Source organism: Butyrivibrio sp. FCS014 (genome assembly GCF_000526935.1).
Classification (GTDB): domain Bacteria; phylum Bacillota; class Clostridia; order Lachnospirales; family Lachnospiraceae; genus Butyrivibrio.
This window is the reverse complement of sequence record NZ_JAHA01000013.1, coordinates 1-183,318: the sequence shown is the minus strand read 5'-3', so window position 1 is coordinate 183,318 and position 183,318 is coordinate 1. Positions and strand designations below refer to the sequence as shown.

Sequence of the window (183,318 nt, the reverse complement as noted above, 5' to 3'; positions counted from 1 at the left end):
GGCTTCACAGCGTCCGCCCTTAACGTTAAAGGGAGAATCTGCCCTTTCTTGTAGCCTCTGGCCTTGGCATCGGGGGTTCCCGCAAACAGGTCTCTTATCATGTCAAACACACCGGTGTAAGTCGCAGGGTTTGAACGGGGTGTTCTTCCAATCGGTGACTGGTCAATGGCGATTACCTTATCCACCTGGTCAAGTCCCTCAATTCCCTTGTGCTTGCCGGGGATGCATCTTGCCCTGTTGAGATCTCTTGCCAGATGCTTGTAAAGTATCTCGTTGACAAAAGAGCTCTTTCCGGAGCCGGACACACCTGTGACAATGGTCATAACTCCGATAGGCACATCAATATCTATATTCTTGAGGTTGTTTTCCTGAGCTCCCAGGATCTTAAGCCATCCCTTGGGCTGCCTTCTTGTGGCAGGTACCGGTATCTTGAGCTTGCCGGAAAGGTACTGCCCTGTCACAGACTCTTTTACCTTCATGATGTCTTCTGCGGTTCCGCAGGCCACGATCTTGCCGCCGTGGGATCCGGCGCCGGGGCCGACATCAACGATATAGTCCGCAGCCCTCATGGTATCCTCGTCGTGCTCAACCACGATAAGAGTATTACCGAGGTCTCTTAAGTTCTTCAGTGTATTGAGAAGCTTGTCGTTGTCCCTCTGATGCAGGCCGATACTGGGCTCATCAAGGATATAGCACACTCCGCAAAGGCCTGAACCGATCTGGGTTGCAAGCCTGATTCGCTGAGCCTCGCCGCCCGACAGAGTTCCGGTGGCACGGGAAAGAGACAGATAATCCAGTCCCCACATCCACAAGGAATCCCACCCTTGCACGGATCTCCTTAAGGACCTGAGCACCGATAAGCTCCTGCTGCTCAGTGAGCTTTAAGTTCTCCAGATAGGTCTGGAGCTCATCTATGGACATTGAGGTGATCTCATATATATTCTTATTGTCTACGGTAACAGCCAGTGATTCCTTCTTAAGCCTCTGTCCGCCGCAAAGAGCACAGGGAGTGATCCTCATGTACTCCTCATACTCGGCCTTGGCTGTCTCCGAGAAGGTCTCACGGTAGCGCTGCTCAACGTTCTTGATAAGACCGTCAAATTTGATGGGGTAGTCACCCTCACCGCGCTGTCCCTTATAATGCACATTTACTGTTCTGTCAGCGCCGTGGATAAGAACATCCTGTACCTTCTGAGGCAGTTCCTCAAAGGGTGTATCCAGGCTGAATTTATACTCTTTAGCAAGGGCTCTTAAAACAGCATTACTGAAGCTCGAGTCCTTGTTGGCTGACTGCCAGCCCATAACCACGATACAACCGTCATTTATGGAAAGGCTCCTGTCAGGGATCATAAGCTCATCGTCCAAACTCCAATCTTGTAGCCAAGACCCAGACAATCCGGGCAGGCTCCGAAGGGGTTATTGAAGGAGAAGCTTCTGGCTCGATCTCAGGGATACTTATTCCGCAATCGGGGCAGGCGAAGTTCTGGGAAAAACTCAGCTCTTTTCCATCGACAACGTCAACAAGGAGCAGGCCATCAGCCAGCTGAAGGGCATTCTCTATGGAATCCGTAAGTCTTCTCCTGAGGTTCTCGTTGTCGTCGCGAAACTACGATTCTGTCTACGATGATCTCGATGCTGTGCTTGATGTTCTTGTCCAGCTTGATCTCCTCTTCGGTGATCTCGTACTGGCTTCCGTCAATCCTGGCCCTCACATAGCCTGCGCGCTTAGCTCTGTCCAGGGTTTTCTGATGCTCACCCTTTTTGCCGCGGACAACAGGCGCAAGAATCTGCAGCTTGGTGCCGTCGCCAAGAGCCATGATCTGATCGCACATCTCGTCAACGGTCTGTCTTCTGATCTCCCTGCCCGCAGTTGGGGCAATGAGGAATACCGATCCTGGCATAAAGAAGCCTGAAGTGGTCATAGATCTCCGTCCACGGTTCCCACTGTGGACCTGGGGTTTTTGTTGGTGAACTTCTGATCTATGGAGATCGTTGGGGAAAGTCCCTCAATGGGCCTCCACATTGGGCTTGTCCATCTGTCCCAGGAACATTCTTGCATAGGAGGAAAGAGATTCCATATACCTTCTCTGTCCCTCTGCAAAAAATGGTATCGAAAGCAAGGGAAGATTTGCCGGAGCCGGACAGACCGGTAAATACGGTAAGTGTCTCCCTGGGAATCTTCACCTTAACATTCTTGAGGTTGTGTTCGTTGGCACCTCGCACCCCTGATATAGTCATGTATATCAGAAGGAAGTATCCTCTTTGTGGTGGTGTTCTTCTTGGTCATTCTGCTGTTATCAGCCATTCTCATTCTCCTTTGGGGCAAAAGAAATATCACCCATCCCGCCATTTTTATTTACCGGAGGTCAAATCATTGTATATCTTCTTAAGGTCTATCAACTGGTCACGAAGCATGGCGGCATTCTCGAAATCCAGCTCCGCAGCAGCTCTTTTCATCTTCTTCTGAACCTGGCCGATGAGTTTCTCAAGTTCTTCTGCACTCATGGACCTCAGGATCCTTCTCAAACTTGACTTCTTCCTTGGCGATGGCCTTGGTCACCGCAATAAGATCTCTTACAGCCTTCTTGATGGTCTGAGGAGTTATGCCGTGCTCCTCGTTGTACTTCTCCTGAATGCTGCGACGACGTTTGGTCTCATCGATGGCTTTTTTCATGGAATCCGTCATATTGTCGGCATACATTATAACACGGCCTTCAGCATTTCGTGCGGCTCTTCCGATGGTCTGGATAAGGGATGTCTCGGAACGAAGGAAGCCCTCCTTGTCCGCATCGATAATGGCCACCAGAGAGATCTCGGGAATGTCCAGACCCTCTCTTAGAAGGTTGATACCAACCAGCACGTCAAACACATCTAGTCTCATATCCCTGATGATCTCTGACCTCTCCAGAGTATCAATATCCGAGTGAAGGTACTTGACTCTGATGCCGGACTCAGCCAGATACTGGGTCAGATCCTCTGCCATCCTCTTGGTAAGGGTGGTGACAAGAACCTTGTTCTTCTTGTCCACTTCCTTGCGGATCTCAGCAATGAGGTCATCGATCTGTCCCTCAACCGGCCTTACGTCCACTTCCGGATCCAAAAGGCCTGTCGGCCTTATAACCTGCTCTGTTCTTAAAAGTTCATGCTCCTCCTCGTACTTGCCGGGAGTTGCGGAACAGAACAGCATCTGATCTATGTGATTCTCAAACTCCTCAAAGTTAAGGGGCCTGTTGTCCAGGGCGGAAGGCAGTCTGAACCCGTAGTCAACAAGGGTCAGCTTTCTGTTCCTGTCGCCGTGGTACATGGCGCCTATCTGAGGGATGGTCATATGGGACTCGTCTACTATAATAAGGAAATCCCTGTCAAAGAAGTCCAAAAGAGTCAGCGGCGGCTCACCGGGCTTTGAAAAGTTCAGGTGTCTTGAGTAATTCTCAATTCCTGAGCAGAAGCCGGTCTCTCTCATCATCTCAACATCAAAGTTGGTACGCTCGGATATCCTCTGGGCCTCTATAAGCCTGTCCTCTCCCTTGAAGAACTTGATCTGCTCCTCCAGCTCTTTTTCTATATTGTCGCAGGCAAGATTTATCTTCTCCTGTGGAACAACATAGTGGGAGGCCGGGTATATCATTACATGGGTAAGCTCAGATTTAACCTTGGCTGTAACAGGCTCTATCTGGGTTATCCTGTCTATCTCATCTCCGAAGAATTCCACCCTTATGAGGTAGTCATCTGCGTTGGCAGGGAATACCTCCACAGTGTCTCCACGAACCCTGAAGTTACATCTGCCAAGCTCCATATCGTTTCTGTCGTACTGGATAGCCACCAGCTCTTTTATCAGCTGATCCCTGTCCTTCTCCATGCCGGGACGAAGGGATATGGACATTCCCTTGAATTCGTCCGGGCTGCCCAGACCGTAGATGCAGGAAACCGAAGCCACAACAATGACATCATTGCGCTCCGCCAAAGAGGCTGTGGCTGAAAGCCGGAGTTTATCTATCTCATCGTTTATGGACGAATCCTTGGCGATGTAGGTATCAGTCTGGGGTACATAGGCCTCTGGCTGATAGTAATCGTAATATGACACAAAGTATTCCACGGCGTTTTCAGGAAAGAACTCCTTCATCTCTCCGTAGAGCTGACCTGCCAGAGTTTTGTTGTGGCTGATGATCAGGGTGGGCTTATTGAGGGCCTGAATTACATTGGCCATGGTAAAGGTCTTACCTGAGCCGGTAACACCCAGCAGAGTCTCAAACTGGTTTCCCGCTTTGAAGCCCTCCACGAGGTCCTGTATTGCCTTGGGCTGATCGCCTGTAGGTTTGTATTCTGAGTGAAGTTTGAAATCCATAGATATAAAACTCCCTAAAAGCTAGATTACTACGTTACAAAAACTCTTTCTCTTAAAACAGATTGTATATTTTTCCTACCATATTATGACATGCTGCTGCCAGAGATTTAGCATCAATATCAATTGTCGGATCAGGATTCGGAGAATGGATATACACTACGTCTTGAGCCTTTTTTGCTTTTTCATATGGCAGTATTTCGCCACCATGTGCAGCCTCATTTCGCAGATCTTTTATCTTGTTTATTTCCTTAAATATTTCGCGCACCAGGACTTTATCCAGCCCCAAAGCGTCTAAATAATACGCCAGTTCAGCAGCTTTAGGATCAACACTGCCATTTTTCCTTAACAGATTAATATACAGATTTGAAATCGTACCAAGTTCCAGGCTCTCTTTTGGTTCTTTTCCCCGTCCGGTAATATACGCTGCTTTAGAGCTACCGATATAGCCCCTTAATTCATCATCTAAATTGTCCCCACTGATCGAATCGCATTTTGGTTTTAATACCATCTGGCGATAGGGGGCATAAAAGATAGTATTTACAAGCAGTTCCAATGCCGTGTAATACTCTAACGCTATACAACTGTAATCCATCTGAGGAATATCATCCCTGACAATATATCGCTGATACAGGAATTCGCCGGTTGCAATACCGGATATGGATTTTTTGACTTTCTCCAAAACCTGCAGTGAATCATCTCTCATGTAGGTATTGACCTTTATCTCAACCTTTTTCATTTGGTCATCATATTGCTTGATCAGATCATTAAATAAATCCCTATATCGAGGCTCAGGTCTGACAAACAGTTCAATACTTTTTCTTATTTTTTGATACACCGTTTCTACCATGTTCAAAAAATAATCATCGCTTCCAAGCCACAGGAAATATTCAGTAAAACTACTCTTGAAATCCAGATTGATCACTTCATCATATGATTCAATATTCTCCAACGCTGCATCTAAAGTCATCAGCATTTCATTCTTAAGATTAGAATAGGCTTTTTCTTCTACCATATTCATATTTTCAAAGCTGTACCGAGAGAAGATGCTGCTTGCTTTACCGTAGGATCGATTATTAAATATTAAACTTTGGATTCTATCTCTATATACTCTAAACGGGTACGCTCCATCATGTCCTTCTATGGAATCTGCAAGCATATAGAGTGTTCTTAGATAGATTCCCAGAAGATAGTATTTCACCGTACAACTTATTTCCTCATATCTTGAGTCTTCGTTGTTTCTATATTCATTCATGAACTGTGCAACACCATCCGGATAACTCCAGCCAAGAATCTGTTGAACAGCCGCATATACATCTGTGTCATATTCCGAATTAATTGACTTCCCTTCATTTAGACGGTTTTCTGCAACAGAAGCCAGCACTTCATCAACGAACAGATCAAAGCCAGCATCACTTTTGCCGTACAATGCAACATCATTGATATGGTCTATGCCGACAATAAGCCTCGCTTCGTCTCTGTCATCCTTTCCAACCCTGCTTGCAAAGTAACTAAGATTATAAAAAGGAATTGCAGGAATTACCGTTCTTTCAGAACCCAGACTATCTATATAATTATCCAGGGTTTGACAAATACCCTCGCAATAATCATCTTCGTCAATTGTATCACTCAGATTGGAACGGCTTTTCTTTCCAAATATAAATTCACTTTGCAGATATGAGATTTTCAGCAATAAAGTTCTGGCAGTATCCTTATCATCTTCCTTCGCCATACGGTAATTATTCATGATCACAAAGATACTCTCAGGCGAATATATCACAGCAGATATTTCAGCATACTTCCTGTTCTGCACAGCACTATCAACACCAACAAGGTATTCATTCAAATCACTGCCTTTATATCTTTCGTGAAGCAGATCATTCACTAAATCTGCATATTCGAAAGTGGTCCTTTTTATATCCTCTTTTCTTTCGGGGGTTTCTATTATATTCCAATAGGCACAGGAAAGTTTGGCCATTGTCACCATCACGATGTCCTCAATGGTTTTTACTTCTTCAACTTCAGTTTTCTTGTATTTAGGAACAGAGAAATGCTCGTATTTCATCAAATCCATTTCCGAAGAAATGCGATATCTTTCATACTTTGTGTATCTGACAATACGCTCAAGCAATTGATTACTTTCCATGCAATCAAGGATCTTAACATAACTATCAAGCTGCGCTATATCTATACCGGGGACTTTTTCATGAATCAAATCTATGGACCAATAGAATTTCTCTATTAAAACAAAATCCTTAATAATCTGGATTTCATTTTCCCTACGCATCAGTTCAATTTTGATAAAATAATCGCTCAGTCCCTCTATACTTTGTTTTAAGGCAATCACAGGTAATTTCTTCTGTGCGAATTCGCTAATATACATCCTTAAAAATGTGGCCAGTTCTTCTGTTTTATTATTATCCGAATCGAATTCCCCTGCTTTTTTATACAAATAATTCTTATCCATAATTTATATCCTTTCTGTTCATATTCTTCTATTTCACAAAACAGAAAAAGAGCACTAATCCTATGATCAATGAAGCGGCGCCCGCAATGATATTGGCTGCAATATTGGGAGTGGGTCCAAAGGATTCCGTAACTTGCATGCATCCTGTGACCAAACTCAGCACTGTAATAAATGCCAAAATAATATTTCTCTTTTCATCCTGCTTATTTAAATTAATTGAATGAAGAGCATCTATCTGTCTTATCAGTTTCTCAACAGTATCTTCAATACTCATATTGCCCTTTATGGCCTCGTATTCCTGCTGAATTTCAGCATTGAATGAAACCTCCAGGAAATTAACCTGATTGTCAAATGTTACATAAGCCTCATATACGCTGTTAAATTCACGGTTTGATACCTTCTTTGAACCCGCCCATGAAGAAATGTACATTGCCACTGTCTTTTGAAGAATTCCTATCCAAAAGCACTCGAATGTTTTTCCAAAAAAACGTTCAATATCTTTATTCATCATTTCCCGGCTGCAGAGCGGCACTGTTTTTCGTATGCTTGTTCTCCCGAATTCCATCAGGGGCGTAGTAATGTCGTTTCTCCATACTAAACCAGCCATATAGGAATGACATTTTGTCGGATACAGCACGCGCATTTTTTTATTTGATTTAATAACACCCAGTGATTCGCATATAGCCCCTATATCCCAATAATCTTCATTTATATCTATATTCTTCTCACTGTTATTTTGATGCAGTTCCAGTATCATCAAACAGGTGCCAAAAATGGTAGCAGCCAGACGAATCTTCCTTACTTCGAATAAAATTTCTTCCTTTCCGGAACAGGGCAATATTCTCAGCCTGTTACCAACTTTTGCTATACCCAATACATTTCTGTCTATAGCAGTTGTTTCTCCACACTGCGCTATATAATGCAAAACTGTATTATTACTGCTATATAACGCATCAACCACTTCCGGTGTAAAAGCCTCGTCATAGGATTCTAAATTTAATTTATTTTCAAACGCATTGGACCTGGCAATTGCATGGTGATTCGAATTCTTAAGTGCTTTATCATTATCATCTACAATTCTTTTCCAGGTAAACTCCCGGTCCATTGTAAATGATGATAATGCTTCTTTTATTCCGTCATTCAGTTCCTCCATATTATTCCACAGGTCTTCACCCTTTTTATTTATCTGAAGCGGAAAAATGACTGTACTGCTCTCATAATACGCATCTTTTTTCTGATCTGCATTCATACAACGATTGTCCTCCCCCATTTAAAAGTATCATCCTTATGACTCTTTTCCCTATTCCTTCCTGCGGGCATTTATATCCGCTATGGAATCAAAGTACTTCCACCACATGTCAAAAAGTCCGCGTCCAAGCCGGCTGTCCTTATCAACCACGGGACTTGCCATGAACACAGGATAATCCGTAAGTCTGTGTCCTTTACTCACCGCATACATATGTCCTCCCGGGCACAGGAAAACCCTGGCGGGATTCAAAATATATTTCCTGTCTCTTCCAAGATAGAGATCAGGATCGTTACCCTCCGAAAATACCATCTTGTACATTCTCAGCCTGCAGAAGGGGCACTGATAGGAGGATATCACCGCATTACCATCTATATCTCCAAACACTCCTTCTATATTCTCCTGCAGCGGAAAGATCTCTGCAGGTTCAGCGGGAGTTACAAACAGCTCGGACCAGCAGGTCCTTGCATCAACTTTCCTCTTCAGCTCTTCAAGAGAATCGTATCTTAGATCCACCGGGAAGAAGTGAGGAGGATTGCCCCTGCCTGATCTTGCCGCCTCCCTGATCCCGAAGGCATCAAGGAACTCCTCCTCCCTGTCAAACATGCCGGCTACAAGCTCTCTGTCGCCTGAATCAGCAGCAATTCCGATCATGCAAAAGTAGTAGTAATCCACCCTGTACACGATATCAAGGTCCATGGTACCGGCAGCGGCCTTCGCCATTTCCACAACAGCGTCCATGGCGGTTTCCAGAAGATATCTTCCAAGGGTGAATGCCTTGGATACATCAAGCTGCCCGTTTATGAGCATGCATACTATAGTCTCGCCGTAATTGGCATAGAACTCGCACTTGTCGGAAAGACTCTTAATCCCCGGGGAAAAGAGCTCCTGATTCTGAATATCTTCTTCTATATTTGCAAAGGTTCTCCTTGCAAACTCAAAAGCCCCCGCAGCGGTGTACACCATTCCGTACTGAAGGTTCGGCGGAGCCATCATAACAGTCTCAACCTTGTGGAGCATGTTCCAGGCCTCAAGGTACATGATGTTCCCTATATAATAGTGAAGCAGAATTCTCATGAGCTTATCGGCCGTGCCCATAGTGCTCATCTCGTTGCCGCTAAGGCCGCCTCTCTCCTGCCTTATCCGGCACAAAAGATCCAGCGCATTTTCCATATAAGCTGCGCCCCGCTCCGGGTCACCTTTCTCAAAGAGGATCTGACCGAGCCTTGCGCTTGCGTAGGGGTGTCCGCTCCTTGCCGCAACATCCAGAGCTATCTCACCCATCATAGGGTCTCTTGCCGTTCCGTTTCCTGCCAAATAGCAAAGTCCCAGTTTGTACGCGGCTTCATCCGTAAGGTTATTCTCCGCTCCTGCTGCCTTATCGTGTTCTTCTTTTAGAATAAGGCGCAGCGCATCAAGGTCATACACCACTTCTCCCGTGAAATCACTGTGTTTCCCGAGAGCCTCCGGGTCAGTCTCCTCTGTCACGAAAGTGATGACTCTTTTCCCGAATCTGCGAGCGTCGGGGAGTTCGCACCTTAGGACATAGTTGCCCTCCTCAAGAACATCCGGCGTCATAACAAGAAGTATCACATCGCTGCCCTTAAGCTGTTCCAGGATCTGGTCGTCGTAGTTCTCTCCCTCCACCAGCGCATCGTCGTACCAGATTGATGTGTCAAGATGTTCCGGCCACCTGCGGATCTTCTTCATAAGCTCCGTCAGCTGCACCAGATTCTTCTTCCTGTAGCTCATGAAAATATGGAAGGAAAACAGCTCGGGAATCGCCGGCCCCTCATCATCTATCACTGTGTAGAGATCCACATAGCCGTCTATATAGTGCTTCAGCCTTGCCTTGGCCTCGCTACCGCAGTAGTCAAGAACCTGCATGTGGCCATAAACTTCCGAAAAACGCGCAGATACTCCGGGCTCTATGGCAATGGGAAGGATCCTGATACCAAGATCCACCGCCGCTTTAAGAACATCCTTAAAGGGTGCATCAGAGCCGCCCAATAATCTGCCGCTGACAATCAGGGCCACCATGGTAAAGCTTCCGCCAAGGACAGCCTCAAGGTACCCCCGGTCAAAAGAGCTCTCGGCTCCCTTGGAAATCCAAATATCCGCCTGATACATCTGCTGTATCGTCCCGGAAATCTCTTTGGCAGCCTCTATATCCTCCGGGCAGGAGCAAAGGTAAACTCTCTCTGTCTTGCGAAGCTGTCTTCCCGCCGCCTTGGCAGGATGTTCCATATAATAAAAGCGCTGATCTTCCCCTGTCATTGATCACTCTCCTGCGACATTATCTGTATAAAAGCGTATACATTTTCAGTATACCCCGTATGCTCTTTTCAGTCTACATTTTTCTGAACATTTGTTCGCTTTTGTGCCCCAGTTTATAAGTTCTTTAGAATTACAACATTATTTCACTCGGCGATTTTAAACATGAAATTAAAAATCTAAACAGAAAATAAACAGCCGATTAATGCGATATTAAACCTTCTAAACTTTGTGATTTTCTATGGATTTTATGATTTTCAAGTAGTAAGATGCCACTTGTGTTGTTCACAAGAGGAAAAAAATTTCAAGGGAGACTTAAGAGATGAAAAAGAAAATCGTAAACAAAAACCTGGTACGCGCAATGGCAATCGGTCTTAGTGCTGCAATGGCTGCAACACCTGTTACCGCTTTTGCCGCCGAAGGAGATGAGAATTCAAAAACTGATATTCCTGCCGAAGAGATTCCTTCCGAAGAGAATTCCAAGGATGCGCAGGATGTTGTTACAGAGTATCAGGAAGCAACAGAGGAAGTGAATGAAAAAGTTGAGGATGTAAATGAAGCTGTTGATGCGGTTCTTGATGAGGGGATTGAGACTGACAACAAAAAGATCGACGGCGAAAGATCCGAGCTTAACACCGCAAACGATGCCATCGCAGCCGGTGATGACAAGCTCGAAGGGGATGTTCAGAAGCTTGAAGAGATAAATAACGACATTGAAGAGGGAATCGTTGATGCATTAAACGCAGCATCAGATGCACAGAATCTCAATGATGAAACCCAGAAACAGCTTGAGGAGAAGTCAACAGAGATGTCTAAGGCAAAAGAGGCTGTGGATAACTCAGGTACGATCGCTGATGCCAACGCAAACCTTGAGAAGGCAAAAGAGATTGCTACAGAGGCCGGAAAGATCTATGAGGATGCACTTGCAAAGTCCGAGGAGATCAACGCTGAGTACGAGGAAGCCAAAGCTGCCGTAGAGAAGGCACAGGCTGACTACGAGAAGGCTGCTGCCACAGCTGATGCAGATCTTGCCGAGGCTGAGGAGAACCTCAAGCTTGCACAGATGACTCTTTCAAATCTTGAGACACAGGCAACCAAGGCCAGTGAAGATGCCAAAACACAGCTTGAGAATGCAGAAAAGGCTGCAGACGATAAGGTTGAGGCAGCAAAGGCCGCTTACGATGAGGCTTCCAAGGAGCTTGAGAAGAAGGAAGCTGCTGCCGACAAGGCACAGAAGGCTTATGACAAGCTCAAGGATCAGGCAGAAGTAGCCAAGAGAAAAGTTGAGAACCTGGAGAAAGCTATCGAGAAGAGCGAAGGCGACACAGCCAAGCTCGAGGAGGAACTCGCAAAGCGCCAGGCTGAGTACGATAAGATCAACGCAAAGTTCCAGGAAGCTGAGGCTGATCTGAATACAGCATCAGAGGAATACAATACAGCCAACGACACTGTGGAGACCAGCTGTAACGAGTTCATCGACGCCATGAACGAGGCTATAAAGTACAGCGGTTATTCAAGAAAGGCTATCGCAGGCTACATCAGCGACTGCGAAGATGAGAAAGCCTACTACAGCAACAACCTTGAGTACATTGAGTCCCTGATCACAACCGGCGAGGAATCTGTTCAGACTGCAAATGACAAGATTTCCGGATATAATGAGGATCTTAATACAGCTCAGAACGAGAAGGATGAAGCCGTAATGAAGAGAGCTATTGCCGGCCAGAAGTGGGCAGAGGCAAAGAGATCCGGTGCAAGCCGCGCAGATCTGAAAAAGCTTGAAGACGAGTACTGGGCAGCTAACGAAGAGATCGGTGTAGCTGAGCAGAAGATCCGTAATATCAATTATGCAATAAATAAGACCCGGGATGATATCAAAGCTATCAATGAGGGCCTTGCAAAGCTTAATGACTATAAAGAAGAGACTCAGGAATATATAAGCACTCTTGATGATGAGATCAGCAAGTCTACCCAGCTTATTTCAGACATCAATACAGCTTATGATAACTACTACACCAAGAAGGATGCCTATGCACGTGCTCTCTATGATTTAGAGGTTAAGGGTGCTGCTTATCAGGAGGCAGAGGATACCTACTCATACTATGCAGGTCTTGAAAAGAACAAGGCTGCACAGGTGGCAAAGATTCAGGATAAGATTGACAAGAAGGAAGGAAACACAGCAAAGCTTAAGGCTGACCTTGATACTGCTAAGAGCGAGCTCTCCGACATCACAGCCAAAAAGGAGGCCGCTGCAAAGGCTAAGGAAGATGCTGCCAGAGAAAAGCGCGAAGCCGATAAGGCTGAGACAGCAGCAAGACATGATTACCAGACTGCCAAAAAGGAAGCTGCTGCCGACAAGAAAGCTGCAAGAGCAGAATACGCAAAGGCCGTTGATGCCTGCAAGGATCTTACTGTAGCCGTTAAAGAGGCACAGACCGCTGTTACAGATGCTCAGAACAAGGTAAATGAGATTGAAGAGGCCATCAAGGACCTTGACAGAAAGCACACCATTGACGGAAAGATCATTTCACCCGACACCCTTATCCTTGATCAGCTTAAGAGACAGCTGGATGAGGCCAATGAGGATCTTACAGGCAAGAAGCAGATTCTTGACGAGATCAAAGGTCAGCTTGACAAGGCACAGAAGTCAAGGGATGCGATCGTTGACAGACTCACTCCCAAGCCTTCAGTAAGACCTTCAGATTCTTCATCACAGGAGAGCAATGACAGCACTCCCGCAGCTCCTGCTGTAGTAAGAACCGTTACCACAACAACCACAGCTGCAGCAAATGCAGATGCTGCCGTTCTTGGTGCAAAGAGATCTACTAAAGCTTCTTCAGTTAAGAAGAGCGCTGCTGCTACCGAAAGCGATACAACAGATACTCAGGAGACAAAAGACATCACTGCTGCAGTTGCAGGTGATCAGGATCAGGAACTCAAAGCATCAGAGAGCAAGACCACTGCTGCTTTCACCACTCAGGACATCACAGACGAAGAGACCCCTCTTGCCGGTCAGATTCCTGACGGAAGAAAGGGTCTCGTAGGTTGGCTCATCGCTCTTCTTGCAGTCCTTGGCATTTCTACAGAAGAAGTTATCAGAAGAAACAATAACAAGAATAAGACTAAGTAAAGACATCTACCTCTTGTCTTTATCAATACGCTCCAGAAGGACTGTTGCTATAAGTATATAGGCAGCAGCCCAGAAAATGAGCCATTGCCAGCAACGTGACACAATATCTATATTGAAATCATAGTCGGGATTCCGGTTCTGCTCTGCAGTTTGCATGAGGACTTCATCTCTTAAGTCATTATCCTCTATATACTGCAGTACATGCAGGACCGGTTTTTCACCTTCTACATCTATATCTTTCATCTTCACGGCACTGTTCCACACGCTAACCATGGGAAGGGAGTTATAGTCTCCCTGAGCACAAAGTGCAGTAAGTCCCCACTTAGTGGCAGTCAGATTCGTAAGAGGCATGGCAGCCTCCGGCAGATTGAAAAATCCACCTGAAAAAATAAGCTGTACGATAAGCAGGAAAGGCATTATCGTCATGGCCGCTGTAGTGGTCCTGGCAAAAGCCGATACCAAAAGGGCCAGCATGTCTGCAGCAAAAGTAATAAAGAACAGAGTTATCCCTATATCCAGGATTGGCCATGAAGTCACCAGGCTCTTTTGCGGCATTACTACTCCCATACTGGTGCAGACAAAAATCATTATAATGACCTGCAAAACGCACAGAACCGCCTGATAGATCACGTGGGCCGCCATATAGGCGCTTATGTGGAGGCCTGATCTGTGCTCTCTTTTTACGATGGCTCTTTCCCTGCAGATCACCTGTATAGAGTTAAAAAAGCCGTTCCAGATGCATACACAGGCAAGGGCGAAAGTTCCTGTTAAGGTTCCCTCCATGGTCTTATAGATATTGGCGCCCACAGCGAAAGCCACAAGTCCTGCAACTATGGCTGACATGGGAAGCACCTTCCAGTCATTCTGGAATATGAACATTCTGAAGAGTTTTCCAAGATATATAATGGTCTGTGACAAACGTCCCTGGCGGCTTATTCGTTTTGTTCTCATAGTCCGTCACCCTACCCTTTCTCTCATATAGTCCGCATATTTCTCCACGAACTCGTCAGCTCTGCCTTCTCCGCCTTCCTCCTTCTGGTTGATGGTAAGAAGTATCTCCTCCATGGAGGATTTTCCGAAGAATTCATAGGCTTCGTTTACAGGGCCGTAATAGGCAAGGCGGCCGGTCCTTCCGGCATCCTTGGCAAGAACTATGACGTCATCAAAAAGATCTATGACTCTGTCGGGAGTGTGGGTGATGACCACTACAATTTTTCCCTCATCGGCGATGGCTCTTAGCTTCTCAAAAAGAGCTCTGGCAACAACGCCGTCAAGGCCGGAATCCGGCTCATCCAGAATAAACAGTGAGGGATCCGAGATAAATTCCATGGCTATGGAAAGCCTCTTTCTCTGGCCTCCGGAAAGCTTTTCCACAAGGCTGTCCTTTACGGAGGAGAGGCCGAACTGCTCAAGGACCTTGGCTATGCGCTCATTCCTCTCGGCAAATGAAATGTTGGTGGGAAGGCGCAAAGTAGCTGCATCAGACAATGTGAGAGCCACCGTGTCATTGCCGCGCATGAGATCCTGCTGGGGAACAAAGCCGATGTCATACATCATCTTGTCATAATCCTTGTAAATATCATTATCCCCGAGGGTGATCTTCGCATCAGCCTTTTCATAGCCGGTTACGGCATTGAGGTACGTTGTCTTTCCGGCTCCGGAGCCTCCAAGAAGCAGGACCATATGACCCTGGGGGATATTCATGTGAATATCCTTAAGAAGAACTTTCTTTCGGAAAAGATCTATCACTGACCGCTCATTTATGTTAACCGTAAGTCCGTCACTTATATTGGCCACATCAGTGCCGAGAGTCTTTGCCTGACCCGAGATATCGTCGGACTCCACTTTTTTGATGGGCATGAACTTTTGTGATAATCCCCAATAAAGAATAACCACAGGTTCAAAGATAACCATCAGTGCCACCCATTTCCTGGACCTTCCAAAGTTCTTCACAAGGCCGGTATAGATTCGCACCATATAGACGATATTTGCAATGGAGAACGATATGGCCACGATCAGAGCCACCACGACAATGAAAGGATCCTGTAAATGTACACTGGCCATTACGGTGCCGAACACAAAGGCTATGAAGGAAATATACATATACTTCCTGCCATCCTCTTCTCTGTCCGCACAAAGGGAGATATGGTACTCTCTTGCCAGGGGAACAACAGCCCAGAATTTCTTTACCCCGCACTTCTCAAAAATCTTCCAGTACCCTATCGTCGTAAGTACTAAACTGATCATTCTCAGTCCATTGGTCAGATCCAATCTCATATAGTCCTCCTGTATGCCCCATGCTTTACCTGAGTTTGCATCATAAATACCCTTTTATGTATATACATTGTATATCCGTATAATCAGAAGTACAAATGCTGTTTTTCACAGGTTAAAAGAGTCATAGGTATAGACCATATCCTGCTCGATGACAAAGTCATCGTCCAATACGCTGTAGTCATCATGGTTTCTGCCAAGAAGTCTCGTTGTACACATGGCAGCCGTAGCCTCTCCCTCAGGGATCACCTCAGGAGCGGAATCTCCTTTAAGGAAACTTCCAAGCCCCAGGATCACCACCAAGGCAATAAATATGATCACGAAAGTATATACAAATATAAGCATCTTATTTCTCCTCTTCAACCAGCACTGCCCGTATACGGATTCCCGCGTTCCCAAGCCTCTCCTTCACAGCGGGGATACGCTGTTTCGCGTCCTCCGCGGCATAGCTTCTTATGGTGTCATAGTGATTTACCACAGCTGTGACTCCAAGGGCCAGCACAGCAGCTATCACCGCAGCCTTTGCTCCCATCACCAGCCGCCTTAAGGCAACCGCCCTCGGGTAGCGAAGAAGTGCCCTGTCTATATCCTTACAGCTTCCAAATCTGTCGTCCCTGTCAGGCCTTGTGCACTTCTCAAGGATACTCATAAGTTCGGGAGAAGTGCTCCTTGCCGGCAACATCTGCATCATGGTTCTCCCAAAGCAGTAGATATCGGTCCGCACGTCGGTCTGTCCAAGGCTTCCGTACTGCTCCGGGGCCGCAAAGCCGCAGGTTCCCAGATTCAACGTATCAGCACCGCCTCCACGGATGTACTCCCTGGCCGCTCCGAAATCTATAAGCGCCACATGTCCGTCGGGCTTTACAATGATATTTGCAGGCTTTAAATCCCTGTAGATCACCGGAGTCTTCCTTCCATGGAGATAGGCCAGGATCGAAAGTATCTCCCTTCCCACACGAACCGCCTCCTTCTCCGAAAGCCGTCCTTTAGCCTTTAACACCTTCTCCAGAGAGTTCCCGTGAACATGCTCCAGCACAAAGGCATCCTCATAAACTGCCACAACCTTGGGGATAGCCGTGTGGTCAAGTCTTTGCAAAAGAGCCGTCTCCTCCTCCACGGCTTTTACCATATCCGTCCCGGTATATATCCCCTCCTTCAGCACCTTGACGGTAACCGCCTTGCCGCTTTCCATATCATGTCCCATGTAAACCACGCTGCTGCCGCCCTCTCCAAGCTTTCGCAGAATGCGGTATCTGTCCCTGTAAAGGCTCTCGTTTTTCATAACGCCCTCTCTCATGCTGCTATCCTCCATCAATACTCTAGGCACATGGCCGCTACTGAGATATTATCTTCCTCTTTTCTTGACCATGCAGTCTGTGCAAGCTTTCTGCATTCCTCCAGCATATCCTCAGGCGTTACGCACATCTGGGGACACAGCTTATCATGAAGCTCTGAAGTATCAAGGGTTCTCCAGAAGCCGTCACTGCAGGCAACCACCGTGACATCTCCATTAAATTCACCTCTTGTAACCTGGGGCTCAACTCCTCCTGCAGTTCCAACGCTCTGAAGAAGAACGTTTCTTTCGGGATCCGAAGAAATATCCTCCGGCCGCAAAAGCCCTCTGTCCAGCTTATCCTGTATCACACTCTGGTCTCTGGTTATGGCCCTGGCCGATGCCCTGTCTATGACATAGAGCCTTGAATCACCCACATTAAAAGCAAGATATCTGTGCCCTATCTGCAAAAGAGCCGTGAGAGTTGTCCCAAGGTTTATGCCCCTGTGCTTACCGTAGCGCCTTATCTCGCCGCTGATCTTGGCAACGAGCCTTCTTAGGGAAGTCTCAGCGGTATCCCACAGCTTCTCCTCATTCATGTTCTGCATAAGGGGCAGCTCCTCGCAGAACCAGTTCTCCAGTGCTCTTACGGCCTTACAGCTGGCCACTTCTCCCTTTGAGAGGCCTCCCATTCCGTCACATACCACGGCAAAAGAGATCCTTCCATGCCTCCTTGTTGCGGCAACCTTGATCATGGCTGCATCCTGATTGACACGACGCACTTTGCCCCTGTCAGTAAACACACAAGCTTTTACATTCATTGTTAATTCTCCTGAAAATATTGTCCGAACCGGACCGTGAAAATCACGATAAAAAATTATAGAAAAAAAGACTGTGCCACACATCCGTGACACAGTCTCAAATCATACACTTATTCTTTTGTACTGTCAACAGTCATTTCGCAACTACTTAATTGCCCATCAGGTCCTTCATGACCTCGATACCCTTCTGAAGCTGAGTATCTGTCTTATCCTTAGCATAAGCGTCGGGATCATACTCAACCTCCACATCGGGGGCAATTCCAACTCCGTGGATATTGGTTCCGCTGGGGGTGTAATAGTCGCTGACAGTGAGCTTAACGGCTGTTCCGTCGTTGAGATCAAAGATCCTCTGTACAATACCCTTACCGAAGGTAGTAACACCCACAAGCTTGCCAAGGTTATAGTCCTTGATGGCACCTGCAAGGATCTCGGAAGCACTGGCGGAATACTGGTTGGTGAGAACCACCACTGGAATGTCTATCTCGTGCTCTCCGTCGCACTTGTAATCATCCCTGTTTCCGTCCCTGTCCATGGTGTATACGATGATCCCCTTGGGAAGGAGCTGCCTTGCAACATCGCACACAGCCTGAAGGCTTCCGCCGGGATTACTTCTAAGGTCAATGATAAGTCCCTTTATATTGCTCGCCCTAAGCTCAGCAAGGCCCTCGGTAAACTGATCCGGGGTAACCTCGTCAAACTCGGTTATCTGCAAATATCCTATCTCCTCGTTGTCTCCCAAAAGCTTCGTGGTAACTGTAGGAACAACAACCGCAGATCTCTCAACATCCACCTCAACGGTATCTCTCTTGGAACCGCGAAGAAGTGTCAGATGAACCAAAGTCCCCTCCGGTCCCTTTATCAAGGATACCACTTCATCCAGTTCCATGCCCTCTGTGGAAACATGGTCGACCTCAAAGATGATATCATCAGTCTGAAGCTCAGCTCTCTCAGCGGGAGTTCCCGGCATAACACCGGAAATCCTTGGAAGTCCCATGTCGGAATCAATGCTTACATAGGCACCGATGCCGTAGTAGATACCTGCTGTATCACTCATGAGTTCATTGAGCTCTTCCTCGGTGTAATAAACTGAGTAGGGATCTCCAAGGGAATCCAAAAGACCCTTGTACATTCCGTCCGCCTCAGCAGCCTTATCCACATCAGTCTTGTAGTAATAGGTCTCTATAACGTCATCAAGAGCTTCAAGCTTGGTGATGGTGTCCTCATTCATCAGCTCTTCATAGGTGTTATTAGTGGGAAGCAAAGGAGTCAGCGCCCCTAATCTTCTGCCAAAGACTCCGAACATAAGGAGCCCTCCCACAACAGAAACCGAAATGAGAAGTCCCAGGAAAAGACCTGCGATAAAGCGCCATCTGAGTTTCCTTTTGATGGCCTTGGGCGGTTCTCCTGCCGGCATCATGGGCGGCATCTGCGGAGATACCTGCGGCGGCACCTGCCCGTAATAGTTGTTGCTATTGTTGTTATAATTATTATCCAAAATCTTGTGCTCCTATCACTTGAGGTAATTCCAGGGACTCACATAGGCTCCGTTAAGTCTGACACCAAAGTGCAGATGATTACCGGTGGATCTTCCTGTGGTTCCGACTGCGCCGATCTTGGTGCCGGCAGTAACATCAGTTCCTTTGGAAACATAGAGGGCCGAACAATGCATGTAAATGGTGTAAAGTCCGCCTCCGTGATTGATCATGATGTAATTACCCATGGTAGAGTTATAGTCCGCCGCCACCACTGTGCCGTTGTAAGCTGCCAGAATGGCTGTTCCGCCCGGGGCTGCCAGGTCGATACCGTTGTGCATCTTGGTGATCCCGAGAGTCGGGTGGACTCTGTTTCCATAATCATCGGAAATCCTGGTGTAGCCGGGGCATGGCCAGGTGAACATTCCTCCGTCGTAGGTATATCTGCTGTAAAGAGCTGCCTTGTCAGCCGCTACCTCTTTTTCCAGGGCTGCGATAGCTGCATTCTCAGCCTTGATCTCTGCCTCGTACTCGGCGATGGCCGCTTCCTTGTTGGAAATATCGGCCTGGACGGTGTTGAGCTCCTTGCTCTTGGTGGAAAGCAGTGACTCCAGGTTGGCCTGCTCTTCCTGCCGGACCGCCTTTGTCTCGTCCAGAGTTTCCTTCTCCTCCTCCAATGCCTCTTTTGTCAGCCTGATCAGCTCCGTGGTGGAGATGTACTCGTTCAGCTTGTTCCTGTCGTAGTCGGAGAGCTTCTCGATGTACTCGGCCTTGTTGAGCATGTCGGAGAAATTTCCGGATTGTAAAAGAAGCTCCAGATACAGCATGTCGCCGCGCTCGTACATGAACTTGATGCGCTTTTTCATGGCCTCATACTGGGCCTGCTGAATCGCCTCCGCCTCCTGGAGCTCCGAAGTGGTTATATTGATCTGATTCTCCTTCTCGGCGATCTGCTCTGTGAGCATGTCAACCTTCTGCTGAATGTCCGTCAGCTGCCCGTCCAACTGTCTGATGTAGTTATTCAGGTCAGACTTACTTTTCTCCAGCTCCTTCTTGACTTTCTCCAGGTCAGTCTTGGCGTTCTTCAAGCCGTCTCGTTCCTTCTTGGCTTCGCTGATCTGTGCTTCCTTGGCCTTGATACTCTCCTCCGTGGGGGTGGCGCTTGCCGTTAGCGTTGCATTGGCAAACATAGTGCTCACCATAAAGAGACATAGGAGTATGTTAATTATTCTGTTGATACGTCTTCCAAAAAATCTGTTCAAAGTTTAAACGATCCCTTTGCTGTGCTTTATACGTGCAGGTGCTTTCTTACAGTTATGAAACTTCCGAAGAAACCAATGCCGATACCGATGATCAGCGAAATGGGAATCAGGTTATGGTAGACCGCCTCTACCGGCAGGAAATTCAGCAGTGAGCTGAGCATTGTGAATCTGCTGGCAACATAGGCGATAACATGGGTGTAAACAAAGTAGATGATGATCAGCGGAATGATGGAACCAATAAGGCCGATCAAAATACCTTCCACCACGAATGGGGCACGGACAAAAAAGTCTGTGGCTCCGATATACTTCATGATGTTGATCTCATCCTTTCTCACGGCAATACCCATGGTTACGGTATTGCTGATAAGGAATACGGATACCAGCAGAAGAACTATGATGATACCTGCTGATATGTAAGCTATCAAAAGATTAAGTCCGCTTAAGGTGGTAGCCGTTACCTCGGAGCGGTTGACTTCCCTGACAACCGTGATGCTCTCTATGTAGGAAACAAGTGCCGGCTGCATTGACACATCGCTTAAGTAGATCTGAAGGTTTGCAGAATCTGCCAGGGGATTCTCTGTAAATCCGTCGGCGTACTCGCCAAGATACTCCTCCTTGAAGCCTTCCCAGGCTTCGTCGGCAGAAACATAAACTATCTCTCTTACCTCAGGTCTTTTCTCCAGGTCGCTCTTTACTGCCAGGATCTGCTCCTCGGTGATACCCTCATTGAAGAATACGGTTACGGAAACGCCTTCCTCTGCAGTCTTAACAACATTCTGGAAGTTGGTGATTATTGAATAAAACAGTCCGAACAAAAACAGACAGGCGGTGATGGTGGCGATTGATGCCAGCGTATACCATTTATTTCTGCCTAAATTCTTAAATCCCTGTCCAATGGTGTAAAAGAAACTACTAATCCTCATCGATGTACATACCCTCTTCTTCGTCTTCTATGATGACGCCCTTCTTCATGGTGATAACACGTTTCTTCATGGCATTAACGATCTCTCTGTTGTGGGTTACCACTATGACCGTTGTGCCGTTCTCGTTTATCTGCTCCATGAGTTTCATGATCTCCCAGGAATTATTGGGATCCAGGTTACCCGTGGGCTCATCAGCCAGCAGAATGGTGGGTTTGTTCACAAGGGCCCTGGCAAGGGCAACTCTCTGCTGTTCACCGCCGGAAAGCTGATTTATCTTGTTTTTGTACTTGCCGGCCAGATTGACCGTGGCCAGTATGGACGGAACGTTTCGCTTGATATCCCTGGTGGGAGTCTGCACGATGCGCTGTGCAAAAGCGACGTTCTCATAGACATTTCTATCCTTTAGAAGTCGGAAATCCTGGAATACTATGCCCAGATTTCTTCTGAACTTGGGAATCTTGCTGTGTTTGATCCTCTTCAAGTTGTAGCCGAGGACTGTGATCTCGCCGTCTGTGGGAACCAGCTCCCTAAGAAGCAGCTTGATCAGGGTTGATTTGCCGGAGCCGCTGTCGCCCACAATGAAAACAAATTCACCCCTTTTGATGTGGAGCGTCACGCCGTTTAAGGCCGGCGCTCCGGTTGAATATGATTTGGTCACATTCTCCAGCGTGATTATCTCATCGCTGGGAATCTGCCTGTTTGTCCTTCTTCTCCTGTATCCTCTTTCCATAATTCTCCTCTTGTTGCAGGTGATATACGGATTGCTTCGCTTTCGCTTTCGCAATCCTGCATACATTCGGATTCCGCACTATCGTGCTACATCCTCATGTATGTTCGGTCTTCAAGGTCACATCCACACACATGCAAGCATGCGCGTGAATGTGACTTTGAATCCCTATATCACTCACTTACGTAAACCTCTCCATGTACTTCATATATCTTACAACCATAAGTGCAATTTTGAAAGTAATGGCATCGTCGAACACTCTAAGATCAAGACCGGTACTCTTCTGAAGCTTGTCCAGTCTGTACACCAGGGTATTTCTGTGGATAAAGAGCTGTCTTGAAGTCTCCGATACATTGAGGCTGTTCTCAAAGAACTTATCGATGGTGGTAAGGGTCTCCTGATCGAACTCGTCGGGATTTCTTCCACCAAAGATCTCCTTGATGAACATCTTGCAAAGAGGTATGGGAAGCTGATAGATAAGTCTTCCTATTCCCAGCTCGCTGTAGCAAATGACCTTTCTCTCGTCAAAGAAGATCTTGCCTACATCAAGAGCCATCTTGGCTTCCTTGTAGGAACGGCTCACTTCCTTGATCTCGGAAACAACTGTGCCATACGCGATTCTGACTCCTGTCAGGCCCTCTTTTTCCAGATTCTGAAGGATATCCTCGGCCACTCTGGTGATCTCGCTGTTCTTGCCAAAGTCGCTTACATCCTTGACAACAATAACGTTGTCCTCGTCAACCTCAGTGACAAAGTCTGTTCCGTTGCCGATGCAGGTCCTTGTGATCTCAAGGGCATTGCTGTCCCTGCCGCTGGAGCACTCAATGATCATGGCTACTCTCTTGGCATCACTCTGGATATGAAGCTTCTTGGCTCTGCTGTAGATATCTACCAAAAGCAGATTATCCAGAAGGAGGTTCTTGATAAAGTTATCCTTGTCAAATCTCTCCTTGTAAGCCACAAGCAGGCTCTGAATCTGATAAGCTATCATCTTGCCAAGCATGTAGTTATTGTCGCCGCTGCCGGTGCATATGAGTATATACTCCAGCTGCTGCTCGTCATATATCTTGAAGTACTGATAGCCCTGGATCTCCTGGGAATCTGCGGGGGATTCAACGAAATCCCTTGCCACGGAAGCCACGTTGCCAATATCATTGGCTGTGGAAGCAACCTCCTTGCCGTCAGTATCCAGCACACAAAGATCCACATGCGCGATGTTCTTCAGGCCGTCAATTGTGTTCTGCAAAATCTGATTCGATATCATGTAGCACTCTTTCTTGCACGGTGTGCATAATATTGATTATAGGATCATGAAATAAACCTATTTAACAGTTTAATACAAATGTACAAAAAAATCTACCTTTAGCAAGGCATTTTTTGTTCATTTTTTAAATTTTGTGGTCAAAAGTCACAAAAAAGGCTCCTTGTTTTTGCCACGGATTGTATCCTGTCAAGGTAATCATTTTAACAAAACGGCCGATATATAAGATAGGGTGAAGTATATTCATACACAAGGAGGTGCCTATGGATATTCCTGCATTGTCGATGGCATTGTCACAGAACAAGATCCTGAACGATTTTGGCGTTGCCATGCTTTCGAAGAGTCTTGATAACCTGCAGGACATGGGAGAAGCAATGGTTGAGACTATGGATGCTTCTATGGAGTTATCTGTTAACCCGAACCTCGGGGCCAACTTCGATATCAGGATTTAAGACACCATCGCCCGAAGAGCGCCCGTAAGGCGCACGAAAAGCCCGTTGCAGATTCTGCAGCGGGCTTTTTGACTGTGAAAGTATTTATTATGAATTTCAGATCTTTACTATGGAATCAGGCTTGATCTCGATCCTGCCTTCTTTCAGCAGTCGTCCGACAGCTCTTTTGAACTCGTTCTTGCTCATGCCGGTCTTCTCTCTGATAAGCTCCGGAGCAGCCTTATCATTGAAGGAAAGCTTGCCGCCCTCTTTCTCTATAAGCTCCATGAGAGCCTTGGCATCTGTATCCATCTGAAGATAAGCCTTCTCTCTTATGCCGAGGTTGAGCTTACCGTCTTCCTTAACGGATACCACTCTTGCGGAAACTGTGTCTCCGATCTTAATATCCCCGTAAATCTCCTTCTTGGGGATAAGTCCCGAATAAATATCATCAACAGCCACAAAGGCGCCGAAATTGCCGCTCATCTCGTATACTGTACCTGTTACCCTGTCGTCCTTCTTGTAGGGACTGTTCTGGGAAAGATAGGGATACACGTTCATGGTTACGCAAAGGCGGTTGCTCTTATCGATGTAAAGGGCGCAGAGCACCTCATCTCCGGGGCTTACCTTCTTGGTCTGCTGCTTGAAGGGTAAAAGAAGGTCCTTCTCCAGGCCCCAGTCCATGAAAGCTCCGATCCTGCTTGTATCCTTGACCTTGAGCATTCTCACATCACCGAGCATTATTTTGGGCTCATTGGTGGTTGCTATAAGTCTGTCATCGGAATCCTTGTAAATAAAGACTTCAATGGTGCTTCCTATATCCGTTCCCGCAGGGACCTGCTTGCCGGGAAGAAGAACCTTCTCCTCATCGCCCTGCTTCTCGGAGAGGTATACTCCGAATTCAACCTTTTTAACAACTGTAAGTGTCTGTTTTTCTCCTAATCTGATCATTGTGTCCTCCGTTTCAAAAGAGCTTTTTGAGCTCTGCCTATCGTTGCCTTCATCAGCAACAGTTTAAAAGTTAAGTTCTACCGTGCAGACGGATCTGCCCTCCGCATCGGCAAGATCCACGATGCGCATCCGTCCCTGAGCCTGTGCAGCGTCCTCCTGAGCCTTAGCAGGGATATCCTTGTATATATTGGGATAAAGAATATCTCCCAGTACCGCCTGCCTCTTGTACTCCGCTCTCATGCCCTTTACCTTGCCTTCCAGATCGGAACATGCATCTATAGCCATTCTAACATATTGGCCGTTATTAACGTGATAATTGGTATCAAGATGGTGTTTCCTTACAACTATCTCATCGCCCTTTACTGCCTCTATACCCTCAGGTACAACAATTTTCCTTCCGGCATAGTTCATGTCAAGCTTCTCTCCCATAGGATAAGTCTCAAGCATCTCGGGAGTGACCCTTGAGGGAATTCCCTTCACGAAATCAAAGAGGGTCCACACGGAATTGGCAACTGCAAGCCTCTCTCCATCCTTAGTATCCATAAAGAAATTTCTAAGGCCAAAGAATCCCTTAAGGTCATAGGGCACGGTTCCGATTATCACATCCTCGCAGAGCCTTGGGTACCGCATTATCTCGATCTGCCAGGAATTTAAAACCCAGGCGATGTTTCTTTTCTTCATATAATCGATATCAGCTACGCCTTCCTGGGTCTGAAAGGTTGAGCAGTCCTGGAAATAGTCTATAAGTGACTCCAGAGTAAGTGTCCCGTCCTTATCAATTTCGCTGTATCTGATCCTGGAATCAAAGGTATACATGTAGGTCCTTTCTGCAAGCAAGCATGCACAGACATGTTTCTGCATGGCTCTGCCATAACGCGGAAAAAGCGAGATTGGATAACCAATCTCGCTTAAAAGCTGGGCTAGTAGGATTCGAACCTACGTAATGACGGAGTCAGAGTCCGTTGCCTTACCGCTTGGCGATAGCCCACCGACAAGATTGTATTATACGTAATGTTTTTATTAATTGCAAGTACTTTTTCAAAATTTTTATAAAAAAATAAATCCACTCTCAAACCGTTGTGGTCTGAGAGTGGGATAAATCGCTTAAAATCAGCCTTCGAAGAGAAGATCTGCGTATGTGGGGAAAGGCCAGTCTTTTTTATCAACCAGCATCTCCAGCTTGTCTGCGGGAGCTCTTAAAGCATCCATTGCAGGTCTTACATTGTCCTTGTAGAAGTAAGCAAGCTTTCTGGCATCGGTGATCTTCCTTGCCTTGTTCTCCTTCTCCTTGAGGACATCAAGAGCCTTCTTCATCTTGGTGAGTTCTCCGGTGATCTCCTTAAGCTCATCAAGAAGTGCAGACTCATCAGCGCCTGCTGCCTTAACTTCATTCACATCCTTTGCAAGTCTTCCCGCATACTTCATAACAGCAGGGATGATCTGCTTGGATGCCATGTCGATCATGGTAAGAGCCTCAATATTGATGGTCTTGGCATAATTTTCGAATATGATCTCTTTTCTGGATTCCAGCTCAGTCTTGGTGTATACGCCGAAATCTCCGAAGAGCTTAACTGCCTTCTTGGTGGTAAGGGTATCTGCAGCCTCAATGGTGGACTTGATGTTGGGAAGTCCTCTTCTCTCAGCTTCCTTGAGCCATGCATCGGAATAACCGTCTCCGTTGAAGATGATCCTCTGATGTTTGGTGAGATACTCCTTCATAAGATCGTGAACAGCAACGTCAAAGTCCTCTGCCTTCTCAAGAATATCGGCAGCCTCGCAGAAAGCTTCAGCCACAATGGTGTTAAGTGTGGTGTTGGAGCTTGCCATGGAGTCTGAGGAACCAACCATTCTGAACTCGAACTTGTTTCCTGTAAAAGCAAAGGGTGATGTTCTGTTTCTGTCTGTGGCGTCCTTCTCGAACTGAGGAAGTGTTGATACGCCGGTCTTGAGCTTGCCGCCGCGCTTACTGGACTTGGCAACACCTGTCTCAATGAGCTGTCTTACAACGTCCTCAAGCTGCTCTCCGAGGAATACGGAAATAACCGCAGGAGGGGCCTCGTTGGCACCGAGTCTGTGATCATTTCCCACATCCGCAGCGCTCTGTCTCAAAAGGTCTGCGTGGGTATCTACAGCCTTTAAAATACATGCGAGAACAAACAGGAACTGAACGTTCTTGTTGGGTGTATCGCCGGGATCAAGAAGATTAACCCCGTCGTCTGTGCAAAGAGACCAGTTGTCATGCTTACCTGAGCCGTTTACACCGGCAAAGGGCTTCTCATGGAGCAGACATCTCATATGATGATGCTCTGCCACTCTCTTCATGGTCTCCATAATAATCTGATTGTGATCAACCGCAATGTTGGCTGTCTCATAGATGGGAGCAAGCTCGTGCTGTCCCGGAGCAACCTCATTGTGCTGTGTCTTGTCGGGAACGCCAAGCTTCCAGAGTTCCCTGTTGAGGTCCTTCATGTACTCTCCGACTCTCTCACGGATAACGCCGAAGTAGTGATCCTCCATCTCCTGACCCTTGGGAGGCATTGCTCCGAAAAGTGTCCTTCCGGTAAAGATAAGGTCCTCTCTCTTCATGGACTTGTCCCAGTCAACCAGGAAGTACTCCTGCTCGGGACCTACGGATACATTGACTTTGGTAGCTCTGTCGTTGCCGAAGAGCTTAACGATCCTGAGTGCCTGCTTGTTTACAGCCTCCATGGATCTTAAGAGAGGTGTCTTCTTATCAAGAGCCTCTCCTGTGTATGAACAGAAAGCAGTGGGTATGCAAAGAGTGACGCCCGCTCCGGACTCCTTAAGGAATGCAGGGGAAGTGATATCCCAGGTTGTATAACCTCTTGCCTCAAAGGTTGCGCGAAGTCCGCCTGAAGGGAAGGATGACGCATCCGGTTCTCCCTTGATCAGCTCTTTTCCCGAGAAGGAAGTGATCATCTTGCCGTCCTTGTCGGCACTTGCCACGAATGAGTCGTGCTTCTCGGCTGTAATACCTGTAAGAGGCTGGAACCAGTGAGTGTAATGGGTTGCCCCGTTCTCCATAGCCCATTCCTTCATGGCATTTGCCACAACGTCTGCAGACTCCTTGGAGAGTTCCCCTCCGTTGTCTATTACATTTATAACCTCTTTGTAGACGTTCTTGGGAAGACGCTCTCTCATCTTGGAAATGGTAAAGACGTTCTGCCCGAAGATCTCCTCAATATTAACCTTGTCACTCATGAATGTACCCTTTCTGCCACTTTAATCCTAAATTTGTTCTATAGTGTACATCATTCACAAAAAAACTTGAAGTATTTTTTTATGATTTTTCTGTGCTCACTCGCAGAATATCGTACATCCCCGCAGGTTCCGAAAGATCGAGATAGATTATCTGCTTGGAGTGAGGGCAGGAATCGACAGCATTTCCTTCTTCGTCATACATGCCGTTGACCTTAACTTTAACATCCGTTCCGTCGGGTTTCATGATCTCAATCTCGTCACCGACACTGAACTTGTTCCTCTGCTCAATCCTTGCAAATCCCCTCTCGTCTACGTCGTAGACGATGCCAAGGTAGATGTATTCATTTATATAAGTATTGTTGTCGTAGATCTGGGCCTCTTCACTGGGCTTTCCGAAATAGAAGCCTGTGGTGAACTGGCGGTAGGTACATCTTGCGATCTGATCCAGGTACCAGGGCATGTTCTGCCTGTACTTCTCCTCGGATTCAAAGTAGTCGTCGATGGCCTTTCTATAGGTCCTTGCCACAGTTGCAACGTAAAGAGCGGTCTTCATCCTGCCCTCTATCTTGCAGCTGTCAACTCCGGCATCAACAAGCTCCGGAATATGCTCGATCATGCACAGATCCTTGGAGTTGAATATAAAGGTTCCCCTGTCGTTTTCATAGACGGGAAGGTATTCTCCGGGTCTTTTCTCCTCAACAACCGCATATTTCCATCTGCAGGGATGAGTGCAGGCGCCATGGTTGGCGTCCCTTCCGGTGAAGTAGTTGGACAACAGGCACCTTCCGGAATAGGATATGCACATTGCTCCGTGAATGAAGCACTCCATCTCAAGGTCCTCGGGGATCTTCGCCTTGATCTCCTTGATCTCGTTCATGGAGAGCTCTCTGGCGGCAACTACTCTCTTCGCACCAAGATCATGCCAGAAGTTGTAGGTCTCGTAGTTGGTGTTGTTGGCCTGGGTGGACACATGGATATCAATCTCGGGACAGATCCTTCTTGCCTTCATAAAGATTCCGGGATCTGCGATGATAAGGGCATCGGGCCCCAGCTCTTTTAACTCATGAAGATAGGTCTCAACGCCGTCAAGATCGTAGTTATGTGCCAGAATGTTCACGGTCACATGAACCCTCACTCCGTGCTCATGGGCAAAAGAGATTCCTTCTTTCATTTCCTCTTTGGAAAAATTCTTGGCTTTGGCGCGAAGGCCGAAGGCATCGCCTCCGATATAAACCGCGTCTGCGCCGAACATTACCGCAGTCTTGAGCACTTCAAGGCTGCTGGCAGGTATAAGTAATTCAGGTTTTTTCATATGGTACCTCAATAAAATCGGACGCCCTTATCAGCAGTGTGATCCGGGCTGTTTATAGTTTCACCGACAGGGTCATTCCGTCCCCCACCGTAAGTATCACTGTGTTAAGGGCCTCATTGTGCTTGAGTTCGTAGAGGTATTCCCTCATCCTTGCATGGATGGTGCGGTCCCGCCTTGTTACGGCAAACCTGGATTCCATCACGTCTCCGTCCTGAAGCACGTTATCGGAAACAAGAAGCCCTCCCTTATTCAAGATGCTTAGGCAGTCCGGCAGGAAGTTGATGTACTGCCCCTTTGCCGCATCCATAAAAATAAAATCATACCCCGGTGAAAGGCCCTTTAAAATGTCCAGAGCATCCCCCTCCAGAAGTGTGATTTTATGGTCAGTGTCGTATTTGGCAAAATTCTCTCTGGCTACAGGGATCCTCTTCTCATACTTCTCGATGGTGGTGATCTTCGTTTCAGGGCTGCTGTATCTTGCCATCAAAAGAGCGGAAAATCCCACGGCGCACCCAACCTCAAGAATATTAACGGGCCTTTGCTGTGCCATTAAAAACTTAAGAAGTGCCTGAGTATCCTTGCGGATTATAGGCACTTCGTCTGCTAACGCTTCTCTCTCAAGATCATCCAGAAACGCATCGTTTCCGGGATCAAGAGAGTTTATGAATGATATTATTCTCTCCTGTTCAACCACCGTTTGAGTCCTCTCCGGATTCGGCATCGGATCCGCCTTCCTCCGTATCTGAGCCCCCGGACATGATGGCCAGCATCTCATCCGGTGTCATGGCTGTGCTAAGTTCATAGGTTCCCGGCTTCTCCTTGCCGTGATACTCTGAAAATCTCTCCTGAAGCCTGAACAAGGTCTTGTCGGTTATAAGCCCTACACTTGAGAGATTATCGGCTATTGTTGCAGCCGAGTCTCCGTTGCCCACCTTGAAGGTGACGGTTCTTCCGGTGCCGGAAGAAACCGCTGTCTGGTTAAAGATATGATAACCGTAGTTATAGGCAAGCCTTGAATACCTCATTATCAGCATCACAACGATGATGACAAATACTATCTTGACCGTGGCATCCAAGAGCCCCAGCCCTATCTTCCTAAGATTCATAATATTTTCTCCCCAAAGGACATCAATAGTTGGTGTCCATTATTATAGGCATGATCATGGGCCTTCTCTTTGTCTTTTTCCAGATATAGTCACTAAGATCATCCTTGACTATGTTCTTGAGTCTGGTCCAGTCAGTAATGCCCTTATCCAGTGCTTCCGTAACGTCATCCAGCACCAGATCTGTTGCGTCATCAATAAGCTTATCAGACTCCCTGACATATACGAATCCCCTTGAAACAATGCTGGGACCGGATACGAGCTGACAGGTGTCCTTGTCGATTCCGAACACAACTATTACTATACCATCTTCTGCAAGATGCTGTCTGTCCCTTAAAACTACATTTCCAACATCGCCGACGCCAAGGCCGTCCACAAGGATAGCTCCCACAGGAACCTTGCCTGTTACTTCCGCAGAATTGTCATCTACGGAAAGGACCTCGCCGGAGTGAAGGATAAATACGTTCTCCTTGGGTATTCCAAGGTCTCTTGCGATCCTGCTCTGAGCGATAAGGTGTCTGTACTCACCGTGAACAGGAACCGCATACTTGGGCTTAACCAGAGTATAGATAAGCTTGATATCCTCCTGGCAGGCGTGGCCTGATACATGCACATCCTGGAAAATGACGTCAGCGCCCTTCATCTGAAGCTCGTTGATGATATTTGTTACCGCCTTCTCGTTGCCGGGAATGGGGTGTGAGGAGAAGATAACGGTATCTCCGGCACTGATCTTGATCTTCCTGTGCTGTCCGTTGGCCATTCTGCTAAGGGCAGCCATACTCTCACCCTGGCTTCCGGTGGTGATGATAACGGTCTTGTTATCAGGGTAATTCTTGATCTGATCTATATCAACAAGAGTGTTGTCAGGAATCTTGATGCACTCAAGCTTCTGAGCAATGTCAATTATGCTGACCATGCTGCGGCCTTCCACAACAACTTTTCTGCCGCACTTGTGGGCAATGTTGATGATCTGCTGAACTCGGTCAACGTTGGACGCAAAGGTAGCCACGATAATACGGGAATTCTGGTGCTCCTCAAAGAGGAAATCCAGAGCCCTTCCAACGGTTCTCTCCGATGCGGTAAAGCCGGGCCTCTCTGCGTTTGTGGAGTCGCACATAAGGGCAAGGACACCCTTCTTGCCGATCTCCGCAAATCTCTGAAGATCTATGGGATCACCGAAAACAGGGGTGTAGTCAATCTTGAAATCTCCTGTGTGTACCACTGTTCCTGCCGGTGAGTAAATTGCAAGGGCGGCAGCATCAACAATGGAGTGGTTGGTTCTTATGAACTCCACTCTGAACTGGCCAAGATTTATGGACTGGCCGAACTTTACCACTTTTCTCCGTGTCTTTTTCAGGAGATTGTGTTCCTCAAGCTTGTGCTCGATGATGCCCATGGTAAGGCGTGTTGCATAAACCGGTACGTTCAGCTCGTGAAGAACATAGGGCAGCGCGCCGATATGGTCCTCATGGCCGTGGGTGATGACAAAGCCTTTAACCTTGTCGATGTTTTCCTGCAAATATGTGATGTCAGGGATTACCAGGTCGATTCCCAGCATGTCATCATCGGGAAAAGACAGACCGCAGTCCACCACAATAATACTGTCTTCATACCTGAAGGCAGTGATGTTCATTCCAATCTGCTCAAGACCTCCCAGCGGGATGATCTGCAGCTTGGATCCGTTTTCATTTTTCTTTCTGTTCAAATTCCTTCCTCCATTTTATTTTACGAAGGACGCAGAAAAAAATACCAACCAGTTGCCCGTTAGATATCCAGATCTACGCCGTCATCAGAGAGCAGCTTACGAAATACACCTGCAACAGCTTCCAGCTCCAGGTCATCGTCCACAATTGTGTAAACCGCCTCTTCATCTTTAATATCGGAGTCGTCGCGCAGAATAAGCGCCTCTCCGTCACCATCTTCTTCATCTGTGACCAGAAGATAAGTCTTAGCTCCGATCACTGTCTGTTCAAGACAATAAAACTCTACCGGCTCTTCTCCGTCCGGACTGAAAATAATCTTTTCCAAATTGTTCACCCGATCATTTCTTGTTGTCCAGATAATCCTGGAGGATTATCTGAGCGGCTATCATATCAACGTACTCTTTTCTCTCGCGGCCCTTAATGCCGACTTCGTCCATTATGGCATCAGCCTCAACCGTGGTAAGACGCTCATCCAGCATCTCCACGGGAAGTCCCGTCCTTCTCTCTATCTTATCCTTGAATTCAAGACATAGTTTTGAGCGCTCAGAGGGGGATTCATCCATGTGGACGGGGAGTCCCAAAACTATCTTCTCAACCCCGTATTCCTGAATGAGTTCCTCAATGCGCGCCAGTGTCTTTCTGAGTTTATTCTCTTCTTTCCTGCGGATTATCTCTTTAGCCTGGGCTGTCAGCAAAAGCTCGTCGCTTATGGCAACACCGACAGTCTTGGATCCGTAGTCAAGTCCCATGATCCGCATAGGATTACCTGCGTTCCCAGTTGTTGCTCTTGATGTACTCCGTGAGCATCTCCTCTACAAGCTCGTCTCTCTCAACCTTCATGATGAGGCTTCTTGCACCCTTGTGGCTTGTGATGTAGGTAGGATCCCCGGACATGATGTATCCGACAATCTGGTTTACCGGATTATAGCCCTTTTCAAGAAGCGCATCGTAAACAACAGAAAGTACTTTCTTAACACCGGTCTCAGGTTCAACCTCTACCTTGAAAAATTGGGTGTTTCCTAAATCCTGATCTGCCATCCTAGCTGTCTCCAATCGTGATATATTTAATTAATTTTACACCCGCAAAGTTAAATAAGCAACGTACAGAGCTTACATCCTGCGCTGTTTTGATCTCATACCAGCAGCGTTTCCCCGTTAAGAAAACCTGTGGGTACTACCCTTGTTACTTCTCCGGATCCCGCTCCCTCAAAGGCCTCTGATCCCTCGCAGGCAGCAACCCTGACGTATCTGTCGGTATGTCCGATCATATAGTTCCTGCCGCCGTGCTTCTCCATGTCTTCCCAGAGAACGTCCAGTTCTTCTCCAACGAAGCTCTTACGATAACACTCTGACTGGACCCTTGTCAAATCAAGAAGCACATCGCTCCTTGCGCTCTTCTGTCTGTCGGTGAGCTGGTCCTTCATTCCTGCCGCCACAGTACCCTTTCTTGGTGAGTACTTGAAAACATGCATCTCGTAGAAGGCAACTTCCTCAACAAAGCTTCTACACTCCTCGAATTCCTCATCGGTCTCCCCGGGGAATCCCACGATCACATCGGTGGTTATGGCAGGCCTGTCAAAAGCCATTCGAAGGAGCTTAACACTCTCCATGAACTCCTCTGCGGTGTAGTGCCTGTTCATCCTCTTAAGAACAGAGTTGCAGCCGCTCTGGAGAGATAAGTGGAAGTGAGGGCACAGCTTCTTTATCTTCAAAAGTCTTTCCACATTCTCCCTGGTGATAAGCCTGGGTTCTATGGATCCCATCCTTATCCTCTCGATGCCCTCTATGTCATTTATCTTTTCCAAAAGAGCTATCAATGCAGGCTCGCCTTTGTCGATACCGTAAGAACCCACATGAATTCCGGTGATTACGACTTCTTTGCAGCCCTTTGCGGCGAGATTGGTGATCTCCTTAAGGACATCCTCCTCATCTCTGCTGCGGACCCTGCCTCTGGCATAGGGGATAACGCAATATGTGCAGAACTGATTGCACCCATCCTGGACCTTGATATAAGCCCTGGTGTGCTCAGGGAGCGTAGTAAGGCTCATCTCCTCATAAGGACAGGGCTTGTTGATATCGATGATGGTAGTTCCACCCATGGTATTGTCCGGTTTTTCGTTTCTGATGGCCAGAAACTCATCCAGTATCTCGGCAATCTGGGACTTCTTGTTGTTGCCGATGGCAAGGTCTATGCACTCGTCCTTCTTAACACCGTCAAGTCCCGTCTCAACATAGCAGCCAACAGCCACTACAACAGCCTGCGGATTTTCCTTTCTGGCTTTGTGCAGCATCTGCCTGGACTTTCTGTCTGCGATATTGGTAACGGTGCAGGTATTGATGATATACACGTCAGCTTCGCTGTCAAAGGGCACGATCTCGCTTCCCGACTCCCGAAGTTTCTGCTCCATTACATCAAGTTCATAACTATTAACTTTACATCCAAGGTTATGAAGGGCAACCTTTAACCCCTTAACGTTATTTAGCATATAGATTAAATCCTCATTGACTTTTGTCAATCTTGCGTATACTATAAAGAAAAGAAGGAGGTACTAGACCAATGAAGACCGTTAAAATTTCTTTAAATTCAATCGATAAGGTTAAATCTTTTGTAAACGATATTACGAAGTTCGATTATGATTTCGATCTCGTTTCAGGAAGATACGTTATCGATGCTAAGTCTATCATGGGTATCTTTTCACTGGACCTTTCAAAGCCCATTGATCTTAACATCCATGCTGAAGACGGCGCAGATGAGGTTCTCGAAATTCTGAAGCCTTACATGGTTTGATCCTGACGGGTCAGACCCATTAAAAAGATTATTACAGACCATCCTGAGCGATCAGGATGGTCTTTTTTTGAGCAGAGCACTTGGCGAGGTATTATCGAGCCTAGTGCGAGCCATGGGTGGACACCTGACGAGGTTCTTCACGAGTCTGGCGGAGCATCCCAGAGCAGAGCACCTCAGAGCTTATTTCTTTATATCAATCACTTCATCAGTTTCAATTGCCACTCTTACCAGCTCATCAATCTTCTCTGAGAGATTTTCCTGTTCATGTCTCTCGATAACATCCAGCCTTGGCTTGGTAACGGGGTGCTTGGCAACAAAGATGGTGCAGCAGTCCTCGTAAGGAAGGATTGATGTCTCATAGGCATCAATCTTAAGGGAAATGTCCACGATATCCTGCTTATCAAAGGCGATAAGAGGCCTGTAAACAGGCATGTCCTTAACCACCTCACCGGTGCACATAAGGCTCTGCATAGTCTGGGAAGCCACCTGTCCGATACTCTCACCGGTGATAAGCCCCATGCAGCCTGATCTGTTAGCCAGGATATCAGCGATCTTCATCATATATCTTCTCATGATGATTGTAAGCTCATCGTGAGGACACTTCTCATAGATGTACATCTGAATGTCGGTAAAGTTGATGACATGGAGTTTCACATTTCCTGTGTACTTTGCGATGATTCCTGCAAGGTCCACAACCTTCTGCTTGGCTTTCTCACTGGTATAAGGAGGCGCATTGAAATAAACCGCCTCGATCTCAACACCTCTTTTGGCCACCATGTATCCTGCCACGGGAGAATCAATTCCTCCGGACAAAAGAAGCATCGCCTTACCGGCAGTTCCTATGGGCATTCCTCCGGGTCCGGGAAGGATCTCGGAGAAGATGTTCAGCTTCTCTCTAAGCTCCACATTAACAAGGATCTGTGGCTCATGAACATCAACCTTAAGCCCCTCACTGTCAAAGGCTTCCAGGAGCTTAGCACCTATCTCTGCGCCCAGTTCCATGGAATCCATTGGATAGCTCTTATCAACACGGCGAACCTTTACCTTAAAGGTCTTGTTCCTGTCAGGATATACTCCCGCAAAGAAATCCACTACTGCTTTGCAGAGGTCCTCCACTTCGGGAAGCTTGCCCTCTCCGTTTCTCTCTATTGTAACCGCAGGGCAGATTCCGGTGATTCCGAACACTGTCTGAAGAGCGGAAACCGTCTCGTCAAAGTCAAATTTCTCTGCCTCGATATAAATCCTGCCGGCAACCTTTGATACTCCAAACTCACCGTCGCATCTTGCGAGAACTCTTTTTATCTGCTTAACCAGGGCATCCTCAAAGATATATCTGTTCTTGCCCTTAAGTCCTATCTCTGCGTATTTGATCACAAAAGCATGATACTGCATATATTTCTCCCTTATCTTCTGTAAAACTTCCTCATGGTGTCCACCTGTGATTTAAGTGTATCAATGAGATAATCTATCTCCTCTTTGGTGGTCTCCAGTGACATGCTGATACGAATCGTTGACTCCAGAAGGTCCTTATCGAGTCCGATAGCCCTCAAAGTATCCGACACATGGGGATTATTGGAGGTGCAGGCGCTGCCCGCCGATACGTATATCTCCTTGCTGCTAAGCATATTCAAAACTGTCTCTGCTCGAAGCCCCCTGATGGAAAGACTCACGATATGAGGTGCTCCCTTATAACACTCCGGGCCGTTGAGCTTTATATCCGAAATACCTTCCTCAAGACTGTCCATAAGATACTTCTTGAGTTCATAGAGATTCTTAATCTTCTCGTCGAAATTGTCATAGCACATCTTGGCTGCAAGAGCCATTCCCGCGCATCCCGGAACATTCTCGGTTCCGGATCTCATGCCCTTTTGCTGGCCTCCGCCGTAGCAGATGGGGCTTATCTTGGTTCCCTTTTTTATGTAGAGGAATCCCACACCCTTGGGACCGTGAATCTTGTGAGAACTTACTGACAGAAGGTCTATGTTCATGGACCTTGGGCGAAGCACCAGTTTGCCGTAGCCCTGTACCGCATCCACATGGAATACGATATTCTTGTTAAAGGCCTTGATCAGCTTGCCGGCTTCCTCCAGAGGCTGAACCGAGCCAATCTCGTTGTTCACCGCCATAATGGAAACAAGGATGGTATCCTCTCTAAGCGCTGCCTTAAGCTCCTCAAGCCTTATTACACCGCATTCATCAACGGGCAGATAGGTTATCTCAAATCCCTGCCTTTGAAGCTCTGCACAGGTCTCGGAAACCGCAGGATGCTCAATGGAGGTTGTTATGATGTGCTTGCCCCTCCAGGCGTTGGCCTTGGCGGTACCCAGGATTGCCAGGTTGTCCGACTCTGTGCCGCCGGAGGTGAACAGTATCTCCGCGGGGTCTACCTTAAGCGTTCCCGCTATTATCTCCCTTGCGGAAAAGAGCCTGCTATCGGCCATGGATCCCATGTGATGAACGCTGGAGGCGTTTCCGTATTCTTCTGTCATTACTTTTGCCACCAGCTGGGCGACCTCGTCAAAAGCCCTTGTGGTGGCTGAATTATCCAAATATGCTCTCATAATATCTTTTATCTCTCAAAATGGTACATGAGCCAGGAGATAATGGTAAATCCCGCCGTCTCAGTCCTAAGTATCCTTCTGCCCAGTGTGATGGGCTTAATATCATTGTCCATGCAAAGCTTTATCTCGTCCTCGGAGAAGCCCCCTTCAGGGCCGATAAATACCGCAACGCTCTGCCCGGGCTCGATCCCGTCGATAAGCGCTCTGGTAACAGAGATATCCTCCGCATTCTCATAGGGAATCATTTTAACATCAATCCCCTCACTTTTACAAAGCTCTATCGCCTGCTTCATGGTGACAGGCATGGAAACCTCGGGAATGATGGCGCGCTTACTCTGCTTGGCTGCAGCTTCTGCGATAGCCTGCCATCTTCCGACCTTGCTCTTTGCCTTCTTCTCATCAAGCTTGACGATGCATCTTTTGGTGGACATGGGAATTATCCTGTAGGCTCCAAGCTCAACTGCCTTCTGGATTATCAGCTCCATCTTGTCCACCTTGGGAAGCCCCTGGAAAAGATATATCTTTGAAGGAAGCTCCCTGCCCTGCTCCTCGATAAAGCAGAGCTTTCCAAGAACGCTCTCCGGGGTTATCTCATCTATCTCGTAAAAGAGCTCCCGGCCGTCCCCGTCTCTTTCGCTGACGGAGAACTGCTCTCCCTTCTGCATGCGAAGGACATTCGCTATATGATTGTAATCAGCTCCGGTTATCTCAACCGTCTTGCAGTCTGCGGAAATCTGACTGCTGTCCACAAAAAAGTGATACATTAGTTTTTCCTCGAAGTGATGGAAACCCAGTCGCCCTGATGATGGATCTCGAGTATCTCAAGGCCCGCATCCAGGTGCGCTTTCTTGACCTCTTCCTCCTTGGTATTGATGATACCGGAGGTGATGTAGATGCCCCCCTTCTTAAGCTGGGAAAGGATTACCGGTGTAAGGGGCACCAGCACGTTTGCCAGGATATTGGCAACAACTATATCGTATTTATCATAGCCCACAGCATCCTGTGTGGCCTTGTCAACGGTGATATCTCCTATCATCATTTCAAACTGATCGGGAGCTATGCCGTTATTCTCCATATTTTCTTTAACAGCAGGCACTGCACACTTATCCAGATCCGTACCTACAGCATGTTTCGCTCCCATCATAAGAGCCAGAATGGAAAGCACGCCGCTTCCGGTACCTACATCAAGAAGTTCTGTGTCTTTTGTCACATATTTCTTGAGCATGCGGATGCAAAGCTGTGTTGTCTCATGTTTGCCTGTACCGAAGGCAGTGCCGGGATCCATGTGAAGCACCATGGAAGCCTTATCTCTGTCTTCTGCGTTCTCTTTTTCCCAGGAAGGAATCACAAGTATATCATCAATATAGAATTTGTGGAAGTACTGTTTCCAGTTATTTATCCAGTCTATATCTTCAGTCACATCAATAGAGATGGTTCCGTCTCCGATATCGGAGAACTCCTTAAGCTCATCAAGCTTCTGCCTGATGGCAGCCTGCATCTCTTCCGGGGTCCTCAGCACTTTCTCATACTCGCCCTCATCATTGGGCAGTTCCACTGTGAGCATGTTATTGTCATCTATCTCCAGGAAAAAGTTAAGATAGGCGACGCCGCTCTCTATCTTCTCTCCGTTATCATCGGGCTCAAGCTCGGGAGCATCAATGAACATCTGCTCCTTGTCCTGAGCGGTAAGAGGTGCATTATCCTCTATCTGTGCTCCCTCAAGACCTATATCCTCAAGGTAGCTGACAATAATATCCTCAGACTCCTCGTTGGTACGAACTCTGAATCTCATCCACTTCATATGTTTGTCCTCTTATACGCACTAAATCGCGCCAAGCTCACGCGCCCCCGTAAATGCCCGGCATTTACGAGCACGCGCTACTGCCTCACGCGATCACTCCCAAAACTTCTTTTTCTTTTTGCCGCCGCCGGATCCGCCGGGATCCTTGCTGTCGCTGCTTCCCATCATGCGCTCTGCTGCAGTGAGGGAATCACCGGTCTTCTCATCAAACTTCTTAAGAAGATCCTTGGCCTCCTTAGAGAGCTTCTCGGGAACCTGAACCACAAGGGTAACATAGTGGTCACCTCTCTGGTCCTTATCCCTAAGGGAAGGTACTCCCTTGCCCCTGAGTCTTACTCTTGTATCTGTCTGGGTTCCGGCCTTAACGTCGTAGGCAACCTTGCCGTCTACGGTATCGATAAGAATGGTTCCGCCAAGAGCTGCAATTGCAAAGGATACGGGAACCATTGAGTAGATATTGTAACCGTCTCTCTGGAAAATGGGATGATCGGAAACAATAACCTCAACAAGAAGGTCTCCTCTGGGTCCGCCGTTTACACCGGGCTCACCCTTATCCCTTATCCTTACGCTCTGTCCGTTATCAATTCCTGCAGGAATGGTGACCTTGATCTTCTTCCTGCTGGCAATATATCCGCTTCCGTGACAGTCTGTACACTTCTCCTTGATGACCTTACCTGTGCCTCCGCACTCGGGACAGGTCTGAACATTTCTTACTGTTCCGAAGAAAGACTGCTGTGTATATACAATCTGTCCCTTACCGCCGCACTTTGTACAGGTCTGAGCCGTTGTTCCGGGCTTAGCTCCTGTTCCGTGGCAGGTAGGGCAGGGATCCTTCATGGTAAGCTCAAGTTCCTTCTCACAGCCAAATACAGCCTCCAGGAAGGTAACTCTGACGCTGGCCCTTATGTTTGCCCCCTTGGAAGGTCCGCTTCTGGCGCCGCCTCTTGAACGACCGCCGCCAAAGAAATCACCGAAGATATCACCAAAGATATCGCCGAAGTCAGCACCGCTGAAGTCAAAGCCTCCGAATCCGCCCTGACCGCCTTCAAATGCAGCATGTCCGAACTGATCGTACTGGCGCTTCTTCTCTGGATCACTAAGTACAGCGTATGCCTCTGAAGCCTCTTTAAACTTCTCGGCAGCTGCATCATCTCCCGGGTTCATATCAGGATGATACTTCTTGGCCAGTACTCTGTAGGCCTTCTTTATCTCTTCCTCCGAGGCGTTCTTGCCAACACCCAGGACCTCGTAATAATCTCGTTTCTGTTCTGCCATAAATGTTCCTCTGTATTAATCTCCTATTAGCCAGACGGCATAATACACCGCCTGGCTAATAATTATAACATCTTTTTAAGAAAATGCTTAGACTTCTCTGTAGTCACCGTCAACAACGTTGTCATCGTTTGCTGAAGAGCTTCCTGCGTTCATGTCAGGACCTGCCTGTCCCATGTCGGGGCCTGCACCTGCAGCACCTGCTGCACCCTGAGCGTTCTCATACATCTTAGCAAACAGTGCCTGAGCATCGTTCATGAGCTTTTCCTTCTGGCTCTTAAGAGAGTCGATCTCGGAATCTGAAAGCTCCTTGTCCTTGGTCTGCTCAAGTGTCTCCTTGAGGGCTTTGATGTCATCCTCAACAACCTGCTTCTGTGAAGGATCGATCTTGTCTCCTACATCCTGGAGAGCCTTCTCTGTCTGGAATACGAAGGAGTCTGCATCGTTTCTTGCATCAATGCCCTCCTTACGCTTCTTGTCCTGAGCCTCATACTCCTGAGCCTCTTTAACTGCCTTATCGATATCCTCGTCAGACATGTTGGAGCCTGCTGTGATGGTGATGTGCTGCTCCTTGCCTGTTCCAAGATCCTTAGCAGATACGTTAACGATACCGTTTGCATCGATATCGAATGTAACCTCGATCTGAGGAACACCTCTCATTGCAGGAGGGATTCCGTCAAGTCTGAACTGTCCGAGAGACTTGTTGTCCTTAGCGAACTGTCTCTCACCCTGGAGAACGTTGATATCTACTGCTGTCTGGTTATCAGCTGCAGTTGAGAATACCTGGCTCTTCTTTGTAGGGATTGTTGTATTTCTCTCGATAAGTCTTGTAGCAACACCACCCATTGTCTCGATGGAAAGTGAAAGAGGTGTTACATCCAGAAGAAGGATATCGCCTGCGCCGGCATCGCCTGCAAGCTTACCACCCTGGATACCTGCACCGATAGCTACGCACTCATCGGGGTTAAGGCTCTTGGAAGGCTCCTGGCCTGTGAGCTGTTTAACTTTCTCTACTACGCAAGGAACACGTGTTGAACCACCAACAAGGAGAACCTTGCCGAGGTCTGCGTTTGTAAGGCCTGCATCCTTCATGGCGTTCTGTACAGGGATAGCTGTTCTCTCAACGAGATCGTGGATAAGCTCCTCGAATTTAGCTCTTGTAAGGTCTACATCGAAGTGCTTAGGGCCATCAGCGCCTGCTGAGATGAAAGGAAGGTTGATGTTGGTTGTTGTTGAAGAAGAAAGTTCCTTCTTAGCTTTCTCTGCAGCTTCCTTAAGTCTCTGCATAGCCATCTTGTCGCCTGAAAGGTCAACGCCCTCTTTATTCTTGAAATCCTGAACCATCCAGTTGATGATTGCCTGGTCGAAATCATCACCACCAAGGTGTGTATCACCGTTTGTTGAAAGAACTTCGATTACGCCGTCACCTATATCGATGATTGATACATCGAATGTACCACCACCAAGGTCGTAAACCATGATCTTCTGCTCTTTCTCGTTGTCGAGACCGTAAGCAAGAGCTGCTGCTGTGGGCTCGTTGATGATTCTCTTAACCTCAAGACCTGCGATCTTGCCGGCGTCCTTTGTAGCCTGACGCTGAGCATCGTTGAAGTATGCAGGTACTGTGATAACTGCTTCTGTTACTTTCTCGCCGAGATACTGCTCTGCATCTGCTTTCAGCTTCTGAAGGATCATAGCTGAAATCTGCTGAGGTGAGTACTTCTTGCCGTCGATTGTGCGGCCGTGATCTGTACCCATATCTCTCTTGATTGATGCGATTGTGTTGTCTGCATTGGTTACTGCCTGACGCTTAGCAGGCTCACCAACGATTCTCTCACCATTCTTGGTGAATGCAACGATTGAAGGTGTTGTTCTTGAACCTTCTGCGTTTGCGATAACGGTGGGCTTACCACCTTCCATAACTGCTACGCAGCTGTTTGTTGTACCAAGGTCGATACCAATTATTTTACTCATTTTATTATCCTCCGTAATAATTTACTTTTCATCTATATGCGGTATGGCGAAAAACTCTCGCCTTTACGGTGTAACACCTACCATGCTGTGTCTGAGCACGGTATCGTGGAACATATATCCCTTTTGAAGTTCCTGTGCCACAATTCCGGATTCGTATTCATTGCTTTCAACCTGCATTACTGCATTGTGGAAGTTTGGATCGAATTCTTTTCCCACAGCTTCAATCGGGGTTACTCCAAGGTCTTCAAGCTGCTTCATCAGCTGTTTGTAGATCTTGTTCATGCCATCTGCGAATGCCCCGTCCTTCTCGTTCTCGGGAACGGCTGCAAGGCCTCGCTCGAAATTATCTACTATCGGAAGGAGCTTCTCAAGGATGTTGGCCTGGCCCATTTCAAACTGCTGTGCCTTCTCCTTGTCGGTTCTGTTTCGGAAGTTCTCGAACTCTGCCATCTGGCGAAGAACTCTGTCATTAAGCTCATCAACCTTCTCCTGCAGAGGGTTCTTCTTCTCTTTCTTAGAGAAAAGACCTTTCTTCTCAGCCGCTTCTTCTTCGGCAGGCTCCTTGTCCTCTTTTGCATCTTCAGCCTTGTCGGCTTCCGAAGCGGCCTCTTTTGCCTCGGATTCCTTCTTGGCCTCTTTATCCTTCGCTTCCTCTTCCAGCTCTTCCATGATGTTCTCAAGGACTTCTTCCTTGATCTTCTCATCTGCGGCCTTGCCGGACTTAGGTGCGGAAGCGGGTTTCTTCTTAATGTCGCTCAATTTCTGTTGCCTCCTTAAATCCTGTTACTTCGCTAATTCTTTTTATATAGATCATCAAGGGCATGTCTCATATTCTTGAGGGTAGTGATAACCTTGTCGTAGTCCATACGCTTCGGTCCGATGATGCCTACCGTGCCCTTCATGCCATCACCGAGTTCATAGGTTGCCGTTACCACGCTGCAGTCCTTCATGGCCTGAACCGGAGTTTCATTGCCGATGTAAACCTGAATTCCTGTCTCTCCGCTTTCTGAGGAGAGCGTGTCTTCAACGATACTGGAAAGATCGCTGGTGTCTTCAAAAGTACTGATGAGCTCGCTGGCCTTGGCCGAATCCGTGAGTTCAGGGTACTTGAAGATGTTCATGGTACCACTGGTATATATCTGAAGATCTTCATCAGCCGTAATGGATTCTGCGGCCGCATCGATCACGTTTCCGATGATCTCACTGTGAATACCCGCTTCCTGTTTGACAGCGGCGATGAGGCCAAGGTTAATGTCCTCAACTGCAAGACCGTCAAGTCTTGTATTCATCAGTATGTTCAGCTTGAGCATCGTTGCATCGTCCAGAACTTCCTCCACGGGGATGATCTTGTTCTTGATGACGTTGCCTTCTATAACGATGGTAGCCAGAAGATGTTCGCTGTCCACCTTGGAGATCTGGATGAACTTAAGCTTGTTCTTGCGGATCTGGGGAGCTGAGATCATCGTGGCGTAATTGGTATCGATCGCCAGAGTCTTGGCCACCTGCTTGAGCAGGTTCTCCAGCTTCTCCTCTTTATCAAGGAGCATCTCCTTCATATTCTCAACTTCTTTTTCCTTGTCACGGAGCATCTCGTCTACGTATACACGGTAGCCCTGGTCTGAAGGAATACGCCCTGCAGAAGTGTGGGGCTGCAAAATAAGTCCCATCTCCTCAAGATCGGCCATCTCGTTTCTGATGGTGGCGGAGCTTAAGTTCAGGTCCGTATCCTTGGAAATGGTACGGCTGCCCACCGGCTCTCCGGTCTCAAGGTAGTTCTTAACTATGGCGTGAAGTATTATCCGTTTTCTCTCATCAAGTTCCAATGTGCACCTCTTCCTCTGTATTCACCGGTTAAATCCATTGAAGCGGCTTGTTATCAGGTTGTTAGCACTCACCTCTATCGAGTGCTAACATCTTCTGTATCATTAAATTATCACTACTGCTTCCCAATGTCAAGTATATGAAAAGCAATAAAAAATCCCCGGGTGTAAAACAGTTTGCCGAGGCACGGGCAGCGACGGTCAAAAAAAGAGACTCCAAAGAGTCTCTAAATTTTATCTGAAATATTCCACCGGGGTCGTATATACGCTTTTAAGCCCCATGAATTTTCCTATTATATAGCGGTTTGAAGCCGCCTCAAAAATCGTGTACAGTTTTCCGTCTGCTGTTACAAGTTCCTCGCACATGGGTGGGATCGGGGTGACTTTTGCGGCATTTTTCTCAGAGAGAATGTACAGAGGTATTTCTTTTCCCAGAACGGTTTTGGTTCCGGACTGAGGAATGTCATTAAGATCATAAGCCAGTATCCTTCCTGCAAGAACGCCTTTGGACTGAGACAGATAAACATAGTCCCCGTCAAAGCAGGCCCCCTGGATACTGTCGGGGATGGAATAAACCTTCCCGGGAACCGCGCTGTCGCCGTCCGTCAAAAAGCCCATAAGATACGCTTTCTGCCGAACTCCCTCGCCTTCCACCAGATGGGAAGCATGGGTATAGAAAATCGCTCCCTTGTGGAATTCTCCTGCGTAGATCAGAGAATCGTCACAGGAAGTGAAGGAAACCCGCATGAAGTCGCCTGATGTCCTTAGGCCGATTTTCCGTTCCGCCGCAACACTGCTGCCATCCTCTGCCTCGAAAAGCTCTTTCAGGGAAAAGACATACATACAGGCTTTAGTGCTTCCTGCAACATACAGCTTGTCTCCCAGCACCGAAAGCCCTCCGGAGTGACCATTGAATTTTTGGCCCGCCTCGTCCTGCATCCTGATCTTCTTAACCCGATCCCCGGTCTTCCTATCCATGATGTAGATCGGAGATTCCGATCCGTTGCCCATATACCCCGTGAGGAAAATGCTGTCAGAAGCGGGATCATAGGCTATTCCCTGGGGAATGTAGCCGTTGTCGATGTCCGGAACGGTGAAGGCCTTTATGCTGTTGTCGAAATAGCTGCTAACTTCTGCGTTGTACGCCATAAAGCCTCCAAGCACAAACAGGGTACATACTGCCGCGATGATACCTATTATTTTTATGATCTTGTGTTTTTGATTCATTCCATATTACAGCATGCCAAGTGCAATGCACAGGAAAAGAGCTGCATATTCAAGGATCCCGATGGCTCCGGTAACTCTCTTGAATCCTGCAAGGCGTTCCCCGGGAAGACAGAAATCATCAACGGTGACCTCACTGTCGTACTCAGGAACTATCCTGTCTATCAGACCCGCAGCCTTCTGTGGCATATCAATCTTTCTTTTATTGATGTTCTCAAAGTCTCTCATCTTCTGAGTGAACATCAGCTTTGAAAACATTTCAAAACGCTTTTCGCTGCCCGGGAAAGGCACAACTGCCCACTCGCAGATGTATTTCAGGTTGTTGAGGAATCGCCTCTTGGCGCGGTTGGTCTCAGTCTCAAGAGGAATCTTGTAAAAGATCTCTTCGTACTGCTTGTTGATCTTCTCGTGAAGCGCTTTATCAAGGCGCCTGTTGGCAAAGGACAGTCCAAGAAAGACAACCAGTGTCACAGCAAAAATACAGTAGCTTAATGCGGTAATATTCTCACCTGTCACAAGCCCGTGGATTATATGAAAAGAAGTTATTACCAGCGCGGCAAAAGAGAATTCATAGCTCACCAGTTCATATCTGGCGAAGGCAAAGTGTCGGAGCACGTGGCTAAGGATCGTGACAAGTACTGACGCCACCAGCAAAAGAGCTGTTCCTCCAAATGTAGCTTCTTTAGCAGGTCCAAAGGAAGCTCCTGTTACCAGGCCGTACACCAGCACGGCATATACGATTATCAATGCCCCAAAGCCTGTTGCATCAAAGGCAAAGAGACCCTTTTTCTCGTCGGGATAATCCAGCGCAAGGTCGTTTGCGTGTATCGCCCCGGGAACCACATGGGTTTCGTCATACATCATATCATCAATCTCCGGCTTGCAGGGACCGATGAGATTGACATTCTCTGCAAAGCTCTCCCTCATTTGATATTTCTTTTTCTGGAAGCGCTGTCTCTTCATGATCGATTTGATAAGGCCGATGAAACCACCCTGGTTGTTAAAAAGCTTTGACTCCTCGATGAATCTGGAAAACGATGGCATGATGGCTACCGAAGCCATGGTCAGCAGCGTCTCGTTGACGGAACCGTCAACGCCGTTTCGCTCTAAATAATCTGCCCTAGCCGAAAAAGCTTTTTTAATCACATCCTGAAGTACCATATAGAAATGCCACTGAGACATGGCATCGATGATAAAAAGAAGGAGCATTCCCGCAAACAGCACGATAAGCCAGGGCCTGGCCCCGTATTTCCAGATCAGAAGTATGGAGATCAGCGTAGTGATGGATGAACATTCAAAAGTCACCGCCTCATATCTGTTAAAGGCAAAGGTCCTGATAAAATGGGTTCCGAATACGATGGCCAGCATATACAGAGTTATTATAATGATCGCAGTTGTATCTGACATGGTATCCTCCCGTTAATTCCAGCTCTCAATAAAATCGATGATATACATAAGTCCGTTGCGGTAATCAGACTGGATGTCCTCCAGATCCTCTTCACCAAGGACCGGGATCCTCACAAGAGACCCGCTCTTCATTTCCCTGCTTTCCACAGCTGCATTACTGCCCTGATCTTCCTTTGCTTCCACATAGCGCCTTATAGTGCTGATAAGATACTTGCTGTCCGCGTAGAAGACATTTATCTTTTTGTAATCCTCTTTCTTCTTGCTGCGAACCCAGAATCTGTAGTTGAGGATCACTTCCAGCTTGTTGTTCACCTTTTGAACAATGGGCAAAAGAACTTCCGGATCCTTATTATCGCTGATGGTATCAAGGCACTCTTTTAGCTCCTTGAGGAATTTCTCCTTGCCTTCTATAAACTTGGATTCATCTTCGCTCAGGTGATCCAGCAGCCAGAAATACAGTGTGAATACAAGGGCAAGTACCGTGAACACGCAGGAGATGATATCTATCAGAGCATCATAGCTGGACAGGGTCTGTATTATATGGCGCAAACTTTTATCCTCCCTTAAGCTTTAGTAACAGTAAATCTGTATGTAACAAATCCGGCAAAAGAGCCACCGGGGGGCAATTCACCCATCTTCAGCCGGGAGTATCCAAGCAGTGCTCCGTCTCCCTGCAGTTCGTCAAAACTTAAAACCATTCCGTTGCACACACCGTTACTGTGTATAACTGCGGAGCGTTCAACAAAATTTATGACCGCATCAAAATTGGAATGCATGTAGGCCTTGTCCCAGACTCTTCTGGGAGTGGAATTTGACGCACTGACCATTCCGAATATCTCGCTGGTATATCCCCTTGGCACCCTGCGGTCCTGATTGATCCTGAGTTTCACATCCCTTGCAACATAGGTGCTGCTCTCCGGACTGTTGGGGTCTGCGTCATTGAAAAACCAGACAGCCACTTCATAGAGGCCGCCGGGCTCAAGCTCCACCTTGTCACAGAGCTTCATGTCTTTCTTATTAAGATCCCTGACCCTGACGAAGTTTCGCTCGTCACCGATCCTGGGATTATCGGTAATGGAATTTAAGGTGATAAACTTCGCTCTGCTGGTCCAGGTGAAGGTCGCTCTGTCCTTAGGTCCCCAGGCATCAAAGGTCTCAAGATGCCTGATTCCTCCTGAATAGCCTCCCGGCTCCTCGGACTCATGGGCAGGGATGGATTCCTCCTGCGGGGCCTCTTGCTTTGGTGCAGCATCAGGCTCTTTTTCCTGCTTGGCTTCAGGTGAAGGCTCTTTTGCAGGCTGCTCTTCAGGTGCGGGCTTGGGTTCCGGTTCGGGCTTCGCCGGCTCTTTTCCCGCATCTTTAGCTGCAGGCCCAGATGCAGCCTCGGGCTTCGGCGCAGTTTCAACATCGGGCTCGTACCCTCCCGGCTCCGAAAAGCTCTTCATATCCGGCACAAGCTCAGGGAATTCTCTGCAGAATCTCTCAACAAACTCATATTTTCCGCGCAGGTTCATAGGGGACCAGGACCTGAAGGTAGCAATGTCAAGGTACCGCATCAGGGTCTTGTGGGCCACGCCCTCCACCCTTGGGTCCAGTGGAATCATTCCAAAATCTATGATCCTGCCTATCAAAGGCTCTGTGTAAGTAAAAAATTCATTGTTGTGGTGAATAAACTGGGACTCATAGTCCATGACAGGAGTCAGTGGATGGTTGATCATCATATCCGCCTGCCACTTCCGATACTCCTTCTTGTTCATGGTCTGCTTGAGATACAGATCCCCGGCATGAAAGATGACTTCCTCATCTACCTCCACCAGAAATGCAACTCCAAGGTCCGTGGACTTCAGGGTCTCTATAGAAAGGAGCCCATCCTCGGATTTAAGCTTATTAACGCCGTCTACAAGATGAAGATGGCTTGAAACACTTCCGGGAAGACCCCCAAGGAATTTATTAACATTGGGGCTGCTGTTGTCGTAGCCCATGTAAATCTCAACTTCAGAAAGCCCTTCGGCCTTCTTAAAGGCCTTAGAGCTGCAATGATCCGAATGAATATGACTTATGAAAAAATATACCGGCTTATCCCGTCTGATCCTGGGAAGCTGTCCCTGTGTCCAGTCGAAAACAAGGGTAGCATTCGCAGTCTCTATAAAGAAACCACTCTCTCCAAGGAATATGCTCTTCATGCCCGTCTTCTCCTTCGACTTTAATACGATTAACCAAGCAGCCCCAGCAAAAGAGCTGCTGCCGCCGCGCCGTCATCGGGGCCGTCGTACTCTCCGATCTGTTCTGCGCTCATGCCAAGGCCTTTATATATGGTGCCGTTTCTATAAGAGCCAATATACTCTTTTCCCCAGCCATGACCGGAATATACGTCGCCGGTCTTATAGCCGCCTATATAATCCTTGCTCCAGCCGTGGCCTCTGTATACATCTCCGTCGGAATAGACGCCTACCCGGTCTTTACTCCAGCCGTGACAGGTATAGATGGTATCGCCGTCGCATTCACCTATGAGTTCTCTTCCCCAGCCGTGGCCGGCATAAATACTTGTCATACTTTCACATCTCCAAAATCAAGTAGCTGTTAGATATTCAGTGGTTGCTGAAAACGATCAGCAGATCGTCCGGCTGAAGCTCCACTTCAATGTTGTCCTGGTTGCCTCTGAACAACTTCATGCCGTTCTTCTTGTTGATGTATCCCAGAACAATAGTGGGATTAGCCTTTTCTTTTCCCTCAACAGAAGCTGTATATACGGCCTTTATCAGCTGGCGGGCAGTGCACTTGCCGGGCACCTTATTAAAGAACCTGGATACTCTCTTGGCGTAGACCTCTTTGCTCTCAAAGCCTTCCGCCGTGTCTGTATCGTAGGTCAGAATATCCTTATAGAAATCGAAAAGGTAATCCTTCTCGCCTATCTGAGTGATCATCTTACTGATATACCTGTTACTGATAACCACGTTGTTTACACTGTAGCTGCTGACAATATCATGGTGCTTGGGATCGATGATCTCCACGATCATATCCATTGTGTTCTCATCGAAGTCCGGGTTTTCCTTCTTCTTTTTAAGAATGATGTCCTGCACGTAAACAAGATTTGCCAGTGCTTTGGAATCCGTCTCATCTCCCGATACAGAGTCATCGGAAAGGATCAGAATACTGGTGTCTCCAGTGTGCTCCCCGACATAAGCATTGATGGTATCGCAAATAAGTTCCCTGTCAAAAATGTCTGCTGCCACGGTCTTGTTTACGAAACTGTATTCTTTGTAATAATCCATGCGCTCGAGACTCTTCCCGTCGTCGATCACAAGGATATCTATAACATCTCCCCACTCAGTCCTGAAGGCCGCAAAGCCGTCCATAATATCATGTATCTTCTTGTTATGGCCAAGGATAATAACGTGCTTGTGATCCATCCTGAAATCGCCGTTGATATCAACCTTGATATCAGAATCCTTCGCATCTGCTGCAACGTCGATATCCTCCTCGCGCAAAGCCGCATAATATCCCAGGAATCTGCCGTTCTCCTCCATGAAGGAAAGGGGAATCGCCCTGGAATGGCCATCCAGATACTCCCGGATCATATCGCTGTCTTTTTTGACCGCCTCTTTGTAGAAGAAGGACATGCCTTTGTTGGACAGAAGCTCTCTGTAAACCATGTTGAGTTCAGGCATGATGGAGAACTGAGACAGGAGCTGCCCCAGTACCTTGTTAACTCTCACGGGAACGATGTTGCACTTTTCGTTTATTTGTTTATAATCCCTGATCCTGGACACGATCTCCCAAGTCCAGTCATCGGTGATCTCCACGATTACTTTCTGATCGTCAAAAGAGCTCTCGGAGGCAGTTATGTCTGCTACCTGCATAAGGGTCTTTACCGTCTGGGAATTGCCCTTGCCGAACTCATTCATCTGCTCCTGCTTCTGATATGCGCAGGAAGTCTCATTGTACTCATCGCCCAGGATGATGACTGTTCTTGCCTTTTCCAGAGATATGTCGCGAAGCTGCTTGGAGGAGAATACGTCTCCCTCTCTGACAATAACGGTGATCCTTTGCTCGAAGTTTTTGGCAAAGGTCTTGTTGTATTTGGCCAGTGCATCATTCTCGCGGTTTATCGTGTCTGTCAGTCTCTCCGCTATCTCTTTTTCCACATCCTCTTTGCGGTTCTTGACCAGTACCACAACCACCTGCTTCTTGACGCAGTACATAAGGTCGTTAATGATCTCCGATGCCCTGGTGTTCCAGTTGAGGATGACGATGTGGTCGGAGGCGATAAGCCGCCTGTTACCTGCGTTGGCGTTCTCTATGAAACCTGAAATGTAGTTGGTGATATAACCGATGACAGCGCCGGTGAAGGAGATCATTCCAATGATGATGATCGCCAGGCAGGCCAGAGTGATTGCAACCCCTGACTTACCAATGTCCGACACAACAAAAGAGATGCAGCCGGCATCCAGTATCATGGTGATGGTACAAAATGCCGCCTCCAGGAAGCCCATCTGCTCCGTGCCGCTAAGGGACAGGCTGCTGATGAGGGCAGACGCCAAAAGGAAAAACACAATATTGAATGCCAAGATGGCAATCAATACTGTGCGTCCCGGGTGCTTAGCTATAAAGATGCTGAGTTTTTCTTTGAATTTGGTCAAACCATCATTCTCCTTTAGACCTGTAGGCTTCAGGGACATCAACTACTTTTGCCTTCGCCAGAAGTTCAAAGTTTTCCCGTGAAGGAAGAATGAAAGGCTCGGGCTTTCCATTGTCTTTGCGTATTGTTATATGGAAATTGGCGAATGCCGACTCTTCATCAGTGGGATAGAAAATCCATTTTTCACCCAGATCCTTGATCTCACTGAGGGTACTGCATCCCCATTCCTGTGTATAATATTCAACCGCCAACTGGCATGCCTTATCAAAATCCATCATTTGTCTCCTTGTTTATGCGCAGCAATCCATAACATAGCTGGAAGGAGTCTTATCGTCAGTCCTGCATATACAGATACGCTCTGTTATGCAATGATCAAAGTAATATCCAACTCCATCTTCTCCCGATTGGGGATCAATAAAATGAGTAATGCCATTTATCTGCTGTGCCACAAATACATGGCCGCCTCCGTGAGCTCCTTGCCAGTAGACCATAACTTCAGCACGGGAGCCATCGCCCCACTCGCTCATTTTCTTTTCTATATCGCCAATTCCACCGGGACAGGGAACCGAATCAGGCGGAATCCACGCATCAAAAGGATGCCATGAAAGATGGTCATCATTAGTAACAACTTTTTCAACTTCACCTGTAAAGAAGCTCTTCTTTAGCACTGTTGGCCTAGGTGTAGCTTTAACATCATATCCGCGCTGTCTCATCTCATAGGCAGGGACACATCTCTGGCAGTTATTGGTCCATTCCAATGCAGAAGAATTATAATTTGGATTTACCGCTTTCGCATCAGACTTATGGTCGTGCGCGCCCTCTATCATCTTCCAACCGGAAGCGCCTCCCGGTGCGGAGGATGTTGCTATTCCTACAGCTGCAACACCGGCTGCTCCTGCTGCAACACCGGCTGCTACTCCTGCCGCTGCTTGCGAGCTTCCGCCTCCCGATGATCCTGCAAAAGAAGATCCTGAAGAAGAACCGCCTCTCCCAAATCTTTTCTTTGATATGGTTTCTTCGTATTTTTTTGCCACATCCTGAAGCTTATGTGCAATTTGATTAGCCGGTTCGGTGCACAGATCTACCGCTTTGGAAATCTCCATCAGGGCAGTCGCCAATTGCTCCTTATGCGGCCCGATAGTCTCGGTGTAATTGTCTGCAACTGTACTCATAGTGCTTGTTCTTGCTTTTATATTGTCAACGCCCTCGACTATTTTCCCTGCTGCAGTTTGAAGTTGTTGCACTCCTTCATTGCTACATGCATACTTTGCCATTAGCCTTACCCCATTTACTGCGGTTTAGTCAAATCCCATTTGTGCTTTATAGATTTGTTGGGACACTTCATTTGATTTGCCCTAATCTTCTCTAAATTATCGGAAGGACACTTCTGTGAATACTCGCCGTTGTTATAATATGCGCATGCTTCACATTGACTTGAAAGGACTTTAAATTCCCCTTCTTCCTGATAGACAAACTTATCAGCCATATGTTTCACCTGCTTAAATCATTCTTACAGTAATTACTCGTCTTCCCATTTCATCACGCCTTACCGAGTCAATTACCATATTACTGTCAATATCGAACAGAACTTCTTTCTCATAGTGCTTAGCAGAGCTTACATGTCCTACATAAGTTCCATGTGCTCCCTTAGGCGCATGTATTTCAAGAAGCAGATCACCATCAAAAGCACTGTTACGATCCAGAGACGTGCTCATAAAACCGGCGTCCCAGAAAACCTTCCCTACAAGTTTATCATCCGGCCAGTTTGCCATTTCACCTAATGCTTTCGCAGAGACTCCCCTGTAAACAGTACAGTCACAGGGCAATTCCGATTTTTCCAGAACAGAATGTAGGTTTATTGCATTCTCAAGGTTACCCGGATCAAATTCTCCTACTAACCCTCGTAGTACAGCGTTTATATTCGCGTAAGAAACACCTGTGTATTTTTTAAAAGAGCTTACCTGCTCGGGAGTCATTCCATTTGCTACTGACTCTCCATGAGAGACAACTGTTTGGGCTATTTCTTCCTGCGTTAACGCAGAATGATCAGACTGCCCGGGTATACCTTCCATGCCGGAGCCAACCTGCCCGGTGCCTGAAATTACTCCTCCCGACGCAATACCGGTGGATGCGCCCCCCGCCGAACCACTTATGCCTGATGCGCCGGGGGAAATCAGTTTCCCTGTCTTTGGAAACGCTTCTTGCCTATAATCCCTTCATACTTCTGCGCAACGCTGTTTAACTTCTGGCACACATTCTCGGCAGGTTCAATACACTGTGCAACAGCACCTGCAATCTCGTCAAGTGCCTCTTCCAGCTCAGTCCTATGAGGGCCTAAAGTATCAGAATATCCGCTGGCAATTGATCTCATTGTCGTCGTCTGAGTCTTTATTTCGTCTGCGCCCTGCTTTATTTTTCCTGCAGCTGCCTTTAACTGTTCAACACCTTCCGGACTACATGCATATTTTGACATTATAATACCTCCTGATTATCAATCTGCTGAATTGGCAGCTTCCGCAGCCTCTCTGATTTCCTCAAGCTCGTCCTGCAAATCTTTGATAACTCCTCTTATATCTGCAACTGCAGACTCTATCTTGCTTATTGCCGACTGTAATCTTTCGTTGCTTTTTACTGCTGCCGGATCGTTCAACGTATTGTCTACGCAATCAGTTCCCGCACTTCTCATATCGCCGGCTGACCGGGCAACTTCGCCGATATATGACTGTAAGCTGTGTATAACCTCTTCATAACTTTGTTCATCTGCTACCTGCATTATAATTTCCTCCTTTATTATTTTTCAAAATCCTTAGTTTAGTATTTGTTCAAATTCATCTGCAAGGAGTTCCATTGTGCTGCTTATTGCCCCTGCAGGTTCCTCGCATTTATCCATTGCGCGTTTAATTTGCTCAAGACAACCCGCTATTTCTGCTCCATGAGGTCCCAGATTATCTCTATTTTCATTAGCAAATTCACTCAGCTTCTCAGTTTCATTCCTTATACCTGCCAGATCCTCGCTAAGCCTTTTGCTCTCATCCCTGAGTACTGATACACCTTCCTCGCTAACGGTTATCCTTCTCATTTAATAATCTTCTCCCTATTCTCCTGCACCCCCATCAACGCAGCAGCTTCCTTAATCCGGCAGCCTTCATCAAAAATTATCGCGCTGATTCTATGCAATTCTTCGCAGGCATCATCAACTATGGATAATTCTCTACTAATTGATTCTTCACATTTGATCAGGTGGCTATCACCAGATGAATCTATCAATTCTTGACCATCTCTGACTATATCGCGCATGTCAGCGCATAATCTGCTTACTTCATACGCATAATACCGAAGCAATCTCACCGCCTCATCATATGTCTCAATATTTATCATCCCCATGTTCTCTCCTTTATGCCATCGGGCTTATAATTTCACCGTCTTCGGATATTCCCCATCCATCCCAGTCAATTCCCTGATGCAGATATGGCCTGAAGGAGAAGCCCTCAAGCGTATCGTAGTACTGACAAACATGTTCGGGAAGCGACGCTGCTACTTTGGAATTAAACAATTGCCACGAATCATCCGGGTTAAGTTGGAACGAGAGTCTATGTCTGAAGTAGTCCAATGAGAACGATGTAGCCTTTAGATCAGCAAAATTGCTGAGATACAATGCAAAATGGTATCCGTAACGGCTTCCCTTCATAAGGATTTCCTTGAAGTCATTCATTGCATTGTACTTCTCTGGCATCTCGTCTTCTTTAGGCTTATCTTCGCTTTCAACTGCTTTTGCTGTATTAGCTGAAGTTGATTCTGCAGCGGCATCCTCAGCCTTTACCTCTGCTGATGGAGCGCTTATACCCTTAGACATATTATCCCATTCTTCAATCACTTCATTGTAAATGCGGTCATCGGCTTCTTGAAGAAGCTGGTTCACTTCGTCATCTGTAAGGTTCGGATTATCCTGTCTGCATTTTGCTTCATATTCCATTATCTTGTCTGAATAGCGAGTATTCTTCCAGTCTTCTTCGTCCAGGGTAGACATGTCTACATCCTGTCCCTCTGGATGGAAAAGCTCATTCAAATCAGAATCCGTCAGCTCTGTTGAAGCAGAAGAAGCAGCGCCACCGTCATCATAGCCAAAATCTCCGCATATTCTCTCCATTCCCAGAAGTACGATCAATTTATCTTCAGATTTCTTGGCTAGAATATCTTTTTTCAGTTCCCAGATTCTTTTGCTAATAGAATACGTATCAGCCACAACTTCGCAGTTCTGTGCCTTGAAAACCTCTGCGTAGTTCTTGAAAATCCTGCTTCTTGCGTAAGTCCATATCTCTACATTCTTTTTCGTCTGCTTAAACTGCTTAATTATTGACACCAGAATTGAAGCGGCACACATCTGCTCACCGACAGGTGCGAATAAAAGGAAATTCTCTCGTGATTCGGCAGTCACAGTAGCAAATCTGATATCTGACATGAGCCTCGGTCTTCCGAAAGCTACCAGCATCTCATCATCTTCAAGCTTATTTGCAATCCTGTACTCATGCTTTCTTTCCTTCAGGAACTCAGGGGTATACGCATAGTATGTGTTTCCGTCTACCATAACTGGATCCTTGTCCACATAAACATTCAGTTCATTAGGATTATATTTGTCAACGGGACGCAACATGTCATTGCATGCATTTATAAGATCACGCTGCTTCCTATATGGATCTCCGGGGCTGTCTTTGTCATCAAAATACAATACCGTCGTCCTTCTTACAAGGACTCTGTCCTCACCATCCTCGGACTTATCCCTGTACTTGATAAGTGCGTGATATACAGGAAGCGCATCAATCCAGTTCTGTACCTGATCAGTCTTCTGCGACGATGAAAGCTCCATTGTCTCAACAATCTCATCCTTGGCAGCCTTCATGGCAATCCTCATCTGAATCTGAGCTTTAGCCGTATCTGTAAGCCCTCTCACGCCTGTGGTGAAAGTCTGGCTGGAAAACAGAAACTTGATTCCAAGTGCTCTTCCTTTAGCCAGAAGATTCTGGAGCTTAAGCTTATACTGCTCATTATCCTGGATTGCCTGTGACATGATTGAAAACTCGTCCAGAATAACAAAGATGACAGGCATATACTCTTCCACAGGAACTTTCTCGACCTTCTTGTACTCCCTGTTCCTCATAAAGTAGCGTTGGCGTTCCATCATCTTGTCGGTAAGTTTGTCAATAAGGTCAAAAATAAGTTCCTTGGACTCATCCAACAAAATGTACTTAACATGCGGCGGTCTAGGGTCAATATATTGCGCGAACTCAGACATCTTAAAGTCAGCCAGCCACAGTTCAACATCATCCGGATGATAGTTCTTTATTATTCCGGTTATAAGGGAATGCAGGAAGGTAGACTTACCTGAACCTGATGCACCCATCAGGAATGATGCAAAGTTCTCGTTCTCGAAAACAATGCTGTGCAGCTTGTCTTTTCCATCCACACCATAGGGAAGATTGAGAAGTTTATTACCTCTGGTATAGTTGATTCCGCCATCCAACAGGCCTCTTTCGGCGTAGTCAGTTACCTTCTGTCCCTTGCCCTTGGACATATTTCTGACAGCAGTGCAATAGTCAGAGGACAGGTTAAATTTGAACGGATACCAGGCAAAACTATGGGCATCCTCCTGACCAATCTGTATAGTGGTCTCCTTCATGGTCATCTTTATATTGATCATGCTCTCGCCGATATAATCAGAGAATCCGGAGTCGTCATTGTTGCTCTTATCTGAAACTGCAGCAACCTTTACAGCGATAAAAGAAATACCGTAACGTTCATAGTTACTGAATATCTTCTTAATACGCTCTTCTGCCTCTCCCTTTATCTCTTTGGGCCATCCCACAACCACAATAACACTGCGCTGCATTCTCTTTTCTGCAGGCATCTCATTATTATATTCAAGAACCGTGTCATAGCCCTCAAGCATATCGTCTATATCACTGAAACCGGCAACAATATTCTCAAGTGTCTGAAGCATCTGCTCTTCGTTCCTAGGGACGGGCTCGAGAACATCAGTCCCTTCAAGGCCTCTGAGACCACCTATAAGAGCAGAGTTTTGCCTAAGTGCATCAATAACATAGATCTTTCTGCTTCCTGCAGGGGATCTGTCTATAATCTGGAACAACAGGTTTCTGATGCCCGCATCCATCTCATTCATTTTCTTTCTTGCAGGAACACAGGAAATTGACATGGCAAATTCTTCATCTGCCTTGATCCTGTACAAGGGAAGATAAACCTTGCTGTTCTTCTCATCGTAGAATCTTCCAAGGGTGAGCTTTAAGTGCTCTCTCTGGGAATCCACAACATCGATGGCTGTGCCATATGCTCCGGGGATCCACAGCTCAGGATCGCTGTCGTGATCCACATACTTCTCGGGAGCCTGCTGGTACATGTGGGCTTCATTCTCGCTGCGAACATTATCGGCAAAGCTGCTGAACTGATCGCTCTCCAGGAACTCTCTGATCTGCTCCCTGACAGCGTCAATCTTCTGATTCAGCTCTTTTAACTGCTCAGGCGCCCCTACGGCCAGGTCATCCTTGAGCTCCTGGATCCTTGCTGTAAACTCGGCCTTCTTCTGTTCCAGGAACTTGAGGTCGCAGTTAGCCACAAGGTAAACCTTCTGAGCATAGACATCATCCTCCGCCAGGGGATCGATCAAAGATGCCCAGTCCCTGAGCCTCTTGATATTGACTCTGTATCCGTCCGGAGCCTCGATGGACAGCAGATTCTTGCTGGTCATGTGGTCCTCGGCAAGCTGAATAAACCCGCTTATTTTCAGCTGGTACTCATCGATCTTCGTAAGCTGATCTTCAAGATTCTTGATACGCTCAGGAATCTCGCCGTCTCTTAGATTCTCCAGTTCCTGAATCTGTGCTTCAAAACCGGATATCTGACCGTTCAGCCCTGAAATCTTCTGGAATATTTCGTTGTACTGTTCAATCAATGTCTGCATGTTTTAATTGCTCCCAACAGCTTTATGAGATAGGCGGAAACTTAGCAAAAGGTGAGTATTTAACCAATGAAGAATCTTTGATGAAAGGATACGCCTCACGAAATACCTTGAAACCTGCCCCATAGATATCATTTCTATCTGCCATCACCATCTCCTGATCACGAGCATAGGCATTTTCTCCTATAAGGTACAGGTACTGGATTGATACCCAGCATGCCATTCCTTCGTAAACCATATCGCGTACTGCAGGATCGGGATACAGCCTTCTGATTTCCCTCTCATTCCAGTTGATATACTGCCAGATGTGTGTAAGCTCATGAGCCATGGTTTCAATGGTTGCAAGCCTGGGACTTCCATTTTCAATATAGATCTCGTATCTGCCGCTTGCTTTTCTGGCATATCCCAATACTCTGACAGCAAACTCGGTTGAAGGTTTGAAGACACTTCCGTATCTTCTTGCTATCGTTCTGGCATCAGTGGTCACAACACTCATTCCCACTGAATAATCGATGGCGAAGAAACTCTGCATAAGGCTCAGGCACTGTTTAAAGATCTCACTGAAATCTTCTACAGTGGTGATAGCACTGTTTGTACAATCGTTACATCTTATTCTTCCATCGGTAAGTCTTTCATAGCTTACTCCGCTGATAGGCATTCCACAGAAATCGCAGTGATTGACCGCTTCTTTATCGATGAGTGAGTCATTCATAAGATCTCGTGTTCTTGCCTTACGGAAGGCATTCTGGCTGAATCCTCTTACAGTCAGATACTTCATAACATCCATCAGCTCAAGTCTCTTATCAATCTCGTTGAAGCCGAACTTCAGGAAACATTCTCTCTGATAACGAGACTTATCTCTGGTTCCGATACCTCTTTCAATAAAGCATTCTTCGAGATATTCGTTGTCTTCATCTGTTCCGCTCTCATCAAAGATATCTGTTCCGTCGATAGCCACGATGTCAGGATTTCCTTCTTCAGGCTCAAGTTGATCCTCGGGACGTATATTATTCTCTGCCTCTTTAGATGTCTTACCTTCAGGATCTTCTGCATTGCCCTGATCCTCGCCCTCGGAATATCTCCACTCTTCAGCAATATTTGCTTCATCTCTGATGAGTTCTTCTGCTTCAACCACAGATTTCTGCTCAGGCTCTTTTTCCTCTTCTTCCATGTCAAAGGAGAAAGCTTCATCCTCTTCTTTAGTCTCAGGGATGGCATTTTCTGCAGGCTGAGGCGCAGCGGGAGGTGTCTGAGGTTTACTCTCTGTCTTCTGCTCGGGCTTCTGTTCTGTCTTTTCCTCTTCCTTTTCTACCGGATGAGTTTCAGCATGGGCTACGCTGTCTATCTTTACTTCTTCTTTCTTGATTCCAAACAGCTGGCCTATTCTGCGGAGCATTCTTGTAACAAGAGATCTTCTCTGAACATCCAGTTTAGGGAATTCAGGTGTTACTATCTCAGGATCCTTGGATGCAGGTTCGCGCATCTTCTCAAAGTGCCAGTACAGGTAATCCGTGATTATCTCTATGAACTTGATCAGATTCTTCTCGATTGCCTCAAGAAGCCCGAGATCCATTTCACTGTCTTCGATGAGATAAATACATCCCTCTTCGATATTGCCTTCTGCTCCATAGATCATGTAGTTAAGCATTCCGTCGACGTTCTCCGGAAGCCTTGTTGTAATAGCTATGTAAGGCCATGCACTGGGGAATACACTGCGCATAAGCTCTGAAAGAAGCATTGAGATTGTAAACAGCACATTCTCATCCGCATCAGGAAGTTTAACACGAAGAACAGACTTGTTTTTATACTCCCTGCTGTACTCCTCAACATTAGGATCATTGGCAAAGTTAATAACCCTGGCTGTCCTAAGGTCATGGTTCTTATTCATCTCAAGGAATCCGGTGGTGCTTACCTTGAAGTTGATCTTAAGCCTTGTAACATCCACATCCATAACGGTGCGGGAGGACACTACCTGCTCTTCTCCGTATGCACCGATGTTGTAGGTTCTTATCTGACGATAGTACTTTCTGCCGTCGTACAGATTAGACGCTCTTCTCAAAATAACGCCGTTCTCTGAAGAGATGCTGTGAACGATGTAGTACTTACCATCGTAAACAACAAACTGTCCGGGTAATACCGACTGTGTAACATGTCCAAACAGTCTGGCATCGATGTACCTGATCTTGTCCTCCTCTTCGCATATAAAGAAGGCATTTTTCAGGGTCTTTTTGAAATACTTATTGAAGTTTCCTTCTGTTATGGAGTAGAGGTTTTCTTTATCAAATGTGCTGTCGAGATAATTCTTTCTGACAGATCTGATGTGAAGAATGCTCCTGTCAATTCCGAAGAAATCTTTCAGAAGTGAAGTCAGTACGCTGTTCACATCATCATTCTCTATTCCGACAAGCTTAAACTCAGCATTTAATTCCGATTCGGATACCTCTCTCGTTGTCATGAGCAGAAGCATCTTGATCAGTACATTTCTAGGAGTCTTTGCATAATCCGGAACTATAGAAGGAATCGCATCCGGATTAGACATAAACATCATCGTGTTGCATCTCATATAATCCCTGAGAAGATAGTTCTCAGAGAGTATGTTAACGAAGGACTGCTTCTCTCCTCTGGACATGAACATACGCATGGTATTAAACATGTTAGAGAACTCATCCTCAGCTATGAGGAATTTGTAATCAGCCTTGTCCGTACTCCAGATGTTGGAAACAAATTTGATTCTCTCGTAAAGGCTATCCTGCTGGATAGGCAGGTTCATGTATTTACAGATTGTTGCAAAGTACTGACCGGCTATCCACTTGATGTCTTTAATGGGAACCTTGGTCTCGCTGAACCATTCAACCGTCGGAATCTGATTCTTGATGGCAACTGCTGCCAACTCAATTCCGTTACCCATATATCTGGTCTGCTTATCAAAAAGCTTCTCTTTCAGATAATCACCATCGGCATCCCATGCCATTGCTGTATGGATATTTCTGGTAACCGGAGGTGCCTCTACTTCGGTGATATTGATCTGGAAAACATGGGAAAGAGAATCCACCAATCCATCTGTTATCCTGTCGAGGAAACAGTATGTAGGTGTAACATCATCCTGTGTCATATAGTCAGCCAGAATGCTGAGAGCAATCTGTCCGGTATTCACTATAAGTGATGGCTCAACCATCATAACGAAACCGACATTCTCGATGAATTCGGTATTGGTCTTAATAATCTCGGGATTGTAAATCTCTGAGAATCCCAGCACTCCAACTTCGCACTCAGGTTCCTTGAAACCAAGTTCCTTGACACGCCAGAGGGAATCGATTTTGCCATAGTCAACAAGAATGCCCTGCATCCAATCTATAATGTCCTCTTTAAGTGATTCCCTTGCTGTCAGGATCAGGCACTTCTTATTGGATAACAGGTTATAAAGCACTGGCAAAATAAGATATTTGCCCAAATCCCTGTAAAACGGATCGTAGAAAAGAACATTTTTACCATCAAGAAGCTTCAATGTGGCAGAAATGTAATCAGCATCATATGACTTTGCTTCGCCATTGAGCTTGAAGAACTCCGCGATCTTATGATCCGTCTCTGACTCTGATGAACTAAGTTCCTCAAGATAATCTGTCACGGATTTTGTTGAAGTAAAATCGCATTTTGTCTCAGAGGTCAGAAGCTCATGAGCAAAGATCTTCTCATATATCTCTCTTAAGATATAGAAATTCCTGATCTTATGGGCATAGCTGTCATCACCTGTTACGGTCTTAGCGTACTCTAACTCCGTAAGGCCATTAAGGAAGATGAAGACTTCAGTAATGACAATGAGATACAAAACAGGAAATACAAACGCATGGAACTCGGACTGACGGCCTCTGTTCCATATAAAGGCCATAACTATACCTGTGGAGATAACAGAAGCGATCATTAACCACTTGATCAGATTTCTGAAATTAGTCCACTTGTCTCTTAAGAGCCACTGCTGACAGTTCTCGTCGTACACATATATATTACTGAGAAGCTCCGGAAATGGCCGTTTCTTTCTAAATGCAATAAGACAGATGATGACGGGAATGATCCTGCCCAAAACATATACTGCATAGATCAGTGCATTAAGGAAAATCACCTCTATGCTGTTTTGCTCCATTCTTACCACACGTCCGATATATCCAAGGGATTTGAAGATATCTTCATACTTTGCCCTAAGCACTACAATCGCCAAAATATCGTACACTAAGGAAACAGCCGGCAGTAACAGCTGCTTGCTGCGATTGATCCTCTTCGAATTCACCAGTTGATGAATCAGATTAAGGATTGCGAATATCGCTATAGAAGAAATAACCTTAATCATCTCTTCCCGCATCGTTAAATATTTCCTCTCTTTCGATAATGAAGCGCCCTATAAAGCTAAACGGAGATTTTACCCTCTCTCCGGTATAATTAAACGGGATGCTGTATTCTTTGTTATAGTCAAAGGTATAAAGTCTGTTGTCCCTGGGTTTAACATCCACATCAACAGCAAATTCTTTTCCAAGGTTTCTCTCAAAGCTGATGGGAACATAGAATGCCTTGGCCCACTTTTCAACCTTACCTCGGAAGATTCCGATCTGCTCGTTATGTACCTGAAGAAGATCATATTCCGTCTCAAGTTCAAACTTCTTGTGCTTGAGAGTATCAAGAATGCTGCGACCTCGTGAGAAGTTAACAATATTGCTCACGAATTTGGAATAGAACATCATATCCTGCGACAGCACCGCAAGATTATCTTCCATGGCATAGTTATATTTCTCAATCTTATCCAGAAGCGTTTTCTTCTGAGAAATGAGAACAATCAGCTCCACAAGTCCAAGAGTCAAAGCGCAAAACGCAAATGCTGCCATCATTCCGCCAAGATTTCTGTCGTCCAGCTTCTGAGGGATAATAAATGCAGGCAGCACCGATAAAATTACCATAAGTACCACTACTGCCAGCACGCCCCATGCCAAAGGTCTGGGAACTCTGCCTTTGATATAATCCTTTACATCATCAGACAAACTGCTGAGTTTCTCGCCGGTGATATTTCTTGAATCAGAGATGGTGTTCTGTGTCTTTAGAATTTCATCAAAGGTGTCATCAAGCTCCGCTTCCATATCCAGCTTTTCATACTTATCCATGGGAGTAACCATTTCTTCGGGAATCTTGCTGACAGCACGCATGCGGTTAGCACTTTCATCCAGAACTCTGTCCTGTTTTCTGAAAATAGATTCCAGAGTATCCTCAGCAATGCTCCTTAAGCTTTCCCATTTTCTTCCTTCGCTTGATGCAGCAGTGGGACATATATGAAATACTTCAGTATCGACTGTAACTGATGTATCTTTTGGTATTCTTACTTCCGCGCTTACTGTTGTCTCATATTCAGGCTTTGGATGCTTCTCTCCCATCTTCAGCTCAACATCACGCCTCATTGATTCTTCAACATAGTTAGTGCAGCCTATCAGCTCATCCAACTTCCTTTGCAGGGTGTCACTGAGATCCTCCATGTTAAACTCAACCCTAGCATTGTAAAGCCTGTAGGCCTGAAATGAACTAGGATCAATATCTTCTGAAGCAAGCAGCATGACACTGTTCCAGAAGTTAAAAAGATCTGCTTCTTTGCGATTCGTACCTTCTTTTATATACTCGTATTTTACGAATCGGCAGTTACTTGAGTACCTGTTTCTTCTTGCAAACTCAAATCCATCAACTTCTCCATCGGGATGCCAGGCATTCTTTGTTGATTTCCTATCGTTGCCCTTTCTCACGCTATAGAAAGTGTACAGGATGATCTCGCTGGGCTTGCGTCCGTCGTATTCATACATGCGGACCAAATCTCTGTATGCATCCTGCTCCCTCTGATCAACGCTTTCCGGAACATATATACGTCTGGGGCTCTTGTTTCTTTCCTGTATTACATTAGAATGGAAAGTCACTTCCGGAGAAGGTACCTCTCCCAGGATCTGCGTAAGTCTTACAAGAGGGACCTTGCTCTCCTGGACTTTAGAAGCATCTTTTGACGCATTGCAATAAAAGTCATAGGGGTTGCGTGGATTGAATGACAGTTTCTTCATATCATTCTCATCTCGCTCCACAACCCTTATGATTATGGCGCGCCATTCCTTCTTATCGCCCACAAGCTCCTCAAGACCGGGAAGGGCGGTATCAATCGTCCTTCCCGATTCAATCCACCTGCAGCAACCAACCTGGTTATTGCTAAAGAGCTGAAGAAATAACGGGTAATACTCCTGGAATAACTGTATTGTTTTTTGATTCTGAATCAAAACTGAATACATACTTTATGTCCTTATTTGGTCTTGGATAAAGCAAGCTCATCACCGCGTGCCTTTATATCTTTTGCAAGATCATTAAGTCCAAGGGCCTTGAGATCATGTGAAAGCATCTCGCAGATCCTGCTAAAGAGCAGCTCGCGGAATACATTTCTGTCTTCTGTATTTGAAAGCTTCAGGTTCTCGATCAGCTTGTCAAACTGCGCAGCAAACAACTTACCAACATTCTCTGCATAATCGTTTTCTGCACTGAATCTCTTGAGCAGTTTCTTAGACTCGTCCATAGCTACCTGCATCAGCCTGAGACCATCTTTCTCGTTATAAACCTCTGTGGTAGTAGACTTCTTAAGCAGGAACGGAAGCTCAAATATACTTCTGACAAGGGTACTTTCGATGTCTCCAAGTGTCCTGATAGTAAAGTTATTGATCTGATCCATAACCTCATTATCAAATGCTGTTTTACCTGCCTCAGCTTCCCTGTTCTCAAGTTCCTCTACTGAATCAAGGATTCCGCGAACAAGTTCAGGATAAATTGAGATAGCATCCAAAACTTCATAAAGCTGATCGCAAGGTGTTCCGTTGGAAACAGTAAGCACTCTGCTATCCTGTCTGTCGCTGTCGTCTTCCTCAACCAGCTTGTCAATTATTGTGTAAGCAAACTGGTTGCTGTTACCTGTCTCATAAAGATCTACCTTATGTGCTACAAATGCCCAGAAGAATGCAGCGCAGATATCATTCAGCAGCTTCTCCTGATTGCCCTCATCCAGGTCGGGCATCTTAGTAGGGTTGTGCCACCATCTGTCAATATGAGGAGTAATAACTTTGCTCACTGAAGGAACAGGATTGATCTTGCTTACAAGCTCGTAATATGCCTTGAAGTATTCTCCTGCAGATCTGTCATAGGTCTGGCTCTTCTGAGGAGGTGCAAACTTGGAAAGATCGTTCGCTCTGAGTCCATAGAATGACTTGTAGAACAGGATCATATTCAGAGGAATATCCTCGTCCGCTTCTCCACCAAAGTCCTTGAGCTCACTGTTAAGGAGCTTACTTCTGGGTGAATCATCGTCAGTATAGAGCTCATTGCTGTATGCGCAGGAATTGATAGGCTGCTTTTCCTCACCCATGGGCTTTTCGATAAACGGTGCAGCCAGGATCTTAGCCTGCTTTATTACATCTCTTACATAAGCTTCTGCTGCGGCCATATCCACAATGTTCTGCTCATATTCAAGCTCTTTTTCAATAGCAGTAATAACATCTATGTCAATATCAGCGCCATAAATTTCAGTCAGCTTGTCCTCAAAGTACTTGATAACATCATTATCAAAGATTGAGCTGAAATAATCGCCGTTGTCCGCCTTAACAGACAGCATTGAGTAGCTTCTTACTCTGGAATAAATTGCCTCTGCCAGTTTAGTATCTATCTCAATGGCGCCTCCGGCATAAGCCATCTTTTCATTCATGGCCTTAAGGCACTCTTTTGATGCGCATACATATCTTGCTGCTGTTCCCTTTGTATGCATGTACTTGTTCTCGATGGTCTCGATTTCTCTGCTGATACCTGTTATCTTTCCATCAAAAGTCTTGAAGAAGTTAGCGAAAGACTCGCTAAGGCTCTTAACATAGCTAAGGCCTTCCTCCAGAACAGCAAGATAAACCGCATTATTACGATACTCGTTAACGTTGGTCACATATGTAACGAGTGAGTTTCTTAATTCCTCCTGACGAATACTGAGAGTCTTTCTGACACGATCGATAAAACGAGTGCGCATTCCGGCTCCAAGATTACCGATACCCTCTTTTTCATCCGTGCTGGAGTCATCCAAAACATTGTCTTCGTAATGTGCAAAGTACTCCTCTTCAGCCTCAACTTCCTGTTTAAGTGCAGCAATAGTACGGGTCATTGACTCTTCCACTTTGTAAAGGAAATAGCGAACTGCACATGGATGAATGAAATCTCCGTTTGAGCTGTTTCTCATATATTTCTCAAGGCAGAAGTCATCTTTACTCTTCAGCACGTCAACACTGTTGGATCTGAAGATGGAGTATGCCAATGTTCTTGCCATCTCACTGCAGCGTTTAACCGCTGTACCTCTATAGATAATTACTGAGTTGTATGCATCTACAAATGCGCTTTCAACATCCTCGGTCTTTCCGGGTTCAATGTTACTGATGTTCATCATCGCACTTGACTGCAGCTCATCCAATTCAGCTACGGTTGAAGAATCATTGTCCTGAGTTATTCTGTTCTCAAGTCTATCGAGATAAATATCCCACTTGAATCCTCTTACTGTTACGCCGTTTTCATCGTACTCATTACAGGACTCCATAATAGCCCTGGCAAACGGGTTCTTCTTGTTAGCCTCAGATTCTACAGAGTTAATGTAGTTCTTAGACTCTTTTATATCTGAGGTATGAAGTCCGTTTCGTCTCATCTCGGCGTTGTTGCGGACCATGTCCTTAAATGCTCTGTCAAACATCAGCCATTCTTCGGACACGCACTCTTTTGCCCAGTTAAGAGCAAGGTATTTCTTTACTACATCCTTGGGATAGATAAGCATAGAAGTACCCGCACCGGCATATCTGTTTCTGCCACGCTCGGATACAAGCTTCCTGATGGTGTTATCCTCAGAAGAATTGCTCCTCTTGTTCATAGGTCCGATGGACATTGCATAAATACAGTTAGCGGCATGATCAAGATAGCTGTTAAAGCTATTAAGCTTTCTTCCGTCTGAGTTCTGGCCATCGAACAGGAAACAGAAATCAAAAGGTCTTACATTGTACTCCTCAAACTCGCCCGAGCTTACAGAGGGGAATTTCATGGTCACACTGTCTTTAAACCTGTCAGGAAGAGTAGAGTCTCCTCTCATCAGGAAAGCATCTATCTCCTTCAAAGTAGCATAAGCGTTGCTCTTCAGATTATTTCTCTCAGTTTCTCCTGGGATTACATGGTAAAGTACCTCAGGAAGAATAAAGAAGCCTCTTGAAATGTTAGCGCTCTGCCTGAATCTGGTTGCCAGATAATTTTTAATATAAAGGGCAACCGGAAGTATAAGACCTGATCCGGTACCGCCTGCAAGTGTACTTACAATAATAACTCTGAGAGCCTGCTGGTACTCTTCACCCTCAAGCTTGTAAAGGTCCTCGATTGCTCTGTGAAGATCCTCCATCTTTCCTGAACGGACTGCTGTCTCAAATGCCATTCTGGAAATGGCTCTAACCTGACCTGCGCCCTCTGTAAGTGTCTTACTGTTAAGAATCGCATTAACAGGGAACCAGGTGTCTCTTGCATGAGTATCGATGTCAAGGTACTCTCCTACAGAGAGTTTGGTAGAAGTCTGAATTGCATGAACAAAGGGGTTTTTCTCCTTTATCCTGGCAAGCTCATTTACATCTGTATCAAAGACAGCAAAGCCAATCCTTTGTCTCTGCTCTTCAGTAACCATATCAGCTACACGCAATGCAATCTTAGATCCAATTCCGCCAAGTCCAACTATTAGTGTAGGTGCATTCATCTATATTCCCTCCATCTTATTTGTTGCAAAAACATTTGCACTTTGCTCCAGTATTATCAACCACAATCATCAATCCTGCTGTCTTCACAAGATTTTTCCTGACGCCTTTTTCAACATATTGACCATCAAATGTAATGTCTCTCTTTCCTTCAAAGGCCCGGGTATTTGTTATCTCCATCCTCTGTCCTCCGACAGCCTTCACCTGCAATACAGGCCCGCCGGCAATTCCCGGTGGAAGGTATTTGATAGTGCCGCGTTCCGGCACATACGGCAGTATGACGGATGCCGTCTTTTTAGTAAATTTACCTTTGGAATAATTCTTCTTTTTGGCTCCTATCTTAGAGGTATACTCTATTTCGGGTCTGCTCTTAAGCCTCTTGGGAAGACGTTTTTTGAAGAGTGGTGTATATCCCAAAATAATCAGTAATAAGATCAGTAGAATTATCCAGGCAATAACAACATGTGGAGGCGGAAAGGGGTACGGGAATGGCCTGCTCTCTTTGGCAGAGAAAACTGCTTCCGCCTCGCCATACCAGGTACTCTTATCAACTGCGTGACTGACAACCAACCTATAGTCTATATCATAGTATTTATAAATCTCCGGTTTAGTACTATCATTTTTGGTTTTCGGATAAACACTGAATATTCCCGGTGCGTCTCCCTTTTCTGCATAGAGTGTGACTTTATCTTCCGGAAGTAGAGTATTCTGGATAATAAGCTCCGGTTCCCCCATCTTTGCCCATTCAGAAGCAGGTATTTCCTGTCCTTCCAATGTTGCCTTGAATACCATCGGCTCATTGATATGAAGGATTTCTTCCATGGTTATCTGGTATTCGGGAGACTCGATCAATTCCAGCTGAATCTCTTTATCCTTATAAACATCGAAGTCTATATGGGTCGCCACAGAATTATATTTCAGGTATGACGCCGCCGCATCTATGTGGTACTTGCCTTCCTGAATAGTAACCTTGCTTCCGTTGCTGCAATCCTGGACCTGCTGGCCATTGTTGTAATCAATGCTGGCCGCATACTCTATATTGCCAAGAAGTCTGGACTCCGCCACCGGCTCGTTTGTTCCGGCCTTTACGAATCCGAACTTAACGGTGTAATCTCCGGCTCTTACGCCATCCGTGTAGGGAACTTCCTGCCCCTCCTGACCTACCAGGTACAGCATGATCTCTACGTTTGGCTTGTAGTAAACCTCAACGGTCTTGGCTGATCCTGCATCTACCTTGTATACTCCCGGCGAAAAGTCTCCGCTGAAGGTCGCCAGGCTTCCGTTAAGCTTATCATCCACTATGAAATCGTCGTATCCTCTTGAAGAGGGCTTATCACTGTACCTAACTTTTACAGGAGTTTTGTCATAACTTATCTTGTTGCCGCTGCCATCTGTGATCCCGCTTATGTTGACATTATCGCCCTGAGCGAATACCACAATTTCGGACATCGGTATGTCAAAAGAGAATTCTCCGCTGCTGACGTCTACTTCAAGCTTGTTGGAATTGAAAATTCTTGTACAGATCTGGGTTATCTTGTTCAGGATCTGGTCATTGGACTGAGCCTTCTCAAAGAAGATATTCTTGCTGTCATCCGATTTGATGACCGCTCCGTCTGCACCCATACTCAGGAACATCACATTTATATCCTGGGCCTTCTGTCCAAGGTACTCTTCAACCTGCTGATTGGTAAAAGCTCCATCCTCGAAAGCGCCGTCTGTGAGGATCACAAGCCACTTCTCATCACCCTGCATCCTTGTCAGGTCATCGTAGGCTTTACGCACCGCATTAAACGGAGTATTGCTTGCCGGAGTGAGCATTGAGTGGACCTGATTGACATTGGTCTCAGCTCCCGAAGAACCTTTTAAAGTAAGCCTTGGAGGCGCCGACATTGCCCCGCCGTCGTAGTCACTCATGACGTAGACATTCATGCTGTCGTTCTGACCAAGCATTGCAGCAAAGACTTCCATTGAATACTTGGCCTGACACCAGGTGTCCACAAGTTTGCCATTGTTGATCATACTTCCCGAATCATCGTAAACAACATTTATGACCCTTGAAGGTAAATTTTCAGTTGCATTGGAAATAATTGGATAAAATAGATTGATAGAACAAAAGAAAAGAATAATAGATAATACAAACGCAAAAAGCTTTTTGTTTCTCACGGCCCCCACCTCATAAAAACTTATTGTCTGTCTATTGAGATATTCTAAAGAAATTCACTCTATATTATTAATGGCGAGCCCAAGAATACAGGCTCGCCAGATAATTATATCACAATCTCAGAATAATAATTCACTATTTCTAAAAAACATTAAAAAATTATAAACTTTTTCAAAGTCCCCTCACACATAGAATTCCTCCAGCGTCTCCAGGCACAAAGCCGCAAGCCGCCCGCCCATGACGCATCCGCAATCTATATCTATGAGGTTTCCGTTCCGGAATACAGAGTTGTCTTTTTTCCCAAGGAACCAGGTGGGAGTATGGCCTATGACAAATATATCCTCTCCATCCCATTTTCCCTCGAAATCAGGCCTTGCGATCAAAAAATCATTTAGGTCATATATGTCCACATTCTCCAGATCGCTCAGGCTGCGGATGTCATCCCCGATGGTGTGAACCAGCACAAATCTGCGGTCACCCACCGTCACTTCCTCATAAAGTGAGAACTCCTGAACATATTCCAGGAGTTCTTCTCTCTCATATTTCGTCAGCTTTCTGAAGCACTCTGCTGTTATCCTTCCTCCGTTATCGCTTAAGTACCAGAGATTAACGTCGGTAAGAAAGTCCATGGTCAGTGTCTTCTCGATAGATTCCTCAGAATCCGCTTCCTTAAGCCCCGGCAAAAGAACTCTCATCATCATGTTCTCGTGGTTTCCGACTATAGGGATTACGTTGGGACGGCTCATCATCCACTTCAGAACTTCCACAGGCTTTGGCCCGCGGTCCACGCAATCGCCTATGACATACAACGTATCTTCATCGGAAAATCTGATCAGCTCCATGAGTTTTAGCAGCTCATCGTAGCATCCATGAATATCAGAAACAGCGTAGGTTGCCATTGGTCCCCCTTAATTTATTGCCGCCAGCTCTTTTCCCGCTCAACTCTCTCGTCCTCAGCCTCCCACCTCGGAATCGGGATGTCCTTATGCAGTCTGTCAAAAATGGTGTCCAGCCCCTCCGGAATATGGTAATAGAAGCCCTGACCGAGCTCACAGCCTGCGTCCAGAAGAAACTGCCTTTGCTCATTGTTTTCCATTCCTTCGCAGAGGGTGTGGATTCCCAATTTGTGGGCCATATCTATCATTCCTTTGATTATGGTCCTGTTTGCTCCGTGATTGGTATCAAGATTTATCAAAAGAGCCATGTCAAACTTGATGAGATCTATATCAAAATTACTGAAAACATTCAGGGACGAATACCCGCTTCCAAAGTCGTCAACCCAGAGTTTATAACCGTTCTCCCGGATCCCGGCAAGCTGCTCATAGAATTTGTCCGTAGCCTTTGCCAGCCCCTGCTCGGTAATCTCGATGATAAAGTAGCTCTTATCTATGCCATACTGGCTAATGTTGTACTTATCATAGATTCTGTTGATTTCTCCGACCACATCTATATAGTCAAAGTCCTGCCTGGAGAAATTGATGGAAACCGGCAAAAGCGGAAGCCCTTCATCGTAACGGAGTTTAACCTCCTTACACACGGTTTCAAACATATAAAGGTCAAGCTCATGTGTAAGATGATATTTATCAAGTGCAGGTATGAAATCAGCCGGACTGATCATTCCGTACCGGGGATCCATCCACCTGGACAAAGCTTCAAATCCCATTCCGTTTCCGGTCTCAATGCGCATAAAGCACTGGTAAAAGACCTTGATCCAGCCATTTTCCATAGCTTTATCAAAGTTTTCGATTATATATCTCTGGTGATTGTATAAAGAATCATCTTCCTCGGAGTAGAATCTGTAAAACTTGTTAAGGTCCTCTCCCACAAGCTTGTTGGCTCTGATAGCATGGTCAACGGATTCAGTAAGGGTAACATCTTTATTACCCACAAATATCCCGACATTTAATCCGGTGGTTGAACCATATGCTTTGAGCTTTATCTTTGAATTGACGCTCTCAATTCTCTTTATCAGTTCCTCTTCACCGGGGAATTCATCGATAACAGCAAAATGATCGGAGACAACACGGGCAACCAGGCCATGGGTAAACTCCTCCATAACCACATTTGCCACGAGAATCAAAAGGTCATCACCCTTTTTTATTCCGTATCTTCTGTTATAAGACTGCATTGAATCTATGTCCAGATAAAGAAGCATTGGTGTTCTGCCATTTTGAACGATCTCCTTTATCTTACTGTCACCATGTTTGTTTACATAATTGATGGTCGGAAGGTTGGTCAATGTATCAACATAAAATTCATCCTTTTGGAACAGCTTGTATTTATCAGATATTTCCAAAAGCATGTCTTCATGCTGATGAACATCGGAATAGACAATAAACGCAAGCTCGGTTCCGTCTTCCATCGTCTTCCAGTAGCCAACTGCATGTATAAGATGATACCCGTCATCCCGTCTGGCTCTGAAAGTGATATCATACTCTGTCTTCTTATCAAGAAAATCCTGACTGATTTTTTGAAGCTTACTGCGCTGATCCGGGTGAACCTTCTCAAACAGGCCATCATTTATCCTGTCGCCATAGTATCCATAAAATTCTTCCCTGGTCACATTACAAAGATTGAGAAATCCATCAGAAATAGCAAGCGGCTTATACTTACCGCTTGCATCAGGCCCCATAACTATCATCGGGACTATAAGGCTCTCATATGATTTTTTTATCTCATCAGGGAATGTGTACAAAAGATTTTCTCCTCAATGTGTGCATATATAGATTATCATACACTATTTTTAATCTTTTACCGTTAATAATCATCTAAAATAAGGATAAACTTTAAGTAAATTTTATTACTGATGACCAAGAAACAAAAGAAGCAGTGCTGCACCCGCACCTAAATACATATCATCTACATCTACTCGTCCTACACATGATCCTGAGGCGAAACCACCAAATAAAGTTGGCATTTCCTTATAAACATAACCATCATTTTCAACTTTGCCGACGCAGCACGAGCATGCATAACCATGTAAAGTATGAGGGCCTGTATAAACATATCCATCATCTTCGACAACGCCTACACATGCACCGGATGCAAATCCGGATAAATAATTATTTCCTTTATACACATACCCATAAGAGTCAACACGGCCAACACAAGCGCCGGATGCTATTCCGGAAAGCATGTTTACATCGCTGTATACATAACCGTTTTCGTCTACCCTGCCAAGGCATGCACCGGACGCAAATCCTTGTAAATAATTGTATTCTGAATATATATATCCCATATCCCCTTCTCCATACATGTCAAAGGTATTCTACGTTTTACAGATTAGTAAAATGGTAAGATATCTTCTAAGTGTTCACTGTAAAAAAGATCACCGGTTCTTGAAAACTCTACAATTCCCATGACCCAGTCTTCGGGAGATGAATATTTCTGAAGGAAATAATACCGTTTCATTTCAATTTTCTCCAGACCGTCTACATTAGGATCACTGACAAGAAACCTATCTTCAAAATAGTCCTTATTTAGTTTATTAACCAGTTCTAAAGCTTCCACGTGTTTACTACTATCAAATTCACCAGACAACACTGCGTTATAAGTAAAACTATCTTCATGGAAAAACATAGTAAACACAAAATCATACAGTTGTGACTGATGTTCAGGAGGAAAAAATAATCGCACCTTTAAAACGCAAAAATCTCCATCTTCCTTAGCTATTTGATACTTTATTCTGATTTGTGTTTCACCCGATTGATAAAGCTTTTCGCGTTCATCTAAGACTTTTACTATCTCACGCATAATCTCGTATCCCTGCATAATTCTTCCCCCATAAACAAGCTGTATTTGCTCTGATAGTTACAATGAACTACCCTCACCGACTCCACGTCGGAAAGGGTTTCTGTTATGCCGCAGGGCGGCATGAACCTGCAGGATGCTCTACGCATCCTGCAGAACAGGGCATGTCCACTATGCCTCTATCCCATTGGCTTACCTTTGGGAATACTTTCCTTAAGATGTTTGCAGCTCCATTTATGTCTGCATTTGTTATTGTACCATCGTAGTGCCTGTAAAGTCCTCTGTGTATCCTCTTTCCTGAAAAAGAGTAACTTTCTGACCTGTTCTTTTTATACACAGGGATATAGTCTTTTGCAAGGTAGTCTGACTTTGATGTGTAGCTTTCTTCTGTAAGGACAAACCTTATACCATATTCAGCAAGTTTGTATCTGAGCATGTCTGCAAATATCAGCATTGGTATCTGCACAAAGTTCTGGTTATTGACATGTCCTATCCCTATTTTCTGTTTCTGGTATGTATTATGCCCCATCACTACTACATCTACATGGTTATCCCTTGCATAGTCTGCAAGCTGTCTGCTCACCTTATGGAACTGATCCTTTATCCTTCTGTTCCTCTTTTCAGTAAGAGCATTCATCTTTCTTGTCCTGTACCTGTTGTTACAGGTCATGGCACAGGAAGAGAGTCTTTTCATCTCTTTGTTGTAAAACTGGTTGATTGACTTGATCACTCCTCCCTTAATCACAAATGGCCTTGCGCCAAAAGAGTTCGCTACAGCGGCGATATTGTCTGTTCCGGGATCTATGGCCATTACCCTCAAATCTTTCAGTTCCACTACATCTGACAGATCAGCGAGGATATCCTTATCGGCCATAGGGATCATCCCCTTGTCTGGAACTGACAGGACCACATCCAGGACAAAGCTGTTTCCACAGGGCTTTATACGCACTTCCTTAAGAGTTACTTCCTCAGGTAGCTTGCCAAGAGACAGCTTATCCTTTGTACCCGGAAACTTAAGGCAGCCATCCTTGATCCTGCAGATCTGATTTGTCAGGATGGCTGTTTTGAACGAGCCCTGTGACATATATCCCGGCATCTTGGGGCGACCTGTGAAAGCTTCATGATTCCTTCCATATGCTTTTACAGCTTCAAAGAAAGACTTATAGTCCCGAAGGAGGAGTTTCAGTATCTGCTGATTAGCCTGAGCCGGAAGGGCATAGTATGACTTATCTCTTGTTGCCTTTAGCAGATGATCAAGGGCATTATATGAGAGCCATTTGCTGTCCCCGAGATATTTGGTCCCGGAAAGATTCTCCCTTACAAGTCTGTATACTATCATCTGATTCGGAAAAAGAGGCTTGAACTCGGCCATTGAATCAACCGATGACGAATACTGCCTTAAGATGAAATTTGCCCTGTTGTACAGAACGGCAGATGATCTGCAGATATCCCTGCAGTAGTCATAGAGTATGTGGTTTCTGCTTATCCTGTATTGCCTTGTTCTGTACACGGTTGTAAATTCCTTAGTAGTATTCTATAGTATGTATTATAGCATATATTTCAGGAATAGGCAAACATCTGTTCTATTTAGATGAAGGGAAGTTTTATGGAGAAATCAGTATCAAGATCAGAAAACCTTGACGACTACAGAAGAGGTTCACATTCCGTATACAAGCTTACTTACCATGTGATCTTTGTGACCAAGTACAGAAAGAAAGTGATCACAGATGAGATCGGTGATTTCATGAAGGATTACGCAGCTTACCTCTGTGGACGCATGAACAGTGAACTTATTTCAGCAGAGACAGATGTTGATCACATGCATCTTCTGATCTCCATGCCACCTGATGTGGCACCTGTAAAACTCATCAACTCATTAAAATCGCAATTATCCAAGGAAGTAAGAAACACATATAGAACACATGTAGAAAAGTATCTGTGCGGAGATTCTCCCTTCTGGAGCGCAAGTTACTTTTGTGCTACCACAGGAAGCGTTTCACTTGATACTGTTAAGAAATACATTGAAGATCAGCGAACGGAAGAACACAAACGCAAATACATTAAGGCCGGGAAGTACAAAAAGAAAAGCTAGTGCGATTCTTCCCGCAACCGACTTCATCGGAAGGGGTTTTCTCGCACGTAATTTATAAATAACTCTGTATCCCATACTGTTCTCCCTTCTATGTGTAGTTTATACTGTTTTAACTCATTCTTTATTATCGGTTATTTAGCCCCGTCGCAACTCAATACTTATATTGATACGGATCCGCAGAGCAGAGGCGTTGTAATCACACTGTAAATAACCCTAATGCCTCTGCCCTCTGATTCTCAAACTTTTACCACTTCAAAATCCACATCATCATCCTCATCAAGAGGATAATCACCAGGATTTGACATATTTAAGATCTCACACCCAGTTTTATAACATCCGCACAAGTATAAACCATGCTCTTCAGCATCTCTTTTTAGTGACTTTTGGAATGATATTTTTCCAAAAATGGCAAAATAAAAACACTTTCTAGAATCTCTTCTAAAAAGTGTCATAACACAGCTTTCTTTTCGCTTTCGCTAGATGGTCTATGGTAAGCTGCCACCTTTGTGAGCCTCCATGTTCACCGCATACCATCACGGATTCCGCTTCATCGACGAAGCACATTTTAACGAGTGTGTAGCTCAAGAATTCTCTCTATACAATCATATCACATTTGACAAGTGTTTGCTTTTCCATATAGTTACTGCCTCCGTTTTTTATTATTCTTTAAGAGTCACACCGACACTCTTTATTTGAAACTGGCCAAGATCTATAACGACTTCTAAATGGAGGTCTGTTGAAATCTCATCCCCATCATCTTGATAATCACCTGGCAATGATACATAGATAGTTGCCACCACCAAAACATTTATCCTAACCTCATTATGTGAAAACTCTGCATCAACATCCTGGATTTCGTAATCCCACAATTCCATATTTTTAGGAATTTCGGTATTAAAATAGCAATCCTGCTCACACTCTGTGCAATCAATATTATCTGTGCATCTTACAATTTCAGGATGCTCCACGATATACTTTGATATTATGTGCACTAATCCCTTACTGGTCTTTTCAATATCTTTCATACTTTTCTGCAATTATTCACTCTTGTTCTCTGTAGTCCCATCATTAATATGCATTACCAACTCACGCAGCCCCATTTCATCAATAGAGTACTTTTTAGCGGCAGCCTCCAGATAATTTCCTCTTTCAAGCGGCTCCGTAAACTCGCATAATTTCTTCGCTATAAATCTGTGGAACTCCGTTTTTGATGCAGGATCCGACATTTCAAATACCTTTTCTTTAATCTCTATTTCGAAGAAAAAAGGATTTTGAGCTTCCCGAATCCTGGTTTGTAGTGCTCCAACTCCGGTATTCTTGATGAATTCATCAGGATCTTTATATGGGTGCAAGTCCAAGACCTTACACTTAACTCCCGCCTCTTTCAGCGTTCTAATACATCTAAGTGTAGCGTTTATGCCGGCATCATCGCTGTCATAGGCAATGACCACTGTATCTGTATATTTTTTCAGAAGTTGAGCCTGCTTCAGCGTAAATGCTGTACCCAGTGAGGCAACTGCCATACCAAATCCAGCCTGATGCATGGCAATAACATCCATGTATCCTTCACAGAGCATGATATAGCCCTCTCTTGTAGTTTTTGCGTAGTTAAGCCCAAATGTAACCGGCAAGTACTTTTCCCGAAATTTCGGCATTTAATTTTCCCGAATCCGCGGCATTTAAGATTCCATAGCCAGCGGCATTTTATTTTCCATACTTGTCTTTATTCTTGGGCTGCCGCGTAAACGGCAGCCCTTGTTGCTTAATTACCAAAAATGAAGTCAAGATCCCTGCCTTTTAACTTGGAAAAGTCGATATCGTCCAAAGGCTCTGAGGCATGATTTCTGGAGTCATCACTGTATCCGTAATAATCCATCATATACTTTCTGGCATCTTCAGAGCTCATATCCTTTGTTACCTGTCTCAGTTCTTCCTCTTCACGGTATATGTCGAGGAAATCTATTGGATATCCGCCTTCGCACACAGCCATGGCATTGTTCTCGTGAACGCTGTGACCTGCCGCCACCCATTCACGCAGAGCTTTACGCTCTTTGGGTGTCATTTTTGTGTCTTTCAGATATTCTTTGAGTTCTTCTTCAAGCATAGCCTGGTATTCTGGTTCTTTTCTCATATATTCACTTATCCTTTCCGGTTTCATTTAAAAATGATTTCCTGTTCTCAAGTCTGTAGCTCTTACCATTCATAGGGATCTTGTCGCACTGATATGAAAGCCTGTCCAGAATGGCAGTAGCAAGTGCTGCATCTCCGAGAAACTCGGTCCATTCTTCAAACCCCTTATTGGTAGTAATGACTATCGAGGTACGTTCCTGAAGCTCTGATATCAGCTGGAAGAACAGATTCCCTTCAGTTGCAGAGATGGGAAGATATCCGACCTCGTCTATTATCAGAAGATTTGATGAACGTATCCTTCTTAGCTTGACTCCAGCATGTCTGTCGATTTCTTCAGTACGAAGGACCTTTATCAGTGACTGCATGGTTGTATAGCTGACCTTATAGCCGTCTTCACATGCCTGATATCCAAGCCCTATCGCAAGATGTGTCTTGCCAACTCCGGGTGGACCGGAAAGTATTAAGTTGTATAGCCCATCTATCCAGGTAAGCTCTGTGAGCTGCTTGAACTGCTTTTTACTTATGACTTTACAAAAGGTCAGATCAAAGTCCTTGAGATATTTGGGATAGGGAAATCCTGCCTCCTTTATGCGCTTGTCCCTTGCTTTGTTTTGGCGGTAAAGTATCTCTCCGTCAAAGACATATGTAAGGAAATCCAGATAACTGTGCTGTTCAGTTTCAGCTGTATGGATCACCTCATCAAGGGCATCTCTTGTATGTATCAGCCCAAGGCTTCTGGCAGAAGTCTTTAAGGTCTGTATCTTATCCATTCATGGCACCTCCCTTCATCGCATCCTCATATATCCTTAGATCGCGTATTTCAGGGCTGCCGCCTCTGTACTTCTCTGGCAGCTGTACCTTTCCTGGTTTTTCTGTTTTGTTCTTGTCCGCTTCAAAACTGAACAGATATGCAGTAGCTGATTTAAGTTCAACAGCGGAGTAAATGTTTCTTTCAAGGCAATACGAAAGGGCACGGTTTATGAATTGTCCATCGTATTCTGTAAAGAGCCTCTTTACTATCTGAAGCTGGTCTCGATAGTACCGGCGTTTCTGGTGATACAGCTTCTCAAAGAATTCACTGGCAGACTCACTGTCCATGAACCTCGACAGAACATCTGCTTCAAGTTCCTTTAAAGACTGGCTTTTCTCACGGTAGTCATTTGTGGTTGAGCCTATGAGCTCGCCTTTCCCTGCGGATATCGGGTGTGTTGCATATATCTCTCCGGTCGACGCATCAACAATGGACACTTCTCCACCTTCTGTGATCATGTATACCTTCTTGCCTTTGGAATAAGTTCCTTTAGGTACGCGGTATCGGTTGCTATGGAAAAGGACCACGTTGTCTTTGCGGACCTGATAGGTTATACTTTCGTTGACAGGTTTTTCAAAACTGTACTCAGATACTGGTATGAGGTATTCCTTTTCGAGGGCGAACACTTCTGCCGGTATCTTTTTTGTTGTCTCATGAACCTTGGCATTTCCGGTTCTTTCAAGCCAGGCGATACAGTCTTCGTTAAAACTGTCTATATCCTTAAATATCCTGTGTTCAGCAAAACCGTATTTTAAGTACTTTACTACGTTCTCGATACGTCCCTTGCTTTCCGGATCCGCACCATGGCACAGGAATACGTCAAATCCGATTGTTTCTTTAAATATCTGGAATTCGTCTGTGTAGATGATATCCCCATGGTTCTCGCTGACTGCAAGCACCTTATCCTGGTCATAAACGATTTCCTGAGTTCTTCCGCCAAAGAATTCAAACGCCTTGATATGTGCCTCGATAAAGCTTCTTGTTGTCCATGGACGTTCTCTCCATAAAGCATACTTCTGACGAGAGTTGGAGAGCACCATTCCAAAGCAGTAGACCTTCTTACTCCGACCGGAAACCGTCTCCAGAATGATCTCGCCCATGTCCACCTGAGCCTGTTTTCCAAATGGGGGATCCTCTGTTGCCTCATACTGTCTGGAATGTTCAGGCTTTTTAATCCCGTATTCTTCTCGGATGGATACAACATAGTTTCTGAAAGCTCGCTCCTGAAACTCCAGATCCTTCTTACCGGTCTGCTCTTTGATCCAGTCATAGATCTGAGCTGCTGTCATATCCGGATATTTCTGAAGGCATTCGACAACGTAGTCTTTGTAGATGTCAGCCTTCTTGCGCCTGCATCCGGCATTCTGTCTGGCAATAGCAAAGTCATCGGGTGGCATGTCCCAGTACTTGTTGACTGTCTTGAAGTCAATTCCAAGTTTTTTACTGGTCTGAGATTTGTTTAGTTTGTGACGTTTCAGTTCTTGAATTTTTTCATAGATCATCCAACTTTTCACCTTTCTTCACCTCCAAAGAAAAGTATATCTTTGGAAGCATGATCTATGGAAAATAAAATGCCGAAACTATGGAAATTTAAATGCCGCTGGCTATGGAATTTATTTTACCGTTTACACCAAATAAATTCCTCCCCTTATCAAAGACAATTGTCTCCGGTGAATTCATATACTTAGGTTGTCCATTATCAACTACTCTTCCACCAAACCCTATCACCCTGGAATTTACATCCTGTATTGGAAACATGACTCTATTCCAGAATTTGTCATGCGTTCCATATCTTTCATCATGCGAGGCCAGGCCTGCCTCTAGCATCAGAGCATCGCTATATCCTTTTTTTCTAAGGTATCTAGTCAAATTATTGGAAAATCCAAGCCTAAAACGAGCTATTGTCTCATCTGACACATTACGCTCTTTTAAGTACGATAGCCCTTTCTCACCATTGGAATTGAATAATTGATATTCATAGTACTTTGTTGCTTCCTCAATAATCTCCAGTATTTTATTCCGTTTGTAGCGGATCCTCTTTGCCTTTGGAGATTCATCTTCCTCCTGAAGCGAAACTCCAGCTCGTTCTGCCAGCATCTGCAACGCTTCAGCAAAAGACATTTTTCCATATTCCATACAAAACGAAATAACATCCCCACCAGTATTGCAACCGAAACAGTAATACATTTGCTTTGATGGTGACACGCTAAATGATGCCGCCTTCTCTTTATGGAATGGACATAGCCCAAAATAATTGCTTCCTTTTCTCTTAAGATCTACAAACTGACCAATGACCTCAATAATATCGTTTCGAGCAGCAACCTCTTCAATGATTTCTTTTGAGTACCTCATGTTTAATGTTCACTCCCATCATAAGCATCAAAGATTCCAGCCGTTAGGACTGCTTTGGCTGTATCAAGTGTGATTAATGGTTTTACAGTTTCAGAGTATGCCTTAAGATTCGCCATGGCTCCTTCTATCTCAAATAATGATCTGCAATGCATTTTTCCAATGTATTCAACCACACCATCATCTATCAAAAGGTCCTTCTCCGCTGCTTTTTCTCTAACAATATCCTCGTTCTCTGGCCAATCAGGTATTCCCATATCTGCGACGATTCCAGATAAAAGTCTATTACGCAAATAATCATCACCCCCCTCAAATTCTCTGGGAGCTTTATTCGCTGACAAAACAACTTGTTTTCCATTCATGCAAAGGGAATCCAGAGTAAACGCAAATTCCTTACTACAGATTTCCTTTCCTTCAATGAACTGGATGTCATCAAGCAATAATACGTCTACATCTCTATATTTAGATCTCAGCATTGACATGCTAGTAGAACTATCGCTTCTGATGGCAGCGAGAACATCATTGATAAACATTTCTGCTGTGGCATAAAGCACTCGTGTATCTGGATTATGCGTGACAATATAGTTCCCTATTGCATTTAAAAGGTGCGTCTTCCCGGATCCGCTTACACCATAGAAGAATACAGGATTGTATAATGACGGCTCATTAGCGACTGATAGCGCAATAGAACGAGCAAATTGGTTTCTATCATTGACAATGTATTTTTCAAAGCAATATTTCTGAATAAGATTTGTATTATCCATTTCTATGGTAACTAACTCCTTTCCCTTCTCATCTATCACAAACAGTACGTCCTATGTAAGTTCCAATAATTCCACCAATTCATGTCATGGGCTCTTGGGAATAAATATCTAATTTTCTCACATGATTCTATAAACCATATCTGTATATGTAGCCTCCACAATAAACCTCCAATTAGATTATCTGTACCCTTTTTCCGTGTACTCCATGGCCTTATTAACATCATCGGGATAATAGCACCTAAGCCAAAGAAACAGATAAATCAGCATGGCCATAGCCGCTGCATGTGATTTATTAAAACAGTATCTGGCCATGTTTGAAGTAACTGTATAAACTTCCTCGCCTACATCTTCTGTTAATCCCATAGCAATGCATCCTGGAATGCCTTCCTCCTGGAATCCATGAATAAACTTGTACCGATAATCTTCTATCCCAGTCATCTTACATAGGGATCGTCTGGCTTCATTTGCCTGTTCAGGAGAAAAACCTGCTAATTCTTTGAACACACGGATTATCTGCTCTTGATAGACCAGTAATCCATGTGTGGTTTCAGTGATTTCTTTAAATTTCTTAGAATTAATTGTCGATTCCTTATTGTCCATACATGCCTTCACATATGGATCAACCATTTCATTATTTGCCCATGCCTCTAACCTATCAGGTTCCAACGAAATACAGCCAATCAAGTCTTCCATCGAGCAAGGTTTCTTTTCCAATATATATTCAGCCATCTCGCTTGTTGAAAATAGGGAGAAATTGTTTAAATAACCATTTCCGACACAAGCAAAAACATGCTGATCAGAATAATCTATCGCATCGATATTCACTTGTGCTCCTGTTCTCTGGTATATGTTCCGCAGGGATTTCCCTATGATATCCACTTCATACATATCAGCCATGCAACTTTCATCATGCGAAACACTAATGGTCAACTTTGGAGAACACCAATGGTATATCGCGTTCACATGATCAAACACTTCACTCTGCCTTGAAGGTTCAAAGTCAATCCACACCTCAAGCGAAGTCATCCATGATGCTAAAAATCTTTCAAATAAAAGATCGTACTTGAATGGATCAACATCAGTGATGCCGAGGGAATAAGCTACTGCGCTTGATGGCAGAGATCCTCTTCCCGGACCAACATATATCCCATTTGATTTTGCATATTGAACTGAATCCCTCAATATCAAGAAAAAGCTGTCTAGTTTCATCTTGTGGATAATGTTAAGTTCATAATCCAGTCTTTGCTGTATGCAATCATTTATATTCGTCCATCTGAATGCAGCACCTTCTTTACATAGCTTGCCTAGATATGAAGTAATTTCATATCCCTTGGGACAATCTACTTCCAGTTCCATATCTGAGTTCATATCAATAGTAAATACCAGCATTTTCTTCTCCTATCGCATGCTCATTCCGCATATTCTCTGAACATCTGAATATGTCAGAGTAGTATTCTTTATCAGCTCATCAGCTATTCTGTCTAATAGATTTCGATTCTCTACCAGAAGCTTTTTAACTTCCAGATAGTTTTTCTCCAACACCATAGCCATGGCACGGTTTCTGTTTTCAGCAGCAAAACTCGTCTCACGGTCCTGAATCCAATTACTAAAGCCATACATGCATCTGTTGTCTACTAGCATCTCTGCTTTATCAAATGCATTATGAAGATCACCGTTGGCCCCCATATCGACTTCTCCGAAGACAAGTTCCGTGGCAGCTTTTCCAGCTAATGATGTCTTAATAATGTTTTCGTTATAATCTCTGCAAAAATCTTTTTTATCTTCGCATCTTAAGTATCTGACAAAGCCATATTCTCCATCTTCATTTTTTCGAATTGAAATTATGCTTACACTCCCCGGATCCAGTACTTCAGCAGCAACCGCATGGCCAGCTTCGTGATATGCCACTCTACGCTTAATCTCTTCTGAAAACTCTTCATCGCTTTCAGGAGCCTCAAAGATTACATCTAAGCATGCATCGATTATGTTTTGCATATTTACTTTATCCTGACGATTAAAAGCTGCTTTCATAGCAGCGCTGTTTATTACATTCTCCAACGCTGCACACGATTCACCATTCAACATCCTTGCAATTGAAACCTCATCCAGATCATCGCAAATCTCTGTCTTATCGAGGTAATGCTTAACAATCCTTGCTGCCTCATTGGCTTTAGGCAGACGGACAGTAATTCTTTTTCCCAATCTTCCGGCTCTTTTCAAAGATCCCGGTATTTTAAATATGTTATTAACCGTTGCTATAACAAAAATATCCAGCCCCTTAATTTCATCCATACAGGATTGGACAGCTACAAATTCCTCTGCATCGCAGTCCTCATCCTTATCAGAAAACTTATCAAGATCGTCTAAAAGAACAATTGATGGCGTATTTTCTTTGGCACTCTTAAAAACTTCATTTATCGTTTTTACAAACTCCCCGTCGGTAGATTTCTTTCTACAAACAAAGGCCGATCGCTCTGTGGACTTAATAAGGCAATTTGCCATGGTAGTCTTTCCTGTTCCGGGTGCTCCATTCAGGATCAAGCCTTCATTGATGCTAGCCCCAAGCTTTTTATACACATCAGCGTTGTTCAACATGTCACTGATTATTCGTAATTCCTTTTTGATATCTTCGTATCCGATTATTTCCTCAAAAAAATCCTTCATTTCTCTTTCTTGCCCTTTCATTTACTACTTATTGGTGAAACAACTTAAGTGTGCACTCATGTTTCCTTTGTGTACCTTTACAATCACATAATAAAAAAAGCAATGTGCCTTTTTTAGCACATTGCTTTTTGCAGTGTTCTTTAAGATTTAGTTTTCAAACAGTTGCTTGAGAGTTTTGACATCAGTCCATTCCATTATTTTACAGTTATATTTTTTCTCCTGTATATAATTCTGAATGATATCCTCATGGTCTTTATAATAATCTACGGCTGTATTGGAGAGTATAATCATCATCTCAAAGCTTTTAAGTTCCTCTGGGTCAGGAACATTCATAGGCGGATTGTGCAGCTTCATCCCTTTGTATGCTGAAATAACGTCATGAGCTTCCTGTTTACGGTTATTTAAATATGGGCTTTCATTTATATAACGATTCATCCCATCCAGATGCTTTGTTAAGCCGCTTGTTTCATCTTCGCAGGCCTTCCACTTGGATTTGACCTCGATTAGTACAATAGATTGAGGTTTGCCCCTCAAGTATCTAACTGCAAGCATATCCGGTTCGTTTTCAAATTTGCATCCTCTCTGTTTGAATTCCAGATCATAAACATACAAGCCATCTTGAGAATCTGTCAGTTCCTCAAATAATTGTTGTTGGATTCTTTTTTCTTGGTATTTTGCAGCGTCAAAAAATTCTTTTATGACATTCACCATCATGTTGTAGGTCAATTCGACAAAATGATCATCGAAAGTCTTTTTTATAACATAGGGATAAGACTGCGAATGCATACTATCAGTGATAAAGCCAAGCGGCTTTTGTCGTAATTGTTCTAGAAGCTCCTCTTTGCGTGGACCTTTAGCATGATTAGCACTGACTTCAACCTTATATCCACGCGTATGTCTGGATATTTTCCATACCATGTGATTATTATAGTAAACTTTAACAGCTTCCGGAGTATTGTTACCTCTAAATCGTAGCTGTAGCCCACTATTGTTTTCCTGAATTTTGGCCAAGAAAGGGCTCAGTGCCCCCGTTCCTAAAAATGCTTCCCAAAATGTTTTACTAACAGCTCTATTATCATCCATTATGCTTTCCTGAAGGTCTTCACAGTTTATACATCTATATAACTGGTTGTACTTAGTTATATAACTCTATTTTGTACTCAGCGATGTCACCATTTACTTCATAGTCAATAGTAAATACTTTTACATGCTTCATAATCTCTTTTAGGTACTCTTTCTCTTCTAGGCTTTTAAATGTTTCCCACTGATGGCTTTTCCTCCCTGTGTCGTGATTGTATTTAAACATAGCAATTCCAGGTTCATATTTTCCATCGCAGTCAACAGTGTATGTGAGTATTTCAGAAAACATCCTACTTAGTGTTTCTTTACTATAGTACGGTTTAACTTCAACAGCATAGTGATCGTCAAGAATCAAGTCCATGCCGCCCACTTTTTCCATTACATTTTTTGTAGGCTTTTCATAATCAGAAACTGTAATTTCACCAACATTTTTCCATTTCAGTTTCAACTTACAAGATTCCTCACTACATAGTTTTGAGTTCTCATCATAGTAGTTCATGCAGCGGCATATACGTTTTTCAGTGATCGTATCCGTTTCACACTTTCCACAAAACTCATGCGTATCAATATGTTCTTTTTCCTCTTCCCATTTATTACGCAGCCTTTTTTTTAATATGTCATTGGGATTATCAGATTCAAATGCTTCTTTACATATTTCTGCAATTTGTTTCAAGTTATCCTCTTCAGCTGTTTTATGGTTAATATCATCCTTATCTTTAAAGCTAAACATAGTTTCCAATTCAAACACCTCACCATCTTTTATTGGCAAAATCTCAGTGTTAGCCGGTATTAAAAATCCTTCGTCCTCCACGTCATTCATAGAAGTATGATGAATCATAAGCTTTTCCGGTCTAACAACATCTATCACGTGTTCCAGATCTTCTTTTGTAATATGCCCTGAAACATGGATAGTCTCTATCCGTGTGGCAATATCTAGAATCTTTTTAACTCCTGGCAATAATCTGTAGCCGCTCCACATGGAATAGATTAGTATAGTATCCTCCGGATACTGGTCAAAATATTTATGCACTATCTGGCTGAATTTGTCACCAGATCTGACAACCATGCCAAATCCTCTATTTTCCATCTTGTCTTTTAGATAATCACTATAGTATAGCACCTTATGTGACTTATACTCTTTTTCCCTATCTTCATCAGCGATTTCCAGTATTTTCTTTTGATAATCATCAGTAATAACGTATTGTCCGTTCGGAACCTGTCTGGAAAACGCCGCAATCCTATCTATATTTGAGGACGATGTAAAAAGGAAAACATATTTATACTTTTGCTTTATCTCCTTAAACTTCTCTTCGATATCTTTTTCATTCTTATATATACCTTTATAGTCCTTAGAAAGATTCGTACCCTCGGTAATCATAAGGTCGATATGGCCCATCTCTCTGAATGTTTTTTCCATGCGCTCAGTTCGAAAACCGTGCATTCTGTAATCTCCTGTAATAAGGATCCTCTTGCCATGTCCTTCAACTATAAACATTGCAGAGTCAATTGCTGAATGATCAGATTCAATAGGTGTAATCTTCAAATCTTTTATGATAATAGGAACTCCATAGTCTAATTCTTGCACTCCATCAGCCCAGACCTCCTGACCATGACACTGCATATGCTCTTGCTGTGCCTGAAGAATCCTCCTGGCTGTCTTTTGCATATACACAGGAATTCCAGCCTTAATACTTGGTACTTCTCCAACATGGTCCCCATGATAATGTGTCAGAAAAACTGCATCACAATCTATATCTCCTTTTGTTACTCCTTCTATACTCAAAGGATTCTGGTCACCCTCATCCTCCAATGGAGATCCAAAATCAAAGAGCACTCTGGCTTCATCTGTTGCGACCTCAGTGCATATTCCGCCAATCTGGCGCATTCCCCTATGTGGTATTACTCTTATAGCCTTCTCATCATGCATAATAATTACCTGTAACCAATCGATATATTCCTTATTTGTATTTTTTGAAAATCTCTTCGGAAGCAGTTTTAATCCGTTTTCTCATGCTTTCTGGTTCTAATACCTCAGTAAGATGGCCATACTGCATTACCCAATAGAAAAAAGCATCAGGGTTGCACTTAAGATCAACAATTATGTCATCACCTTCTCCGATATTAACCCGAAAATCCTTTCCAAAGTTATCTATAAGTGTATCCATTAAATTCTCATGGGCACGTAGTTTAATATGCTCACTCTCACCGGAAAACATATAAACATGTTCTGAAATATATTCTGAAATATTGAGCCCATTTTCCAAGCCCTTAATGCTCTTCATTGGCTTTCGTGGATCCTTAAGAATCTCGACATCTACTATCCTATCTATCCTATAATGAGAAATATCATCATATGAATCATAGTTTCCAATGAGAAAATACTTACCCTTGTTGCTTATCATCTGGTAGGGACTGACAACATACCTAATATCCCTCTTAGGATGAAGTTTAAAGTCTATACCATATTGCAAATAGGAAAAAGAAATCTTCTTTCCCTTCGATATAGCTGTATCAATAGCAGCTATAGACTCCATTACTTTCTGATTCTCAGTATTCTTCCCACTGGAAACGCTATGTATATGTGACACATGCGATTTAAAATACTTATTGGAATATTTTTCAAGCTTTTTTACAAGCTGATGAGCTTCCTTGTCACTGATAGTATTTGACGAGAAAATACTATCAATTAACAATCTCAATTCTGCATCTGAGAAATCTCTCGTCTTAAGATAATATCCCTTGTTATAATCAATTTCATACCCCATTTCCTGAAGGGATACTATATTGTTTTTTATTGCGCGTCTCTCACAGCTTATTCCATAATTGCTATCCAAGAGATCTATAATATCCTGTTGCTGTAATCTATGCTCAATGTCTGAATATTCCTTGAGGATGCTTAAAATAAGCATATTCAGCATTTTCTTCGTACCTGTTCCGTACATATAACCCCCTTAAACTAATTTTGGATTATTGTTTTATATACCTACTATATTATTACCGCAAGTATATTTATTGTTGCTTTTTCATATATTTTTATAATAGTTTTAGAATCCTTTCTTCTCATAAGTTAACAAAAGCGATGTGCACAAAAACGCACATCGCTTTCTGCCAAAAAGTACGGATAATCACAGACGGAGCAATGCTCCCCCATAGAAATACCGCAAATCAATAATAACGATCCTCGTCGATCACCCTACAGGTCTCAAGGTACTTGTCGATGAGCTCAGTACTTACAAGTACAATCTTCCCCACCTTATGTCTTGCGTTGGCTTTCTTTGCCAGCTCCTCAAAGGTCTTTTGGCACATGCCATAGAGCTCTGCTCCGGTTGCATAGCGCACATACTTCGTTGTAGCCTTGCTTACTTCCTTAGTTTCGTTGATACTCACTACAGTCCCCTCCTTCTTTTCATGAAAAGATAATGTTGCTGAGTTTTTGGGTTACCATTTCCAAAACCATTTCCAGAAATGATGCAGAAAAGCTTATCATAAAAGCCACAAATGCAATCAGTCCTGTAATGGCTGCCTGAGGCCAGTCATGTCTTGATAAATACATGATCAGAATCACCAGGAGCAGAAGATTGAACAGCCCCAGAATGAACCCGCTCACTTTTGAGAGCAGCCCTGCCCATGATGAAATAAAACATGAAAGCAGGAACACCGGCAATAGTATAACTTTGATCAAGAGTTTGAATATAAACATGTCATCATCTCCCTTCCGCTAGTTGCTTAGCGCCTCATCCCAAACGCCTTTTGCCATATCGTGATTAACTTCAGCCTGGTAATATGCCCCAATCGTACTCGGTGCGTTGAACAGTGCGGCGAGCAGATATTTCCTGATGTTTCTGGGCTTCTCAGAGTTTTCTTTCATGCACTCAAGCACATACTCGATGTGCATATGATCAAGCTTAAGGAGCTTTCCCCTGACAAAATTCGTGGAGTATTTACAGCTTGCAATCACAGTGTATTCACTTGTGCTGAGCACCGTCTCCAGGATCAGGTCATACATCCCCTGAATGAGTTCTCTGTCATCGGGATATCGCTCCAGAAGCGAACCAAGACAAATGTTGTCTTTAACCAGTTCTGCATATCCAATCTCATCTTCATCGCATCGATCTCCCTGTGTCTCACTATCAATCTCAGAAGATATGATATGAAAAGATTTAGTATTATTATTTTTAGTATTAATTAATTTATTATTACTTGGGTTTGATTTCCAAACTTCCAGAAGTTTATTTTCCAAACTTTTAGAAGTTTGATTCTCAAACTTCTGGGCTTCAAGAGTTTGATTTTCAAACTTTTGGGAATCTCTGGGAATGAAGTTTTTGACATAGATTCTTGTTCCGGCACCGGGAGCTCCTTTGACCTTCTCGATGAGTCCAATGTCCTCAAGGGCTTTCATGATCTCCACAGCCTTATTCTTGCCGCAGTCGGCAAACTCCCTTACATCGTTGAGAGAACAGAAGATATAGGCCCTTCCAAGCTCATCAAACCAGCCATTCTTGATAGACAGGCTCATTCTGTCCAGCATCATGGAGTAGGTAATGACCTCCGCTATCTTAAGATCAGCATATGCAGGATCATACAAAAGCGGCTTCGGGATCTTAACGAAGTTAAATTGATCCGCCTCCTGACCGGTAAAATAATCCAAATCCAATTTCTTTCCCACGAGTTTTCCCTCCAAAATCTTTTTTCCAGAAGTTTACTTTTCAAACTTCTAGTTATTCTCCTCCTGCCATTTTTCAAGCAGACTTATGATCACCATTTCCCTCTGTTTTGCACTGTAATGAGGCGGAAAGTACTTATCCAGCTTTCTCTCTGAAAAAGTCACCTTCCTGGACTTATTGGTTTCAGGAAGTGCTTCGTTCAGTCTCTGATTCATGACAAACTGGGTCATGTTCTCAACGTTGTCACAGTTCTTAAGGGCTTCAATCTGAACCGGCTTAAGGAATCCGTTTTGTTTGAAGTATTCATAGAGCCAGGTCTGAATGTCCTTGTCGAAATAGGAGATATCTACTGCCATAACTAAGCCTATTGTCTTCTTATCTACCAGTTCTAATAATTCCGGAATGAGCTCAGTTAAGCGAATATATCTTTTTACCTGCGTTCCTGACATTCCTATATCCTCTCCTATTTGAGAAGATGCCAACTTCGGACCATTTTGGTCCGAAGTTAAGTCAGACCTCTTTCCCTGATGCTTCATATGCTCCATTTTCATCTTCAGTGAGAATGCTCTTTCACTTGGAAGGACTTCTTCCCTCTGAACATTTGAATCCACCATTGCTATTACAGCCTCATCATCATCCAGTTCCTTTACCACTGCAGGAACCACCTTCAATCCTGCCAATCCCGCTGCATGTAATCTCCTGTGCCCTGAGATCATTTCATAGGTTCCTTTCCCATCTGGTCTTACCAAGACAGGAGTCAGCACTCCATTCAAAGAGATGCTCTTTACAAGATCCTCCATCTTCTCATCGTCTATTACCTTGAATGGATGGTCCGGAAACGGATGAATCAGTTCAATCTTTATTTCCTCGGTCCCTTCCCCTGTAAGAGCCGGAGCCCCAAGCAGTTCTTCAACGGAAGCAAAATGAATCTTCTCCCTCTTAACACCCATGAGCCATCACCTCCCTTGTCAGTGAAAGGTATGCCGATGCAGCTTTTCCTTTAGGATCATATTCGTAGATGCTCTTTGCTAAAGAACTGATCTCTGCAGCTCTTACAGATAATGGAATCTCAATAGGAAATACCGGGATGGTCTTTCCATAGACTTCATTGACCTCAAGTGCAATATCCTTGGCAAAATTGGTCCTGCTGTCTACCATGGTAAGAAGTATTCCTTCTATCTCCAGCTTTCCGTTAAGGCGCCTTTTGACCGTGTAAATGGTCTTAATAAGCTGTTGAAGGCCCTTTACAGGAAGATAAGCTGCCTGAACTGGAATAAGTACAGAATCGGCACATGCCAGAGCATTAACGGTCATAACACCAAGTGACGGCATGCAGTCAATGATAATGTAATCGTATTTATCATTTATGGAATCAATATAAGATTTGAGAACCAGCTCCCTGCTCATTGTGTTCACCAAAGAGATCTCAACTGCAGAAAGCTCGATATTGGATGGAATCAGGTCCACGTTGTCTCTGATCTTGATTGAGGCAAAGTTATCTGGGATCTCCTCGTCATTGACAACCATTGTGAGGATATCCACAAGAGAGTCCTCCAGCTTGTCCGGTTCATCGTATCCCAGGCTTATAGTCAGCGAAGCTTGGGGATCTCCATCGATGAGGAGTACCTTTTTGCCCTCAGAAGCAAGTCCTGTTCCGAGATTGACGGCAGTTGTGGTCTTACCCACACCGCCCTTTTGATTAGCAATTGCTATGATTCTTGCCACGTTTCTTCCTCCTTGAGTCTTTTTTGATGACACAGGTTAAGAGGAAGGAATCGAGTAGGAGGCGGTGACTAACCGCCGTCCTCTCACAGCACCGTACGTACCGTTCGGTATACGGCGCTTTCAATAGTTGACGTGCACAGACTGATAGGCTGTGGCTAAATCATAGAAGCCACTGTTTATCAGTCTTTCATTTGTCATCGCCATGTTGACTGCGACTGTATGTGTGGTAAACCAATGTCCACGCCGACTGTTGCCAGCCATATGCGCCAAGTCCTTGGGCACACCCATCTTAATCAGATTTCGCACCTTTGTCTTGGGCTTCTTCCATTGTTTCCATATACACATACGGATTCTGTGATAGAGCCATCCGTTGATGTCATCGATGTTATTCTTCATGCTTGCTATTCCGTAATAGTTAAGCCACCCTCTCGCATACACCTTGATTTTCTCAAAACTCGGCTTGATGGACTGTACAGACTTACGGGAAGATAAGTCTTTCAGCTTGGACTTAAACTTCTTCCATGACTTTGGATGAACTCTGACATAAATGCCACTTCCGTTCCTTCCCAATGCAAAGCCAAGGAATTTAAAATTTCGGATTGCAAACACACTTACAGTACGGCTTTTCTCTCTGTTTACTGTTAACTTCAGTTTCTCTTCGAGGTATTTTGTACTGCTTTCCAATAGCCTCTCTGATGCCCTTTTGCTTCTTGCAAGAAGAACTATGTCATCTGCGTATCTTATGCAAGGTACGCCCCTTTTCAGAAACTCTTGGTCAAACTCATTGAGGTAGATATTCGCAAGAAGCGGAGATAGATTTCCACCTTGCGGTGAACCTTCCTCTGTATCAATGACCACTCCGTTTTCCATTACCCCACTTTTCAGATAACGCTTTATTAGTTGAACTACACGTTCATCCTTCACATTCTTTCTGAGGAGAGTGATGAGGATTTCATGATTCAAGGTGTCGAAATACTTTGATAAGTCCAAGACTACTGCAAAAGTGTACCCTTGTTCTGCGTATTCCTTTACCTTCTGTATAGCATCCTTTGCGCTTCTGTTTGGACGATAGCCGTAGCTTCCATCCGCGAACAATGGTTCATAGATTGGCACTAACTGTTGGGTTATTGCCTGTTGGAGTGTTCGGTCTATCACGGTGGGTATGCCAAGCTTGCGCACACCACCATCTGGTTTTGGAATCTCAACTCGCCTGACAGGCGATGGGGTATACTTGCCGCGGTATATGCGGTCAGTTAACTCCTGTTGATGTTCCTTAAGGTACGGAAGTGCCTCTTCGATAGTCATTCCGTCAATACCTGGCGCTCCCTTGTTTGCCTTAACTCTTTTATACGCTCTGTTAAAGTTATCCTTATACAGTATTGCTTCCAAGAGCTTCGGCTGTGCACTGTCTCTTTCTTTCCATATCCGATTGAATGACCTAAGCGCTTTCGCATACCCTTCGTGTTCCGCACTATCTCTTTGCGAACAGCCATTATTATCTATGTTTTCTGCCATTAACGGTCATTCCTCCTTTCTCGGTCATACTTAAGACTCCTACTGATTCGGTCCTTCGGTTAGCATGTCCATGTTTCCATGTCCATATCCCTACTATGACCTCTGCTGACTTCTGCATGTTCAGCACCGCCTCGTTTCCTTGTACGGTGGTTACTCCTTTCAGAGCATTTCACGCAGACCTCCCTAGGTACCACACGTTTCTTCCTCTCCATCCATCTGTCTCATTTATTACGCATGATTCCGTGTAGTTATTGGGCTTCGACTTGTGATGCAGCCTTACCCTCATGCATAACCTCGTATAAGATTTCTGTACGTCAGACCAGAGATTTGCCCGTGGGTTAGTGTGTTCCCCACATCCAGCTTCCTTCAGATTCCACCTCGCGGCGGACACCCTTGCCTTCGGCTATATCCTTCCCACTACCGGGTGGATTCGGGACTTGAACCCGTCAGAAACGTGCGCCGCTAGGCGCACATCAAAAAAAGACACTTTCTAGAATCTCTTCTAAAAAGTGCCTTTGAAAAGCATTTTTACCTTTCATACCAAGTGATTATTGGTTACAGTTTTTGACCTGACCCACTCAAAATGAGGTCAAATGACGGTCAATTACTTGTTAAATCACCGCCAACCCTTGTATTTACTGAAGATTACTCAGCTACGTAAGGCATAAGTGCAAGGTGACGAGCTCTCTTGATTGCAGATGTAAGCTCTCTCTGGTGCTTAGCGCAGTTTCCGGTGATTCTTCTGGGAAGAATCTTGCCGCTCTCAGAAACGAACTTCTTAAGCTTTGCTGTATCCTTGTAATCAATTACATTATCTTTGCCACAGAAAACGCAAACTTTCTTTCTTCTGTGCATTCCGCCTTTTCTCCTTACAGGAGCATCGGATCTATCAGACTTTGTGAAAGCCATTATTTTGTCCTCCTATTTTAATTGAAAGGAAGCTCCTCATCAATTCCGTCAGGAATGTTCATGAAGCCATCCTCCGGTGCAGAAGGTGCGGGAGCGCTGCTGCTCATTGAAGGAGCGTCTGCTCCGTAGTTTCCGCCATTGGAACCGGCTGAATTCTTGGACTCAGCAAATTCCTGGTCCTCTGCAACTACATCAGTTGTGTATACTTTAACGCCATCCTTATTGGTGTAAGAACCAGTCTGGATACGTCCGGTTACGATAACCTTGGTTCCCTTTCTGAAGTACTTCTCTGCAAACTCTCCGGCCTTGCCGAAAGCTACGATTCCGATGAAATCAGCGGTCTGTGCATCCTGCTGGTCTCTTCTGGAGAATCTTCTGTCAACAGCAAGTGTGTATCTTGCGATAGCAGTTGCTGAATCTCCCTGTGAATATCTCACATCGGGGTCTCTGGTTAATCGTCCACATAGTATAACTTTGTTCATATTTTCGTCCTCTTCTATTTAAGCCTCGTTCTTAACGCATAAATATCTGATGACGCCATCCATAATTCTCATGCGAGCTTCGATTTCAGCGGGAGCTGTGGGCTCACCATCGAACTGGATGAAGTAGTAGAAGCCTTCTGTCATCTTCTCGATCTCGTAAGCAAGCTTCTTCTTGCCCCACTCATCGACATTGGTAACCTGACCACCGTGTTTCTCGATAGTTCTCTTTACCTTCTCGATGACTGCGGTTCTTGCGTCATCCTCGATCTTCGCACTAACAACAACGGCTAATTCGTATTTGTTCATGCTATTTGTTACCTCCTTTTGGTCTCTGGCTACTTGTTTCAGTCAAGTAGCAAGGAATTTATCACAGGGTAACAATATACCATGTTTTTAGCATGATTGCAAGCATTTTTTGTTATCAGTACGTTATTTTATAAAGTAATTCCCTGTAGTTCGGCAACTTCAGTAAAGACTTTACCGATCCTCTCCCGGATCACCAGCGTGTTCTGGGCCTCTCTGACTGCGATATCACTCTCGTTTATCACAACCAGCGTCCTTCCTCTGAAATAGTTGACAAAAGAGGCAGCGGGATAAACCGAAAGGGATGTGCCACCGATGATGAGCATATCCGCTCTTGAAAGAGCGTCAATAGCGCCGCTGACCTGGTCCTCGGGAAGCCCTTCCTCATAGAGGGTTATATCAGGTCTTATCACACCGCCGCAACTGCACCTTGGTATAGGCTCATCCGATTCAAATATATAGTCTGACGGATACTCTTTTCCACAGCTCATACAATAGTTTCTAAGAGCACTTCCGTGGATCTCATAGACAACCTTGCTGCCGGCCTTCTGATGAAGCCCGTCGATGTTCTGTGTCACAACAGCCTTAAGCTTGCCCATTTTTTCAAGCTCGGCAAGATACTTGTGAGCATTGTTAGGCTCAATTGCACGAGTATCCATCTTCTGTCTGTGAAACTCATAGTACACCTTGGGCTCATAAACCAGGCAGCTATGGCTTAGGAGATACTCCGGCTGATACATGTCGAAACGTACATCATGCTGATTATAGAGTCCATCCTTACTCCTGAAGTCCGGAATGCCGCTCTCGGTAGAAACTCCTGCTCCTCCGAAAAACACAATATAATCGGAATCATCTATAAGCTCTTTCAGTTTCCTTGCATCTTCTCCCATAAGAACCTCCCTTCCAAAAGCCGACAGGTTTTATCAGAAACCTGCCTTTTTAAGCAGATCTGCCATTGATGTAGTTGCCTCACCATCACTGGTGTACTCAATCTTCTCTTCAGTTATCTCCTTGGCTGTAACATCCTCAAGGGCCTTCATGCTAAGGCTAAGCTTTCCGTCTTTGATGGCAATTACCTTTACCTTAACCTTCTGTCCAACCTTAAGAACTGATGAAGGATGTGCAATTCTCTGGTTGCTTATCTGTGAAATGTGGCAAAGACCTGACATTCCGTTACTAAGGCCGATAAATGCGCCGTAGTTCTGAAGGCTCTCTACAACACCTTCTGTTACAAGGCCAACCTCAAGGTTGGATATCATCTCTGCCTTCTTGGCAGCATCTTCAGCTCTTAAGAATTCCTTAGCAGAAAGAACCAGCTTGTTAGCCTGCTCGTCTGCTGTAATAACTTTTACTTTAAGAGTCTTTCCTACATATGAAGGAATATTCTCTTCCTCTACAAAATTAAGATCAAGTTTTGAAGCGGGGATAAATCCTCTGATACCCTCAAGGTAGGCCACTGCTCCGGCTTTAACAGCCTCAGATACCTTAACATCTACATATTCGCCGTTCTCAAGGTACTCCTTAAGCTTGTCCCAAGCCAAAACCTGATTAGCTTCCTTCTTGGATAAAAGGATATTGCCGTTTCCGTCATCTGTGCTGATAACTGTAGCAGATACAGTGTCACCAACAGCTATATCTCTGTGAATGTTGAATTTGGGATCGTCGGAAAGATCTTCTATTCTGATCGTTCCCTGTGTGTAATACATAAGGTCAAGTGTAACTCCCGTATCGGACACATCAATAACGGTGCCCTCAAGAATATCCCCAACATTTACTTTGCGGAAAGATCTGTCAATCTGGTCCTGAAAATCTTTCATTGTTTCTTCTGCCATACCATACCTCCGGATAATGATAAAAATAAATACCAATAAAGATTATAGCACAAAAAAACCTATGAATTTAACTATTCATAGGTTTTAAGAGGTGACAGGCGGATTTGAACCGCCGCTCAAGGTGTTGCAGACCTATGCCTTACCGCTTGGCTATGTCACCAAATATAAAATTACCGTTACTAATAATGACTCCGACGAGAATCGAACTCGTGTTACCGCCGTGAAAGGGCGATGTCTTGACCGCTTGACCACGGAGCCTAAGAGTTAGCGACCGTATTTTGGTCGCTTACTCTTAGGCCCTGCTGGTGTTCTTAGTGAGGTCCTTTCGAGCTTAGAACGCCAGTTGAGCCCGGCTTCTAAACGACCTTATCGATCAAGTGTGTTATTGCTATCGCTCTGCCCACTCTACTAAGCTCGTGGAAAACCTCGCTAAGTATCTGTGCAGGCTACGCACCAAACTCGACAATACCTCGTTAGGTGCTATCGCTCCCCCTGTCGGACTCGAACCAACGACACTTCGGTTAACAGCCGAATGCTCTACCGACTGAGCTAAGGAGGATTATACAAAAATATTTGTACCTTCAAAACCGAACACTGAAATCTCGAAAAACCATTGTCTCTACCTGCTAATTGGATAAGCCCTCGACCTATTAGTACACATCAGCTGAACACGTTACCGTGCTTACACCTTGTGCCTATCTAACCTCGTACTCTCCAAGGGGTCTTACTCCATAAAGGAGGGATATCTCATCTTGAGGGGGGCTTCACGCTTAGATGCCTTCAGCGTTTATCCCTTCCGGACGTGGCTACCCAGCCTTATGCACCTGGCGGTGCAGCTGATACACCAGCGGTCCGTCCATCCCGGTCCTCTCGTACTAAGGACAGCTCCTCTCAGATATCCTACGCCCGCGCCGGATAGGGACCGAACTGTCTCACGACGTTCTGAACCCAGCTCGCGTACCGCTTTAATGGGCGAACAGCCCAACCCTTGGGACCTGCTACAGCCCCAGGATGCGATGAGCCGACATCGAGGTGCCAAACCACTCCGTCGATGTGAACTCTTGGGAGTGATAAGCCTGTTATCCCCAGGGTAGCTTTTATCCGTTGAGCGATGGCAATCCCACTTTCATACCACCGGATCACTAAGTCCTACTTTCGTATCTGTTCCACCCGTCGGTGTCACAGTCAGGCTCCCTTATGCCTTTGCACTCTGCGAATGGTTTCCGTCCATTCTGAAGGAACCTTTGAGCGCCTCCGATACCCTTTCGGAGGCGACCGCCCCAGTCAAACTCCCCGGCAGACATTGTCCCCGGACCCGATTCAGGATCCTTGGTTAGAAAACCAGCATCATAAGGGTGGTATCCCAACAGCGACTCCACAAAGACTGACGTCCTTGTTTCTTAGTCTCCCACCTATCCTGTACATACAATACCGGCTCCCAGTATCAACCTGGAGTAAAGCTCCATGGGGTCTTTCCGTCCTGGCGCGGGTAACCAGCATCTTCACTGGTACTTCAATTTCACCGGGTGCATTGCCGAGACAGTGCTCAAATCATTACGCCTTTCGTGCGGGTCGGAACTTACCCGACAAGGAATTTCGCTACCTTAGGACCGTTATAGTTACGGCCGCCGTTTACTGGGGCTTAAATTCAAAGCTTCGCTTGCGCTAACCTCTCCTCTTAACCTTCCAGCACCGGGCAGGCGTCAGCCCATATACTTCACCTTTCGGTTTCGCATAGACCTGTGTTTTTGCTAAACAGTTGCTTGAGCCTCTTCTCTGCGGCCCACGTCTTAGGTGGGCTCCCCTTATCCCGAAGTTACGGGGACATTTTGCCGAGTTCCTTAACAATGCTTCTCCCGTCGGCCTTAGGATTCTCTCCTCATCCACCTGTGTCGGTTTACGGTACGGGTTATACATACGCAATAGTGGCTTTTCTTGGCAGTCATATCTAGTGCTTCGCTACTAATAGTTCGCTCCCCCTTGCGGGACCGGGCTTTCCTTTCCCGGCTCACTCCTTTTGCCTGCGTCCCCACAGTTCTGATATGCATAAGTGCAGGAATATCAACCTGCTGTCCATCGACTACGCCTTACGGCCTCGCCTTAGGTCCCGACTTCCCCAGGGCAGATCAGCTTTACCCTGGAATCCTTGGATATTCGGCCTGGAGGATTCTCACCTCCATCTCGCTACTCATTCCGGCATTCTCTCTTCTAAACGCTCCGCCGCTCCTTTCGGTACGGTTTCTTCGCCCTTTAGAATGCTCCCCTACCGATCAGCATTACCCGTAGATAATACCGATCCCCAGGCTTCGGTGTCGTGTTTCAGCCCCGGTAATTTTCGGCGCAGGACCTCTCGGCTAGTGAGCTATTACGCACTCTTTGAATGTGTGGCTGCTTCTGAGCCAACATCCTAGCTGTCTATGAAATCCCACATCCTTTTCCACTTAACACGTACTTTGGGACCTTAGCCGTGGATCTGGGCTCTTTCCCTTTTGACTGCCCAACTTATCTCGTGCAGTCTGACTCCTGTTCTTATCCTTACTGGCATTCGGAGTTTGATAATCTTTGGTAAGCGGTGAAGCCCCCGCGGATATTCAGTGCTCTACCTCCAAAAGGAATGATACAGGGCTAGCCCTAAAGCTATTTCGGGGAGAACCAGCTATCTCCGAGTTCGATTGGAATTTCTCCCCTATCCACAGCTCATCACCACCCTTTTCAACGGATGTGTGTTCGGACCTCCACAGCCTTTTACGGCCGCTTCATCCTGTCCATGGATAGATCACCCGGTTTCGGGTCTATGTATAAAGACTTGACGCCCTCTTCAGACTTGGTCTCCCTTCGGCTATTCACCTTAAGTGCTTAACCTCGCCTCCATACATAACTCGCCGGACCGTTCTACAAAAAGTACGCGATCACCCTCATATGGGGCTTTCGCAGCTTGCAGGCACAGGGTTTCAGGTTCTCTTTCACTCCCCTCCCGGGGTACTTTTCACCTTTCCCTCACGGTACTGTTTCGCTATCGGTCACTAAGTAGTATTTAGCCTTACGGGGTGGTCCCCGCTCTTTCAGACAAGGTTTCACGTGTCTCGTCCTACTCTGGATACTGCCTCGCTTCGTCATCTTTCGTATACGGGGGTTTCACCCTCTCTGCCGCTGCCTTTCCTTGCAGCTTCTACTAGACGACTCCATCGATCCTGCAGTCCGAACCCCAAGGAGCAAGCTCCCTGGTTTGGGCTCTTCCGCGTTCGCTCGCCGCTACTTACGGAATCACTTTTGTTTTCTCTTCCTCCGGCTACTTAGATGTTTCAGTTCACCGGGTTCCCTTCCTTAACCTATGGATTCAGTTAAGGATGACGGAGGTCTTCTCCGCCGGGTTGCCCCATTCAGATATCTGCGGCTCATAGCTTATTTGCAGCTCCCCGCAGCTTTTCGCAGCTTATCACGTCTTTCATCGGCTCTTAGTGCCAAGGCATCCGCCCTGCGCCCTATATAGCTTAACCATTTACTAAGCAATATAGAAACTGTCCATTATCTTTCGATAACTTTCTGTTCTCGTTTCTTATGTTCATATAGCGTTATGTCCATAAGATGTTTTGTTTTGATCTTGCGATCATTGTTAATTCTGGATCTTCGATGTCGATTCTTAATCGTAGTTAATCTTGGATTATCTTCTGATTAAAAAATCTTTCATTTCAGTATTCGGTTTTCAAGGTACAAATGCCAGCTTCGCTGGCGAGTGGAGATGGAGAGATTCGAACTCTTGACCCCCTGCTTGCAAGGCAGGTGCTCTCCCAACTGAGCTACACCCCCACGGTGCTTGATTAGTGTTTTGTATTAAAGTGGGCTTAAGTGGGCCTTTCCCCTATGACGAAAGGTTACTTAAGTGGGCTTAAGTGGACTCGAACCACCGACCTCACGCTTATCAGGCGTGCGCTCTAACCGGCTGAGCTATAAGCCCGCACTAATCTTTTTTTAAATCCGGCAGCCACCTATCCTCCCATACCGTTGCCAGTATAGTACTTTCGGCCGCTTTGGTCTTAACCGTCGTGTTCGGGATGGGAACGGGTGTTACCCCAAAGCGCATCGCCACCGGAAATTTCTTGATGCCCTTGGCATCTAAACAGTAATACAACTCCCTACTTCATTCCTTTTCCTTAGAAAGGAGGTGATCCAGCCGCAGGTTCTCCTACGGCTACCTTGTTACGACTTCACCCCAGTTATCCGACCTGCCTTCGACGGCTCTCTCCTTACGGTTAAGTCACCGGCTTCGGGCATTTCCGACTCCCATGGTGTGACGGGCGGTGTGTACAAGACCCGGGAACGTATTCACCGCAGCATGCTGATCTGCGATTACTAGCGATTCCAGCTTCGTGCAGGCGGGTTGCAGCCTACAGTCCGAACTGGGTCGTTATTTTTGGGATTTGCTCACCTTCGCAGGGTCGCTTCCCTTTGTTACGACATTGTAGCACGTGTGTGGCCCAGATCATAAGGGGCATGATGATTTGACGTCATCCCCACCTTCCTCCAGGTTATCCCTGGCAGTCTCCATAGAGTTCCCATCTTACTGCTGGCTACTATGGACAAGGGTTGCGCTCGTTGCGGGACTTAACCCAACATCTCACGACACGAGCTGACGACAACCATGCACCACCTGTCTCAGATGTCCCGAAGGACTGAAAGCATTACCTCTCATTCATCTGGATCTCAAGATCTGGTAAGGTTCTTCGCGTTGCTTCGAATTAAACCACATGCTCCACCGCTTGTGCGGGTCCCCGTCAATTCCTTTGAGTTTCATTCTTGCGAACGTACTCCCCAGGTGGAATACTTACTGCGTTAGCGACGGCACTGAAAACCTATGGTTCCCAACACCTAGTATTCATCGTTTACCGCGTGGACTACCAGGGTATCTAATCCTGTTTGCTCCCCACGCCTTCGAGCCTCAACGTCAGTTGCTGTCCAGTAAGCCGCCTTCGCCACCGATGTTCCTCCTAATATCTACGCATTTCACCGCTACACTAGGAATTCCGCTTACCTCTCCAGTACTCTAGTTATACAGTTTCCAAAGCAAGCCCACGGTTGAGCCGTGGGGTTTCACTTCAGACTTGCATAACCGTCTGCGCTCCCTTTACACCCAGTAAATCCGGATAACGCTTGCCCCCTACGTATTACCGCGGCTGCTGGCACGTAGTTAGCCGGGGCTTCTTAGTCAGGTACCGTCATCTCTCTTGCGAGTCTTTCTTCCCTGCTGATAGAGCTTTACATACCGAAATACTTCTTCACTCACGCGGCGTCGCTGCATCAGAGTTTCCTCCATTGTGCAATATCCCCCACTGCTGCCTCCCGTAGGAGTTTGGGCCGTGTCTCAGTCCCAATGTGGCCGTCCGACCTCTCAGTCCGGCTACAGATCGTCGCCTTGGTAAGCCGTTACCTTACCAACTAGCTAATCTGACGCGGGCCCATCTCATACCACCGGAGTTTTTCACACTGAGTCATGCGACTCTGTGCGCTTATGCGGTATTATCAGTCGTTTCCAACTGCTATCCCCCAGTATGAGGCAGGTTGCCCACGCGTTACTCACCCGTCCGCCACTAAGATTAAACAAGATTTGACCGAAGTCTCGTCAGCGTCTAATCTCCGTTCGACTTGCATGTGTTAGGCACGCCGCCAGCGTTCATCCTGAGCCAGGATCGAACTCTCACGTTTAAAAGTTTGATTCTGTTCAGAACTTTAAGCTTGGCTTTTTGTTCTGTCCGTTATTACTTTGGTTTGTTACATTTCTGAATTATTCTCTTGGAATTTTTCAGGGTTGCATTACTGTTTATTTGTCAAGGTGCTTGCTGTCTTGTTCCTCAGCGACAGCTTACTTAGAATATCACAGCCCCAATATGATGTCAACAACTTTTTTAAAATATTTAGAATTTCTTTAGAGTCACTGTAAATATGCGGCAATCAGGGCCTTTACATAGCCATATAACCGGTTCCAATTTAATATCACCGGAGAAAAAAGTGAAATACCTGTAACGAATTCCACGATACGTACCATAAGAAAAGCTTCCACTCCTCCAAGCACTGCCCCCAGGAGCCTGTCCATCCCTCCTAATATCGGTATCTCTTTTACCTTTCTAAGAGCATTACCCAGGGCAGTCGTAAGCCTGTATATAAAGAAGGCAATAACAAGGTAACCGATCTTGGGGATAACGTTTCCGAAATTGCTGCTAAGGACACTGCCTGCAATATTCACCAGGTAGTAGACCGCAGCAAAGGCGGCAATTGCAGCAATAAGGCCTGCCGCTTCCGCAAACAGGCCATTATTTGTACCGTATGATATTCTCCAAAGGAACAGACACACCACCACGATGGTGATTACTATTCCGGTAATCATCTCAAAAGACATTTGCTTCTCCTACTTAAGGTTCATGGTCTGAACACTGTCTGTGGTAACAAGAGTAAACTTGCTTCTGACCGAAGTGGGAACCAGTATTCTCACGGGGTTCTCAAATGCTCCCTGATACTTAATGTGTCCGTTCATATCTTCTATTATGCACTCATCTTCATTATAAATAATGATCTGTTTATCGTTAAAGACAACCTCTGAGTACTCAATATCAAAGAAGGTGGTAAGCACTTCAGCACCCTGGCTGTTATATACCTTAAGTTTATATGCACCGTCAGAGGTGCTGTTGGGGTACACCGCTCCCACATAGGAATCATTGAAATATATAGAGCGGATCTCCTCATCTCCTGTCAGGATCTCAGCCTGGCTTACAGGCTTCTGATCTCCCGAATAGAACATCATCCTGTCATCAGATACAGCAAAGGATGAACTTGAATTCATGAATTGTACTAAAGGTACAACAACACCGGGATAATCATATCCGCTGGCATAGTTATCTATAGAGTTCTGTCCTACAGATCCGAAGTTAAAAAAGGCAACGCTGGTCTTAACAGATCCGTCTTCCGGATAAACATATGAAACGCAAAGCAGCTCTCCGTTGGGGGAGATGCTTACGGCTATGGGATATCCGCTGTCTTTCATTGTTGTTTTGAAGTTTGCCAGAGTATTGCCTTTGGCATCATACAGATAGATCCAGGTAACATTGGTACCGTCAAGCACCGCAGCCACCACTCCCTGTGCGGATACGCAGAAATCTCTTATAGGAAGGTTGGTGTCTACTTCTCCAAGTGCCCCGGATGTATTGCTTACATATATAGTATGGCCGTTGTAGTCACCCACCGCCACCACGTCGGCGCAGGTATGCGCTATGGGGTTTTGCATCTCATAGGTCTGGTTCCAGACAACCGTGCCTGAGGGATTGATACAGCTGATACCGTCTTTACTGTACTGTACAACATTCTCCTGAAGGCTGATGAGCCTGGCATCAATACCATTGGTCACTGAAGGTCCCAGGGTAAAAACTGCCTCTGAATACTCCTTGTCTCTCCATCCTATATAGATAAGCACAACAAACAGGACGACCGCCACTGCGATCGCCACTGTTCTGAATACTACAACTATTTTGTGGTTACGTATTCTTTCTTTATAAGAAGGTTCTCCATCAAAAGGTTCCTGCCGGTCCGTCCCTTTGTTAAGTCTGGATGCGTAGGAAGTAAAATCTCGTACTTCTGCCAAAATAACCCTCCGGGTCTTTAACGGTTATACAAACTGATAAACTGTAACCGTATCATATTCTCTGTCCGGTCCGAAAATGCAATCAGGGAAAGAAGGCTCATTTACGGAGTTGGGATAGAACTGTGTCTCCAGGCAGAAACCATGTCTGAAGTCATAAACAGCACCCTCTTTTCCGGGAACGTTCTTAACATAATTGCCTGTGTAAAGCTGGAATCCGGGAAGTGTTGTGCAGCACTTCATTGTAATACCTGTAGCAGGTGATGAAACGCAGCAGAACTCCTTGAGAGAGCCGTCTGCTCCGTCCACAACAAAGTTGTGATCATAACCTCCCACAAACTTAAGCTGCTCATTGTCAGCCTCTATGTCTTTTCCAAGTGTCTTTTCCTGTCTGAAATCAAAAGGTGTTCCCTCTACTGTAGCGATCTCGCCTGTAGGGATGGACTGTGAATTTGCGACAGGTGTGTATGCTGAAGAATTCATCTTCATTACATGATCGAGGCAGCTTCCGGAATTGTGGCCGCCAAGATTGAAGTATGCATGGTTTGTGAGGTTCATAAGTGTCTTGGCGTCGCTGGTTGCATGATAGTGGAGCTTCAGCGCATTGTCATCGCCAAGTGAGAATGTAAGCTCAAATACTCTGTTTCCGGAGAATCCAAGATCTCCATCCTCAGCCTTTAAGGTAAACTTAACAAAATCTTCGCCCTCTTCAGCGTCCCAGATCCTCTTGTGGAATCCGTTGTTCATGTCGGTGTGAAGATTGTTGGGACCATCGTTGATGGGAAGCACAAACTCTTTTCCATCAATGGTATACTTTGCATTTGCGATTCTGTTGGCTGTAGGTCCTACTGTAGCGCCAAAGAAACAGCTGTTGTCAAAATATCCCGTGCAGTCGTCGTAGCCAAGGACTACGTCAACCTTGTTGCCCGCTTTGTCGGGAACGAAAATGTTCTTGATGGTGCAGCCGTAGTTGAGAACAACCACCTCAACGCCGGCGTTGTTGGTAAGATGATACGCAATGATCGGTGCTCCGCCGGGTGTCTCTCCCCAAGCTTCTCTACTTAATGCCATAACACATACCTCCTTAGTATTGGTCCTAAGGGGGGGTACCGCTTGCGGTGGATTCCTTAGGACGGTTCACTGTTTTCATGATTTACTTTACACTACCGTATGCCCGGTTACAGCTCTGTCCTTCCTTCAAGGGCACGCAGCAGTGTAACCTCATCGATGTATTCCAGGTCTCCTCCGACAGGAACCCCGCTGGCAATCCTTGTAACTTTAATGCCCGTAGGCTTGATAAGCTTACTGATATACATAGCGGTTGTTTCGCCTTCAAGACTTGAGTTTGTGGCTATTATCACCTCGTCCACTTCCTCGGTCTCCAGTCGCTTTATCAACTCTGCCAGCCTGATATCCCCGGGTCCGATTCCGAGCATTGGTGAAATAGCTCCATGTAACACATGATAAACTCCGTCATACTTGCCCGTCTTCTCATATGCTGCTAAATCCCGCGCATTTTCAACCACCATGATCATACGGTGATTGCGGTCCGCTCTGCTGCATATGGGACATACGTCCTCGTCGGTCAGCGTATAACAGATCTTGCAATAATGAACATTCTCTCTGGCGTCCACGATGGAATCCGCCAGTCTCTTCACTCTGTCCTTGGGTAAATTTATGAGATAAAAAGCCAGTCTCTGAGCGGACTTTCCACCTATTCCCGGCAAGGATGCCAGCTCTTCGATAAGGCGATTTATGTGACCACTGTAAAGCTCCATTAGAAAGGTAATCCTCCGCCCAGGCCGCCTGACATCTTGCCAAGCATGGCGCTGCTGGCCTCATCTGCCTGTTTCATAGCTTCGTTAACTGCTGCCACGATCATGTCCTGAAGCATCTCAACATCATCGGGATCCACAGCATCAGGGGAGATCACAACGCTCTTTAAGGTCTTGGAACCTGTAACTGTGGCTTCTACAGCGCCACCGCCGGACTTAGCCGTAAACTCTTTTGTCTCAAGTTCCTTCTGACTCTCCTCCATCTGGCGCTGCATTCTCTGCGCCTGTTTCATAAGATTGCTCATGTTTCCGGGCATTCCGCCGCCGGGAAATCCTCCACGTTTTGCCATTATCCGGTTCTCCTTTTCTTATTCATCTTCTGTTACTATATCAAATCTTATAGCCTGCAGATTTACAAAATGCTCTTCAAAGTTCTCGTTTTGCTCTAAAAACTTCATCTCATACTCTACATGCTTGCCTATAATGTTGTCCAGAAAATTCTGGAATTCTTCTGCGCTTTCACCCTTGCTGTACTTCTCAACCAATGGTCTTTGGTCAAGCACTATCTGGAGTCTGCCGTCATTGCCCATGCTGAGTCTCGCCTTTTGCATATACTGCTTCATGGGTGAGTCCATTTTGTTGACAGCTCTTGGCCATTCTGCGACCACTCTCTGAATGTCCTCAGGAACAGCTCTCTCGAGAACTTTTTTCTCTTTGACCGGCATGGGATTCCCGGCTGCCGCACCGGCTCCCGCCACAGCGATCTGCCCGCTTCTGATGCCGCTTAAAACCTTGCTGTTCTCCTCGTCATGCGCCTCGAGAATTCTGAGTCTCTCCTCAAGGGAGTCCTCATCCTTCTCCATCTGTGGCTTGCAGAGCTTTATGAAAGTGATCTCTATAAGAATCCTCTTCTGAGTTGCATATCTGATACTTGATGACAGTTCGGAAAAGACACGGATGAATCTCAGGATCGTATCGGGGTCCGCTCCTGCTGCCTGCTCCTTCAGTGTCTTTAGGTTGTCGGTGGATATGTCCACCACATCCTCCATCTGATCCGACGCCTGAACCAGCATCAGATTTCGCAGATACCACACAAAATCGTTAACAAACTGGGTCAGCTCGCGGCCCTGGATAACCACCTCGGCTAAAATTGTCAGTGCCTTATCGGCGTTCTGTTCATACAGGGCGGAAAAGAGATTGCTGAATACCGCTGTGTCTACGGCCCCCAGAACGCTAAGGACCTTGTCATAGGTAAGTTCCTCTCCGAAATTGAAGGCGATGCACTGGTCAAGGAGACTTAAGGAGTCTCTCATAGAACCGTCAGCGACCTTGGCCACATACCTTAAGGCTTTGTCATCCACCTTGATTCCTTCCGCGTCCACAACCTGGCGAAGCCTGTCCTGAATGGTGTCTATGGTGATCCTGTGGAAATCATAGCGCTGGCATCTGGACAGAATGGTGATGGGAATCTTGTGCACCTCGGTGGTGGCAAGAATGAAAAGCACATACTCCGGCGGCTCCTCAAGAGTTTTGAGCAACGCATTAAAAGCCGCGGTGGACAGCATGTGCACCTCGTCTATGATATATACCTTCTTTTTGCCTCTGGTGGGAGAATAGGATACTTCGTCGATGATCTGTCTGACGTCCTCAACACCGTTATTGGAAGCAGCATCGATCTCGATCACGTTCATGCTGTTGCCGGCGGCAATTTCCTTGCACATCTCGCACTGGCCGCAGGGGCTTCCGTCGACGGGATTCTCGCAGTTGACTGCCTTTGCCAAAATCTTTGCAACAGAAGTCTTACCTGTTCCACGTGTGCCGCAGAACAGGTAAGCATGTCCGACTCTGTCTGATCTTATCTGATTCTTAAGTGTTGTAATAATATGATCCTGGCCTTTGACATCTTCAAAAACCGGGGGTCTGAATTTCCTGTAAAGTGCTACATAACTCATTTAAAACTGCTCCAACAAAACTTCTCGCAAAGGGCTTACGCCCCTGCTTTTATTAATCCCCGAAATTTATACCCAGCATCTTGGCTTCCTTGATGATGCTTGCATCAGGAGAGACATATTTAAGCTTGCCTGCGATCTCGGAAAGAGGAACCTTGACGATCTCTCTGTTCTTGTAGGCAACCATATAGCCATACTCCTTCTTGAGGATAAGCTTGCCTGCCTCTGCTCCCAGTCTTGACGCAAATACTCTGTCGTAGGGATCCGGTGCTCCGCCCCTCTGCATGTGGCCGGGAACGGTTACTCTTACCTCGTGTCCTGTCTTCTTCTGGATTGCCTCGGCAATCTCGTAGGATACGGAAGGATACTTGTAATTGGCCATCTTCTCCTTGTATTCCTTCTTGGAGAGCTTGGCGTCCTTCTTGGAGATGGCGCCCTCTGCAACAGCAATGATGGTGAATCTGCTGCCTCTCTTGTCTCTTGCCTCTATGGTCTCACATACCTTGTTGATATCATAAGGGATCTCAGGGATAAGGATAACGTCAGCGCCTCCTGCCATTCCGGCGTTGAGGGTAAGCCATCCAACCTTATGTCCCATAACCTCTATGATGAAAACACGGCCATGGGAATCAGCTGTGGTATGAATGTTATCTATAACTCCCGTAGCCACATCAACGGCACTCTGGAAACCAAAGGTCATATCTGTGCCCCACAGGTCATTATCAATAGTTTTTGGAAGGGAAACCACGTTGAGTCCCTCTTCGCTCAAAAGGTTGGCTGTCTTCTGGGAACCGTTTCCTCCCAGCACAACCAGACAATCAAGCTGAAGCTTGTGATAGTTCTGCTTCATGGCTTCAACTTTATCAAGCCCATTCTCGTCAGGTTCCCTGATGGTCTTGAACGGAGTCCTGGAACTGCCCAGGATGGTTCCTCCCTTGGTAAGAATACCGGAGAAATCCTTGGAAGTGAGCATACGGAAATCGCTGTAGATAAGTCCCTTATAGCCGTTATTGAAGCCATAGAACTCAACTTCCTCACCGCTGTGCGCAATACACTTAACAACGCCGCGCATTGCTGCATTCAAAGCCTGACAATCACCACCGCTAGTCAACATACCAATTCTCATCATGTGAAAAGGCCTCCTTTGAATTAACCTGATTGTAACGCACACTACAATTAATTATACAAAATTAAAAGACTACTGCCAAGTAATCCGGCAGTAGTCTCCTTCTGGTTTTATGATGTTTTTATAAGTGACGGTCAGCCTGTGGTTGCAGGTGCCTCAGCTGCCGGATCGGCAGGATCTGCAGGAACGGGAGCCGGTGTTCCGGGAACCCATCCGGCAGGCTCTATAAGAAGTCCGTTCTTGTCAAAGGTGCAAGTCACATTATCAAGAACCGCTGTCATCTTTACAAGCATACGTCCGTTGTTGGCATCAAAGTATCTCCATCCCTCAGGAAGCTGTACCCAGCCTACAACCTGATGTCCGTCTGCAGGATCCAGGTAATATACGCCGTCCTTCAGGCCCAAAAGACCAAGTGCCATTCTTCCGTCTTCGGCAAAGTAGAAGCTTCTGCCCTCAATTGCGTTCCAGCCTGTTACCATCTTGCCGTCAGGTCCGAAATAATATCTTGCCGCAACATCTCCTGACCAACCGCTTTGCATTACTCCGTCCGGGCCGAAGAGATAAACTGCCTTGTCTATTGTCTGAAGTCCTACTACAGCAGCATTGCCGGGACCGAAGTAGAATCTCTGTCCCTGCTCATTGGAGTACCATCCGCTGATGGCGATACCGTCCGCGCCAAACATGTACTTACCTGTCTCAAGAGCAAACATTCCGGTCTGCATTACACCGTTGCCATCAAAGTAGTATAGCTTATCCCCGATCTGAGTCAGGCCAACATGCATTACGTACTGATCGTCAAAATAATGGATGCCGTCCTCAAGCTGAACAAAGCCCTTCTGGCAAACGCCGTCGGCATTGGCATAATATACAGTGCCTCCCAGGTTCAAAAGACCTGTTCTCCTTACTCCGTTCTCATCAAAGTAGAACCTTGCTCCGTCGATATCGGCAAAGCCCACCTTTGCAAGACCTCCCTCGTTGGGATCGAGATAATAGACACCGCTCTCATCCTGGAACCATCCGGTCTGGATGTAGCCGTTGGGATCCGCATGATATCTCATTCCGCTGAGATTGATCCATCCGTACTGTTTGCGATAGTTGTGATAATAGAATACATGTCCGCCCCAGGCGTTAAAGCCCTCGGGGATTATCCTTGAAAAATAGTCTGTGTAAAGATGGTTTACATCAACTCTTGTAGGGATTCCCGCATAGGAGCCGTGGCTGCTGGACTGCCACATAGCGTAGTCACCGGGATAATCGCAGCTTGTGTTGTATTGAGCGACCCACTTTGCACTTGCAACGTTTGGCATTCTTCCCATGAACCAGTTCCTGCTGGCGTAAACCATGGGCTCATAGCCGTTGGCATTGATGATACCGCAGAAAGTATCCGCAATAGCCTGAAGCTGTCCCGGATTAAGTCCCTTATGTACTGAATCCTCTATATCGATTGCAATGGGAAAAGTAACTGCATAGGGAGCGATCCAGGCAAGAACCTGATTGGCCTCTGCCGCTGCAGCTTCGGGAGTTGTGGCATAGGAATAGATATAGATTCCGGTTCTTACGCCTGCTGCATTTGCTCCGTTGATATTATTGACGAACTGCTCGTCAAGGCCCTTCTTGGTTGTGCCGACTCTTATCATGGCAAACCTGATTCCTGAAGCCCTGACCTGCTGCCAGTTGATGCCTCCCTGATATTTGGAAACATCGATTCCCACAGCAATCTCTGCACCGACAGCCTCTGTCGGCAGACTTGCGGCAGGAACAAAGAACAGGGCTGCCACCATAGAAATGAGCAGTCCTGTTGTGATCAATAACCCTCTTAAATGCTTACCCATACGATCCCCCCGTTTTTTACAGATTTCTTAACATTTATTATACTGGAAAAACGGTATCCGGGTCAACGAAATAGTGCTTATTTGCCCTCAAGGTCGGCAACCCTTACGGGCTCGCCGTTAAGCAGGATATATCCCGGAGGAAGCTTGGATGCATCCGCCTGGGATGTATATTTTTTTGTTTCATGTTTGTGGGGCATGGAACCTGAGGCCCTGTTATGGGTCTTTTTCCCGGAAAAAGTATCATAATTCCCGGCCCTTCTGTGCTCATGCGGCATTGATGACGGCTCTTTTCCCATGGCAGGGAATTGTGGCATGTTACTGCGCTGCCCTGCGCCTGTTACGCCGCCTTTTTTCTTAATTTTGTAAATCACCGCAGCGATAATTGCAACATAAAATAAAAGTGAAAACAAAGCTTCCATAATCTGACTCCCTTCGTACGATTATTGTACAACATTATGCTATGATATAGGTAGAAAAACGACAACTTTTTATATAGGAGGATCTGCCATGCTTAAGGATTTTGTCAAAGCCGAACTGCCCGTTGAAGAAGAAATAAAATCGAAGCTGAAGGAAGAGCGCGCGCATCTTTTTGCATCGCAGATGAAGATAAAGGAGGCAGGGCTTCCGGTAATGGTCCTGTTTGAGGGCTGGAATGCCGCAGGAAAAGGGGCTGTCATCGGGAAAGTCATCCGAAATATCGACCCCAGATTTTTCAGGGTCGCAACCATGGACAGGCAGCCCAGCGCCGAGGAAAAGAGATATCCCTTCCTTTACAGGTTTATTAAGGAAATTCCGGAGGCGGGCAAATTCCGCTTCTTCGACACCTGCTGGATGGAAGAGGTGGTGGACGACGTTCTGGATGAGAAGCTCACCGAGGAGATCTATAAAAAGCGTGTCCATTCAATAAATGTGATTGAGCGTCAGCTCTGCGATAACGGATATCTGGTTATCAAGTTCTTTTTCCATATTTCAAAGAAGGAGCAGAAGAAGCGCCTGGAGACTCTGCAGGAATCCAAGGATACCAGCTGGCGCGTGGATAAAGACGATCTTTTGCAGAACAAGCATTATGACAGGTGTCTTGAGGTTTTCGAGCGGTATCTCGGTGACACCAATCAGTCAAGGGCACCCTGGTACATAATCGACGCCTCTGACAAGAAGTGGGCGGAGCTTCAGGTTCTGCAGTTTCTTAATCAGGGGATCGACATCGCTCTCAAGAATCAGAAAATGAATGTTCCGATTCTTCAGAACACGTTCCCCATGGAGAAGGTGGACAAGCTTGCCGATATTCCGCTGGAGGGAAAGAAGCTTTCAGATGAGGAGTACGATGAGGAGTTAAACAGGCTCCAGAAGCAGCTTAAGGATCTTGGCAACAAGGTTTACCGCAGGAAGATTCCCGTTATCATTGCCTACGAGGGATGGGACGCAGCCGGAAAGGGCGGCAATATCAAGAGGATCACGGAGGCTCTGGATCCCAGGGACTATGTGGTTGAGCCTATCGCAAGCCCTGAGCCCCACGAGAAGGCACGGCACTATCTCTGGAGATTCTGGACAAGACTTCCCAAGACTGGGCATATCACCATCTTCGACAGGACCTGGTACGGCAGAGTTATGGTTGAAAGGCTGGAGGGCTTCTGCTCCGAGAACGACTGGCAGAGAGCCTACAATGAGATAAATGAGTTCGAGAAGGAACTTTGCGACTGGGGCGCTGTCATCATCAAGTTCTGGGTTCAGATCGACAAGGACACCCAGCTCGAGCGTTTCAATGACAGACAGAACACCCCTGAGAAGCAGTGGAAGATCACCGACGAGGACTGGAGAAACCGTGAGAAATGGGATCTTTACGAGGGTGCCATCGATGAGATGATCGCCAAGACCAGTACCGCGTTTGCGCCTTGGTATGTGCTGGAGTCCGTGGACAAGAAGTACGCCAGGATCAAGGCGCTGAAGATTGTTATCGAGAAGCTTCAGAAGGCGCTGGAGTGAGATGGTGAGACGGAGATTCTTGACTCTATTGCAATGCCCCCAAAAGGACCGCCCCTTAACGGGAACGGTCCTTTACTTTAATTCACTATATTCCTGGGCTGGCCGCTTAACCATCCCTGTATATTCAGCTTAACCTCTTCCAGGCAGCGAACTCTGGCTTCCGTGCTGGCCCAGGCCAGGTGCGGTGTTACGATAAGCTTGCCGCTGTCCTGTATCTGCAAAAGAGCTGAGTCTTTTGCCATGGGCTCGGGATTGAGAACGTCAAGCCCTGCGGCAGCGATCTTGCCCTCAACGAGCGCATCCGCAAGATCTTTCTCTGTTACTACTGCGCCTCTTGCTACGTTAATGAGGATTGCGGTTTTCTTCATCTTGTCAAAAGCAGCTGCATTGAACAGATCTCTGGTCCTGTCGCTTAAAGGGCAGTGCAGAGAAATCACGTCTGATCTCTCAAGAAGCTCGTCGAAGCTCACCTGCTCATAGTCCGTGCAGTCGCTGTGTCCGGAGGATGCATAGAAGATTACATGTGCTCCAAAGGCTGTGGCTATCTGAGCTACCTTTTTTCCGATATTACCCATTCCTACGATTCCATAAGTCTTGCCCTCAAGCTCGCTGTAGGGAATGTCCAGACAGCAGAAGTGATCCTGATTGGCATAAGCACCGCTTTTTACGAATTCATCGTAGTGGCGCAGGTTCTCCATCAGATAAAAGAGCATTGCAAAGGTGTGCTGGGCAACCGAAGGTGTTGAATAACCCTTGATGTTGGCAACCTTCACACCGTGCCTGTCGCAGGCGGGAATGTTGGCGTTGTCGTAGCCGGTGGCAAACTCGCAGATAAGCTCAATGTCCGGAGCATCATCCAGGAGCTTGTCCGTGATCTGACTTTTGTTGATCACAAGTACCTTGGCCCCGGCCAATCGCTCTTTTGCATTCTCTTCTGTCACCTTGTCATCGTAGTAGGTGACATCTCCCAGCTCCTCATAGATGCTGTAGTCCATGTCATATCCGACGCTGTCTTTGTCGGCAATTACTATCTTAATATCACTCATATAAAGGCCTCCCATGATTTGTGCACAATTATTTTGTTCATTATATCAAAATGATTTGCATATAACATTCTTTATGGTATTATTTTCTCTGTCTTGTGAAATTTCTTTGGATTTTCTTCCGCAAATTCCACAAATTCTTTTATACATGCATTGCTGTTGGCAGGGTCCAATCTGCAATTGTAATACAAGGAGAGAAATATGATAGAAGATTTTTACTATGCTAGGAAGCAGTCTCTTGAAGAAGAGATCAAAGCTTTAGGGAAAAGAATCAGCAAATTCCCGGAAGGTTCAATTATAGCTGACAAAGTCAAAGGAAAATACCGCTTTTATCACCAGCATAAGGTTGACGGAGAGTACAAGCGCAGCTACCTTGATAAGGAGAACCGCAAAACAGCCGAAATACTGGCAACCAAGAGGTATCTGAGTGACATGCTTGCGGACAAAAAGAATGAGTGCCGGAGTCTTTCCGCATATTTGAGGGTCAGAAAACAGCGGGATTACAGGTCACTGCTGCAAAAAGACTCGCCCTACAGCGTGCTTTTGTCAGAAGATAAATGGGAGTACGAGGATTATGACAGAAAAACAGATTACGAAGAGGAACTGATACACGATGCCCCAAAGGGTGACAAGGTCAGGTCAAAATCAGAAGCAATCATTGCTGCTGCCCTGTATGAGGCAGGTATCCCTTACAGATACGAGTGCGCATTGGAAATAGAAAGCACTTCGATATATCCTGATTTCACCATAAAAACAGGACATAAAAACCCGATCTACTGGGAGCACTTCGGGAAGATGGATGATCCCAAATACAGAAACAAAGCGATAAACAAATTAAGGACATACATCAAAAACGGGTATATCCCCGGAGTTAATCTGATAGTGACTTATGAAACCCTCCAGTATCCATTGAGTATATTGGAGGTGAAACGGATGATCACGCATTATTTCTCGAACTAAACCGGGGTGCTGAGGTGTTTAGGCGCTGTGGCGTTATGACGATAACGCGGAAATAATACCATCACCTCTTTTATTTGGCTTATGGTATTACAAAAGTAATACTATAGCGATCATATATGCGCCGTAGTATTACCGCCACCATGGAAAACCCTTAAAATTCAGGGAAAAAAGCCATCAAAGTAATACTACTCGCGATATATAGCGCTGATGGTATTATTTCGCCCTGCTCCGGCAAAAATGTCACCAAATTCAGCAGGGTAAGTCCAAAAGAAGTCGCGCGCTTCCGCGCGATACAAAAGCCCCGGAGTCTGCGCCAAGGCAGGACTCCGGGGCTTTCATATTATTTCAAAAAGCAGAAGGATCAAAAATTACTTAAAAGGATTCTCTGTGGGATAAGGCAGAGATGCGGGCTGGTTGTAGCCGATGGTCTCTGCTCCCAGGTACTTGAATACCTCGAACAGGCTCTTTCCGAAGTGTCCGAATGCTACGGCACCGTGGTGAGGGAAGTTGTTCTGGATAAGTACGTGTCTGTAGAATCTTCCCATCTCAGGAATAGCGAATACACCGATACCACCGAAAGATCTTGTGGGAACGTTGAGAACTTCGCCCTCTGCAAGGTATGCACGAAGGTGATTGTCGGATGTGCTCTGCAGTCTGTAGAAAGTGATCTCGCCGGGAGCGATGTCGCCTTCAAGAGTTCCCTGTGTAACTTCCTCGGGAAGGTTACGAGCCATGATTCTCTGGAACTTCATCTCGCAGCTTGAAAGCTTGCTTGTGCAGGTATTTCCGCAGTGGAAGCCCATGAATGTATCTGTGTGCTTGTAGTCGAACTTACCCTTGATGGACTCGTTGTACATATCCTCAGGTACAGAGTTGTTGATATCAAGAAGTGTAACAGCGTCTTCAGATACGCAGGTTCCGATGAACTCACTGATCGCACCGTAGATATCTACTTCGCAGGATACAGGGATTCCACGGCCTGTAAGTCTTGAGTTTACATAGCAGGGAACGAAACCAAACTGTGTCTGGAATGCAGGCCAGCACTTGCCGGCGATGCAGACAAACTTCTTGCTGCCTCTGTGCTCCTCGATCCAGTCAAGGAGTGTGATCTCGTACTGAGCAAGCTTCTCAAGGATCTCAGGCTTCTTGTTGCCTGCGCCAAGGTCAGCTTCCATATCCTTAACAACATCTGCAATTCTGGAATCACCGGCATGCTTGTTGAAGCTCTCGAAAAGATCAAGCTCTGAGTTCTCTTCGATCTCTGCGCCGATGTTGTAGATCTGCTGAATAGGTGCGTTACATGCAAGGAAGTTCATGGGACGAGGTCCGAATGAAATAACCTTGAGGTTTGAAATGCCGTAGATAGCTCTTGCGATGGGCACGAACTCGTTGATCATCTTAGCGCAGCCCTCTGCTGTGCCAACGGGATACTCGGGAATATAAGCCTTTACTCCGCGAAGGTGGAGGTTGTAGCTTGCATTAAGCATTCCGCAGTAAGCATCTCCTCTTCCGTCGATAAGGTCGTTCTGTGACTCCTCTGCTGCTGCACAGAACATTACAGGTCCGTCAAACTTCTCAGCGATCAGTGTCTCTGAGATCTCAGGTCCGAAGTTTCCAAGATATACGCAAAGAGCGTTACATCCGGCCTTCTTGATATCCTCAAGAGCTTCCATAGCCTGTGTCTCACTCTCGATGATACATACAGGGCACTCATAAACGTCCTTGTCGTTGTAGTTCTTCTTGTAGGCTTCCATAAGAGCCTTTCTTCTGTTTACTGCAAGTGATGCAGGGAAGCAGTCTCTGCTCACTGCAACCAGTCCGATTTTTACCTCTGGCATGTTGATCATAATAATCCCCTTTCCTGCGACATCCGGTCGCTTAACTTGTGAAATGTTATTCTCTTATCACAGATTTGCAAGTTCCTTGTAGTCCTCTTTAAGATCTGTGTAAAGCTTCTTGTAAAGCGCGTGGTACTTGGCATATTTCTCAGCATTCTCTGCCACGGGCTCTGTTTCTTTGGCCTTGGTGATCAGCTTGTCTGCTGCCTCGGGAACGCTGGCATATACGCCGGCTCCTACGCCTGCCAGAATAGCTACTCCAAGGGCAGGACCCTGCTCCTGGTTGATGGTTGCAACCTTGCAGCCGTACAGGTCTGAGAGCATCTGTCTCCAGATCTTGCTCTTACCGCCGCCGCCGCAGGCCATCATCTCTTTAACCTTGATGCCCATCTCATTCAGGATATCGTTGCAGTCGCAAAGGGAATAGGAAACACCCTCCATTACCGCACGAAGCAGATGCTTTCTGGTGTGAATGCCTGACAGTCCGAAGAATACTCCTCTTGCCTTGTCATCAAGGTGAGGTGTTCTCTCGCCGTTAAGGTAAGGCAGATAGATAAGCCTGTCGCTTCCAACGGGAACTGTCTCAATGTCTGCATTTATAAGGTCATAGGGATCAACTCCCTTTTCCTTGGCTTCTTCTATATAACTCTGGCAGAAGTTATCCCTGAACCACTTCAGTGAAAATCCCGCTGCCTGCGTAACTCCCATGATGTGCCATGCTCCCGGTACCGCGCAGCAGCAGGTATGTACACGGCCCTTGGGGTCGATGCTGACCTTGTCTGTGTGTGCAAATACAACTCCGGAAGTTCCGATGGTGGTGAAGGCTGTGCCCTCTCTTACAACACCGGTTCCCACAGCGGCTGCCGCATTGTCGCCTGCGCCTCCTACAACCACGGTATCTGTTGTAAGGCCAAGCTCTTTAGCAACCTCAGGTAAAAGAGTTCCCGTAACCTCGCAGGACTCATACATCTTGCCGAGGAGTCCTCTGTCGATATTCAGCTTATCCAGCACTTCCTGTGACCAGTCGCGCTTTGCAACATCCATGAGCTGCATTCCCGATGCATCGGAAACTTCTGTGGCAAACTCGCCTGTCAGCACATATCTGATGTAATCCTTGGGCAAAAGAATGTGTCTGCACTTTGCATAGTTCTCCGGCTCATTGTTGCGTACCCAGAGGATCTTGGCTGCGGTCCAGCCTGTAAGAGGCGGATTGGCTGTGATCTCGATCCACTTCTCTCTGGGCATGATCTTCAGCATCTCCTCAACCTCGGCGCCGGTTCTCTGGTCGCACCAGATAATTGAAGGTCTGATGACCTCTCCCGCCTCGTCCAGCATTACCAGTCCGTGCATCTGTCCTGAGATTCCGATTCCCTTGATGTCTGCAGGATCTGCCACCTTGCCGCCCTCGACAGCTTCCTTAACTACAGCTGCAACGGTCTCAAGGCTGGCTTTCTTCCAGTCATTGGCATCCTGCTCTGCCCATCCGTTCTGGGGAGTGTACATGGGATACTCATAAGCTCTCTCAGCAACAACGCCACCGTTCTCATCAAAAAGAACTGTCTTGGTAGCTGAAGTTCCAACATCGATTCCAATAAGATATTTCATACTATACCCCCATCTCACGCATAAAATTTACGTGTCAAAAAAAATATATAATAATACAACTTAAAATACAACATTACAAATTTGCAGAAAAAACAGCGGTTTTTCTATTCAATTTTACAACACTTGTATTTGTTTATAATTATATCTGTACATCTTTCTCAATGCACTTGATACCGGTGAGTTCCTCTGACCTCTTATCGGGCTGTGACATGCCTGCAAATACCTTGAAATCATGGGAAAAGAGCTGTCTGTTACCCTCTTCGTCCACGGAGGTAAATGCCCTTCTGTCCAGTCTGATCTCCACCGATGTCTCTTTTCCCGGAAGGAGATGTACTCTCCTGAATCCGGAAAGGCAGGGATTCGGAATGGCAAGCTCGTATCCGGTGTCCTTGACATAAACCTGAACAACGTCATCAGTCTCAAAAGAGCCTTCGTTTACAGCGGTAACTTTTACAACCGCTCCCGCAAACTCACCCTTGTCGTCCTTTACAGGCTCAACGCTCATGTCCTTAACACAGCACTTGCCGTAGGTAAGTCCGTATCCGAAGGGATACAGGGGCTCTCCCTCAAAGTATCTGTAGGTCCTGTTCTTCATGGAGTAATCCTTGAAGTCGGGAAGCTCCTCGGTTGAATGATAGAAGGTCACAGGGAGCTTGCCTGAAGGTGAAACATCACCGAACAGTATATCTGCTACGTCCTGACCGCCCCTTGCGCCGGGATACCAGGCCTGGATAACGGCTGCTGCCTTCTCCTGGGCAACTCCAAGGTTGATGGCACTGCCGGACATGTTGATGACTATTGTAGGCTTGTTGCAGTCAAGAACCGAGTTAAGGAGCTGTCTCTGGGGAATGGGAAGTTCAAGGTTGATCTTGTCTCCCGATGCAAACTGGTTGCCTGCATCTCCCTCTTCTCCTTCCAGGTTCTCATCAAGTCCCACAACCACAACCATTACATCCGAGTAATCGGCAACGGTCTGAACCTCGGAAAGTCTGTCAGGATAATCCTGATCGGAGAGGTTGCTGAGGTTCGGCTTCCAGAGATCACAACCTTCTGAATAAAGAACTCTCACATCACTTCCGACCTTGTCCTCGATACCCTCGAGAACCGTTACGAATCTTGAAGCGGTTCCGTGGTAGTTACCCATAAGGGCGATTCTTGAATCGGCATTGGGACCAACCACTCCGATGGTCTTAAGTTTAGACTTATCAAGAGGAAGAAGGCCGTTATTCTTAAGAAGAACTATGCTCTCTGCTGCCGCTTTATGAGCGATCTTCTGGTGCTCGTCGCACTCAACTACAGTGAAAGGAATATTGTCGTACTCGGTCTTGTCGAACATTCCAAGCAGGAACCTTGTGGTAAAGAGTCTTACTGCAGACTCCGTGATCTGCTCCTCTGTGATAAGGCCTGCTCTGTAGGCGTTCATCATCTTCTGATAGGTACATCCGCAGTTCACATCGCATCCCATCTCAAGGGCAAGCTTAACTGATTCCTCTGCTGTTGCGGTAACCTTGTGGTTCTCGTGGAAGTCGCGGATTGCCCAGCAGTCGGATACGAAGTGTCCTTGGAAGCCCCATTTTCCTCTTAAGGTGTCAACCATGAGAGGCTTGTTGGCGCAGCAGGGCTCGCCGTTGGTTCTGTTGTAAGCACCCATTACGGCTTCAACCTTGGCATCCTTTACGCAGGTCTCAAATGCGGGAAGATAGGTCTCCTCCAGGTCCTTCTTTGAAGCCTTGGCGTCAAAGAAATGTCTTTCTCCCTCAGGTCCTGAGTGAACCGCAAAGTGCTTGGCGCAGGCTGCTGCCTTCATGTACTCACCGTCTCCCTGGATACCCTCAATGAAAGGAACCGCAAGAGTTCCTGTAAGGAAGGGGTCCTCTCCGTAGGTCTCATGACCTCTGCCCCATCTGGGATCACGGAAAATATTAACGTTGGGTGACCAGAAGGTGAGACCCTTGTAGATGTCCCTGTCACCTCTTTTTGACTGTTCGTTGTACTTGGCACGGCCCTCGGTGGCGATGACCTCTCCCACCTCTTTCATAAGGTCTGTGTCAAAGGTTGCCGCCAGGGCGATAGCCTGTGGGAACATAGTGGCTGAACCCGCTCTTGCCACTCCGTGGAGAGCCTCGTTCCACCAGTTGTAGGCCGGAACTCCAAGCCTGTCTATGGCCGGTGAATCATAGCGAAGCTGTGAAGCCTTCTCCTCTACAGTCATCTGTGCCACCAGCTCTTTTGCCCGCTTTCTTGCTTCTTCTCTGTTCATTGCATACCCCTTTGTCTATGTAATGTTGAAAAAAGGTTATTCTTACAAATACTAGTTTATGCTACAGGGCGTGGTTTTTCTTATCACATCTTGTCATCTTATTACCAAAAAAGAGGAGCCGCACCGTAAGATGCAGCCCCCTTTGTGTAGGGTATCTATGAGTAAAAAGAGTAAACCCGAAAGTTAAGGAAGCATATCGGAATCACCGAAGTACTCAGCCCACTTAGCTGTACGCTCGTCGATGATTGCCTGTCCGCCTGCTGAGAGGTAATCTGCAATGCCTGCCTCCCAAACAGAATCGAAGTCAGCTTCTGAAGCAACTACTGCCTGATCGTAAACCTGATCTCTCTTAGCTGAAAGTGTATCGCCTACACCGGCCTCAGCCTCGATAACACCAACGTTAACGTTCTTGGGCTCAAGTCCGTCAGCCTTTGAAATCTTGTCAGCTGCGCTTACAAGCTCAGGATCCTGTCCGGCATAACCATAAGCGATTGAAAGGTCAGCAAGCTTCTGATCACCGAAGTATGTTCCGTTACATGTGATTGTGTAGTCGATGTTCTTACCTGAGTTCTGGATTGCATCGCCTTCTGCTGCGATGATCTGGATAGCACCGCTGTCAAGAACTTCGTGTGTAACACCCTCCTCACCTGCCTGGAGGTACTTGATGGTCTCAGGCTTTGAGATGAAGTCAAGGTAAAGAAGTGATGCAAGAGGCTCAGTGTTTGTTGTAGGGAAGAAGAGCTTTCTGTCGCCTGCTGAAGAATAGAGCCACTTAGCATACTTGCCTTCTGAATTCTGGAAGCAGTCTACAGGAACGAACTTAGCGTCTTCGCCAACGTTTCTCTGAAGGTTGGAGTTGATGGCATCTTCACCGTTTCTGAATACATAATCCCAATTGTGCTGGAATGCGCCAACATAGCCGGCCTTGATCATATCATCCTCAGTTGTGTCTCCGCTTCCGTAAAGAGCGAAATCCTTCCACATAAGGTCTTCGTTGTACCACTTGTTAAGGAGCTTAACAGCATCCTTTGTAGCTGCCTGTGTAACTGCTCTGTCATCGAATCCGTTGATGTAGTATTCCTTGTCTGTGATGTTAGGGTCCATGAAGGATGTGATGATGTTTGAAGCTCTCCAGCCTACATCATAGCTTGTTGAGAAAGGAACCATCTTGGATGCGTCTTTTCCAAGAAGAGTATCTGCGTTGTCTCTGAAGGCAATAAGCATGTCCTCAAACTCCTGAGTTGTTGTGGGAGCCTTCATGTTAAGCTTATCAAGCCAGTCCTGACGAACGAAAGTAACGATTCTCTGCTGCTCTGCACGTCTTCCTTCAAGTGCCCAAACTGTGCCGGTCTTGGGATCTTTGTCCCAGAGCATGTTCTGGTCGCCGAGCCATGCCCAAAGGTTGGGTGTATCTGCCTTGTACTGCTCAATGAGCTCTGACAGATCGATAACGCCGCCCATCTGAGCGTAGGTAAGAACTGTAGGATAGCTGTATGTTACGCAGATGTCGGGAGCCTCTCCTGCTGCAAGAAGGTTGTTGATATCATCAACCTCTGTCCATCTGGGAACCTTCTTGAAGGTTACTTCTACGTTGTGCTCCTCGAGCATGCCCTTCTTGATGTACTCTGTGTACATGTTGTTCTCAGGATCTGAACCGCCGTCATTTCCTCTGTCGTAGATCTCAACTGTGATCTTTCTTGTGTCAGCGAACTTACCGTCTGTAAGCTCTGATGCTGTCTCAGGCTCAGCTGCAGGTGCCTCTGCCTGTGTCTCTGTAGCTGCAGGTGCAGCCTCGGTAGCAGCGGGCTGAGATTCAGTAGCTGCTCCGCCGTTTGATGATCCGCAGGCAACTATTGAAAGGGCCATTGCAGATGCAAGAAACATTGATAATACCTTTTTCTTCATAACTCTACCTCCGTTTTTATTTATATGTGAATTGATTAAATAACTGCCAACAAGGAAGTTCCGCTCTCGCCTGCAAGCAGGCTCGCCGGAACAAGGTTCGAACCAGCTTCGACAAAACCTCAGCAGGTTCTCACTCTTTTACCGCACCAAGCGTTACGCCGTGAATAAAGTACTTCTGCAGGAACGGGTAAATGCACAGGATCGGAATCGTTGAGAACATTACGATGGCCGCCTTTAAGGATGCCGAAAGTCCCGGAGCTGAGAAGCCCTCCTGGGTGGCAACCTCCACCTGATTTATGTTGTTGATGATGTTGTACAGAAGAAGCTGCAGTGTGTAGTACTTGTCATTTCTCATGTACATCAGGGCATCTGAGTAACCGTTCCATCTTCCTACCGCATAGAAAAGAGCCAGTGTAGCCATTACAGGCTTTGAAAGGGGCAGGTAAATGTTTATCAGTATCCTGAAAAGACTCGCTCCGTCAATCTCCGCGGATTCCCTTAAGCTGTCCGGGATGCCGTAGAAGAAACTCCTCATGATGATCATGTTGTAAACGCTCATGACTCCAGGAATGATAAGAACCAGAGGATTACTTAAAAGGTGGAGCTTCTGCATCAGCAGGTAGTTGGGGATTGTTCCCGCATTGAAGAACATTGTTATTGTTATGAATACGTTGATCGCTTTTCTTCCCTTGAGGTGTTCAAAGATAAGAGGGTACGCACAAAGGGTTGTCATTGTAAGAGAAGCGATGGTGCATACGATGGTAAGAAATACTGTCCAAACGAATGCTCTTATGTATTTGGGATCCTTAAGTACCGTTGAGTACGCCTTGAAGTTAAGGCCCTTGGGCAAAAGATATACCTCATTCCTTACAAGGAAATCAGTTCCGCTGAGGGACTTTGCCAACAGGTTCAGCATCGGGATGATGCACATCAGGCTCACTATGAAGCAGAAGATCACAAATACCATGTCCCAGGCTTTATCAGCTCTTGATTTTACTTTCATCTCTTTATCCCCCCTTACCAGATTCCTCTCTCGCCAAGTCTGCGGGAGATAAAGTTAGCCATCAGCAGGAAGAACACACCTACAACCGACTGGAAAAGACCTACGGCTGTTGTCAGGGAGAACTGAAGTCCCTTGATACCTACTCGATAAACATAAGTTGCGATAACGTCGGCAACCTTCATTACCAGGTTGTTCTGGAAAGCGAAAGGCCTGTCAAAGCCGCCGCCAAGGATATTACCAAGGCTCATGATAAGCAGTACCACGATGGTGGGCTTGATCCCGGGAAGAGTGATGTGCCACATCTTCCTGAAACGTCCGGCTCCGTCAACGGCTGCCGCCTCGTAGAGCTCGGGGTTGATTCCGGCAATGGATGCCAGATATACGATGGAGCCCCATCCGAAGTTCTGCCAGATACCGAATCCGATGTAGCTTCCGATCCAGTGTGCTTCATCGTTAAGGAAAGGAATGGCTGTTCCGCCAAGCTTTGCGATGACCATGTTTACAAGGCCGTCGTTAGGTGCAAGAAGCTGCAGAGCCAAGCTGTAGATGATGACCCACGAAAGGAAGTGGGGCATGTAGGCGATGGTCTGCACAACCTTCTTGTAACGCTGGAAGCACAGCTCGTTCAGTATCAGTGCAAATATGATAGGTGCCGGGAATCCGAATATAAGATCCAGCAGATTCAGTGTCAGAGTGTTTCTGAGTGCATACTTAAAGTCGTTGTTCTGGAAAGCTTTGATGAAGTATTCCCATCCGTGATTGGCCGCAATGGGAAGCTTCCACACACTCTCCACAAGACTGTATTTCTTAAAGGCGATCTGTACGTAGATCATTGGCGCATACTTGAAGACCAGAAGATAGATCAGAGGCAGTGCCAGCATTGCGTACAGCTGCCAGTATTTCTTCATGTAGACGCCGAAGCTTACTTTTGACCGGGTCCCGGCTTGTTTACTCATTTCCTTCCTCCTCAAAAATCCTTATATAGCTTTCCCTTGGTCCCAGGTAGGACTTCGGGATCTCAACCCCCTTTTGCACCAGGATGATCCTCTCAAGAACTATCCCGGGGCTCATGCCAAAGAACATAAGTCTGTTCTCCCCTTTTTGGCATCTGACGGTGGTCTCTGCCTTCTTTACATTGTCCTTTGCTTCCTTAGCCCACTGGGCACTTTGGAAAAAAGGTATCTCCGGCTGCCTTACGGTGTTGATGACCTGCGTCTTTCCTCCGTTTAAGGCAAATCCCAGAAACTGCTCGGGCCTGAAGGTTACAGGCGTTGTAGGTGCCAGCTCGAAGATCAGCTCATACTCACCGTCCCGGGACGCATAAAACCTGTATTCCAGTCCCGGCCTTCTCTTTGCATCCCTAAAGTCCGATGTAACCGGGAAAACCTTTACGGCACTTCCGCTTCTTCCGTAGGGAGCAAGGACCTTGAAGGACCCTTTAGGTGTATCTTTCCGGGCAAAAAAGTGTTCGGCTTCGATGCAGATACAGCCGTCGCTTTCAATATATAATCCCGGTGGAACATCGCCGGATGCCGCAGCCACTGTTACCTTTGCGGTCCCTATCCCGATGCCCTCTACCTCGAAATGTCCGATTGCCTTGTCCGACAGAAGTTCTTTGTCGGCGGAAAGCCTTATCCGTTCTCTTGCCTTTACTTCTCCCTCTGTTTTGGAGAAGCTGAGCCAGCTGCAATCGTTGTGGATCCTGAATTTATAAGGCTTCTCACTGCCGTTTATGATGTCAAAGTCTATGGAACTTACATCGGGTCTTAGCATGTCTTCCCAGGTCTGGGGATGATCGTTCCACTCAAGGCCTGTCATGTAATGCTCGTCATCAGCTCTTGAAACCAGCATCCTGGGGGAGTTTGCTCCGTATACCAGGTGCCTTACGGGATACTTGTTGTCCTCCTCGTTCCAGTTGACGAAGCCCACATGCTCTGACTTTCCAAAGCCCTTATAGAATCCGCCATCCACCGTTTCGTATTCATCGATGAGTGCGGCATCCAAGGCGACGCACTTATCAACTTCATCTGCCAGTTTATTGGCTTCGATCCGGTTCTGCCTTGCAAAAAGCTCATTTCTTCCGGCCAGTATCCACATCTTCATGAGATTGGCGGTTCCGCAGGCCGGATAATACAAAAGGGAAATGAAGGCTGACAGATTCTCTTCACTTATCTTCTTTTTGAGAGCTGCAGCTTCCTTAAGTACCCCATCGCTGACCTCCAGTATCCTGTCAGCTTCGCCGAAATGCAGCGGATGATAAACATCCGTGTTCATGATCTCGTGGCGCCTCTTTTCAAGTAGTCCCGTGTAATCCCAGAGGATCTTCTTTACTTTGTTCCTTGAGGCCATGGGGAGCATTCCCTCAAACTGCCTCTCGGCCCACAAGTCCATGTACTTTTGTGTGATGGAAGCATCGCTTCCGCCCCACTTATCTATGTCATATGCAAGGTCCAGGAAATAGGAAAGTCCAAGTTCCTGGGTTCCTATGTCACCAACGTTTGTGACCCAGATCTTTCTTACTCCGAACTCGTATGCTGCGCTCATCTGCTCCCAGACTCTGGGGAGGTAGGTGGAGCCTATCCACTTGAAGGAGTAAGGTCCCCCGTGCATATCCATGTGGTAATACATTCCGAATCCACCGGGGTGATCCGCTATATCTTTTCCCGGAAGGGTCCTTGTATAACCTACGTTGTTGTCCGAGAGCATCAGTGTTACGTCCTTGAGCTCCGGGTCGTTCATAAGACCTTCTGTTTTCTCATCCCCGTAGAAGAACTCTTCCACCTCGGAGAAAAGAACTATCTGCCGCGGAACGTTTTCGAGGTTCTCGTCAACGGTCTCCCTGATGAGATCATTCTGAGTCTTAACCACATCCCGTATCAGATCTATGTTGTCCTTTAAAGAGGCATCCTCTCCAAGGATCTTTGAATCTCTCTCCCCTCGCATTCCCAGGGTTATCACATTTTCAAAGGACTTGTTCCTAAGAAGTCCGTCTCTCCAGAAACGGGTTATTCCCTCTCTGTTTGCTCTAAAGTCCCAGGCGTCTCCGTAGATGGAGTTCTCACCTCTAAGCAGCCGGTACTCCTCGCCGCTTCTCATGCAGGGCTCGTGGTGGGAGGTGCTCATCACCACTCCGTATTCATCTGCAAGCCTTGCGCTCTCAAGTCCGGGTCCATCCATGCTGAAGTTGGAATTCCACATGGCCGGCCACAGGTAGTTGCCTTTAAGCCTAAGGAGCAGTTCAAAAATTCTCTCGTAGCACTTTGCATTTATTCCGCCGAAGTGCTCTGTGGCCCAGTTTCCGAAGGCGGGCCATTCGTCATTTATAAAAAATCCGCGATATTTTACAGATGGCTCTTTGCTGACCATGTTGGCCTCGTCTGTAAGCCGGACGTTTTTCTTTTTCCTTGGTAATACATGATTCCAGTTGATCAGGGGCGAAACACCCAGAAGCTCCGATAGATGAAACAGTCCGTAGATGGTTCCCCGCTTATCGCTTCCTGCGATGACTACTGCGTGGTCCACGCCATCCATGGGCTTATCTATCACCTGAAAGCTGTAGACTTCCCATTTCCCCCTCACTTGTTCCAGGTCCAAAAGTCCGTTTTCTTCAAGCTCCTTAAGGTAGTCGCTCTTGTCCACGGTTCCGTAGATGATAAGGTTTCTGCACTTTGTGCCCTTTGTGTACTCACCGGCATGAAATCCTGTAACCAGAAATATGTCCTGTCTTACCAGTGACGCCACCTTATTTACTCCGGGAAAAGACTTGGATTCGTAAGTGAACATTAACCTGTTATCGAAACTTATCTTGGACACTTTTACCCCCAGCAGGTCTAAATTTCACTTAATACTTGTTGATATTTCCCCAATTCAATGCTATATATTTATCATAAGCGCGGGATTTTAAAATAAATACACAAAAAGCAGTATATTTTTTGCATTATCCGATATAAAATGCACAATCTCTTTTCCCGTGTTGTAAGGAGGAGTATGAAAAAGTGTCTGAACTTCCCGTATACAGTGATCGACAGCGAGATCATCTGCGAGCACAAGAAGGCTCGTGTAGACAAGTCCGATATCAGTACCGTCCACAATCATGACGGATACGAGATAGTTCTTTTCCTTGATGGCGACGTCAACCTCATGATCGAGCCTGACATTTTTAAAATGAAACCGGGAGACATCTTCTTTGTAAGTCCTCTGGTGTTCCACGGTGTGGACCTTGAGGATGTCAGCGGTTATGAGAGGATTGTCATAAACATCCAGTATGAATATCTTAAGAATCTTGGTGATGCGGAAACGGACTTCAGCACTCTTTTCAGAAGCACCGACTCCGCAAATATGAATCATTTAAGAATCCCGGAGGAGTCCATTTCAAAGTTTATCCAGGTGGCCAAAAATCTGGAGGAAGCCCTCCACAGTGAAAGCTACGGCCACAGCATCCTGGCAAAGGCTTATCTTGCCGAGTTCCTGCTTCTTACCTGCAAGTACTCGGAGAATGTCCCGCCCCAGAAAAAGAGCAGTTCCATGCCCGCCGCGGTGGCAAAGGTCCTGGACTACATCGACACCCACTTAACGGAGGACATTACCATCAGCACCATGTCGGCAGATCTTCACTACAGCAGTGACCACCTAAGCCGTGTCTTTTCAGATGCCACCGGAGATTCCCTGAAGCACTACATAAACGCCAAGAAGATTGCTCTTGCCCAGAAGCTGCTGCTTCAGAACAACTCTCCCTACGATGTGTGCTTCATGGTGGGATACAATAATTACTCCAGTTTTTCAAGGCGCTTTTCCAAGCAGATCGGAATGTCGCCCAAGCAGTATCAGCTCTCAAACCGGGCAGGGTGAGATATCACAAGGAAATCCCTCTCAGCTAATATATGGTTCGGCCCTTTTCATCGGCAATGCCGCTCTTTCTGTAGAAGTAGGAGTTCACCTGATCTCTCCACTCTCTGGCGTTGTCAAGCTGAAGGTCGAACCTTTCTTTTACCCTTTTGAAGGAATCTTCGGGAATCACTCCCTTAAGGCTGTCCCAATCATCGGCAAGTCCCCGGGCCTCTTCTTCACCCTCAAAGTGGCTGTCGTAGATGTGCTGAATGAGGGTCTTTCCCGTCTTTAGCATATAGGTGTAGGGAAGATGATGGAAGAAAAGAACCAGCTCCTCGGGGCAGGTCTTTGGATCGCTGTACATCTTCGCGTTCTCTTCGTAGTACTGATTGCAGTACCCCGTTCCGTTTTCGGTTCTGTCTACGCCGATTCCCAGATGGTCCGCCCTGTGGTAGGTTCCCCATCTTGAATACTCGTAGCCGTCAACGCTGGGGCCGTAGTGTCCCATGGGATTCACCATCCAGCCTATTCCAAGGGGGCTGGTATATTTCTCGTAAATCTCTCTTGACCTGAGGAGCATATTGCAGAGGACATCTTCCTCCTTCTTCGGAAGCCCGAAGGTCATGGCGATCCACTCTCTTGCTATCTCTTCGGCACTAAGGTCTGTATCAAAGGCAAGTCTTCCGAATCCGTAGAGGTTGGCCGCTGCCAGATCGTTACCGGTCCAGTTCAGGTCGTTTCCGGTGTTTATTACGGCCGCCATTCCGCCTAATGTATTGCCCATGGTGCGGCCGCTTACAACGTCAGCCACAGTATCTTTTTCCTGATCACAATGGGTGTGAAAATCCAGCACTTCCTTGTACAGAGGAATGAGGTAACACAGATCTATCTGATGCCCTGTGTACTCCTGGGCAATCTGAACCTCCAGCATCTGGTTGGTCTTTGTAAGGCCCCCAAGAAGCGGTGAAACAGGTTCTCGTATCTGGAAGTCCATGGGGCCGTTCTTTATCTGAAGGATAACGTTGTCATGGTAGCTTCCGTCCTGGGGCTTAAAGTAGTCGTAGCCCGCCCTGGCCCTGTCGGTCTTGCGGTCGCGCCAGTCCTGGGTGCAGTTGTAGACAAAGCAGCGCCAGATAATGATTCCGCCGTAGTTTTTGATGATGTCCCCCAGCATGTTGGCGCCGTCAGCCTGGGTCCTTCCGTAGGTGAAGGGGCCGGGGCGTCCCTCGGAGTCTGCCTTTACCAGGAAGCCGCCAAGATTCGGAAGCCTGTCGTATACCTCTTTTATCTTGCCCTCCCACCAGGTGATTACTTTTGGGTCCAGAGGATCGCAGGTGTCCATTCCTCCGATCTCTATGGGAGATGCGAAATTAAGAGACATGTAGAGTTTGATGCCGTAGCCTTCAAAGAGCTCTGAGAGCTCAGAAAGGCGCCCAAAGTATCTGTCGGTTATAAGGTATGAAGCCGCGCCTTTGACGTTGACGTTGTTGATCACCACGCCGTTGATGCCGATGCTGGCCATGAAGCGGGCGTAGTCTCTTGTCCTGTCTGAGATCACGATCTTCTCATTTTCAAAAAAGAAGGATTCTCCGGAGTAGCCTCTTTCTATACTGCCATCCATGTTGTCCCAGTGATTCATCATACGAAGGGGATTCTTTGGAGAAGCTTCTTCGGCTACTTCGATAGCTCTTTTCCCGCAGGACATCTGCCTTATGGCTGCAAAGACGCCGTAGAGGATTCCCCGCTCATCGGAGGCTTCAACGGTTATCCCATCCTCGCTCCCCGCGATGAGGTAGCCCTCCTTCGGTATACTGTCCTTCCGGAAAAGAGACAGCGAAATCCCTGTGAATGCTCTCCTAAATTCAGCTATGGCATTTGCCACAACCGGAGCATTTTCATCAAAACCCTCCACAACAATATCAGCAGTGCCGGGCTTTGTCTCCGCGTCCTTATAGTTCAGCCAAAGCTGTGTCCATTTCTGTGTTTCCATGTGTTTCATCCCTTCTGTCAAAAGTCGGTAATTGCACGATTCTGCCATAAAATGCTAGAATAGCTAAGGATATGTTCATGTAAAAGGAGTAAGTTTCCATGATCTCAGATATCAATGCTCAGTCAAGAGAAGATATTTATTACGACACCTTGAAGGGTGTCCTTCTTTATCACAATACTCTCAATGAATATCCGCTTCACTGGCACAATGAGGTGGAGCTTATCCTTCCCCTTTCGGGTTCATTTCAGGTTAAATTTCACAATGATTCTTCCGCCGTTGTAAACTGCGCCCCCGGGGATATCATGATGATCGCGCCGGGTACTTTGCACGAATACCTGGCTGTTGAGCCCGGCGGAGAGAAGCTGATACTTCTTTTCGATTTTGCCAAGTATTCTCAGGTTTCCCTGATGGTGCCGCTCCTTAAGACTCTTCCTCCCTACGTTCATGTGAAGCAGAGCCGGTTCCCTGTGGAAGCTGCAAGACTCCAGAACTATTTCTGGGACATTGAGCGCCTCTACGGGCAGAGCGACGAGTTCCTTCAGATCTCCGTATATTCACTGGTGACCCTTATCCTTGCCCAGATAGGAAGCATGCATCTTGTGGATGCCATTGTTCCCACGGACACGGCGGATCCCCAGTCCAAGAACATAGAGAAACTCATGACCGTCACCAACTATATCGATTCCCACAGAAGCGAGGATCTTACCGTTGAGCAACTGGCTGATCTTGCAGGCTTCTCCAAGTATCACTTCGAGAGGCTCTTTAAGTCCTGCATGGGAATCTCCTGTTATCAGTACATAACAAAGCGCCGCGTCATGCTAGCCCAGGAGCTTCTTGGCGACACCGATCTGTCGGTGATGGATATCGCACTGCAGTCAGGGTTCTTCAGTCTTTCCACCTTCAACCGCGTCTTCAAGGACATGAACGGCTGCTCCCCTACAGAGTTCAGAAAGCTCTATCTGCAGGGTGCCGATGTGGAAGGCCGCACCTATAACAAATCTTGAATCACAGGCCCTTGGCCCCGTATGACCCCAGGGATGCAAGGGCCTTTATCTTTGAGCTTAAACGCAAATCTCAAAAGGTCCCATGGGAAGATTTGCTTTGTTGTAGAGCATCGCCCCGTGGTAGGTATAATCCACAAGATATCTTACTTTTTTAATTCTGTCTGCCGGAAGATCTGTCCTTAAGATCACGCTGCTGCCAACGATCTTAGCATCTGCGTCATATTCTTTTCCGGTTTCATCCACAATCTTAAAATCGCTGATACGGCTGCCTTTTCCGATATCTCTTGCCACAAGTCCCGCAGCATGGTCAAAAGAGATCTCTATGCGGCCCTCTTCCTTGTCTGCGCCATCTTCCGTCCCGATAATCTTTGCAGAAACCGCTGTAGGTCCGCAGTACTCGGAAGGATAGCCGTATCTTAAGTGGGCTGCCCACAGAGCCAGGCGTTTGCCGATGCGTCTTTTGCCCGTGGGATGAAGATCGTTGTCCTCTCCAAGGTCCATGTTTACTGTCATTCCGACCATGGGATCCTGAAGAAGAGCTGACTGGCTTAGCCTAAACTGCGGCCAGGGATCATCCACAGGCGCAACATCTATCACAAAATTCGGAAGCTGCGCAAGGATGTAAGGAAGGTTCTCATCTCCCCACTTATCCCGGTAGCCCTTTATCATGCGCTTTGACAGATCCACGTAATCCCAGGGCTCAAAGGTGTTGGACTCGCCCTGATACCAGAGAACACCGTCTATGGGATAGTTGTGGCAGGGGGCTGTCATGGCATTGTAAAGCCCCGTGGGATGCCAGTTTATAAAATCCGTGGGCGGGATACTGTCGCACCTTGCGGCAACCTTGTACTTCCAGTTTCCATCAAGCCTTACCTTCGCCTCGTCGTTAAATATCATGTAGTCCTTGCCGGGAGTGATCCTGCCAAGGCCGTTCTCAACGCAGAGTCTGATGACGATGGAATTCCCCTTCGCCTTGGTGAGGTCCTCGGGAATATCATATTTTCTCGGAGGATACTGATACTCGATTCCTCCTACCTTTACGCCGTTTACAAAGACTTCGTCCCTGTCAACCAAAGTTCCCAAAAAGAGCCTTGCGCTCTTTCCCGCAAGCTTATCCGAAAGATCAAAGCTTCTTCTGAACCACACGCTGCCGCACATGTCCCCGAGCTTTGTGTCCTTAAACAAAAACGGAATATCTATCTCATCCCAGTTCTTATCATCAAGCTCCGGCCTCTTCCAGTTCTCGGAAAGTCCCCTGTCCTGCTTATCAAGAGCCTCTCTCCACAATGTGGCATTTATCTCATTCTTTGCAGCCTGCGACTGTCTGAAGTCGTCATCCGCGTATCTGTCGGCTTCCGCCAGAAGCTCATCATATCCTTCCAGCATATCCCTGCTCATCCAGGACGATATCTTGGATCCTCCCAGGGATGCATTGATAAAGCCCACAGCCTCCCCGGTTATCATCTGAAGATAAGCCGCAAAGAAATATCCCGTGGCGGAAAAATCCATGATCGTTTCTTTGCAGACACGGCTCCAGCTGCCGCTCCTGAGTTCCTCCAAAGGCCCGTGAAAATCCGTATCCTCTATGATCTTAAAGGTCCTGATCCCGGGATTTTCCTCGATCTGCGCCAGTGTGGGATACCTGTCCTTTACCCTGGCGATGGGCAGCTCCATGTTGGACTGTCCGGTGCAGAACCACACAAGTCCCACCATAACGTCAGTTACAGTGATGGCGTTTCCCTTATCATCGGAAACCGTAAGTTCGTAGGGGCCGCCGCTCTCCCTTGCAGGTAAAAAGACATCGAATCTGCCCCGCTCGTTTGCAACACCGGAAGATACGTGGTTATCAAGCCTCACCTCTATGTTTGCGCCGGCCTCATCCCAGCCCCATATATGAATTCTTTTTCTGCGCTGAAGCACCATTCCATCCGAAATGATCTTCGGCAGCACAAGTTTTGACTTCATGTCTTCTCCTTACGGAAGATGCGGACCTGCCATGGAAATTCCGGGCAAAATCCGCATATTCATCTACTTTTACTATTCGATTATACTTTTTTCAAAAAACCGTTACTCGACATTTTCTTGCATGTTACTTCGCATTTTACGTTATTTTACGATCCCGAATCCGAGGATTGTAAATTTCTTATCCTCCATCCCGGGCTTCATGCGAACCTCGATTTCATGCCGGCAGCTCTTTTCCCCATTAAGGATTATCACTGCATTGCAATGGGTCCAGTTGTTAACGTGGGGATCGGCGTCTCTTACGACTTTGCCGTCCACAAGAACCTCTGCCGTTCCGAACTCTCCCTTGTCGGAATCCTTGAATATAAGGAGGAGCCTCTTGCACTCCGCCGCCATCTTAAAGCTCTCTTTACAGCCGCTTCCGTCGTAGTGCCAGTTATAGGGGAACTGGGGCACCAGCGTGATGCTCTTGTCGATCTCGGCGCACTGAAGGTCTTTGTCCTCCTTGTCAAAAGAGCCTTCACTTACCGGTTCGATATTGTATTTGGAAGAAAGCTTTGAAACCTCTCTTCTGTCCAGAAGCTCCACGGTCTCAAAATCCGCGCCGATGGCGGGCTTTGTCCCTGCCACATCCAGCTTATCCTCTTTGGAATCTCCCTCGCCGCTTATCACATCCATGCAGTTCATGAGGCAGTCTGCCATGATCCTGTGGCCGATATTGGTGGGATGATACACGTCATAGAAGAACAGATTCTTGGAGATCACTCTGCCTTCTCCGGGAAGAAGCGGGAACTGAGGGCTCACCGCATCAAGAACGCTCACCATGGGAAGGTCGTAGTTTCTGCCAACGGGTGAGAGTCTATCCTGCAGATTCCAGTCGTTGGAGAACACCGAGAACAGCAGCACCACTGCGGGCTTACAGGGAAGGGAGAGTGCTTTCCTAACAAGGCTTTCGTAGCAGACACCCTCGGTCTCGTCGTCGCCGTCGTTTACCGCAAACTCAATGACGATCATGTCAGGCCTTGCTGTGTCGTCCCTTAGCACATCCCTCTCAAAGCGGATCATTCCAAGCTCCGAAGGAGTTCCGCCGATGCCGGCTTTTACAAAGGTGCACTCGCCGCCCTTCATATATCTTTTTACAAAGTCCTCGTAGAAGACCCTTGCATAGCACTTCTCGTTAATGGGAACCGCTCCGGCTCCCTGGGTGATGGAACCTCCGATGAAAGCAAGAGTTACATCCTCGCCGCTTCCGGCCTTCTCCAGAACCTTTTTAACTCTTGCGATGTTGCCTGTCTGCATAAGACTCTTTGCGATCATGGCCTTGTAGGCCGGGCTGTCCGTATCCACGGCGCTGTCCTCAAACTGCTCCGGAGCCTCATAGCCGTCATTCAGGTACAGGCGAACATCTGCGGATGCCTGCAGTCCCTCGGTGTCAAACTCAAAGCGAAACTGCCCCAGCACTCTGTCTGTGGGCTTGAGCTCAAGTCCTGCAAAATCGATTACCGTCTCCATGCCGTCCATGGCGATATCTTCTTCTATAACAGTGGCATCCTCCCCCGGAACTGTGGGATACATCTCCAGCACAAACTTAACCTTTTTGTCTGGCAGGGCGCAGGATACGCTGACGCCGATACTGTTCACGATCTCCTTAAAGCCCTGGGCAGTCTCCATGTCTCTTAACATCTTCTCATCTGTAAGATTCCCGGTGAGCCTTGCGGCATCCTGGAGCCTTCCCATATCCATGTACAGGTAGTGGGTAAAGCTTCCGTCTGTCTGGGGAGCTCCCTGAATATCCTTGTTGTGGAGAATATAAAGGTAAGGTCTCTTCTTTGTGGGATCCTTAGGCGCATTTACAATTGTTTTTTCCATGATCAGATGATCTCCTTTTCTTCAGGAAAGAAACTTCCAAGAGTAGAATTCAAATCCTTCGCCCTCAAAGACGAAGTAAACGTCATGCTTTCCTGTGACAGCTCTGTCAAAAGAGCCGGTGATTTCAGTAAGTTCTTCGACAATGCAGGTACCTATAATGACGCTGCAGACAGGCTCAGCCTCAGGGGAGTCGAGGCAGATATGGATTTTGCCGGAAAGGCCGTTTTGTCCTGCGCTTCCGATTCTTCCGCTAACGCTTCCGCCTTCAGCATCGCTATCTGCGTCTGCGTCAACGCTCTTAACCCGTACTTCAATGCCCTTTGCGCCGGCATCTACAAAGTCCGCTCCGCTCACACTAACCCAGCTTCCGCTGTGAATATCTGTCACGATCATGTCGCCGCTTCCGTACTTTTCTGCCGTTTCTCCAAACTGCCTTGTGGCGATGCCTGTAGCGTTGGACATGGTGACTGCCTTTGTCTCTTTATAGGGATCAAGGGCCTTTACCTGCTCTGCGCCCTTTCTTGTCATGACGCTCTTTGCAGGGGCACTGTCACCGTCAAGCTCAAGCCTGTCAATACCGGTACATCTGTAGCCCTTCAAAAGTCCCATGCTCTCTTCGAGGATCCTGCTGTGGTAAGCGATGTAGTATCCACCGCCAAACTCAAACATGCAGTGATGGTTGTTTCCGCCAAGGCCGAAGAAGTGCCCGGGATTCTTAAGAACAGGCGCCGCCATCTCAAAGGGTCCCATGGGATCACCGGAAACCATGGTCACGATCTCGCCCTGCTCAAAACCTTTCTCCTCCTCTGCCTCTTTTGACATACTGAAATTGGAACAGTAGGAATAGAAATACCTTCCGCCGATCTTGTTGATACCGGAATCTTCAAATAAATAGGAAACATTTTCGATGGGCCTGGGGTCACCCTCAAGGCTTATCATGTCAGCTCCAAGCTTAGCAACTCTGGCTGTTCCCGGGTCCCACGCCTTATCCTCGGAAGGGACACCGCCGCCAAAATATATATAGGAACTTCCGTCCTCATCCATAAGCACTGCCGGGTCAAAGAGCCAGGTAACCTCAGCGCAGGTTGGTGTATCCCTTGAAACCAGCGGTCCGCCAATAGGGTCCGTGAATGGTCCCACCGGTGAGTCGGCGCTTAGCACCGCAATTCCGTTTCCGCTGTTTGCAAAGTACAAAAAGAATCTGTCCTTACCGTCTATATTTTTCCAGGCCGCTGCGGGAGCCCATGAGTTTTTTCCCCAATTGGCAGCTCCCTGCTCTCCGGCTGCGTACACGGTTCCGTGGTCTGTCCAGTTTACAAGGTCATCAGAAGAAATGACGCTTATCTTATCTATCATGCTGTAGCTGTTCTCTTTTACTTCCCCATTCTCATCAAGCTCCTGAGCGGGGTCATCCAGGGTCATATAGACATAGACCCTTCCCCCGTAAACCATGGCATAGGGGTCGGCGCCAAACCTCTGGACCATCACCGGATTGTGATCCGAAAGCTGCTTGAAGCTCTTCTTAATATCTAAATTCAAACTCATTATGTAATCCCCTCCGGGCACTTTTGCCCACAATATTCTTATCTTCCACGACTATAACAAATGGGCATTTCCGCCCTCCACCCTATAATTGCTTTATTCTGTCCAAAAATTGCTATTGATGGTCAATTGATAAATATGTCGCATTTTTTGATTAGATTGCGGAACTGTTTTTGCGATAGATTACAATCATAGGGTTTAAAAAAGTATTGTATTCAGGGGTGAATAATGTTACGAATCACAAAAACAGAAAACGGCCAGGTCCGCGGACTTCCGGGCAATGACCCAAGGATCACGGTGTTTAAGGGGATTCCTTTTGCTGCTCCTCCCACCGGAGAGAACAGGTGGAAGGCGCCTCAACCCTGCCCCGACTGGGAGGGCACGTTAAACGCCTTTGAGTTCGGTCCCATTTCCATGCAGGATACACCGGGAGTTGGGGACGGTCTCTACGACAGAGAATGGCACGTTGATCCCGATATTCCCAACAGTGAGGACTGCCTCTATTTAAATATATGGACACCGGCCAAAAAAGCCGACGAAGCCCTTCCGGTTCTTGTATGGATCTACGGCGGCGGCTTCCAGTGGGGCTACACCGCCGAGATGGAATTTAACGGCGAAGCCCTGGCAAAGCGCGGCGTCATTGTTGTGAGCATTGCTTACCGTCTGGCGGCTTTTGGCTTCATGGCACATCCTTCCATCACCAAAGAGTCTCCCGATGCTCCTTCCAATTTCGGTCTTCTTGACCAGAAAGCTGCCCTATCATGGGTCAAAAGAAATATCGCTTTCTTCGGAGGAGATCCTGAGAAGATCACCATCGCAGGCCAGTCCGCAGGCGGCGGCAGTGTAATGCACCAGCTTGCCTGCAAAGATAACTTTGACATTATAAAGGGAGCAGCCATCTTCAGCGGTATCATAAGACTTCCCAAGGCTGAGGACGACATCTTTAATCCTCTGAACCTGTCACAGGCCGAGGCTCTCGGTGAAGAGTTTTTTGCCTGCCTTGGAGTTAAAGACCTTGAGGAAGCAAGAGCCCTTTCGGGAAAAGAGATACTGGATGGCTACAACAGATTTGTAAAAGATCACAGAAGAATGTTCCCGATAATCGACGGTTCTTTTTGCACCTCAGATCCCGTGGAGAAGTTCATAAAAGGCGAATGCGCCGATGTTCCTGTGATCTCGGGAAATACCACGGATGAATTTTCTGATGCCGGCGTAAATATGGTGGAACGGTCCGTTAAGAGTGCCTTTACGGACGCTCAGAAAAACCGTCCGGACCAGAGGTTCTACTATTACAGATTCGATCCCGACATTCCGGGAGACGGACATAAAGGGGATGCTTATCCCGGAACCTTCCACTCCTGCGACCTGTGGTTTTTCTTCAACACACTGGGCAAATGCCACAGACCCTATGAGGGCAGGCACTTTGACCTGGCCGGCAGGATGTGCGACTACTTTGCAAACTTCGTAAAAACCGGAGACCCCAATCCCTCCGGCGCTGATAATAAACCTCTTCCCAAATGGGATCCCTATCGTGACCCCTTCCATAGCGAGATGGAATTCCCGGGAAGAGGCCCAACACCAAAATGTGAAGGGGGCATCAGGCAGGGCAGCAAAAAGCAGGCTGTGAATCCCTACCTTCCCTCCTGGGAATATATTCCCGACGGTGAGCCCTATGTGTTCGGTGACAGAGTCTATGTCTACGGCTCCCACGACATCTGCAAGGGCGAGACCTTCTGCCTTGGTGACTACGTATGCTGGTCAGCTGCGGTAAACGATCTTGGCAACTGGCACTACGAGGGCGTTATCTACAGAAAAACTCAGGATCCCTTAAATCCGGACGGACACATGTGTCTCTACGCTCCGGATGTCACAGTGGGTCCCGACGGAAGATATTATCTTTACTACGTACTTGATAAGGTGAGCATCGTCTCCGTTGCGGTGGCTGATATACCTGCAGGACCCTTCGAGTTCTACGGCTACGTTCACTATGAGGACGGAACAAAGCTCGGTGACAAAGAGGGGGATGAGCCCCAGTTTGATCCCGGAGTACTGACTGAGGGAGATGTTACCTACCTTTACACAGGCTTCTGCGGCCAGGGAGATAAATCCAGGCACGGCGCCATGTTCACGGTTCTTGGAAAAGACATGCTGACTGTAGTCAAGGCTCCCGCAATAATTGCACCGGGAGATCAGTACAGCGCCGGCACAGGCTTTGAGGGACATGCCTTCTTCGAGGCACCGTCTATCAGAAAGCGCGGCGACACCTACTACTTCATCTACTCATCCGAGGTTATGCACGAGCTGTGCTACGCTACCTCAGATAAACCGGAAGGCCCCTTCACTTACGGCGGAGTTATCGTAAGCAACTGCGATCTTCATATAGATACTTATAAGAATGCATCGGTTCCCGCAGCCTACGGTGCCAACAATCACGGAAGCATCCTGGAGATTTCCGGTAATTGGTATATCTTTTACCACAGACATACCCATGGCACCTGGTTCTCAAGACAGGGCTGCGCAGAAAGGATCGACTTTGAGGCTGACGGCAGCATAAAGCAGGCAGAGATCACTTCCTGCGGTCTTAACGGAGGACCTCTGTCAGATATAGGCGAATATCCTGCCTATATCGCCTGCAATCTCTTTACAGAGGATCGTGAGCTCTACGTCAGAGAGTCAGTTCCGAGGATTGTTCAGCAGGGCGGCGATGAGGACTACAGCGACGGCTATATCAAGGGCATCGTTGACGGAACCACCGTTGGATTTAAGTACTTCGATGTTAAGGGCGCCACAGGACTTCGCATTAAGACAAGGGCTTACTTCGATGGGGAATTTGAGGTACGTACCTGTCCCGGAGAATCAGCAGGCGGGAAAACTCCCGATGGCCAGGGCATTTTACTTGGGAAGATCAAGGCCAACGGCTCCAACATCTGGACCGCTCACGAATGCAGATTCGACGCTCTTTTTACAGGTAAAAAATGTGCACTATATCTTGTCTATAAAGGAAGCGGTAATTGTTCATTATTATCAATAGAGTACCTGCATTGATTGTAAATTGTGCACAATAAATTAGAACAAATCATAAATTTTCTGTTAAAGAAGTAAAAAATGTGCTAACTGAAGTAAAAGAATTCCATTCTTTTTACGAAGCGCAGAAATTTATAATGATTTCAGAAAAAAGACATAGTGATTATGTTTTTTGGAAAAAAGTGAGGAGAGAAAGGGGTTTAGAAATGAAAAACAACACAATGAAAAAAGTCGTTGCACTTTCAATGAGCACACTGCTCATGGCAGCTTCTCTTGCAGGCTGCGGCAGCGCACCGGCTGCAGACAATGCTGCACCGGCAACAACAGACAGCAATGATACTGCTGCTCAGACAACAGACAGCGGCGAGGCTGCTCCTGTAGCAAGCGGAGACATCGTAGACTTCACATTCTTCGCAGGAATGCCCGGAACAGAGATCAACAGCGGAAACAATGAGATCCAGGACATGATCGCTGAGAAGACAGGCGTTCGTCTGAAAGAGACATGGCTTACAGGCCAGACAGTATCAGAGGCAATCGGAAGCATCATCGCTTCAGGAACATATCCTGACCTTATCGATGGTGGTGACGGATGCGCAGATCTTTACAACGAAGGTGTTCTTGTTCCCTGGGATGAGTACCTTGCAAGCGGCAAGTATCCTAACCTGACAAACTACTACACACCTACAGAGTGGGATCAGTTCAGACAGGATGACGGACACATCTACTGGTGTAACGTATTCCAGAACACAAAGGGTGCTCCTACAGGTACAGCACACAACGATGAGGCATTCTGGATTCAGGCAAGAGTTCTTGAGTGGGACAACTATCCTGAGATCAAGACTCTTGATCAGTACTTCGATCTTATCGAGAGATATGCAGCTGCTAATCCTAAGACTCAGGATGCAAACGGCAACGAGATGGACATCATCCCTTACACATGCCTTTGCGATGACTGGAGATACTTCTGTATCGAGAACGCACCTCAGTTCCTTGACGGATATCCTAACGACGGTTCTGTAATCGTTGATTTCGAGGGCAAGGATCCTACAATCGTTGACTACAACACAACTCCTACAGCTAAGAGATATTTCCAGAAGCTCAACGAAGAGTACAAGAAGGGCATCGTAGATAAGGACTTCGGAACACAGAAATACGATGACTACATCACAAAGCTTTCAAACGGTAACGTACTTGGTATGTGCGATCAGTACTGGGATTTCCAGCAGATCAACGACGCACTCCTTACAGCAGGTCTTGATAAGCAGGGCTGCAACTATGTTCCTCTCGGACTTACAATTGATGAGGGCATGGAGAACCGTTGGCATACATACGGTGACACACTTAACACAGCTTCAGGTATCGCAGTTACAACAAGCTGCTCAGATCCCGACCTTGCATTCTCATTCCTTGACAAGATGCTCGACCAGGATATCATGAACCTTCGTTTCTGGGGTGTTGAGGGTGTTGATTACCTCGTAGACGAGAACGGTCTGTTCTACAGAACTCCTGAGATCAGAGCACAGGTTGCTGATCCTAAGTACAAAGCAGATCACATGTGCACATACAGCTACCTTCCTCAGTACGGCGGAACAAGCGATGATGGAATCAACGCTAACCTTCCCGAGGAGCAGCCTTCAGAGTTCTATGACAAGCTGGCAGAGCCCCTTAAGAAGTGCTTCGATGCATACGGTGCTAAGAACTATCCCGATCTTATCGGTTCAGTTGTAGAAGATGTTAACGCAACACATCCTTGGTTCCCTATGTGGTCATACTCAAACAACCTTGATACATCAACACCCGGTGGTGTTGCCTGGACAAAGATGGGCGAGACAAAGCACGAGTGGCTTCCTAAGATTGTTATGGCATCTGACTTCGAGAGCGAGTGGAACAACTACATGAGCGCTTACGAAGCATGCCAGCCTGAAGACTTCCTTAACCAGATGCAGGAAGAGCTTGACAGAAGAGTGGCAGCAAACGCAGGCAACTAATGTTTAATTTCCGGTTTTAGACGATAAGGCGGCCATATGCAGTTATAAAAGTATATGGCTGCCTTTTTATACAGATTTATTATACGAAAGGTACCAAAAGCATGAGTAAAACCGTCACAATGAAAAAGAAACCGGTCATCACCAAAAAAGAACTCATCAAGCAGAGAGTTCTTATTGCCTGGTCTGCAGTGTTTGTAATATACGGATTTGTCTTCTGTTATCTGCCCCTGGCCGGCTGGCTGATGGCTTTTGAAAACTATAAGAATAAGACAGGTCTTTTCCACTCCCAGTGGGTCGGCCTTACAAAATTCAAGTTCCTGTTTTCAGACGCAACCTTCCTTAAGGTTATCAGAAACACCTTCTGCATGGGAACTTTAAACCTTATATTTACTACCCTCACAGCTATTATCTTTGCTATTCTCTTAAATGAGTTCAGACTGCTGAGGGCCAAGAAGGTAGTTCAGACCATTTCCTACCTTCCCCACTTCCTTTCATGGATCATCGTTACAGGTATCCTGAATGATGCTCTGTCATCAACAGGTATCGTAAACGAACTTCTTGTTAAATTCGGTATTGTTAAGGATACCGTCCCGTTTTTCTCGATACCGGCGCTGTTCTGGCCCATCGTAACCTTCGCGCATGTATGGAAAGAAACAGGATGGAATGCCATTATCTACCTGTCAGCCATTACATCCATTGACCCCTGTCTGTATGAGGCCGCTTCCATCGACGGCGCAGGAAGATGGGGCAAGATCAAGAATGTTACACTGCCGGGTATCAGACCTACGATCATAATCCTGCTTATCATGAACATGGGTAATCTGCTTAACGCAGGTTTTGAAGTACAGTATCTCTTAGGAAACGGTCTTGTAAAAAGCGTATCCGATACCATCGACATCTATGTCCTCACCTGGGGTATCAGCCAGAACGACTACTCTCTCGGTACTGCAGCAGGTATCTTTAAGAGCGTCGTATCCATCGTGATCATCGTGCTGGCAAATCAGATCGCCAAGAGAACCGGCGAAGAAAGGTTATTCTAAGGGAGGTGCTGTATGGAAAAGAATGAGAATAAGTCAGGTAAACTTAATAGACTAAAAGTCGGAGATGTGATCTTTTACATTTTCCTGTATCTGTTTATGTTGATTTTCTGTGTAGTGACCATTTATCCCGTACTTAATACACTGGCCATTTCCTTTAACGACGGTGTAGACGCCATGAGAGGCGGAGTTCACTTATGGCCCAGAATATTTACCACACAGAACTACGGCGCAGTGCTTGCTCTTAGAAACATCGGCCGAGGCGCTGTTATATCGGTTCTTCGAACCGTCCTGGGAACATTATTTGCGGTAGTTGCCAATGCGCTGCTCGCCTTCATTGTAAGCCAGAAGAACTTTGTCTTCAGATCCCAGCTGTCTCTTTTCTGGGTTATTACAATGTACGTTAACGGCGGTATGATCCCTGTAATGCTCCTGTACAGAAACCTGCATCTGACAAATTCATTCTGGGTATATGTCATCCCCGGAATGATAAGCGGTTTCAATATGCTGGTTATGAGAACCTACATGGAAGGACTTCCGGATTCTCTTCAGGAAGCAGCACAGATCGACGGCGCAGGATATATGAAGATATTCGTATCTGTTGTATCCCCCCTGTGCAAACCCATCTACGCTACAATAGCTCTTTTCGTTGCTGTAGGTCAGTGGAACTCCTGGTTCGATACCATGCTCTACAACCGTATGGCCGACCAGTACACAACACTGCAGTACGAGCTGATGAAGATGCTTTCAGCAGTTACAAGCCTTAAGGGTAACGCAGGTGCTGCCACCACAGGAACTCAGGTTAACATCACTCCTGTATCCGTAAGAGCCGCAGCCACCATCATCACCATGGCTCCCATCGTAATGCTCTATCCTTTCCTGCAGAGATACTTCGTTGCAGGTCTTACAATCGGTGGTGTAAAAGAGTAATCAAAGTCCATCAGGTTTCAGCAATATCGCGCCGGATGGCGCAGAACATAGAATGGCCCGGAGTAAGCACTCCGGGCCATTTAATTTGTCTTTATATTATTGTTGTTTAAAGTCGTGATCCTGTCCGGAAGAACCAAGTCTTACCAGGGCTCTGTAGAGCTTGGCCTCCGCCCTGACGCGGGCTTGCTTGTCCAGCTGCTGGTCTTTAAGCCTTTCCTCGGCCCTTGCCTTGGCAGCTTTGGCACGCTCGATGTCGATGTCTTCACTCCACTCCCAGGTGGTAGGGAAAACTCTGACCTCGCCCTTAAGTACAGAAAGCATTCCACCGATACAGGCTGCTTTTCTAACGGTTCCGTCTTCCATGGTAACTCTGGCGGTGCCCATGCCGATAGCGGTACAGTAGTCCGTGTGGCGCGCAAGGATTTCCACGTCACCGTCTATTGTACGCAGCAATATCTTTTGAACCTGTCCGTCAAAGTCTTCTCCATCCATGGAAACAACCTGTAAATGATATGAGGACATAGTAATTATCCTTTCTTTGCTTTCTCAAATACTTCGTCAATGGTTCCAACCAGGAGGAATGCTGACTCAGGAAGGTCATCGCACTCGCCGTCGAGGATCATCTTGAATCCACGGATAGTCTCCTTAAGAGGAACATACTTTCCGGGAAGTCCGGTGAACTGCTCAGCAACGGAGAAACTCTGGGACAGGAAGTTCTGTACCTTACGAGCTCTGTAAACTGTCAGCTTATCCTCTTCAGAAAGCTCATCCATACCCATGATGGCGATGATATCCTGAAGTTCACGATATCTCTGAAGTACCTGCTGCACTCCTTTAGCTACTTCGTAATGCTCTTTTCCCACAACATCGGGAGAAAGGATACGGCTTGTTGAATCCAGAGGATCAACCGCAGGGTAGATACCCTTTGAAGCGATATCTCTGGAAAGAACGGTGGTAGCATCCAGGTGTGTGAAGGTTGTAGCGGGAGCAGGGTCTGTCAAGTCGTCCGCAGGCACATATACGGCCTGAACAGAAGTGATGGAACCCTTCTTGGTGGATGTGATACGCTCCTGCAGAGCACCCATTTCTGTTGCCAGTGTAGGCTGATAACCTACGGCTGAAGGCATACGTCCAAGCAGAGCTGAAACCTCAGATCCGGCCTGGGTGAAACGGAAGATGTTATCGATGAAAAGAAGCACATCCTGATTCTTTACATCACGGAAATATTCAGCCATGGTAAGTCCGGAAAGTCCGACTCTCATTCTGGCTCCCGGAGGCTCGTTCATCTGTCCGTAAACCAGAGCTGTCTTGTCGATAACTCCACTTTCCTTCATCTCACCGTAAAGATCGTTTCCTTCACGGGTACGCTCACCAACACCGGTAAATACGGAAATACCGCCGTGAGCCTTGGCTACGTTGTTGATAAGCTCCATGATAAGTACGGTCTTACCAACTCCGGCACCGCCGAAAAGACCGATCTTTCCGCCCTTAGCATAGGGGCAGATAAGGTCTACTACCTTGATACCTGTCTCAAAAATCTCTGTGGCAGGAACCTGATCTTCGTAGGAAGGAGCGGGACGATGGATTGCCCATCTCTCAACTCCCTCAGGAGCAGGCTCGTTGTCAACAGGTTCTCCAAGCAGGTTGAAGATTCTTCCCAGACACTGATCACCAACGGGAACAGTGATGGGACTTCCTGTGTCTTTGGCATCCACTCCTCGAACAAGTCCATCAGTGGAGCTCATGGCTACGCAGCGAACTACGTCATCGCCTATCTGCTGAGCAACCTCAGCAACAAGCTTGCGATCGCCGATCATGATCTCTATGGCATTGTGAAGATCAGGAAGCTCACCCTCTTTGAAGCGGATGTCAAGTACAGGACCTGTAACCTGTATTACCTTTCCAACATGATTTTCACTCATTTTTGACTCCTTAGAATTGTAGTTATTAAGAAATACTGTAACAAGGGCCTCAGCTTTCAGCTCCTGCTACGATCTCTGTAATCTCTTGCGTGATGCTTGCCTGACGTGCCCTGTTATAGTACAGGCTCAAGGTATCAATCATTTCCTCTGCGTTGTCGGTAGCGGCCTCCATCGCTGTTCGGCGTGCTGCCAGCTCACTTGCATAGGATATATTGATACTGGAATAAAGAATTCCCGCCAGATATTCCGGAACAATAGCATTGAACACCGTCTCTGAATCCGGTTCATACAGTATCAGCTCCCTGGCCTTGCCATCGCTTGGCTTCTCTTCGGTTCGAAGATCCGAAAGAGGAAGAAGTGATGATGCTGTGGGAACCTGAGAAAGCATGGACACGAAATTTGTGTAGCACAGATAGATATGTCCGAACTCTCCCGAACTGTATGCTTCGCAGATCAGTTTGGCAACCTGGAAACAATCTGAGAGGTTTACTTTGGCAACCTCGGCATATTCCTCTGTAAAAATGGGAACATTCCTGTGTTTAAAGTGCTCCACAGATTTTTTTCCTATGGGAAGAACTGTTACGTCCCCTCTGTCCTTGGTCTCCTGCTCCATGAATTTGAACAGGTTGGAGTTGTAACCGCCTGCAAGACCTCTGTCTCCGGCGATAACCACATACAGCCACTTGTCATTCTGTCCCGCCTTGGTGTAGGGAGACTGGAAATCCGTGTTTGTGTTAGCAATGTCTGTAAGTGTTTGAACCATGGTCTCGAGATAGGGCTTTGATGCATCAGCTCTCTCTTTTGCCTTACGAAGTTTGGATGCGGCAACCAGCTGCATGGCCTTCGTGATCTGCATGGTGCTCTGAACGCTCTTGATTCGGAGTTTAACAGCTTTCATTGATCCAGCCATTATTTAAGTCCTCCTCTTATCAGCCCTTCTGCTTAAGGAACTTCTCTGTATAAGCGTCCAGTGCCTCTTTTAGCTTGGTCTCTGTTTCAGCTTCCAGCTTACCGGTCTCACGGATGTCACGCATTGCTGCGATTCCGGAAGGATCGTTGTCAAGGAAGTCATAAAGTCCTGCTTCATATTCTGCTACATCGGTAACTGCTACCTTCATCAGAATATTGTTGATTACGGCATAAAGGATGGCAACCTGCTTCTCTACAGGTACCGGCTGGTTCTTGTCCTGCTTGAGGACTTCCACGATTCTTTCACCCTGTGCAAGACGGTTCTTGGTGTCTTCATCAAGGTCGGAACCGAACTGAGCAAAGCTTGCCAGCTCACGGTACTGTGAATATACAAGTTTCAATGTTCCGGCAACCTTCTTCATTGCCTTGATCTGAGCGTTACCACCAACTCGGGATACGGAGATACCGGGGTTAACCGCCGGCATGATTCCTGAGTGGAAGAGCTCGGTCTCAAGGAATATCTGACCATCTGTGATGGAGATAACGTTTGTGGGAATGTATGCCGAAACGTCACCAGCCTGAGTCTCGATGATAGGAAGGGCTGTAAGTGAACCGCCTCCGTTCTCATCTGAGAGCTTAGCTGCTCTCTCAAGAAGTCTTGAGTGCAGATAGAATACGTCACCGGGATAAGCCTCACGTCCCGGAGGTCTTCTGATCAGCAGGGAGAGTGCTCGGTAAGCAACCGCATGCTTGGACAAGTCGTCGTAGATACAAAGAACGTGCTTGCCCTGATGCATAAAGTACTCACCCATAGCGCAGCCTGTGTAAGGTGAAATGTACTGAAGAGGACTGGGTTCTGAAGCTGTAGCGGCTACAACGATGGTGTAGTCCATGGCTCCGCCCTTCTTAAGGTCCTCAACAAGTGAAGTAACTGTCGAACGTTTCTGTCCGATAGCAACATAGATACAGATAACATCCTTGCCCTTCTGGTTAAGGATTGTATCAATAGCAATTGTGGTCTTACCGGTCTGTCTGTCGCCGATGATCAGCTCACGCTGTCCTCTTCCGATAGGGATCATGGAATCGATAGCCTTGATACCTGTCTGAAGGGGCTCCTTAACGGGCTGTCTTGCGATAATTCCGGGTGCCGGTGATTCAACCGGTCTGTATTCGGTAGTCTCGATAGGGCCCTGGCCGTCGATAGGCTGACCAATGGCATTAACGACACGTCCGATCATCTGCTCGCCTACAGGTACAGATACAACTCTGCCTGTGCGCTTAACGGTCTGTCCTTCGCTGATACCTACATCCTCGCCGAACAAAACCGCAGAAACTACTGTTTCCTCGAGGTTCTGAGCCATTCCGAATGTTCCGTTCTCAAACTCAAGAAGCTCACCGGCCATACAGTTCAAAAGTCCGCTGACTCTGGCGATACCGTCACCAACGGTAAGAACTGTTCCGGTCTCATTCTGAATGATCGCGTTCTGATAATTCTTTATCTGGCTTCGAATGACCTCGGATATTTTTTCTGGTTTTAGTTCCATATCATCCTCCGATGTTTATTAGTCTAGATGACTGTCTCGTCGACTTTTCTGCGAAGCTCGGATAACCTTCCTTTGATGGATCCGTCAAAGAGCTGTCCCTCGAGATCAACTCTCACACCACCTAAGATGTCCGGATCGGTTTTCTGCTCCAGCAGAACTGTCTTACCGCTGATCTTTTCAAGTTTCTCTTTAAGCTGCAACAGCTGTGTATCGGAAAGTGCAACTGCGGTTGTCACCACCGCTTCAGCTATCTTGTGAGCCTCATTATAAGATTTTCTGAATCTCTTATAACACGCTGAGTACTCACGAAGCAGTCCTTTTTCTATGAGTATCTTGATAAAGTTCAGATGATAAGGGGTCAGGCTGCTGCCTAAGGACTCATCCACCAGCTGCAGTCTCTCGTTCTTAGGAACCGAAGGCTCCGACAGGAGTGCAACATAATCGGGATTCTCCTTGAAGATTCCCTTTACTGCCTCCATCTCGCCCAGTATATCATCCGTAAGGTTCTCTTCCGCTGCCAGATCATACAGGCTCTGCCCATAAAGATCTCCAGCTTTCGTCATAATTTCTCCTTATGCTCCGACCTTGTTTATGAAGTCATCAATGAGCTTCCTGTGGTCGGATTCGTTAATTTCCTTTTCAACAACCTTGCCTGCGATTTCCATGGCAAGTCCGCCGATTTCATCTTTGGCCTCGTTGATAGCTTTTTTCTTCTCCTGCTCAATATCGGCTGTAGCCTTCGCCTTAATGGCAGCTGCCTGCTGTTCAGCTTCCCTCACAAGGGTCTCTGCCTTGTTCTCCGCTTCCTTCTGGGCATCGGATACAATCTTGGCAGCTTCTGCATGGGCATTTGTAAGGCTATCCTCATACTGTTCTTTCAAAGAATCAGCTTCGCTTCTGGCCTCTCTTGCCTCTGTTATCTCTTTATCAGCCAGATTTTTTCTCTTCTCGAGGATCTCGTTAATAGGTTTGAAAAGAAACTTCTTAATGAAATACACCTGTATGAAGAGGTTTATGATCTGAATTATAAAGGTCCAGGGCACAAGGGTTACTAAATCTTGTGTCTGCATATGTATTCTCCTCTGAAAATCTTCAGTAACACGGATTGCTCCGCTTCGCTTTCGCAATCCTGCAGTCATTCGGAATCCGCACTCCCGTGCTGCTTCCTCATGCCTGGGCGGTCTTCAAGGTCATAAATTTTCCTGTGCAAGCACGAAAGTTTTATGACTTTGAATCCCTGTTACTGCAAGTAGTTCATAAACATTCCGGGTGCAACGAAGATAAGAAGAAGACCTGTAACGAAACCGTAAATACCTGTTGTCTCAGCAACCGCGCAACCAAGAAGCATGGTACCGGTAACATCACTCTTGCACTCAGGCTGACGTCCGATAGCTTCAAGAGCCTTTGATACGGCAGTTCCTTCACCAATACCAGGTCCGATACCTGCGATCAGCGCACAACCTGCTCCAATTCCGCATCCTGCCAGTGCAATACCTTTTGCCAGAATCTGAAAATCACCCATAATTCTTTTGCCTCCTAAATGAATTTTTTAGTAGTAGTATTTTTTTAATCCTAAATCACGATTCCTCTGCCGCGTTGGCGATGTACATGACGGTCAGCATACAGAAAATGAATGCCTGCATGCATCCTGAGAACCAGTCAAAATACACTCCGGTCACAGCAGGAAGTCCGATGCCGAGAATAGGGATCTTGGACAGGAACTGTCCAACCACACCCGGTATCAATTTGAACAGGGCTGCTGATGCAAGCCCCAGTGCCCAGTAAATAAGTCCGTCGATAACTACTCCGGAAAGGATATTTCCAAAGTGACGGCAAGCCATACTTACAGGCGTTGCCAACTCGGACAGAATATTGAATGGTGTCATAACTGCTATAGGAGTCGTGAATCCTTTCAAATATCCGCCAAATCCGTTGGTCTTGATCTTGGTGGCCGTTATCATGATGAATACCACGATGGCCCAGGCTGCTTCTGTCGACAGATCAGCTGTCGGGCTTCTAAGTCCCACAAGACTTATAAGGTTTGATACAACGCTCGTAGCAAAGAGCGCAGATACGAAGGGTATCAGTTTATCAAACTTGTTACTGCCTGTGTTGTTACGAACAAAGTTGTTGCCCGTCTCAACCAGCATCTCCGCAAAAGCCTGCCTCTTCGAGATGTTCTCGATCTTGAGATCTCTCGTAAGGAATATACACAGACCGGTAATGATGATCATCACTATCCAGCTGACGATCAGCGTTTCAGTGATCTGAAGATCCCCTAAAATGGGAATTCCGGTCTTAATGGTGGCGTATATCCTCGCATAATCAACTTCGAAGCTTTGACTCATGCTTTCGCCTTCAACCTCCTTTCCCCGCAGAAATGATACCGCGTAGTTTTATGTATAAACTGGGAATGAATAGCGGTACTATGCCCGCTACCAAGTTGAATATCGGAACAACGATTGCAAGGATCACCCAGAGGATCTGAAGCATGTACCTGTACCTGAGGCTTACGCCCATGGTAGAGCGGGCCTGTGCATCGTCCTCTATGGAGGTAACCTTCTGAACCGTCATTGCCATCCAGAAGAAATTTCCGACAGCCACAATAAAGCCGCCGATTCCTCCCAGTATTACTTTGTAATCGAAGGGTACTGACCAACCAAATGGCGCATCCTTCGGGATTACCATGTGTAAGATAAAAAATATTGCGAACATTATCAGAACACCGATACCTGTTCCGATAGCTAATCTCCCCGTTTCCTGCTTTACAGCCGGCTGAATTTTCATACTCCCAAAAAGCTCCTCTTTAAATATGTTTGCTGAAATTGACCTCGTTAGGGTCGCGTTTTAATTTCTTTTTATCTTCTTTGTGGACCACTGACAGATATACTTTGTAGGCTGTCATCCAGGACGCCCCCAGCCCCAGTATAAATCCCGGTATGTAGACCCATACCCCAACAGAAAGCTTCGTTACCAGAAGGTAACATGCAAAAAGACACATCAGAAGGGGCATCAGCAGCGACAGACCCAGCTGGCCTACCATTGCAAACTGACCGATAAGTTTGGACACGCTTCTTACTTCCATGTTCTTAACGGATACCCCTTTCATTAGCCCTATTTGTGCATACTAATACAGTATAACACTATAATAATACACTTTTTATGGGCTTTTCTCAACTAATGTTAGACAATTCTGAACTGCGATGCCCTTTGTCAAAAAAGCCAAAAGCCGCTTTATTCCTGAACTTTGCGACTTTTGGCCGTTTTCTTTATAAAGATTTTATCAAAATTTCGGTAACCTTCGTGGTCCCTTGGATAATTAAAACCTTATTAAAAACAAAACTTCCATAACCCCTAAAACCAATAGAGTTATGGAAGCTTTTTTAATTAAGAAAGAAATCCATCACACGCCGCCTGTAATCCGGCGCCGTATCAAAGGATGCATGTCCGTAGCCGATATACATATACAGCCTGAACCCCTCCTTTTCATCCAGCTCCTGGGCAATCTCCATGGTGGAGTCGGAATTAAGGACCTCGTCCTCAAAGGTACCGGTGGTAAGGACAGGGCAACTGATGTCTTTAAGTCTGTCAGTCACGTTGAAGCCGTGCATTCCCGAAGCCAGGATCACAAAGCGCTGAAGTTCTTCATCGGTGACCGTTTTAGCTGTCTCAATGAAATAGTCCCTGAACTGCTCAAATACCGCAGGGGGATATACCTTCTGTCCAAAGCTTAAGTACAAGCCTTCTCTGTCGCCCTTCTTTGCCAGTTCAATCCATTCATCTATGCCATCAGCCTGCTCCTTCGTCACATGAGAAGAGGTGGAGCCAAGAGCCAGCTTTTTTACCAGCTCGGGGTGCTCAATTGCAATTGTCATGGCTATCATGCCGCCCTGGGAGGCACCAAAGAGGCAGATGTCGGTCAGGCCAAGAGCTTTGATGGCAGCCGCTGTGTCTTTTGCCATATCATAGACCGTGTAGACGGGCGGAAGCTCGTTCCTGCGGTCAAAAAGATATATCGTAAAATCCTCATGGGCCAGTGAAAATCCGTCTACTACCGCATCTGCAGAACCCATGACGCTCTGAACGCTGAGCCCGGGGATCATGACAAAAATGTTGGGGCCGTGGCCGAATTTTAGATAATCCATGGTAAATCCATCTGTCTTAACAGTTTCAATCATTGCCATTGCGTTACCCTCCTTACTAATTATTATATACGAAAAAGGGTCCGGGGCTGGCAAAGACCGTAGCCATTTATTCGCCTTCGATTTCTACGACCAGCCTTCCGCCGTCGTAGCTGTCGTTTCCGTCAGGGTCAACCGCAAACATCACGATGTCTCCGGCATTTACAAAGTATTCTTCATAGAAGTCCACTGTAACCTCATGGTCGAAGTTACCCTGGGTATCTCCTCCTATCCACTTCTTTTCTTCGCCGCCAACGAATATTCTCATGCAGGTTCCGTTGGCCTCAGGGTCATCGCTGTTGGCAAACTTGGTGTAGCTTCCCCTAACCCTGATGGTACCGCTCTTTGCTGCTTTCCATCTGTAGGCGGCGTTCCTGCCGTTTCCGGGTTCAACGAAATCGCTCTTAAGCTCAGGCTTTCCGTCATTAAAGTATCTTCCACTGTCAGCGTCATATGGAAGTTCCGCAAAGTTTGCGCCGTTCCAGTCGCACATTCCGTAGGTCCAGCCATCGGATCCCTGCTCACCGAAGGCTCCCGCAAGGCTTGTTGTATTGCTTCTGCCTTCGTCTTCACCCTCGCCGGGATTCTCAGCTTCGCCGCCTTCCGTCGAACCGCCTTCCGATGATCCGCCTTCCGCACCTGAAGGCTCATCTTCTTCCGCTGCAGCATCCGCATCGTTTATGGAGACCGTTAGCCTTCCGCCGTCGTAGCTGTCATTTCCGTCCGGATCAACAGCAAACATCACGATATCCCCCGCATGAACAGAGTATTCTTCAGAGAATTCCACTGTAACCTCATGATCGAAGTTACCCTGGGTATCTCCTCCTATCCACTTCTTCTCTTCACCGCCAACGAATATCCTCATGCAAACACCGTTGGCCTCAGGGTCATCACTGTTAGCAAACTTGGTGTAGCTTCCCTTAACCCTGATCTTACCTGTTTGCGCCACCTCCCAGGCATATGCGGCATTCCTGCCATTTCCGGGCTCAACAAAATCCCTCTTAAGCTCGGGCTTTCCGTTGTTGTAATACCTGCTGTTTTCTGCTTCAAAGGCAAGCTCCTCGAAGTTCTTTCCGTCCCAGTCGCACATTCCGTAGCGCCAGCCGTCAGACCCCTGCTGGCCAAAAGCCTCATAGAGGTTTGTCTTATTGGACCTGTCGTCTCCTCCCTCCGATATTTCTTTTACCGGATAGATATTGACGGAGAGCCTTCCGCCATCCCAGGCATTATTCTTGTTGCAGCCGATGTCAAAGGTGATGATGTCGCCCTTCTTAACTTCCAGACTCTCTATATTGATCTCTTTTGTATTGTCATTGCCCTCGCCCTTAAAGCACTTGCAGTTCTCTTTATATAGTGCCGTGCTGTTGTGGTAAACGCAGACGCTCACACCGTCAGGCCAGGAGGCGTTAGGATCGTTGTGGCCGAACTTGACATATTCGCCTTCTATATCGATTTTTCCATCCTCTGCTACCACCCACTTGTACATGGCATCGGCGTGGAGCCTTGGCTGCACAACGTCCTTCTTTACCTCAAGGTTCTTCTGTTTTCTTGAAATGTATCCGCTGCCATCCTCCGTCTTCTTTGTGAGGACCTCTGCCTTATTTATGCTCCTGCCTTCAAGGTAGTACCAGCCGTTGCTTCCCTGCTCCCCAAAGTCAGCTGCCAGATTGGCGCGGTTTGTACCGCTATCATTAACCATCTTCATGGTCTTAAGCTCGGCATCCTCTATCACAAAGCTGAAGTTTCCTCCGTCGTAGGCCGTATTTTCTTTTCCATCCACCACCAGAGTGATCCTGTCCCCGGCGCGAACATCTACGCCTTCCACCGAAAGGTCTTTTGTTACTTCTGTATCTGTCAAAGGAGCGAAGTCCTCCTGCCTAAGCACATCACCGTTTTTATAAAGAAATACCGTCACACCGTCGGGCCAGCTTGGGTTCTTGTCCTCGTTCCTGTGCTTGGTGTAAGAAGCCATTATGTCGATCTTTCCGTCCTTTGCGGCAACCCACTTAACATTGGCATTCCTTCCTTTGTTACCGGGCATGATGTAATCCCGCTTTATCTCAACACCGTCCATGGTGGTGTACTTATCTTTATCAATATAGGTCTGAAGGTTTACTGCAAAAGAGGGATCGTTGTAATAGCCGTACTGGAAGCACCATCCGTTATTTCCCTGCTTTCCGAAATCCTCCTGAATGTCTGCGTTATTGGTGCGGGCCTTATCCCAATTGATCACATCCTTCTCGGTTTCACCGGTAAGGGCAGACAGACCCTTTATGGAAAACTCGAACTCACCTGCATCATAGGCATTGTTGCCTTTTCCGCTAATGACCATGGTGATGTAATCATCTCTTGCAACATCAAGGCCGGGAACATCCAGGCGCTTTGTTATCTCTTTTTCCCTGTCAGGAAGAAAATCCTCTGAGGCAAGCAGCTCATTGTTGCGATAGAGCATGACCCTGGTTCCGTCCGGCCAGTCGGAATTCTTGTCCTCATTTTTGAGCTTGGTGTAAGAAGCATCGATCCGGATGACGCCGTCCTGGGCAACTTTCCACTTTATGACGGCGGATTTGCCCTTTCCGGGGTTTACGAAATCTCTTTTGATCTCCAGGTCCCTGTTGTCAGCATAGCGCTCGCCACCCTCGTCATAGCCCCGGATATTGAAGGCATCAAAAGGCGCATCACTGAGCCCCTCCTGATAGAACCAGCCGTTGTCTCCCTGCTTTCCAAAATCAAATCTCACATCCGCAAAATTCTGTCTGGTCTCATACTCGTTTATCGCTATGTCGTTCTCAGTAGTAGCGTCCGTGAGATCGTAGATTGAAAACTCATAGTTTCCGGCATCATAGGCGTTGTTCTCTTTGCCATTGATCACCATAGTGAGATAGTCGCCTTTTTTGACCGCAAGTTTTGGAACATCCATCCGTTTTGTGATTTCCTGCGTTCTATCCGGCTCGAACTCCTCCCGGAAAAGAGCCTTCTCATTGTGGTAGAGAGTGACTCTGGTTCCATCCGGGAAAGCGGGGTTTTTATCCTCGTTTTTATACTTTGTGTAGGAGGCGTTTAGCCTTATGATTCCGTCTCTTGCCACCTTCCACTTTATGACCGCCGACTTGCCTCTTCCGGGGTTCACAAAATCATTTTTTATCTCAAGATAAGTGCTGTCAAAATATCTGTACTCCCCCTCGTCAAAGCGCGGCATGTTGTAGCAGCCAAATGGCTCATCGCCGAATCCCTCCTGGTAGAACCAGCCGTTATCCCCCTGCTTTCCAAAGTCATATTTCACATCGGCATAGTTCTCGCGCCTGTCATCTCCCGGGATGACAACATCGTTCTCATTTGCCACATTTGATCTGTCATAGATTGATATGTCAAAAGAGCCGCCGTCGTAAGAGGCGTTTCCGTCAGCATCCACAACGAAATACAGCCTGTCCGCTGCGGTAAGCGGCACACTCTTTTCCCTGAAAGAAATGACATTTGTCCCTGACGCAGGCGCTGCAACCTTCTGAGAAAAGAGCTTTTGAGAATTCTTGTAAATTGAAACCGTAACGCCGTCCGGCCAGTTGGGATTTCCGTCGTTCTGCTCGAACTTGGTGTAGGTGCCACGGATCTCCACCGCACCGGGAAAAGCCGGCTGCCAGCTAAGCATAGCCGCGTCATTGATGGCGGGATGGATAAAGAATCTGCTGATGGACAGAGAAGGCGATGTTGAATTCATGAACTCTCCGTCCTTTTCGGTGGAAACAAGCCTTGCATCCGCAGGACTCTTTCCGCACATGTACGTCCAGCCGTTATGGCCCTGAACGCCAAAGTCGTCGGCAAGGTATGCGTTGTTGTCTATTCTCGTTTTATCAGGAGCTGCCGCTGAATGCTGCACCCCCGCCTCATTTATTGCCACGTACAGAGATCCTCCGTCGTAGGCGTTGTTCATGTTGGGATCCACCACAAAGTAAAGGCTCTCGAGCTCATCAACGTGAATGCCGGAGAGCACCTCCTCCACTACCTCTTCAGAGTCGGTCTTTGCATCCACTGCATACCTGCCAATGGCCTCCTCGCCCTTGTAGACATAGAGTGTCACACCATCGGGATAATAGGGGTTCTTGTCGTTATTCACATTCTTAACATAGGTGAGACTAACATCTATGTCGCCGTCTTCTGCTGCCCTCCACTCAAGGATTGGCGCCGTTCCTTCCGCCGTGTGCAGGAAATTGCTCTTTACCTCAAGTCCGGTCTTGCCCGGCTGATAGTATCTCTCCCCATCAAAGGACTCGATCCTTCTGGATCTTGCGGGATCCTGAGATGAACCGTATCTGTAAAACCATCCGTTGTTTCCCTGTTCTCCGAAGTCCGCTACATTGAAAGCATTATTGGTGCGGCTCTCATCATCCGTAAACTCCGGCTCGATATAATCTGTCGACGTAAAAGATGACGGCCAGAAGCCGGCAAGCGCAACCACTTCGTCCTTTATCTCCGCAACCACCGTATCTGCTTTTTCCTTAGGCAAAAGAGCTGTCGCAGCCACCGCAGCGCATACTACTGCAGTACCGGCTATGGCTCCTGCTGCTATTTTGCCGCTTCCTTTTATTCTCGAAGCAATACCCTTTAGATCAATACCCATAGCTTCCTCCCTTTTGCTTTACTTAAATACCTTCAAATTCCCAAATACTGCCTTTGAGCCAATGCCGAACACTCCCCAGTCCGAGCCCTGTGACATGTACATTCTCGTTGTAAATGCGATTTCCCCGTTCACATACATCGATACAACTCCATCGGCAACAAGCATGGAAACATCCAGTTTATCCTTTCCGGCAATGTCATATTCCACATAGGACTGGGCGGATCTCTCCATGATATTCGCGCCGTTGTAGAACTCTATCCTTCCAGTGGCCGCATTGAATATGATGTTAAGGCGCCCCACTTTTTCCTCATTGGTGTTAAAGCAAAAGCCGAACATCCCCTCTTTATCAAAGTCCTTTACCGTTGTCTTTATCAGATAGCTTCCCATAAGCTCTTTGAAGCAGGCCACCTCATACTCTTCTCCGGAAAAAGAGATATCACCTTCCTCAAAGGTTGCCGTCTCAGTCATCTGAGTGGGCGAAACCGCAATCTCATTGGAAAGCATTTTCTCTACCGCAGGATTAAGCGCAGGGGTGAGGGTTCCGTCCTCATGCTGCATAAGAAGATGTGTCACCATGCTGCCGCCCCAGTCGTAGTCCTCTGAGTCTGTGTGGCTCTTCTTGGTTCCGTTCCATCCCACAACGTAGAGGTTTTCTCCATCTGTTTCCATTCTTCCCGCGTAAAATCCATTGCAGTCAAAGATATCCTGCTGAGGAATTGTAAAAGGGCCGTTCATGTTGTCTGCCATTCGATAATGAACCAGCCTGTGAGGCCACTGATCCGAGAATGAGAGATACCATTTGCCCTTATATTCAAGAAGTGTCGGGCACTCCAGGTTTGAATCCGTCCCCATATCGTTTTCAAAAAAGACTCCCGCATCCTCCCAGGTGGATAGATCCGCCGATCGGTATCTTGCAATGATTCCCTTGTTGTCTTTCCTTGTAGCAACCAGCATGTAGTAACAGCTGTCTTCCTCGCCATAGAATACGTAAGGGTCGCGGAAATCATTTTTCGCATAATCATCACCGGCGTAAAGGGTGTCCTCCGGAATCTTTTCCCAGTTTTCCATATCGTCGCTGACTGCGTGCATCACTGCTTCTTTGGGCTCAAACATATCGTTGTGCCCGGTATAGAAAGCGTGGTATCTGCCCTCGCTGTCCTTTATGACACTTCCCGTGCCAAGAGCAATGTCCTGATCCTCAGCCTTTTCACCATAATTCAGCACAACACCCCTGTCGTCGTATTCCGTGAAGTCCGTTGTCCTGATCAGTCCCCAGGGATGATAGCCCTGAGAGCCGTTCCTCTGGTCTGCCAGGTAAAAGACATTGTATTCACCGTTATCGTAAAATGGCATCGTATCTCCTACGAGCCCCTCAACAGATACCGGGAAGATCACGTGATCCTCTATGCTTTCTCCCAGGTATTCTTCATCTTCTTCCTGTAATATCTGCGCATCGTCTCCCACTTGTGAGCTGTCCGCCGTTTCCGCTGCGCATCCGGCAACAGAAACTGCGACTGCACAAGTCAGAAGCACTGTAACCAACTTTTTCATACTCCCTCCTATGGTGCATTTGCACTATTTACTTGCAAAAATATCATATCACTATGTGACATATGTCGCAATAATATTGTGCGTTTGTCACACATTTTCGTGCAAAACCATGTTTTATCAGGGGCTTTATTTGTACAGAATGCACACAGACTTTTTACCGGAATGTTACATTTGACACATTGCAATGGTTACGATATCATTAATCAGTAGTCGAGCGGCTGGCTACTAAACCGCACTTTTGACACATATATTTAGCGATATGAGGAGAGTTATGGGAAAAAGAGTCACTTTGCAGGAAATAGCAGATGCCCTTGGAATGTCCAGAAACACAGTTTCCAGGGCTCTTAATAATTCAGGAAGCGTTTCAATTGAAACAAGAAACAGAATCTGTCAAATGGCAACAGCTATGGGCTACAAACAGTTCAGCACCATTGATGCATCTGCGTCACCTATAGCAGCTACTGCCCTTCCGACAGACGGGAAGACAGAGATAGCTCTTTTCACCCACTCTTTTCCCGGAGCCTCCCACTCGGGAACCAAGCTCCTTGAGGCTTTCCAGAACCGAATCGACTCGCTGGGATATAAGCTGTCCATTAACATAATAAGGGATGTTGAGCTTGAGAATCTGATGCTCCCTGCCAACATAAATCTTGACAATATCGCCGGGATACTGTGTCTTGAGCTGTTCTCCGCAAGATACAGCAATTTCCTGTGCAGCAAGAACATCCCGATTCTCTTTGTGGATACGCCGCTTTTGCAGAGCGGCTTTCTAAAGGCAGACACGCTGTACATGGAGAACACCTCCAGTGTCTACAGCATGATAAATACACTGATCGGACAAGGCAAAAGAAAGGTCTCTTTTGTGGGAGACAGATTCCACTGCCAATCTTTCTATGAAAGGTGGCAGGGGTACGTGGGAGCATTGACAGACAATGGGATTGCTCCCGATACCTCTTCCTGCATCCTTGATGACGATAACTACCCTTACCACGACATAACCTGGCTCTCCGAGCGGATAAGTTCCCTGAAAGAGATGCCGGAGGTCTTTTTCTGTGCCAACGATTTCCTGGCTACCTGCACCATAAAGGCGCTGCGCCTTCTGGGAAAGAACGTTCCCGAAGATGCCCTTGTCTGCGGCTTTGACAATGCCCCGGAGGCAACCATAATCGAGCCGAACCTCACCACTGTCAGGATCCACAGCAGTTCCATGGGCTATACAGCTGCCGACCTTTTGCTCTCAAGGATCGCCAATCCGCATATGCCCTATAAAAAGACATATATCGAGACTGATGTAATATTCAGGGAGTCTGCCTGATCCGGGCGAAATTCTTGTATAAGTTTGCATCCTTAGCGGAGCACTTTTTATTTAATAGAAAAGTGCCGGCGTATCTACCACCGGCACTTACAAATATCTTTATAATCTATTCTTCTTATTCCTCAGCATCTGCGGGAACATCCACTTTGATGTGGAGCTCGTCAAGCTGCTTGTCTGTTACGAATCCGGGAGCACCCATCATGATATCCTGAGCGTTCTTGTTCATAGGGAAAGGAATGATCTCTCTGATAGTATCCTCTCCTGCAAGAAGCATAACCATACGGTCTACGCCGGGAGCGATTCCTGCGTGAGGCGGAGCGCCGTAGCAGAAAGCGTTGTACATAGCGGGGAACTTGGCCTTAACATCGTCCTCGCCGAGGCGAACCATCTCGAAGGCCTTGATCATGATCTCAGGATCGTGGTTACGAACAGCTCCTGATGAAAGCTCAATTCCGTTTACAACAAGATCGTACTGATCTGCTGTGATGGAAAGAGGATCGATCTCACCTCTCTCAGCCTTAAGAAGAGTCTCAAGACCGCCTGAAGGCATTGAGAAAGGATTGTGGCAGAACTCAAGCTCGCCGGACTCCTCACCGATCTCGTACATAGGGAAGTCCACGATCCAGCAGAACTCGTATTTCTCTTTGTCCATGTGTCCGGGTACAGCTGCGCCGAAAGTCTTAACGATAACGCCGGCAACCTTCTGAGCTGCTGCAAGCTTGCCTGCAGAAAGAACAACCAGGTCGCCTGCCTTAAGTGAAAGAGCTGAAACAACTGCGTCCTTGATGGGAGCAACAAACTTGGAGATTCCTCCAACCAGCTCGCCGTTCTCATCCATTCTGAACCAGTAAGCCTTGCCGCCTGACTGAACCTCAACGTCGCCGATGTGCTTGTCGATAAACTTACGGCTCTCCTTGAAGTCAGAAACAACAACAGCCTTGATCCTTACGTTGGTGGCATCACCCTCTTTGAGTGCGCCTTCACTCTTCTCGGCTGCCTCTGCTGATACAGTGGTTGCGAAAGGTCCGAAACCGCAGTCCTTAAGAGTCTCTGTAACATCCTGAACAGTCAGGTCGATTCTAAGGTCGGGCTTGTCAGAACCGTATTTCTCCATAGCCTCAAGATAAGGAATTCTTGTGAAAGGAGCCTTTGATGCGTGATCATAGGTACCGAACTTCTCGAATACGGGAGGAAGAACATCCTCACAAACAGAGAATACGTCTTCCTGAGTAGCAAAAGCCATCTCCATATCAAGCTGGTAGAACTCTCCCGGGCTTCTGTCTCCTCTTGCATCCTCATCACGGAAGCAGGGTGCGATCTGGAAGTAACGGTCAAAACCTGCTGTCATGAGCAGCTGCTTGAACTGCTGAGGAGCCTGGGGCAGAGCATAGAACTTGCCGGGGTGCTTTCTTGCGGGAACAAGGTAGTCTCTTGCGCCCTCAGGTGAAGAAGCTGTAAGGATGGGAGTTGTGATCTCCATGAATCCGTGCTCCATCATAGCCTGACGAAGAGCTGCAATAACATTGCATCTTAAGATGATATTCTTTTTAACCTCAGGGTTTCTAAGGTCGAGATAACGATATTTAAGACGGGCTGTCTCATCGGCCTCCCTTGAGTGATTGATCTCAAAAGGAAGCTCGTTGTAACGGCATCTTCCGAGGACCTCGATGGACTCGGGAACAACCTCTATATCGCCGGTAGCCTGTTTGGGGTTCTTGGAGCTGCGCTCTCTTACAACACCCTTAACGGATATGGTTGACTCCTTGGTGATGGCCTTGGCTGTCTTAACCATTTCCTCAGTTTCAAGAACGATCTGTGTTGTGCCGTAGAAGTCTCTAAGAACAACGAATCCAAGACCGCTTCCAACCTCACGCATATTCTCAAGCCAGCCCACCAGCTTAACCTGCTGTCCGGCGTTCTCTATGCGAAGCTCACCACAGTTATGTGTACGTGACTGCATCATAGGTAATACTCCATTTCTACTAATATTAATGTCATATCAATTGTTATTAACACCCACATATTTTAATGCAATGTATTAATTGTTGCAAGAGCTAAGTCTTTCCTGTATAATGCCTGTATACAATTATACAACTATGCATTTTCCACATTCAAAATAGTTCTTTTCAGAAGGAGTATCGCCGTGAAAAAGTATGCAGAGATGAACAAACAGGAACTTGAGCAGGAAATCGTCAAGCTCAAGGCAGAGTACAAGAAGTTCCAGGAGATGGAGCTCTCCCTCAATATGGCGAGAGGAAAGCCCTGTCGTGAGCAGCTGGATCTTTCCATGGGAATGATGGACGCCCTCAATTCCGAGGCGGATCTTTCCTGTGAAGACGGTACCGACTGCCGAAACTACGGAGTTCTCACAGGTATCCATGAAGCCAAGGTTCTTCTTGGCGCCATGATGGAGAACAAGCCTGAGAACATCATCATTTACGGCAATTCATCTCTCAACGTAATGTATGACACGGTTTCAAGAGCTTATACCCACGGAATCATGGGCAACACCCCCTGGTGCAAGCTGGACAGGGTTAAGTTCCTCTGCCCCGTTCCCGGTTATGACAGACATTTTGCCATAACAGAGTACTTCGGGATCGAGATGATCCCCGTAAGAATGACTCCCACAGGTCCCGATATGGATGAGGTTGAAAGGCTTGTTGCCCACGACGAATCCGTCAAGGGAATCTGGTGTGTACCCAAGTACTCCAATCCCCAGGGATATTCCTATTCAGACGAGACCGTAAGACGTTTTGCAAGACTTCGTCCCGCAGCAAGAGACTTCAGAATCTTCTGGGACAACGCCTACGGAATCCACCATCTCTACGATGACAATCAGGATTACCTTATAGAGATCCTTGAAGAGTGCAAGAAGGCCGGAAGCCCTGATATGGTCTACAAGTTCTCCTCCACTTCCAAGATCACTTTCCCCGGAAGCGGAATTGCAGCTATCGCCACCTCCCTCAACAACCTTGAGGAGATCAAGGCACAGCTCACTTACCAGACCATCGGCCACGACAAGGTTAACCAGCTTCGTCACGTTCGTTTCTTCGGCGACATCAACGGAATGAAGGAGCACATGAAGAAGCACGCAGCCATCATCAGACCCAAGTTCGAGGCAGTTATAGATGCCCTGGAAAAAGACCTGGCTCCCTGTGGCATAGGCAGCTGGACAAAGCCAAAGGGCGGCTACTTCTTAAGCTTTGATGCTCCCGAAGGCTGTGCAAAAGCTATCGTTGACAGAGCCAAGAAGGCAGGCGTTACCATGACAAATGCCGGTGCAACCTGGCCTTACGGCAAAGATCCTCACGACAGCAACATCAGGATCGCACCTACATTCCCGAACCTCAACGACCTTAAGCTTGCAATGGAAATCTTCACAACCTGCGTAAGGATCGTCGCAGCAGAAAAGTATCTCAAAGAATTCAGCGAAGCCTGATACCCGTTTTTTTGAAATACCAAAGAGCCACAACAAGTCCAAGTCAAAGGGGACGGTTCTCCTTGACTGGTCTGAAAGACCAGTCAGAGAGAACCGTCCCCTTTGACTTGCTGTTTTCTACCCCACCAGATGCAGCGCATTGGTAGCAATGTTGAAATAAACCAGAAGTGACAGCGCATCTACAATTGTTGTAATAAACGGACTCGCCATAACCGCCGGGTCAAAGCCAAGTCTCGAAGCCAGCATAGGCAGGCAACAGCCCACCATCTTGGCGATAAGTACTACGATGAGCAGTGTCAGGCAGATAACAGCAGCAACTGCGATATCAAGCCTGTCAAAGAACAACAACTTCAGGAAGTTGGCTGCAGCCAGCGTCATACCGCACAGAACCGCAACTCTTATCTCCTTCCAGATGATCCTGAACAGATCTCCGAACTCAATCTCCTTAAGCGACAGACCACGGATGATGGAAACGCTGGCCTGGGATCCCGCATTACCGCCGGTATCCATCAGCATTGGAATGTACGCGGTAAGGACCACATAGGCGGAAAGCGCATCTTCAAATCCTGTGATGATGGCGCCTGTAAAGGTGGCACTTACCATCAGGAACAGAAGCCAAGGGATACGGCTCTTGTAGGTCTCAAAAATACCAACCCTGGGATAGGGCTTGTCAGACGGCACGATAGCTGCCATCTTCTCGATATCCTCGGTGGCCTCTTCTTCCATGATGTCCACAACATCATCGATGGTGATGATACCGACCATCCTGGACTCGGCGTCAACGACCGGCATGGCGGTGAAACCGTATTTCTGGAACATTCTTGCGGCTTCTTCCTGGTCGGTCATGGTGTTGATACTGATGACATTGGTGTTCATGATGTCACCGATGATCTCACCGGGTTCCATAATAAGCAGATACCTCAGTGCTACGGTTCCTACCAGCACCTTCTGCTTAGTCACAACATAGCAGATATTGATGGTCTCGGAATCAACACCCTTCTTCCTTATCCTGTCAATTGCGTCGCCTACGGTCATATCTTCCCGAAGGTCCACATACTCCACCGTCATGATACTACCGGCGGAATCCTCAGGATACTGCAGAAGGTGATTGATATCAGCCCTGGTCTCAGGGCTTGCATTGGCCAGAATACGCTTAACAACGCTGGCGGGCATTTCTTCCAGAATGTCCGTAGCGTCATCGGCCATCAGATTTTCAATTACGTTGGATGCCTCACGGTCCGACATGGACCTGATAATATATTGCTGTACATCAGCTTCCAGATCTGCAAAAACGTCAGCTGCCATATCTTTGGGCAGAATCCTGAACATCTTAAGAGAATCCTCTTCCTCCAATTCACTCATGGCGGTAGCGATATCTGTGGTGTTCATGTCGGATATTGTCTGGCGAAGCTTGGTGTACTGTCTGCTGTCAAGGAGCTCTTTCAGCTCCTCAGCAAGGACTTTCTCCTCTTCGATTTCCATGATAATCTCCTTTCGGTATGGTTTTTATGGTACTTCGACCGGGAGCAGAATCGCTGCCACATATATGAGGATCTGACTTCATAAAAACCACCACCTTTCTTTAGGAGATTTTGTAATGCATTATTACTTTAGCACAATTGAGTAGGGGCTTCCACCCCAAAATTACTGAGATACGTAAATATCTCTTAGGGCATCCCTGTCAAGGACCCGAAGCCTTGCATGGCCCAGCCTCTCGATAAATCCCATTTTTTCCATCTCGCGGAGTTTCCTTGATACCGTCTCCGCCCTAAGGCTTACGCTGGCCGCAATATCATCCAGCTTAAGCACCACATCGTCGTCTTCGCTCCTGTCCACTCTGTACATGAGAAATCCTGCAAGCCTTGCCATGGGATCCTTGGTGGACAAAAGCATATTTCTCTCGTTGGCATCGTGAAGCTTTTTACTAAGGAGCATGATGGTACTCATGGCCGCATCGGGGTCATTGACCATCTTCACAAAGTCATCCCTGCGGATCCTGTAAATGGAGGCGCTGGTAATGCACACTGCAGAATAGGGATAAATGCTGCCATCCAGCAGCATCCCCTCCCAGATCATATCTCCGTCGGTAAGGATCGTGACGATCTGCTCTCTGCCAAGAGAATCAAATCTGCAAAGTTTTATCCTGCCCTTCTTGATTATGAATATGGACTCCGCCGGCTCACCTTCCCTGAAGAGATAGCTGCTCTTCTTCAGGGTCTCATGAACGGAGTGGCCCATAAGACTTATAAGCGCGTTCTTATCTGTTCTCATTCCCATCAGCTCTTAATCCACATATAACAATACGCCTGGGTCCTGACCGCAAAGGCCTCGGTTGCCAACAGCTCTTTTACCTCTTCCCTGGTATACCAGCCGGCAGTGATCTCCTCCTGGGTTGATGTGCTCTTGGAAAAAGAGCCGGCGGCTACGCCCACACAGCACGCATTCCTCTCATTTGAAAAACCGATGGCGCTGTAGCAGGTGCCCCACCATTCGTCGATCCTGATGATGTCAAGTCCGGTCTCCTCCTTGAGCTCACGCCTTGCAGCCTGCTCGGGAGTCTCCCCTTCGTCGATAAGGCCCGCAGGGAAATTGTAGATCCATCTTCCCATGGCCATCCTGTACTCTTTGTTGATAAGGATCTTCTCCCCGGTCTCATCGTGCATGATGAGAGCAACGGCGTCTTCCTTCTCATTCTGAAGCTGCTCAAAGCTTGTGATGTTCCTGTCCCTGCTTATCATCTCGTAGACCTTTTCCTGATTGTCGCTGGTCTTGTAGTGCAGGTCGTATCTGGTAATGAACTTACCTTCTTCTTTTTTCTCGATATATTCAAATTCCATTGTTAAATTGCTCCGTATACTATCTGCTTAAGCCCTCTTAAAAAGCTGTGGTCGTAGCCGCCCTCTATCTGCTGCATGTAGATAAAGATCAGCTCCTCCGTGGGATCCACGAAGAAGTAGGAACCGGCCTTGCCCTCCCAGCCGTACTCACCGACGCTTCCGTTGCTGCAGCCTGCGGCGGGGTCAGTGAGAACCCTGAAATAATTGCCGTAGTTATAGCCCTTGCAGGACTCAAAGTCCAGAGTCTGCCTCTGCAGATCCGTAAGCTGGGGAGTTACCATAAACTCCATGGTCTTCTTGCCGATGAGCTCCTTGCCGTGGTATGAACCGCGGTTTAAGAGCATCTGCGCAAAGTGGGCATAATCATTGGCTGTGGAATACAGTCCGGAACCACCCTGTTCAAACCAGGGCTCCCTTGAGGGATTCTCCATCTGAAGACGGCGCCTTACGTCGTCCTCTGCCCTTACTGCTCTTCCGCTTTTATCCCTTCTGTAGAGAACTGCCTGTCTGAACTCCTTGCCTTCTCCGATCTTGAAATCCGTATCCTCCATGTTAAGGGGAGTAAAAATCTCCTTCTTAAGGAACTCCGAATACTTCATTCCGGAGATGACCTCGATAACACCGCCCATGATATCCGCGGACTGTCCGTATCTGAAGGCTTCTCCCGGCTCAAAGGCGATACCGGCCTCAGCAAGCTTGTTGCACACGTCCACATTGTTCTTCAGGATGCCTGATTCCCTCTGGGTTCTGGCTTCCTTCCAAACCTTGGACATCAGCCTTTCGGCCTCACCAAAAAGTTCTCCGGCATACACGATACCGGAGGTCATATTCAAAAGATCTTTTACCAAAATCGGCGTAGTTGCAGGGCGAATGCCCTCGGAAGAAACCACTTTACATTTTTCAAAGCCGGGCAGATAGTCACTGACTTTGCTCATAAGATCCAACTCGCCGCGCTCATAGAGCATCATGGCGGCCACAGCCGTAACAGGTTTTGTCATGCTGAAGATCTTGTAGATGCTGTCCTCTCTGTCTGGTTCGTAGTGGTTTTCGTAAACTCTTTTGCCCTTGTGCTCCACTAAGATGGCAGCACCCTGAAGGCGGCCGGACTCCCTCTGTTTCTCAATGAGAGTATCCAGCCTGTTCAGCTTTCTGATATTCATAACACAATCCCCGAATTATTAGTACTTTACTGCAGGAAGCAGATATTTGTTCTGATAGAACTCAACGGCCTTCTCGAAGTCCTTGCCCTTGTCGGCCTTGAGCTGCTGGATGTAACCGTGAGCATCATAGGCATCCTCATCCACCTCGATGAGACCTACCGCGATATTACTGCAGTGATCGGCCACACGCTCGAAATCGGTTCCGATATCGGACAGGTCAAATCCCTGCTCGATGGTGCACTTGCCCTTGCGAAGTCTTCTTACATGGCGGCGCTTAACCTCCATGTTGATGGTGTCGATGGTCTCCTCCAAAGGTTCAATGGACTTGGCCACCTTAACATCCTCATTCTCAAAGGCCTGAAGTGACAGCTCCACAATTTCCATAACGGCCTTGGAGAAAATATCCATCTCCTGTTGTGCCTTGGGAGAGAACTTACGCTTGTTCTCGCTCATGCCTCTGGCCTTCTGCATGATGTTGAGGGCATGGTCACTGATTCGCTCGTAGTCGGTGATGCAGTGGAGCAGCACTGATAGTGTATGGCTGTCCTTGTTGCCAAGGTGATGGGCGTTGATCTGCATGAGGTAGGTTCCCAGCTGGTCCTCGTAGGTGTCCACCTTTCTCTCAAGGTAGTCCACCTCCTCTGCCTCTTTTTCATCGAACTCGGTCAAAAGACCTATCGCCTTCGCCATGGCATCGTGGCTCATGGTAGCCATTACGATGGCTGCCTGACGGGCCTGCTCAAGAGCAAAGGGCGGGTTTGAAAGAAATCTGGGATCCAGAGTTCTGATACCCTGCTGGTCTTCCTGCTCTCTCTTCTCCGCCTCGTCGATGGGAATGGTCTTGAGAGCCAGAGTAACAAGGATCTCCGAGAAAGGCAGCATAAGAGGTGTTGCCACCAGGTTCACCAGTGTATGTATTCCGGCGATTCCCACCATGCCGATCTGACTGTCCATGAAAGCAAAGTTCACAACGGAGTGGATTGCATAGAACAGGATCATGAAGGTGGTTGCCTTTATGACATTGAAATACAGATGCATGAGGGCAGTTCTCTTACCGTTCTTGTTGGCACCGAAGGATGAGAGGATAGCTGTGATACAGGTACCTACCTCAGCACCGATGACAACGGGAATTGCCACATCGTACTTGATCTTGACCGAAAGTGAAAGAGCCTGCAATACACCGATGGTTCCGGCGGAGCTCTGAATAGTCATTGTAAAAAGAATGCCCACAAGGAATCCCAGAAGAGGATTGCTGAAGGATGTCAGAACTCTCTTGAATCCCTCCACGTCCTTAAGGGGAGATACCGCATCGGACATGGTGCTCATTCCGAACATAAGCACAGAAAATCCAAGAAGGATTGTTCCGATGTTTTTCTTCTTGTCATTTTTGGAAAACATGTAAAGAGCAATACCCACAAGTGCCAGAAAAGGCGTAAAGGACTTGGGCTTTAAAAGATTTATAAAGAAATTGTCACTGCTGATGGCATTAAGTGAAAGCAGCCACGCTGTAAATGTTGTACCCAGGTTAGCTCCCAGGATAACGTTTACCGCCTGCTTAAGAGTCATGATACCCGAGTTAACCAGGCCCACAACCATGACAGTTGAAGCTGATGAAGACTGAACCAGTGCAGTCACTCCAACTCCAAAGAGATATGCGATGATGGGATGCTCCGTCACTCTGGCCAGAACGCTCTCAAGCTTGCCGCCTGCTGCCTTTGTGAGACCACCGCTCATTACATTCATTCCGTAAAGGAACATGGCCAGTCCACCGACCAGTCCCGCGATTAAGCTAAAAACTTCTAACGAATCCATTTCTCCTCCGTTTATTCCGCAAAAATACTAGATGTACAGGTATATATTACAGGAATTACCTAAAAATTACCATAAATTTTTGAGCGAAATCAAATAACATCAAAGGTGCTTTATCATCCGGATGTATCTGCCGAACTTGGGATTTCCGGAAACAGCTCTTTTCCCGCCCTTGTATTCGTTGCCGTAAATGTTCTCCTCGACATTGACTTCATCCATCACTTCAAAGCCAAGCTTTTCGCACATCCTGACGGATGCGGTGTTTTCGGCCTTCACCAAGGTCTGCACCGAGTCAAACTGCAGTATGTCCCTGCCGTAATCAAGGATCGCGCTGCAGGCTTCGAGAGCATATCCCTGTCTCTGGAATTCCATCCCCACAAGGAATCCCAGCTCCACCTGGTCAAATCCGTTCCTTACCGAGTAACCGGCCCTTCCTATGATCCTGCCGTCTTCTATCCTTTCAAGGGTCCAGACTCCGAAGCCCATAAGCTCGTAGACCTTCTTAATATAGTCCCGTTGGTAGCGCTTTTCATCCTCCGGGTCCTCAAAGAGCCCCTCCATGTACCTTGTCATCTCCGGGTCCGCATAGAGCTTGTAGAACTCATCCACGTCTTCAACCGTGGTCTCCCTTATTACAAGGCGCTTCGTCCTCATAAGCTCCCAGGGCTCCCCGGCGTAGCGCTGGTAGACCTTCACGAAGGAATCCATCTCCACGTCCGTTATGCCGCTGAATATATACTTTGCTTCGGGAAAAGAGAAATCGGCTCCGATCCCCTCCTGCATTCCCACTACGTAATAGCCTTCATCCAGCAGCTCTTTTCCCGCGGCCGCAAGGTCAGTGATCACAAGAGAAGTGGTTTTGTCAAAGCCGGAAAGCTCCGGCAGTTCCCCATTACAGGCGTAGACTGCGGCCGAATCATAGCCGCAGTCCTTAATATACTTCATTGTTTCAGAGATATCGCCGCTTAGCTTTGTGGCCTCACGGTCCTTTTCATCCAAAAGGAAAACAACCGTCCTTAGCAATTAAAGCATCTCCTTTTCATAGGTGATCTGATAGCCCTTAAGCAGAGGCTCTTCTTTGCACCTTTCTTCTATTCTTTCTATTATTATCTTAGCATCATCCTGGTCTGTGTCGGTAATAATCACCAGCGCAGTATTGTTGTCTATGGTAAATACATCAGTGCAGCGCAGGCTCTCGGAGATAATCTTGCCAAACTCAACCATTGTATCAAGATTTATCTCTTTTCCATCTTCTCCGGTAACTGTGAAATGGATCAGTACAGAATTTATGACGGAGTTGTCGCCAAGTCTTACCAGCAGCCTGTATATCTCTCGAAGCTTGGTGTTCTCAACCTTATAGGGTTTCTTGGATTTATTTCTCTCTCCAAGGATGGTCCTGACTTCCGCAATTCCCGTAGCATTGGCTCTGGATGAGTCCTCCCCGGCAAAAAGCTCTTCATCATAGAGAATATAGCTGTGCTTACCGGAGTTCTTTACTATATAAAGAGCCTTATCAGCCTTTTTGAACAGTGTATCATAGTCGGACGTGTCCTCGCTTGCTACCTTAACCGCGCCTATGGAGATACCGAGAGGAATGTTCATGTTCTCACCAAGATTCCGCTTTGCCATGGTCATAAGCTGCGTGTTGAGGTTTTCAGTTCTGGCTTCCAGCTGCTGTTCTCCGATGCCCCTGTAAAATGCCACGAACTCGTCGCCGCCGATCCTGCAAAGAATATCCTCGTTTCCGGCATTCTCCTTAAGTATCCTTGCCAGATCGATGAGGATTCTGTCGCCCATGTCATGGCCAAACAGGTCGTTTACGGGCTTGAAGTTATCCAGGTCCAGTACAGCCAGTACTCCTTCGCCCTCCTTGCAGGCCACGGACATAGCCTCCCTGGCGCCTCTCTTATTGAGAAGTCCCGTAAGAGGATCAATTGTTGCTTCTTTCTGAAGGCGCTGGACATTGCCGAGCTTGGCAACCATGTTGCCTATTGCCCAACCGATGTACAGAACCAGAAGGAAGCAGACCGCATACAGATACAATCTGAAATAAGTGCGCTCAAAAATCTGTGACTCCTTGGTCACAGGGAAGGCCTCGTCCCTTACAACAATATTACCCGAGGCATCAAGGATTTCCACATGGAATACATAATCTCCGTAAGGCAGATTCGTGAAGGACAGCTGCTCCATATCCTTCTGATTACAGGTTATACCTTCATCATCTGCCCCCTCCAGATACATGTGTATCAGCGGGTTGGACAAAGTGTAATTCATAACGGCAACATCAAACTGTACACGGGAGGAGGTGGCGGGAATGTGATAAACCCCATCCTTCGGAATGATCTCCTCATCTCCCACACTGAGCCTGGAAATCCTGATCTCATACTCACTGTTGAAATTATCATAGTTGACGGTGGATATTCGCCTTACACCATCGATACATGGGATGTAGAGCCTCTCACCGTTAAGTGCATAACTTGCATTGGAGGTGATTGAAGTCTGAAGTCCTCTGTTTCTGTTAAGGAGCATATAATTGTAGTTGCCATCGTTAAGAAGGTCCCTCTCGTCAACCACAAAGATGCCTCCGCTGGACATTACCCAGGCTTTCTCATCGTTAGAGATGAACACATCATAGTTGTTGCTGTAGGGGAAGTTCTCCAGCCTTCTTATCTCATGGCCGTTGTCATAGTAAAGTGCATTACTGGTGACATAGATGAAACCTCCCTTACAAGGAACGATCTTCATAACCACCAGGGCCATAAGCCCATCTTCAACGCCTATGGTCTTAACCAGCTTTCCGCCTTCAATAACATAGATACCGTCACCGTCAGAGCCCACAAGATATGTGCCGTCGTCCTTCTGAACCACGCAAAGAGGCTGGGTCTTTATGCCTTCATATTCACCAATCTTCCAGATGACCTTATCATTATTGATAAGGGTAATCCCCACGTTGCTGCCGGCAATTATCCTTCCGTCCGACAGTTCCTTGGTAAACCTGAATTTATCTCCCTCAGCGTTTCCGTTTTTGGAGTTAAAATATTGTATGGTCCCGTCAGGCTTCATTTCAATAAGTCCGTGGGGCCCGTAGGTGCTGAACCACAAATTCTCCTTGCTGTCGCACATGATGTTCCTGATCCGCACATCCTTAAGATACTCCGGGTGCGGTATGGGAACGGAGTAATAAGTTTTCAGATCGATGGTAACAAGTCCGTTTCCCGTTCCTGCGTAAAGAAGTCCATCCTTGACGATAACGCTGTTTACCACGTCTTCATCTACTTTTGCCCTGGAAAAGATGTCCTCAAAGGGATTCCAGGAATACTTCTTAACGCCCTGCTTGCTGGAGGCAAACCATACATTGCCCTGATAATCTATAAGTATATTGACTACGGAGCTGTCAAAATTGTCATCGGAAAGATCCGTCACTGTCCCCTTGTCGGAGATGAAGCCAAGTCCGTTCTCACAGGCCACAAAATATCCCTTGAACTCCTTGGAATACAGAATGTCGTTGAAATACGTCAGACTTCCGCAATACTTCTTGGATAAAAGATCCGTGGAGTTATCCTTAATGTATATCTTACCGGTAAGATTGGTGCTGGTTCCGACAATATAGTTTCCCTCTTCCTCTGCTGTCACAACGGTATAGTCCCCGGCAAGAACATACAGTATTTTCCTGTCCCTGAATATCACAAGACTTCCGTCATTCTTTACCCCGGCAACCGTATCCCCGCTGGCACTGAGCTTATTAAAGCTCATGAAGCTGTTCTCTTCATAAACTTCAATCTCTTCCTCGGGAGTGATCCTGCTAAGCTGCTTGATGGTGGCAACATATATATTGCCTTCATTGTCTTCCGTAATAGCCCTTATGGCATTGGCGGGAAGGCCCAGATCGACATTGTAAAATCTTACGGCTCCGGTATCGCAGTTATAGCAGCCAACGCCGCTGTCGTTGGTTCCTATCCACAGAAGACCCTTCCTGTCCACAAACAGCGCGGTAACATTCTTGATCCTGGAATCGATATCCGCCGGATAAAATCTGTAACCGTCATACCGGTACAACCCGGCATAAGACCCAACCCAGATGTATCCATCCTTGGTCTGGGCAATGGCATTGATCTCCATTGATTCAAGTCCGGTATCCGCATTATAGAGATTGCCGGCATACTCCGAGCCGAAATCGGCCGCATAGATACGTGATCCGGTCAAAAGAGACATCAAAAGAGCCGGAAGCAGAATAAGCGCAGCAGCTGTCTTTTTTCTCTTCTTAAAAATAAAGCGGCCTATTCTGAGCAGCCCTGAAGCGACAATAATACAAACGGCCTTATCGGGTATATCTACAAAAGCCTCACCCAGGAAAGAATTAAGAACAGGAATATCCATATATAGGGCGATATTGTCTATAAGCCCGTCGCCCCAAGCATTTCCTGTCCTTCCGCCATACATTATTATATTAATTGGAGTTGATATAAGAGCCGCAACCACTCCGGAAAGAACGGCTGCAGAAATGAATCCGAAGTAATCCCTGTCCTCCCTGGGATAAAGCATACCAACAGCAACTCCTATCCCGGCGGATACGAGCATGTAAGGCAGTGCGACAGGGTCTCCAAAGGAGATGACCAGGTTGAAAAGAATACCACATAAAGCTCCGGCTACTGGGCCCAGTTTGATGGCCACCATAATGGTTCCGACAGCATCAAACCAAACCGGAGCTTCATACATCGATGCGAGGCTTCTTCCACAATAGTCAATGCCGACACACAGAAGTATAAAAATCCAGTTCTTCCAAGATTTCAACACTTTCATATCATAATTCTATCATTATGACAGTAACTACTCAACGGATTAGTGATTAAAAAACGCTAAAAAACGGGGCAGAACCCATTTTTCAGCGTTAACAATTTGTTTACAATTAATTAAAAGAATGGTTACTTCAAATCATCTTTTAGACATAAAGGCTTGTTAATATAATATTGTCAGATGAGTTAAGACAATACCAAATAAAACTTTTTCATAATATGCCAGGTAAGGAAGCTTACCTGGCATCCTCCCTTTTTAGGGGCTTTTTTTATTTTGCGATACAGCGCAGGTCAATTAGCCAATCCCTGAAGAAAATTCTCAACACCGGCAACAGCTGACTCTTCGTCGCTGCCGTCAGCTATAACGGTAACAGCTTCTCCTGAAGAAAGGCTCAGAGTCATCATCCCCATGATGCTCTTAGCGTTCACCTTCTTGGACTGAGCCTCAATGTGTACTGTGCTCTCATATCTGCTGGCAAGCTGTACCAGCTCAGCAACAGGTCTGGCCTCAAGTCCTCTGGGCAACTTGATTTCGATAGATTTTGTGATCATAATATCCTCCTCTAAGATCTTAAACGATCAGCAAGCTCACTCAGTTTTCTGAGCCTATGGTTCACACCCGATTTGCCTACCGGCGGATCCAGGTATTTACCGAGTTCCAAAAGGGTTGCGTCAGGATGTTCCAGTCTCACTTCAGCCATATCCCTGAGACTCTCCTGCAATTTGTTAAAGCCGTAATGATCCCTGATGTATGTGATGTCATCGATCTGCTTGGTTGCAGCGTTGACAGTCTTCGTTATGTTAGCAACTTCACAGTTCACCCTTCGGTTAATGGAATTCCTCATCTCCTTCACAATCCTGAGATTTTCAAGATTCATAAGACTCACGGGAGCTTCCATTATATTAAGAAGATCAACAATACCTGCGCCCTCCTTGATGTAGAGGACATGGTATTTCTTCCTTAGCACAATCCTGGCTTCGATATCAAAATCCTCGATCAGCTCCTGAAGCTGTCTCGCCTGCCCCTCAAAGGAACAGACAAATTCCAGATGATAACCCTTGTTTGGATCACTGATGGAACCATTGCATAAAAAAGCGTCTCGAAGGAATGCCCTTTTACAGCAGGAATTCTTCGTAACCATGGGATTGACTCCATCCTCAAGATTTCTGATCCTGCCCTCCGAATCCATGACCCGGATCGCCTTAAGAATCGATTCCGATTGCGCCGCATCAAGGAGCACCGGCCTGTAAATGCGCCCATTATAGCGGACCTCGCCGTTTTCCTCCAAAATGCTAGTAACTATATTAAATGCTTTTTTTAATAATGTAAAGAACTTTCTAAGTACAGCAGGGTCGTCAGGTTGCAGAAACAGCGCAGTATTGCCGCTTTCGTCGGGTCCCACATAGCCGGCCATTGTCACTATGGCAGCAAGCTCTGCCAGCTGACAGTGGCGGGACGTACCTATGCGTTTTGCCAGTTCCTCTTTTACCTCTGTAGAAAAAGACATCTCTCAACGTGCCTCTTTAACATCTCTGTGAGAGAGCTTAAGTCCGAACTTACCATCAGACCCTTTAAGCTTCTCATATATCTCATTAGCTATGGTGACGCTTCGGTGCTGACCACCGGTACAGCCTATGGCCACCACCAGCTGGTATTTGCCTTCCTTGATGTAGCCGGGGATCAGGAATTTCAAAAGATCCTCCAGCTTGTCCACAAATTCTCCGCACTCAGGAAAACTTTTGACGTAGTCCTGCACCGGCTTGTCGTTGCCGGTCTGATGCTTGAGATCCTCTATATAATAGGGGTTTGGCAGGAACCTGACATCAAACACCAGGTCCGCATCAGAGGGAATACCGTACTTAAAACCAAAGGAAAGGATGTTCACCATCAGCGAGTTGTACTCTTCATTGTGGACGAAGATCCTGTCCAACTCACCCTTGAGCTCCCTGGTAAGAAGGTTGGAGGAATCGATAACATAGTCCGCCTTCTTCTTAACCTCGGCAAGAACCTCCCTCTCCTTGGCAATGCCGTCTTCGAGCCTGTCTCCGGCGGCATTCATGGGATGTATCCTTCTGGTCTCCTTGTATCTCTTTATAAGTACGGCGTCGCTGGCATCCATAAACAGGATCTCCACGGGGATACCCCTCTCCTTCATGGAATCAATGATTCCGGCAACACCCTCAAAGCTCTGCCCCGCTCTGGCATCAATACCAAGAACAACCTTGGTTATACCGCTGTCGGGCATGGTAATAAGCTCCGTGAACTTCTCTATAAGGGACACGGGAAGATTATCAACGCAGTAAAATCCCGCATCCTCAAGCATATGAATGGCTGTGGCCTTACCGCCGCCGCTCATCCCCGTTACTATAACAAATCTCATAGTGATGCTCCTTCTTGAAAATCACCAACCATGATAACTTCAGGCTCTAACATGATTCCGGAATTCTCAAAAACCCTCTCCCGGACCTTACCTATAAGCTCGTAGACCTGTGCAGAAGTGGCATTTCCCTTGTTTACCACGAAGCCGCAGTGTTTCTCGGAAACGCAGGCATCTCCAACGCTAAAGCCCCTAAGCCCCGCTTCCTCTATGAGCTTGCCCGCAAAATTGCCCTGGGGTCTCTTAAAGGTTGAGCCGGCACTTGGATATTCCAGAGGCTGTTTCTCCTTGCGCTTTAAAGCCAGCTCCTTCATCCTCTCAGAAATGGCTTCGGAGTCTCCCTTTGCAAGGTCAAGGATAACAGACAGAACGATATGTCCCCTTCCCTTGATGGCACTGGTCCTGTAGCCAAATTCCATGTTTTCGTTGCTGATGGTCATAACTTCGCCCTTGGGATCAAGGACAGTAACCTCTCTGGTAATGAGCTTCATCTCTCCGTCATAGGCCCCGGCGTTCATGATCATTGCGCCGCCAATGGTTCCCGGTATCCCGGCTGCAAACTCGAAGCCGGTAAGACTGTTATCTCTGGCAAAAGAGGCAATGGCTGAATTCAGTACTCCGCTTTCAGCATAAATACTGCTCTCTCCCTCAAGTCTTAATTCGCAAAAGCGCTCTAAGGAGACGACTATTCCATCAAAGCCCTTATCGGACACCAGAAGATTGCTTCCGTTTCCCACAACGAAATAAGGGAGTTCCAGATTCCGCACGAGCTTCATGATGCCCTGCAGCTGATCCAAATCTCCCGGTTTTACAAATAAGGCGGCAGGCCCACCGGTCCTGAAGGTGGTGTGCCTGCTCATGGGTTCGTTTAATAATATGTTTTCTTCTGAGACAATCTGTCCCAGATGTTCAATGATCTCTTTATTCAAGTACTGTAGACCTCATCAACCGCAAACCAGTTTGGCTGCTCCGTATACGCCGGCATCATTTCCAAGCTTTGCAAGTGCGAACTTAGCATCAGCACAGCCAGGGAATACAAATTCCTTAAAGCTGGGCATAAGAAGATCAAAGAGCATATCTCCTGCCTTTGAAACTCCGCCGCCAAGAACGATGATCTCAGGGTTTACAACAGAAGCAACTGCTGCGATTCCCTTTCCAAGATAGTATCCGTACTGATCAGCAATCTCTTTTGCCACTTTATCTCCTGCCTTGGCTGCATCAAAGATGTCTCTGCACTCGAAATCCTTGCCGCGAAGTACGCTGTCCTCATCAGTCTTTGCAAGAACTCTCTTTGCAATCCTTACTGCACCTGTAGCGGAAGCATACATCTCAAAGCATCCGTGGTTGCCACAGCCGCACGTCTCGGGCTCATCGTCAACAAGGTGAAGGTGTCCGATCTCTCCGCCTGATCCCTTTGCGCCGTTGAGGATCTTGCCCTCAACGATGATTCCGCCGCCTACACCTGTTCCCAGGGTAACCAGGAGCATATTGGGATAACCCTGTCCGCCGCCCTTCCAGGCTTCACCGAGGGCTGCTACGTTGGCATCGTTTCCTGCCTTAACAGGGAGCTTCAATTTGGAGTGAAGTTCGTTTACAACATTTACCTTCTCCCAGCCAAGGTTAACTGCCTGATGGCAAACACCGTCAGCGTTTACGGCACCGGGAACACCGATACCTGCACCTACAACCTGGGTGTCTTCTATATTCTTTTCCTTCATCTTGGCTCTGATGGAGTCCGCGATATCAGGAATGATATTCTCTCCGTGATTCTCTGTTCTTGTGGGGATCTCCCAGAAATCCACCTTCTCGCCGGTCTCTGTAAGAAGGCCGATCTTAACTGTTGTTCCTCCAACGTCTGCGCCAAATACGTAACGTGCCATGGTATATTCTCCCTTCAATATGTATGTAATCTGTATACTCCGTGATAACGGATTGCTCCGCTTCGCTCTCGCAATCCTACATACATTCGGAATCCGCACTGTCGTGCTACTTCCTCATGTATGTTCGCATCCCAAGGTCAATGAGTCCTTTGTGCAAGCACAGGACTCATTGACTTTGGTCTGCTTTATCACTCATCATCATCATCTTCACTGCGTCTTCTTGCCAGTGAGTTCTGTACACGGTTATACAGCTCCTGAGCTGCATTGTAGCCCATGGCCTTCTGTCTGTGGTTAACTGCTGCCGACTCACAGATAACAGCCAGGTTTTCTTCCGGGTCTTATAGGGATCCTGTGGCAGACCACCTTGTTGCCAAGGTACTCTGTGTACTCCTCCTCAAGACCGAGTCTGTCGTATTCCTTGTCCTTGTCCCAGTCCTCAAGCTTGATGACCAGGTCAATATTCTGTGTTTCCTTAACGCTTGATACACCATAAAGGGTCTTAACATCGATGATACCAACACCGCGCATCTCGATGAAATGCTTGGTGATATCGGGAGCAGATCCGATCAGCGTCTCGTCGCTGACACGTCTTATCTCTACCACGTCATCGGACACAAGACGGTGTCCTCTCTTGATAAGCTCGATGGCTGTCTCCGACTTACCGATTCCGCTCTCACCGGTGATGAGAACGCCTACGCCGTAGACATCCACCAGCACTCCGTGGATGGAAATGCAGGGAGCAAGCTTAACGTTGAGCCATCTGATGATCTCCGCCATGAAAGCGGAAGTTGATTTCTTGGTTATAAATACGGGGACCTTCTCCTCGACAGCTATTTTTATAAAAGTAGGATCCGGAGCAAGTTCCCTGCAGAATACCACGCCGGGTATATCAAAGGAAAGGAACTCCCTGTACATATCTTCCTTTTTGTCCTGGGGGAAAGATTCCATATAGGTATATTCTACGAATCCGATAACCTGAAGCCTGGACGCTTCAAAGTGCTCGAAGTATCCTGCCAGCTGAAGGGCCGGTCTGTTGATATCCGGCTGGGTTATCCTGATCTTCTTGACATCTATCTCAGGAGTAAGATTTTCAAGCTTCATTTTTTCAATGATAGTTTTTAAACTTACACTCGACATGCTGAGCCTCCTTGGTGTTATTTGGTTCCAACATCAAACCACATAATATCATAGAAATACGGGTTCTTCAATTATCCTGACGGAAGAAGTCGTATATCTGCTGTGCTATATTTTCGGGGATTTCAGGCACTTTGGAGAGCTCCTCCACTGAAGCCTGCCTTATCTCCTCTATGGACCTGAAATTCTTCATAAGAGCCTTGCGCCTTGCGGGGGCCGATGCCCGGAATGTCATCCAGAGAGCTCTTTACCTGGGCCTTGCTCCTTAAGGATCTGTGATACTCAATGGCAAATCTGTGGGCCTCGTCCTGGATCCTTGTTATGAGCTTAAAGCCCTCGGACCTGGTGTCGATGGGAAGTTCTACATTATTAAAGTAAAGACCTCTTGTCCTGTGGTTGTCGTCCTTGACCATTCCACAGACAGGAATATTGATCCCAAGCTCTTCAAGAACCTTAAGGACATATATTGACCTGTCCACGTCCGCCATCCATAAGGATAAGATCCGGGAACCTGGTAAAACTTCCAAATCTTGCATCAATGTCCCTGACCTGAAGCTCATGCTTCTCCTCTATGCCGTGAAGAAGGCGCCTTGTGAGCACCTCATGCATGCAGGCGTAATCGTCCGGTCCGGACACAGTCTTTATCCTGAACTTTCTGTAATCACTCTTCTTGGGCTTGCCCTTCTCGTAGACCACCATGGATCCCACGTTGGCAAAACCGCTGATATTGGAGATATCGTAGGCCTCCATCCTCTCAAGGCCCTTGATACCAAGCAGGTTTTCAATCTCCTTGACGGCACCGATTGTCCTGCCCTCTTCGCGCTTGATGCGCTCCTTGTCCTTGGAGAGCACCAGCTCGGCGTTCTGGGCCGCAAGCTCCATGAGCTTCTCCTTCTGGCCCCTCTCGGGAACGGTGATATACACGCGGCTTCCCTTGCGCTGGGTCAGCCACTTTCTCGATGATCTCCATATCATCAATGACCTCAGGCAGCATCAGTTCCCTTGGGATAAAAGGTGTTCCCGCATAGAACTGTTTGACGAAGTTCATGAGGATCTCCGCCTTGGGATTCTCCGACACATGTGTCATGTAGAAGTGTTCCCTGCCGATAAGCCTTCCGTCCCTGACAAAGAACACCTGGACCACCGCATCCTTGTCATCCGCGGCGATGGCCACTATATCTTTATCCTCCATGGAGGAATCCGTCATCTTCTGTTTCTGGGCAACCACCTTAACACTGGCAAGAAGATCCCTGTACTTGGCAGCATTCTCAAAGTCCAGCTCCTCGGATGCCGCCTCCATCTTCTGCTCCAGGTCTTTTATAATAGGAGAATAATTGCCCCCGAGAAACTCCAGCGCCTTATCAATCCTTGCTCTGTACTCCTCCTGTGAAACGTTGCCTGTACAGGGGCCGCAGCACTGCTTCATGTGGTAGTTAAGACATTGGCGCTCAGCACCTATCTCTTTTGGCAAAGAGCGGTTGCAGGTCCGAAGGCCGTAGAGTTTATTTATAAGTTCAATGGTGTCCTTGACTGCGGCTGCGCTGGTGAAAGGGCCGAAGTACCTGGACTTGTCTTTTTTCATAAGACGGGAAAAGAGTATACGGGGAAACGCCTCGGATACGGTGACCTTTATGTAGGGATAGGTCTTGTCATCCTTGAGCATGGTGTTGTAGCGGGGACAGTGCTCCTTGATGAGGTTGTTCTCAAGAACCAGCGCCTCCAGCTCCGAGTCCGTAACTATATATTCAAAACGGGCGATCTGCTTGACCATCATGTCTATCTGAGGTCCGCGCCCTATGTTGGAACGAAAATAAGACCTTACACGGTTGTGCAGGTTGATGGTTTTGCCCACATACATAATGGTGTCGTTGGCATCGCGCATTATGTAGACCCCGGGATTCTTGGGGAGTTTTTTCAGTTCTTCCTTGATATCGAAGTTTGACATATAAATATTAAACCACTAACTTCGGGAGTTTAAAAGAGGAATGTAAGCCCGAAATCAGTGGTTCAACAAAGAGGAAAAAAGGATACTAAGGGTCGGCTACATTGGCGTCATCAGAGATTATCCTTAAGATATCTCTCCAATGCTTTTGCAGCCTCTATTTCATCCGCGCCATCGCAGATAAGGGTCAGAGTCTGGCCATTTTTGATACCCAGACTCATCAGGCCAAAGAGATGCTTGGCATCCGTACTTTGGCCGTTGCCCTTGGCTGTAATGGAGCAGTTGAAAGCATTTGCCAGTTTTATAAGACCGCCTGCGGGCAATGCATGTACGCCCTCGGGGTCAGTTATAACATATTCGATGATCTTCATATCTCAACATTAAAGTGCTCGAAAAGAATCTTCTCAGCCTCGGGATTCCACAGACCTGCGTGATTCTTGCAGGAAACTGCAAGCTTCGCAAACAGAGGATTTGTCTCTCCCAGTTTCTCAAAGTCATCTATTGCAGTAAGAGGCATGTTGATCTGTGTATAGCAGAGCTTCTTGCCGCCGGGTATTCCGGGAAGATTGCAGGTTGTCTCAGCAACGCTGTCCAGGCCGCGATATGTGTAACCATTACGGAAGGGTTGATCTCTCCCTTTGCAGCAAAGCTCAAGGGCCTCAAGAAGGTCGTCGTTGTTGCCGCCGGTGGTTCCCAGAATATGTGTGCTTGTGTAATGTGCATTGTACAGGTTGATCTCAGACTTGAACTGATTGTCTGTGGGACCTGCAAAGAAGTTCATGCAGCCGTCAAAAGCAAGGAGCCTGTCGCCCATCTCGGCAACGCTTCTTACGGGAACATATACGAATACGTCGTCGTAGCCGTGGTCCTCTGTGATCTCCATAAGCTTCTCTTCTGCATCAGCTCCTGATGAATTGAAGTAGATGAGCTCAACACCCTTCTCTTTTGCAAACTCAGGGCTGATAACGCTGGCAGCTCTCTTAAGCTTTGCGTCATCAAGATCTGTTACAACAATTCTCCTGGGCTTGTTCTCGAAACGAAGTCCATAGCTTACGGCGCCAGAACCCATAGGTCCGCAGCCGCCCATGATAAGGATGTTTCCACCCTCCTTGGTTCCCATTGCATGATTGTAGTTCTGCTTGTTGGTGTGGTAAT

Annotated in this window: 142 protein-coding genes, 6 tRNA genes, 3 rRNA genes and 5 pseudogenes; 14 read left to right on the top strand and 142 right to left on the bottom strand. The window is 46.7% G+C overall.

Annotation, left to right across the window (positions count from 1 at the left end):
* The 5 genes and pseudogenes from uvrA to T456_RS0112430 form a co-directional block, all read right to left on the bottom strand.
* Positions 1–2,238 (bottom strand): annotated as a pseudogene (gene uvrA / locus T456_RS24140) (excinuclease ABC subunit UvrA); the annotation flags it as partial.
* 114 nt (positions 2,239–2,352) lie between these two features.
* Positions 2,353–4,345, bottom strand: a pseudogene (uvrB, locus tag T456_RS20065) (excinuclease ABC subunit UvrB).
* Positions 4,346–4,397: 52 nt separating this feature from the next.
* Positions 4,398–6,809 (bottom strand): hypothetical protein, encoded by a 2,412-nt coding sequence (locus T456_RS0112440; RefSeq protein ID WP_024866422.1) that lies wholly within the window; start codon positions 6,807–6,809, stop codon positions 4,398–4,400.
* A 28-nt stretch (positions 6,810–6,837) separates the two neighbouring features.
* On the bottom strand, positions 6,838–8,058 hold the full coding sequence (locus tag T456_RS0112435) for a hypothetical protein (RefSeq protein WP_024866421.1): 1,221 nt from the start codon (positions 8,056–8,058) through the stop codon (positions 6,838–6,840).
* 51 nt (positions 8,059–8,109) lie between these two features.
* Positions 8,110–10,332 carry a toll/interleukin-1 receptor domain-containing protein gene (locus T456_RS0112430; protein ID WP_024866420.1) on the bottom strand — a complete coding sequence of 741 codons (2,223 nt, stop codon included), beginning with the start codon at positions 10,330–10,332 and terminating at the stop codon, positions 8,110–8,112.
* A gap of 319 nt (positions 10,333–10,651) precedes the next feature.
* Between T456_RS0112430 and T456_RS0112425 the strand changes: the two genes are divergently transcribed.
* Positions 10,652–13,456: a hypothetical protein gene (locus T456_RS0112425; protein WP_024866419.1), complete on the top strand. Its 2,805-nt coding sequence runs from the start codon at positions 10,652–10,654 to the stop codon at positions 13,454–13,456.
* A gap of 6 nt (positions 13,457–13,462) precedes the next feature.
* On the opposite strand, the gene T456_RS0112420 is transcribed toward T456_RS0112425, so the two are convergent.
* From T456_RS0112420 to T456_RS0112375, 10 genes are all read right to left on the bottom strand, one after another.
* Positions 13,463–14,407: an ABC transporter permease gene (locus tag T456_RS0112420; RefSeq protein WP_024866418.1), complete on the bottom strand. Its 945-nt coding sequence runs from the start codon at positions 14,405–14,407 to the stop codon at positions 13,463–13,465.
* A 6-nt stretch (positions 14,408–14,413) separates the two neighbouring features.
* The gene (locus T456_RS0112415) at positions 14,414–15,733 is read right to left on the bottom strand and encodes an ABC transporter ATP-binding protein (protein ID WP_024866417.1); all 1,320 of its coding nucleotides are present in this window, start codon (positions 15,731–15,733) and stop codon (positions 14,414–14,416) included.
* 105 nt (positions 15,734–15,838) lie between these two features.
* On the bottom strand, positions 15,839–16,075 hold the full coding sequence (locus T456_RS0112410) for a hypothetical protein (RefSeq protein WP_024866416.1): 237 nt from the start codon (positions 16,073–16,075) through the stop codon (positions 15,839–15,841).
* Between the two features lies 1 nt (position 16,076).
* Positions 16,077–17,027 (bottom strand): serine/threonine protein kinase, encoded by a 951-nt coding sequence (locus T456_RS20060; RefSeq protein WP_024866415.1) that lies wholly within the window; start codon positions 17,025–17,027, stop codon positions 16,077–16,079.
* Between the two features lie 14 nt (positions 17,028–17,041).
* Entirely contained in the window at positions 17,042–17,824 is a 783-nt protein-coding gene (locus T456_RS0112400; protein ID WP_024866414.1) for a PP2C family protein-serine/threonine phosphatase, read from the bottom strand.
* A 148-nt stretch (positions 17,825–17,972) separates the two neighbouring features.
* Positions 17,973–19,319, bottom strand: coding sequence for a S41 family peptidase (locus tag T456_RS0112395; protein WP_024866413.1), 1,347 nt, complete (start codon positions 19,317–19,319; stop codon positions 17,973–17,975).
* Positions 19,320–19,334: 15 nt separating this feature from the next.
* Positions 19,335–20,558 (bottom strand): murein hydrolase activator EnvC family protein, encoded by a 1,224-nt coding sequence (locus T456_RS0112390; RefSeq protein WP_035802041.1) that lies wholly within the window; start codon positions 20,556–20,558, stop codon positions 19,335–19,337.
* A 26-nt stretch (positions 20,559–20,584) separates the two neighbouring features.
* On the bottom strand, positions 20,585–21,481 hold the full coding sequence (gene ftsX, locus T456_RS0112385) for a permease-like cell division protein FtsX (RefSeq protein WP_024866411.1): 897 nt from the start codon (positions 21,479–21,481) through the stop codon (positions 20,585–20,587).
* Positions 21,471–22,157 carry a cell division ATP-binding protein FtsE gene (gene ftsE / locus T456_RS0112380; protein ID WP_024866410.1) on the bottom strand — a complete coding sequence of 229 codons (687 nt, stop codon included), beginning with the start codon at positions 22,155–22,157 and terminating at the stop codon, positions 21,471–21,473. Before ftsE ends, ftsX begins: the two co-directional genes overlap by 11 nt.
* A gap of 232 nt (positions 22,158–22,389) precedes the next feature.
* The gene (locus tag T456_RS0112375; RefSeq protein WP_024866409.1) at positions 22,390–23,472 is read right to left on the bottom strand and encodes a PucR family transcriptional regulator; all 1,083 of its coding nucleotides are present in this window, start codon (positions 23,470–23,472) and stop codon (positions 22,390–22,392) included.
* A 260-nt stretch (positions 23,473–23,732) separates the two neighbouring features.
* Between T456_RS0112375 and T456_RS0112370 the strand changes: the two genes are divergently transcribed.
* Positions 23,733–23,921, top strand: a complete 189-nt coding sequence (locus T456_RS0112370; RefSeq protein WP_024866408.1) for a YjfB family protein — start codon at positions 23,733–23,735, stop codon at positions 23,919–23,921.
* 96 nt (positions 23,922–24,017) lie between these two features.
* Here the strand turns inward: T456_RS0112370 and T456_RS0112365 are convergent, their stop codons facing one another.
* The 12 genes from T456_RS0112365 to mtaB form a co-directional block, all read right to left on the bottom strand.
* Positions 24,018–24,851, bottom strand: a complete 834-nt coding sequence (locus T456_RS0112365) for a CvfB family protein (RefSeq protein ID WP_024866407.1) — start codon at positions 24,849–24,851, stop codon at positions 24,018–24,020.
* A 63-nt stretch (positions 24,852–24,914) separates the two neighbouring features.
* Positions 24,915–25,667: an acyl-[acyl-carrier-protein] thioesterase gene (locus T456_RS0112360; protein WP_024866406.1), complete on the bottom strand. Its 753-nt coding sequence runs from the start codon at positions 25,665–25,667 to the stop codon at positions 24,915–24,917.
* Between the two features lie 99 nt (positions 25,668–25,766).
* A tRNA-Gln gene (locus T456_RS0112355) sits at positions 25,767–25,839 on the bottom strand.
* A 122-nt stretch (positions 25,840–25,961) separates the two neighbouring features.
* Complete coding sequence (locus T456_RS0112350) at positions 25,962–28,073, bottom strand: glutamine synthetase III family protein (protein WP_024866405.1); 2,112 nt, start codon at positions 28,071–28,073, stop codon at positions 25,962–25,964.
* A gap of 79 nt (positions 28,074–28,152) precedes the next feature.
* Positions 28,153–29,385: a peptidase U32 family protein gene (locus T456_RS0112345; RefSeq protein WP_024866404.1), complete on the bottom strand. Its 1,233-nt coding sequence runs from the start codon at positions 29,383–29,385 to the stop codon at positions 28,153–28,155.
* 52 nt (positions 29,386–29,437) lie between these two features.
* On the bottom strand, positions 29,438–30,079 hold the full coding sequence (locus T456_RS0112340) for an O-methyltransferase (protein WP_024866403.1): 642 nt from the start codon (positions 30,077–30,079) through the stop codon (positions 29,438–29,440).
* Positions 30,072–30,491, bottom strand: coding sequence for an endolytic transglycosylase MltG (locus T456_RS0112335; RefSeq protein ID WP_024866402.1), 420 nt, complete (start codon positions 30,489–30,491; stop codon positions 30,072–30,074). Before T456_RS0112335 ends, T456_RS0112340 begins: the two co-directional genes overlap by 8 nt.
* Before the next feature lie 22 nt (positions 30,492–30,513).
* Entirely contained in the window at positions 30,514–32,193 is a 1,680-nt protein-coding gene (locus T456_RS0112330; protein ID WP_024866401.1) for a ribonuclease J, read from the bottom strand.
* Between the two features lie 59 nt (positions 32,194–32,252).
* Complete coding sequence (locus T456_RS0112325; protein WP_442855977.1) at positions 32,253–32,525, bottom strand: DUF1292 domain-containing protein; 273 nt, start codon at positions 32,523–32,525, stop codon at positions 32,253–32,255.
* A 4-nt stretch (positions 32,526–32,529) separates the two neighbouring features.
* Complete coding sequence (gene ruvX / locus T456_RS0112320; RefSeq protein ID WP_024866399.1) at positions 32,530–32,949, bottom strand: Holliday junction resolvase RuvX; 420 nt, start codon at positions 32,947–32,949, stop codon at positions 32,530–32,532.
* A gap of 4 nt (positions 32,950–32,953) precedes the next feature.
* On the bottom strand, positions 32,954–33,229 hold the full coding sequence (locus tag T456_RS0112315; protein WP_024866398.1) for an IreB family regulatory phosphoprotein: 276 nt from the start codon (positions 33,227–33,229) through the stop codon (positions 32,954–32,956).
* A gap of 95 nt (positions 33,230–33,324) precedes the next feature.
* Positions 33,325–34,677, bottom strand: a complete 1,353-nt coding sequence (gene mtaB, locus T456_RS0112310; protein WP_024866397.1) for a tRNA (N(6)-L-threonylcarbamoyladenosine(37)-C(2))-methylthiotransferase MtaB — start codon at positions 34,675–34,677, stop codon at positions 33,325–33,327.
* Positions 34,678–34,748: 71 nt separating this feature from the next.
* Here mtaB and T456_RS0112305 point away from each other — a divergent pair, with 71 nt between their 5' ends.
* Positions 34,749–34,979, top strand: a complete 231-nt coding sequence (locus T456_RS0112305; protein ID WP_024866396.1) for an HPr family phosphocarrier protein — start codon at positions 34,749–34,751, stop codon at positions 34,977–34,979.
* A 180-nt stretch (positions 34,980–35,159) separates the two neighbouring features.
* Here the strand turns inward: T456_RS0112305 and thiI are convergent, their stop codons facing one another.
* The 32 genes from thiI to T456_RS0112145 all read right to left on the bottom strand — a co-directional run bounded on the left by thiI (position 35,160) and on the right by T456_RS0112145 (position 75,868).
* On the bottom strand, positions 35,160–36,371 hold the full coding sequence (thiI, locus tag T456_RS0112300; RefSeq protein ID WP_024866395.1) for a tRNA uracil 4-sulfurtransferase ThiI: 1,212 nt from the start codon (positions 36,369–36,371) through the stop codon (positions 35,160–35,162).
* Positions 36,372–36,382: 11 nt separating this feature from the next.
* A complete protein-coding gene (locus T456_RS0112295) occupies positions 36,383–37,540 on the bottom strand; it encodes a cysteine desulfurase family protein (protein ID WP_024866394.1) in 1,158 nt (385 codons plus the stop codon).
* 8 nt (positions 37,541–37,548) lie between these two features.
* Positions 37,549–38,304, bottom strand: a complete 756-nt coding sequence (locus tag T456_RS0112290; RefSeq protein ID WP_024866393.1) for an RsmE family RNA methyltransferase — start codon at positions 38,302–38,304, stop codon at positions 37,549–37,551.
* On the bottom strand, positions 38,304–39,341 hold the full coding sequence (gene prmA / locus T456_RS0112285; RefSeq protein ID WP_024866392.1) for a 50S ribosomal protein L11 methyltransferase: 1,038 nt from the start codon (positions 39,339–39,341) through the stop codon (positions 38,304–38,306). The genes T456_RS0112290 and prmA overlap by 1 nt, the downstream gene beginning before the upstream one ends.
* A gap of 93 nt (positions 39,342–39,434) precedes the next feature.
* The gene (dnaJ, locus tag T456_RS0112280; protein WP_024866391.1) at positions 39,435–40,616 is read right to left on the bottom strand and encodes a molecular chaperone DnaJ; all 1,182 of its coding nucleotides are present in this window, start codon (positions 40,614–40,616) and stop codon (positions 39,435–39,437) included.
* 87 nt (positions 40,617–40,703) lie between these two features.
* A complete protein-coding gene (gene dnaK / locus T456_RS0112275) occupies positions 40,704–42,587 on the bottom strand; it encodes a molecular chaperone DnaK (RefSeq protein ID WP_024866390.1) in 1,884 nt (627 codons plus the stop codon).
* Positions 42,588–42,650: 63 nt separating this feature from the next.
* On the bottom strand, positions 42,651–43,256 hold the full coding sequence (gene grpE / locus T456_RS0112270) for a nucleotide exchange factor GrpE (RefSeq protein ID WP_051465031.1): 606 nt from the start codon (positions 43,254–43,256) through the stop codon (positions 42,651–42,653).
* A 122-nt stretch (positions 43,257–43,378) separates the two neighbouring features.
* A complete protein-coding gene (gene hrcA, locus T456_RS0112265) occupies positions 43,379–44,410 on the bottom strand; it encodes a heat-inducible transcriptional repressor HrcA (protein WP_024866388.1) in 1,032 nt (343 codons plus the stop codon).
* Positions 44,411–44,641: 231 nt separating this feature from the next.
* On the bottom strand, positions 44,642–45,556 hold the full coding sequence (locus T456_RS0112260) for a hypothetical protein (RefSeq protein ID WP_024866387.1): 915 nt from the start codon (positions 45,554–45,556) through the stop codon (positions 44,642–44,644).
* Between the two features lie 84 nt (positions 45,557–45,640).
* Positions 45,641–47,038 carry a hypothetical protein gene (locus tag T456_RS0112255; RefSeq protein WP_024866386.1) on the bottom strand — a complete coding sequence of 466 codons (1,398 nt, stop codon included), beginning with the start codon at positions 47,036–47,038 and terminating at the stop codon, positions 45,641–45,643.
* A gap of 12 nt (positions 47,039–47,050) precedes the next feature.
* A complete protein-coding gene (locus tag T456_RS0112250) occupies positions 47,051–47,587 on the bottom strand; it encodes a hypothetical protein (RefSeq protein ID WP_024866385.1) in 537 nt (178 codons plus the stop codon).
* A 14-nt stretch (positions 47,588–47,601) separates the two neighbouring features.
* Entirely contained in the window at positions 47,602–49,221 is a 1,620-nt protein-coding gene (locus T456_RS0112245) for an MBL fold metallo-hydrolase (RefSeq protein WP_024866384.1), read from the bottom strand.
* Between the two features lie 29 nt (positions 49,222–49,250).
* Positions 49,251–49,589 carry a hypothetical protein gene (locus T456_RS0112240; protein WP_024866383.1) on the bottom strand — a complete coding sequence of 113 codons (339 nt, stop codon included), beginning with the start codon at positions 49,587–49,589 and terminating at the stop codon, positions 49,251–49,253.
* 37 nt (positions 49,590–49,626) lie between these two features.
* Entirely contained in the window at positions 49,627–51,678 is a 2,052-nt protein-coding gene (locus tag T456_RS0112235) for a hypothetical protein (RefSeq protein ID WP_024866382.1), read from the bottom strand.
* 4 nt (positions 51,679–51,682) lie between these two features.
* The gene (locus tag T456_RS0112230; RefSeq protein ID WP_155838093.1) at positions 51,683–51,955 is read right to left on the bottom strand and encodes a hypothetical protein; all 273 of its coding nucleotides are present in this window, start codon (positions 51,953–51,955) and stop codon (positions 51,683–51,685) included.
* Positions 51,956–51,967: 12 nt separating this feature from the next.
* Positions 51,968–52,849: a toxin glutamine deamidase domain-containing protein gene (locus T456_RS0112225; RefSeq protein ID WP_155838092.1), complete on the bottom strand. Its 882-nt coding sequence runs from the start codon at positions 52,847–52,849 to the stop codon at positions 51,968–51,970.
* A gap of 116 nt (positions 52,850–52,965) precedes the next feature.
* Positions 52,966–53,163 carry a hypothetical protein gene (locus T456_RS0112220; protein ID WP_024866379.1) on the bottom strand — a complete coding sequence of 66 codons (198 nt, stop codon included), beginning with the start codon at positions 53,161–53,163 and terminating at the stop codon, positions 52,966–52,968.
* A gap of 13 nt (positions 53,164–53,176) precedes the next feature.
* On the bottom strand, positions 53,177–53,749 hold the full coding sequence (locus T456_RS0112215) for an ADP-ribosyltransferase (protein ID WP_024866378.1): 573 nt from the start codon (positions 53,747–53,749) through the stop codon (positions 53,177–53,179).
* Positions 53,750–53,850: 101 nt separating this feature from the next.
* Positions 53,851–54,150, bottom strand: a complete 300-nt coding sequence (locus T456_RS0112210) for a hypothetical protein (protein ID WP_024866377.1) — start codon at positions 54,148–54,150, stop codon at positions 53,851–53,853.
* 18 nt (positions 54,151–54,168) lie between these two features.
* Positions 54,169–54,450 (bottom strand): hypothetical protein, encoded by a 282-nt coding sequence (locus T456_RS0112205; protein ID WP_024866376.1) that lies wholly within the window; start codon positions 54,448–54,450, stop codon positions 54,169–54,171.
* 33 nt (positions 54,451–54,483) lie between these two features.
* The gene (locus tag T456_RS0112200; protein ID WP_024866375.1) at positions 54,484–54,756 is read right to left on the bottom strand and encodes a hypothetical protein; all 273 of its coding nucleotides are present in this window, start codon (positions 54,754–54,756) and stop codon (positions 54,484–54,486) included.
* A complete protein-coding gene (locus tag T456_RS0112195; RefSeq protein WP_155838091.1) occupies positions 54,753–55,055 on the bottom strand; it encodes a hypothetical protein in 303 nt (100 codons plus the stop codon). The genes T456_RS0112200 and T456_RS0112195 overlap by 4 nt, the downstream gene beginning before the upstream one ends.
* 16 nt (positions 55,056–55,071) lie before the next feature.
* Positions 55,072–58,647 carry an FtsK/SpoIIIE domain-containing protein gene (locus tag T456_RS0112190; RefSeq protein WP_024866373.1) on the bottom strand — a complete coding sequence of 1,192 codons (3,576 nt, stop codon included), beginning with the start codon at positions 58,645–58,647 and terminating at the stop codon, positions 55,072–55,074.
* 22 nt (positions 58,648–58,669) lie between these two features.
* Complete coding sequence (locus T456_RS0112185) at positions 58,670–62,998, bottom strand: hypothetical protein (protein ID WP_024866372.1); 4,329 nt, start codon at positions 62,996–62,998, stop codon at positions 58,670–58,672.
* Complete coding sequence (locus T456_RS0112180) at positions 62,979–64,943, bottom strand: hypothetical protein (protein WP_024866371.1); 1,965 nt, start codon at positions 64,941–64,943, stop codon at positions 62,979–62,981. Before T456_RS0112180 ends, T456_RS0112185 begins: the two co-directional genes overlap by 20 nt.
* Positions 64,944–64,954: 11 nt before the next feature.
* Complete coding sequence (locus tag T456_RS0112175; protein ID WP_024866370.1) at positions 64,955–68,449, bottom strand: tubulin-like doman-containing protein; 3,495 nt, start codon at positions 68,447–68,449, stop codon at positions 64,955–64,957.
* Between the two features lie 16 nt (positions 68,450–68,465).
* Positions 68,466–70,466, bottom strand: coding sequence for a hypothetical protein (locus T456_RS0112170; protein WP_155838090.1), 2,001 nt, complete (start codon positions 70,464–70,466; stop codon positions 68,466–68,468).
* 324 nt (positions 70,467–70,790) lie between these two features.
* A complete protein-coding gene (locus tag T456_RS0112165; protein WP_024866368.1) occupies positions 70,791–71,507 on the bottom strand; it encodes a metallophosphoesterase in 717 nt (238 codons plus the stop codon).
* A 14-nt stretch (positions 71,508–71,521) separates the two neighbouring features.
* Complete coding sequence (locus T456_RS0112160) at positions 71,522–73,303, bottom strand: sensor domain-containing phosphodiesterase (protein WP_024866367.1); 1,782 nt, start codon at positions 73,301–73,303, stop codon at positions 71,522–71,524.
* Positions 73,304–73,408: 105 nt separating this feature from the next.
* Positions 73,409–73,846 carry a hypothetical protein gene (locus T456_RS0112155; RefSeq protein ID WP_024866366.1) on the bottom strand — a complete coding sequence of 146 codons (438 nt, stop codon included), beginning with the start codon at positions 73,844–73,846 and terminating at the stop codon, positions 73,409–73,411.
* A gap of 44 nt (positions 73,847–73,890) precedes the next feature.
* Positions 73,891–74,379, bottom strand: coding sequence for a hypothetical protein (locus T456_RS0112150; RefSeq protein ID WP_024866365.1), 489 nt, complete (start codon positions 74,377–74,379; stop codon positions 73,891–73,893).
* A gap of 85 nt (positions 74,380–74,464) precedes the next feature.
* Positions 74,465–75,868, bottom strand: a complete 1,404-nt coding sequence (locus T456_RS0112145; RefSeq protein WP_024866364.1) for an RNA-guided endonuclease InsQ/TnpB family protein — start codon at positions 75,866–75,868, stop codon at positions 74,465–74,467.
* A gap of 96 nt (positions 75,869–75,964) precedes the next feature.
* Between T456_RS0112145 and tnpA the strand changes: the two genes are divergently transcribed.
* Positions 75,965–76,450, top strand: a complete 486-nt coding sequence (gene tnpA, locus T456_RS0112140) for an IS200/IS605 family transposase (protein WP_024866363.1) — start codon at positions 75,965–75,967, stop codon at positions 76,448–76,450.
* Between the two features lie 236 nt (positions 76,451–76,686).
* Here tnpA and T456_RS0112135 read toward each other — a convergent pair whose 3' ends face one another.
* The 41 genes from T456_RS0112135 to T456_RS0111930 form a co-directional block, all read right to left on the bottom strand.
* A complete protein-coding gene (locus tag T456_RS0112135) occupies positions 76,687–76,902 on the bottom strand; it encodes a hypothetical protein (protein WP_024866362.1) in 216 nt (71 codons plus the stop codon).
* Between the two features lie 207 nt (positions 76,903–77,109).
* Positions 77,110–77,475 (bottom strand): hypothetical protein, encoded by a 366-nt coding sequence (locus T456_RS0112130; RefSeq protein WP_155838089.1) that lies wholly within the window; start codon positions 77,473–77,475, stop codon positions 77,110–77,112.
* Positions 77,476–77,487: 12 nt separating this feature from the next.
* A complete protein-coding gene (locus T456_RS0112125) occupies positions 77,488–78,105 on the bottom strand; it encodes a toprim domain-containing protein (RefSeq protein ID WP_024866360.1) in 618 nt (205 codons plus the stop codon).
* A 107-nt stretch (positions 78,106–78,212) separates the two neighbouring features.
* Complete coding sequence (locus T456_RS0112120) at positions 78,213–78,581, bottom strand: hypothetical protein (RefSeq protein WP_155838052.1); 369 nt, start codon at positions 78,579–78,581, stop codon at positions 78,213–78,215.
* Positions 78,582–78,585: 4 nt separating this feature from the next.
* Entirely contained in the window at positions 78,586–79,350 is a 765-nt protein-coding gene (gene istB / locus T456_RS0112115; protein WP_024865699.1) for an IS21-like element helper ATPase IstB, read from the bottom strand.
* Complete coding sequence (gene istA, locus T456_RS0112110; protein ID WP_207640365.1) at positions 79,343–80,905, bottom strand: IS21 family transposase; 1,563 nt, start codon at positions 80,903–80,905, stop codon at positions 79,343–79,345. Before istA ends, istB begins: the two co-directional genes overlap by 8 nt.
* Before the next feature lie 76 nt (positions 80,906–80,981).
* Positions 80,982–81,743 carry a DNA primase gene (gene dnaG, locus T456_RS0112105; RefSeq protein WP_024866358.1) on the bottom strand — a complete coding sequence of 254 codons (762 nt, stop codon included), beginning with the start codon at positions 81,741–81,743 and terminating at the stop codon, positions 80,982–80,984.
* 2 nt (positions 81,744–81,745) lie between these two features.
* Positions 81,746–82,543, bottom strand: a complete 798-nt coding sequence (locus T456_RS0112100; protein ID WP_024866357.1) for a DnaA ATPase domain-containing protein — start codon at positions 82,541–82,543, stop codon at positions 81,746–81,748.
* A gap of 138 nt (positions 82,544–82,681) precedes the next feature.
* Positions 82,682–83,893: a hypothetical protein gene (locus tag T456_RS0112095; RefSeq protein WP_024866356.1), complete on the bottom strand. Its 1,212-nt coding sequence runs from the start codon at positions 83,891–83,893 to the stop codon at positions 82,682–82,684.
* Between the two features lie 9 nt (positions 83,894–83,902).
* Positions 83,903–85,168, bottom strand: a complete 1,266-nt coding sequence (locus tag T456_RS0112090) for an AAA family ATPase (protein WP_035802035.1) — start codon at positions 85,166–85,168, stop codon at positions 83,903–83,905.
* A 147-nt stretch (positions 85,169–85,315) separates the two neighbouring features.
* Entirely contained in the window at positions 85,316–86,251 is a 936-nt protein-coding gene (locus T456_RS0112085; RefSeq protein WP_024866354.1) for a hypothetical protein, read from the bottom strand.
* Positions 86,252–86,303: 52 nt separating this feature from the next.
* Positions 86,304–88,175 (bottom strand): MBL fold metallo-hydrolase, encoded by a 1,872-nt coding sequence (locus T456_RS0112080; protein ID WP_024866353.1) that lies wholly within the window; start codon positions 88,173–88,175, stop codon positions 86,304–86,306.
* A 31-nt stretch (positions 88,176–88,206) separates the two neighbouring features.
* On the bottom strand, positions 88,207–89,190 hold the full coding sequence (locus T456_RS0112075) for a helix-turn-helix transcriptional regulator (protein ID WP_024866352.1): 984 nt from the start codon (positions 89,188–89,190) through the stop codon (positions 88,207–88,209).
* Between the two features lie 223 nt (positions 89,191–89,413).
* Complete coding sequence (locus T456_RS0112070) at positions 89,414–89,635, bottom strand: DUF6462 family protein (protein WP_051465028.1); 222 nt, start codon at positions 89,633–89,635, stop codon at positions 89,414–89,416.
* Positions 89,636–89,654: 19 nt separating this feature from the next.
* Positions 89,655–89,855, bottom strand: a complete 201-nt coding sequence (locus T456_RS0112065) for a hypothetical protein (RefSeq protein ID WP_155838088.1) — start codon at positions 89,853–89,855, stop codon at positions 89,655–89,657.
* A 111-nt stretch (positions 89,856–89,966) separates the two neighbouring features.
* Entirely contained in the window at positions 89,967–90,914 is a 948-nt protein-coding gene (locus T456_RS0112060; protein ID WP_024866349.1) for a DUF6017 domain-containing protein, read from the bottom strand.
* A gap of 48 nt (positions 90,915–90,962) precedes the next feature.
* A complete protein-coding gene (locus tag T456_RS0112055; RefSeq protein WP_024866348.1) occupies positions 90,963–91,862 on the bottom strand; it encodes a ParB/RepB/Spo0J family partition protein in 900 nt (299 codons plus the stop codon).
* Entirely contained in the window at positions 91,852–92,637 is a 786-nt protein-coding gene (locus tag T456_RS0112050; RefSeq protein WP_024866347.1) for a ParA family protein, read from the bottom strand. The genes T456_RS0112055 and T456_RS0112050 overlap by 11 nt, the downstream gene beginning before the upstream one ends.
* Positions 92,638–92,757: 120 nt before the next feature.
* On the bottom strand, positions 92,758–94,152 hold the full coding sequence (gene ltrA, locus T456_RS0112045; RefSeq protein ID WP_024866346.1) for a group II intron reverse transcriptase/maturase: 1,395 nt from the start codon (positions 94,150–94,152) through the stop codon (positions 92,758–92,760).
* Positions 94,153–94,797: 645 nt separating this feature from the next.
* Positions 94,798–95,061: a 30S ribosomal protein S18 gene (gene rpsR, locus T456_RS0112035; protein ID WP_024866345.1), complete on the bottom strand. Its 264-nt coding sequence runs from the start codon at positions 95,059–95,061 to the stop codon at positions 94,798–94,800.
* 17 nt (positions 95,062–95,078) lie between these two features.
* Positions 95,079–95,543, bottom strand: coding sequence for a single-stranded DNA-binding protein (locus T456_RS0112030; RefSeq protein ID WP_024866344.1), 465 nt, complete (start codon positions 95,541–95,543; stop codon positions 95,079–95,081).
* 18 nt (positions 95,544–95,561) lie between these two features.
* The gene (gene rpsF / locus T456_RS0112025) at positions 95,562–95,849 is read right to left on the bottom strand and encodes a 30S ribosomal protein S6 (RefSeq protein ID WP_024866343.1); all 288 of its coding nucleotides are present in this window, start codon (positions 95,847–95,849) and stop codon (positions 95,562–95,564) included.
* 128 nt (positions 95,850–95,977) lie between these two features.
* Positions 95,978–96,736: an NAD-dependent protein deacylase gene (locus T456_RS0112020; protein WP_024866342.1), complete on the bottom strand. Its 759-nt coding sequence runs from the start codon at positions 96,734–96,736 to the stop codon at positions 95,978–95,980.
* A gap of 33 nt (positions 96,737–96,769) precedes the next feature.
* The gene (locus T456_RS0112015; RefSeq protein WP_024866341.1) at positions 96,770–97,678 is read right to left on the bottom strand and encodes a S1 RNA-binding domain-containing protein; all 909 of its coding nucleotides are present in this window, start codon (positions 97,676–97,678) and stop codon (positions 96,770–96,772) included.
* A gap of 89 nt (positions 97,679–97,767) precedes the next feature.
* Positions 97,768–97,838: transfer RNA gene (locus T456_RS0112010), tRNA-Cys, on the bottom strand.
* Positions 97,839–97,864: 26 nt separating this feature from the next.
* Positions 97,865–97,936, bottom strand: a tRNA-Glu gene (locus tag T456_RS0112005).
* A 228-nt stretch (positions 97,937–98,164) separates the two neighbouring features.
* Positions 98,165–98,237 (bottom strand) — tRNA-Asn (locus tag T456_RS0112000).
* Positions 98,238–98,308: 71 nt separating this feature from the next.
* A 23S ribosomal RNA gene (locus T456_RS0111995) occupies positions 98,309–101,175 on the bottom strand.
* A gap of 237 nt (positions 101,176–101,412) precedes the next feature.
* A tRNA-Ala gene (locus T456_RS0111990) sits at positions 101,413–101,485 on the bottom strand.
* A gap of 74 nt (positions 101,486–101,559) precedes the next feature.
* Positions 101,560–101,633: transfer RNA gene (locus tag T456_RS0111985), tRNA-Ile, on the bottom strand.
* Positions 101,634–101,651: 18 nt separating this feature from the next.
* Positions 101,652–101,769: ribosomal RNA gene (gene rrf / locus T456_RS0111980) — 5S ribosomal RNA — on the bottom strand.
* A gap of 64 nt (positions 101,770–101,833) precedes the next feature.
* Positions 101,834–103,378: ribosomal RNA gene (locus tag T456_RS0111975) — 16S ribosomal RNA — on the bottom strand.
* Together the 16S, 23S and 5S rRNA genes with 5 tRNA genes alongside form the textbook arrangement of a ribosomal RNA operon.
* A 226-nt stretch (positions 103,379–103,604) precedes the next feature.
* On the bottom strand, positions 103,605–104,069 hold the full coding sequence (locus T456_RS0111970; protein WP_024866340.1) for a CvpA family protein: 465 nt from the start codon (positions 104,067–104,069) through the stop codon (positions 103,605–103,607).
* A gap of 9 nt (positions 104,070–104,078) precedes the next feature.
* A complete protein-coding gene (locus T456_RS0111965; RefSeq protein WP_024866339.1) occupies positions 104,079–105,305 on the bottom strand; it encodes a DUF5711 family protein in 1,227 nt (408 codons plus the stop codon).
* Between the two features lie 24 nt (positions 105,306–105,329).
* The gene (locus tag T456_RS0111960; RefSeq protein ID WP_024866338.1) at positions 105,330–106,373 is read right to left on the bottom strand and encodes an aldose epimerase family protein; all 1,044 of its coding nucleotides are present in this window, start codon (positions 106,371–106,373) and stop codon (positions 105,330–105,332) included.
* A gap of 107 nt (positions 106,374–106,480) precedes the next feature.
* Positions 106,481–107,080: a recombination mediator RecR gene (gene recR, locus T456_RS0111955; protein WP_024866337.1), complete on the bottom strand. Its 600-nt coding sequence runs from the start codon at positions 107,078–107,080 to the stop codon at positions 106,481–106,483.
* Positions 107,080–107,427: a YbaB/EbfC family nucleoid-associated protein gene (locus tag T456_RS0111950; protein ID WP_024866336.1), complete on the bottom strand. Its 348-nt coding sequence runs from the start codon at positions 107,425–107,427 to the stop codon at positions 107,080–107,082. Before T456_RS0111950 ends, recR begins: the two co-directional genes overlap by 1 nt.
* 18 nt (positions 107,428–107,445) lie before the next feature.
* Positions 107,446–109,029, bottom strand: a complete 1,584-nt coding sequence (dnaX, locus tag T456_RS0111945) for a DNA polymerase III subunit gamma/tau (protein ID WP_024866335.1) — start codon at positions 109,027–109,029, stop codon at positions 107,446–107,448.
* A 52-nt stretch (positions 109,030–109,081) separates the two neighbouring features.
* On the bottom strand, positions 109,082–110,155 hold the full coding sequence (locus tag T456_RS0111940) for a 6-phosphofructokinase (RefSeq protein WP_024866334.1): 1,074 nt from the start codon (positions 110,153–110,155) through the stop codon (positions 109,082–109,084).
* 131 nt (positions 110,156–110,286) lie between these two features.
* Positions 110,287–111,984, bottom strand: a complete 1,698-nt coding sequence (locus T456_RS0111935; RefSeq protein WP_081749090.1) for a GH25 family lysozyme — start codon at positions 111,982–111,984, stop codon at positions 110,287–110,289.
* 77 nt (positions 111,985–112,061) lie between these two features.
* A complete protein-coding gene (locus tag T456_RS0111930; RefSeq protein ID WP_024866332.1) occupies positions 112,062–112,403 on the bottom strand; it encodes a hypothetical protein in 342 nt (113 codons plus the stop codon).
* Positions 112,404–112,491: 88 nt separating this feature from the next.
* Here T456_RS0111930 and pap point away from each other — a divergent pair, with 88 nt between their 5' ends.
* Positions 112,492–113,967 carry a polyphosphate:AMP phosphotransferase gene (gene pap, locus T456_RS0111925; RefSeq protein ID WP_024866331.1) on the top strand — a complete coding sequence of 492 codons (1,476 nt, stop codon included), beginning with the start codon at positions 112,492–112,494 and terminating at the stop codon, positions 113,965–113,967.
* Positions 113,968–114,044: 77 nt separating this feature from the next.
* On the opposite strand, the gene T456_RS0111920 is transcribed toward pap, so the two are convergent.
* Positions 114,045–115,013: an NAD(P)-dependent oxidoreductase gene (locus T456_RS0111920; protein WP_051465027.1), complete on the bottom strand. Its 969-nt coding sequence runs from the start codon at positions 115,011–115,013 to the stop codon at positions 114,045–114,047.
* 198 nt (positions 115,014–115,211) lie between these two features.
* Between T456_RS0111920 and T456_RS21430 the strand changes: the two genes are divergently transcribed.
* Positions 115,212–115,970 (top strand): hypothetical protein, encoded by a 759-nt coding sequence (locus tag T456_RS21430; protein WP_024866329.1) that lies wholly within the window; start codon positions 115,212–115,214, stop codon positions 115,968–115,970.
* 368 nt (positions 115,971–116,338) lie between these two features.
* Here T456_RS21430 and T456_RS0111910 read toward each other — a convergent pair whose 3' ends face one another.
* The 7 genes from T456_RS0111910 to T456_RS0111880 all read right to left on the bottom strand — a co-directional run bounded on the left by T456_RS0111910 (position 116,339) and on the right by T456_RS0111880 (position 128,394).
* On the bottom strand, positions 116,339–117,817 hold the full coding sequence (locus tag T456_RS0111910; RefSeq protein WP_024866328.1) for an L-fucose/L-arabinose isomerase family protein: 1,479 nt from the start codon (positions 117,815–117,817) through the stop codon (positions 116,339–116,341).
* 57 nt (positions 117,818–117,874) lie between these two features.
* Positions 117,875–119,413, bottom strand: a complete 1,539-nt coding sequence (xylB, locus tag T456_RS0111905; protein ID WP_024866327.1) for a xylulokinase — start codon at positions 119,411–119,413, stop codon at positions 117,875–117,877.
* A gap of 139 nt (positions 119,414–119,552) precedes the next feature.
* On the bottom strand, positions 119,553–121,673 hold the full coding sequence (locus tag T456_RS0111900; RefSeq protein WP_024866326.1) for a glycoside hydrolase family 3 C-terminal domain-containing protein: 2,121 nt from the start codon (positions 121,671–121,673) through the stop codon (positions 119,553–119,555).
* 183 nt (positions 121,674–121,856) lie between these two features.
* A complete protein-coding gene (locus tag T456_RS0111895; protein WP_024866325.1) occupies positions 121,857–123,578 on the bottom strand; it encodes an extracellular solute-binding protein in 1,722 nt (573 codons plus the stop codon).
* A 130-nt stretch (positions 123,579–123,708) separates the two neighbouring features.
* On the bottom strand, positions 123,709–124,581 hold the full coding sequence (locus T456_RS0111890) for a carbohydrate ABC transporter permease (RefSeq protein WP_024866324.1): 873 nt from the start codon (positions 124,579–124,581) through the stop codon (positions 123,709–123,711).
* A gap of 14 nt (positions 124,582–124,595) precedes the next feature.
* A complete protein-coding gene (locus T456_RS0111885) occupies positions 124,596–125,537 on the bottom strand; it encodes an ABC transporter permease (protein ID WP_024866323.1) in 942 nt (313 codons plus the stop codon).
* Positions 125,530–128,394 (bottom strand): glycosyl hydrolase 115 family protein, encoded by a 2,865-nt coding sequence (locus T456_RS0111880; RefSeq protein ID WP_024866322.1) that lies wholly within the window; start codon positions 128,392–128,394, stop codon positions 125,530–125,532. The genes T456_RS0111885 and T456_RS0111880 overlap by 8 nt, the downstream gene beginning before the upstream one ends.
* Positions 128,395–128,568: 174 nt before the next feature.
* Between T456_RS0111880 and T456_RS0111875 the strand changes: the two genes are divergently transcribed.
* Positions 128,569–129,429, top strand: a complete 861-nt coding sequence (locus T456_RS0111875) for an AraC family transcriptional regulator (RefSeq protein ID WP_024866321.1) — start codon at positions 128,569–128,571, stop codon at positions 129,427–129,429.
* 25 nt (positions 129,430–129,454) lie between these two features.
* Here T456_RS0111875 and T456_RS0111870 read toward each other — a convergent pair whose 3' ends face one another.
* Positions 129,455–131,398 (bottom strand): alpha-glucuronidase, encoded by a 1,944-nt coding sequence (locus T456_RS0111870; RefSeq protein WP_024866320.1) that lies wholly within the window; start codon positions 131,396–131,398, stop codon positions 129,455–129,457.
* A 98-nt stretch (positions 131,399–131,496) separates the two neighbouring features.
* Here T456_RS0111870 and T456_RS21425 point away from each other — a divergent pair, with 98 nt between their 5' ends.
* On the top strand, positions 131,497–132,402 hold the full coding sequence (locus tag T456_RS21425) for an AraC family transcriptional regulator (protein WP_024866319.1): 906 nt from the start codon (positions 131,497–131,499) through the stop codon (positions 132,400–132,402).
* A gap of 57 nt (positions 132,403–132,459) precedes the next feature.
* Here the strand turns inward: T456_RS21425 and T456_RS0111860 are convergent, their stop codons facing one another.
* The 3 genes from T456_RS0111860 to T456_RS0111850 form a co-directional block, all read right to left on the bottom strand.
* Complete coding sequence (locus tag T456_RS0111860) at positions 132,460–134,367, bottom strand: sialate O-acetylesterase (protein ID WP_024866318.1); 1,908 nt, start codon at positions 134,365–134,367, stop codon at positions 132,460–132,462.
* Positions 134,368–134,508: 141 nt separating this feature from the next.
* Positions 134,509–136,233, bottom strand: a complete 1,725-nt coding sequence (locus T456_RS0111855) for an SGNH/GDSL hydrolase family protein (RefSeq protein WP_024866317.1) — start codon at positions 136,231–136,233, stop codon at positions 134,509–134,511.
* Positions 136,234–136,254: 21 nt separating this feature from the next.
* Positions 136,255–137,778 carry a glycoside hydrolase family 43 protein gene (locus tag T456_RS0111850; RefSeq protein WP_024866316.1) on the bottom strand — a complete coding sequence of 508 codons (1,524 nt, stop codon included), beginning with the start codon at positions 137,776–137,778 and terminating at the stop codon, positions 136,255–136,257.
* 225 nt (positions 137,779–138,003) lie between these two features.
* Between T456_RS0111850 and T456_RS23770 the strand changes: the two genes are divergently transcribed.
* The 4 genes from T456_RS23770 (at position 138,004) to T456_RS0111830 (ending at position 144,754) form a co-directional block, all read left to right on the top strand.
* The gene (locus T456_RS23770; RefSeq protein WP_024866315.1) at positions 138,004–140,820 is read left to right on the top strand and encodes a carboxylesterase family protein; all 2,817 of its coding nucleotides are present in this window, start codon (positions 138,004–138,006) and stop codon (positions 140,818–140,820) included.
* A 185-nt stretch (positions 140,821–141,005) separates the two neighbouring features.
* A complete protein-coding gene (locus T456_RS0111840) occupies positions 141,006–142,787 on the top strand; it encodes a sugar ABC transporter substrate-binding protein (RefSeq protein WP_242835962.1) in 1,782 nt (593 codons plus the stop codon).
* Positions 142,788–142,906: 119 nt separating this feature from the next.
* Positions 142,907–143,827, top strand: a complete 921-nt coding sequence (locus T456_RS0111835) for an ABC transporter permease (protein WP_024866313.1) — start codon at positions 142,907–142,909, stop codon at positions 143,825–143,827.
* Positions 143,828–143,839: 12 nt separating this feature from the next.
* Complete coding sequence (locus tag T456_RS0111830; RefSeq protein WP_024866312.1) at positions 143,840–144,754, top strand: carbohydrate ABC transporter permease; 915 nt, start codon at positions 143,840–143,842, stop codon at positions 144,752–144,754.
* Between the two features lie 96 nt (positions 144,755–144,850).
* Here the strand turns inward: T456_RS0111830 and atpC are convergent, their stop codons facing one another.
* From atpC to T456_RS0111765, 13 genes are all read right to left on the bottom strand, one after another.
* On the bottom strand, positions 144,851–145,276 hold the full coding sequence (gene atpC, locus T456_RS0111825) for an ATP synthase F1 subunit epsilon (protein WP_024866311.1): 426 nt from the start codon (positions 145,274–145,276) through the stop codon (positions 144,851–144,853).
* Positions 145,277–145,281: 5 nt separating this feature from the next.
* Positions 145,282–146,676, bottom strand: a complete 1,395-nt coding sequence (atpD, locus tag T456_RS0111820; RefSeq protein ID WP_024866310.1) for a F0F1 ATP synthase subunit beta — start codon at positions 146,674–146,676, stop codon at positions 145,282–145,284.
* Between the two features lie 49 nt (positions 146,677–146,725).
* Positions 146,726–147,586, bottom strand: coding sequence for an ATP synthase F1 subunit gamma (gene atpG / locus T456_RS0111815; protein WP_024866309.1), 861 nt, complete (start codon positions 147,584–147,586; stop codon positions 146,726–146,728).
* A 19-nt stretch (positions 147,587–147,605) separates the two neighbouring features.
* Positions 147,606–149,129 carry a F0F1 ATP synthase subunit alpha gene (atpA, locus tag T456_RS0111810; RefSeq protein WP_024866308.1) on the bottom strand — a complete coding sequence of 508 codons (1,524 nt, stop codon included), beginning with the start codon at positions 149,127–149,129 and terminating at the stop codon, positions 147,606–147,608.
* Positions 149,130–149,152: 23 nt separating this feature from the next.
* A complete protein-coding gene (gene atpH, locus T456_RS0111805; RefSeq protein ID WP_024866307.1) occupies positions 149,153–149,692 on the bottom strand; it encodes an ATP synthase F1 subunit delta in 540 nt (179 codons plus the stop codon).
* 9 nt (positions 149,693–149,701) lie between these two features.
* The gene (atpF, locus tag T456_RS0111800) at positions 149,702–150,199 is read right to left on the bottom strand and encodes a F0F1 ATP synthase subunit B (RefSeq protein WP_024866306.1); all 498 of its coding nucleotides are present in this window, start codon (positions 150,197–150,199) and stop codon (positions 149,702–149,704) included.
* Positions 150,200–150,369: 170 nt separating this feature from the next.
* Positions 150,370–150,651 carry an ATP synthase F0 subunit C gene (gene atpE, locus T456_RS0111795; protein WP_024866305.1) on the bottom strand — a complete coding sequence of 94 codons (282 nt, stop codon included), beginning with the start codon at positions 150,649–150,651 and terminating at the stop codon, positions 150,370–150,372.
* Between the two features lie 55 nt (positions 150,652–150,706).
* The gene (locus tag T456_RS0111790; RefSeq protein WP_024866304.1) at positions 150,707–151,477 is read right to left on the bottom strand and encodes a F0F1 ATP synthase subunit A; all 771 of its coding nucleotides are present in this window, start codon (positions 151,475–151,477) and stop codon (positions 150,707–150,709) included.
* Between the two features lie 10 nt (positions 151,478–151,487).
* Positions 151,488–151,916 (bottom strand): ATP synthase subunit I, encoded by a 429-nt coding sequence (locus T456_RS0111785; protein WP_024866303.1) that lies wholly within the window; start codon positions 151,914–151,916, stop codon positions 151,488–151,490.
* A 19-nt stretch (positions 151,917–151,935) separates the two neighbouring features.
* Positions 151,936–152,238 (bottom strand): AtpZ/AtpI family protein, encoded by a 303-nt coding sequence (locus tag T456_RS0111780; RefSeq protein WP_242835960.1) that lies wholly within the window; start codon positions 152,236–152,238, stop codon positions 151,936–151,938.
* Positions 152,239–152,512: 274 nt separating this feature from the next.
* Entirely contained in the window at positions 152,513–153,313 is an 801-nt protein-coding gene (locus T456_RS0111775) for an alpha/beta fold hydrolase (RefSeq protein ID WP_024866301.1), read from the bottom strand.
* Between the two features lie 67 nt (positions 153,314–153,380).
* Positions 153,381–157,925 carry a hypothetical protein gene (locus T456_RS0111770; RefSeq protein ID WP_024866300.1) on the bottom strand — a complete coding sequence of 1,515 codons (4,545 nt, stop codon included), beginning with the start codon at positions 157,923–157,925 and terminating at the stop codon, positions 153,381–153,383.
* Positions 157,926–157,943: 18 nt separating this feature from the next.
* Entirely contained in the window at positions 157,944–159,476 is a 1,533-nt protein-coding gene (locus T456_RS0111765) for a glycoside hydrolase family 32 protein (RefSeq protein ID WP_024866299.1), read from the bottom strand.
* Positions 159,477–159,747: 271 nt separating this feature from the next.
* Here T456_RS0111765 and T456_RS0111760 point away from each other — a divergent pair, with 271 nt between their 5' ends.
* Positions 159,748–160,791 (top strand): LacI family DNA-binding transcriptional regulator, encoded by a 1,044-nt coding sequence (locus T456_RS0111760; RefSeq protein WP_024866298.1) that lies wholly within the window; start codon positions 159,748–159,750, stop codon positions 160,789–160,791.
* A 115-nt stretch (positions 160,792–160,906) separates the two neighbouring features.
* On the opposite strand, the gene aspS is transcribed toward T456_RS0111760, so the two are convergent.
* Complete coding sequence (aspS, locus tag T456_RS0111755; RefSeq protein ID WP_024866297.1) at positions 160,907–162,754, bottom strand: aspartate--tRNA ligase; 1,848 nt, start codon at positions 162,752–162,754, stop codon at positions 160,907–160,909.
* Positions 162,755–162,934: 180 nt separating this feature from the next.
* On the opposite strand from aspS, the gene T456_RS0111750 reads away from it, so the two are divergent.
* Positions 162,935–164,230 (top strand): aminotransferase, encoded by a 1,296-nt coding sequence (locus tag T456_RS0111750; RefSeq protein ID WP_024866296.1) that lies wholly within the window; start codon positions 162,935–162,937, stop codon positions 164,228–164,230.
* 117 nt (positions 164,231–164,347) lie between these two features.
* On the opposite strand, the gene mgtE is transcribed toward T456_RS0111750, so the two are convergent.
* From mgtE to T456_RS0111670, 16 genes and pseudogenes are all read right to left on the bottom strand, one after another.
* A complete protein-coding gene (mgtE, locus tag T456_RS0111745; RefSeq protein WP_035802026.1) occupies positions 164,348–165,712 on the bottom strand; it encodes a magnesium transporter in 1,365 nt (454 codons plus the stop codon).
* A gap of 162 nt (positions 165,713–165,874) precedes the next feature.
* A complete protein-coding gene (locus T456_RS0111740; protein WP_024866294.1) occupies positions 165,875–166,501 on the bottom strand; it encodes a Crp/Fnr family transcriptional regulator in 627 nt (208 codons plus the stop codon).
* Between the two features lie 5 nt (positions 166,502–166,506).
* Positions 166,507–167,067, bottom strand: coding sequence for an NUDIX hydrolase (locus T456_RS0111735; protein ID WP_024866293.1), 561 nt, complete (start codon positions 167,065–167,067; stop codon positions 166,507–166,509).
* Positions 167,068–167,069: 2 nt separating this feature from the next.
* Positions 167,070–168,227 (bottom strand): serine hydrolase domain-containing protein, encoded by a 1,158-nt coding sequence (locus tag T456_RS20040; protein ID WP_024866292.1) that lies wholly within the window; start codon positions 168,225–168,227, stop codon positions 167,070–167,072.
* 18 nt (positions 168,228–168,245) lie between these two features.
* Positions 168,246–170,039, bottom strand: a complete 1,794-nt coding sequence (locus T456_RS0111725; protein WP_024866291.1) for a Na/Pi cotransporter family protein — start codon at positions 170,037–170,039, stop codon at positions 168,246–168,248.
* Between the two features lie 99 nt (positions 170,040–170,138).
* Positions 170,139–171,059, bottom strand: coding sequence for a GNAT family N-acetyltransferase (locus tag T456_RS0111720; protein WP_024866290.1), 921 nt, complete (start codon positions 171,057–171,059; stop codon positions 170,139–170,141).
* Positions 171,060–174,752, bottom strand: coding sequence for a diguanylate cyclase domain-containing protein (locus tag T456_RS0111715; RefSeq protein ID WP_024866289.1), 3,693 nt, complete (start codon positions 174,750–174,752; stop codon positions 171,060–171,062).
* Between the two features lie 368 nt (positions 174,753–175,120).
* Positions 175,121–175,381 carry an HPr family phosphocarrier protein gene (locus tag T456_RS0111710; protein ID WP_024864350.1) on the bottom strand — a complete coding sequence of 87 codons (261 nt, stop codon included), beginning with the start codon at positions 175,379–175,381 and terminating at the stop codon, positions 175,121–175,123.
* Between the two features lie 11 nt (positions 175,382–175,392).
* Positions 175,393–176,337 carry a DNA-binding protein WhiA gene (whiA, locus tag T456_RS0111705; protein WP_024866288.1) on the bottom strand — a complete coding sequence of 315 codons (945 nt, stop codon included), beginning with the start codon at positions 176,335–176,337 and terminating at the stop codon, positions 175,393–175,395.
* A 3-nt stretch (positions 176,338–176,340) separates the two neighbouring features.
* On the bottom strand, positions 176,341–177,210 hold the full coding sequence (gene rapZ / locus T456_RS0111700; RefSeq protein WP_024864353.1) for an RNase adapter RapZ: 870 nt from the start codon (positions 177,208–177,210) through the stop codon (positions 176,341–176,343).
* Positions 177,207–178,136, bottom strand: a complete 930-nt coding sequence (gene murB, locus T456_RS0111695; RefSeq protein ID WP_024864354.1) for a UDP-N-acetylmuramate dehydrogenase — start codon at positions 178,134–178,136, stop codon at positions 177,207–177,209. The genes rapZ and murB overlap by 4 nt, the downstream gene beginning before the upstream one ends.
* 15 nt (positions 178,137–178,151) lie before the next feature.
* The gene (locus tag T456_RS0111690; protein WP_024864355.1) at positions 178,152–179,087 is read right to left on the bottom strand and encodes an ROK family glucokinase; all 936 of its coding nucleotides are present in this window, start codon (positions 179,085–179,087) and stop codon (positions 178,152–178,154) included.
* Between the two features lie 188 nt (positions 179,088–179,275).
* Positions 179,276–180,224 (bottom strand): annotated as a pseudogene (gene hprK, locus T456_RS20035) (HPr(Ser) kinase/phosphatase).
* 67 nt (positions 180,225–180,291) lie between these two features.
* Positions 180,292–182,166: pseudogene (gene uvrC, locus T456_RS24135) on the bottom strand (excinuclease ABC subunit UvrC).
* Positions 182,167–182,276: 110 nt separating this feature from the next.
* Positions 182,277–182,534: an HPr family phosphocarrier protein gene (locus T456_RS0111675; RefSeq protein WP_024866164.1), complete on the bottom strand. Its 258-nt coding sequence runs from the start codon at positions 182,532–182,534 to the stop codon at positions 182,277–182,279.
* Positions 182,531–183,318: pseudogene (locus tag T456_RS0111670) on the bottom strand (zinc-binding dehydrogenase); the annotation flags it as partial. The pseudogene T456_RS0111670 and the gene T456_RS0111675, both read right to left, overlap by 4 nt.

Excerpts from the sequence above, each read along its gene's own strand:
- T456_RS0112440 (WP_024866422.1), bottom strand. The coding sequence starts at position 6,809 with ATGGATAAGAATTATTTGTATAAAAAAGCAGGGGAATTCGATTCGGAT.
- T456_RS0112435 (WP_024866421.1), bottom strand. The coding sequence starts at position 8,058 with ATGAATGCAGATCAGAAAAAAGATGCGTATTATGAGAGCAGTACAGTC.
- T456_RS0112430 (WP_024866420.1), bottom strand. The coding sequence starts at position 10,332 with ATGACAGGGGAAGATCAGCGCTTTTATTATATGGAACATCCTGCCAAG.
- T456_RS0112425 (WP_024866419.1), top strand. The coding sequence starts at position 10,652 with ATGAAAAAGAAAATCGTAAACAAAAACCTGGTACGCGCAATGGCAATC.
- T456_RS0112420 (WP_024866418.1), bottom strand. The coding sequence starts at position 14,407 with ATGAGAACAAAACGAATAAGCCGCCAGGGACGTTTGTCACAGACCATT.
- T456_RS0112415 (WP_024866417.1), bottom strand. The coding sequence starts at position 15,733 with ATGAGATTGGATCTGACCAATGGACTGAGAATGATCAGTTTAGTACTT.
- T456_RS0112410 (WP_024866416.1), bottom strand. The coding sequence starts at position 16,075 with ATGCTTATATTTGTATATACTTTCGTGATCATATTTATTGCCTTGGTG.
- T456_RS20060 (WP_024866415.1), bottom strand. The coding sequence starts at position 17,027 with ATGAGAGAGGGCGTTATGAAAAACGAGAGCCTTTACAGGGACAGATAC.
- T456_RS0112400 (WP_024866414.1), bottom strand. The coding sequence starts at position 17,824 with ATGAATGTAAAAGCTTGTGTGTTTACTGACAGGGGCAAAGTGCGTCGT.
- ftsX (WP_024866411.1), bottom strand. The coding sequence starts at position 21,481 with ATGAGGATTAGTAGTTTCTTTTACACCATTGGACAGGGATTTAAGAAT.
- T456_RS0112375 (WP_024866409.1), bottom strand. The coding sequence starts at position 23,472 with ATGATATCGAATCAGATTTTGCAGAACACAATTGACGGCCTGAAGAAC.
- T456_RS0112370 (WP_024866408.1), top strand. The coding sequence starts at position 23,733 with ATGGATATTCCTGCATTGTCGATGGCATTGTCACAGAACAAGATCCTG.
- T456_RS0112365 (WP_024866407.1), bottom strand. The coding sequence starts at position 24,851 with ATGATCAGATTAGGAGAAAAACAGACACTTACAGTTGTTAAAAAGGTT.
- T456_RS0112360 (WP_024866406.1), bottom strand. The coding sequence starts at position 25,667 with ATGTATACCTTTGATTCCAGGATCAGATACAGCGAAATTGATAAGGAC.
- T456_RS0112350 (WP_024866405.1), bottom strand. The coding sequence starts at position 28,073 with ATGAGTGACAAGGTTAATATTGAGGAGATCTTCGGGCAGAACGTCTTT.
- T456_RS0112345 (WP_024866404.1), bottom strand. The coding sequence starts at position 29,385 with ATGAAAAAACCTGAATTACTTATACCTGCCAGCAGCCTTGAAGTGCTC.
- T456_RS0112335 (WP_024866402.1), bottom strand. The coding sequence starts at position 30,491 with ATGAATCTTAGGAAGATAGGGCTGGGGCTCTTGGATGCCACGGTCAAG.
- ruvX (WP_024866399.1), bottom strand. The coding sequence starts at position 32,949 with ATGCGGATCATGGGACTTGACTACGGATCCAAGACTGTCGGTGTTGCC.
- T456_RS0112315 (WP_024866398.1), bottom strand. The coding sequence starts at position 33,229 with ATGGCAGATCAGGATTTAGGAAACACCCAATTTTTCAAGGTAGAGGTT.
- mtaB (WP_024866397.1), bottom strand. The coding sequence starts at position 34,677 with ATGCTAAATAACGTTAAGGGGTTAAAGGTTGCCCTTCATAACCTTGGA.
- T456_RS0112305 (WP_024866396.1), top strand. The coding sequence starts at position 34,749 with ATGAAGACCGTTAAAATTTCTTTAAATTCAATCGATAAGGTTAAATCT.
- thiI (WP_024866395.1), bottom strand. The coding sequence starts at position 36,371 with ATGCAGTATCATGCTTTTGTGATCAAATACGCAGAGATAGGACTTAAG.
- T456_RS0112295 (WP_024866394.1), bottom strand. The coding sequence starts at position 37,540 with ATGAGAGCATATTTGGATAATTCAGCCACCACAAGGGCTTTTGACGAG.
- T456_RS0112290 (WP_024866393.1), bottom strand. The coding sequence starts at position 38,304 with ATGTATCACTTTTTTGTGGACAGCAGTCAGATTTCCGCAGACTGCAAG.
- prmA (WP_024866392.1), bottom strand. The coding sequence starts at position 39,341 with ATGAAGTGGATGAGATTCAGAGTTCGTACCAACGAGGAGTCTGAGGAT.
- dnaJ (WP_024866391.1), bottom strand. The coding sequence starts at position 40,616 with ATGGCAGAACAGAAACGAGATTATTACGAGGTCCTGGGTGTTGGCAAG.
- dnaK (WP_024866390.1), bottom strand. The coding sequence starts at position 42,587 with ATGAGTAAAATAATTGGTATCGACCTTGGTACAACAAACAGCTGCGTA.
- grpE (WP_051465031.1), bottom strand. The coding sequence starts at position 43,256 with ATGGAAGAGCTGGAAGAGGAAGCGAAGGATAAAGAGGCCAAGAAGGAA.
- T456_RS0112260 (WP_024866387.1), bottom strand. The coding sequence starts at position 45,556 with ATGGCGTACAACGCAGAAGTTAGCAGCTATTTCGACAACAGCATAAAG.
- T456_RS0112255 (WP_024866386.1), bottom strand. The coding sequence starts at position 47,038 with ATGTCAGATACAACTGCGATCATTATAATAACTCTGTATATGCTGGCC.
- T456_RS0112245 (WP_024866384.1), bottom strand. The coding sequence starts at position 49,221 with ATGAAGAGCATATTCCTTGGAGAGAGTGGTTTCTTTATAGAGACTGCG.
- T456_RS0112240 (WP_024866383.1), bottom strand. The coding sequence starts at position 49,589 with ATGACAAGTATTTATGCCGGCCACGGCTGGGGAAGAGAACTCATAGGT.
- T456_RS0112230 (WP_155838093.1), bottom strand. The coding sequence starts at position 51,955 with ATGATGGATTTTGATAAGGCATGCCAGTTGGCGGTTGAATATTATACA.
- T456_RS0112225 (WP_155838092.1), bottom strand. The coding sequence starts at position 52,849 with ATGAGTACAGTTGCAGACAATTACACCGAGACTATCGGGCCGCATAAG.
- T456_RS0112220 (WP_024866379.1), bottom strand. The coding sequence starts at position 53,163 with ATGGCTGATAAGTTTGTCTATCAGGAAGAAGGGGAATTTAAAGTCCTT.
- T456_RS0112215 (WP_024866378.1), bottom strand. The coding sequence starts at position 53,749 with ATGGAAGGTATACCCGGGCAGTCTGATCATTCTGCGTTAACGCAGGAA.
- T456_RS0112210 (WP_024866377.1), bottom strand. The coding sequence starts at position 54,150 with ATGTCAAAATATGCATGTAGTCCGGAAGGTGTTGAACAGTTAAAGGCA.
- T456_RS0112205 (WP_024866376.1), bottom strand. The coding sequence starts at position 54,450 with ATGCAGGTAGCAGATGAACAAAGTTATGAAGAGGTTATACACAGCTTA.
- T456_RS0112200 (WP_024866375.1), bottom strand. The coding sequence starts at position 54,756 with ATGAGAAGGATAACCGTTAGCGAGGAAGGTGTATCAGTACTCAGGGAT.
- T456_RS0112195 (WP_155838091.1), bottom strand. The coding sequence starts at position 55,055 with ATGATAAATATTGAGACATATGATGAGGCGGTGAGATTGCTTCGGTAT.
- T456_RS0112190 (WP_024866373.1), bottom strand. The coding sequence starts at position 58,647 with ATGCAGACATTGATTGAACAGTACAACGAAATATTCCAGAAGATTTCA.
- T456_RS0112185 (WP_024866372.1), bottom strand. The coding sequence starts at position 62,998 with ATGCGGGAAGAGATGATTAAGGTTATTTCTTCTATAGCGATATTCGCA.
- T456_RS0112180 (WP_024866371.1), bottom strand. The coding sequence starts at position 64,943 with ATGTATTCAGTTTTGATTCAGAATCAAAAAACAATACAGTTATTCCAG.
- T456_RS0112175 (WP_024866370.1), bottom strand. The coding sequence starts at position 68,449 with ATGAATGCACCTACACTAATAGTTGGACTTGGCGGAATTGGATCTAAG.
- T456_RS0112170 (WP_155838090.1), bottom strand. The coding sequence starts at position 70,466 with ATGATCAACAATGGCAAACTTGTGGACACCTGGTGTCAGGCCAAGTAT.
- T456_RS0112165 (WP_024866368.1), bottom strand. The coding sequence starts at position 71,507 with ATGGCAACCTACGCTGTTTCTGATATTCATGGATGCTACGATGAGCTG.
- T456_RS0112155 (WP_024866366.1), bottom strand. The coding sequence starts at position 73,846 with ATGGGATATATATATTCAGAATACAATTATTTACAAGGATTTGCGTCC.
- T456_RS0112150 (WP_024866365.1), bottom strand. The coding sequence starts at position 74,379 with ATGCAGGGATACGAGATTATGCGTGAGATAGTAAAAGTCTTAGATGAA.
- tnpA (WP_024866363.1), top strand. The coding sequence starts at position 75,965 with ATGGAGAAATCAGTATCAAGATCAGAAAACCTTGACGACTACAGAAGA.
- T456_RS0112135 (WP_024866362.1), bottom strand. The coding sequence starts at position 76,902 with ATGACACTTTTTAGAAGAGATTCTAGAAAGTGTTTTTATTTTGCCATT.
- T456_RS0112130 (WP_155838089.1), bottom strand. The coding sequence starts at position 77,475 with ATGAAAGATATTGAAAAGACCAGTAAGGGATTAGTGCACATAATATCA.
- T456_RS0112125 (WP_024866360.1), bottom strand. The coding sequence starts at position 78,105 with ATGCCGAAATTTCGGGAAAAGTACTTGCCGGTTACATTTGGGCTTAAC.
- T456_RS0112120 (WP_155838052.1), bottom strand. The coding sequence starts at position 78,581 with ATGAGAAAAGAACCAGAATACCAGGCTATGCTTGAAGAAGAACTCAAA.
- istB (WP_024865699.1), bottom strand. The coding sequence starts at position 79,350 with ATGGATAAGATACAGACCTTAAAGACTTCTGCCAGAAGCCTTGGGCTG.
- dnaG (WP_024866358.1), bottom strand. The coding sequence starts at position 81,743 with ATGAGGTACTCAAAAGAAATCATTGAAGAGGTTGCTGCTCGAAACGAT.
- T456_RS0112095 (WP_024866356.1), bottom strand. The coding sequence starts at position 83,893 with ATGCTGGTATTTACTATTGATATGAACTCAGATATGGAACTGGAAGTA.
- T456_RS0112090 (WP_035802035.1), bottom strand. The coding sequence starts at position 85,168 with ATGAAGGATTTTTTTGAGGAAATAATCGGATACGAAGATATCAAAAAG.
- T456_RS0112085 (WP_024866354.1), bottom strand. The coding sequence starts at position 86,251 with ATGGATGATAATAGAGCTGTTAGTAAAACATTTTGGGAAGCATTTTTA.
- T456_RS0112080 (WP_024866353.1), bottom strand. The coding sequence starts at position 88,175 with ATGCATGATGAGAAGGCTATAAGAGTAATACCACATAGGGGAATGCGC.
- T456_RS0112075 (WP_024866352.1), bottom strand. The coding sequence starts at position 89,190 with ATGTACGGAACAGGTACGAAGAAAATGCTGAATATGCTTATTTTAAGC.
- T456_RS0112055 (WP_024866348.1), bottom strand. The coding sequence starts at position 91,862 with ATGGGTGTTAAGAGGGAGAAGATTCATTTTGCTTCCGTTGAAGAACTG.
- ltrA (WP_024866346.1), bottom strand. The coding sequence starts at position 94,152 with ATGGCAGAAAACATAGATAATAATGGCTGTTCGCAAAGAGATAGTGCG.
- rpsR (WP_024866345.1), bottom strand. The coding sequence starts at position 95,061 with ATGGCTTTCACAAAGTCTGATAGATCCGATGCTCCTGTAAGGAGAAAA.
- T456_RS0112030 (WP_024866344.1), bottom strand. The coding sequence starts at position 95,543 with ATGAACAAAGTTATACTATGTGGACGATTAACCAGAGACCCCGATGTG.
- rpsF (WP_024866343.1), bottom strand. The coding sequence starts at position 95,849 with ATGAACAAATACGAATTAGCCGTTGTTGTTAGTGCGAAGATCGAGGAT.
- T456_RS0112020 (WP_024866342.1), bottom strand. The coding sequence starts at position 96,736 with ATGGGAGAAGATGCAAGGAAACTGAAAGAGCTTATAGATGATTCCGAT.
- T456_RS0112015 (WP_024866341.1), bottom strand. The coding sequence starts at position 97,678 with ATGGCAGAAGAAACAATGAAAGATTTTCAGGACCAGATTGACAGATCT.
- T456_RS0111970 (WP_024866340.1), bottom strand. The coding sequence starts at position 104,069 with ATGTCTTTTGAGATGATTACCGGAATAGTAATCACCATCGTGGTGGTG.
- T456_RS0111960 (WP_024866338.1), bottom strand. The coding sequence starts at position 106,373 with ATGGCATTAAGTAGAGAAGCTTGGGGAGAGACACCCGGCGGAGCACCG.
- recR (WP_024866337.1), bottom strand. The coding sequence starts at position 107,080 with ATGGAGCTTTACAGTGGTCACATAAATCGCCTTATCGAAGAGCTGGCA.
- T456_RS0111950 (WP_024866336.1), bottom strand. The coding sequence starts at position 107,427 with ATGGCAAAACGTGGAGGATTTCCCGGCGGCGGAATGCCCGGAAACATG.
- dnaX (WP_024866335.1), bottom strand. The coding sequence starts at position 109,029 with ATGAGTTATGTAGCACTTTACAGGAAATTCAGACCCCCGGTTTTTGAA.
- T456_RS0111940 (WP_024866334.1), bottom strand. The coding sequence starts at position 110,155 with ATGATGAGAATTGGTATGTTGACTAGCGGTGGTGATTGTCAGGCTTTG.
- T456_RS0111935 (WP_081749090.1), bottom strand. The coding sequence starts at position 111,984 with ATGGGTAAGCATTTAAGAGGGTTATTGATCACAACAGGACTGCTCATT.
- T456_RS0111930 (WP_024866332.1), bottom strand. The coding sequence starts at position 112,403 with ATGGAAGCTTTGTTTTCACTTTTATTTTATGTTGCAATTATCGCTGCG.
- pap (WP_024866331.1), top strand. The coding sequence starts at position 112,492 with ATGCTTAAGGATTTTGTCAAAGCCGAACTGCCCGTTGAAGAAGAAATA.
- T456_RS0111920 (WP_051465027.1), bottom strand. The coding sequence starts at position 115,013 with ATGAGTGATATTAAGATAGTAATTGCCGACAAAGACAGCGTCGGATAT.
- T456_RS21430 (WP_024866329.1), top strand. The coding sequence starts at position 115,212 with ATGATAGAAGATTTTTACTATGCTAGGAAGCAGTCTCTTGAAGAAGAG.
- T456_RS0111910 (WP_024866328.1), bottom strand. The coding sequence starts at position 117,817 with ATGATCAACATGCCAGAGGTAAAAATCGGACTGGTTGCAGTGAGCAGA.
- xylB (WP_024866327.1), bottom strand. The coding sequence starts at position 119,413 with ATGAAATATCTTATTGGAATCGATGTTGGAACTTCAGCTACCAAGACA.
- T456_RS0111900 (WP_024866326.1), bottom strand. The coding sequence starts at position 121,673 with ATGAACAGAGAAGAAGCAAGAAAGCGGGCAAAAGAGCTGGTGGCACAG.
- T456_RS0111895 (WP_024866325.1), bottom strand. The coding sequence starts at position 123,578 with ATGAAGAAAAAGGTATTATCAATGTTTCTTGCATCTGCAATGGCCCTT.
- T456_RS0111890 (WP_024866324.1), bottom strand. The coding sequence starts at position 124,581 with ATGAAAGTAAAATCAAGAGCTGATAAAGCCTGGGACATGGTATTTGTG.
- T456_RS0111885 (WP_024866323.1), bottom strand. The coding sequence starts at position 125,537 with ATGAGTAAACAAGCCGGGACCCGGTCAAAAGTAAGCTTCGGCGTCTAC.
- T456_RS0111875 (WP_024866321.1), top strand. The coding sequence starts at position 128,569 with ATGAAAAAGTGTCTGAACTTCCCGTATACAGTGATCGACAGCGAGATC.
- T456_RS0111870 (WP_024866320.1), bottom strand. The coding sequence starts at position 131,398 with ATGGAAACACAGAAATGGACACAGCTTTGGCTGAACTATAAGGACGCG.
- T456_RS21425 (WP_024866319.1), top strand. The coding sequence starts at position 131,497 with ATGATCTCAGATATCAATGCTCAGTCAAGAGAAGATATTTATTACGAC.
- T456_RS0111860 (WP_024866318.1), bottom strand. The coding sequence starts at position 134,367 with ATGAAGTCAAAACTTGTGCTGCCGAAGATCATTTCGGATGGAATGGTG.
- T456_RS0111855 (WP_024866317.1), bottom strand. The coding sequence starts at position 136,233 with ATGGAAAAAACAATTGTAAATGCGCCTAAGGATCCCACAAAGAAGAGA.
- T456_RS0111850 (WP_024866316.1), bottom strand. The coding sequence starts at position 137,778 with ATGAGTTTGAATTTAGATATTAAGAAGAGCTTCAAGCAGCTTTCGGAT.
- T456_RS23770 (WP_024866315.1), top strand. The coding sequence starts at position 138,004 with ATGTTACGAATCACAAAAACAGAAAACGGCCAGGTCCGCGGACTTCCG.
- T456_RS0111840 (WP_242835962.1), top strand. The coding sequence starts at position 141,006 with ATGAAAAACAACACAATGAAAAAAGTCGTTGCACTTTCAATGAGCACA.
- T456_RS0111835 (WP_024866313.1), top strand. The coding sequence starts at position 142,907 with ATGAAAAAGAAACCGGTCATCACCAAAAAAGAACTCATCAAGCAGAGA.
- T456_RS0111830 (WP_024866312.1), top strand. The coding sequence starts at position 143,840 with ATGGAAAAGAATGAGAATAAGTCAGGTAAACTTAATAGACTAAAAGTC.
- atpC (WP_024866311.1), bottom strand. The coding sequence starts at position 145,276 with ATGTCCTCATATCATTTACAGGTTGTTTCCATGGATGGAGAAGACTTT.
- atpD (WP_024866310.1), bottom strand. The coding sequence starts at position 146,676 with ATGAGTGAAAATCATGTTGGAAAGGTAATACAGGTTACAGGTCCTGTA.
- atpG (WP_024866309.1), bottom strand. The coding sequence starts at position 147,586 with ATGGCTGGATCAATGAAAGCTGTTAAACTCCGAATCAAGAGCGTTCAG.
- atpA (WP_024866308.1), bottom strand. The coding sequence starts at position 149,129 with ATGGAACTAAAACCAGAAAAAATATCCGAGGTCATTCGAAGCCAGATA.
- atpH (WP_024866307.1), bottom strand. The coding sequence starts at position 149,692 with ATGACGAAAGCTGGAGATCTTTATGGGCAGAGCCTGTATGATCTGGCA.
- atpF (WP_024866306.1), bottom strand. The coding sequence starts at position 150,199 with ATGCAGACACAAGATTTAGTAACCCTTGTGCCCTGGACCTTTATAATT.
- atpE (WP_024866305.1), bottom strand. The coding sequence starts at position 150,651 with ATGGGTGATTTTCAGATTCTGGCAAAAGGTATTGCACTGGCAGGATGC.
- T456_RS0111790 (WP_024866304.1), bottom strand. The coding sequence starts at position 151,477 with ATGAGTCAAAGCTTCGAAGTTGATTATGCGAGGATATACGCCACCATT.
- T456_RS0111785 (WP_024866303.1), bottom strand. The coding sequence starts at position 151,916 with ATGAAAATTCAGCCGGCTGTAAAGCAGGAAACGGGGAGATTAGCTATC.
- T456_RS0111780 (WP_242835960.1), bottom strand. The coding sequence starts at position 152,238 with ATGAAAGGGGTATCCGTTAAGAACATGGAAGTAAGAAGCGTGTCCAAA.
- T456_RS0111775 (WP_024866301.1), bottom strand. The coding sequence starts at position 153,313 with ATGGCAATGATTGAAACTGTTAAGACAGATGGATTTACCATGGATTAT.
- T456_RS0111770 (WP_024866300.1), bottom strand. The coding sequence starts at position 157,925 with ATGGGTATTGATCTAAAGGGTATTGCTTCGAGAATAAAAGGAAGCGGC.
- T456_RS0111765 (WP_024866299.1), bottom strand. The coding sequence starts at position 159,476 with ATGAAAAAGTTGGTTACAGTGCTTCTGACTTGTGCAGTCGCAGTTTCT.
- T456_RS0111760 (WP_024866298.1), top strand. The coding sequence starts at position 159,748 with ATGGGAAAAAGAGTCACTTTGCAGGAAATAGCAGATGCCCTTGGAATG.
- aspS (WP_024866297.1), bottom strand. The coding sequence starts at position 162,754 with ATGATGCAGTCACGTACACATAACTGTGGTGAGCTTCGCATAGAGAAC.
- mgtE (WP_035802026.1), bottom strand. The coding sequence starts at position 165,712 with ATGGAAATCGAAGAGGAGAAAGTCCTTGCTGAGGAGCTGAAAGAGCTC.
- T456_RS0111740 (WP_024866294.1), bottom strand. The coding sequence starts at position 166,501 with ATGAGAACAGATAAGAACGCGCTTATAAGTCTTATGGGCCACTCCGTT.
- T456_RS0111735 (WP_024866293.1), bottom strand. The coding sequence starts at position 167,067 with ATGGAATTTGAATATATCGAGAAAAAAGAAGAAGGTAAGTTCATTACC.
- T456_RS20040 (WP_024866292.1), bottom strand. The coding sequence starts at position 168,227 with ATGAATATCAGAAAGCTGAACAGGCTGGATACTCTCATTGAGAAACAG.
- T456_RS0111725 (WP_024866291.1), bottom strand. The coding sequence starts at position 170,039 with ATGGATTCGTTAGAAGTTTTTAGCTTAATCGCGGGACTGGTCGGTGGA.
- T456_RS0111715 (WP_024866289.1), bottom strand. The coding sequence starts at position 174,752 with ATGTATGAAGCTCCGGTTTGGTTTGATGCTGTCGGAACCATTATGGTG.
- T456_RS0111710 (WP_024864350.1), bottom strand. The coding sequence starts at position 175,381 with ATGATCACAAAATCTATCGAAATCAAGTTGCCCAGAGGACTTGAGGCC.
- whiA (WP_024866288.1), bottom strand. The coding sequence starts at position 176,337 with ATGTCTTTTTCTACAGAGGTAAAAGAGGAACTGGCAAAACGCATAGGT.
- rapZ (WP_024864353.1), bottom strand. The coding sequence starts at position 177,210 with ATGAGATTTGTTATAGTAACGGGGATGAGCGGCGGCGGTAAGGCCACA.
- T456_RS0111690 (WP_024864355.1), bottom strand. The coding sequence starts at position 179,087 with ATGGCACGTTACGTATTTGGCGCAGACGTTGGAGGAACAACAGTTAAG.
- T456_RS0111675 (WP_024866164.1), bottom strand. The coding sequence starts at position 182,534 with ATGAAGATCATCGAATATGTTATAACTGACCCCGAGGGCGTACATGCA.